The 230,686-nt window shown below is 67.0% G+C and carries 199 protein-coding genes, 1 tRNA gene, 2 pseudogenes and 1 riboswitch (2 of these 203 only partly in view); of the genes and pseudogenes, 94 read left to right on the plus strand and 108 right to left on the minus strand.

Going from position 1 to position 230,686, the window contains the following annotated elements; genetic code table 11:
- The 9 genes in view from ASE70_RS14795 to ASE70_RS14835 are tightly spaced (at most 44 nt apart) and all read right to left on the minus strand, a layout consistent with a single transcriptional unit that may run on beyond the window.
- Positions 1–1,645: the 5' portion of a TonB-dependent receptor gene (locus tag ASE70_RS14795; RefSeq protein WP_056506331.1), read on the minus strand. It extends 386 nt beyond the left edge of the window; the window shows 1,645 of its 2,031 coding nt (coding positions 1–1,645); it begins with the start codon at positions 1,643–1,645; its stop codon lies beyond the left edge, outside the window.
- 21 nt (positions 1,646–1,666) lie between these two features.
- Complete coding sequence (locus ASE70_RS14800; RefSeq protein ID WP_056506334.1) at positions 1,667–2,014, minus strand: HesB/IscA family protein; 348 nt, start codon at positions 2,012–2,014, stop codon at positions 1,667–1,669.
- Positions 2,014–2,478, minus strand: coding sequence for an SUF system Fe-S cluster assembly protein (locus tag ASE70_RS14805; RefSeq protein ID WP_056506337.1), 465 nt, complete (start codon positions 2,476–2,478; stop codon positions 2,014–2,016). The genes ASE70_RS14800 and ASE70_RS14805 overlap by 1 nt, the downstream gene beginning before the upstream one ends.
- Entirely contained in the window at positions 2,475–3,680 is a 1,206-nt protein-coding gene (locus ASE70_RS14810; RefSeq protein ID WP_156356290.1) for a cysteine desulfurase, read from the minus strand. Before ASE70_RS14810 ends, ASE70_RS14805 begins: the two co-directional genes overlap by 4 nt.
- Positions 3,677–4,753: a SufD family Fe-S cluster assembly protein gene (locus ASE70_RS14815; RefSeq protein ID WP_056506340.1), complete on the minus strand. Its 1,077-nt coding sequence runs from the start codon at positions 4,751–4,753 to the stop codon at positions 3,677–3,679. The genes ASE70_RS14810 and ASE70_RS14815 overlap by 4 nt, the downstream gene beginning before the upstream one ends.
- Complete coding sequence (gene sufC, locus ASE70_RS14820) at positions 4,753–5,496, minus strand: Fe-S cluster assembly ATPase SufC (RefSeq protein WP_056506343.1); 744 nt, start codon at positions 5,494–5,496, stop codon at positions 4,753–4,755. The genes ASE70_RS14815 and sufC overlap by 1 nt, the downstream gene beginning before the upstream one ends.
- A 44-nt stretch (positions 5,497–5,540) precedes the next feature.
- A complete protein-coding gene (locus ASE70_RS14825) occupies positions 5,541–5,837 on the minus strand; it encodes a hypothetical protein (protein WP_056506346.1) in 297 nt (98 codons plus the stop codon).
- Entirely contained in the window at positions 5,834–7,297 is a 1,464-nt protein-coding gene (gene sufB / locus ASE70_RS14830; RefSeq protein ID WP_056506351.1) for a Fe-S cluster assembly protein SufB, read from the minus strand. The genes ASE70_RS14825 and sufB overlap by 4 nt, the downstream gene beginning before the upstream one ends.
- Entirely contained in the window at positions 7,297–7,725 is a 429-nt protein-coding gene (locus ASE70_RS14835) for an RrF2 family transcriptional regulator (RefSeq protein WP_056506355.1), read from the minus strand. Before ASE70_RS14835 ends, sufB begins: the two co-directional genes overlap by 1 nt.
- A 410-nt stretch (positions 7,726–8,135) precedes the next feature.
- On the opposite strand from ASE70_RS14835, the gene ASE70_RS14840 reads away from it, so the two are divergent.
- Entirely contained in the window at positions 8,136–9,122 is a 987-nt protein-coding gene (locus tag ASE70_RS14840) for a quinone-dependent dihydroorotate dehydrogenase (protein ID WP_056506357.1), read from the plus strand.
- Positions 9,119–9,799, plus strand: coding sequence for an HPP family protein (locus ASE70_RS14845; protein WP_235519979.1), 681 nt, complete (start codon positions 9,119–9,121; stop codon positions 9,797–9,799). The genes ASE70_RS14840 and ASE70_RS14845 overlap by 4 nt, the downstream gene beginning before the upstream one ends.
- A gap of 215 nt (positions 9,800–10,014) precedes the next feature.
- Here the strand turns inward: ASE70_RS14845 and ASE70_RS14850 are convergent, their stop codons facing one another.
- On the minus strand, positions 10,015–11,748 hold the full coding sequence (locus tag ASE70_RS14850) for a gamma-glutamyltransferase family protein (RefSeq protein ID WP_056506360.1): 1,734 nt from the start codon (positions 11,746–11,748) through the stop codon (positions 10,015–10,017).
- A 101-nt stretch (positions 11,749–11,849) separates the two neighbouring features.
- On the opposite strand from ASE70_RS14850, the gene ASE70_RS14855 reads away from it, so the two are divergent.
- From ASE70_RS14855 to ASE70_RS14870, 4 genes are all read left to right on the plus strand, one after another.
- Positions 11,850–13,640 carry an AMP-dependent synthetase/ligase gene (locus tag ASE70_RS14855; RefSeq protein ID WP_056506363.1) on the plus strand — a complete coding sequence of 597 codons (1,791 nt, stop codon included), beginning with the start codon at positions 11,850–11,852 and terminating at the stop codon, positions 13,638–13,640.
- Entirely contained in the window at positions 13,637–13,957 is a 321-nt protein-coding gene (locus ASE70_RS14860; RefSeq protein WP_056506366.1) for a low molecular weight protein tyrosine phosphatase family protein, read from the plus strand. Before ASE70_RS14855 ends, ASE70_RS14860 begins: the two co-directional genes overlap by 4 nt.
- A 230-nt stretch (positions 13,958–14,187) precedes the next feature.
- Positions 14,188–14,604: a hypothetical protein gene (locus ASE70_RS14865; RefSeq protein ID WP_056506369.1), complete on the plus strand. Its 417-nt coding sequence runs from the start codon at positions 14,188–14,190 to the stop codon at positions 14,602–14,604.
- A 78-nt stretch (positions 14,605–14,682) separates the two neighbouring features.
- The gene (locus ASE70_RS14870; RefSeq protein WP_156356291.1) at positions 14,683–15,864 is read left to right on the plus strand and encodes an MFS transporter; all 1,182 of its coding nucleotides are present in this window, start codon (positions 14,683–14,685) and stop codon (positions 15,862–15,864) included.
- 284 nt (positions 15,865–16,148) lie between these two features.
- Here the strand turns inward: ASE70_RS14870 and ASE70_RS14875 are convergent, their stop codons facing one another.
- On the minus strand, positions 16,149–19,052 hold the full coding sequence (locus ASE70_RS14875) for a M16 family metallopeptidase (RefSeq protein WP_056506373.1): 2,904 nt from the start codon (positions 19,050–19,052) through the stop codon (positions 16,149–16,151).
- Between the two features lie 104 nt (positions 19,053–19,156).
- Complete coding sequence (locus ASE70_RS14880; RefSeq protein ID WP_056506859.1) at positions 19,157–19,876, minus strand: Crp/Fnr family transcriptional regulator; 720 nt, start codon at positions 19,874–19,876, stop codon at positions 19,157–19,159.
- Between the two features lie 135 nt (positions 19,877–20,011).
- Between ASE70_RS14880 and ASE70_RS14885 the strand changes: the two genes are divergently transcribed.
- The 9 genes from ASE70_RS14885 to ASE70_RS14925 all read left to right on the plus strand — a co-directional run bounded on the left by ASE70_RS14885 (position 20,012) and on the right by ASE70_RS14925 (position 25,088).
- Entirely contained in the window at positions 20,012–20,587 is a 576-nt protein-coding gene (locus ASE70_RS14885) for a NifU family protein (protein ID WP_056395667.1), read from the plus strand.
- Positions 20,587–21,177 (plus strand): malonic semialdehyde reductase, encoded by a 591-nt coding sequence (locus ASE70_RS14890; RefSeq protein WP_056395169.1) that lies wholly within the window; start codon positions 20,587–20,589, stop codon positions 21,175–21,177. The genes ASE70_RS14885 and ASE70_RS14890 overlap by 1 nt, the downstream gene beginning before the upstream one ends.
- A gap of 7 nt (positions 21,178–21,184) precedes the next feature.
- On the plus strand, positions 21,185–21,802 hold the full coding sequence (gene tsaB / locus ASE70_RS14895; RefSeq protein ID WP_056506375.1) for a tRNA (adenosine(37)-N6)-threonylcarbamoyltransferase complex dimerization subunit type 1 TsaB: 618 nt from the start codon (positions 21,185–21,187) through the stop codon (positions 21,800–21,802).
- Positions 21,799–22,311 (plus strand): GNAT family N-acetyltransferase, encoded by a 513-nt coding sequence (locus tag ASE70_RS14900; protein WP_056506378.1) that lies wholly within the window; start codon positions 21,799–21,801, stop codon positions 22,309–22,311. Before tsaB ends, ASE70_RS14900 begins: the two co-directional genes overlap by 4 nt.
- A 103-nt stretch (positions 22,312–22,414) precedes the next feature.
- The gene (locus ASE70_RS14905) at positions 22,415–22,828 is read left to right on the plus strand and encodes a MucR family transcriptional regulator (protein WP_056506381.1); all 414 of its coding nucleotides are present in this window, start codon (positions 22,415–22,417) and stop codon (positions 22,826–22,828) included.
- Positions 22,829–22,945: 117 nt separating this feature from the next.
- Entirely contained in the window at positions 22,946–23,368 is a 423-nt protein-coding gene (locus ASE70_RS14910) for a Fur family transcriptional regulator (protein WP_056395161.1), read from the plus strand.
- Between the two features lie 4 nt (positions 23,369–23,372).
- Positions 23,373–24,128: a lysophospholipid acyltransferase family protein gene (locus ASE70_RS14915; protein WP_056506383.1), complete on the plus strand. Its 756-nt coding sequence runs from the start codon at positions 23,373–23,375 to the stop codon at positions 24,126–24,128.
- Between the two features lie 185 nt (positions 24,129–24,313).
- Entirely contained in the window at positions 24,314–24,664 is a 351-nt protein-coding gene (locus ASE70_RS21120) for an IS1/IS1595 family N-terminal zinc-binding domain-containing protein (protein ID WP_443024897.1), read from the plus strand.
- 76 nt (positions 24,665–24,740) lie between these two features.
- On the plus strand, positions 24,741–25,088 hold the full coding sequence (locus ASE70_RS14925; protein ID WP_056506389.1) for an IS1 transposase: 348 nt from the start codon (positions 24,741–24,743) through the stop codon (positions 25,086–25,088).
- A 106-nt stretch (positions 25,089–25,194) separates the two neighbouring features.
- On the opposite strand, the gene ASE70_RS14930 is transcribed toward ASE70_RS14925, so the two are convergent.
- Complete coding sequence (locus tag ASE70_RS14930) at positions 25,195–26,124, minus strand: Gfo/Idh/MocA family protein (RefSeq protein WP_082451054.1); 930 nt, start codon at positions 26,122–26,124, stop codon at positions 25,195–25,197.
- Positions 26,125–26,192: 68 nt separating this feature from the next.
- Positions 26,193–26,948, minus strand: a complete 756-nt coding sequence (locus tag ASE70_RS14935; protein WP_082451055.1) for a competence/damage-inducible protein A — start codon at positions 26,946–26,948, stop codon at positions 26,193–26,195.
- A gap of 64 nt (positions 26,949–27,012) precedes the next feature.
- Here ASE70_RS14935 and map point away from each other — a divergent pair, with 64 nt between their 5' ends.
- From map to ASE70_RS14955, 4 genes are all read left to right on the plus strand, one after another.
- Entirely contained in the window at positions 27,013–27,840 is an 828-nt protein-coding gene (map, locus tag ASE70_RS14940) for a type I methionyl aminopeptidase (protein WP_056506396.1), read from the plus strand.
- Between the two features lie 196 nt (positions 27,841–28,036).
- Positions 28,037–28,375, plus strand: coding sequence for a P-II family nitrogen regulator (locus ASE70_RS14945; protein WP_055759592.1), 339 nt, complete (start codon positions 28,037–28,039; stop codon positions 28,373–28,375).
- Between the two features lie 90 nt (positions 28,376–28,465).
- On the plus strand, positions 28,466–29,878 hold the full coding sequence (gene glnA, locus ASE70_RS14950; protein WP_056004512.1) for a type I glutamate--ammonia ligase: 1,413 nt from the start codon (positions 28,466–28,468) through the stop codon (positions 29,876–29,878).
- A 681-nt stretch (positions 29,879–30,559) separates the two neighbouring features.
- Complete coding sequence (locus ASE70_RS14955; RefSeq protein WP_056506398.1) at positions 30,560–31,513, plus strand: metallophosphoesterase; 954 nt, start codon at positions 30,560–30,562, stop codon at positions 31,511–31,513.
- 242 nt (positions 31,514–31,755) lie between these two features.
- Here ASE70_RS14955 and ASE70_RS14960 read toward each other — a convergent pair whose 3' ends face one another.
- Genes ASE70_RS14960 through ASE70_RS14970 form a run of 3 tightly spaced genes read right to left on the minus strand, consistent with a single transcriptional unit; the run spans position 31,756 to position 38,090 of the window.
- Positions 31,756–35,904 carry a translocation/assembly module TamB domain-containing protein gene (locus tag ASE70_RS14960; protein ID WP_200925655.1) on the minus strand — a complete coding sequence of 1,383 codons (4,149 nt, stop codon included), beginning with the start codon at positions 35,902–35,904 and terminating at the stop codon, positions 31,756–31,758.
- Entirely contained in the window at positions 35,901–37,820 is a 1,920-nt protein-coding gene (locus ASE70_RS14965; protein ID WP_056506403.1) for an autotransporter assembly complex protein TamA, read from the minus strand. The genes ASE70_RS14960 and ASE70_RS14965 overlap by 4 nt, the downstream gene beginning before the upstream one ends.
- A 45-nt stretch (positions 37,821–37,865) precedes the next feature.
- On the minus strand, positions 37,866–38,090 hold the full coding sequence (locus ASE70_RS14970) for a hypothetical protein (RefSeq protein ID WP_056395149.1): 225 nt from the start codon (positions 38,088–38,090) through the stop codon (positions 37,866–37,868).
- Positions 38,091–38,258: 168 nt separating this feature from the next.
- Here ASE70_RS14970 and ASE70_RS20455 point away from each other — a divergent pair, with 168 nt between their 5' ends.
- On the plus strand, positions 38,259–38,429 hold the full coding sequence (locus ASE70_RS20455; RefSeq protein WP_200909446.1) for a hypothetical protein: 171 nt from the start codon (positions 38,259–38,261) through the stop codon (positions 38,427–38,429).
- A gap of 168 nt (positions 38,430–38,597) precedes the next feature.
- Here ASE70_RS20455 and ASE70_RS14975 read toward each other — a convergent pair whose 3' ends face one another.
- Positions 38,598–39,074, minus strand: coding sequence for a S24 family peptidase (locus ASE70_RS14975; protein ID WP_235519980.1), 477 nt, complete (start codon positions 39,072–39,074; stop codon positions 38,598–38,600).
- A 236-nt stretch (positions 39,075–39,310) separates the two neighbouring features.
- On the opposite strand from ASE70_RS14975, the gene ASE70_RS14980 reads away from it, so the two are divergent.
- Entirely contained in the window at positions 39,311–39,496 is a 186-nt protein-coding gene (locus ASE70_RS14980) for a hypothetical protein (protein ID WP_056395143.1), read from the plus strand.
- Entirely contained in the window at positions 39,493–39,792 is a 300-nt protein-coding gene (locus ASE70_RS14985) for a hypothetical protein (RefSeq protein ID WP_056395043.1), read from the plus strand. The genes ASE70_RS14980 and ASE70_RS14985 overlap by 4 nt, the downstream gene beginning before the upstream one ends.
- A gap of 126 nt (positions 39,793–39,918) precedes the next feature.
- Here ASE70_RS14985 and ASE70_RS14990 read toward each other — a convergent pair whose 3' ends face one another.
- Genes ASE70_RS14990 through ASE70_RS15000 form a run of 3 tightly spaced genes read right to left on the minus strand, consistent with a single transcriptional unit; the run spans position 39,919 to position 43,561 of the window.
- Positions 39,919–40,890: a hypothetical protein gene (locus tag ASE70_RS14990; protein WP_056506408.1), complete on the minus strand. Its 972-nt coding sequence runs from the start codon at positions 40,888–40,890 to the stop codon at positions 39,919–39,921.
- Positions 40,887–42,128 carry a TIGR04063 family PEP-CTERM/XrtA system glycosyltransferase gene (locus ASE70_RS14995; RefSeq protein ID WP_056506411.1) on the minus strand — a complete coding sequence of 414 codons (1,242 nt, stop codon included), beginning with the start codon at positions 42,126–42,128 and terminating at the stop codon, positions 40,887–40,889. Before ASE70_RS14995 ends, ASE70_RS14990 begins: the two co-directional genes overlap by 4 nt.
- Before the next feature lie 56 nt (positions 42,129–42,184).
- Positions 42,185–43,561, minus strand: coding sequence for a helix-turn-helix domain-containing protein (locus ASE70_RS15000; protein ID WP_056506415.1), 1,377 nt, complete (start codon positions 43,559–43,561; stop codon positions 42,185–42,187).
- 151 nt (positions 43,562–43,712) lie between these two features.
- Here ASE70_RS15000 and aceA point away from each other — a divergent pair, with 151 nt between their 5' ends.
- From aceA to ASE70_RS15010, 3 genes are all read left to right on the plus strand, one after another.
- On the plus strand, positions 43,713–44,987 hold the full coding sequence (gene aceA, locus ASE70_RS15005; RefSeq protein ID WP_235519981.1) for an isocitrate lyase: 1,275 nt from the start codon (positions 43,713–43,715) through the stop codon (positions 44,985–44,987).
- Between the two features lie 23 nt (positions 44,988–45,010).
- Complete coding sequence (locus ASE70_RS20460) at positions 45,011–45,160, plus strand: hypothetical protein (protein ID WP_200909444.1); 150 nt, start codon at positions 45,011–45,013, stop codon at positions 45,158–45,160.
- Between the two features lie 126 nt (positions 45,161–45,286).
- Positions 45,287–46,069: an SDR family oxidoreductase gene (locus ASE70_RS15010; protein WP_056506420.1), complete on the plus strand. Its 783-nt coding sequence runs from the start codon at positions 45,287–45,289 to the stop codon at positions 46,067–46,069.
- 141 nt (positions 46,070–46,210) lie between these two features.
- On the opposite strand, the gene ASE70_RS15015 is transcribed toward ASE70_RS15010, so the two are convergent.
- The 3 genes from ASE70_RS15015 to ASE70_RS15025 all read right to left on the minus strand — a co-directional run bounded on the left by ASE70_RS15015 (position 46,211) and on the right by ASE70_RS15025 (position 50,085).
- Entirely contained in the window at positions 46,211–46,921 is a 711-nt protein-coding gene (locus tag ASE70_RS15015; RefSeq protein WP_056395032.1) for an SDR family NAD(P)-dependent oxidoreductase, read from the minus strand.
- Between the two features lie 115 nt (positions 46,922–47,036).
- On the minus strand, positions 47,037–47,792 hold the full coding sequence (locus ASE70_RS15020; protein ID WP_056395030.1) for a hypothetical protein: 756 nt from the start codon (positions 47,790–47,792) through the stop codon (positions 47,037–47,039).
- A gap of 37 nt (positions 47,793–47,829) precedes the next feature.
- The gene (locus ASE70_RS15025) at positions 47,830–50,085 is read right to left on the minus strand and encodes an NADP-dependent malic enzyme (protein WP_056506422.1); all 2,256 of its coding nucleotides are present in this window, start codon (positions 50,083–50,085) and stop codon (positions 47,830–47,832) included.
- 167 nt (positions 50,086–50,252) lie between these two features.
- Between ASE70_RS15025 and mutS the strand changes: the two genes are divergently transcribed.
- On the plus strand, positions 50,253–52,823 hold the full coding sequence (gene mutS, locus ASE70_RS15030; protein ID WP_056506425.1) for a DNA mismatch repair protein MutS: 2,571 nt from the start codon (positions 50,253–50,255) through the stop codon (positions 52,821–52,823).
- Positions 52,824–53,454: 631 nt separating this feature from the next.
- Entirely contained in the window at positions 53,455–53,679 is a 225-nt protein-coding gene (locus tag ASE70_RS15040; protein ID WP_056506431.1) for a hypothetical protein, read from the plus strand.
- Here the strand turns inward: ASE70_RS15040 and ASE70_RS19995 are convergent.
- Complete coding sequence (locus ASE70_RS19995) at positions 53,647–54,072, minus strand: hypothetical protein (RefSeq protein ID WP_156356292.1); 426 nt, start codon at positions 54,070–54,072, stop codon at positions 53,647–53,649. The genes ASE70_RS15040 and ASE70_RS19995 overlap by 33 nt on opposite strands.
- An 11,618-nt stretch (positions 54,073–65,690) precedes the next feature.
- Here ASE70_RS19995 and fliQ point away from each other — a divergent pair.
- Genes fliQ through ASE70_RS15075 form a run of 5 tightly spaced genes read left to right on the plus strand, consistent with a single transcriptional unit; the run spans position 65,691 to position 70,931 of the window.
- Positions 65,691–65,960, plus strand: a complete 270-nt coding sequence (fliQ, locus tag ASE70_RS15055) for a flagellar biosynthesis protein FliQ (RefSeq protein ID WP_056395019.1) — start codon at positions 65,691–65,693, stop codon at positions 65,958–65,960.
- Positions 65,960–66,715, plus strand: coding sequence for a flagellar biosynthetic protein FliR (locus tag ASE70_RS15060; protein ID WP_056395017.1), 756 nt, complete (start codon positions 65,960–65,962; stop codon positions 66,713–66,715). Before fliQ ends, ASE70_RS15060 begins: the two co-directional genes overlap by 1 nt.
- On the plus strand, positions 66,715–67,779 hold the full coding sequence (locus ASE70_RS15065; RefSeq protein WP_056506442.1) for an EscU/YscU/HrcU family type III secretion system export apparatus switch protein: 1,065 nt from the start codon (positions 66,715–66,717) through the stop codon (positions 67,777–67,779). The genes ASE70_RS15060 and ASE70_RS15065 overlap by 1 nt, the downstream gene beginning before the upstream one ends.
- Positions 67,780–67,785: 6 nt before the next feature.
- Positions 67,786–69,831 (plus strand): flagellar biosynthesis protein FlhA, encoded by a 2,046-nt coding sequence (locus tag ASE70_RS15070; protein ID WP_056506444.1) that lies wholly within the window; start codon positions 67,786–67,788, stop codon positions 69,829–69,831.
- On the plus strand, positions 69,831–70,931 hold the full coding sequence (locus tag ASE70_RS15075; RefSeq protein WP_162235994.1) for a tetratricopeptide repeat protein: 1,101 nt from the start codon (positions 69,831–69,833) through the stop codon (positions 70,929–70,931). Before ASE70_RS15070 ends, ASE70_RS15075 begins: the two co-directional genes overlap by 1 nt.
- A gap of 50 nt (positions 70,932–70,981) precedes the next feature.
- Here the strand turns inward: ASE70_RS15075 and ASE70_RS15080 are convergent, their stop codons facing one another.
- From ASE70_RS15080 to ASE70_RS15205, 26 genes are all read right to left on the minus strand, one after another.
- Positions 70,982–71,317, minus strand: coding sequence for a hypothetical protein (locus ASE70_RS15080; protein ID WP_056506448.1), 336 nt, complete (start codon positions 71,315–71,317; stop codon positions 70,982–70,984).
- A complete protein-coding gene (locus ASE70_RS15085) occupies positions 71,314–71,859 on the minus strand; it encodes a hypothetical protein (RefSeq protein ID WP_056506451.1) in 546 nt (181 codons plus the stop codon). Before ASE70_RS15085 ends, ASE70_RS15080 begins: the two co-directional genes overlap by 4 nt.
- Before the next feature lies 1 nt (position 71,860).
- The gene (locus ASE70_RS15090; RefSeq protein ID WP_056506454.1) at positions 71,861–72,592 is read right to left on the minus strand and encodes a sigma-70 family RNA polymerase sigma factor; all 732 of its coding nucleotides are present in this window, start codon (positions 72,590–72,592) and stop codon (positions 71,861–71,863) included.
- Positions 72,589–73,242: a flagellar type III secretion system pore protein FliP gene (fliP, locus tag ASE70_RS15095; RefSeq protein WP_056395003.1), complete on the minus strand. Its 654-nt coding sequence runs from the start codon at positions 73,240–73,242 to the stop codon at positions 72,589–72,591. The genes ASE70_RS15090 and fliP overlap by 4 nt, the downstream gene beginning before the upstream one ends.
- A complete protein-coding gene (locus tag ASE70_RS15100; RefSeq protein ID WP_156347249.1) occupies positions 73,239–73,550 on the minus strand; it encodes a hypothetical protein in 312 nt (103 codons plus the stop codon). Before ASE70_RS15100 ends, fliP begins: the two co-directional genes overlap by 4 nt.
- Positions 73,538–73,810 carry a FliM/FliN family flagellar motor switch protein gene (locus tag ASE70_RS15105; RefSeq protein WP_056394999.1) on the minus strand — a complete coding sequence of 91 codons (273 nt, stop codon included), beginning with the start codon at positions 73,808–73,810 and terminating at the stop codon, positions 73,538–73,540. The genes ASE70_RS15100 and ASE70_RS15105 overlap by 13 nt, the downstream gene beginning before the upstream one ends.
- Before the next feature lie 2 nt (positions 73,811–73,812).
- Positions 73,813–74,511 carry a FliM/FliN family flagellar motor switch protein gene (locus tag ASE70_RS15110; protein WP_156356293.1) on the minus strand — a complete coding sequence of 233 codons (699 nt, stop codon included), beginning with the start codon at positions 74,509–74,511 and terminating at the stop codon, positions 73,813–73,815.
- 5 nt (positions 74,512–74,516) lie between these two features.
- On the minus strand, positions 74,517–75,683 hold the full coding sequence (locus ASE70_RS15115) for a flagellar hook protein FlgE (RefSeq protein WP_056004449.1): 1,167 nt from the start codon (positions 75,681–75,683) through the stop codon (positions 74,517–74,519).
- Positions 75,683–76,117 carry a flagellar hook assembly protein FlgD gene (locus tag ASE70_RS15120; protein WP_056506461.1) on the minus strand — a complete coding sequence of 145 codons (435 nt, stop codon included), beginning with the start codon at positions 76,115–76,117 and terminating at the stop codon, positions 75,683–75,685. Before ASE70_RS15120 ends, ASE70_RS15115 begins: the two co-directional genes overlap by 1 nt.
- Entirely contained in the window at positions 76,117–76,809 is a 693-nt protein-coding gene (locus tag ASE70_RS15125) for a hypothetical protein (RefSeq protein ID WP_156356294.1), read from the minus strand. Before ASE70_RS15125 ends, ASE70_RS15120 begins: the two co-directional genes overlap by 1 nt.
- Positions 76,806–77,249, minus strand: coding sequence for a hypothetical protein (locus tag ASE70_RS15130; RefSeq protein WP_056506469.1), 444 nt, complete (start codon positions 77,247–77,249; stop codon positions 76,806–76,808). The genes ASE70_RS15125 and ASE70_RS15130 overlap by 4 nt, the downstream gene beginning before the upstream one ends.
- Positions 77,242–78,537 (minus strand): FliI/YscN family ATPase, encoded by a 1,296-nt coding sequence (locus ASE70_RS15135; protein WP_056506472.1) that lies wholly within the window; start codon positions 78,535–78,537, stop codon positions 77,242–77,244. The genes ASE70_RS15130 and ASE70_RS15135 overlap by 8 nt, the downstream gene beginning before the upstream one ends.
- Entirely contained in the window at positions 78,534–79,151 is a 618-nt protein-coding gene (locus tag ASE70_RS15140) for a hypothetical protein (protein ID WP_056506476.1), read from the minus strand. Before ASE70_RS15140 ends, ASE70_RS15135 begins: the two co-directional genes overlap by 4 nt.
- Position 79,152: 1 nt before the next feature.
- Positions 79,153–79,443: a hypothetical protein gene (locus ASE70_RS15145; RefSeq protein WP_056506480.1), complete on the minus strand. Its 291-nt coding sequence runs from the start codon at positions 79,441–79,443 to the stop codon at positions 79,153–79,155.
- Entirely contained in the window at positions 79,430–80,620 is a 1,191-nt protein-coding gene (fliF, locus tag ASE70_RS15150; RefSeq protein ID WP_056506481.1) for a flagellar basal-body MS-ring/collar protein FliF, read from the minus strand. The genes ASE70_RS15145 and fliF overlap by 14 nt, the downstream gene beginning before the upstream one ends.
- Complete coding sequence (locus tag ASE70_RS15155; protein ID WP_056506484.1) at positions 80,617–80,922, minus strand: flagellar hook-basal body complex protein FliE; 306 nt, start codon at positions 80,920–80,922, stop codon at positions 80,617–80,619. The genes fliF and ASE70_RS15155 overlap by 4 nt, the downstream gene beginning before the upstream one ends.
- On the minus strand, positions 80,919–81,305 hold the full coding sequence (locus ASE70_RS15160) for a flagellar basal body rod protein FlgC (protein ID WP_056506487.1): 387 nt from the start codon (positions 81,303–81,305) through the stop codon (positions 80,919–80,921). Before ASE70_RS15160 ends, ASE70_RS15155 begins: the two co-directional genes overlap by 4 nt.
- Complete coding sequence (locus ASE70_RS15165) at positions 81,305–81,649, minus strand: flagellar basal body rod protein FlgB (RefSeq protein ID WP_056506489.1); 345 nt, start codon at positions 81,647–81,649, stop codon at positions 81,305–81,307. Before ASE70_RS15165 ends, ASE70_RS15160 begins: the two co-directional genes overlap by 1 nt.
- Before the next feature lie 10 nt (positions 81,650–81,659).
- A complete protein-coding gene (gene flgI / locus ASE70_RS15170) occupies positions 81,660–82,784 on the minus strand; it encodes a flagellar basal body P-ring protein FlgI (RefSeq protein ID WP_082451056.1) in 1,125 nt (374 codons plus the stop codon).
- A complete protein-coding gene (locus ASE70_RS15175) occupies positions 82,784–83,728 on the minus strand; it encodes a flagellar basal body L-ring protein FlgH (RefSeq protein WP_056506492.1) in 945 nt (314 codons plus the stop codon). Before ASE70_RS15175 ends, flgI begins: the two co-directional genes overlap by 1 nt.
- A gap of 21 nt (positions 83,729–83,749) precedes the next feature.
- Entirely contained in the window at positions 83,750–84,523 is a 774-nt protein-coding gene (locus tag ASE70_RS15180; protein WP_056506495.1) for a flagellar hook-basal body protein, read from the minus strand.
- The gene (locus ASE70_RS15185) at positions 84,520–85,167 is read right to left on the minus strand and encodes a flagellar hook-basal body protein (RefSeq protein ID WP_056506498.1); all 648 of its coding nucleotides are present in this window, start codon (positions 85,165–85,167) and stop codon (positions 84,520–84,522) included. Before ASE70_RS15185 ends, ASE70_RS15180 begins: the two co-directional genes overlap by 4 nt.
- A gap of 419 nt (positions 85,168–85,586) precedes the next feature.
- The gene (locus ASE70_RS15190) at positions 85,587–85,937 is read right to left on the minus strand and encodes a hypothetical protein (RefSeq protein WP_056506502.1); all 351 of its coding nucleotides are present in this window, start codon (positions 85,935–85,937) and stop codon (positions 85,587–85,589) included.
- 80 nt (positions 85,938–86,017) lie between these two features.
- A complete protein-coding gene (locus ASE70_RS15195; protein ID WP_056506504.1) occupies positions 86,018–87,319 on the minus strand; it encodes an amidohydrolase family protein in 1,302 nt (433 codons plus the stop codon).
- On the minus strand, positions 87,316–88,725 hold the full coding sequence (locus ASE70_RS15200; protein ID WP_056506507.1) for an amidohydrolase: 1,410 nt from the start codon (positions 88,723–88,725) through the stop codon (positions 87,316–87,318). Before ASE70_RS15200 ends, ASE70_RS15195 begins: the two co-directional genes overlap by 4 nt.
- Positions 88,726–88,765: 40 nt before the next feature.
- Entirely contained in the window at positions 88,766–89,590 is an 825-nt protein-coding gene (locus ASE70_RS15205; protein WP_056506510.1) for a hypothetical protein, read from the minus strand.
- A gap of 127 nt (positions 89,591–89,717) precedes the next feature.
- On the opposite strand from ASE70_RS15205, the gene ASE70_RS15210 reads away from it, so the two are divergent.
- The 8 genes from ASE70_RS15210 to ASE70_RS15245 all read left to right on the plus strand — a co-directional run bounded on the left by ASE70_RS15210 (position 89,718) and on the right by ASE70_RS15245 (position 98,204).
- Entirely contained in the window at positions 89,718–90,395 is a 678-nt protein-coding gene (locus tag ASE70_RS15210; RefSeq protein ID WP_056506513.1) for a DUF4129 domain-containing protein, read from the plus strand.
- Positions 90,392–91,603: a hypothetical protein gene (locus ASE70_RS15215; RefSeq protein ID WP_056506516.1), complete on the plus strand. Its 1,212-nt coding sequence runs from the start codon at positions 90,392–90,394 to the stop codon at positions 91,601–91,603. The genes ASE70_RS15210 and ASE70_RS15215 overlap by 4 nt, the downstream gene beginning before the upstream one ends.
- Complete coding sequence (locus ASE70_RS15220) at positions 91,600–92,556, plus strand: AAA family ATPase (RefSeq protein WP_056506519.1); 957 nt, start codon at positions 91,600–91,602, stop codon at positions 92,554–92,556. The genes ASE70_RS15215 and ASE70_RS15220 overlap by 4 nt, the downstream gene beginning before the upstream one ends.
- Positions 92,553–93,782: a DUF58 domain-containing protein gene (locus ASE70_RS15225; RefSeq protein WP_056506522.1), complete on the plus strand. Its 1,230-nt coding sequence runs from the start codon at positions 92,553–92,555 to the stop codon at positions 93,780–93,782. Before ASE70_RS15220 ends, ASE70_RS15225 begins: the two co-directional genes overlap by 4 nt.
- The gene (locus ASE70_RS15230; protein WP_056506525.1) at positions 93,779–94,765 is read left to right on the plus strand and encodes a stage II sporulation protein M; all 987 of its coding nucleotides are present in this window, start codon (positions 93,779–93,781) and stop codon (positions 94,763–94,765) included. Before ASE70_RS15225 ends, ASE70_RS15230 begins: the two co-directional genes overlap by 4 nt.
- A complete protein-coding gene (locus tag ASE70_RS15235; RefSeq protein ID WP_056506872.1) occupies positions 94,758–95,651 on the plus strand; it encodes an RDD family protein in 894 nt (297 codons plus the stop codon). The genes ASE70_RS15230 and ASE70_RS15235 overlap by 8 nt, the downstream gene beginning before the upstream one ends.
- 47 nt (positions 95,652–95,698) lie before the next feature.
- Positions 95,699–97,465 (plus strand): sensor domain-containing diguanylate cyclase, encoded by a 1,767-nt coding sequence (locus ASE70_RS15240; protein WP_056506527.1) that lies wholly within the window; start codon positions 95,699–95,701, stop codon positions 97,463–97,465.
- A 70-nt stretch (positions 97,466–97,535) separates the two neighbouring features.
- On the plus strand, positions 97,536–98,204 hold the full coding sequence (locus ASE70_RS15245) for a hypothetical protein (protein ID WP_056506530.1): 669 nt from the start codon (positions 97,536–97,538) through the stop codon (positions 98,202–98,204).
- Positions 98,205–98,216: 12 nt separating this feature from the next.
- Here ASE70_RS15245 and ASE70_RS15250 read toward each other — a convergent pair whose 3' ends face one another.
- From ASE70_RS15250 to ASE70_RS15280, 7 genes are all read right to left on the minus strand, one after another.
- Positions 98,217–99,080, minus strand: coding sequence for an HpcH/HpaI aldolase/citrate lyase family protein (locus ASE70_RS15250; RefSeq protein ID WP_056506532.1), 864 nt, complete (start codon positions 99,078–99,080; stop codon positions 98,217–98,219).
- Positions 99,077–99,526 carry a MaoC family dehydratase gene (locus ASE70_RS15255; RefSeq protein WP_056506535.1) on the minus strand — a complete coding sequence of 150 codons (450 nt, stop codon included), beginning with the start codon at positions 99,524–99,526 and terminating at the stop codon, positions 99,077–99,079. Before ASE70_RS15255 ends, ASE70_RS15250 begins: the two co-directional genes overlap by 4 nt.
- The gene (locus ASE70_RS15260; protein ID WP_056506538.1) at positions 99,523–101,382 is read right to left on the minus strand and encodes an acetyl/propionyl/methylcrotonyl-CoA carboxylase subunit alpha; all 1,860 of its coding nucleotides are present in this window, start codon (positions 101,380–101,382) and stop codon (positions 99,523–99,525) included. Before ASE70_RS15260 ends, ASE70_RS15255 begins: the two co-directional genes overlap by 4 nt.
- A 112-nt stretch (positions 101,383–101,494) precedes the next feature.
- Entirely contained in the window at positions 101,495–102,400 is a 906-nt protein-coding gene (locus ASE70_RS20780; protein WP_235519982.1) for a DUF3088 domain-containing protein, read from the minus strand.
- 676 nt (positions 102,401–103,076) lie between these two features.
- Positions 103,077–104,672 carry a carboxyl transferase domain-containing protein gene (locus tag ASE70_RS15270; RefSeq protein WP_056506541.1) on the minus strand — a complete coding sequence of 532 codons (1,596 nt, stop codon included), beginning with the start codon at positions 104,670–104,672 and terminating at the stop codon, positions 103,077–103,079.
- Entirely contained in the window at positions 104,669–105,829 is a 1,161-nt protein-coding gene (locus ASE70_RS15275; protein WP_056506543.1) for an acyl-CoA dehydrogenase family protein, read from the minus strand. Before ASE70_RS15275 ends, ASE70_RS15270 begins: the two co-directional genes overlap by 4 nt.
- A gap of 200 nt (positions 105,830–106,029) precedes the next feature.
- On the minus strand, positions 106,030–107,223 hold the full coding sequence (locus tag ASE70_RS15280; protein WP_056506546.1) for an MBL fold metallo-hydrolase: 1,194 nt from the start codon (positions 107,221–107,223) through the stop codon (positions 106,030–106,032).
- A 95-nt stretch (positions 107,224–107,318) separates the two neighbouring features.
- Here ASE70_RS15280 and clpB point away from each other — a divergent pair, with 95 nt between their 5' ends.
- Positions 107,319–109,895, plus strand: coding sequence for an ATP-dependent chaperone ClpB (clpB, locus tag ASE70_RS15285; RefSeq protein ID WP_056394928.1), 2,577 nt, complete (start codon positions 107,319–107,321; stop codon positions 109,893–109,895).
- Between the two features lie 34 nt (positions 109,896–109,929).
- Here clpB and ASE70_RS15290 read toward each other — a convergent pair whose 3' ends face one another.
- From ASE70_RS15290 to ASE70_RS15315, 6 genes are all read right to left on the minus strand, one after another.
- Positions 109,930–110,148 carry a hypothetical protein gene (locus ASE70_RS15290; protein WP_156347248.1) on the minus strand — a complete coding sequence of 73 codons (219 nt, stop codon included), beginning with the start codon at positions 110,146–110,148 and terminating at the stop codon, positions 109,930–109,932.
- A 56-nt stretch (positions 110,149–110,204) separates the two neighbouring features.
- Entirely contained in the window at positions 110,205–113,084 is a 2,880-nt protein-coding gene (locus ASE70_RS15295; RefSeq protein ID WP_235512097.1) for a TonB-dependent receptor plug domain-containing protein, read from the minus strand.
- Between the two features lie 458 nt (positions 113,085–113,542).
- Entirely contained in the window at positions 113,543–116,554 is a 3,012-nt protein-coding gene (locus tag ASE70_RS15300) for a TonB-dependent receptor domain-containing protein (RefSeq protein WP_235519985.1), read from the minus strand.
- Between the two features lie 171 nt (positions 116,555–116,725).
- The gene (locus ASE70_RS15305; RefSeq protein ID WP_056506549.1) at positions 116,726–117,346 is read right to left on the minus strand and encodes a MarC family protein; all 621 of its coding nucleotides are present in this window, start codon (positions 117,344–117,346) and stop codon (positions 116,726–116,728) included.
- Positions 117,343–118,218 carry a bifunctional methylenetetrahydrofolate dehydrogenase/methenyltetrahydrofolate cyclohydrolase FolD gene (folD, locus tag ASE70_RS15310; RefSeq protein ID WP_056506554.1) on the minus strand — a complete coding sequence of 292 codons (876 nt, stop codon included), beginning with the start codon at positions 118,216–118,218 and terminating at the stop codon, positions 117,343–117,345. Before folD ends, ASE70_RS15305 begins: the two co-directional genes overlap by 4 nt.
- A 235-nt stretch (positions 118,219–118,453) precedes the next feature.
- Positions 118,454–118,756: a GIY-YIG nuclease family protein gene (locus tag ASE70_RS15315; protein ID WP_056506556.1), complete on the minus strand. Its 303-nt coding sequence runs from the start codon at positions 118,754–118,756 to the stop codon at positions 118,454–118,456.
- A 164-nt stretch (positions 118,757–118,920) separates the two neighbouring features.
- Between ASE70_RS15315 and otsB the strand changes: the two genes are divergently transcribed.
- Genes otsB through ASE70_RS15330 form a run of 3 tightly spaced genes read left to right on the plus strand, consistent with a single transcriptional unit; the run spans position 118,921 to position 122,836 of the window.
- Positions 118,921–119,664 carry a trehalose-phosphatase gene (gene otsB, locus ASE70_RS15320; RefSeq protein WP_056506561.1) on the plus strand — a complete coding sequence of 248 codons (744 nt, stop codon included), beginning with the start codon at positions 118,921–118,923 and terminating at the stop codon, positions 119,662–119,664.
- The gene (locus ASE70_RS15325; protein ID WP_056506564.1) at positions 119,661–121,457 is read left to right on the plus strand and encodes a glycoside hydrolase family 15 protein; all 1,797 of its coding nucleotides are present in this window, start codon (positions 119,661–119,663) and stop codon (positions 121,455–121,457) included. The genes otsB and ASE70_RS15325 overlap by 4 nt, the downstream gene beginning before the upstream one ends.
- Positions 121,454–122,836, plus strand: coding sequence for an alpha,alpha-trehalose-phosphate synthase (UDP-forming) (locus ASE70_RS15330; RefSeq protein WP_056506567.1), 1,383 nt, complete (start codon positions 121,454–121,456; stop codon positions 122,834–122,836). The genes ASE70_RS15325 and ASE70_RS15330 overlap by 4 nt, the downstream gene beginning before the upstream one ends.
- A 376-nt stretch (positions 122,837–123,212) precedes the next feature.
- Here ASE70_RS15330 and ASE70_RS20000 read toward each other — a convergent pair whose 3' ends face one another.
- On the minus strand, positions 123,213–124,733 hold the full coding sequence (locus ASE70_RS20000) for a fumarate hydratase (RefSeq protein WP_056395654.1): 1,521 nt from the start codon (positions 124,731–124,733) through the stop codon (positions 123,213–123,215).
- 117 nt (positions 124,734–124,850) lie between these two features.
- Between ASE70_RS20000 and ASE70_RS20005 the strand changes: the two genes are divergently transcribed.
- The 7 genes from ASE70_RS20005 to ASE70_RS15370 all read left to right on the plus strand — a co-directional run bounded on the left by ASE70_RS20005 (position 124,851) and on the right by ASE70_RS15370 (position 135,211).
- Positions 124,851–126,899: an EAL domain-containing protein gene (locus tag ASE70_RS20005; protein WP_162235997.1), complete on the plus strand. Its 2,049-nt coding sequence runs from the start codon at positions 124,851–124,853 to the stop codon at positions 126,897–126,899.
- A gap of 59 nt (positions 126,900–126,958) precedes the next feature.
- Positions 126,959–129,097, plus strand: a complete 2,139-nt coding sequence (gene ligA / locus ASE70_RS15345; RefSeq protein WP_056506573.1) for an NAD-dependent DNA ligase LigA — start codon at positions 126,959–126,961, stop codon at positions 129,095–129,097.
- 152 nt (positions 129,098–129,249) lie between these two features.
- On the plus strand, positions 129,250–131,742 hold the full coding sequence (locus ASE70_RS15350; RefSeq protein WP_056506577.1) for a TonB-dependent receptor: 2,493 nt from the start codon (positions 129,250–129,252) through the stop codon (positions 131,740–131,742).
- A gap of 146 nt (positions 131,743–131,888) precedes the next feature.
- Positions 131,889–132,989 (plus strand): sensor histidine kinase, encoded by a 1,101-nt coding sequence (locus ASE70_RS15355; protein WP_056506580.1) that lies wholly within the window; start codon positions 131,889–131,891, stop codon positions 132,987–132,989.
- The gene (locus ASE70_RS15360; protein WP_056506582.1) at positions 132,986–133,798 is read left to right on the plus strand and encodes a LytR/AlgR family response regulator transcription factor; all 813 of its coding nucleotides are present in this window, start codon (positions 132,986–132,988) and stop codon (positions 133,796–133,798) included. Before ASE70_RS15355 ends, ASE70_RS15360 begins: the two co-directional genes overlap by 4 nt.
- Positions 133,798–134,736, plus strand: coding sequence for an oxygen-dependent tRNA uridine(34) hydroxylase TrhO (gene trhO / locus ASE70_RS15365; RefSeq protein ID WP_056506587.1), 939 nt, complete (start codon positions 133,798–133,800; stop codon positions 134,734–134,736). The genes ASE70_RS15360 and trhO overlap by 1 nt, the downstream gene beginning before the upstream one ends.
- On the plus strand, positions 134,729–135,211 hold the full coding sequence (locus ASE70_RS15370) for a hypothetical protein (RefSeq protein WP_156356297.1): 483 nt from the start codon (positions 134,729–134,731) through the stop codon (positions 135,209–135,211). The genes trhO and ASE70_RS15370 overlap by 8 nt, the downstream gene beginning before the upstream one ends.
- A 7-nt stretch (positions 135,212–135,218) precedes the next feature.
- Here ASE70_RS15370 and ASE70_RS15375 read toward each other — a convergent pair whose 3' ends face one another.
- Together ASE70_RS15375 and ASE70_RS15380 are read right to left on the minus strand one after the other, a co-directional pair.
- Positions 135,219–135,539: a DUF3297 family protein gene (locus ASE70_RS15375; RefSeq protein ID WP_056506593.1), complete on the minus strand. Its 321-nt coding sequence runs from the start codon at positions 135,537–135,539 to the stop codon at positions 135,219–135,221.
- A gap of 75 nt (positions 135,540–135,614) precedes the next feature.
- Positions 135,615–136,061, minus strand: a complete 447-nt coding sequence (locus tag ASE70_RS15380) for a hypothetical protein (RefSeq protein WP_056394898.1) — start codon at positions 136,059–136,061, stop codon at positions 135,615–135,617.
- Positions 136,062–136,201: 140 nt separating this feature from the next.
- Between ASE70_RS15380 and ASE70_RS15385 the strand changes: the two genes are divergently transcribed.
- On the plus strand, positions 136,202–136,600 hold the full coding sequence (locus tag ASE70_RS15385) for an EVE domain-containing protein (protein ID WP_056394895.1): 399 nt from the start codon (positions 136,202–136,204) through the stop codon (positions 136,598–136,600).
- A 228-nt stretch (positions 136,601–136,828) separates the two neighbouring features.
- On the opposite strand, the gene ASE70_RS15390 is transcribed toward ASE70_RS15385, so the two are convergent.
- Together ASE70_RS15390 and ASE70_RS15395 are read right to left on the minus strand one after the other, a co-directional pair.
- Positions 136,829–138,106 (minus strand): MFS transporter, encoded by a 1,278-nt coding sequence (locus tag ASE70_RS15390; RefSeq protein WP_056506596.1) that lies wholly within the window; start codon positions 138,104–138,106, stop codon positions 136,829–136,831.
- A 546-nt stretch (positions 138,107–138,652) separates the two neighbouring features.
- Positions 138,653–139,444: a 2-keto-4-pentenoate hydratase gene (locus ASE70_RS15395; RefSeq protein WP_056506601.1), complete on the minus strand. Its 792-nt coding sequence runs from the start codon at positions 139,442–139,444 to the stop codon at positions 138,653–138,655.
- A gap of 118 nt (positions 139,445–139,562) precedes the next feature.
- On the opposite strand from ASE70_RS15395, the gene ASE70_RS15400 reads away from it, so the two are divergent.
- Both ASE70_RS15400 and ASE70_RS15405 read left to right on the plus strand, forming a co-directional pair.
- Positions 139,563–140,600, plus strand: coding sequence for a LacI family DNA-binding transcriptional regulator (locus ASE70_RS15400; protein WP_056506604.1), 1,038 nt, complete (start codon positions 139,563–139,565; stop codon positions 140,598–140,600).
- 140 nt (positions 140,601–140,740) lie between these two features.
- Positions 140,741–142,273, plus strand: a complete 1,533-nt coding sequence (locus ASE70_RS15405; RefSeq protein ID WP_056506609.1) for a carboxylesterase/lipase family protein — start codon at positions 140,741–140,743, stop codon at positions 142,271–142,273.
- On the opposite strand, the gene ASE70_RS21025 is transcribed toward ASE70_RS15405, so the two are convergent.
- Together ASE70_RS21025 and ASE70_RS15415 are read right to left on the minus strand one after the other, a co-directional pair.
- Entirely contained in the window at positions 142,270–143,358 is a 1,089-nt protein-coding gene (locus ASE70_RS21025) for a ThuA domain-containing protein (protein ID WP_056506613.1), read from the minus strand. The genes ASE70_RS15405 and ASE70_RS21025 overlap by 4 nt on opposite strands.
- On the minus strand, positions 143,355–144,734 hold the full coding sequence (locus ASE70_RS15415) for a pectate lyase family protein (protein WP_056506616.1): 1,380 nt from the start codon (positions 144,732–144,734) through the stop codon (positions 143,355–143,357). The genes ASE70_RS21025 and ASE70_RS15415 overlap by 4 nt, the downstream gene beginning before the upstream one ends.
- A 230-nt stretch (positions 144,735–144,964) precedes the next feature.
- Here ASE70_RS15415 and ASE70_RS15420 point away from each other — a divergent pair, with 230 nt between their 5' ends.
- The 9 genes from ASE70_RS15420 to cobA all read left to right on the plus strand — a co-directional run bounded on the left by ASE70_RS15420 (position 144,965) and on the right by cobA (position 159,188).
- Positions 144,965–147,808: a TonB-dependent receptor gene (locus ASE70_RS15420; protein WP_082451060.1), complete on the plus strand. Its 2,844-nt coding sequence runs from the start codon at positions 144,965–144,967 to the stop codon at positions 147,806–147,808.
- Between the two features lie 23 nt (positions 147,809–147,831).
- Positions 147,832–149,391: a family 43 glycosylhydrolase gene (locus tag ASE70_RS15425; protein WP_056506619.1), complete on the plus strand. Its 1,560-nt coding sequence runs from the start codon at positions 147,832–147,834 to the stop codon at positions 149,389–149,391.
- A 61-nt stretch (positions 149,392–149,452) separates the two neighbouring features.
- Positions 149,453–150,031, plus strand: a complete 579-nt coding sequence (locus ASE70_RS15430; RefSeq protein WP_056506622.1) for an ANTAR domain-containing response regulator — start codon at positions 149,453–149,455, stop codon at positions 150,029–150,031.
- Complete coding sequence (locus ASE70_RS15435; RefSeq protein WP_056506627.1) at positions 150,031–151,242, plus strand: CmpA/NrtA family ABC transporter substrate-binding protein; 1,212 nt, start codon at positions 150,031–150,033, stop codon at positions 151,240–151,242. Before ASE70_RS15430 ends, ASE70_RS15435 begins: the two co-directional genes overlap by 1 nt.
- 332 nt (positions 151,243–151,574) lie before the next feature.
- The gene (locus ASE70_RS15440) at positions 151,575–152,813 is read left to right on the plus strand and encodes a nitrate/nitrite transporter (RefSeq protein WP_056506631.1); all 1,239 of its coding nucleotides are present in this window, start codon (positions 151,575–151,577) and stop codon (positions 152,811–152,813) included.
- Between the two features lie 29 nt (positions 152,814–152,842).
- Positions 152,843–155,329: a nitrite reductase large subunit NirB gene (gene nirB, locus ASE70_RS15445; protein WP_056506632.1), complete on the plus strand. Its 2,487-nt coding sequence runs from the start codon at positions 152,843–152,845 to the stop codon at positions 155,327–155,329.
- Positions 155,326–155,664, plus strand: a complete 339-nt coding sequence (nirD, locus tag ASE70_RS15450) for a nitrite reductase small subunit NirD (protein WP_200909443.1) — start codon at positions 155,326–155,328, stop codon at positions 155,662–155,664. The genes nirB and nirD overlap by 4 nt, the downstream gene beginning before the upstream one ends.
- 151 nt (positions 155,665–155,815) lie before the next feature.
- A complete protein-coding gene (locus tag ASE70_RS15455) occupies positions 155,816–158,404 on the plus strand; it encodes a nitrate reductase (protein ID WP_056506636.1) in 2,589 nt (862 codons plus the stop codon).
- Positions 158,394–159,188 (plus strand): uroporphyrinogen-III C-methyltransferase, encoded by a 795-nt coding sequence (cobA, locus tag ASE70_RS15460; RefSeq protein ID WP_056506639.1) that lies wholly within the window; start codon positions 158,394–158,396, stop codon positions 159,186–159,188. Before ASE70_RS15455 ends, cobA begins: the two co-directional genes overlap by 11 nt.
- Positions 159,189–159,228: 40 nt before the next feature.
- Here the strand turns inward: cobA and ASE70_RS15465 are convergent, their stop codons facing one another.
- Positions 159,229–162,204: a TonB-dependent receptor plug domain-containing protein gene (locus ASE70_RS15465; protein ID WP_056506642.1), complete on the minus strand. Its 2,976-nt coding sequence runs from the start codon at positions 162,202–162,204 to the stop codon at positions 159,229–159,231.
- Positions 162,205–162,479: 275 nt separating this feature from the next.
- Here ASE70_RS15465 and ASE70_RS15470 point away from each other — a divergent pair, with 275 nt between their 5' ends.
- Positions 162,480–162,995, plus strand: a complete 516-nt coding sequence (locus ASE70_RS15470; protein WP_056506647.1) for a gluconokinase — start codon at positions 162,480–162,482, stop codon at positions 162,993–162,995.
- A gap of 124 nt (positions 162,996–163,119) precedes the next feature.
- On the opposite strand, the gene ASE70_RS15475 is transcribed toward ASE70_RS15470, so the two are convergent.
- Together ASE70_RS15475 and ASE70_RS15480 are read right to left on the minus strand one after the other, a co-directional pair.
- On the minus strand, positions 163,120–163,797 hold the full coding sequence (locus ASE70_RS15475) for a FadR/GntR family transcriptional regulator (protein ID WP_056506650.1): 678 nt from the start codon (positions 163,795–163,797) through the stop codon (positions 163,120–163,122).
- 32 nt (positions 163,798–163,829) lie between these two features.
- Positions 163,830–165,182, minus strand: a complete 1,353-nt coding sequence (locus ASE70_RS15480) for a GntT/GntP/DsdX family permease (RefSeq protein WP_056506653.1) — start codon at positions 165,180–165,182, stop codon at positions 163,830–163,832.
- Between the two features lie 261 nt (positions 165,183–165,443).
- On the opposite strand from ASE70_RS15480, the gene ASE70_RS15485 reads away from it, so the two are divergent.
- Entirely contained in the window at positions 165,444–165,689 is a 246-nt protein-coding gene (locus ASE70_RS15485; protein WP_056506657.1) for a helix-turn-helix domain-containing protein, read from the plus strand.
- A 51-nt stretch (positions 165,690–165,740) separates the two neighbouring features.
- Positions 165,741–168,740 carry a glycosyl hydrolase family 28-related protein gene (locus ASE70_RS15490; protein WP_056506661.1) on the plus strand — a complete coding sequence of 1,000 codons (3,000 nt, stop codon included), beginning with the start codon at positions 165,741–165,743 and terminating at the stop codon, positions 168,738–168,740.
- Between the two features lie 129 nt (positions 168,741–168,869).
- Here the strand turns inward: ASE70_RS15490 and ASE70_RS15495 are convergent, their stop codons facing one another.
- The 6 genes from ASE70_RS15495 to ASE70_RS15520 all read right to left on the minus strand — a co-directional run bounded on the left by ASE70_RS15495 (position 168,870) and on the right by ASE70_RS15520 (position 174,490).
- Entirely contained in the window at positions 168,870–169,142 is a 273-nt protein-coding gene (locus ASE70_RS15495; protein ID WP_056394857.1) for a hypothetical protein, read from the minus strand.
- A gap of 90 nt (positions 169,143–169,232) precedes the next feature.
- Positions 169,233–169,553, minus strand: coding sequence for a hypothetical protein (locus ASE70_RS15500; RefSeq protein ID WP_056394855.1), 321 nt, complete (start codon positions 169,551–169,553; stop codon positions 169,233–169,235).
- Between the two features lie 150 nt (positions 169,554–169,703).
- Positions 169,704–170,717, minus strand: a complete 1,014-nt coding sequence (gene rtcA / locus ASE70_RS15505) for an RNA 3'-terminal phosphate cyclase (RefSeq protein ID WP_056394853.1) — start codon at positions 170,715–170,717, stop codon at positions 169,704–169,706.
- 18 nt (positions 170,718–170,735) lie between these two features.
- Positions 170,736–170,990 carry a hypothetical protein gene (locus ASE70_RS15510; RefSeq protein WP_156356298.1) on the minus strand — a complete coding sequence of 85 codons (255 nt, stop codon included), beginning with the start codon at positions 170,988–170,990 and terminating at the stop codon, positions 170,736–170,738.
- A gap of 329 nt (positions 170,991–171,319) precedes the next feature.
- Positions 171,320–172,546 carry an RtcB family protein gene (locus ASE70_RS15515; RefSeq protein ID WP_056506669.1) on the minus strand — a complete coding sequence of 409 codons (1,227 nt, stop codon included), beginning with the start codon at positions 172,544–172,546 and terminating at the stop codon, positions 171,320–171,322.
- A 408-nt stretch (positions 172,547–172,954) separates the two neighbouring features.
- The gene (locus ASE70_RS15520) at positions 172,955–174,490 is read right to left on the minus strand and encodes a vWA domain-containing protein (protein ID WP_056506672.1); all 1,536 of its coding nucleotides are present in this window, start codon (positions 174,488–174,490) and stop codon (positions 172,955–172,957) included.
- 337 nt (positions 174,491–174,827) lie between these two features.
- Between ASE70_RS15520 and rtcR the strand changes: the two genes are divergently transcribed.
- Positions 174,828–176,414, plus strand: a complete 1,587-nt coding sequence (gene rtcR / locus ASE70_RS15525; RefSeq protein ID WP_056506675.1) for an RNA repair transcriptional activator RtcR — start codon at positions 174,828–174,830, stop codon at positions 176,412–176,414.
- 168 nt (positions 176,415–176,582) lie between these two features.
- Here rtcR and ASE70_RS15530 read toward each other — a convergent pair whose 3' ends face one another.
- Genes ASE70_RS15530 through ASE70_RS15550 form a run of 5 tightly spaced genes read right to left on the minus strand, consistent with a single transcriptional unit; the run spans position 176,583 to position 179,579 of the window.
- Positions 176,583–176,984, minus strand: a complete 402-nt coding sequence (locus ASE70_RS15530) for a thiol-disulfide oxidoreductase DCC family protein (RefSeq protein ID WP_056394844.1) — start codon at positions 176,982–176,984, stop codon at positions 176,583–176,585.
- Positions 176,977–177,513, minus strand: coding sequence for a DUF4166 domain-containing protein (locus tag ASE70_RS15535; protein WP_056394842.1), 537 nt, complete (start codon positions 177,511–177,513; stop codon positions 176,977–176,979). The genes ASE70_RS15530 and ASE70_RS15535 overlap by 8 nt, the downstream gene beginning before the upstream one ends.
- Entirely contained in the window at positions 177,507–177,980 is a 474-nt protein-coding gene (locus ASE70_RS15540) for a DUF2269 family protein (protein ID WP_056506679.1), read from the minus strand. The genes ASE70_RS15535 and ASE70_RS15540 overlap by 7 nt, the downstream gene beginning before the upstream one ends.
- Positions 177,973–179,241 (minus strand): SDR family oxidoreductase, encoded by a 1,269-nt coding sequence (locus ASE70_RS15545; protein ID WP_056506681.1) that lies wholly within the window; start codon positions 179,239–179,241, stop codon positions 177,973–177,975. Before ASE70_RS15545 ends, ASE70_RS15540 begins: the two co-directional genes overlap by 8 nt.
- Positions 179,242–179,255: 14 nt before the next feature.
- On the minus strand, positions 179,256–179,579 hold the full coding sequence (locus tag ASE70_RS15550) for a hypothetical protein (RefSeq protein WP_056506684.1): 324 nt from the start codon (positions 179,577–179,579) through the stop codon (positions 179,256–179,258).
- Between the two features lie 162 nt (positions 179,580–179,741).
- On the opposite strand from ASE70_RS15550, the gene ASE70_RS15555 reads away from it, so the two are divergent.
- Together ASE70_RS15555 and ASE70_RS15560 are read left to right on the plus strand one after the other, a co-directional pair.
- A complete protein-coding gene (locus ASE70_RS15555) occupies positions 179,742–181,484 on the plus strand; it encodes a sensor histidine kinase (protein ID WP_056506888.1) in 1,743 nt (580 codons plus the stop codon).
- Positions 181,481–182,830, plus strand: a complete 1,350-nt coding sequence (locus ASE70_RS15560; protein WP_056506686.1) for a sigma-54-dependent transcriptional regulator — start codon at positions 181,481–181,483, stop codon at positions 182,828–182,830. The genes ASE70_RS15555 and ASE70_RS15560 overlap by 4 nt, the downstream gene beginning before the upstream one ends.
- Positions 182,831–183,136: 306 nt before the next feature.
- Here the strand turns inward: ASE70_RS15560 and ASE70_RS15565 are convergent.
- A tRNA-Gln gene (locus tag ASE70_RS15565) sits at positions 183,137–183,211 on the minus strand.
- 125 nt (positions 183,212–183,336) lie between these two features.
- On the opposite strand from ASE70_RS15565, the gene ASE70_RS15570 reads away from it, so the two are divergent.
- Positions 183,337–183,816 carry a pyridoxamine 5'-phosphate oxidase family protein gene (locus ASE70_RS15570; RefSeq protein ID WP_056506690.1) on the plus strand — a complete coding sequence of 160 codons (480 nt, stop codon included), beginning with the start codon at positions 183,337–183,339 and terminating at the stop codon, positions 183,814–183,816.
- A gap of 59 nt (positions 183,817–183,875) precedes the next feature.
- Here ASE70_RS15570 and ASE70_RS15575 read toward each other — a convergent pair whose 3' ends face one another.
- Entirely contained in the window at positions 183,876–185,108 is a 1,233-nt protein-coding gene (locus tag ASE70_RS15575) for a polyhydroxyalkanoate depolymerase (protein ID WP_056506693.1), read from the minus strand.
- Between the two features lie 212 nt (positions 185,109–185,320).
- On the opposite strand from ASE70_RS15575, the gene ASE70_RS15580 reads away from it, so the two are divergent.
- Positions 185,321–187,099: an ABC transporter transmembrane domain-containing protein gene (locus ASE70_RS15580; RefSeq protein ID WP_056506696.1), complete on the plus strand. Its 1,779-nt coding sequence runs from the start codon at positions 185,321–185,323 to the stop codon at positions 187,097–187,099.
- A gap of 609 nt (positions 187,100–187,708) precedes the next feature.
- On the opposite strand, the gene ASE70_RS15585 is transcribed toward ASE70_RS15580, so the two are convergent.
- Together ASE70_RS15585 and ASE70_RS15590 are read right to left on the minus strand one after the other, a co-directional pair.
- Positions 187,709–188,977, minus strand: a complete 1,269-nt coding sequence (locus ASE70_RS15585) for a methyl-accepting chemotaxis protein (RefSeq protein ID WP_056506700.1) — start codon at positions 188,975–188,977, stop codon at positions 187,709–187,711.
- Between the two features lie 94 nt (positions 188,978–189,071).
- Entirely contained in the window at positions 189,072–191,318 is a 2,247-nt protein-coding gene (locus tag ASE70_RS15590) for a ribonuclease R family protein (RefSeq protein WP_056506892.1), read from the minus strand.
- Between the two features lie 108 nt (positions 191,319–191,426).
- Here ASE70_RS15590 and ASE70_RS15595 point away from each other — a divergent pair, with 108 nt between their 5' ends.
- On the plus strand, positions 191,427–191,876 hold the full coding sequence (locus ASE70_RS15595; RefSeq protein WP_056506703.1) for a DUF3597 domain-containing protein: 450 nt from the start codon (positions 191,427–191,429) through the stop codon (positions 191,874–191,876).
- A gap of 183 nt (positions 191,877–192,059) precedes the next feature.
- On the opposite strand, the gene ASE70_RS15600 is transcribed toward ASE70_RS15595, so the two are convergent.
- Positions 192,060–193,592: an aminoacyl--tRNA ligase-related protein gene (locus ASE70_RS15600; protein WP_056506707.1), complete on the minus strand. Its 1,533-nt coding sequence runs from the start codon at positions 193,590–193,592 to the stop codon at positions 192,060–192,062.
- 115 nt (positions 193,593–193,707) lie between these two features.
- Here ASE70_RS15600 and ASE70_RS15605 point away from each other — a divergent pair, with 115 nt between their 5' ends.
- A complete protein-coding gene (locus tag ASE70_RS15605) occupies positions 193,708–194,604 on the plus strand; it encodes a DMT family transporter (RefSeq protein ID WP_056394785.1) in 897 nt (298 codons plus the stop codon).
- A 1-nt stretch (position 194,605) separates the two neighbouring features.
- Here the strand turns inward: ASE70_RS15605 and ASE70_RS15610 are convergent, their stop codons facing one another.
- The 7 genes from ASE70_RS15610 to ASE70_RS15640 form a co-directional block, all read right to left on the minus strand.
- A complete protein-coding gene (locus tag ASE70_RS15610; RefSeq protein ID WP_082438720.1) occupies positions 194,606–195,457 on the minus strand; it encodes a formate/nitrite transporter family protein in 852 nt (283 codons plus the stop codon).
- 43 nt (positions 195,458–195,500) lie between these two features.
- Entirely contained in the window at positions 195,501–196,004 is a 504-nt protein-coding gene (locus ASE70_RS15615) for a CcdC protein domain-containing protein (RefSeq protein WP_056506710.1), read from the minus strand.
- A gap of 48 nt (positions 196,005–196,052) precedes the next feature.
- The gene (gene gcvPB / locus ASE70_RS15620) at positions 196,053–197,627 is read right to left on the minus strand and encodes an aminomethyl-transferring glycine dehydrogenase subunit GcvPB (protein ID WP_056506712.1); all 1,575 of its coding nucleotides are present in this window, start codon (positions 197,625–197,627) and stop codon (positions 196,053–196,055) included.
- The gene (gcvPA, locus tag ASE70_RS15625) at positions 197,624–198,982 is read right to left on the minus strand and encodes an aminomethyl-transferring glycine dehydrogenase subunit GcvPA (protein WP_056506719.1); all 1,359 of its coding nucleotides are present in this window, start codon (positions 198,980–198,982) and stop codon (positions 197,624–197,626) included. Before gcvPA ends, gcvPB begins: the two co-directional genes overlap by 4 nt.
- Before the next feature lie 157 nt (positions 198,983–199,139).
- Complete coding sequence (gene gcvH, locus ASE70_RS15630; protein WP_056394777.1) at positions 199,140–199,511, minus strand: glycine cleavage system protein GcvH; 372 nt, start codon at positions 199,509–199,511, stop codon at positions 199,140–199,142.
- A gap of 14 nt (positions 199,512–199,525) precedes the next feature.
- On the minus strand, positions 199,526–200,752 hold the full coding sequence (gene gcvT, locus ASE70_RS15635) for a glycine cleavage system aminomethyltransferase GcvT (RefSeq protein WP_082451063.1): 1,227 nt from the start codon (positions 200,750–200,752) through the stop codon (positions 199,526–199,528).
- 171 nt (positions 200,753–200,923) lie between these two features.
- Positions 200,924–201,012: riboswitch (glycine riboswitch) on the minus strand.
- A gap of 247 nt (positions 201,013–201,259) precedes the next feature.
- Positions 201,260–201,910: a hypothetical protein gene (locus tag ASE70_RS15640; protein WP_056506722.1), complete on the minus strand. Its 651-nt coding sequence runs from the start codon at positions 201,908–201,910 to the stop codon at positions 201,260–201,262.
- Between the two features lie 182 nt (positions 201,911–202,092).
- Between ASE70_RS15640 and ispH the strand changes: the two genes are divergently transcribed.
- From ispH to ASE70_RS15660, 4 genes are read left to right on the plus strand one after another with little or no spacing between them, the layout of a single operon-like run.
- Positions 202,093–203,046, plus strand: a complete 954-nt coding sequence (ispH, locus tag ASE70_RS15645; RefSeq protein ID WP_056506725.1) for a 4-hydroxy-3-methylbut-2-enyl diphosphate reductase — start codon at positions 202,093–202,095, stop codon at positions 203,044–203,046.
- Positions 203,046–203,999 (plus strand): homoserine kinase, encoded by a 954-nt coding sequence (gene thrB / locus ASE70_RS15650; RefSeq protein ID WP_056001699.1) that lies wholly within the window; start codon positions 203,046–203,048, stop codon positions 203,997–203,999. The genes ispH and thrB overlap by 1 nt, the downstream gene beginning before the upstream one ends.
- On the plus strand, positions 203,996–204,448 hold the full coding sequence (gene rnhA / locus ASE70_RS15655; RefSeq protein ID WP_056001702.1) for a ribonuclease HI: 453 nt from the start codon (positions 203,996–203,998) through the stop codon (positions 204,446–204,448). The genes thrB and rnhA overlap by 4 nt, the downstream gene beginning before the upstream one ends.
- On the plus strand, positions 204,445–205,110 hold the full coding sequence (locus tag ASE70_RS15660) for a hypothetical protein (RefSeq protein WP_056506728.1): 666 nt from the start codon (positions 204,445–204,447) through the stop codon (positions 205,108–205,110). The genes rnhA and ASE70_RS15660 overlap by 4 nt, the downstream gene beginning before the upstream one ends.
- A gap of 626 nt (positions 205,111–205,736) precedes the next feature.
- Here the strand turns inward: ASE70_RS15660 and ASE70_RS20225 are convergent.
- From ASE70_RS20225 to ASE70_RS15675, 4 genes are all read right to left on the minus strand, one after another.
- Entirely contained in the window at positions 205,737–205,880 is a 144-nt protein-coding gene (locus ASE70_RS20225; RefSeq protein WP_162233638.1) for a hypothetical protein, read from the minus strand.
- A gap of 71 nt (positions 205,881–205,951) precedes the next feature.
- Complete coding sequence (locus tag ASE70_RS15665) at positions 205,952–207,529, minus strand: aldehyde dehydrogenase (NADP(+)) (protein WP_056506731.1); 1,578 nt, start codon at positions 207,527–207,529, stop codon at positions 205,952–205,954.
- Between the two features lie 77 nt (positions 207,530–207,606).
- Complete coding sequence (locus ASE70_RS15670; RefSeq protein ID WP_056506734.1) at positions 207,607–208,698, minus strand: NAD(P)/FAD-dependent oxidoreductase; 1,092 nt, start codon at positions 208,696–208,698, stop codon at positions 207,607–207,609.
- Positions 208,695–209,654: an alpha/beta fold hydrolase gene (locus ASE70_RS15675; RefSeq protein ID WP_056506737.1), complete on the minus strand. Its 960-nt coding sequence runs from the start codon at positions 209,652–209,654 to the stop codon at positions 208,695–208,697. Before ASE70_RS15675 ends, ASE70_RS15670 begins: the two co-directional genes overlap by 4 nt.
- A 46-nt stretch (positions 209,655–209,700) precedes the next feature.
- On the opposite strand from ASE70_RS15675, the gene ASE70_RS15680 reads away from it, so the two are divergent.
- The 8 genes from ASE70_RS15680 to ASE70_RS15715 all read left to right on the plus strand — a co-directional run bounded on the left by ASE70_RS15680 (position 209,701) and on the right by ASE70_RS15715 (position 217,468).
- Entirely contained in the window at positions 209,701–210,174 is a 474-nt protein-coding gene (locus tag ASE70_RS15680) for an A24 family peptidase (protein WP_056394760.1), read from the plus strand.
- A 44-nt stretch (positions 210,175–210,218) separates the two neighbouring features.
- Positions 210,219–211,256 (plus strand): Flp pilus assembly protein CpaB, encoded by a 1,038-nt coding sequence (gene cpaB, locus ASE70_RS15685; protein ID WP_056506741.1) that lies wholly within the window; start codon positions 210,219–210,221, stop codon positions 211,254–211,256.
- Complete coding sequence (locus tag ASE70_RS15690) at positions 211,256–212,920, plus strand: type II and III secretion system protein family protein (protein WP_056506744.1); 1,665 nt, start codon at positions 211,256–211,258, stop codon at positions 212,918–212,920. The genes cpaB and ASE70_RS15690 overlap by 1 nt, the downstream gene beginning before the upstream one ends.
- 11 nt (positions 212,921–212,931) lie before the next feature.
- Positions 212,932–213,582, plus strand: coding sequence for a CpaD family pilus assembly protein (locus ASE70_RS15695; RefSeq protein ID WP_056394752.1), 651 nt, complete (start codon positions 212,932–212,934; stop codon positions 213,580–213,582).
- On the plus strand, positions 213,579–214,856 hold the full coding sequence (locus ASE70_RS15700) for an AAA family ATPase (protein ID WP_056394751.1): 1,278 nt from the start codon (positions 213,579–213,581) through the stop codon (positions 214,854–214,856). Before ASE70_RS15695 ends, ASE70_RS15700 begins: the two co-directional genes overlap by 4 nt.
- A gap of 16 nt (positions 214,857–214,872) precedes the next feature.
- Positions 214,873–215,850 (plus strand): type II secretion system F family protein, encoded by a 978-nt coding sequence (locus tag ASE70_RS15705; RefSeq protein ID WP_056394748.1) that lies wholly within the window; start codon positions 214,873–214,875, stop codon positions 215,848–215,850.
- A 4-nt stretch (positions 215,851–215,854) separates the two neighbouring features.
- Positions 215,855–216,847, plus strand: a complete 993-nt coding sequence (locus ASE70_RS15710; protein ID WP_200925656.1) for a type II secretion system F family protein — start codon at positions 215,855–215,857, stop codon at positions 216,845–216,847.
- Positions 216,848–216,922: 75 nt separating this feature from the next.
- Positions 216,923–217,468 carry a hypothetical protein gene (locus ASE70_RS15715; RefSeq protein ID WP_056506746.1) on the plus strand — a complete coding sequence of 182 codons (546 nt, stop codon included), beginning with the start codon at positions 216,923–216,925 and terminating at the stop codon, positions 217,466–217,468.
- A gap of 4 nt (positions 217,469–217,472) precedes the next feature.
- On the opposite strand, the gene ASE70_RS15720 is transcribed toward ASE70_RS15715, so the two are convergent.
- Positions 217,473–217,892, minus strand: coding sequence for a winged helix-turn-helix transcriptional regulator (locus ASE70_RS15720; RefSeq protein ID WP_056506898.1), 420 nt, complete (start codon positions 217,890–217,892; stop codon positions 217,473–217,475).
- Positions 217,893–217,945: 53 nt separating this feature from the next.
- On the opposite strand from ASE70_RS15720, the gene ASE70_RS15725 reads away from it, so the two are divergent.
- Complete coding sequence (locus ASE70_RS15725; RefSeq protein ID WP_056506749.1) at positions 217,946–218,554, plus strand: NAD(P)-dependent oxidoreductase; 609 nt, start codon at positions 217,946–217,948, stop codon at positions 218,552–218,554.
- Between the two features lie 40 nt (positions 218,555–218,594).
- Here the strand turns inward: ASE70_RS15725 and ASE70_RS15730 are convergent, their stop codons facing one another.
- From ASE70_RS15730 to ASE70_RS15745, 4 genes are all read right to left on the minus strand, one after another.
- Positions 218,595–218,801, minus strand: coding sequence for a hypothetical protein (locus tag ASE70_RS15730; protein WP_056394742.1), 207 nt, complete (start codon positions 218,799–218,801; stop codon positions 218,595–218,597).
- Entirely contained in the window at positions 218,798–221,458 is a 2,661-nt protein-coding gene (gene ppdK, locus ASE70_RS15735) for a pyruvate, phosphate dikinase (protein ID WP_056506752.1), read from the minus strand. Before ppdK ends, ASE70_RS15730 begins: the two co-directional genes overlap by 4 nt.
- A gap of 101 nt (positions 221,459–221,559) precedes the next feature.
- Positions 221,560–223,791 carry a glycine--tRNA ligase subunit beta gene (gene glyS, locus ASE70_RS15740; protein WP_056506901.1) on the minus strand — a complete coding sequence of 744 codons (2,232 nt, stop codon included), beginning with the start codon at positions 223,789–223,791 and terminating at the stop codon, positions 221,560–221,562.
- Complete coding sequence (locus ASE70_RS15745; protein ID WP_235512090.1) at positions 223,788–224,681, minus strand: glycine--tRNA ligase subunit alpha; 894 nt, start codon at positions 224,679–224,681, stop codon at positions 223,788–223,790. The genes glyS and ASE70_RS15745 overlap by 4 nt, the downstream gene beginning before the upstream one ends.
- A 185-nt stretch (positions 224,682–224,866) precedes the next feature.
- Between ASE70_RS15745 and ASE70_RS15750 the strand changes: the two genes are divergently transcribed.
- The 8 genes from ASE70_RS15750 to ASE70_RS15785 all read left to right on the plus strand — a co-directional run bounded on the left by ASE70_RS15750 (position 224,867) and on the right by ASE70_RS15785 (position 230,024).
- The gene (locus tag ASE70_RS15750) at positions 224,867–225,058 is read left to right on the plus strand and encodes a hypothetical protein (RefSeq protein ID WP_156356299.1); all 192 of its coding nucleotides are present in this window, start codon (positions 224,867–224,869) and stop codon (positions 225,056–225,058) included.
- Positions 225,059–225,099: 41 nt separating this feature from the next.
- Positions 225,100–225,519 carry a hypothetical protein gene (locus ASE70_RS15755; protein ID WP_056506757.1) on the plus strand — a complete coding sequence of 140 codons (420 nt, stop codon included), beginning with the start codon at positions 225,100–225,102 and terminating at the stop codon, positions 225,517–225,519.
- Entirely contained in the window at positions 225,516–225,716 is a 201-nt protein-coding gene (locus ASE70_RS15760; RefSeq protein WP_056394732.1) for a helix-turn-helix transcriptional regulator, read from the plus strand. Before ASE70_RS15755 ends, ASE70_RS15760 begins: the two co-directional genes overlap by 4 nt.
- A complete protein-coding gene (locus ASE70_RS20230; RefSeq protein ID WP_162235998.1) occupies positions 225,709–226,146 on the plus strand; it encodes a hypothetical protein in 438 nt (145 codons plus the stop codon). Before ASE70_RS15760 ends, ASE70_RS20230 begins: the two co-directional genes overlap by 8 nt.
- A complete protein-coding gene (locus tag ASE70_RS15770; RefSeq protein ID WP_056506760.1) occupies positions 226,143–227,000 on the plus strand; it encodes a TraB/GumN family protein in 858 nt (285 codons plus the stop codon). Before ASE70_RS20230 ends, ASE70_RS15770 begins: the two co-directional genes overlap by 4 nt.
- Positions 227,001–227,330: 330 nt before the next feature.
- Positions 227,331–228,002, plus strand: coding sequence for a 50S ribosomal protein L25/general stress protein Ctc (locus ASE70_RS15775; RefSeq protein WP_056506904.1), 672 nt, complete (start codon positions 227,331–227,333; stop codon positions 228,000–228,002).
- A gap of 331 nt (positions 228,003–228,333) precedes the next feature.
- A complete protein-coding gene (gene pth, locus ASE70_RS15780) occupies positions 228,334–228,900 on the plus strand; it encodes an aminoacyl-tRNA hydrolase (RefSeq protein ID WP_056394725.1) in 567 nt (188 codons plus the stop codon).
- 254 nt (positions 228,901–229,154) lie between these two features.
- Positions 229,155–230,024 (plus strand): AraC family transcriptional regulator, encoded by an 870-nt coding sequence (locus tag ASE70_RS15785; RefSeq protein WP_056506763.1) that lies wholly within the window; start codon positions 229,155–229,157, stop codon positions 230,022–230,024.
- A 29-nt stretch (positions 230,025–230,053) separates the two neighbouring features.
- Here ASE70_RS15785 and ASE70_RS20795 read toward each other — a convergent pair.
- Both ASE70_RS20795 and ASE70_RS21125 read right to left on the minus strand, forming a co-directional pair.
- Positions 230,054–230,414 (minus strand): annotated as a pseudogene (locus ASE70_RS20795) (IS30 family transposase); the annotation flags it as partial.
- 94 nt (positions 230,415–230,508) lie between these two features.
- Positions 230,509–230,686, minus strand: a pseudogene (locus tag ASE70_RS21125) (IS30 family transposase); its annotated part runs 196 nt beyond the window's last position; the annotation flags it as partial.

Consider the following 230,686-nt stretch of genomic DNA (forward strand, 5'->3'; position numbering starts at 1 on the left):
CGGTCGATGCATCGAGTTCGGCCCCCCGCACCCGGACATGATCGAGATTGGCGCGACGGCGGAACACACCGGCCGCCGACACGAAGCCGACGCCCGGAAACACGCCGGGTCCGTTGGCGACGGTGACGTTGGCGATGGCGTCGCGCAGGTCGTTGGCAAAAGCGGTCGCGGCAATGCGGGTCCGGGCAGCGGGCCGGAGTTCCAGCCCGACCTCACCACCCCATAATGTTTCCGGCGACAGCGCGGCGTTGGCGGCAGTGGCGTCGGCACCGACCCGGAACGGGCGATAAAGTTCGTTCAGTGTCGGCAGCCGCCAGCCGCGATAGCCCGCCGCCCTTACTGTCACCGCCGGGTCCAGTGTCCACGCCACCCCCGCCCGTCCGGTCGGTTGCCAGCCACTGTGCGTGGCGAAACGTTGATCGGTAAGCGCCGTGCCGGTCAGCAATGACTCCTGTAATCGTCCCGTCGCGATCGTCCAGCGATCGATCCTGCCACCTGCATTCAGCACGACATCACCGGTAGCAAGGCTGGCGTCGGCGAACAGACCGCCGGTCGTGTTGCGTCCACCCGCGACCCGCCGCCGGGTCGGGTTGCCCGCGACATAGGTGTATAATTCCTGCGCTTCGCCGCTGACGACGCGCACGTCGCCCCCCAATCGGAACGACAGGCTGCCGAAATCGGGCGCAATCTCAGCCCGGCCGCCGATACCGGTTGCGGGAACATTATATTGGTCGAGCGTCAGCGCGGTCGTCACGCGGCCGGTCCCGACGCTGGCGAACCGACTGTCAAAGGCGCGAGTCTGGAGATAGCCGAGCAGCGACCAGCCGGTCGGTCCACGCCCGACCAGCCGGACGCTGGCATCGGCCCCTTCGCTGCGATTGTCGGTGAAATCGAGACCGCGGTCGCGACGGTCGGTGAAGCCGGACACGTTCGCCTGCAACTCGGTCGCCGCACCGACCTGCACCACCGCGCGGGCGGCGGCGCTGGCCTGTTCGAACGGGGCCGCACGGTCGGCGGGGCCACGACTGTCGGCCACGATGGGCACGAAGCCGTCGCCACGGGCATAGGCTCCCGACAGGGTCGCGAAGCCGCCGCTCCGCGTCAGTCCGGCAGAACCGCGCGCGTCGATCGATTCCCGGCTGCCATAGCTGAGCGATCCGGCGAACGGCGACAGGTCGTCCGGCGTCGCGCTGTCGAGTTCGATCGTGCCGGCCAGCGCGCCCGGTCCGGCGACGCCACTACCACCGCCGCGCGTCACGCGGACCCGGCCGAGCCGGTCGGTGGCGTAAGCGGGAAAGGCGACCCAGCCGCCGAACGGATCGGCCTGTGGCACACCGTCGAGCAGCAGGAGCGCGCGGCTCGACGCATTGCCGCCAAGGCCGCGCAGGGTGATGCCCTGGCTGGTCGGATTGGCGGTGCGCGAGTCCGATCGGCGAAATTGCTGGAGACCGGCGACGTTGCGCAGCACATCCTCGACCCGCCCGCTGGCCGAGGACAGAATGCGGTCACGGTCGATGGTGACGATGTCATAGACGCGGTCGCCCGGCGCATCGGCAAGGCCACGCCCGGTGACGACGATCTCCGGCGCGTCCTGTGCCGCCGCCGCGCCCGGCCACGCCGCCAATATCCATAGAAACCGCTTCACACCTGTCCCCCGATGGGACGATCAGACCGTGAAGCTTTCCCCGCACCCGCACGCGCCCTTGGCATTCGGATTGGCGAAGACGAAGCCCGCAGTGAAATCGTCCTCGACCCAGTCCATCGTCGAACCGATCAGGTAGAGGATCGATCCGCCGTCGACGAAGAAGGTCCCGCCCGGCGTTTCGATCCGTTCGTCCATCGGGTTGGCGGCAGTCACGTAATCGACCGAATAGGCAAGGCCCGAACAGCCGCGCCGGGGCGTCGACAGCTTCACCCCGATCGCTTGCGCAGGGGCCTTCGCCATCAGGTCCGCAACGCGCCGTTCGGCATTGGCGGTCAGGTTGATCGCGGCGGGGCGGACGCGCGTGGCCATTACAGCATTCCCAGTTCGAGCTTGGCGTCGTCGGACATTTTCTGCGGGTCCCATGGCGGATCCCAGACGAGATTGACGTCGGCGGTGGCGACGCCCGGCACTGCCGAGACGCGCAATTCGACCTCGGCCGGCATCGATTCCGCCACCGGGCAATGCGGCGTGGTCAGCGTCATCGTCACCGCAACATGGCCGTTGTCCACGACATCGACGCCGTAGATCAGGCCCAGATCATAGATGTTGACCGGAATTTCCGGGTCGAAGATTTCCTTGAGCGACGCGATGACCGCTTCGTACACGTCGCCGCCCGGCTCGCCCGCCGGCTGCGGTTCGGGCTTTTGCGCCAGGAAACCGTCGAGATAGTCGCGGCGGCGCGGCGGGGCTTCCTCCGCATCGGTCACGCGGGCGCGGGGCGGCGACGGCACCGCGCTGACCTCCTCGACATCGAAATGGCGTTCGTCGTTCATCCGAAAATCCTGCTTACCCGTTCCAGTCCGCGCACCAGCGCATCGACATCGGCCGGTCCGTTATACACGCCGAAGCTCGCCCGCGCGGTGGCCGGCACGCCCAGCACGTCCATCAGCGGCTGTGCGCAATGATGGCCGGCACGGATCGCGACGCGTTCCTCATCTAAGATGGTGCCGACATCGTGCGGATGCACCCCCTCCACCACGAAACTGACGATGCCGGCAGCGTCGTCGGGTCCGAGCAGCCGTACCGAATTGATCCGGCCGAGTGCGTCGCGGGTGGCGGTGACCAGCGCGGTTTCATGCGCATGGATCGCGTCCAGCCCGATGCCGTCGACATAGTCGATCGCGGCATGCAGCCCGAGCGCACCGACGATATGCGGCGTCCCTGCCTCGAACCGAGCGGGCGGCGGGGCATAGGTGGTGCGCTCGAAGGTCACGCGGTCGATCATCGCGCCGCCGCCCTGCACCGGATGCATCGATTCCAACAGTTCCGCGCGGCCCCACAGCACGCCGATACCGGTCGGGCCGTACAGCTTGTGCCCCGAAAAAACGTAGAAGTCGCAGTCGAGCGCGGCGACATCGACCGCCACGCGCGGCACTGCCTGACACCCGTCGAGCAACAGCTTAGCCCCGACCGAATGGGCGATGTCGGCGGCGCGGCGGCCGTCGAGCATCGATCCCAGCACGTTCGACACATGCGCCAGCGAGACCAGCTTATGCTCGGGCCGGATCATCGCCGCCATCGTGTCGAGATCGATCCGCCCGTCCGGCGTCAGCGGCACGACGTCGATTGCGACGCCAATCCGCTCGGCGACCAACTGCCATGGCACGATATTCGAATGATGTTCGAGCATCGACAACAGGATGCGGTCGCCGGCCTTCAGATGGCGTTCGGCCCAGCCCTGCGCGACCAGATTGATCCCCTCGGTCGCGCCACGCACGAACACGCATTCCTCTGGCGCGGCGGCACCGATGAACGTGGCGACGCGGCGGCGCGCTGCTTCGTACGCAAGCGTCATGTCGGCCGAGCGCTGGTACACCCCGCGATGCACCGTGGCATAGGTCGTGTCATAGGCGCGGGTGATCGCGTCGATCACCGGCTGCGGCTTTTGCGAGGTCGCCGCGGTGTCGAGATACGACCAGCCGGCGGGGATGGCGGGGAAGTCGCTGACGCGGTCGAGGGGGGTGGTTTCGCTCAAAGTGCTGCCTCCAGCCAGGCATCGGCATCGGCCGCGAAGGCTTCGCGCACGACATCCTCGCCGATCCGATCGAGCGAGTCCGCAACGAACGCCTTGGTCAGCAGTGCCTTGGCCCGGGCCTCGCTGACGCCGCGGCTGCGCAGGTAGAACAGCGCCTTCGCATCGAGTTCGCCGACCGTCGCGCCGTGCGCGCACTTCACGTCGTCGGCGAAGATTTCGAGTTCGGGCTTGAGGTTGACCGTGGCGGTCCGCTGCAACAACAAGCCCCGCAGCGACTGTTCGCCATCGGTCTTCTGCGCACCGCGGGCGACCTCGACACGGGCGGCGAGGCTCGCCTGGCTGCGATCGGCGGCGACCGCGCGCCATGTCTGGCGGCTCGATCCGTTGAGCGCGGCGTGGCGGACGGCGACGGCGCATTCCTGCCGCTGCGCTTCGCGGGTCAGCAGCGCGCCGCCGTAATCGACGAACGCGGCGTCACCATCGAGCGTAAGCTGCGCGTCGATGCGACTGCCCATGCCACCGGCGCCGAGGAACTGGGTGACGAGGCTCGCCGCCTCCCCCACCACCGCTTCGTCGCGGATCGACACGAAGCCATCCGACTGGAGCAGGCGGACGCTGCGCATCAGTCGAGCGCCGCGTTCGAGGTCGATCTGGGTCAGACGATTGGTCCAGCCGGTGCCGACATAGGTTTCGACGACCGATGCGACCGCATCCTCATCCAGCGTCAGCCGCGCGGGAAGATGGTTCTCCGCGCCGGTCGCGATGTGGACGATCTGCACCGGCTCCGCGATCTCGGCCGCCGACAGGTCGATCGACCAGCCCGCCGCACCCGATGCCTGCACGCCCAACGGGTGCGCGGTATCGAGAGTCAACGGCGACACCGCGACATGCCCCGGCATACTATGTTCGGGCGCATAAGCGCCGTCGAAGAACACGATCCGCGGGCCGGCAAGATCGAGCCAATAGCCATCGGCACTCGCCGCCACGCCGCGCACCGATGCCGCAGCGGCGGTCAGCGCGGCAAGGTCGGTCCAGCGGAACGCCTCTTGCGAGTTCGTGGGGAGCGTGGCCATTACGCCGCCACCGCTCCATAGCCTTCGCGTTCCAGCTCGTGCGCCAGTTCCTTGCCGCCCGACCGCACGATGCGCCCGTCGGCAAGGACGTGGACGAAGTCGGGCTGCACATAGTCGAGCAGGCGCTGATAATGGGTAATGAGGATCACGCCCTTGTCGGGACGGCGCATGATGCGGTTGATGCCATCGCCGACGATGCGCAGCGCATCGATGTCGAGGCCGCTGTCGGTCTCGTCGAGGATCGCCAGCTTCGGGTCGAGGATGCCCATCTGCACCATCTCGTTGCGTTTCTTCTCGCCGCCCGAAAAGCCGACATTCACCGGCCGCTTCATCATGTCCATGTCCATGCCGAGGCCATCGGCCTGCGCACGGGCGAGCTTCAGGAATTCGGCACCCGACAGCGGCTTTTCGTCACGGGCGCGGCGCTGGCTGTTCAGGCTTTCGCGCAGGAACTGGACGTTTGACACGCCGGGGATCTCAACCGGATACTGGAAGCCGAGAAACAGGCCGGCGGCGGCGCGGGCATCGGGATCCATGTCGAGCAGGTCCGCGCCTGCGAAGGTCACGCTGCCTTCGGTCACGTCGTACCCCGGACGCCCGCCCAGCACATAGCCAAGCGTCGACTTGCCGGCACCGTTCGGACCCATGATCGCATGGATCTCGCCCGCGTTCACGCTCAGCGACAGGCCCTTCAGGATTTCCTTGCCGTCGATTTCGGCGTGGAGGTTTTCGATCTTTAGCATGTTCCGTCCTGTTCGTGCGGGGCTGACCCGCGTATCTCAAAAGCTTAGGGCATCGTTCCCGCGACCGGTTCGGTGCCGAACTCGGCCTCGGCGGCATCCGGGTTGGTCAGCACCGCTTTCATCGACGCATCGATCTTGTCGAGCATGGCCTCATGCGCCTTCGCCACCTTCGCCCGCACCGGGGCGCAGGCCTTTGCCGCATCGTCGAAGATCGCGACGCGCGCGCCGGCTTCGGTCGGCGGCTTGGCCATGCGGGGATCGGTATTGATCCGCTCCGACAGGCAGTCGGCATAGGGCGCGGTCGGTGCGACCGCCTGTAGCGTCAGTGCGAGCAGGATCACCCCACCGACCCTTCGAGCGAAATGCCGAGCAGCTTCTGCGCCTCGACCGCGAATTCCATCGGCAGCTGTTGCAGGACTTCGCGGGCGAAACCGTTGACGATCAGCGCGACCGCTGCCTCGCTGTCGAGGCCACGCTGCCGCGCGTAGAACATCTGATCCTCGGAGATCTTCGACGTCGTCGCCTCGTGCTCGATCTGCGCCGAGGGGTTCTTTACCTCGATATAGGGCACAGTATGCGCGCCGCACTGGTCGCCGAGCAGCAGGCTGTCGCACTGGGTGAAGTTGCGCACGCCCTCCGCCGAAGGGGCAACGCGCACCAGCCCGCGATAGGTGTTGTCGCTGCGCCCCGCCGAAATACCCTTCGACACGATGGTCGAACGCGACCCCTTGCCGAGATGGATCATCTTGGTGCCGGTATCGGCCTGCTGCATATTGTTGGTGACGGCGACCGAATAGAATTCGCCGACGCTGTTCTCTCCGGCCAGCACGCACGACGGATATTTCCAGGTGATCGCCGATCCGGTTTCGACCTGCGTCCAAGATACCTTGCTGTTCTTGCCCTGACACAAGGCCCGCTTGGTCACGAAGTTGTAGATGCCGCCCTTGCCGTTCTCGTCGCCGGGATACCAGTTCTGGACGGTGCTGTACTTGATCTCGGCATCGTCCAATGCGACCAGCTCGACCACCGCCGCGTGCAACTGGTTCTCGTCGCGCATCGGCGCGGTGCAGCCTTCGAGATAGCTGACGTAAGAGCCCTTGTCGGCGACGATCAGCGTGCGTTCGAACTGGCCGGTATTCTCGGCGTTAATGCGGAAATAGGTCGACAGCTCCATCGGGCAGCGGACGCCCTCCGGGATGTAGACGAACGTCCCGTCCGAAAAGACCGCACTGTTCAGCGTCGCGAAGAAATTATCCCGCTGCGGCACGACCTTGCCCATCCATTTGCGGACCAGATCGGGATATTCGCGGATCGCCTCGCTGATCGAACGGAAGATGACGCCAGCGGCTTCGAGTTCCTTGCGGAAGGTGGTGGCGACCGAGACGCTGTCGAACACCGCGTCGACCGCGACCTTGCGGCTGCCCTCGACGCCGGCGAGCACCTTCTGCTCCTCGATCGGGATGCCGAGCTTTTCATAGACGCGCAGGATTTCGGGATCGACCTCGTCCAGCGAACCCAGCTTCGGTTTCACCTTGGGTTCGGCGTAGTAATAGGCGTCCTGATAATCGATCGGATCGATGTTCAGCTTCGACCAGTCGGGCGCTGCCATCGTCAGCCACAACCGATAGGCCTTCAGCCGCCAGTCGAGCATCCATTCGGGCTCGTTCTTCTTGGCGCTGATATAGCGGACCGTATCTTCGCTTAAGCCCTTGGGCGCGAAGTCCTGTTCGATGTCCGAGGAGAACCCCCACTCGTACTTCTTGTTCGCGGCGGCGAGCGCCTCGGCATTCTTCGTGGCCATCACACTACCTCTTGGGGCATTGCCCCGGTGTTCGCGAGTTGGGCGAGCGTCACGCCCGCCAGAGCACCCCGGACCACGGCGTTGACCGTGCCGGCATGGGGTCGGATCATGCAGTTCGTCTCCACCGCACAGTCGTGGCGCGCTGCATCGACGCAGGTGGTCAGCGCGATCGGTCCTTCGATCGCCTCGATGATCTGCGCCAGATCGATCGTGGCCGGCGTCCGCGCGAGGCGGAAGCCGCCACCGGTGCCGCGTCCCGTCTCGATCAGCCCGGCGGCCGACAGGCGGCTGACCAGTTTCTGCACGGTCGGCAGCGGCAGGCCGGTTTCCTCCGCCAGCATCGTCGCCGTCACCCGCGCATCCCCACCCCGCCGCGCGGTGGCGGCGAGCAGGACGACGGCATAGTCGGCAAGGCTGGAAAGGCGCATGTGTTCCTTAATCGGATCATTCCGGTCGGATTGGCATGTGGTCTTGGCGGGGCGATAGGTCAACCGGCTATGTTTCGATTAGTGTGATCGATTGCGGCAGGAAAAAGGGATTCGGTTTCACGCGAAGGCACGAAGGCCCGAAGAGAAAAAGGAAGAATGGTTCGCGCAGAGGCGCAGAGGCGCGGAGCGGTTACGCTGGCGGAAGTGCCTTGCCGCATCAGCGGCTTTGACGCCCGTGGCAGCCACAGGGGGTTGAGGTCTCGCTGACGCGAGACAGAGGTACGAACGCAACCACTCCGCGCCTCTGCGCCTCTGCGCCTCTGCGCGAAACACTTTCTTCTTCGCGCCTTCACGCCTTCGCGTGAAACCGAATCTTCCTTCCGCCGCTCCCGAACGGTAGAGCGCCCGACATGGCATGGTATCACCCGCTCCTCTTCGCCCTTGACGCCGAACGCGCGCATTCGTTGACGATCGCCATGCTGGAGGCGTGGGGCAAAGCCGGGACGCCGATGGCGGCAACCACCGACGACCGCCATGCGGTGACGGTCGCCGGCATCCGCTTTCCCAATCCGGTCGGGCTGGCGGCGGGCGTCGACAAAGATGCGCGGGCGGTCGCCGGTTTTCTCGGCCTCGGCTTCGGCTTTGTCGAGGTCGGAACGCTGACTCCCAAGCCGCAGCCGGGCAATCCCAAGCCCCGCATCTTCCGCTTGCCCGAGGACCGCGGCGTGGTGAACCGCCTCGGCTTCAACAATGGCGGGATCGACGCGGCGCTGGCGCGGGTCGCGGCGCTCGCCCCCCGTCCCGGCATCATCGGTATCAATGTCGGTGCGAACAAGGATTCGACCGACCGCATCGCCGATTACGGCACGGCGGTCGCAAAGGCCGCACCGCTGGCCGATTATGTCACCATCAACATTTCCAGCCCGAACACGCCGGGTCTGCGCGACCTGCAATCACAGCCCGAACTGGGCCAGTTGATCGCCGCCAGCGACGCGGCCCGTCATGTCGGGAGCAAGCGGGTTCCGCTGTTCCTGAAGGTCGCGCCCGACCTGTCGCGCGAGGGCATGGAGGTTGCGGTCCGCGCGGCGATCGACGGCGGGGTCGACGGGCTGATCGTATCGAATACCACCATTTCGCGTCCCGATACGCTGCGATCGGCGAACGCGAAGGAGACCGGCGGATTGTCGGGCGCGCCGCTCGCGTCGCTGGCGCTTGCCAAGCTGATCGAGGCGCGCGAGATCGCGGGCGGCGCGATCCCGCTGATTTCGGCGGGCGGCGTCGGGTCGGCGGACGAAGCGCGGCGGCGTTTGGATGCCGGGGCCAGCCTCGTCCAGTTGTACAGCGCGCTCGTCTATGAAGGCCCCGGCCTCGCCCGGCGGATCGTCGACGGATTGTGAGCCGGCTGTTCCGGCCGCTGCTCGCCAATGCCGGGTTCGGGCGGCGGGTCATCGCCTGTATCGGTGCGGCGATCGGCATCGCGCTGACCATGGTCGTCTGCGCGCAGGTGCCGTGGATCGAGGGCGACCTGCCGATCATCGTCGCGCCGCTCGGGGCGTCGGCGGTGCTGGTATTCGCGGTGCCGGCCAGTCCGCTGGCGCAGCCATGGCCGGTAGTCGGCGGCAACATCCTGTCGACGCTGGTCGGCGTGGCGGCGTTTCAGGCGATACCGAACCTGACCGTCGCCGCCGGGGTCGCGGTCGGCTGCGCGATCCTCGTCATGTCGCTGTGCCGCTGCCTGCATCCGCCGGGCGGGGCGGCGGCGTTGACGGCGGTGATCGGCAGTGCGGGCATCCATGATGCCGGCTATGCCTTTGCCTTCGCGCCGGTCGGGATTAATTCGATCGCGCTGGTGTCGATCGGCATGTTCTATCACCGGATGACGGCGCTTTCCTACCCGCACGAGCCTGCTGCTCCGGTCGCTATCGCGGCGGCGGCCGAGCCGGGCGGGATTCGGCCGGAGGATATCGACGCTGCGCTGGCCGAGACACCGGATGCGTTCGATATCGCGCCGGAGGATCTGACGCTGCTGCTCGAGCGGGCGGAGCATTTCGCGCGGGTTCGCTGGAAGAAGTAGGGGTTCGCGCGGAGGCGCGGAGACGCGGAGGGGGTCGCGTCACAGGCGACCCTCATCCGCGTCAGCGGCCTTATACATCGTGGCAACGCGAGATAAGGTCTGCCGATCGCGACCGGCTTGCCCGCTGCGCAACCCCTCCGCGCCTCCGCGCCTCCGCGCCTCCGCGCGAACCCCTCCTGCTTCTTCTTTGCGCCCTTGCGTGAACCTACCTTCTTTTACTCGACGATCACCTTGCCCTCACGCCGCGGATCGAAGCCGCCATCGATCTTCCCGTCCCGCACGATGACTCCATGCAGCCCCGAATCCTCCCCTTGCCCCGGCTGCAACCGGATGCCCTTCGCCGCCAGCGCGCTGAGGATCTGCGGTGAGAATTTGGTCACCTCCCCCTGAAAACCGTCGCCGCGCGCGACGAGGTTGGGCAGCGACAGCGCGTCCTGCATCGGCAGCTTCCATTCGACCGCGCCGATCAGCGACTTGCCGACATAGGCGAGAATCGCATTGCCGCCCGCCGACCCCAGCGCGCCCGCGAATTTGCCCTGACGGTCGATCATCACCAGCGGCGTCATCGACGAACGCGGCCGCTTGCCCGGCGCGACCGCATTCGCCGCGGCGCGGCCCTGCGCGTCGACGGGGGAGAAGGCGAAGTCGGTCATCTGGTTGTTGAGGAAGAAGCCGTCGACCATCCGCCCGCTGCCGAAGATGCTTTCGACCGTCGTCGTCATCGACACGACATTGCCCGCCGCATCGCCGACGATGAAGTGCGACGTTCCCGCCGGTTCGCGCGTCGTGTCCGCCGCCGCCGTGACCACGCCCGCCGGCACGCCCGCGACCGGGGCCGGTCCGGCAGTCGCCCCGATCAGCTTCGCGCGCGCCGACAGATAGGCCGGGGCCAGCAGCCCGGCGACCGGCACGTTCACGAATTTCGGATCGCCGACATACAGGTCGCGATCGGCATACATCAGCCGGCTCGCCTCGGCGAACAGGAACCAGCTTTGCGGATCGTTCGGCCCGCGCTGATCGATATCGGTGCGGCCGAGAATGCCGAGCAGCTCGATCAGCCCGATCCCGCTGCTGGGCGGCGGCGGGGTGCAGACGATATAGACGCGCCAGTTCGCGCATAGCGGGTCGCGCTTCACCGCGCGGTAGGCGGCGAGGTCGGCGAGCGTCATCGTGCCCGGCAGCGTACCCGTGGTCGTGCGCGCGACGATGCGTTTCGCGGTCTCGCCGGTGTAGAGCGCGTCCGGCCCCTGCTTCGCCAGCCGCTTCAGGAAATCGGCATAGGCGTCGTTGGTGATCCGGTCACCGGTGGTGGCGAGCGCCCCGCCCTTCCCCTTGAAATAACGCCGGACATCCTCCGCCTGCAACTCCGGGAAACGGCCGGTCAGGAACCGGCCGAGGCGCGGCGAGATGACGAAGCCCTTGCGCGCGGTCCGTTCGGCGTCGTCGAACAGGTCGGCCCAAGCGAGCGTCCCGTGATCGGCATGCGCCTGTCCCAGCATCCGCACCGCGCCGGGCACACCGGTCGCGCGGCCGCCGAGCACCGCTTCGGCGAAGGGCAGCGGCTTGCCGTCCGCCCCCAACAGCATCGTCGGCGATGCCCCGGCGGGTGCGGTTTCGCGCCCGTCATAGATCTCGACCTTGCCGGTCGTGACGTTGAAATAGGTCATGAACGCGCCGCCGCCGATACCGGAGCTTTGCGGTTCGACCAGCGACAGCATCGCCTGCACCGCGATCGCTGCATCCACCGCGCTGCCGCCCCGGCGCAGCACCGCCATGCCCGCCTCGCTGGCCAGCGGATTGGCCGTCACGACGAATTTCTGCTGCACGCCCGCCACCGGCGCGGCGGCGGTGGCCGGGGTCGCCACCTGCGCCTTGCCGAACGGCAACAGGTTGCATCCCCCCAGCGACACGGTGGCGAGCAGGGCGGCAGCGATCGTCGATTTCCTCATGGTCGCCGTGTCTACCCAAGACGATCCGCCGCGTCACCCGCGTTCGGACATTGCCGCGGCCGCGGCACCTGCCTACCTTGCCCGCAGGAGAAGGACGACGAATGGCCCGGCAGCTCGAACGATTCCCCAATCTGGTCGCGATGTTCTTCGCGCGGGCGCGCGAGCGTGGCGACGCGCCGTTCCTGTGGACCAAGACCGGCGGCCAGTGGATGTCGACCAGCTGGACCGAGGCTGCGCGCCAGGTCGCGGCATTGGCGACTGCGCTGAAGGCGATCGGGCTGAAGCGCGGCGACCGGGTGATGCTGGTCAGCGAAAACCGCCCCGAATGGTGCATTTCCGACCTCGCCATCATGGCGGCGGGGTGCGTGACGGTGCCGACCTATGTCACCAACACCGTCCGCGACCATGGTCATATCATCGAGAATTCGGGCGCGTGCGCGATCATCGTGTCGACCGACAAGCTGGCGCGCGTCATCTTGCCCGCTGCGCTGCGCGCGACCAATTCGTCGGAAAAGATCATCACGATCGAACCGATTCGCACCGCGCAGCAGGGCAGTCTGGAATTCCACGACTGGCACGACCTGATCGCCCGCCACCCCGCCGATCCGGCAAAGGTCGCGGCAGACGCGGACTTCGGCCGCGACGATCTGGCCTGCATCATCTACACCTCGGGCACCGGAGGCAGCCCACGCGGAGTGATGCAGCATCACGGCGCGATCCTGCATAACGTCAATGGCTGCGCCACCGTCATCGCCGAGGATTTCGGATGGAGCGACGAAATATTCCTGTCGTTCCTGCCGCTCAGCCATGCCTATGAGCATTCCGCGGGACAGTTTTTCCCGATCGGGCTGGGCGGGCAGATCTATTACAGCGAGGGCCTCGACAAGCTGGCCAGCAATATCGAGGAGGTGCGCCCGACGATCATGGTCGTGGTACCGCGCCTGTTCGAAGTATTGCGCACGCGGATCAGCAAGGGCGTGCAGAAACAGGGGCGACTGTCGTCGTGGCTGCTCGACCGCGCGATCGACATCGGCAACCGGCAGAACGGCCTGCGGCTGACCGACTATCCGGCGAGGCTGCTGGTCGATCGGTTGCTCAAGCCCAAGATCGCGCAGCGGTTCGGCGGACGGCTGAAGGCGATGGTGTCGGGCGGCGCGCCGCTCAATCCCGATGTCGGCAATTTCTTCGAGGCGATGGGGCTGTGCCTGCTTCAGGGCTATGGCCAGACCGAAGCCGCACCCGTCATTTCGTGCAACCGCCCGGCGGCGGGGATCGAGATGGACACGGTCGGTCCACCGCTGGCCGAAACCGAGGTTCGCATCGCCGGGGACGGCGAAATCCTGGTGCGTGGCGAGCTGGTCATGCACGGCTATTGGCGCAACGAGGCCGAGACCGCTCGCGTGCTCAAGGATGGCTGGCTGCATACCGGGGACATCGGCGAGATCGACGCCAAAGGCCGCATCCGCATCACCGATCGCAAGAAGGATATCATCGTCAACGACAAGGGCGACAATGTCGCGCCGCAAAAGGTCGAGGGGATGCTGACCCTGCAGGACGAGATCGCGCAGGCGATGATCGCGGGCGACCGACGACCCTATATGGTCGCGGTGATCGTGCCCGATGCCGAATGGACCCAGCAATTCTGTGCGAAGGGCGGTGCGCGCTGCGACTTTGCCCGGTTGCGCGCGGACAGCGAGTATCGCGCGGCGCTGGGTGCGGCGGTGGAGCGGGTGAACAAGGACCTGTCGGTCACCGAACGCATCCGCCGCTTCATCATCGCCGACGAACCCTTTGCGATCGAGAACCAGCAGTTGACGCCGAGCCTTAAGATTCGGCGGCATGTGTTGAAGGACGTGTATGGCGAGCGACTGGATGCGCTGTACCGGGGATGAGGAACTGGCTTTTCGTGTGCAGCCGCAACCGGCTGCGCAGCCCGACCGCCGAATCGATGTTTAGCGAGTTGCCCGGCACCGAGACGGCGTCGGCCGGCACCAGTCCCGATGCCGACAATCCGCTGACCGGCGAACTGATCGAATGGGCCGACACGATCTTCGTGATGGAACGCGTGCATCGAACGCGGGTCCAGCGACGGTTTCGCCGGTATCTGGGCGGCAAACGGGTCATATGCCTTGATATTCCGGACGAATATGCCTGCATGGACCCGGCGCTGATGGCGTTGCTGACCAAACGCATGGCGCGGTTCGTGTGACGCCGGGCAGCCAAAGGTCACAAAGGTCACACTCGTACGCAATTGTTTCGGTATGCGGCTTGGTGCGCCGCCCGCTCCCGGAACGGGCCGGCGATCGCGCACCAGTGCGCGCGATGGATCGACGTTGCGAAAGAGCGTTTGTCGACGATGCCATCGACCTGACGCTGTAGGAAAGCTTTAACCATCTTCTGACATCCCCGACGCTGCCGGCGATGCGAGGGAGCCAGACCATGCTGGACGCGATCACGAACCGTTCCTTGGCGACCGATCCGTTGCGGACGACCGCCCCGCCGGCCGTTGGCGCAGGGTTTGCCGCTGCGTTCCGCTCGGTAGTGGCAGGGCATGGCGAACCGGCCGCTGGTCGGACCAGCGAGCCCGAGCGCAAGACCGCGACCGAAGACGCGGATCGCACACGGCTGGACGAGGCGGTCGCGGCGTTCAAAAAGGAATTGTCGCTGACCCCGGCGCAACGGGTTCGGCGGGACGTCCTGAAATCGATGAACGTGACCGAAGCGGCGATCGAGGCGCTGCCGCCCAAGGAACGGGTCGAGATCGAACAGAAGGTTGCGATGGAAGTCGCTCGCCGGATGAAGATCATGCAGGGTGGTTCGGCGACCCCTGCCACGATGGCGTCGCTGCTCGGCTGAGCCAACGAACGGTTGATCCCCCGACCGTTCCTCCCATATGACCGCTTCGAATGCTGCATCGCAGCAAGGAGCGTGACCGTGACCCCGACCCGTAACCCAGCCCTCGTTCATCTCGCGCTCGCGCTCGGCGGTTTCGCGATCGGGACGACCGAGTTCGCGACGATGAGCCTCGTGCCGTTCTTCGCGCCGGGACTTGGCATCGACGAACCGACGGCAGGGCACGTCATCAGCGCCTATGCGCTGGGGGTGGTGGTCGGCGCGCCGTTGCTGGCGGTGCTGACCGCGCGGATGGCACGGCGGACGGTGCTGATCGCCTTGATGGCGTGTTTCGGGGTCGCCAATGCGGCGAGCGCGCTCGCCCCTACCTATGAAGCGATGTTGGTTGCGCGGTTTTTCAGCGGGTTGCCGCATGGGGCCTATTTCGGGATCGCGGCGCTGGTCGCGGCCTCGCTGGTGCCGGCGGAGAAGCGGACGCAGGCGATCGGGCGGGTCATGCTCGGGCTGACGACCGCGACGATCGTCGGGGTGCCGCTGGCCAATGCGCTGGGACAGGCGATCGGGTGGCGCTGGGGCTTCGGGGTCGTGGCGGTGCTGGCCGCGGCGACGATGGCGATGGTCGCGTGGGTCGCGCCGCGCGATCGACCCGACCGGTCGGCCAGCCCGCTTGCCGAACTGAATGTCCTGCGATCGGGCCAGTTGTGGCTGACGCTCGGCATCGGTGCGATCGGGTTCGGCGGCATGTTCGCGGTCTATACCTATCTCGCCTCGACGCTGATCGAAGTGACCGGCGCGGGACCGGCGATGGTGCCGGTGGTGCTGGCCGTGTTCGGCATCGGCATGACCGTCGGCAATCTGGTCGTGCCGCGGTTCGCCGACCGGGCATTGATGCCGACCGCCGGCGCACTGCTGCTATGGAGTGCGGCGACGCTGGCGCTCTATCCGCTGGCGGCGGGGCAGTTGTGGTCGATGCTGGCGATCGTGTTCCTGATCGGTATCGGCGGCGCGCTCGGCACCGTGCTCCAGACGCGGTTGATGGACATTGCCGAACATGGTCAGAGCCTCGCCGCATCACTCAACCATTCGGCGTTCAATACCGCCAATGCGATCGGGCCATGGGCCGGCGGGCTGGCGATCACGGCGGGCTATGGCTGGACCTCGACCGGGTTGGTCGGCGCGGCGCTGGCGCTGGGCGGGTTTGCGATCTGGGGGTTGGCGGTGATGGCCGGTGCGCCGGTTCGGACGCGGGCGACGGCTGTTTAAGAAGAAGGATTGGTTCACGCAGAGGCGCGGAGGCGGGGAGGGGTTGCGTTCGCTGCTCCGTTACCCGCGACAGCGGCTTCGACGCGCGGCTATCCCGTTGCATGAGGTCTCCCGAACGCGGGACGATCTCAAATAGCGCTACTCCTTCGCGTCTCCGCGTCTCCGCGCGAACCAATTCTTCTTTGCGCTTTTTCGTGAACCAGTTCTTTTCGAAGGGGAGCGTCTATGGACACCCCCCTCCACCATCCTGCGGATGGTCCCCCTCCCCGTGCCGGGGAGGAGCTTTATTTTTTCTCCGGCAGGACCTGCATCGACCAGTCCGTTGACGGCACCAGATATTTCGCTGCCAGCGCCTGCAACTCCTCGGGCGTGGTGCCGCGAATGTCGTTGATGATGCCGGGGATCGCCGCCAGCCGCGCCGGATCAACCGTGCCGCCCTGCGTCTGGTTCATCCAGAACATGTTGCCGCTCGACATACGGGCGATCAGCTGGATCACCGGCAGCTTGGCGCGGTCGAGTTCGTCGGCGGGCACCGGCGTCCTGACCAGATCGGCGGCGAGTTCGCGGGCGAGGTCGAAGAAGAAGCCGGTACGGTCGGGCGGCACCAGGCCGATCGCCATGATCCGCCCGCCGCCGGGCAGGCCGACCGGCCAGTTATTGTCGACGTTCGGCGAATAGCTGACCCCCGCCTGACTGCGCAATCGGTCGAGCAGCCGGTCGCGGAACACCGCAGCCAGCACTTCCAGCTTGCGGCTTTCGGTCAGACCGGCGCTGCCGCCGCCGGTCGGCCAGGCGATCGCCGCCGCCGCCTGATTGGGCTGGCCGCCATGGGTGCGCGTCACCGGTTGCGCGACGTGCGCGGGAAAGCGGACCGGCGGCGGCGGGGTGGCATCCGCCGGGCGCTTCGCCATCGCGCCGATCGTCGCGGCGACCGCGTCGATCGCCGCCTGTTGCGGCACGTCGCCGAACACCTGCACCTCGACCGGGCCGGTGGCGAGCAGCGGCTGCCAGAACGCCTTGAAGCTGGCCGAGGTCAGCGCCTCGATATCCTTGCGGTCGGGGCTGACCCAGCGCGCGTCGCCGGCGTGCAGCAGTCCTTCGAGATCGCGGCCCATGACGCCATCGGGCGAAGCGCCGAGCGCGTCGTAGCTGGCCAGCATCACCGCCCGTGCCCGTGCCACCGGCTTGGGGTCCCATGCCGGCGATTGCAGCTTGGCCGCGATCAGCTTCAACTGATCGGTCAGGTCGGCGGCGGTGGTGGTGCCGGCCAGGATGAACGCGTCGTCGTCGATACCGAACGACAATCCCATCTGCCGCCCGCCGGTCAGCCGGTCGAGTTCTTCCTGCCCCAGCGCGCCCTTCGGCGTCTGGATACCCGAGGCGACCAGCGCGAGATCGGCGGCGAAGGCCGGGGTGCGGCGATCGGTCGGCAGCGCGTTCAGCCCCCGGCCGAACCGGACCCGGACATAGACCTTGCCCGTCTCCGATTCATTGGGGAACAGCAACAACGACGATCCATTGGCGAAATCGACGCGCTCGACCGGGGGATCGGGCAGCGCCATGCTGCGCGTGGTGATCGTGCCGGGCTTGCCGAGGGGGCCAAGCCGGTCGAACCCGATCGCCGCCTGTCCGCCACGCCGCGCGGCGGTACCGGCGACCTTTTCGGTCAGCGCGGCGGTCAGCTTCGCCTGCGTCGTCGGATCAGGGGTGCGGGTGTTGACCAGCGCGCGGGTCGCCGTGCCCTCGAACACCTTCTTCGCCGCTGCCTGCACGCGGGCGGGGGTGAAGAACTTCCTGGTCACCGCGCCTTCGAAGATACGCAGCGACGTTTCCGGCCCGGCGACCGTTTCGCGGATGTCGGTCGCGGCGATCAGATTGTCGGCGAGCAATGCCCCCGCCGTCACCGGCGCGGTGCGGACCTCGTTTTCCATCCCGGCGCGGATTTCGGCGACCTCGCGGTCGATCTCGGCCTGGGTCGGGGCGGTGCGGATCGCGTCGGCGATCGCCTGCCGAACGTCGCGCAGCGCCGCCGCCCAGTCGTCGCCCAGCGGCAGGATCGACACCTGCGTGATGTTCGCCGACCGCGATACGTCGTCGAGATTGGCACCGGCGGAGATGAAACTCCCCCCGCTGCGCGCCCGGCTCTCCAGCCGCCGGTTGAGGATGCGCAGTGCGATCTGGTCGATCATCCGCTCCTGATTGAACAGGATCGTATCGTCGCCAACGGTCCACGGCCGCAGCACCGCCATTTGCAACAGCGTCGGGATGGTCGGTTCGCTGACCGTCGCCGCGACCGGTTCGTTGGCCTTCGGTGATCCGAATTTCGGTTCGGCGGGGGCCGGACCGGTGCCGCCCCATGCGGAAAAATGCTTCTTGACCATCGCTTCGAGGATCGCGGGATCGGCGTCGCCGGCGATGACGACGATCGCCCGGTCGGGCCGGTACCAGCGGTCGTGGAACGCCTTCACGCTGGCGGCGGTGGCGGATTGCAGCGTTTCGACGTTGCCGATCGGCGAACGGTCGGCGATTGGCTGTCCCGCGAAGAACAGTGCGCGGGTCGCGTCGCCCAGCCGCACCTGCGGCCCGGGCTGCTCGCGCTGTTCGGACAGGACGACCGGGCGCTCGGCATCGAGCGCCGCCTGGCTAAGCGTCGGTTCGGTCATCATCCCCGACAGGATCTTCATGCTTTCATCGAGGCCGGTCGGCGTCGCGGACGGCAGGTCGAGCTTGTAGACGGTCTGGGTAAAGCTGGTCGACGCGTTGCTGTCCGACCCGAAGGTGACGCCCAGACGCTGCCACACCCGTTTCGATTCGCCGTCGGGGACGTGGACCGAACCGCGGAACGACAAATGCTCGATCAGATGGGCGAAGCCGCGTTCGCCGTCGGTTTCCATCAGCGATCCCGCACCGATCGCGACCCGGATCGCCACCTGCCCCGGCGGTACGCCGTTCTTGCGCACGGCATATTTCAGGCCGTTGGACAGGACGCCGTACGTCCATGTCCGGTCGGGCGGAATGTCGCTGCCCTTGAACAGCCACGGGGTGTCGGGTCCCTGCGCCACCGGTTCGAGCGGGGGAAGCTGGCGGACCGGTGTCGGCGATGCGGGAGGGGTCTGCGCCGCAAGCGGCGCGGCGATCAGGGCCAGGGTCGTGAACGCGCCCGTGGCCAGACGGAACGAAGATACCATGCGTCGAGGTGTAGCGTCGTTGCAACGCTCCGACCAGTATCGACACACGACGCGAAAGATAAAGCTGTTCGGGTCGCCCGGTTCAGCTTCGGGTCAGCTTGGCGTCAGCGATCCTCGCGCCGGAGATACAAATACGAATCGTCGAACTCGGCCGTCGCCTTCAGGCCGGGCAGATCGTTGATTGTCACGCGTTTGCCGCGCAGGTCGACCAGCCCGCGTTCGCGCAATTCACGCAGCGTGCGGTTCACGTGCACCGGGGTCAGCCCGGTACAGTCGGACAGGTCGGCCTGGGTCAGCGGCAAGGCGAAGCCGGTGTCGTCGGCCTGCGCGATCAACATCAGCCGGACATGGAGTTCGCAGATCAGATGGGCGATGCGCTGGATCGCGTTGCGCCTGCCGAGCGACAATTCCCATTCGCGGTGGATCGCGGCGTCGAGCGCGGTCAGGAACCAGTATACCCGCGCCAGATGCGGCTGGGTTTCGGTGATGTCCTTCAGCTTGGCATGGGGGACCAGCACGACGCGGCACGGCGTCAGCGTCATGACATTATGGTCGAGCTGCTTGAGCGAGAAGCTGTGCAGGTCGAGAAAGTCGCCGGCGACGTGCAGTTCGGTGATCTGCCGCTCGCCACCCGGCAAATCCTTGTACCGGCACATCAATCCTTCGAGCAGCAGCGTGCTGGAGTGCAGGCGTTCGCCGGCATGGATGCAGGTATGATGCGCCGCCAGCGACCGCACCTCGCCGAGCGAGTCATAGATAACCCGCTCTTCTTCCGCCGAGATCGTGTCGCGCGCGCGCAATTTCGCCAAATGCGTCTCGATCACCGGCACTGTCCCCTTTTGTCGTTGCCGGGGTCGTACAGGAGCGTAACAATCGAGGCAACGCGCGGTGGCAACCGTGAACGCAGCGTTTCGCGGTACGCCCTTGATCCCCCGTCCGCCGGTCGCCAAATGGGCGGCATGTTGATCGAAACGGAATCGACGCCCAATCCGGCGACGCTGAAATTCCTGCCCGGGCAGGTCGTGATGGACGCGGGCACCCGCGATTTCGCCAGTCCCGAAGAGGCCGAGGCGTCGCCGCTCGCCACGCAGCTGTTCGCGCTGGGCGATGTCGTCGGCGTGTTCTTCGGCCGCGATTTCGTGTCGGTGACCAAGGCACCGGGCAGCGAATGGGCCGACCTGAAACCCGACGTGCTGGCGTTGATGCTGGATCACTTCGGCGGGCGGATGCCGTTGTTCAACCCGACGGGCAGCGCAGGCTTTTCGGTCGCGTCCGACGAGCCTAGCTTCACCGACGATCCCGCCGATGCTGACATCGTCGAACAGATCAAGGAACTGATCGAGACCCGCGTCCGCCCGGCGGTCGCCAATGACGGCGGCGACATCGTCTATCGCGGGTTCGATCAGGGCAAGGTCTATCTGCAATTGCAGGGGGCCTGTTCGGGCTGCCCGTCCTCCAGCGCGACGCTGAAGAACGGGATCGAGCAGTTGCTCAAATATTATGTCCCCGAAGTCACGGAGGTTCGTGCAGTCTGATGCCAAAGCTAGACGATCAGGCGCTCGACACGCTGTTCCGCAGTGCGCGCACGTTCAATCATTATACCGACCAGCCGGTGGCCGAAGCCGATCTGGCCGCGATCTGGGACCTGATGAAATGGGGTCCGACCAGCGCCAACCAGCTACCGGCACGGATCCTGTGGTGCACGTCGACCGAGTCCAAGGAAAAGCTGGCGGCCTGTGCCACCGGTACCAACCCCGACAAGATTCGCGCCGCACCGGTGACCGCGATCATCGGCATGGACACCGAATTCCACGAGCACCTGCCCGAGCTGTTCCCACATGCCGACGCCAAGGCGTGGTTCGACGGCAAAGCCGACCTGCGACAGGCATCGGCGTTCCGCAATTCATCGTTGCAGGGCGCGTATCTGATCCTCGCGGCGCGCGCGCTGGGCCTCGATACCGGACCGATGTCGGGCTTCGATGCCGGCGCGGTCGACAAGGCGTTTTTCGCCGACACGCCGGCGGTCCATGCCAATTTCATCACCACGCTGGGCTATGGCGACCGCGAGACGCTGTATCCGCGTTCGCCGCGTCCCGATTTCGCCAAGTTCAACCGGGTCGTCTGACCACCACGTGCGAACGCTCGTCATCGAAACCGCCACTGCCGCCTGTTCGGTCGCGTTGATCGACGACGGCGTGGTGATCGCCCGCAATCATGTCGTCGTCGGGCGCGGTCATGCCGAGCGGTTGGTGCCGATGATCGCCGCCCTGCCCGAACAAGGTCGGGCCGATGCGATCCTCGTCGATTGCGGGCCGGGCAGCTTTACCGGCGTCCGGGTCGGGCTGGCTGCGGCACGCGGGCTCGGCATCGGCTGGGGCGTGCCGGTGCACGGATATTCGTCGCTGGCGTCGATCGCCGCCGCCGCACTGTCCGTACAGCCGGGCGAGGCGATCGTCGCGGTGCTCGACGGCGGCCATGGCGAGGTGTTCCAGCAGGGGTTCGACGGGGCGCTCGTCGCCGATGGGCCAGCCGTGTCACGCAACCCCGCCGATGCGGTCGCGGCGTTGCGGGGACGGCGCGTCGTCGGTCAGGGCCTTGCCCGGCTCCGCACGGCCGACCCCGCCCTGCCCGATTGCGACCGCCTGCCCGACGCCGCCGACGCGGTCTTGCTGAGCATCGATCAGCGCAGCCTGCCCCCCGCCCCGCTATATGGTCGCGCGCCCGATGCGGTGCCGAGTGCGCGCGCATGAGCGACGTCCGTAGCGACATCGCGCTGGCGACCGGAACCGCCGCCGATATCAACTCGGTCGACCGGGTGATGCGGGCGGCATTCGATCCGCGTTTCGGGGAGGCATGGACCCCGTCGCAATGCCTCGGCATGTTGTCGCTGCCGGGCGTCTGGCTCACCTTGGCGAGGGAGACGGGGCCGGTGATCGGCTTCGCACTGACCCGCGCGGTCGCCGACGATGCCGAACTGCTGCTGCTGGCGGTACAGCCAGAGGAGCGCGGACGCGGCATCGGGCGGGCGCTGCTGCAACGTGCGATGGCCGATGCGCAGGTGCGGGGTGCCGCGCGTCTGTGCCTCGAAATGCGGGCGGGCAATGACGCGACCCGGCTCTACACCAATGCCGGGTTCGTCAAATGCGGGGAGCGTCGCAACTATTATTCCGGGCGTAGCGGCGAGCGTTTCGATGCCCATACCTATGTCCGGTCGTTTCCCGCGCCCGTTCCGGCAGCGACGCCGATACGGGTCGAATGACGTCGGCGATATTCTAAAAAAGCCGGGAATATTGTTGCACCGCCCCCATTCTGGTCCGATAGCAACGGCGGCCGCCGGTGCGGTCGTGTAACGAGGGAAGAGCATGACCATTCTTGCGGAGCGCGACGACACGCTCATTGCCCTGACGGCGGATATCGTGGCCGCCCATGTCGGGAATAATCATGTCGAGGTCGGTGATATCGCCGTCCTGATCCGCAGCGTACATGACGCGTTGAACGATCTGGGCACGCCGGCCGAACCCGCCGCCCCGCCCGCCGAACCGGCAGTGCCGGTGCGGTCGTCGGTGAAGCCCGACTATATCGTCTGTCTCGAGGATGGGCGGAAGCTCAAGATGCTCAAGCGTCACCTGATGACGCATTACAATCTGACGCCCGAACAGTATCGCGCCAAGTGGAACCTGCCTGCCGACTATCCGATGGTCGCCCCCAATTATGCCGAACAGCGCCGGACGCTGGCCAAGAAGATCGGTCTGGGCACCCAGCGCCGCGTCCGTTGACGGTGCGGGTGCCGGCGTCGGTTCGCGCCGATGGCGGCACCCGCGCCACTTAGCGGCTTTCGCTCGACGGCAGGGCGCGTTAGTGTCGGGCCATATCCTCAAGACGTACAGGACCGCATGCCCCGCAAGATCGACCTCGAAGCACTTTGCCACCAAAAAGGGCTGCGCATCACCGAACAACGCCGCGTGATCGCGCGCGTCCTGTCCGAAGCCGATGACCATCCCGATGTCGAAAAAGTGTATGAGCGCGCATCGGCGATCGATCCGGGTATCTCGATCGCCACGGTCTATCGCACGGTCCGCCTGTTCGAAGAGGCCGGCATTCTCGATCGGCATGATTTCGGCGACGGGCGCGCGCGCTATGAACCCGCCCCAGAGGCGCATCACGATCATCTGATCGACGTCGAAAGCGGCCGGGTGATCGAGTTCGTCGATCCCGAACTGGAATTGTTGCAGAAGCAGATCGCCGAACGGCTCGGCTTCCGCCTCGTCGATCACCGTATGGAACTCTACGGCGTCAGCCTCGAACGCAAGGGCTGATCCCATGCCGCTTGGTGCGCGCCTGCGATTGACGGTGCGTGCGGCGGCGATGCTTGCGACGCTGCTGCGCTATCTGCTCCTGCACGGGTTGTGGCGACTGGTCCGGCTGCGATCCCCTTGGCCGCCGCGGTTTCTGGGCGCATTGGCACGGGCGGTCGGGGTACGGACGACGGTGGTCGGCACCCCAGTCACGCGCGACGTGCTGTACCTTGCCAACCATCAGAGCTGGATCGACATCCTGGCCATCGCCGGAGCCAGCGGCAGCGCGTTCGTCGCCAAGGGCGAATTGCGCGATGCGCCACTGGTCGGATGGCTGTGTACGCTCAACCATACGCTGTTCGTCGATCGCGGCGACCGGCTGGGCGTGGCGCGGCAGATCGATACGCTGCGGCAGGCGCTGCTCGCCGATCATCCGGTGACGGTGTTTCCGGAGGGCACGACCGCACGACCGGGCGAATTGCTGCCGTTCAAGGCGGCGCTGCTCGGCGCGGTCGATCCGCCGCCGCCGGGCTTGCGCGTACAGCCGGTCTATCTCGATTACGGCGACGCACGCGATGTGGCGTGGGTCGGGGACGAAGCGGGGACGGCGAATGCGGCGCGGGTCCTTGCGCGGTCGGGGCGGATCGGCTTGACCATCCATTTCCTGCCGGCCTTCGATCCGGCGGGTCCGGGGCGCAAGGCGGTGGCCGCGCGGGCGCGGGACGCGATCGCGGCGGCGATGGGCGCATCGGTGTCGCTGGTACCGTCACCCGGGACTTAATCGAGACCTCTACGAAAGTACTGAATTCTGGCCCTTTGCCGTACCCCCGCGCAGGCGGGGGTCCAGGGTTCCCAGCGCTAGCCGTTGTTCTGCTTGGCTCTGGACCCCGCCTACGCGGGGACTGTTTACACGAGGCGCGTTTTGGATTCTTCTGTGTTCCTTTGATTTGGGACGGGGAGGAYAGGATGCGTTGTCCAGCGTGCGAGGGGACCGACCTGATCAAGCGGGGCCGCAAGTCGGGCMATCAGCGCTATGTGTGCCGGGCCTGCGGTCGATACTGCACYGACAGCCAGCCCAGGTTCAGTGCCGAGACGAAAGCTTTGGCGATCGAGATGTACATGAATGGCATGGGCATCCGGGCGATCGGCCGGGTGCTGGGWGCATCGCCGGCGGGKGTSCTCAAATGGATCCGCAAGGAGCATGCGACGCTRCARGWSAARCTKGCRCAWGCCGCTCCGGTCGACACCGGGGWRGCCGACGTCATCGAGATGGACGAGATCTAYACCTACGTCCAAAAAAACGGCAGCGAGCGGTGATCTGGACGGCGTACAGCCGCCGGCATCGACGCGTCGTCGCATACCATGTGGGCGATCGCGGCGTCAGCAGCGAGCGGTGATCTGGACGGCGTACAGCCGCCGGCATCGACGCGTCGTCGCATACCATGTGGGCGATCGCGGCGTCAGAAGCGCGACCGCCATCTACRCCCTGGYCAAGGCCGCTGTCGGCCAGATCAGCGCCATCTTCACCGAYGCCAACTCCTGCTACCACCTCGCCTTTGCGCGGATCGGCGCGCCCGAACCCCACCAGCAGACCAAGGCGCAGACGCATCTGATCGAATCGTCCAACGCCTCGTTCGCCCGCTTCAACCGCCGAACCAAACGCGCTTCCAAGACCCAACAAATGCTCGAGATCACCCTCGACATCTTCCTCGCCAGAAAACGCCTACAGAGTCCGACGTGAACACTCCCCGCGCAGGCGGGGGTACGGTGAGTTTTTGGCGAAGCTTGCGATTTTCGCAGAAGTCCCGATCAAGTCCGGGGTGACGATAGACTGTTGGCCTGAACAGCTATTCGCTGAATTCACCGACGGTCGTGCGACGTCCCAGCAGGAACGCGTCGTTGACATGGACGAACGGCGACAGGTCGACATCGCTCACCCTGTCGCGCAGGCATTCGGCGAAGCGACGATACAGCCGCGCATATTCGGCCTCGTCGCCGACATCGACTGCAACGCCATCGACCGCCATCTGCGACGCACCCATCGACAGCTTCAGATGGCCGTTATCCGTTTCGACATCGATGTCCCAGGTTTGCGGCCCGGTCTGATCGAAGTCGAATTCGACGCGCACCGGCACCCCAACGGTGTCGGTGAAGTCGAGATCGGCGGCGATCGGCGCGTCGCGGTTCGACGGGAAGCGCAGTTCGGCGGTATCGAGCAGCAGCGGACGCGGCAGGATGCGGGTGATGACCGACAGCGCGTTGATCCCCGGATCGAACACGCCGATGCCCGGCTCCCAGATCCATGCCTGTCCGGGATGCCAGACGCGGACGTCTTCCTTCCAGTTCACCTCGACGCGGCGGATGTTGCGCTCCGCCAGCCACGCGCGCGCCGGCTCGACGGCGGCGGCTTCGCGCGAATGCCACGTCGCGAACAGCACCTTGCCGGCGGCGTCGGCGGCGCGGACAAAGGCCTGCGCCTCGGACAGCGTCGCGGCCGGCGGCTTTTCGATCATGACGTCGAGGCCGTGGTCGAGCGCCTGCTGGATCAGCGACAAACGACCGCGTGGCGGCGTGCAGATCGAAATCGCCTGCACATCGGGGACGGCGGCCATCATGTCGGCGATCGTCCCGAACCCCGGCACACCGTCGGGCGCGCTATGGCCGGTGACGGCCGCGACCAGTTCGAAATCGGGGCTGGCGGCAATATGCGGGATATGCTGGTCGCGCGCGATCTTGCCGATACCGGCCAACGCGATGCGGGTCGGGGCGTTAGCCAACGTCGCTCTCCTGATTGATTATTAGTCCGACATATCAACCGGACCGGCACGTTGCAACCGGGCTTGCGTCAGATCCCGCCGGTCACCGGTTCCCGCCCCGTCGCCCGCAGGCGGTCGGCCAAGTCGGCGATACAGGCGTCGACGACCGCCGTGTCGGTGGCGCGCACGACGAAATTGGCACCGGTGCGACCTTCGCGGAAAAACGGATAGCTGCCGATCGCTACACCATCGTGCGCGCGTTCGACCTCGCGGAGGATGTCGGCGACCTCGCTCTCACCGACCCAGCAGCCGAGCGTTGCCGAAACGACCGGCAGGCCACCTTCCAGCGTACCGGTCAGGCTGTCGAGCATCGCCGCGGCGATGTGCGGCACGCCCGCCATGATGAAGATGTTGCCGATGCGGATGCCCGGCGCGCCCGACATCCGGTTTTCGATCAGCTCGCCGCCCTCCGGCACCCGCGCCATGCGCAGCCGGGCGTCGGTGAGGCCGCCGCGCGTCTCGTAATAGGATTCGAGGATCGCCCGCGCCTTGGGATGGACGATCACCGGCACGCCCAGCGCCGCCGCGATCGAATCGACGGTGATGTCGTCATGGGTCGGGCCGATACCGCCGGTGGTGAAGACATAGTCGTTGCGCGCGCGCAGGATGTTGACCGCCTCGACGATCGCTTCCTCGCGATCGGCGACGACGCGGACCTCGTCCAGCCGGATGCCTTGTACGTTCAGCCATGCGGCGAGCTGGGCGATATTCTTGTCCTGCGTCCGGCCGGAGAGGATCTCGTCACCGATGACGATCAATGCGGCGGTCCAGATACGGTCGGTCATGGCCGCGGACATAGCGTGACGCCCCGCCCTCGCCTAGCACCACTTCCTCGCTTATATGCAGGTTATGACCGAATATCAGACCGTCACCACCGACATGCCGCTGGCCCGGACCGGCGCGATCAAGCTGCACGATGCCGCCGGGTTCGAAGGGATGCGCCGCGCCGGACGGCTGGCCGCGCATATCCTCGACGAAATCACGCCGCACGTCGTGCCGGGCGTCACCACCGCCGAGCTCGACGCGATCATCTTTCGCCTGATGCGCGAGGGCGGTGCGGTGCCGGCGACGCTCGGCTATCGCGGCTATGCCCATTCGACCTGCATCTCGATCAATCATGTCGTGTGCCACGGCATCCCGTCCGACCGGACGCTGAAGGACGGTGACATCGCCAATATCGACGTGACGCCCCTGCTGGACGGCTGGCATGGCGACAGCAGCCGGACCTATCTGGTCGGCAATGTCCCGATCAAGGCGCGCAAGCTGGTCGATGTGACCTATGAATGCCTGATGATCGGCATCGACCATGCCAAGCCCGGCAACCGGATGGGCGACGTCGCGCACGCGATCCAGCGCCATGCTGAATCGCATCGCTATGGCGTCGTCCGCGATTTCTGTGGGCATGGCCTCGGCCGGTTGTTCCATGACGCGCCGGAAGTGATCCATGCCGGTCGTCCCGGTACCGGCCCCGAATTGCGGCCGGGCATGTTTTTCACGATCGAGCCGATGATCAATATCGGTCGGCCCGACGTGAAGATGCTCGACGATGGCTGGACGGCGGTGACCCGCGACCGGTCGCTGTCGGCGCAGTTCGAGCATTCGATCGGGATCACCGAGGATGGCTGCGAGATCTTCACGCTCAGCCCCAAGGGGTTCACCAAGCCGCCCTATCTTTGAGTTCAGCCCCCTATCGGGGAATGACGCAAACTGCCCGAAAAACCGGCACCCTGCCCCTTAGCCGGGCAATATCGACAGTCCCGGCCAAATCCCCGATGATCGTATCCAAGGCGAATCGCCGTTTGGCACGGTAATTGTTTAACGAGATGATAACGACCCGTCCGGGTCGTCACGTCCGAGGGGATCGGCAGGGCGCATGAAGAAGATCGAGGCCATCATCAAGCCGTTCAAGCTGGATGAGGTGAAAGAGGCGCTGCACGAAGTAGGCGTAAGCGGCATCACCGTGACCGAAGCCAAGGGGTTCGGCCGGCAGAAGGGCCATACCGAACTGTATCGCGGCGCGGAATATGTCGTCGACTTCCTGCCGAAGGTGAAGCTGGAAGTCGTGGTCGAGGACGGCCTTGCCGAGCGGGTGGTCGAGGCGATCGCGGCCGCGGCACAGACCGGCCGGATCGGCGACGGAAAGATTTTCGTCATTCCGGTCGAGACCGCCTTGCGCATCCGCACCGGTGAGCGCAACGACGACGCGATCTGACGCAACGCAGCATTATTTCGAATCATGGGGCGTGCCGGGGCGATTGATTGCGCCGGAACGTGGAGTTTCATCCAGAAAGGGCAGTTTCCGATGGCTACTACCGCCAGCACCATCCTGAAGCGGATCAAGGAAGAAGAGATCGAGTGGGTCGACCTGCGCTTCACCGATCCCAAGGGCAAATGGCAGCACCTGACCATGGTCGCGTCGCTGCTGGGTGAAGACGAGTTCACCGACGGCCTGATGTTCGACGGCAGCTCGATCGAGGGCTGGAAGGCGATCAACGAGTCGGACATGACGCTGCGCCCCGATCTGGATGCGGTCTATACCGACCCGTTCTCGGCGACGCCGATGCTGGTCGTGTTCTGCGACGTGGTCGATCCGGTGACCGGCGAACTCTATGCCCGCGACCCGCGCTCGACCGCGAAGCGCGCCGAGGCCTATCTGAAGACCACCGGCATCGGCGACACCGTCTATGTCGGGCCGGAAGCCGAATTCTTCATGTTCGACGACGTCCGGTTCGAAAACAGCTATTCGACCAGCTATTACAAGATCGACGACATCGAGCTGCCGGGCAATTCGGGCCGCGAATATGAAGCCGGCAACATGGGCCACCGCCCGCGCGCCAAGGGCGGCTACTTCCCGGTCGCGCCGGTCGACAGCGCCGTCGACATCCGTGGCGAGATGGTTTCGACGATGATCGAAATGGGCCTGCCCTGCGACAAGCATCACCACGAAGTCGCCGCTGCGCAGCACGAGCTGGGCCTGACCTTCGGCACGCTGACCACGACCGCCGATCGCATGCAGATCTACAAGTATGTCGTGCATCAGGTCGCGCACGCCTATGGCAAGACCGCGACGTTCATGCCGAAGCCGATCAAGGAAGATAACGGTTCGGGGATGCATACGCACTTCTCGATTTGGAACGGCAAGACCCCGCTGTTCGCCGGCGACGGTTATGCCGGGCTGTCGGACATGTGCCTGTATTTCATCGGCGGCGTCATCAAGCATGCCAAGGCGCTGAACGCGTTCACCAACCCGTCGACCAACAGCTACAAGCGTCTGGTCCCGGGCTATGAGGCGCCGGTGCTGCTCGCCTATTCGGCGCGCAACCGGTCGGCGTCGTGCCGCATCCCGTACGGCACTGGTCCCAAGGCGAAGCGCGTCGAAATCCGCTTCCCCGACGCGATGGCCAACCCGTATCTCGCTTATGCGGCGCTGATGATGGCCGGCCTCGACGGTATCCAGAACAAGCTCCATCCGGGCGAGGCGATGGACAAGAACCTGTACGACCTGCCGCCGGCGGAACTCGCGCAGGTCCCGACCGTCTGCGCGTCGCTGCGCGAGGCCCTCGAGGCGCTGACCGCCGACCATGACTTCCTGCTGAAGGGCGACGTGTTCTCGAAGGATCAGATCGAGGCCTATGTCGAGATCAAGTATGGCGAAGTGGCGCGGTGGGAAATGACCCCGAGCCCGGTCGAGTATGATATGTACTACAGCGCGTAAGGCGCGGCGACGACCGCGCCGGTGCGCCCAATGGGCGCATCCGCGCTGTCGGCCGGCCTCGCTCGTCGAGGACCGACGACGTGGCTTTGCCACGTCGCGTGAGATGGAGAAGGCGTCGGGAGTGATCCCGGCGCCTTTTCCTTTGGGGGTGGATCGGGCGATTGCTGCTGTGGTTGGGCTGCATTGCGCGGGGAAAAGCCAACGTCATCGCCGTCCCCCCCGGACTTGATCGGGACCTTTGCGGTAGTACCGATCCCCCTGCCGTACCGCCGCGAGGGGGGAGAGTCCCAAGCGCACGTCGTTGTTTTGCTTGGCTCTGGACCCCTGCCTGCGCTGCGGTACGGCGTGTTTCGCCGAAGCCTACAACTTTTGCGGAAGTCTCGACTTGATCCGAGGTCCCGCCTTTTCACCCACGGCGGAGAAGAAGCGGGACCCCGGGTCGAGCCCGGGGTGACGGATGAGTGGGGCACTGGCCACTACCGGCATCGTCCCAGCGGATGCCAGCATTCCCGCTTGCGGCCCGTCGCGCCTGCCAAGGTGGACCCGAGCCGGCATCACAGGTTACATCCTGATCGTGCAGGCGGGTGCGACTACCCTCCGTCACGACCCTTTACCGCCACACGATCGTCACATCGCCATGCTCAAGCCACGACACCCGCTTGCCATCAGGAACACCGCGCCATGACCATCCTTCTCGATCGCCGAACGTTGCTGGGCGGGTTCGCCGTTGGCGCGGCGGGGCTGACCGTGCCGCCGGCGGCGGCGCGCGAGGAGCAGCGGGGCGGCTGTACCTTCGCCGTGCTCGGCGACTGGGGCCGCGACACGCCCGAACAGCATCATGTCGCGGCGGCGATGGGGCGGGCGGCGGCGGCGGCGCGGAGCGACTTCGTGCTGGCGATCGGTGACAATTTCTACAGCGACGGGGTGGCGTCGGTCGACGACCCGCTGTGGCAGTCGGTGTTCGAAGGGGTCTATACCCATCCGGCGTTGCAGGTGCCGTGGTATGCGCTGCTCGGTAATCACGACTATCGCGGCAATCCGCAGGCGCAGATCGACTATGCGGCGCGCAGCGCGCGGTGGCGGATGCCGGCGCGCTATTATCAGGTCGCCGATGCCGCGCTGACGCGGGCCGACGCCGACCTGTTCGCGATCGACACGTCGCCCTTCGTCGAACGCTATCGCGCCGATGCCGACAAGCCGATCGGCCGCAATACCCTGTCGCAGGACACGAAGCAGCAACTGGCGTGGCTGGACCATGCGCTTTCGCAGTCGCGGGCGAAGTGGAAGCTGGTCACCGGCCATCATCCGATCCGGTCGGGCGGCAGCGGCCATGGCGACCAGCCGGAGATCATCGCGCAGGTGCTGCCGATCCTGAACCGGCACGGCGTGCAGGCGTATATCGCCGGCCACGACCATGATCTGCAGCATATTCGCCGTGACGGGATCGACATGATCCAGTGCGGCGGCGGCATGGAGGCCCGCCCGGTGCAGGCGGTCGAAGGCACCCGCTTCTGCCGCGCCGCTGCCGGCTTCGGCATGGTGCAGGTGGCGGGCGACCTGCTGTCGTTCGACCTGCGCGATGAGGCGGGCAAGAGCCTCTACAATGCATCGGTACCCGTGCGCGCGGTGGCGTAAATCCGCCAAAGGTCACGAAGGTCACACTTGCGCGGTGTTGTGCGTGTTGCGCGCCTGCCGGTTGTTTCGAACGGCACCGGGAGGGTGTGGCGGTTGGTGTGAACCTGTCAAGGAGCGCGGGGCATCCTGACCCGTTCGCGGCGTGTAGGAAAGCGCCGTTGCGATCCGGGGCGGGCGTTCTCGACGAACGCTTCTCGACTTCGCTCGACGCTGCTCGAACCGAGCGGGTTTTGGGGGCCGCCTCAATAATCGCGCGAAACGCGGACGTTGGTGCTCTGGCGGCCGATCGTCGAGATCGAGGCGAGGAGCGACAGCCAGCGGGTTACCTGGAATTCGATGCGGGTCGCGGAATAGCCCTGCCCGTCGGTGACGATTTCTGCATAGAAACGCCGGGTCAGATATTTTCCGGCGGCGACCGAGGTGCCCTGCCCCGTCTGCGGATCGGCGGGCAGGATGCGCAGGCGGTCGAGGCCGGCGGCGCGGCGGACGGCGTTGATCGGGTTCAGCCCGCCCTCGCCATTCTGGAGCGCGGCGACGGCGGCCGCGAGTTGCAGCGCCTCGGGAGCCGACAGGTTGGTGATCGAGGTGCCGAACAACAGCCGTGACAATAGTTCGTCCTCGGGCAAGGCCGGTACGCTCTGGAAGCTGATCTCGGGCCGTGTCGCGGTGCCGGCGACGCGGATCGTCGCGTTCAGCCCCTGCGTGTCGGCGGCGGCGACGATATCGAGCGCGGGGTCGGCGGGGCTTTCGCCGTTGAAGCGCAACGCACCGCGATCGACGCGGAATTCGCGGCCGGCGAACTCGTAATCGCCGCGGACCAGATCGGCGCGGCCGTTGATGATCGGATTGGTCGGCTCCCCGGTGATGGCGAGGTCGGCCGACCATTCGCTGGTCAGGCCGAGGCCGGTAACGATCAGCCCGCCCGGCGCACGCGCCTTCAGGTCGAGCTTCCACGGCACGACGGTGGTGGCGGCTTCGTCGTCGCCATCGGGACGGTTGATCTCGCGGATCTTGAGGCGTGGCAGCGGCGCGGTGGCGGTGGCGCGGCCGAGGCGGTAGCGGCTGCCGTCCATCCGCACCTGCCCCGAAATCGTGCCGCCCGCGCCGTCGCTGCGCACCGCGATCGGACCGGTGACGGTCGCGCCGATCGAATCGGTGTTGATGAGCCGTGCACGCTCGGCATTGAGCGACAGGTCGATGCCGAAGCCGCGCACCGAGGCGAATTCGAACGCGCCGGTGCCGGTCACTCGCCCCTGTCGTCCGTCGCTGGCGGCGAACCGATCGATGACCAGCCGCGACCCGTCGAATCGGCCCTGCGCCTCGACGCCGGTCAGGACGGTGCCGGTGATCGCGCTTTCGATCCGTGCGCCGCTGGAACGAAGGACGCCGCGGATGCGGGGGTCGGCAAGGCGTCCGGTCACGTCGGCACCGACCGCCACCGGGCCGGACAGGTCGAACAATTCGATACCCGTCAGCCGCCACAGCGTATCGGCGGGGCCGCCATAGCGAAGCTGCGCGATCAGCGGCGCGTTGGCGATGCGCGTGGCGAGGTCCCCCTGCCCGAGCGGCGCGAGCCGTGCCTGCGCGCGACCGATCGTCTTGCCGCCGCTGGCCATCACCGCGCGCATCCCGGCACGATTGGCGTCGAGCACGGCGGCGATGCCGACATCGATCGGGGTCGACGACAGCACCAGTCCCGATCGGCTGAGGCCGCGAATGGTCATGTCGACCCGGCCGCTGGGCGTATCACCGGTCAGCGCATAGGCGATCTTGCCCGACGCGGTCCCGCCGAGCCCGAGGCCGGGATAGCCGATGTCGAGCACCGTCAGCGGCATGCGGGCGACGTCGAGGGTCAGTTCGCTGGCGCCCGCGCCGAACGCCCCGCCAACGGTGGCGGTACCGCCGGCAAAGCTGAACCGCGTCGGGGCCAGTCGCCAGCCCTCCCCTTCGCGCCGCAGCACCGCCGGGGTTTCGAGCTTCAGCGGGCGGCGGTCGAGCGTCCCTTCGGCACTGATCGTGTAGCTGTCGGCGGCGACTTGCGTCACGCTCTGGATCGAGAAGGCACGGCCGCGCGATCCGGCGATCGCGGCGCGGACCTCGCCGACACCGTCGACCAGCTTCGCACTGCCGGACAGCCGCGCGATCGACAATTGACCGCGACGCAACCCTTGCGCGGTCACGGTCGCGTCGAGCGTGGTGCCGGTGTCCGCCAGTACGATCCCCGCCTCCAGCCGACCCCGCCGGACCGTGCCCACCGCGCCCAGCCGGGCGCGGGTCGCGTCGAGGGCGATGTCGATGCGCTGGTCGCTGCCCTGCGGACGGAAGGCGATGGTGCCGGTGACGCCGCCGCCATCGACGGTCAGTGCCCCACGGAAACCGTCCGGCACGATGTCGATGCCGCCATTGGCGCGGGTGCCGCTGACCTCCAGTTCGTCGACGGCAACGCGCGCGGTGCCGCCGCTGGGCAGCAGGATGCGGCCATTGGCGATGAACGGGCCGAGCCGCGAACCACCGGTGGCACGCCAGGCGAAACCGTCGGGCGTCGGATCGAGATGGGCGATGACGTCGGCAAGGCCGAGCGTCGCGTTGGGCGAGGCGAACCGCAGGTCGAGCGTGGGTTTCGAGATGTTGCCGTCGAGGACCAACTGCACCGGGCCATAGGTCGCCTGTCGCCCGCTGCCTTCGAAATGGAAGGTGCCGTCGCGGCGACGATAGCCGTTACCGGTGAGCGTCAGGCCGGGCGATGTCAGCCGAGCCCCGCGCAGATACAGGATGCCGTCGCGTCCGCGCTCCAGCCCGGTTTCGATGCGCGGCAGCCCCTGCGTCAGCGAACGGAAGAAGCCGTTGTCGAGCCGGCGGACCTGCGCCAGCCCCCGCCCGACGATGCGGGTGCCGCCGCCGGGGATGGGAACGGCGGTCAGGCGGGTCTGGACGTCGACCAGCCCGAGGCCGGGGATGAGATAGCGTTGCAGCGCGCCGCTGATCCCGACCTCGTACCGGCCGGTCGCCAGTTCGAGCGTCAGCGTGATCCGGCCGTTGAGCTTGTCCGACCGGACGATCAGGTCGTTGCCGACCAGGGTGCGGGTGCCGACCGCCAGCCTGCCGGTGACCGACAGGTTGCGCAGGATGCCGCCGGCGACATCGCCGACCCCGGTGACCCGCGCCGCCGCCAGCCGGATCGGAACGATGACCGGTGCTGTCGAGAAACGCCCCTGCCCGGCCGCGACGACGCCTTCGAACCCGGTCTGGTCGAAGGCCAGCCGCTGCGCGCGCAGGCGGTAGTCGAAGCGCGCGGTCGAAAAGGCGCCGTCGAGGATCGCGCGCAGTTCGATGTCGCGGCCGGTCATGTTGGGGAACAGCGCGGCGGGGCGCAGCAGGCGGGCGCGCAGCCGGAGGTCGCGGAACGCGCTGGTGCCGAGATCGACGATGCCGTCGGCTTCCAGCGCCAGCGCCGGGCTGCGCAGGGCGAGCATACCGTCGATGCGGCGATCGGCGAAGGTCGCGCTGCCGCTGACCCGGACCTGCGGGCTGGTCAGCCGTTGCAGCTTGCCGTGCAACAATGCCGAGGGGGCGAGCGTACCGCCCAGCGAATAGCGGCCGGCGCGGACACCCAGCGCCAGGTCGAGGATGCGGGCACGGCCGGCATCGGCGACGGCGCGACCGTCCCATGCCGACCAGCGGCCATCGCCCGCCACCTCGATCGCGAGCGGACGGCGGATGCCGCTGGCGGTCGCGAGCAGACCATCGGCGACGCTGCGCGCGCGCAGATCGACGTCGAACCGGTCGCGATCGGGTTCGGCATCGAGGTGCAGGCGGAGCCGGTCGCTATCGGCGATATCGAGCGCGAGGTCGACCAGCGCCCGGCCCGACCGGATATCGGCCTGTCCGGCAAGGCGACCGACCCGCGCGGTGCCGGTCACCGCCTTGGCCAGTTCGAGCCGCTCGACGCTCAACCGGCCGATGCGGATGTCGAACCCCGGCAGGATCGGGCCGCGCCGTCCGGTCGCGGCGGGCTGCGGCAGCTTGGCGAGGATCGCGCGCGGGAGGTGCAGGCTGGTGATCGACAGCCGGTTCGACCAGAATTCCCATGGTCGCCAGTCGAGTTCGGCGCTGGGTGCGCGCAGCACCAGCCCTTTTGGATCGTAGATGCGGACGTCGATCAGCCGCGCACGGTTGTAGATCGACCCGTCGATCCGCCCGATGCGATACCGCATGCCGTTGGCGGGTTTGAGCGTCGCGATCCGGTTCGCGATCAGCCGGTGGCCGGGACCGGTATCGATCGCGACCAGCAACCCGGCGATGGCGATGACGATCGCCGCCACCAGCTGCGCAAGGCGGCGGCCCCAGCCGATCCGGCGTTTGGAGACGGATTCGGGTGCCGCTTCCGTCAAAAGGCCTGCCCCAGCGAGACATAGACCGCGATGCGCGGGTCGCCGCGCTGCGGGTTTACGGGCGTGCCGACGTCGATGCGGATCGGGCCGAAGTTGCTGTAATAGCGCACCCCGATGCCCGCGCCGTAGCGCATGCCGGTGAAGCGCGGCAGCGTCGAGGTATAGATGTTGCCTGCGTCGAGGAACGGCACGACCCCGAAATTGCCGAAGGCGCGGACACGAGCCTCCAGCGAGAATTCGGCGAGGCTGCGGCCGCCGATCGGATCGTTGTTCGGATCGCGCGGGCCGATATCCTGAAAGCCGTAGCCGCGCACCGATGCGCCGCCACCGGCATAGAAACGCCGCGAAGGCGCGACCGCATCGCGCGGCGCGCCGAGGATCGAGCCGATGCGGGTACGCCCGGCGAGGACGACGCGGCCGGTGACCGGGCGATAGACGCTCGCGTCGATCTGGGCTCGGGTATAGCCGAACACCTGTCCCTGTAGCGACAATTCGGGGCTGATGCGGCCGCCCAGCCGAAATCCCTTCGTCGGATTTAGCAGATCGTCCGATCCGTCATAGTTCAGGCTGCTGGGCAGCGCGCCGATGAAATAGGTGCGGCGGCGGGGTTCGCCGGTGGCGACGATCACGTCGCGTTCGTCGGTCGCGACCAGTTCGCCGCCCAGCGACCAGGTCCAGGTTTTCTGGAAGAAGATGTTGGTCTGCCGCTCCAGCCCAGCCGACAGCGAGACGGTGTTCGCTTCGAAGGCGTTGCGGACGAGGTGGGTCGCGGCGACCTGCGCGGTGAGCACCCGGTCGCGGCCATGGAAATTGTTGCGGCGGAAGGTCACCGCCGCGACCTGTTCGAGGGTGCCGAGCACGCCGCGCAGCGTCAGCGCCCCTTCGGGCGGGAACAGGTTGCGGTGGGTCCAGCTCGCCTCGACCCGCGCGCCTTCGCCGGTGCCATAGCCGAGTTCGCCGGCCATGGTGCGCGGCGGCGCGGGCTCCATGGCGAGGTCGAGGTCGACGGTGCCGGGCGTGGTCCCCTCGACCGGGGTCAAGCGGACCTGCGAGACGAGGCTGGTCTGGACGATGGCGCGGCGCAGATCGTCGACCAGCGTCGAGTCATAGGTCTCGCCGGGTTTGAACCGGGCGATATCCTGCGCATGGTCGCCGTCGAAGATGCGGTTGGGCGTCGTGACGATCCGGCCGAAGCGACGCTCGCCACCCGGCGCGACGGCGATGTCGAGCGTCGCGGTGCGGGTGGCATGGTCGACGGTGATCTCAGGCTCGCCGACCTTGGCAAAGGGAAAGCCCTCGCGGCCGATCGTTTCGGTCAGCTTGTCCTGTGCGGCGACGATCGTATCGCCCTGTACCGGGGTTTCGGGCTTGACCGCGAAGGCGTCGCGCAACTCGGGAGCCTTGTCGCCCGCCGCGGCGATACCGGGGGTGCGGACCTGTGCGAAGCGGTAGAGCTGGCCGGGTTCGACCTCGAGATAGACGATCAGCCGGTCGCCTTCGGGACGGACGCTGGTCGCGATGCGCGCATCGAAATAGCCTTCGTTGCGCAGCAGTTCGTCGAGGAGCCGCGCGTCTTCGCGAGCGCGGCGATCGATCTGCGCGGCATTGGCGGGGTCGCCTTCGTTGGCGCGCAGCGTCGACAATTCGTTGAACCGCTGTCGAAACAGATCGGCATTGATGCCGTCGATGCCGGTGATGCGGTAATTATAGCGAAATTCGCCGCCGGCCCGCTGCGGTCCGGCAGTCGCATCGGGATCGGCGGGAGCGGTCGACAGGTCGGGCCACGCGACGCCGATATCGGGCAGGTCGGCCATCGGCGAGGTCGGATCGAGCGACGTTTCCTGCGCGAACGCCGCCGGGCCCGCAAAAGCGAGCCATCCGGCGCTCAACAGCACAGCAAGCCGGCAGCTCGACATGACATGATCCTAGCGGAGCAGCACGCCCCCCGCCAAGGGCCAAGCTTAGTGAATCGTGCCCCAAACGCCGGGCCGCGCGAGCAATGTGACGAGCCGCGCGACCTGTCGCCAGCGACAGAACTGGATCACATTGTCGTTGTCGCGGGCATCGGCGGCACGCGAAACGGCTTCGTCGGCGGCGCGGGTGCCGAAATCGGAGATCAGTTCATGCGCCGTCGCCAGATCGGATGCGTCGGAAATATAGGGCGGCAAGGCGATCGAATCGAGCATGATCCCGTCTGTAACACGGTTCGTGCCGGAACCGTACCGAGCGCGGTGGCGGCGGGGGACGATGGTTACCATGCCACGGCCGGTCCCGGCGCGGGACGATCAACCGTGCCGGAACGGTACGGGCGGGACGCGGTGGCGCGGGTGCCGCGACTGTGGCAGAGATCGGCGATGAACAGACCTTCGCAGAATCCCAAGGCGGGCGGGATGCCGATCGCGCTCGGCACGCTGGGCGGTGCCATCATCGGCGCGGTGTTGGGCGAGGCGACGATCGGGTTGCTGGTCGGGCTGGCGTTAGGGGTCGGAATTGCCGTGTGGATCTGGCGGCGCGAACAGGTCTGAAAGTTGGCGAAGGTTACACTACGTCATGATCGTGTGGCGGGTGGATCGGCCTGTTTGCAATGGGTTAGGTAGGGTTGCCAGCGGATAAGGTGACACGCGGCGCCTTTTCGATTTCGGACACTTCACGGAACGCCGCGACCTTCGCAAATACTGCGCCTGTAGGAAATGTTACAGCGAGCGCGACAGCCAGACGACCCGGCCGATGATATCGGGCGGGGCGGTCAGCACGATCGGCGGGTAGGCAGGGTTGTCGCTGACCAGTTCGACGCCGTCGCGGGTGCGGGCGAGGCGTTTGACGAGCAGGACGCCGTCGTGACGCACGACATGGATCGCCCCCGACACGCCGCGCCGGTCGCCGCGATCGACGAGGATCGCATCGCCGTCCGATAGGGTCGGCAGCATCGAATCGCCCGCCACGGTGATCATCGACGCATTGTCGGGGCGGACCCGCAATTGGCGAAGCAACGCGGCATCGATGCGCAACGCGCCGTCACCGCGGTCATCCTCGACCAGCCCCCCCGGCCCGGCCGACGCGGCCGCATCGATGCGGGGAATCGCGATCAGCGGGTTTTCGGGCGGGCCGCCGAGCAGCGATTCGGCGACGCCGAGATAGCGGGCGAGCGTTGCCCGGTCCCCCTCCGCCAACCGTCGCGGCGAACCACGTTCGATAAATTGCTGTAAATACGCAGGGTTACGGCCCAACGCGCGCGAAAGCTCGGACAGGCTGACGCCCCGCCCCCCCGCCAACCGCGTGATCGCGGACCGGATGTCGTTCGATTCCATCGTCAAAACATAGCCATAGGATTTTTCCTAGACAAGTTGGATTTGAAAGAACAGATCAGGAACGTAATTTGAGTCGAAGGGGCAGACGGGAGGTATGGATGCATACGATTTTGCAGCGGATCAGCCGGCATCTGGAGGCGACCGGCACGCCGGAAACGCTGTTCGGCCGGCGCGCGGCGGGCGATCCGCGACTGGTGGGCGATTTGCGCAACGGGCGGCAGCCGCGCCCGCCGCTGCTCGCCAAGATCGAGGCCTATATCGACGCGCAGGAGCAACGGCATTGAGCCGCGGTCCCGATGCGGCGACGCTGCTCGAACGGCGGTTGCGGATCGCGGCCGAGGCGGCGGGGGCCGTGGTCGCGGTGGGTGAAGCCGACTGGACGCGCTGGGCAAGCGCGACCTTTGTCGGGGCGCGGCATCGCCTGACGGTCAGCGGATCGGGGGGCGCGTTCGATGCGTGGCTGGCGGCGTTGCCCGAGGCGGACCTGCCGCTGCGCGGGCATCTGGTCGCCGATGTCGCGGTGGTGGCGCGGATGGGGGCAGATGTGGTGTTGGAGGTGCTGACGGTCGAGGAGCGGTGACGGTTGGTTCGCTCATCCCGGGAGGGGAGAGCATGCGGCTCGCTCGCCCCTCTCCCAACCTGCGCTAGCCAGCACGCTGGCAAACTTCGGTATCCCTCTCCCCTGTCCGGGGAGAGGGTTGTGGGGTTATTCGCCGCCGGCCATGCGGCGCAGCGCACCCAGCGCCGAGGCGAGACCGGTCGATTGGGCCTTGGCTGCTTCCTGTCGCGCGGTCTCGGCGGTGCGACGGCGTTGCAGGCCTTCGTCGAGGCGATCGAGCAACGCGTCGAGGCTGGGCAGCGGGGCCGGTTCGACCGGACGCTTTTCGGCGGGGGCGATGTCGGGTTGGTGGGTGACGGCTTCGGGTTCGGGAGCGCTTTCCGGTTCGGAGGCGACCTCCGGCTCCGGTTCGCGCTCAGGTTCGATATCGGCTGCCGCCTCGGGTTCGACCGCCACGACCGGTGGCGCGGGCGGCGCGACGTCTTCGGGCAGTTCGACGGTCGGTTCGGCCGGAGTGGCCGGCTCGATCGGGGTCGGCAGCACGGGGGCCTCCTGTTCAGCGGCGGCCGCGACCGGGGGTTCGAAGAAGGCGGCGGGATCGACCGTGGCGTCGTCGGCAGGCGCAGGTGTCGGGCGGAACAGCGGGCGGACCGCCTGTGCCGGGGCGGCGGGGACTTGCGGCACGGCAGCGGGATCGAAGACCGCCATCGGGATGTTCAGGTCCCGCGGCAAATCCATCTCGGTTTCCACCGGGTCGAGCGGATCGAGGAACGGCTTGCCGAGATCGCGCGCGGCGCGCACCGGCGGGCGCGGCGGCGCGTCGGGATGGGCGTCGGCCCGGCGAACGCTGGGTTCGGCATCGGCGCGGCGACGCTTGCGCTTCGCAGGCAGCAGCAGCCACAGCCCGATCCACAGCGGCCCGGCGATCAGCGTCGCGGCGGCAAGCATGAGCGCGACCCGGGCGGTCATGCCCAGCGGCGGGGCGGCGGCGGGCAGCAGCGCGGGCAGGCCGCTCGCCTCCACCGCCGCCTCGATCCGCCAGACCGGCAGCAGCGCGATGATGAGCGCGACCGTCAGCGCGGTGAAGATCGCGACGATCGGGGCGTGGGCGCGCTTCATGCGTCGACCAACGGCCGGGCGGGCGCGGCGGGTGCCGTCGCGGCGCCGCCGATCAGGCGCTGATACAGCGGCTGATAGCGGGCGACGTTCGATGCCCAGTTGCGCTCCGCCTCGACAAAGGCGCGCGCGCGGTCGCGCATCGCATCCCAGCCCGACCGGTGGGCGAGCAGCGCGGCGACCCGCGTCGCCAGCGCGGCGGGATCGTCGGGGGGGAAGAGCATGCCGGTATCGCCGTCGCGGATCAGCTCGCGATGGCCGCCGACGTCCGATGCGACGACCAGCCGGCGCTGGGCCATCGCTTCGAGCGGTTTGAGCGGGGTGACGAGATCGGTCAGGCGCATCGCCTTACGGGGATATACGAGTAGATCGACGAGTCCATAGTAGCGTTCGACTTCGTGATGCGACACGCGACCGATGAAGCGGATCGCATGCGCCGCGCTCGACGCCGCAGCCTGTGCACGCAGGGTCGCCTCCATCGGGCCGCCGCCGACCAAGAGCAGGCGGACATTCGGGCGCGCGGCGACCAACGTGGGCATCGCCGCGATCAGCGTGTCGAGCCCTTCATAGTCGTAGAAGCTGCCGAGATAGCCGAGCACGTCCTTGTCCACGAGGTCGAGTTCGGTGGCGAGTGCGGCGTCGGGCGCGGGCGGATCGCCGAACAGCGTCAGGTCGACGCCGTTGGGCGAGACCATGATCTTGCCCGGATCGATGCCGCGCGCGATCAGGTCGCGGCGCAGGCCGTCGCAGATGACCGCGACGCCATCGGCGCGATGCACCGCCCAGGTTTCGAGCGCGCGAGTCGCGCGGTAACGAGGCGAGCCTTCGCTGCCGGTACCGTTGCCGACCGCGGCGTCTTCCCAGAAAGCGCGGATCTCATAGACCAGCGGCAAAGCGCGTTTGCGGGCGACCTTCAGCGCGGCCAGCGCGTCGAGCACCGGCGAATGGGCGTGGAGGATATCGGGCCTGAAATCAGCGACGACCTGATCGATGCGGGCGGCGAAGGCGCGGATTTCGGCCAGTTCGCCCAAGGGTGCGGGCAGGCTGCGCGGTGGCACGGTGCGGTGGAAATCGATGCCGTCGACCGTTTCGCGCGCCGCTTCGCATGCCCCCTGTCGCGCGCCGGTCACTGCCGCGACGCTCCACCCGCGCGCCATCTGCGCGGTCAGGATCGCGCGGGTGCGAAAGGTGTACCCACTGTGCAGCGGCAGACCATGATCGAGGATATGGAGGACTCGCATGGCCGATCTATGCCCGAACTTGGTTAACGGAGATGTAATCGCACGATATCCTACCGCTAATCCCCGGCAAAGGCGAAGGGGGTCAGGCCGCCGTCGCGATCGTCGAGCCGCATGGCACGGCCGGCGGGCGGGGCCGAGCGTTGCGGGCAGTCGCCGCGGGTGCAGGCGCGGCACCCCGCCCCCACCGCCACGCCGCGCGCGGTCAGGTCGAGACCGCGGGCGGCGGCAAGGCCGGCGGCTTGCTCCGCAGCGATGCCGAGCATGACGACGAAGCGCGCACGGACTTCGCCGGCCAGCGCGCCGGGGGGCGTGACGGTGCGAGCGATGGTCAGCCAGCGACCGCCGGCTTCGGGTTCGACCAGTTGCACGATCGCCTCGCCGCTGCGGGCGAAGGCGTCGAACGCGCCGAGCAGCGGGCATGGCGCGCCCTCGACCAGCGGCGACTGGCTGGCCCCGGCGAAGCGTTTCGAAATCTGGCCGGCGCGGTCGATGCGGAGCAGGCAGAAGGACAGCCCACGTGCGCCGACCCGGTGGAGCGTGGTCAGGCGGTGGGCGACATGTTCGAACCCCGCGCCGAAGCGGCGCCCGAGCAGCGCGATGTCATAGCCGGTCGCCTCGCACGAGCGCAGGAACCGGGCATAGGGCATCATCACGGCGGCGGCGAAATAGCCGTGGAGATGGCGGCGGAGCCACAATTCGGCGGTGCGATCGGTCAGGCCCGCGCCGCGCACGACCGCGTCGACCTCGCCGCGCGCCTCGGCATGGCCCAATGCGCGGGCCAGGGCGAAGCTGCGCGAGGCGGGGTCGAGGCGTTCCGACAGTTGCAGCTGGCGAGCGTGGAGATCGGTGCGGTGCAGGCGGTCGGGCATCGCCTCGACCGGCAGCAGCCGGACCGAGAGGTGGTGGCGGACGCGCAGGCGATCGGCCATCGCCGCCGCCGCATCGCCGCCGCTCTGGCGCAAATCGTCGGCAAGCGCCTCGGCCTGCGCGTCGAGATCGGGGAAGTGGTTGCGCCAGCGTTCGATCGCGGCGCGGGCTTCGACGGCAGGATCTGCGGTGATCGTCTCCCCTGCCCCGCTCCCCAATCGATCGAAAGCGCGGGCAAAGGCTTCGGCACCGCCCGGCGCGCTGGCCAGCCATTCGGCGATGTCGCCGCGGTCGAGCGCGAGGTCGGCGAACATCGGGTCGGCGAGCCGCCGCCGCAGCGCATCGGCCCCGCCCGCCGGCTCGCTCGCCGCCAGCGTGCGCGCGTCGAAGCCGAAGCGTTCGGCCAGCGCCACCAGCAGCGTCGCGGTCAACGGACGCTGGTTACGTTCGATCAGGTTCAGGTAACTGGGCGAGACGCCGAGCAGCTCGGCCATCGCCGCCTGGGTTAGCGCCTGTCCACGGCGGAGGCGGCGGACGGCGTGGCCGGCGAACAGCTTGGATTCCATCGGCGGCCCTTGTCATGAATTGACAACAGCACAACCAGAACACCGGCGGGCGCGACATTGCAACTGTAATGTTCGCACGTCGGGGTTCTCATCAGGACGTCGCTGGCGGCATATCGGTGTCAACGGAACCCATGCTGTAAAGGACATGACAATGGACATCGCCGATCTGGTCCCCGCCCCGCCCGGCCGCTTCGACGGGATCGCCCGGCCCTACACCGCCGCCGACGTGGCGAAATTGCGCGGGTCGGTCGCGGTCGAACATACGCTGGCGCGGCGTGGCGCGAACCGGTTGTGGGAATTGCTGCACAGCGAGGATTATGTCCATGCGCTGGGTGCGCTGTCGGGCAATCAGGCGATGCAGATGGTGCGCGCCGGGTTGAAGGCGATCTACCTGTCGGGCTGGCAGGTCGCGGCCGATGCCAACACCGCCGGGCAGATGTATCCCGACCAGTCGCTCTATCCGTCGAACGCCGGGCCGGAACTGGCCAAGCGGATCAACGCGACGTTGGCCCGCGCCGACCAGATCGAGCATATGGAGGGCGGCGCGACCCGCGACTGGTATGCGCCGATCGTCGCCGATGCCGAGGCCGGCTTTGGCGGGCCGCTCAACTGCTTCGAGATCATGAAGGCCTATATCGCCGCCGGCGTGGCGGGGGTGCATTATGAGGACCAGCTGGCGTCGGAGAAGAAGTGCGGGCATCTGGGCGGGAAAGTGCTGATCCCTTGCGCTGCGCATATCCGCAACCTCGACGCGGCGCGGCTGGCGGCGGATGTGGCGGGGGTGCCGACGATCATCTGTGCGCGGACCGATGCCGAGAGCGCCAAACTGATTACTTCGGACATCGACGAGCGCGATCATCCGTTCCTGACCGGGGAACGGACGCCGGAGGGGTTCTTCCGCCTGAAGGACGGCACCGGGGTCGATCATTGCATCGCGCGCGGCCTCGCCTTTGCCGAACATGCCGACCTGTTGTGGTGGGAGACGAGCAAGCCGAACCTCGACGATGCGCGGCGCTTTGCCGAGGCGATCAAGGCGGAATATCCCAACAAGCTGCTCGCGTATAATTGTTCGCCGTCGTTCAACTGGGAGAAGAACCTCGACAAGGACGATATCGCCCGCTTCCAGCGCGAGATCGGGGCGATGGGGTATAAGTTCCAGTTCGTGACGCTGGCCGGGTTCCACCAGCTGAATTACGGCATGTTCGAGCTGGCGCGCGGTTATCGCGACCGGGGGATGGCGGCCTATAGCGAGCTGCAGCAGGCCGAATTCGCCGCCGAAGCCAATGGCTATACCGCGACCCGCCACCAGCGCGAGGTGGGTACCGGCTATTTCGATCTGGTCTCGACGACCTTGGCCGGCGGCAGCAGCTCGACCACTGCGCTGGGCGAATCCACCGAAACGGCCCAGTTCGACAAGGCCGCCTGATTTACACTTAGAGGAGAGACACGATGCCCGAACCGACCCGCAGCCGCGCCGTTTTCTCGACCGAGGATTTCCGGCTTTTGAAGGAAGCGCTGGCGACGCATATCCAGACGATCGCCGACCAGCCGCAATCGAGCAAGTTCGCCCATCTGTACCACCGGCTCGGCCGGATCTGATCCACGCTCCCTAAGCGCGGACGGGCGCGTCGCTTGCGAGCGGCGCGCCCGATTGCGTGATCGGGTATCGCCTGCCATCCTGACGAACCGGACGATTCGAAGATCCGGTTTGCCGCAGGAGCGTTTATGGACACCACTAGCCTGTTCCGCCTCGACGGACGTGTTGCGCTCGTGACCGGCGGGTCGCGGGGGATCGGGCGGATGATCGCGGCGGGGTTCGTGGCGCAAGGGGCACGCGTGTTCATCTCGGCGCGCAAGGCAAAGGGCTGTATCGAAACGGCCGAGGCGATCGGCGCGACCGCGCTGCCGCAGGACGTATCGACCATTGACGGTTGCCGGGCGCTGGCCGACCGGCTGGCGGCGCAGACCGACCGGCTCGACATCCTGGTCAACAATGCCGGCGCGGCATGGGGCGAGGCGTTCGAGACGTTCCCCGAAGCCGGGTGGGACAAGGTCATGGACCTGAACGTCAAGTCGCCCTTTTTCCTGACACAGGCGCTGCACCCGATGCTGAAGGCGGCGGCATCGCGCGCGAGGCCGGCCAAGGTCATCAACATCACCTCGATCGACGGGCAGCGGGTCAATCCGTGGGAAACCTATAGCTATCAGGCGTCGAAGGCGGCGCTGATCCACCTGACGCGGCGGATGGCGGCGCGGCTGGTGGCGGATGCGATCCACGTCACCTCGATCGCGCCGGGGGCGTTTGCCAGCGAGATGAACAAGGCGGCGCGCGACCATGGCGACGGGGTGGCGAAGCGCATCCCGGCCGGGCGGATCGGGGTGGACGAGGATATGGCGGCGGCGGCGATCTACCTCGCGTCGCGCGGCGGGGATTATGTCGTGGGGGAAACGATCACCGTCGATGGCGGGCTGGTGAACGCGTCGATGGGCGGGGCGATCGACGGATAACCGCCAAAGGTCACGAAAGTCACACTCGCGGGCAACGTGCATTCGGCCTGTCGCAACGCCCATACCGGACGGCGATCGCGGGCGCGGCGGACGATGCGAAAGAACGGACCGACCCTGACAGGCAGCATTGGTGTAGGAAAGTCAGGGGGTGATTTCCGCCCCGTCCCACGCAAAGATGCGACCGCTCTGCGCCGGGGTCAGCGTGTCGAGAACGGTGAGCAGGCGTTCGGCGCTATAGGCGGGGGTGAACAGCTTTTCCGCCGGGACGCCGCGCTGGAACGGTTTGCTCAGGCCGGTATCAACCGTGCCGGGATGCAGCGCGACGCACACCGCCTGCGGCCGGCTGCGTGCCAGCTCGATCGCGGCGGTACGGACGATCTGGTTGAGTGCCGCCTTTGACGCACGATAGCCGTACCAGCCGCCGAGTCGGTTGTCGGAGATGCTGCCGACGCGGGCGGAAATGCAGGCGATGGTCGACGGCTGGTCCTTTGCGAGCAGCGGCGCGAAATGTCTGAGCGCCAGCGCCGGGCCGATGGTGTTGATCGCGAACAGATGCGCGAGGCGATCGGCGTCGAGATCGCGCAGCGACCGTTCGGGGCCGCCGTCTTCGTCGTGCAGGATGCCGGTGGCGACGATGACGCGGGTCAGCGGCGCGTCGATTTCAGTTGCGGCGGCTTCGATCGACGCAGGGTCGGCGATATCGATCGGGCAATATTCGACGTTGCCGGGCAGCGACGACGGCTCGCTACGGGCGGCGGCGATGACGCGGTCGTAGCGGTCGGAAACAGCGAGCGTGGCAACCAACGCCGCGCCGATGCCGCCATTTGCGCCGATGACAAGAGCCTGTGCCACGCTGCCCCGCTGTTTTACGATCGATCGGGCAACAGGAAGGTCAGGCGATGGTTCCGGGCGTCACGCAATTGCGCAGCAATCGTCGCCCGGTCGCGATGGCTATTCGATGTCGGCGTCACTGAATCGTTGGTGCGAGACCGCGGCCACGTGCTTCGACTGAAGCCTTAGCCAGGAAATCCTCGATGCCGGCAACGGTTGGCTGACGGCATAGCTGGAGTGCTTCGACTTCGGTGAGACAGTCGATTCCGTGCCCGAATTGGGCGCGCCAGAGTTGGTCCAGTTCTTCGCCATGGCGCTGCCATAGCAGATTGCGGGTTTGCGGTCGCAATGAAATGTGCCGCGCATCGCGGCTTTCGGTCAGTGTCGTGATGGCAACGATTTGACCGCCGCTCGCTTCGACATGGCCACGCAGATTGGCCAGCGTCCCGCCAAGACCGACATGATCGTCGACCAGCACATAGGCTGCGCCGCGCTGCACATCGCCATCGAACGTCGCCGGGGTCACCAGCCGCTGAAAAGCCGGGGCACGGGTATGACCGACCTTGTTGGTCTGAACAATTTCGCCGGCTACGACCGACAGGTCGAGGCGACGGGCCAGTATCTGTGCCATCGCATCGGGGATCGCGTTGAACCCAAGCGTTTCATCCGCGATGACGGGCAGGAGCAACGGCTTGCAGCCGGCGGTGACGGTTTGCAGGATTGCGACGGCCTCAGGTGCCAACAAATCGCCGGCGAGCGTAAGTGCCGCCTCGGCGTCACCGGATTTGGCAGCGGCATATCCCGGGTGACCGTCGCGTTGCGCAACGGTGGTGTGGACGACGACGTCGGGAAAGTCCGCCGGCCAGGGGAAACGGCTCGCGATGACGCTCATGTCGAACGCCTGCGCAGCCCGTCTCCCCGGCCTTCGATCACCCCACCATGCCACCGGCGGCGAGGACCGCCAGCGTCACCAGTTCGTTCGCGGTGCTGGTCATCGGGGCGATCTGGACCGGCTTTTCCATGCCGATCAGCATCGGGCCGATCACGTCGTCGCCGCCCAGTTCGCGCAGCAGCTTGGCCGAGATATTGGCCGATTGCAGCCCCGGCATCACCAGCACATTGGCCGGACCCGACAGGCGGGCGAAGGGGAAATTCGCCATCTGCTTGGGGTTGAGCGCCACGTCGGGGGCCATTTCGCCTTCATATTCGAAGCCGACCTGCCGCTTGTCGAGCGCCGCCACGCCGTCGCGGACATTGTCGATCCACTGGCCCGAGGGATTGCCGAAGGTCGAATAGCTGAGGAACGCGACGCGCGGTTCGTGGCCCATGCGGCGGGCGACGGCGGCGGTGCGTTCGGCGATGTCGGCCAGTTCCTCGGCACTCGGCCGTTCGTTGATCGTGGTGTCGGCCATGAACACGGTGTGGCTCTGCCCTACCAGCAGGTGGATGCCGAACGGCACCTTGCCATCGACCGGATCGATCACGCGGCGGACGTCGCGGAACGTCTGCGCATAGGTGCGGGTGATGCCGGTGATCATCGCATCGGCGACGCCCAGTTGCAGCAGCACCGCGCCGAAGGTGTTGCGATCCTGGTTGATCATTCGTTCGGCATCGCGCTTCAGGAAGCCGCGACGCTGGAGCCGTTCGTAGAGGAAGTCGACCATCTGCGGCACCATCTCGCTGGTGCGGCTGTTATGGACTTCATAATCCGCGGGGTTCGCGACGCCCAGCGCGCGCAGACGGTCGTGCACATCCTCGCGGCCGACCAGCACCGGGATGCCGTAGCCGCCTTCCTTGAACGCGATCGCGGCGCGCAGCACCACTTCCTCCTCGCCCTCGGCGAACAGCACGCGCTTCGGATGGGCGCGCGCGCCTTCATAGGCCATGGTCAGGACCGAAGTGGTCGGATTGAGCCGTGCGCGCAGCTGCTGGCGATAGGCATCCATGTCGAGGATCGGCCGCGTCGCCACGCCCGAATCCATCGCCGCCTTGGCCACCGCCGACGGCACCAGTTCCATCAGGCGCGGATCGAACGGCGCGGGGATGATATATTCGGGGCCGAAGCTGTGCTGCGTGCCGTATGCCAGCGCCACTTCCTCGGGCACACGCTGCCGCGCCAGTTCGGCGATGGCGTTGGCGGCGGCGATCTTCATCTCGTCGTTGATGCCGGTCGCGCGTACGTCGAGCGCACCGCGGAAGATGAAGGGGAAGCCGATGACGTTGTTGACCTGGTTCGGATAGTCCGAACGGCCGGTGGCGACGATCGCGTCGGGGCGCGCGGCCTTGGCCAGTTCGGGGCGGATCTCCGGCTCCGGATTGGCCATCGCGAAGATGATCGGCGAGGGGGCCATGTCCTTGACCATCTCAGGCTTGAGTGCCCCCGCCGCCGAGAGGCCGAGGAACACGTCGGCACCGTGCAGCGCTTCGGTGAGGGTCCGGCGATCGGTGGCGGCGGCGTGCGCCGACTGCCACTGGTTGATGTCGTCGCGGCCCTGATAGATCACGCCGGTCCGGTCGCACATGATGACGTTGGCGTGCGCGACGCCCATTGCCTTCATCAGCTCGGTACAGGCGATGGCGGCGGCGCCCGCGCCATTCACCACGACCTTCACCTCCGACAGCTTGCGATTGGTCAGCAGGCAGGCGTTGATGAGCCCCGCGGCGCAGATGATCGCGGTGCCGTGCTGGTCGTCATGGAACACCGGGATGTTCATTCGCTCGCGCAGCGTCTGTTCGATGATGAAGCATTCGGGCGACTTGATGTCTTCGAGGTTGATGCCGCCGAAGCTCGGCTCCATCAGTTCGACCGCGTCGATGAAGCGGTCGACATCCTCGGTCTTCAATTCGATATCGATCGAATCGACGTCGGCGAAACGTTTGAACAGGACCGCCTTGCCCTCCATCACCGGCTTCGACGCCAGCGCGCCGAGATTGCCCAGCCCCAAGATGGCGGTACCGTTGGAGATGACCGCGACCAGATTGCCCTTGGCGGTATAGTCGTACGCGCAGGCGGGATCGTCGTAGATCGCCTTCACCGGCACCGCGACGCCGGGCGAATAGGCGAGCGCCAGGTCGCGCTGCGTCGCCATCGGTTTCGACGCGATGATCTCGATCTTGCCCGGACGCCCTTCCGAATGGAACAGCAGCGCCTCGCGCTCGGAAAACTGGTCGGTGGTTTCGGACACTGGCGATCTCCCGTTTGGATCGGCTTTACGCAGGGGAAGCAGGGTCGGGCAAGGGTGAAGGTCGGGGCGGGACCGCTTTGACCCGCTTGCGCCGGGTACTGGCCGGGCGGTATCGCCGCGCGATGGCAACCAAGGCTCGGGCGGACGATTCCCCCGCCCCCACCCCGATGATGCAGCAATATCTGGCGTTGAAGGCGGAGGCCGACGATTGCCTGCTCTTTTACCGGATGGGCGATTTCTTCGAACTGTTTCACGACGATGCGAAGATCGCCGCCGCCTGTCTCGACATCGCGCTGACCGCGCGCGGCGAGCATGAGGGCGCGAAGATCCCGATGTGCGGCGTGCCGATCCATGCCGCCGAGGGCTATCTTGCGCGGCTGATCAAGGCGGGGCACCGCGTCGCCATCGCCGAACAGGTCGAAAGCCCCGAAGAAGCGAAACGGGCAAGGGGTTCCAAGGCGTTGGTGGCGCGCGCGATCGTCCGGGTGGTAACGGCGGGCACGCTGACCGAGGAAGCGCTGCTCGATGCGCGTGCCGCCAACTGGTGCGTCGGCATCGGCGAGGCGGCGGGCGGCGTCGCCATCGCCGCCGCCGACGTGTCGACCGGACGGCTCGAGGTGATCGAGACCGATGCCGCCGGCCTGACCGCCACGCTCGCCCGGTTGCAGCCGGTCGAGGTGGTCGCGGCCGAGACCAGCGCCTTTGCCGAGGCGGCGACGTTGCTACGCATCAGGGCCGATTTCGACAGCGCGGCCGGCGAGGCGCGACTGAAGGCGCTGCACGGTGTCGCCACGCTCGACGGGTTCGGGCAGTTTTCGCGCGCGGCGCTGGCGGCGGCGGGCGGGCTGATCGCCTATCTCGACCATAATGCGCGCGGGCAGATGCCGTTCCTGCGCCCGCCGGTCTGCGCCGCCGACGGCCAGTGCATGGCGATCGATGCGGCGACGCGCGAGAGCCTCGAACTGACCCGCACCGCCGCCGGGGCGCGGGCGGGGAGTCTGCTCGCCGAGGTCGACCGGACGGTGACCGGCGCGGGCGCGCGGATGCTGGCGGGGGATATCGCCGCGCCGCTGATGGACCGGGCGATGATCGAGGGCCGCCATGCAGCGGTCGGCTGGGCGCATGACGATCCGGGCCTTCGCGACGAACTGCGCACGACCCTGCGCGCGCTGCCCGATATCGGGCGGGCGCTGGGGCGGATCGCGGCGGGGCGTGGGTCGCCCCGCGATCTCGGCCAGTTGCGCGACGGGTTGAGCGCGGCGTGGGTCCTCGGCCAACGGCTCGACAAGCTGGCGGACGTACCGCCGCTGATCGCTGAACTGGCCCCGCGGCTGCGAGGGCATGGCGAACTGATCGACCTGTTGACGCGCGGGCTGGTGCCGATGCCGCCGATCGATGCCGGTGCGGGCGGCTATATCGCCAGCGGGTTCGACGCCGCGCTCGATGCGCTGCGTGATACCGGTGCCGGCGGGCGGCGGGCGATCGCCGCGTTGGAGGCGCAGTATCGCGAGCGCACCGGCATCGCGGCGCTCAAGATCCGGCATAACGGCGTGCTCGGCTATCATGTCGAGGTGCCGACGCGTGCCGCCGACAAGCTGATGGCGGCCGACAGCGGCTTCACCCATCGCCAGACGCTGGCCGGGGTGGTGCGCTTCAACGCACCCGACCTGCACGAGGCGGCGTTGAAGGTGACGCAGGCCGGTGCGCACGCGCTCGCCGCCGAAGCCGCGCATCTGGAGGCGTTCACCGAAACCGCGCTGGCGAACCGGGAAGCCATCGCCGCGACCGCCGATGCCCTCGCACGGATCGACGTGACGACCGCGCTGGCCGAACGCGCGGCGGAGGGCGGCTGGGCACGGCCGGTGCTGGTCGATCATGCCTGTCTGAAGATCGACGGCGGCCGGCATCCGGTGGTCGAAAGCGCGGTCGCGAAGAGTGGCGGGCGGTTCGTCGCCAATGACTGCCGGCTGTCGGAACGCTCGCGGCTATGGCTGGTCACGGGGCCGAACATGGGGGGCAAGTCGACCTTCCTGCGGCAGAATGCGCTGATCGTCGTGCTGGCGCAGGCGGGCAGTTTCGTGCCGGCGACGTCGGCGACGCTGGGGCTGGTCGACCGGTTGTTCAGCCGCGTCGGCGCGTCGGACAATCTGGCGCGCGGGCGATCGACCTTCATGGTCGAGATGGTCGAGACGGCGGCGATCCTCGCGCAGGCGACGCCGCGGTCGTTCGTCATCCTCGACGAAGTCGGGCGCGGCACGTCGACCTATGACGGCCTCGCCATCGCATGGGCGGTGGTCGAGGCGATCCATGAGGACAATCGCTGCCGCTGCCTGTTCGCGACGCATTATCATGAGCTTACCCGGCTGGCCGAACGCTGCGACACGCTGTCGCTTCACCATGTCCGCGCGCGCGAATGGAAGGGAGATCTGGTCCTGCTCCATGAACTGGCCGATGGCCCGGCCGACCGCAGCTACGGCATCGCTGTCGCGCGTCTGGCGGGCCTGCCCCCCGCAACGCTGCACCGCGCCAAGGCGGTGCTGGCGAAGCTGGAAGCCGGCAAGGCCAGGACCGGCGGGATCGCCGCCGGACTGGACGACCTGCCCCTGTTCGCCGCGGCCGCGGCGGTGGAGGAAGTGCCGGTCGATGCGTTGCGCGAGGCGCTGGGCGGGATGGACGTGGATGCGATGTCGCCACGGGAGGCGATGGAGGCGTTGTATCGGTTGAAGGGGTTGGTTTGATATTGGAGTAGAATAGCGGTCTATTACTATATCAGGACCGGTAAACCGACGCCGCCAAGAACATCTGCGCCGCGCTCGGCTTGGTTGCGTGTCGGCCGATGGAGTCGAAATAGCTGTCGGATGCGCTGCCGTTATTGCCGACATAGCCCATCTCGCGGCCGCCATGGCGGTACCAGATTTCGTGGGGGTCGCCGGTGGTGCCGTTGGTGTCCGCCTCGTCGCGCTTGATGACCTGTCCAGCGAGATCGTTGACGAAGGTCACCGTGCGCGCACGATCGCCGCCGATCGACACCATATCGAGCTGGCCGACACCGCTATAGGTATAGCTGGTGTAGGCGGTGTTGGCGTTGGTCTTGGTGTNTTCCGACTTGTCGACGACGACGCGGTCAGTCGCGCTTGATGACCTGTCCGGCGAGATCGTTGACGAAGGTCACCGTGCGCGCACGATCGCCGCCGATCGACACCATATCGAGCTGGCCGACACCGCTATAGGTATAGCTGGTGTAGGCGGTGTTGGCGTTGGTCTTGGTGTTGGTGTTGACGGTACCGGTCAGCTGCGCCGCATCGCGCCATTCGTAGCTGTTGGTGGTCGTCGTCGTGCTGCTGCCAGCGCGACAACGGAACGCGCGAGATGCTCGACATGCGCAACCTTGCCGACCGGCATCTCCGGCCGGGGTGGATGCGGACCATTCATTCGAGCCAGGCGGCCACGTGCGATCGGATGCTCGCCAACCTGGAATCGTTCAGGGCCAACACTGTCGACGCCCGCTCCGTCTATGTCGCGATCAGTCGCGTCCGCATCGGCGCGGCCGTCAACTCGGCATCACGCAGCCCGATATTCTTGCATTTCACCTAGCAGTTGATCCCAACGCCCCTTTTCAAAGGCGGTTATCGCCTGCTGAGCTGCATCACCATCGTGGAAGCCCGTCATGGTAATGCCAAGCTTGAGCAAAACGATGAAGCCAAGAGTCTCCTTGGGGTCGCCATCCAAAGCGCACAGGCTCCTGAAGGCAGCAGCCTCGCCGAACACGTCAACGCCGGACAGCGATACATCCGTTTCAGGCAGAAAGTATGCCTCAACCACTCCGCGCGATGAGATCGTAGCTCCACATCCGTCATATCGGACGACCGTTTCGCTCAAACGGTTTTTTTCCGTGGAGCGGGGTGCCCCCAGCGCCGCAACAACTTCATCGTAAGAAGCTCCAAACTTGAAGCTTCCTGCCGATACGTATGGCTCTATCACATTCATGTTACGGAACCTTTTTCAGATAGCCTTGGCCGTATGCGTAGTCGAGCATCTCGCGCGTTGCGGGATTATACTTCGTTGTTGAGCCGGAGCTTTGAACCGAGACGCGGCGAATATCCCAAATTTCTTTTGCCATCGCCCCACGCACATTGCCAGCATCAATCAATTGCTGGACTTCAGCTCGATAAAGTCGACCTGGCAGACCCTGGCTGCCATGGCTCGATGTCAGAAGGTGGTCAGCATAGTCCATCTGAATGGCCGGACCGCTATACGTTGTATAGGGGCTGACGCTGTCTGCTGGAGCGTGGTGCCGCTCGATAACACCCTTCTGAGCAGAAAGCCGACCATACGCGCCACCACTGTATGTCCTTCCGGCAGTCGCCGCTTCACCGACAGCGCTCTCTGCGGCAAGCCAGGTATTAATCGGTCCTGTGGCTGCGCTCTCTGCGGCTTCCGGCAGTCGTCCGAACACGAGGCCCGACACCGGACGACGGATTTCTCCAGGGGCTATCCTTCCAATTGGCCTCATTGAGGCACCCTGAAGCAATCCACCCAGTAGGATATCGGCGCTTGTGCTGGAGTTTATCACGTCAGCATCCGCACCGAGATCATATGCGATTATTCCAGCGTTTACAGGAACCTGATCTGCAACACCTAAAGCATTCCAGAATGCGACATCGCGTCGCTTGGCGTCCATGGAGGCTTTGCTGGGTGGGTTGGTTACGATTTGCATTCCGCTAGAGATTGCGGCCTGCCGCGAACTGAAATCCCGTCCGGCGTACTGGTATCCGGGATTATACAACCACAGGGCTGGTGAGAACGAACTGACGTAAGAACCCAGCCCGCTGTTCAACGAGAACGTGGGTTGGTAACTTTCGGGCTGTCGTAGCCAGCTAATCTGACTGTAATCAAAACCGGGCGGAACGGTACGTTTGCTCAAGTCGCCGGTTACGACGATCTCGTCACCGTTATCGACACCATAGACGACACCCGGTTCGCGAGGTCCGTAAATCGGTACGGCATCTTGGGCGATGCGTGGAATGTATCGGCCAGCCCCAGCTTCGACACCACCCGTCGGCGAACCCGATGGACCGTCGTCGCTGCCCGCACCTGCAGCGCGCATGGCATCGGAACCGTCTTGAAGGTCCGAATATCGGCCCGAAGCAGACGCCTCCATTGATTCGCTGCCGCCGGACCTGCCGATGCTGGCAATCCCTCTCGTTACCAATCGCCCGATGGTCGCGCCGATCACATCAGGCAGCACCGCCATGATATTGTCGCCGAAGCTGGTACCCGTCAGGATGCTGCGGGTTGCCGCTCCCGCGGCGCTGGACGCATAGCCGGCAAGGTTCTGACGCCAGGCCGCCGTACTGCTGCCGGCGATGCCCTGACCGACACCGGCGGTTACGCCCGCCGCTGCGAGCCCGGCCCAGTCGAACCGGCTCTGCTGTTTCGTTGCGATCGCAACGCCCTGCATCACCGCGTTGCCAAGAATGCCGCGCGCGGCTGCTCCGCCGACACCGCTGCCCAGCGGAAGCGCCCCAAGGCTACCGCCGACCGCTGCACTCAGACCCGCCAGGGCAACACCGCCCCAGCTGAACTTGTCCTGCAATCCTATGCCGATGGCGAGCCCCTGGCTCGCTGCCGAGCCTGCCATCGCTCCCGCGACGCCGGCAGCGATCGTACCGGTTACGCCCAGCGTCGTACCACTCGACGCCGCGAACGTCGCCAGGCTCCCGGTACCAAGCGCGCCCAGCGATCCGGCGAACGACGCCCCCGTCGCAAGCGCGCCGATACCGGCGGTGGCCACCGCGGCGACGGCGATCGCAACCGCGGCAAGCAGAATGCGCCCGAACCCGCCGCACTTGTTGCTCTTCGCCTTGGGGTTCGGGTTCAGATCGCCGAGGACGTCCGTTGGATCATAGGGCCGGTACGTATCCGCATTGTATGTCGAGCGGACCACGCCTGCCGGGATCGTCAGGACCTGACCGGCCACCAGCGTGCTGTCGGCACCCAGCCCGTTGGCCGTCGCGAGCTTGTACCAGAGCGATGCATCGCCCCAGATCTGGTCGGCGATGCCGCTGAGCGTATCACCGGCCTGCACGGTATAGCCGCGCCCGGCGCTGCCGGTCTCATAGCTGTTGATGCGGTCGATCGTCTCGGCAAAGTCGCGTCCGTGCGACTGGCCACCAAGAGGGGAGAAGGTCGAGGTTTCGCTCGGCTTGGTTGCGCGGCGGCCGATGGAGTCGAAATAACTGTCGGATGCGCTGCCGTTATTGCCGACATAGCCCATCTCGCGGCCGCCATGGCGGTACCAGATTTCGTGCGGGTCGCCGGTGGTGGCGTTACTGTCCGCCTCGTCGCGCTTGATGACCTGTCCGGCGAGATCGTTGACGAAGGTCACCGTGCGCGCACGATCGCCGCCGATCGACACCATATCGAGCTGGCCGACACCGCTATAGGTATAGCTGGTGTAGGCGNGCGAGATCGTTGACGAAGGTCACCGTGCGCGCACGATCGCCGCCGATCGACACCATATCGAGCTGGCCGACACCGCTATAGGTATAGCTGGTGTAGGCGGTGTTGGCGTTGGTCTTGGTGGTGACGGTACCGGTCAGCTGCGCCGCATCGCGCCATTCGTAGCTGTTGGTGGTCGTGGTCGTCGTGCTGCTGCCGCCGTTGACGGTCGTGGTTGCCGTTACCTTCTTTATCGCGCCCAGCGCATAGTCGGTCCCGGTGCCATAGTCGGTGCTCGTCCTGGTAGTGACCGTGTCCGATCCCTGCTTGGTCACCGTCGTTTCAGCGACGATCTGGCCACGGCCATTGCCGTCATAGGTCAGGACGCGGTCATAAACCGCCGCGGCGCCTGCACCTCGATCGGTCTGACGGGTTGACCGGCCAAGCACGTCATATTCGTAGTTGGCCGAACCGACCATCGTGAAGATGTTGTCGGACGACGCCGTACCATCGTCGTTGTCGTAATAGCCGGTCTGTTCCGATGAAACCGTCGCAAGCTGCCCGTCATTACGCCATGTATAGGTTTCGCGTCGTTCGGCAGCATAGGACACGCGGATAATTGGATCGCCATTTCCTGGCGCATAGGCTTTGTACTGCGGGCTTACATCGTCGTCGTAGCTTCCCTCCGAAGCAACGAACCGCGGGCTAACCCCGCCGTCATCGTAATATGGGTTTCGGACGAAGGCGTAGGCGGTGAAGCTCGTGAGCGCGGTCACCCGGCTGCCGTCGACGCGATAGGTTATCTCCGTCCCGGCCCCCCGCTCGACCCCGTTCGCGCCCAATCGCCCGCCATCGAGCGTAACCCTGTTCATCGAATCGTACCGGAACCGGCGGTCTTCGGTAATGGTCGCCGTCGTATTGCCCGATGGACCAAGCGTCGCGCGCGTCGCGATCGTCTGCAGGATGTTCCCGTTCCGGTCGTAGGTCCAGCCCATCGATGCAGCGGGCAGCGCATCGCTGGTATCCGCCCAGCTGCGCATCCGGTTCTGCATGTCGAAGATCGCTTCCGACCGGCGGTACACCACATTGTCGCGGGTGAAGGTCTCGGTCAGCCGGTTGCCGACCTGATCGTAGCCGAAGGTGGCGACGGAGCGGACGGTGCCCGACCCCATGTCGCTGGTCTGCGTGGCGAGCAGACCGGTGTTGAGCCAGACGAAGGTCTGTTTTTCGAGACCGGCGATCGTCGCCACGCGCCCGGCCTGATCGTAGGTGGTGGTCGCGACGTTGCCGCCCATGTCGGTGCGCGACGTCAGGCGGCCGAACGTGTCCTTGGCCTCGATCGTCTGCTTGCCGTTGGCGAAGGTGGTGGTTTGCCGCCAGCCGCCGGTGACGCCCAGACCGCTGTTGACGGCACTGTCCCACGCATAGGCGTTGGTCGTCACGTCGCCGCCAAAGGCGCGGCTGGTCGTGACCCGTCCGGCGACGTCGTAATCGGTGGTCTCGCGGTCGGTCGTGGCGCGGCCGGTCTGGCCATGCGTCAGGCGGCGGCCGAGCGAGTCATAGGTATAGCTGTGGGCGATGTCGCGGCTGTCGACGTTGCTGGTGCTCAGCAGACGCCCAAGCTTGTCATAGCTCATATAGGTCGCGCGGCCGAGTTCGTCGGTCCGCTTCACCAGATTGCCGGCATCGTCGTATCGCTGAAAGACGCGGCCGCCATCAGCGTGATATTCGGCGGTGACCAGTTCGGCGGCCCCGCCATAACCCGTGCCCCCCGCCAGCCGCCGGGTCGCGATGTTGCCGTTGCCGTCCTTGGTGCCGGCCAACCGCCCCGACAGGTCGTAATAGCGATATTCGAAAATGCCGGTTTCGTTAACATCGGCACCCAGCACGACCGGGCGCGCGATCGAGGTTACCCGCCCCATCCGGTTATAGCCGTAATAGGTCACGGCGCCGCGCGCGTCGGTCTCACTCGCGACTTCGCCGAACGCGGTGTAGCTGCGCGACGTGCGCAGATCGGTACCGCCGGTTACACCGCTGGCCAGTTCGCGTTGCAGGCTGTGGACGCGGGCCACCTGTCCCCGCGCATCATATTGCGCAATCGTCGCTACGATGCCGTTGGCGGGATCGCCAAGCGCACGTCCTTCGAGGGTCGAGATGCGCAGGACATTGCCGAGCGACAGGTTCTGGATATTGGTGCTGCCGTCGCTTTCGAGCGTCAGCGTCTGGCGGCCGGCACCGTCATACAGGAAATACCGCCACGTCCCGTCGCCACCGGTGCTGCGCCATGCGCGGCCGGCATCATCATATTCATGCTGCTCCTGCACCGACCCGCCGATCGAGCGGGAGACGAGTTCGCCGAACACGTTGTAGCTGAACGTGGTTTCCGGCGGCGCGCCGGCCGTGGTCAGGCTGGTGAAACCGGCGCTCGACTGCGTCCAGTTGGTGGCGGAAACCTGTCCACGCAGTCGACCGACATTGTCGTAGCGATAGATCGCGCCTTCGCGCAAAACCGACCCGGCACTGTTGCGGCGCGAATACGCCTCCGCGACCATGTTGCCGACCCGGTCGTAGAAATAGAAGCGCGTCGATCCCATCGCGTCGGTCATCGCGACCTTGCGACCCACCGCGTCATACCGGTTGGTGGTGACGCGATCGGTGCTGCCGACGACGCCCTCGACGGTGCGGACCAGATTGTCGTTGCCGTCGTAGAAATAGGCGACCTGCGGGATCGCTTCGTCGGTGGTGCTGTTGATCAGGTTGGGGCGTTGTTCCCCGATCAACCGGCCGGCACGGTCATAGGCGTACAGGGTAGTATCGCCGGTCGCCTCGCGCTTCGAGGTGACGAGGCCGAGACCGTTATAGCTGTAGGTGATCCGCGCATCGCCGCTGACATCGGTCAGCGCGCCGGTGGTCGGATCGACGCTCCACGCCGCGACGCCCTTGCGGGTTTCGGTCAGGCGGCGGCCGTTACGGTCATAGCTGAACTCGGTCACGCGGTCGTCGGCGTTGACGGTCCCCTGCGGCCGGCTGGCCTCGGTCGTGCCGGTGACCGCCACCGCGTACCGGCGTTCGGCAAGCGCGTTACCCTCGGCATCGAGGGTCCATTCGGTCAGAAACCCTTGCTGATCGACCTGCGCGGTCTTGCGGCCCAGCGCGTCGTAATAGGACAGGATCGATGCGCCGGTCGCATCGGTGCTGCGCACGACATTGCCGGCCGCATCATAGGCGACGCCCTGCGTCACCGTGCCGAAGCCATAGACATAGGTGCCGCTGGTCGCATCCCACGCGCCGGTGCGGATATTGGCCATGCTGCTCGACACCCGCCGTCCGAGCGCATCGTTGATGTAGGTCGTCTCGCGATAGTCGCCGGTCGCGGCCGGGCGGGTGTCGGTGGTCAATTGCGACGTGGTGACCGCGGTCGCATAGGCGCGGGTGCGGATCAGGCCACCATTCTTGTCGTAGGCATAGGTGACATACGCCCCCGCCGCGTCGACCTCACCATTCTTGCGGTCGAGCGCGTCGTAATAGAACCAGCTGTGACGCCCCTGCGCGTCGGTACGGCGGGTGAGATTGCCGTGGCGGTCGTAGAGATATTTCTCGGTCGGCTGTCCGGTGCCGGCGTTCGTGCTGGAGCCGGGCACGCCGTAGTCGACGGCCATGCCGCGTTTTTCGATCAGGCGGTCGAGGGCGTCATAGCTATAGTCGGTGGTCCGCTGTTCGGTCAGGCTCCACGCCTCTATCATCCGTGTACGATTGCCGCGCGCGTCATATTCGTAGTGGGTGACAACGCCGCCCGCCTCCTGGGCACCGGCAACGAGTTGGTCGTTGGGCGCACGCCCCTCGCCCGCTCCATAATTGGCGTAATGTTCCAGCGGGTCGATGCCGGCAGCGGCGACATCGGGATTGCTCGCCAGATAATAGCGCGTGTCGAAGTCGGCGTTCGGGTTGCGACCTGCCCGCCAACCGGAATTTTGCCAATTCGCGCGCAGTGCTATCGGATCATTGGCGATTCCGGCCAGATCGTCATAGGTATTTGCATAATAAACCGGATCGAATTCGGAAATCTTCGCTGTCTTGGCCCGGGCAAAGCCGGTGGCATCCGATGCCGTCTTCGCTATGTTCTCCGAAAATACCTGTCCACGGCGGTCGTAGAAGCGGAAGGTGACGCCGCCCAGCTTGTTCGTGGCCTGCACCACTTCGCCGAAGCTGTTGTAGCGGTTGTTCTCGCTGAACCCCTCCGCATCGATCGTTCGCACGACGCGGCCGAGCTTGTCGTAGACGAACTGGACGACCGCGTCCTTCGCATCGGCCGCGACGATCGGCAGCGTCCCAATCGCGGCGGTGTTGCCTGCGCGTTGTTTGCGGCGGGTGACGGTCGCGATCTGGTCGAACGCGGTGTAGCTGGTCTCGGTGACGTAATTTTCGGCATCGCGGACGGCGACGACGCGGCCGGCGGCATCGTAATAGCGGTAGGTCGCCCCGCCGCGTTCGTCGACGATCCGCACCTGCTGTCCGAACGAGTCATAGTCGTAGGACTGGACCTGCCCCAGCGCGTCGGTACGCGTCAGCATCCGCCCTTCGCGATCATAGGTGAAGCTGGTGGTGCCGGTCCCGTCGGGCGCGACCTGGGTCAGCAGGTTGCCGAACCCGTCATAGGTATAGCGCGTGGTCGACTGGAGACCGTCGGCATCGGCGATCCGGGTGACGACCCGGCCGGCCGCGTCGTAGCCGAGCTGGGTGCGGACCTGATCGACCGTGCCATAGGCCTCGGTCGTCGACTGGACGGTGCCATTGACGTTGTAGGTGTAGCGGGTGACCGTGCCGGCGGCATCGGTCGTTTCGAACACGCGCCCAGCCGTGTCGTAGCTGGTGGTGGTGACGACGCTGGTACCGGTTTGCCACGCGGCGACGTTGGCGATCGTCGTCGCATCGGTGGCGCTGGCCATCGCCGTGTCGAACCGGACGACCGCGACGACCCGCCCGCCGGCGTCGTAATCGTAGCGGCTGACATAGCCCATCGCATCGATGGTGAAGCGCAGTTCGCCGCGTGCAGCATAATAGCTGCGGGTAATGCGGGTATCGCCATGACCGCCAGTTGACGTCGCCCACGCGGCCATCGTCTCGTGCGTCGGCAGGGTAGTGGTGGCGTAGCTTGTGACGAAGCGCGTCGTCTTCACGACATTGCCGCTGCCGTCATAGCCATAGCCGGTGACCGACCCGGCGGCGTCGATCGCGAAGGTCAGGTTGCCGCGGTCGTCATGGACCGCGAAGCTGCTGCGATTGGCGGGGTCGCTCGCCGCGCCGGCAGTGGCCAAGCCCTGCGTGACCGTAGCGACGTTGTAGCTGCCCAGTACCGCGATCGGCCGCGCATAGACGATCGTCTGGCGGACCTTGCCGGTCGCATCGCCCGCGCGAGCGCCGGCATAGACATATTCGGTGACGCGTTGGACGGTGTCGACGGTGAAGCGCAGCAGCCCCTGCCCGTCATAGACGTAGCGGACGGTGCGATCGTTCGCATTGGTGCCGACATCGGACAGCAGCGCGGTCAAACTGGCGGACGCGCGCAGCGTATCGGTCACGCGCTTCGCGAAGCTGGTCGCCGACACGCGGTTCCCGGCGGCGTCATAGGTCGACCGGCTGAGATACCCCTCCCCGTTGAGCGCGCCGATGACATTGCCGTCGCGGTCGTAGAAGGTGCGGCTGACGCTGTCGCGCGCGGCATCGGCGGTGGGACGGGTGACGGTGGTCGGCAGCGTCGTCTTCAGCGCATCGACCGCGACCCGGTTGGCATAGCCGGTTTCCCGCAACAGCCGGCCGGACGCATCATAGTCATAGACGACGCTCGCCCCGGTGGCGTCGATCCGCTGCAACACGCGGCCTTCGCGGTCGTAGACGACCCAGTTCCAGCGATCGGCCGCGCCCGCCGCCGGGCGGATGGTGGCGACATCGATATCGACCGCCGGATCGGCCAGCCGCGCCATCTGTTCGGCGGACAGCGCGGTGCTCCAGCCGATCGTTGCCACCAGCCGGTCGTTCTGGTCATACCGATATTCGGTCAGCTGGCCGAGCGGGTCGACCTCGCCCGTCTTTCGCCCGGTCAGGTCGTAGACGACGTAGCGGTTCTGGCCGAAACTGTCGGTCGCGATCCGCACCCGGCCGGTACGGTCGTAGCGATAGCCGGTGGTGCCGGTACCGCTATAGCTGCCCGCCTCGCTGGCAGACACCAGATCGCCCGCGCGGTTGTATGTCGAGGTCTGCACCGCGCCGCTGGCCAGCGTCACGACCGTCTGCGCGCCGGCATCGTTGAACGCGATCGACGTCTGACCGCCGCGCACGTCGGTCGACCCGATCATGCGCCCCAGCCCGTCATAGACGAACAGCTCGCGCTGCCCGCCGGTGACGCGTTCGAGCAACCGGCCCGACGCATCGCGGACGAACACGGTTTCGGTATAGCCCTGCGTCGTCAGCGGTTCGCCACTGGCGTCCGCCGCACCGTCGCGGACGATCCGCGACACTTCGCCACGCGCGTCATAGTCGTAGCGGACGATCATCCGCGCCGATTTGGCCGACAGTCCGCTTACCCAGCCGTTCAGCCCAGCTTCGGTCATCGCCACCGATGCGGACGGGATATCGGCGGTGAAGCTGTCGGTGCGGATCAGCAACCCGCTGGCGTTGTAGGTGTAGCGCGTGACCCGCCGTTCGGCCGAGACCGTGTACCGCAGGCGATTGGCGCTGTCGTAGACGTTGTTGCTCGCGACCGTTTCGGCGGCACCCGCCGAAACGGCGCTGGCGGAGGTGCGCAGCAACTGGTTCTTCGCGTCATAGGTGCGGGTGACGACGTTGCCGAGCCGGTCGGTGGTGGTCAGCAGATTGCCCGCCGTATCGTACGTCATCCTGGTGATGCCGCCCGACGGATCGGTGACCGTCGCTACGTTGCCGGTGCTGGTGTAGCTGAACTGCGTCACCTGTTGCGCCGCGCCCGCTTCGGTCGCGGGTGCGGTGATCTTCGTCAGCAGGCGCGACGTTTCGGGCTCGTCGACCGGACCGATCAGGTTGACGCCGGCCACGATGACCCCGGCCCCGGCCGGCTCATCGGCCCCCAGCGCGACGAACAACCGGGCAAAGCCGGCATCGTCGCGGGCATAGGTGCGGGTGACCAGGATGGTGGTCGCCTCGGTCGCCGACAGGCCCCGCACCGAATAGAAGCCGCCGGACAGCGGATCGAGCGCGCCCGGCCCCGACAGCACCCGCGCACTGGACAGGTCGTCCGGCCCCCACCCCGACGCGGAACCGCCCAGCCCCAGATGATGGCCTTGATCGAAACCGGTCGCCTTCAACGTGATGACGAAGCTGTAGGTCTCGCCCGCCTTGGCGGTGAAAGTGCGTTGCAGGTTTGCGGCGGTGCTTGCGGTCTTGACGGTGAATTTATACGCCGCCGCGCCGTTGATGGCGGGTTCGGTCGCGCGGTTCAGGTTGCTCGCGGTCCATTTGGTCGCGTTCATCCGGTCGAGCGACGATGCCTCTGTACTGCGGACCAGCGTCTGGCCGCCGGCGATCAGCGAGGTTCCGGCGCGGAAATTGCTGCCTTCGTCGACGTAGAAATAAGCGCCGCCCGATCCGGTCTTGTCATAGGTCCGCGTGATCTCGACGCGCGTACCTTCCGTCGTCGACAGACCGACGACGCGCCAAAAGCCGCCATTGATATGTTCGATCGTCCCTGGACCCGATACGATACGCGCTACCGAAATGCCCGGACCACCCCAGCCAGTCTGGTCCGAATACAAACCCAAATTCTGGGTAGTGATGTCGCCAACTGCCTTCAGGCTGATGCCGAAGGTCATCGTTTCCCCGGCGGTAACGGGGAAACCTTGTGAGATACCAGCCCATTGACCGCCAGTCTGGACCGTATAGCGCGTGGCCGCCCCCCCGTTGATGGTGTCGGCTTGCCGGGTCAGGTTGCCGCTGTCCCACGTCCCGCCAGCAAGCGCGAAGTCGCCGCCTGCGAAATCCAGCCGCGTGAACTGCCCCGCGGGATCGATTATAGTGGTATTGTCCGCGTTATAGCTCAATCGCGTCACGCGCGTTGCCGAACCGTCGACAGTCTGCGTGACCGCGATAACCCGCTGGTACTTGTCATATTCGAAATCGACGCGCGTACCGTCGGTCTGCGCGACCGAAGCGATCAGGCGGGTATCGCCGATATAGGTATAGGCGCTGCCATAGCTCTTGCCGTCGGCGACGCTGTTGTCGGCCGGGGTCAGATCGACCGTTGCGCTACCCAACCGGCCGAGGCTGTCATAGGCGTAGCGGGTGCGGGTCTGCATCCGCTCGACTCCGCCCTGCGTCGTGAAGGTGCGGATATCGGTGATCGCATTGCCGCTGTATCCATATTGGATGCGTTCGCCGTTGGCGGTGCGCAGGTCGGTCAGCTTACCATCGGCATAGGTGAAGGTCAGCGCGTTGCCGCTCGGGTCGCGCTGTTCGGAAATATAGCTGTGGTTGCGGTAGTTATAGCCATAGGTTTCGACGACCTGGCTGTCGCCGTCGGTCCATTTCCACCCCTCGGCGGTGCTATAGGTGATGGTGTCGTGCGCGCCCGCGCCATCGGTGGTGCGATAGGCGGTGCCGTTCCAGACATAGGTGAACACCGAACCGTCGGCAGAGGCGCGCTTCACGGTCGAGCCGTAGGTATTGACCGTTCCGGTCAGCCCGTACAGGCTGCGATCGGTGCTCTGGCGCCAATTATCTCCATTTTCGTCGGAAAGATCGCCCTGACTGTTATAGGTCCGGCTGATCGCCGCATCGGGACCCCGGCCCAGCAGCAATTCGTCCTGCTGCATCAGCATCAGATTGCCGTTGGCGGCGTTCAGCAACAGCTGTTCTCCCGAGCGGCCGAGCGCCGCCTGCCCCAGCGTTCCCGCCCCGCCCAGCACATTGCCCGACCCGCGCTCGAACCCCGTTCCCGCGCCCGTGAAAATGGCCACCATGGTCGCAAATCCCCCAAGAATTCCCGCGGCCGGCGCCTGCGCCATGCCGCTGTCCTGATCCTTGTCGGGGAGGTTTTTCGTTCGTTTAGGACTAAGTTCGACGGGCACGATCGACGGCGTCGCGATAGATGGACGGCGGGGGCGGAGCCGGGGCTTCGCCGACAGGCGGGATGATCGATGGAAGCCGACCGGGCGCTCAATCTGCTCGACGACATGCTGTGGCAGTCGCTGATGGTGGCCGCGCCGATCCTGATCGCGACGCTGGCGATCGGCATCGTCGTCAGCGTGTTTCAGGTCGCGACGCAGATCCAGGAAGCGACGCTCAGCTATGTGCCGAAGCTGCTGGTCGCGGCCGGGCTGCTGATCCTGCTGGGCCCTTGGATGATGACGCGCATGACCGATTTCGCGCGCGGCCTGTACCTTGCCATCCCGGCGCTGGCGAACTGATGCAGCTGCTGGTCCCGCAGGCGGTGGCGACGTTGCTGCTGTCGCTGCGCATCGTGCCGACGCTCGCCTTTGCGCAACCGTTCACGCTGATCCGGATTCCGGCGATCGTGCGGGTCGGCCTTGCCATCGCTCTTTCTGCATGGCTGGTCGCGGGTAATCCGGCGGCAACGTGGCGGGCCGCGCCGCCGGCCGGCGGGCTGATCGCGCTGGCGGCGGGCGAATTGCTGTTCGGCACCGCGCTGGCGCTGGCGTTGCAACTGGCGTTCGCGGCGTTGCTGGTCGCCGGGCGGACGATCGATATCCAGGCGGGGTACGGCCTTGCCGTGTTGGTCGATCCGGCGACCCGCGCGCAATTGCCGTTGGTCGGCACGATCTTCGCCTATGCCGCGGGCGCGATCTTCTTCGCCACCGACGGCCCGGCGCGGTTGCTGGCGATCTGGGCGGCGTCGCTCGAACGGGCACCGATGGGCAGCGCGCTAACGGCAACCGATCCGCAGATCCTGATCGGCTATGTCTCGGGCGTGTTCCTGATCGCGCTGGGGCTGGCGGGGTTGTTGCTGGTCGTGCTGCTGGTGCTCGACCTCGCCATCGCCTTCATGTCGCGGACCCTGCCGCAGATGAACGTGCTGCTGCTCGGCTTTCAGGTGAAGACGCTGGCGACGATGATCGTCCTGCCGATCGCGCTGGCGCTGTCGGGGTCGCTGTTCGTCACCATCCTGTCGAGCGCGTTCGACACCATGGCCCGGATCGGCTGATGGCCGAAAAGGACCAGAATCGCGGCGAGGCACCGACCCCGTTCAAACTGCAAAAGGCGCGCGAGAAGGGCAATGTCGCGCGCAGCATCGAACTCGGCTTCCTCGCCAGCCTGTTGACGCTCGCCGCCTATGCAATGATCGCCGGGCCGGCGCTGATGGCGACGCTGGCGCAGACGATGCGGATTGCCCTTGCCGGCGGATTTGCCGGTGCGAGCGAGCCGGGTGGTGCCGCCGAAATGCTCGGCACGCTCGGTCGCCGGACGATCGCCCCGGTCGCATTGCTGGGCGGCACGATGGCGGGGATCGTCATCCTGCTCGAACTCCTCCAGTTGCGCGGGTTCCTGCTGACCTTCCACCCGCTCAAGCCCGACTGGAGCCGGCTGAACCCGGCCAAGGGGATCAAGCGGCTGTTCTCGCTCAAGCTGCTCAAGGAGACGCTGAAGAGCATGCTGAAATTCGTGTTCTATGCGACCGCGACGTGGATGGTCGCGCGCTGGGCGGTGGCGCATCTGGCGCAGAATGCGACCGATGGCGACCGGCTGGTGGCTACGATGGAAGCCGCCGGACTGCGGCTGGTGTTCGCGTTCCTGATCGTCGCGGTCGGTATCGCGATCCTCGACCAGATCCTCGCGCGGGGTGAGTTCGCCCGCCAGATGCGGATGAGCCGCCGCGAGGTGACGCGCGAGGCCCGCGAACGCGAGGGCGAACCGCGCCAGAAACAGCGCCGCAAGGAACTGCACCGCGAGATGGCGGCGCAGGGCAAGGGCAGTTTGGACGGGGCCGACCTACTGGTGGTGAACCCCGAACATTTCGCGGTGGCGCTGCGCTATGACGACAGCGCGATGATCGCGCCCGAAGTCGCCGCCAAGGGTCGCAACCTGCACGCGCTGCGGCTGCGCGAGGACGCCATCCGCCGGGGCCTGCCGATCATCGCCGACCCGCCGCTCGCCCGCGCGCTGTTCCGCGCCGGTACGGTGGGCAGCGCCATTCCGCCCGACCGCTACGCCGCGGTCGCCGACCTCTACATCGACCTTCGCCGCGCCCGCGCGGCCTCACTGGGCTGACCCGCTATGTCGACCGGCATCCTGCCGCGCCTCTCCGCATTCCCCGCCGCCAATCGTGATCTGGCGCTCGTCGCCGCGACGATCGGCATCCTCGTCATCCTGTTCGCGCCGATCCCGCCGGCGCTGCTCGACCTGGCGATCATCGCCAATTTCGGGCTGGCGCTGACGATCATGCTGCTGACCTTCTACGTCGGCAAGCCGGTCGAGTTCTCGACCTTCCCGTCGCTGCTGCTGGTGGCGACGCTCTACCGCCTGTCGCTCAACGTCGCCGCGACCCGCCTGATCCTGACCGGTGGCGATGCCGGGGCGGTGATCGGGTCGATCGGCGCGTTCGCGGTGCGCGGCAATTTCGTCGTCGGGCTGGTCGTGTTCGCGATCCTCGTCGTCGTGCAATATGTCGTCATCACCAGCGGCGCGCAGCGCGTGTCCGAAGTTGCCGCACGCTTTACACTCGACTCGATGCCCGGCCAGCAGATGAGCATCGACGCCGACCTGAACATGGGCCTGATCGACCGCGACGAAGCGGTGGCGCGGCGCAAGGGACTGGAAAAGGAAGCGTCCTTCTACGGCGCGATGGACGGTGCGTCGAAATTCGTGAAGGGCGACGCGATCGCCGGGATCATCATCCTGCTCATCAACATCATCGCCGGCTGGATCGTCGGCGTGACGCAGATGGGCATGGAATGGAGCGACGCGATCGGCCATTTCACCCTGCTGACCATCGGCGACGGCATCGCGACGCAGCTGCCCGCGCTCATCATCTCGATCGCGACCGGGATCATCGTCACCCGCTCCGCCTCCGACCGCGAATTGTCGACCGAGGTATTCCGCCAGCTGGGATCGGTACCGCGCATTCCGTTGATCGTCACGGCCGTGTTGAGTGCCTTGTTGCTGCTGCCCGGCATGCCGAAATGGCCGATCATCGTCATCGGCACCCTCGCCTTCGTCGCGTGGCGGCGCATCCGCAAGGCGGCGGCCGACGCGGCGGCAGAGCCGGTCGATGAAGAGGTCGCGGCGGAATCGACCGCCTCCCCCGCGCTCGACATCCGGCTGGGCGAGGCGCTGTCGAGCGCATGGGCCGGCGACGGCGCGCTGGTGATGGACCGAATCGCCGGACTGCGCCGGGTGCATGAGGAACAGTTCGGCCTGCCCTTCCCCGCCGTGCGGCTGGAGGATGGCGCGGGGCTTGGCAGCCATGGCTATGAAATCCGCCTGTTCGGCGCACGCTATGGCGCGGGCGATATCCATCCCGATCAGGTACTGGCGGTCGCCGGACAGGGGCAGAAGCCTGCGATCGACGGCATTGCCACCACCGACCCCGCCTTCGGCCTGCCGGCATGGTGGATCGCGCCCGAACAGGCCGATTTGGCGAAGGCCGCCGGCTGCACGATCATCGACCCGCTGACCGTGCTCGCCACCCATTTCGGCGAGATCGTGCGCGGCGAGGTCGGCACGCTGCTAACGCGCGCCACGGTCGTCGGCCTGCTCGACGGGGTCCGACGTCGCCAGCCGGGGCTGGTCGAGGAACTGGTGCCGCAGACGCTATCGCTATCCGACGTCCAGCGGGTGTTGCAGGCGTTGCTGGCCGAGGGGGTGTCGATCGCCAATCTCGACCTGATCGTCGAGCATCTGACCGACCTTGCCCGCACGCAAAAGGACCCGATCGAGCTGACCGAACTGATCCGCCAGCGGCTGAGCTATGCGATCTGCCATCAGTTGCGCGGCCGCCATGGCGATCTCGCGGTCCTGAGCCTCGACCCGCGCCTCGAAAACCAGCTGGCCGCCAGCATCGGCGCGGCGAGCGGCGGCGGGTCGATGGCGGTCGAACCGCGCCTTGCCGAACAACTGATCCGCCGGTTGATGCCATTGACCGAGGCGATGTTCCGGCAGGGCCGCGCGCCGGTGCTGCTGTGCGGGGCGGAACTGCGCCGCCATCTGAAAGCGTTGACGCGGCGGAGCCTGCCGACGCTGTCGGTCCTGTCGGTCGCCGAAATTCCGATGCGGATCACGCTCAAATCCTTCGATATCGTCCGGTTGGACCAGGGGACATGATGACCGAATACGACCAGCTTGCCGGCTTCCTCGCCGCCGATCCCGCCAATGTCGCGCTGCTGACCGACACCGCCCACGCCGCCATCGCTGCCGGCCGTCCGGCCGAGGCGCGCGCGCTGATCGAACGACTGTGCGCGATCGAGGGGCCGTCACCGGTGATCGATCACCTGACCGGGCTGGCGGCGATGGCGGCACGGGATTGGGCCGGAGCCGCCACCGCATTCCGCACGCTGACCGGGGCGGGCGTCGACGCGCCGGGCGTGCGCTATAACCTCGCCCGGTCGCTGGCGATGCAGGGCGAGACCGACGAGGCGCTGGTGCTGCTCGACGATGACCTTGCCGCTGAGCTGCCACAGGCGGCGCAGTTGCTGATCGGCCTGCTCCATGATCGCGGCGAGATGGACCGCGCCGAGACGGTCGCGCGCATCGCGTTCGACCGCTTCCCCGACCATGCCGGCGTCAACGCCGTAATCTCTACGCTGGCGATCGATCTCGAGGACCTAGACCTCGCCCGTGCCGCCGCCGGGCGCGCGGGCGATCACCCGGAGGCGCTGGTGACGCAGGCGACGCTGGCGATGGAGGATAACGATCCGGCGGCGGGAGCGCTGTTCGACCGGGTGCTGGCGATGCAGCCGGACCATCCGCGGGCGCGGGTCGGGCGCGGGCTGCTGGCGCTATCGGGGCAGGATGCCGCCGCCGCCACCGCCGATCTCGATCGCGGGGCGGAAGGGTTCGGATCGCATCTGGGGTCGTGGATCGCCGCCGGCTGGGCGCATCTGCTGGCGGGCGATGCGGCGACCGCGCGGTTGCGGTTCGACCGGGCGCTGGCGATCGACGATGGTTTTGCGGAAGGGCATGGCTCGCTGGCGGTGCTCGACCTGCTCGCCGGCGACCTCGACGCCGCCCGGCGGCGCACGGCGGTCGCCCTACGGCTCGACCGGGAGAGTTTCGCCGGCGGACTGGCGGCGGCGATGCTGGCGGCGGGCGACGGCGATGCCGCCAAGGCCGAGCGGATCGTGACGCTCGCGCTGTCGACCCCGCTCGACGATCGCGGCACCACCATCGCGCAGGCGCTGGCGCGGATGGGTGGGCGGGGGTAGCAGCCGATACCTCCGGCCTTTGCCGGGGCGACGGCGATGGGTCGTCGACCCTACCGCCCCCGCATCGCCGCCGCCGCACGGTCGATCAGCTCATGCCCGCCCGGCATCTCGCCGACGATCCGCAGGACGTCGTCGAGCACCGCGCCGAATGCCGCATCGTTGGCGACCGCTTCGCCCAGTTCCTCGGTCAGCAGGCCGTGGACCACCGCGCGGCGGCGCTCATCCTCGCCCAGCGCGTCGAACCCGGCCATCGCCCGCAACCGGTCGACCGGACGCGGATCGCCCCTGCCCGCCGCCCGGCTCGACCGATCCGACCGTTCGCGCGCCAATCGCGCCAGTTTCGCGCGCAACAGCAACAGGACATGGTCGGTGCCCGCGACCTTCAATGCAGGCTGCCCCGCCCCAATTGCCCCAGCAGGAACGAGGTCGGCGACGCTTCCTCCGCTTCCGCAGCGGGGTGCAGCAACGGCCGGCACTGGTCGATGATAAGCTGCATGTCGTGGTTCAGCGGCGGCGTCTCGGCATTGGCGGCGATCCCGCCGTCCAGCGCGGCAATCGCCTCCGCGAACCGGTCGTGGATCAGATGGGTCAGCCCGGTCACGAAATGCCGCAGATAATGGTCGTCGGGCAGCATCGACAGCTTTTCCCACGTCGCCTGCGCCCGCGCCGGCTCGCCCGAGGTCAGCTCGAAAAACCCCAACTGGAACCGCGCCAGCGCAAAGTCGGGTGCCAGCGCCACCGCGCGCGACAGCGCCGCATGCGCCTCGATCGGGCGGGCACTACCGGCCAGCAGCGACCCGCGAAAGAAGTGCAGCCGCGCGTCGTCTGGATGCGCCGCGATCAATCGGTCAGCGAGCGGCAGCGCGTCGCCGGGGGAAGCCGCCGCCACGGCCAGCAGCTGCCGGATATTATCGTCGTCGCACATCATCCTATCTCCGATAGCCGTGCAGCCGTCGCCGCAACCGGCCGAGCGCGGCGGCGTGCAGTTGCGACACCCGCCCCTTCGACAGGTTCAGCAGGTCCGCGATCTGGGCGAAACTGACGCCCGCTTCATAATGTTGGCGGATAATCACCGCCTCGCGCTCGGGCAACTCGGCGATGCCGCCGGCCAGCAGCGCATGGAGTTCGCGCCATTCGAGGCTCTGATACGCATTGGGCCGCGGATCGATGCCGTCCGCGCCCACGACCAGTGCGCTGCCCTCCAGCATCAATCCGATGGCAAGGCCCGATACCAGTGCCGCTAGCGCCGCAACCGGATCGTCCTCTTCGCCCCGCCGAAGCGAGCGGACGCGATCGGTCTCCGCCCGGCGACGCTGCGAAAAGGTCGCGTCGCTCTCGCTCATCCGCGCCGAACCGTCGGCGATGCTGCCGACGATCCGCCGCCGGGCATAGGCCCCGAACGGAATGCCGCGCAGCGGATCATAGCGATCGATCGCCTGCAACAGCCCCTCATAGGCGAACTGCTCCATGTCGCCCAGATCCGCGCCATGTTTCGGGCGTCGGCCATGCTGCCGCCGGGCGATGGCGCGGGCGAGCAGGCGATAGCGGGTGAAGATCTGCTCGCGACAACGCTTCTCGTTCTCGTAGAGCAGCCGCCGCCACAGCGACGCCTCGACGCGCGGCGGTACGAGCAACAGGTCGAACCCCACCCGGCGCATCATCGGAAACTGCCGAGCACCCCTTGCAGGACCAGCCCCCAGCCATCGATCAGCACGAACATCAATATCTTGATCGGCAGCGATATCGTCGCGGGCGGTACCATCATCATGCCCAGCGCCAGCAGGATGCTGGCGACCACCAGGTCGATCAGCAGGAACGGCAACAGGATCACGAAGCCGATCGTGAACGACACGCGCAGTTCGTTGAGGATGAAGGCGGGGGCCAGCTTCAGCGTCTCGACCTCCTCCGCCCGGCGGGGGAGCGGCGTGCGGCTGATCGCGTAGATCGATTCGAGATCGGCGTCGCGCGTCTGCGCCAGCATGAAGCGGCGCAGCGGCGCGGCACCGGCGGTCATCGCCTGCTCCACCCCGATCCGCCCGGCGAGCAGGGGTTGCAGCGCGTCGGCATTGATCCGGGTCATGGTCGGGGCCATCGTGAACGCGGTCAGGAACATCGACAGTGCCACCAGCACCGGGGTCGGCGGCGTTTCGGGCATGCCGAACGCGTGGCGCACCATCGACAGCACGATGACGGTCCGCACGAAACTGGTCATGCTGATGACCACCGCCGGGATCACCGCCAGCAGCGTCAGGATCAGCGCGGTGCGTACGACATCATTGCCGATCGCGCCGCCGGCCAGCATCGCATTCATGCCACCGGCCCCTGTCGCAGCACCTGCTGCCCGGCGGCGGACGACAGGATCACATATTCCTGCCCGTCGCAGCGCAGCAGGCACAGATCGGCATGCGGGCTGATCCGGCGGCTCTCGATCACCGCGATGCGCCGTTCGGCCCGGATGGGCAGCGTCAGCCGCCCGCCGCCGCGCCTGACCAGCACCACCGCCAGCACCGCCAGCGTGAGGCACAGCAGCAGCGCGACGACGATCCGCGTCAACGACACGTCGAGTGCCGCACCGCCACCCAGCCGGGCGGGTGCGGCGGCAAGGATCATTCCGGCCACGCCGCGATCTCCGTCAACCGCACCCCGAACCTGTCGTCGACCGCGACCAGTTCGCCGCGCGCGACGATCACCTCGCCCAGTCGCAAGTCGACCGGACGGTTCAGCGCCGCCTCCAGCGGGACGACCGCACCGGGTTTCAGCGCGGTCAGCGCGCCGACGGTCATCTTCGCCTGACCCAGCAACGCTTCGAGTTCGACCGCGACGCTATCGATCAGCGTCGTGCTGACGCGCGGGGCAGGCTTGGTTTCGGACATGGACATTCTCACGCAGGGATATCGACGATTTGCAGGGACGGGATCGGTTCGGCGGGCACGACCCGCACCCGCCCGCGCGGCAGGGGCCGCCCGTTCAGCGCGATCGGCACCGGATCGGCGAGCGCCCGGTCGAGCACCACGACATCGCCGACCTCCAGCGCGCGCAGGTCGGCCAACCGCATCGCCGCCCGCCCGACCGCCGCGCCGACCTCGACCGAAATCGCCGCCAGCGCCTGCGCTCCCGACCCCGGTCTCGGCAGCACGACCGGCGGCAGCACGCGCCGGACCAGCACCGCGAACAGCGCGTCGGACAGACCGAACGCCAGTCCGTCGCCGAGCATTGCCACCCAGTCGGACGCGGACGCAGGCACAAACCCATCATCGCCGCCCGCAACAGCGACTAAGCGCGCGCGAAGATCGAGCAGGCACGGTTCGGCAACCCCTTCCAGCACCGCCCGGTCCGCACCATCGCGCCCGTCCGCCGACACCCCGACGATCCGTGCGCCGACACGAAGCGCGGTATCCGCCGCGGTCCCGATCGCCAGCCCGGCCGCATTCCGCCGCCAGCCCGCTCCGCCACCGCGCCGCAACCGGGGCACCTGCCCCGCCGCGCCGACGAACCACTGCGCCCCCCACGCCGCGACTGCCCCCGCGAACAGCGCATCGAGCGCGGCGGGCGGCTGCGTATCTGCCGGCAACCACGCCACCGCGCTCAACCCTGCCCCCGGATGCCGAACAGCTGCTGGATCATGTCGTTCGACACGCTGACGATCTGCGACGATGCCTGAAACCCGCGCTGGATCAGGATCAGGTCGCCGAACTGCTGCGACAGGTCGACGTTCGACGCCTCCAGCCGTTTCGACCGCACTTGGCCCACGCGCGGATCGTCGCTGGCGAGCAGCATCGACTGGCCCGGCTCGCGCTCGACGAACAGCCCGTCGCGCTGTTCCAGCCGCGTCGGATCGCGGAAATCGGCCAGCGCGATCGCACCGCCATCGACCTTCTGCCCGTTCGAATAGGACAGTTGCAGCTTGCCCGCGCCATCGGCGGCAATGCCGGTGATCGTGCCCGCCGCATAACCATCGACCTTCGCCGCGCGCAGCGTCGACACCTCGCCCCCCGAAAACGACGTGACCCCGCTCGAGAAATCGAACTGCACGGTCAGTCCCGATGCGGCATCGGTGAAGTCGAGCCTCGCGGTCGCCGGATCGATGATGCCGGCGTTAAACTTCAGCGTCTGCGTGCCGACCGTCGCGCCCTTGTCGTCGGTGACAGTGACGCTCCACCCGTCGCTGCCCTTGGCGAAACCGGCCTTCCACACATGCGCGGCACCACTCGCGTCGAACACGCGGATGTCGCTGACGGTGTAGCTGCTCGCCGTCGACGACAGATTGTCGGCAAAGGTCACGGCGGTCGTCGCCTTGGGCGCGCTGGTCCGCCGGGCATCGACCGACAGGCTGACTGCGCGCCCGTTCGCGTCCAGCGTGGCCAGCCGGTAATTTGTGCCGTTCAGCACGATGTATCCGGCCGGGTCGACCTCGAAACTGCCAGTCCGCGCGTAGAGCGTCCGGTCGCCGTCGAGCAGCACCATGAAGCCGTTGCCGTCGACCGACAGGTCGAGATCGCGGTCGGTGCTGCGCAACTCGCCCTGTTTGAAATTCAGCGTGCCGTCATCGACCGCCACGCCATAGCCGTCGCTGCCGCCCTGCCCGGTCAGCGACATGCCGCCGCGATCGGGGGTCGCGTACAGGTTGTGGAAACTGACCGTCGACCCCTTGAACCCGGTCGTGTTCAGGTTCGACACGTTGTTGCTGACCTGCTGCAACCCCTTCGAATAGGCGTTGAGGCCGCTCAGGCCGATATAGATCGCGCCGAACATCAATTCTTCTCCCGGATCTGGACGATATTGCCGATGGCGACGCCGGCGATGGTGCGCTTGTCGTCGGTTTCGATGGTGATGCTGGGTGATCCGCCCGACAGCGCGACGGCGGTGACCAAGCCGGTCAGCGTCGCCGACCCGGCGGCGATATCGATCCGCTTGCCGAGCAGCCCGGTCGCCTGATTGGTCGCCTGCATCGCGGTCAGCGCCTGCAACCGCTCGTTCGCGGTCTGCCCCTGCTGGACCTGCGAGAATTGCGCGAGCTGCGAGACGAACTGGAAATTGTCCATCGGCTTCAGCGGATCCTGATAGGTCAGCTGCGTCAGGATGATCTTCAGCAGCGCATCGAAGCCGAGGCCGAAGGCGCTGGTCGCACTCTGGGTGGGACTCTGCTCGCCGCCGGGGGTGACGGACGAAACGGGGGCGGTCTGCATCAGCGGGTTTCCTGTCGGGCGCCGGATAGGGCGGTGATGGTGATGTGCGCGGGCGCATAGCCATGCGCGGCGAGCAGCGCGGCGACCTCGTCGGCGAGCGCCGCGCGGTCGCGTTCGTCGAGCCCGGCGACCTGCGCGACGACCTCGATCCCATGGGCGACCGCCTGCACCGCGACCGCGACGAACGAACCGGTCGGAACCGGACGCTGGCGGATCGGGGGCCGAGGCTGAACAGTCGTGACCACCGCCCACCTGGCCGGCTGTGGACGTGGCGGAGCGACGGATGTCGCTATCGGCATGGGTGCGATCGGTTGCGGCCCGGTCGGTTTGGCGAAGGTCGGCAGGACCGGTAGCACGACCGCCGTCGCAACGTTTTGGAGAGTTACCGGCATCACCGCGACAGGGGTCGCCGGTCCCTCAACCACCAATGGCCTCGGCACGTCGGCAACCGGTTCCACCGAAGCCACTGGCAAGACAGCCGCGACCGACGCCGCCGGCGCGGCGACCGACGTGCCGAAGAATCCGTCCTGATTGAACCGCTCGGCCTGAGCCTCGACCTTGGCCGCCGGCAACGGCTCCACCGCCAGCAGGTCGGCGAAGCGCAGCGTCGGGCCGGCCGCCATCGGCACGCCCGCCACCAACGATTCACTGCCAGCAAAACCGGTCGGCAGGTCGGTCAGCGGCGGGATCATCGCCGCACCCAAGCCAGCGCCGCGCGATCGGCGATCGCCATCAGCGCACGTTCGTCGGCATGGCGGCGCGTGAGGCGTGCGGCGGCATCCGCCTGCGTCGTGACGGCGTCGGCCCTTGCCTGTTCCCGGCGCGCCGTCTCCGCCGCCGCTTCGGTATCACGCCCCGCTGCCCGATGCGCTGCGGTCGCCGCCGCCAGCGCATCGGCTCGCCGGGTCAGCACCTCCGCATAGGCAGCACCCAACGCCGGATCGAAGCGTTCGGCCATCTGCCGCTGCCACGCGTCCGCCGCTTCGACCAAGTCCGTATCGGCCGCCGCCAACGCACGCTCGGCGTCGCGCTCTGTCAGCGAGGTCCGGCGATGTTCGGCCTGCGCCCGATCGATCCGCAGCGCGGCGATCGTCCGCAGCGCCCGCCACGCCCGGCCCATCCGATCAGCCATGCCGCTTCCCCTGCACCAATGTGCTCAGATGGCGGAGCGTCTCGGCAAAAGGCACGGTGACACCCTGCTCCTGCCGCAGAAACGCGTTGATGCCGTCGCGCGCGGCGGTGGCCGCGTCGATCGCGGGGTTCGCTCCTGCCTGATACAGCCCGCTGTCGATCATCACCCGCGCTTCGTCATAGGTGGCGAGGTGCGCGGTCACCCCGCGCGCCGCCTGTGCATGGGCCGGCGTCATTATCCGCACCGCCTGTCGGCTGATGCTGCGGATCGGATCGATCGCCGGAAAATGCCCGCGATCGGCCAGCGTCCGCGACAACAGGATATGCCCGTCGAGCAACGCCTTCATCGTCTCGACGATCGGGTCGTCGATCTCGTCGGTCTCGCTCAACACGGTCAGCACCGCGGTGATAGCGCCGCCGCCACGCACCGCGCCGCACCGCTCGACGATCCGCGGCAGGGCGGCGAAGACGTTGGGCGTATAGGCGCGCACCGTTGGCGGCTCGCCCGCCGCCAGCCCGATTTCGCGCAGCGCCATCGCCAGCCGGGTGATCGAATCCACGACCAGCAGGACATGCTCGCCCCGGTCGCGCCAATGTTCGGCCAGGCACAGCGCGGTCGACACCGCCCGCGCGCGCATCGCCGCGCTCTCGTCCGACGTCGCGGCGACCAGCGTCGCGGCCTCGCCGCGCGACGACAGCGCCTGCCAGAACCCCGACACCTCGCGCCCGCGTTCGCCGACCAGACAGACGATGCGGCGCGTTGCCGCCGTCTGCGCGACGATCTGTTCGATCAGGCTGGTCTTGCCGACCCCGCTCGCCGCGAACACGCCGATGCGCTGTCCCTGCCCCAGCGTCAGCAGCCCGTCGATCGCGCGCACGCCGGTTTCGATCAGCACGGTCGGCGCTACGCGATCGAGCGGCCCCGGCGCGATCCCGCGCAGGGCGACGCGCTGGTCGGGACGGATCGCCGCCCCGCCATCGATCGGTCGCCCCAGCGCATCGATCGCGCGTCCGCCATAGCCGTCGCCGACCCCGACGCCGTCCTGCGTCACCGGCTCGACCCGCGTGCCGATCGCGATGGGTCCGCCGTCCTCGACCGGCACCAGTACCAGCGTATCGGCATCGACCGCCGCGACCTCTGCCAGTTGCCCGCCGATCCGGCACAGTTCGCCGACCGTCGCCATCGGCCCGCTCGCCTCGATCCGGCCGGGCATGACCCGCCGCACCTCGCCATAGGGCAAGGCGAGGTCGAGGTCGGCGATCCGGGTCAGGAAGGAGTGCGCGGTCATGCCCCGGCCATCTCGTCGAGCGCGCGCGCGATCACCGCCCATTGACCGGGCACGTCCAGATCGATCCGACCCAGCCGCACGCCGATCCGGCACGCCCCCGTCGGCAGGTCGGGATCGATCGTCACCTCGCCGTATCCGGCCAGCGCCGCCGCGTCGGTGAAGTCCGCGCCGCTGACCCGCACCATCAGCCCGGTCCGATCGCGCAGCATCGCCAGCCGATGGTCGAGCGCATTGCCGACCATCGCCGCCATCCCCTCGGGCCGGGCGAACACCCGGTCGAGACAGGCACGTGCCAGCGCCGCCGCCAGCCCGTCGAGCGCCTGCAACCGCTCGGACAGGCGCTTTGCTTCCGCCGCCATTCCCTTGGCCAACAGGTCGATCCGCTCGCGCTCGCTGCGTTCGACCGACGCGGTCCCCGCCTTGCGCCCTTCGGCCAGACCGTCCTCGCGTGCCTTGGCGACAGCAGTCCTCGTCGCCTCCGCCGCGCGAACTCCATCCGCGCGCAACGCCGCGATTTCGGTGCGCAACCGTTCGGCTTCGCCCACCGCGACCGGCATCAGCGGCGCGACCAGCGCGCGGACGGCTCTCGCCTCCGTCTGTTTGAGCACCGCCATGTCAGCGCCCTCCCATCGCGCCGCGCAACCGGCCGAGCAGTGACGGCCCCGGTCCCGCCACGACCGGCGCGGCGAAGGCGTCCGCCGCCTTCGCCAGCGCGGCGCGCCCGGCCGGGGTCATCGCCTCGCCCGGATCGGCCAGCCGTGCGGCGATATCGGCCGCGAACGGCATCGTCGTCGGTGCCGCCTCGACCCGTCGCCGCTCCGCCGGGGTCAGCCGCGCGAGCACCGCGCGGCGATCGGCCGGCGACAACGCCCGCAACTGGGCGATCGGATCGTCAGCCGGCGACATGCTCGCCCCCATCCTGCCCGATCCGCCGCCGCAGCAGCGCCGCGAACGCTTCCTGTTCTTCGCCCGACAGTCGCGTCGCCCGCGCCCGGCGCACCGCCACGACCAGCAACGCAACAAGGCCGAGCGCCGCCAGCGCCCATGGCCACCACGCCGGCGCGGCCACCGCCGGCTCGCTGACCATGATCGGCGGCACATAGGTCGGCACTGCCGGCACGACTCGTGGCGCAGACGTACCCGTCTCGAACGACAGTAGATCGCCCTGCGCATCGTCCAGCCCGACCGCCGTACGGATCGCCGCCGCCAGCGCCGCCTGCTCCGCCGCATCCAGCGGCTGCGGCGTCACCAGCGTCATGCGCAGCCGGAAATTGCGCGCACCCTCCGCCTCGCCTGGCGTCCAGTTCGCCGGATCGACGATCGCATCGCCCTGCGCCACCGCTTCGACGCGCAGGTCGTAGCGCGATCCGGGCCGGACGCCCTCGATCGCGGCACGCGCGCGTGCCTTGTAATAATTCTCGACCGCCGTCGTCGCATCGCCCTCGACCGGCTGGATCGCGGCGCTGGCGCTGACGACCCGGCCATCGGCGTCGAGAACGACGACGCGGTCGGCGGGCAGGTCTGGGACCGCAGCAGCGACCAGCCGCTGGATACCCGCGACCCGTGCCGCATCTGGCACCACGCTTCCGCGCATCTGCACCGTCACCGCCGCGCTCGGCTCGATCCGGTCGTCGCGGAACAGCGTCCGTTCGGGCAGCGCGAGGTGGACGCGCGCGCTTTCCACCCCGTCCATCAACGCGATGGTCCGGACCAGCTCCCCTTGCAACGCGCGTTGGTAATTGATTTTCTGGGCGAAATTGGTAAGCCCCATGTCCGACTTGTTGAACAGTTCGAACCCGACCTCACCGACATCGGTACGGACCAGCGCCAGTCGCGTATTGTCGACCTCGCCGCTCGGCACCAGCACCGTCGTCCCGCCATCGCGCAGTTCGTAGGGCGTGCCGCGCTTGTCGAGTTCGGCGACGATCGCCGCCGCCTCGCCCGGCCGGACATGATCGGCCAGCGTCGCATAGCCGTCGCGCAGAAACGTCCAATAGGCTCCGGCCAGCAGCGTGAGCACGAAGACGAACACGCCACCGATCAACAGCCATTGCCGGCGCGGCGAGGGAACGGCGTCGCTCATAGCTGCATGTTCATCAGGTCGCGATAGCCCTCGACCAATCGGCCGCGGACCTGCATCGCCAGTTCGACCGACAGCCGCGCTTCCTCCAGCGCCATCGTCACTTGGTGGACGGGTATGCTGTCATCGACCGCGAAGCGCCGGACCAGCGCATCGGCATGATCGAGCTTCGCGTTCAGCCCGTTCAGCCCCGACAGCAGCAGCGCCCCGAACCCCTGTGCCGGCGGCGGCGCGGCGACCGGGCCCAGTTGCAACGCCAGCGGCGCGGCGGTCACACCGGCCAGCGGTGGTATCGCCCCGCTCATGCCTGCTTCCCCAAGTCGAGCGCACGGGCGTACAACTGATGCGCGATGCTCATCGCGGTCAGGTTCGCTTCATAGGCGCGCGCGGTACGGATCATCAGCGCCATCTCGCCCGCCTGATCGATATCGGGATAGCTCACGAACCCCTCGGCATCGGCCTGCGGATGCCCGGGTTCGTGCACGCGGCGCACCCCGTTCGCGACCGGTTGCAGCCCCGTCACGCTGACGCCCGATCGCACCAGCGACCCGAAGCCCGCCGCCGGCCCGGACAGTAGCCGCTGCGCGCGGTACCCGGTAGTGTTGGCGTTCGCGATGTTCGCGGCGATGACCTGCAACCGCTGCCATTCGACGTCGAGGCCGGTACGGCTGATCCGGGCGGCGTCCATCAGCGTCCTCCCGCGATCGCGGCGCGCATCAAGCCCATCTCGCGGCCCAGCACGTCGATCAGCGCGGCGAAGCGCAGCGACGTTTCCGAAGCGGTCGCGAGTTCGAGGTCGAGCCGCGCCTCGGTTCCGAACGCCGGCGTAACGCCCCACGACGTTGCCGGCCGCACCCCCGCGACCGCATCGGCACCGCGCCCGGCGGCACTGCGCAACGCTCCTTCGAAATCGACCCGCATCGGCCGATATCCCGGCGAATTGGCGTTGGCGATATTCGCCGCGGTCGCCTCGGCCCGGGCGGTCAGCCCGTCGAGCGCCCTGGCGATGATGACCGATGTCAGCGCATCCATTTCAGCTTCCTCATTTCACGATCAGGTCGGCGTGCAGCGCGCCCGCGGCCTTGATGGCCTGCAGGATGCCGATCATCCGCTGGGTATCGACGCGCGCGCGCGACAGGCCCTGCACCAGATCGGCGATGGTCGTGTTGCCGAAGCGGATCGTCGCGTCGCCGCTGCCCTGCCGCACGTCCAATTTGGTATTGGTGACGATCAGGCTGCGCACGCCCGCGCCCGACTCGACGTCGCTCGCGAAGCCGGCATAAAAATCGGGCTGCGACGCGAAATTGTCGGCGACGACCGACACCTTGATGTCGCCCTGCGCGATCACGACCGACGACAGCGTCACGTCGCCGCCCGCCACGACGGTGCCGGTACGTTCATTGATGACCACCCGCCGCGTCGCCGCCGGTTCGACCCCGACATTCTCGATCGCCGCCAGAAACCCGGTCAGCCCCGCGGCACCGCCGCCATAGCGCACCCGCACCTCATCGGCATTGCGCGCCCATGCCACGCCCGCGCCGAAGCGCCGAACGATCCCCGCCGCCACGCGCTCGGCCGTCTCGAAACTCGGGTCCGCCAACAGGAACGACACTTCCCCGCCGGGCTTCAGGATGTTGCTGTCGACCGCCGTCTCGATCGTCGCCCCGCCTTCGAGGATCGCGGAGGTCGGATAGTTGCGCTGCTCGCGGTTCAGATCGCTGTCGAAGCGATGCCCGCCGACCAAGAGCGCCCCCTGTGCCAGCGCATAGGGCTTGCCATCCGGCCCCATCAGCGGCGTCATCACCAGCGTGCCGCCGGCCAGACTGCGCGCATCGCCGATCGATGCGATCGTCGCGTCGATGCGGTCGCCGACATTGGCCGATGGCGGCAACATGCCGGTCACCATCACCACCGCGACGTTGCGGCTGCTGATCTCCGCCTCGGCGACATTGGTGCCGAGGCGATTGAGGACGTTGCGCAGCGCCTGCCGCGTCACCACGCTGCGCCGCGTATCGCCCGATCCCGACAGGCCGACGACCAGCCCGTATCCGACCAGCGCATTCTGCCGCCAGCCATCGAACCGGCCGAGTGCCTTGATCGGCACCGACTGCGCCCCCGCCGGCCCGGCCAGCAGCAACAGCGGCGCAAGAAGACAAACGAACCGCATCAGCCGAGCCCCAGCGCGCCGAACAGGCGGTTGAGCAGCCCCGGCCGGCTGCCGCGCGACACGAAGCCGCGCCCGCCATAATCGATCTCGGCGTCCGCGATGCGCGACGACAGCACGCTGTTGTCCGGCCCAATATCGGCGACGCGGATGCGCCCGCGCACCCCGACCTCGGTCCGTTCACCATTGATCGCCATGCGTTGCCGCCCGGTCACGATCAGGTCGCCATTGGGCAGCACCGCGCTGACCGTCGCGCTCAGCCGCGTGACCAGCCGCTCGCTGCGTCGCGCTTCGCCGCGCCCGGTAAAGCCGCCGCCCAATGCCGCGCGACCACCCTCGCCGACCGGTCCCGCGTCGATCGATGCCGACAGGTCGGTCGCCTTGCGCGTCGCATTCTGGGCCGAGTTGCTGGCATCGGCGCTCTGGTAGACGACGATGGTCAGCGCATCGCCGACCTGTGCCGCGCGCTGATCGGTGGCGAGCGCGCCCCAGCCGCCGGGGCGATAGAGGTCGTCGCCGATCGCGAGCGGCGCGGCAAATACCTGTCCCTGCCCGTCGCGCACGAACACCGAGCGCCTCGACCGCCCGGGTTGCAGCGTCGTCACCGGCCGCTCGATCGCGACCGGCCCCGCCACCGATCGCAGCGTCAGTTCGCTACCGCGCGGCAGGGCCGGCTCGGGCGTCCAGTCGCGCCGCACCGGCGCAGGCGCAGACAAGGTGATGGCGACGTTCCCGGTCCCGCCGACCTGTACTCCGGTCACGCGCCGCACCATCGCCGCGACCGTTGCCACCGGCAGCGTCAACTGCCGCCGCCCGACCGGCAGGCGCAGCACGACCTGCCGGCCCGCCTCTCCGGCGCCCTGCACCAGATCGGCCAGCGTCACCTCGCGCACGCGCACCTTCGCTTCGGCTACGAGCATCAGCCCGGCCGCCACCGTCATCAGCATTGTCTGTTCCCCGTGTCCGCGTCAGCGCCGCAGCGTGTTCGCGATCCCCATCATCTGGTCGGCCGCCTGCAGGATCTGCGCATTCGCCGCATAGGCGCGCTGGACCAGCATCATGCGCACCATCTCCTCGGTCAGTTGCACGTTCGACCGCTCGACCGCGCCCTGAACCACCTGTCCGACACCATCCTCGCCCGGCACCAGTTCCTCCAGCCGCGCGCCGTCGGCGACTCGGTACAGTCCGCCGTCCAACCGGGTAACGCCATCCGCGTCGTTCAGCCGGACCAGCCGTATCTGCCCCAGTTCGACCGGGGCGGCCCCGTCCGCTCCCTGCGCGCGCACGGTACCGTCAGCGGCGATCGACAGGGCGGTCACATCGTCGGGCACGGTGATGTTGGCCTTCAGCGCAAACCCGCCTGCCCCTATCAGCGCGCCATCGTCGCCGACCTTCAGCCGGCCACCGCGCCACAGCACACTCTGCCCCTCTGGCCCCATCAATTCGATGAAGCCCGCACCGTCGATCGCCACGTCCATCGCCGCGCCGGTCCGTTGCAACTCGCCCGGATCGTTCAGCATGAATTGCAAATCCAGCGCCACCCCGGCCAGGGTCGGTGCCGCCGATTGCAGATCGGCGGGCAGCAACGTCGCGTCGGGCCGGCTGGCGACGACATCGGCAAAGCGCACTTCCGACCGCTTGAACGCAGGCGTGTTGATGTTCGAGATATTGTTGGCGATCGCGTCCAGCGCCAATTGCTGGGTGCGCAACCCGATCGCGCCGATCTGATAGGCGTCGCTCATCCTTTGCCTCCGAAGGTGGCGGCGGCGCGGCCCATCAATTCGTCGTATAGCTGGATCAGCCGCGCGCCGCTTTCCGCCTGTCGCATCGCGACCATCGTCTGGGTCATTTCGTCGCCCAGCGTGACGTTCGACGCTTCGAGCATCCCCGACCGCACCTCGGCACCGTCGGTCTCGATCATCGCCTGCCCGGCAAAGAAGCTTTCGCCGACCGCCGTCAGCACCACCGGATCGTCGCAGCGTTCGACGGCGATGCGGGCAAGGTCGATCTTCGCGCCGTCGAGCACCAGATCGCCGCCGCCCGCCTGTTGCAGGACATAGCCTTGCGGCGTGACCAGCAGCCCGTCGACGTCGCGGCGGAACTGCCCCTGCCGCGTATAAAGGGTGCGCTCACCGTCGCGGACCCGGAAATATCCGTCGCCGCTGATCGCGAGATCGAACGGATTGCCGGTTTCGGTCAGCGACGCCTGCGCACCATCGATCCGCGTCGCCAGCGCGACTTCGCTGCGCGCCGCGACGGTATCGGCAAAGCCGATCCGCCGCTTATACCCCGGCGTCGCCACGTTCGCGATATTATGCGCCGCAACGTCTAGCCGGGCCTGCGCCATCCGCATTACCGCCGTCGCCGAATCCACCAACCCCGTCATGCCCGTTCCCACCAGCCCGCGATGCGACGCTGATGCCGCAGCGTTTAGCGTTGGAACAGGACAACCGCGTCCCTTTCGGAGTAGCGTTACCTCCGAACCGGATGCGATGCGGGCGGGCGGTGGTTACGAGCCGGTCCGCTGGTCCTGCGGAGCCGTTGTGCTTGTGGAACCGAAGCCCGTTTCATCACCGTCACCCCGGACTTGCCTGAGACCTCACAAAAGTCCCGACCCCCTCCCCTTGCCGTACCCCCGCGCAGGCGGGGGTCCAGGGTTCCAAGCGCAAGTCCTTGTTCTGTTTGGCTCTGGCCCCCCGCCTGCGCGGGGGTACGATCATTCTTTGGTTAAGCGCGCGACCTTTGCAGACGGCTCGACCTGTTCCGGGGTTCCCGGCAAAGACAACGCCACCACGTCAGCCCAATCTACCGCGCCGCCGTCGGCTGCGGCGTAAAGCTCGTCACGTTCGCCATCCCGTTCGCACCGAAGGTGATGATATGCCGCGATCCTTCCTGACAGGTCGCGACCCAGCTGCCCGGCTTTTCGCCGCGTTCGGACGCGGTCACGCCCTGGCACGGCAGTCCGGCGTCGCGGATCGCGCGGATGAACACGCCTTCGCGCTGGCCGGGTGCCAGCGCATCGACCTTTGCCGCCATTTCCTGCGCTTCCTGCGAATTCGCGATCGCCGCCTGATTGGCGGCCGCCTGCTGCTCGGCGCTCGGTCCGCACGCCGCCAGCATCAGCGATCCACCCAGCATCACGAGCAACGCACGCATAGTCCATCTCCCAAAAGGCACCGCCAACCCGGCCGCTGTCCGTTCCGGACAATCGACGACCGCGCCGACGGTTCCCATGCTCAGCGCTGATACGCCTTGGGCAGCCCCTGTTCCTGCGGCACCAGATAGCGGTCGCGCAGGCGCGTCTGGCGGTTGGTCAGCGGCTGTTCGACACCGTCGATGAACAGCTGCGTCGGGACCGACCCGATTTCCAGCGGATCGCCATCCCAGATCACCACGTCGCCGCGTCGTCCGGCACCCAGCGTCCCGATCTCGCCGTCCATGCCGATCGCGCGGGCCGGCAACGACGTGATCGTCGCGAACGCCGCGCCCCAGTCCAGCCCGGCCGCGCCCGGAATCTTCGACAGCGCGACCAGATTGCCGGCATATTGCCGCACCAGCCGGGCCTGCCGCGATTCATCGTCGCCGATCATGCCGATGCCGACGGTGACGCCCGCCGCCTTCATCCGGCCGATGTTGGACTGGGTCGCCGCCAGCTGCTCGAAGCTGGCCGGCAGGTCGGCCAGCGCACTCGCCAGCACCGGCACGCCCGCCGCCGCGATCTGCTGCGCCACGGTCCAGCCTTCGGCCGCGCCCACCAACACCGGCTTCAGCCCCGCGAACTCGCGCTTCAGCGCCAGCACGCCGAGGATGTCGGACGCGCGTTCGACATGGATCAGCAGCGGCACCTTCCCCGACAGCACGTCCTGCAACGCCAGCGCATCGGCACGGGTCAGCAACGCTTCCTTGCCGCGATCGGCGAAGCTCGCCGGATTGCGGCCATAGGCCTGCGCCTCGAACAAGGCATTGCGGAACATGGCCATCGCCGCCGGCCGGCTGCCGCCCGCCGCACGCGCGCCGGCCTCGCCCCATTCCATGAACTGGAAGGCGCGCGGACGCGTGACCGCGTCCATGTCGTTGCCCAGATCGATCACCGCGCCCTGCCCGGCGAAGATCGACCCGCCATTGTCGGGCGCGACGACTGCGCGAGTGACGCCGTCGGTGCGGTTGATCGCGATCGGCGTCGCGCGCGGGTTCAGGCCGGCGGTCACGTCCAGCCCGGCATTGAACACGCTGCCCGATGCCGCTGCGTCGTTGGTCGGTCCCACGCCATCGACCTCGACGATGCCCAGCCGGGTGAAGCCCGCGACGATACCCGGCGTGACATAGCGCCCGCCCGCATCGATCGTCTTGCCCCCGCCGGTCGCCGCCCCGCGTCCGGCCGACACCACCCGCCCGCCACGAATGACGACCGTGCCACCCTCCACCGGGGCCGATCCGTCGCCCAGCACCAGCCGGGCATTGGTGATCGTCACGTCCTGCGCAGCGGCGGGAACAGCGGTGCAGCCGGCCATCAACGCGGCAAGGATCAGGCGCTTCACTTCACATCCCCTTCGCCGGGCTGGCCAAGTTCGAAATCGGACACCGGCCGCAACCGCGGATCATTGGCGTCGTACAGCAGCGCCCCGTCGACCCACACCATCTGCGGGCGGGTATAGACGCTGAACGGATCACCGTTCCACAGCACGACATCGGCCATCTTGCCGGCCTTGAGCGAGCCCGTAACCTTGTCGATGCCCAGCGCCCGCGCCGGATTGATGCCCAGCCACGTCCACGCATGTTCGGGGGTCACCGCCATGCCGGCACGCCTGGCCGACGCCATGACCTTGGCCACTTCCTGGTTCAGCCGCTGGATGCCGTTCTCGCTGTCCGAATGGATCATCGCGCACGCGCCCTGCCGGTCGAGGATCGGCAGATTCTCGCCGATCGCGTCATAGCTTTCCATCTTGAAGCCGTACCAGTCGGCCCACACCGCCGAACACACGCCGCGCGCCTTCAACAGGTCGGCGATCTTGTAGCTTTCTACGGCATGGTGGAATGCCGTTACCTTGTACCCCATCTCCTGCGCCATATCCATGACGATGGCCATTTCGTCGGCGCGATAGCAATGGTTGTGGACGAGGATCTCGCCGTCGAGCACCCCGCGCAGCGTATCCATCGCAAGGTCGCGCGACGGCGCATCGCCGCCGTCCGCCTCATACTTGTCCCACTTTCGATCATATTCCTTCGCGCGCAGCCACGTCGCGCGATCGACCGCCAGATTGCCCATCCGGGTCGACGGCATCCGCCCCTTCGATCCATAGACGCGCTTGGGATTCTCGCCGCACGCCATCTTCAACCCATAGGGTGCGCCCGGGAACTTCATCGCCTGCATCGTGCGGCCATAGACGTTCTTCAGCGTCACCGACCGCCCGCCCATCAGGTTCGCCGAACCGGGCAGCACCTGCAGCGTCGTCACTCCGCCATTGGTCAGCGCGCGCGAGAAACCGGGGTCCTGCGGCCAGACGCTGTGTTCGGCCCAGACATCGGCGGTGACCGGTCCGGTCATCTCGTTGCCGTCGCTATGCGCCTCGACGCCGGGGCTGGGATAATCGCCCAGATGGCTGTGCACGTCGATGATGCCGGGCGTCACCCATTTGCCCTGCCCGTCGATCACCGTCACGCCTTCGGCCGGGGCGATCGATTGCGCGACCTCGACGATCTTGCCGTCGCGGAACAGCACCGAACCGCGATCGATCCGCCCGCCCTCCCCGTCATAGATGGTGACGTTGGTCACCAGCGTCGCCCGCCCCGGATAGGCATGATAGGTCGACGGATAGGGATCATGGTCATATCCCTTGCCCGCGCCCGGCCCCTTGCCCTTTCCCGCCGGCGCATCGGCCGAAGCAGAGCGGACCTCGCCCTTGTCACCGGTACAGGCGACCAGCCCGGCGGCGAGCGCCACCATCGTCAACGTTCGGATCACGCCTTACTCCCCTTTTGATATGTCAGGCGAACACCGCCTCGAGGTCATGGCTGCCCATGCCCTCCTTGGCGGTCCGCACTTCGTGATAGACGGCGCCGGTGCCGGTCGTCGTCAGTACGCCGATCAACGTGGCGAACACCGCCTGCACGCCGGCCACCAGCCACAGATTCTGCGCGCCCCCGGCCGCCAGCGCGATCCCCTGCATCAGGCCACTGGCCATCATCCACAGGACGACCGCGATCAGGATCAGCAGCAACAGCCGCCACCGCATCCCGCGCAGCAAGTCGGCGCTCCGTCCGAAACAGTCGAAGATGCCGCGCCCCTCGCCGGCCATGACCGGCAGGACGATGAACCACGTCAGCCCGAGGATAATCCCCGGAACCACCAGCAACACGAAGCCGACCGCCAGCGCGATGCCGAACAGGATAAGCAGCGCCAGCGCCGGCAGGGTCCGCCGCAACGCCATGCGCAGCATCGCACCGAATTCGATCGGCCGGCCGGCAAGCGTATCGAGGGCGATCCCCATCATGAACAGCTTGATGAAGGGATAGACGAACAACCAGATCAACCAGAGCGGCGCCATCGAATAGGCCAGCCCCTGAATTGCTGCCGCGTCGCCCATGCGCTGTGCCATCGTCGGCAGGAGGAATTGCATCGGCGCATTCAGCACCGCGCTGGCCGCCAGCAGCGCCAATGGGGCACCACCGATCGCACCGAACGCGTTCGAAATCACCCGACCGATGCCGAAACTATAGGGCGACCGCCGCCCCTCCATCCATGCCCCGCCCAGCGCGATCGCCAGCAAGACAAGCGGCAGCGATAAGATCAGCACCCCGAATGCCAGCATTCGTTACATCCCCCCACAACGCCGCCCCCGGCGTCGACCCAAAGTCTGGGTGGAAAAGCGTTGCATGTAAATCGGCGATTTGCTCCAAGCAGGGCACACGCCGCGGGGGCGTACCGAAAGGACGGACGTGGCGCGGGGGCAGATCGCGGAAAGCGTGAACAATGCCGCGTCGGCACCGCCCGCGATCGATTCCGAGCGTGTCAGCGCCGCGTGGAAGGCGATCCACGCCGATCCGTCGATCCAGTTCAACCTGCCCGAAAAGGCGATCGAGCCGCGCGATCCGCCGCCCGGCTGGCTGGAACCGGTCCTGCGCGCGATCGGTGATTTCATCCAGTGGGTCGGCGGCGGATGGCGGCTGATCCTGTGGATCATCGGCATCGTCATCGCCGTTACGCTGGTCTTCGCGCTGTTCCCCGGCCTTCGCGACTGGGTGCGCGAACGCTTCGGGCGCACGGCCGCAACGGTGGATGAACCGCAATGGGCCCCGACCGAAACCCGCGCCCGCGCCCTGCTGGAGGATGCCGACACACTCGCCGCCGCCGGGCAGTTCGACGAAGCGGTCCACCTGCTCCTCTTCCGCAGCATCGACGATATCACCGCATGGCGCGGCGACGTGGTCCGCCCGGCCGATACCAGCCGCGATATCGCCCGCGCCGATGCGCTGCCCCCGGCGGCGCGCGGCGTGTTCGCCGGTATCGTCGCGGCGGTCGAACGCAGCCTGTTCGGCGGCCGCGCCCTTGGCGAAGGCGACTGGCAACAGGCGCGCGCCGACTATGCCGGCTTCGCGCTGCGGGGTGGCCGTTGAACCAATCGTCGCCCTTCGCGGTCCGTACCGTCATCCTTCTCGTGATCGGCGGCGCGCTGCTGCTGCTCGCGTCGATCCTGATGTCGGGGTTCGGCGACGAACTGTCGCGCGCCGTCGGCGACGCCCCGGCCGCCGATCGCAAGGACGGTGCTGGCTATCATGCGTTCAAGCGGCTGGTCGATGCGGTACAGCCGCCCGGCCGCAACGATGCCGATACGCTGAACAATCCCGCCATCGTCATCCTGACGCCGACCAACACCACCCGTCCCGAAGACGTAAAGGCGATCGTCGACCGCCGTATCTCGCTCGCCAACGCGGCGATGGAAGACAGCGGCGACGACGAACCGTTCGACCGCTATCCCACCCTCATCATCCTGCCGAAATGGCAGACGGAGGCGATCCCGCTGGGGGGTGGAAAGGTCCGCCGCACCGGCACGGTCGACATGGCGCGCGTCCAGAAACTGGTTCCGGCCGACGTCGACTGGCATGTCGAGGACCGCGAGAATGTCGGCGTCAGCGCCGACTATCCCGAAATCCGCTCCTTCGCCGTCCCCGACCGGCCGATATATGCGGTAAAGGGTGCTACCGTCGAACCGCTGATCGTCGCGCGCGACGGCGCGGCGGTGCTGGGACAGGTCGGCAGCAGCGATACCTTCGTGCTGGTCGATCCCGATCTGGTCAACAACCGCGCCATGGCCGACGAACGCAACGCGAAGGCCGCGCTGACGATGCTGCGCGCGATCGATCCCGAACATGACGGCCGCGCCGTATTCGACCGGTCGCTGCATTACACGCGCGGCGACCGCAATCTGGTCAAGCTGCTGTTCCTGCCGCCGTTCCTCGGCGTGACCCTCGCCCTGATCGCCGCCGCGATCCTTGCCGGCATCGCCGCTGCCGGGCGCTTCGGTCCGCCGGTCGCCGATCCGCGTGGGCTGGCGCTCGGCAAGCGCGCGCTGATCGACAATATCGTCGCGCTGACCCGGCTGGCGCGGCGCACCGCGCAGGCCGGCGAACGCTATGCCGATACGATGCTGGAGGTGACGTCGCGGCGGTTGCTGGCCGGGGAAGTCCCCTCGCCCGAACGGCTCGACCGCATCCACCCCGGCTATTCCGACATCGACCGCCGCCTGCGCGATGCCCGCAGCGAACACGAGGCATTGGCCGCGGCGAGGGACCTGCACATATGGAAGAAGGAAACAGGCGCATGACGCTCGACGAGGTACGGTCGCTGGGATCGGCGATCGACCGGGAGATCAGCAAGGCGGTGGTGGGACAGGCGGACGCCGTGCGCCTGCTCACCATCGCGCTGTTCTCCGCCGGTCACGTCCTGCTCGAAGGACCGCCGGGCACCGCCAAGACGCTGCTGGCGCAGAGCTTCGCGCGGACATTGGGCCTCGATTTCGGTCGTATCCAGTTCACGCCCGACCTGATGCCCGGCGACATCATCGGCTCCAACCTGTTCAATTTCCAGACGTCGCAATTCGCGCTGACCCGTGGGCCGGTGTTCTGCGAAGTGCTGCTGGCGGACGAGATCAACCGCACCCCGCCCAAGACGCAGGCCGCGCTGCTGGAGGCGATGCAGGAACGCCGCATCACCATCGACGGTCGCACCGAGCAGTTGTCGGACCGTTTCACCGTCGTCGCGACGCAGAACCCGATCGAGCAACAGGGCGTCTATCCCCTGCCGGAAGCGCAGCTCGACCGGTTCCTGTTCAAAATCGCGATCGGCTGGCCCACGCTCGACGCCGAACGCGCCATCGTCGCGCAATATGGCACCCGCACCGGCACCCCCGCCCCGCAGGATTCGGGCGTCGAACGGGTCGCAGACGCCGGGGTCATCGCCGCCGCGATCGATGCGGTGGGAAAGGTGCGGCTGGTCGACGAGGTCATCGACTATATCGTCCGCCTGATCCGCGCGACCCGCGAACATGGCGACCTGTCGTCGGGTGCCTCGCCGCGCGCCGCATCGGCGCTGGCGGCGGCGGCGCGTGCCGGCGCGGCGCTCGACGGGCGCGATTACGTGCTGCCCGACGATGTGAAGACACTGGCCCCCGCGCTGCTGCGCCACCGCCTGATCCTGTCGCCCAGCGCGGAGATCGACGGCCGCCGCATCGATGACGTCGTCGCCAGCCTGATCGCATCGGTCGAAGCACCGCGATGATAGTCCCCAGCCCCCGTGCGATCCAGCTGACCGCGCTCGCCGCGCCGGTCGGCCTCGCGCTGGGGGTGTTGGCCCCGGCGGCGTGGATCGCCGCGCCGGTCTGGATCATCGGCGTGCTGGCGCTGATCGTCGCCGACGCATGGCTGGCGAAACGGCCGGCGACGACCCTGCCCGACCTGCCCGCGACGCTGAACATCGGCGAGACGTTCCGGCTGGGCAGCGCTGATCTTGCCGCCGCGATCGACGGTCCGGTCGAACGCTCCGCCCCCGGCGAATATCGCGCGGTCCGGCGTGGGCGGGCACGGCTGCACCGGCTGTGGACGCGCCGCATCGGCCCCATGGGGCTGGCATGGCGACAGGTCAGCCGCAAGACCGATCGCACCATCGCCATCCTGCCCGACATCCGCCCGGTCCGCGATCAGGGGATGCGCCAGTATCTCAACAGCATTTCGGTGGGCAACCGGCTGCGCCGCGATCACGGCGACGGACAGGATTTTCAGGTCCTGACCGATTTTCAGGCGGGCATGGAACGCCGCTCGATCGACTGGAAGGCTTCGGCCCGCCACGCATCATTGCTGGCGCGCGAATTTCATACCGAACGCGACAATATGATCGTGTTCGCCATCGACGCCGGCCGCGCGATGACCGATCCGGTCGGCGACATGCCGCGCATCGACCGCGCGGTATCCTCGGCGCTGCTCGCCGCCTTCGTCGCGCTCAAATCGGGCGACCGGGTGCGGCTCTATTCCTTCGCCGCCCGGCCGCAGGTCGACAGCGGCAGCATCGCCGGCGGCACCCGCGGCTTCGCTCGGCTGCACCACGCCGCCGCCGATATCGATTACGGCGTCGAGGAGAGCAATTACACGTTCGGCCTCGTCACCCTCGACCAGAAGCTCGACCGGCGGGCGCTGGTCGTGCTGTTCACCGAATTTACCGACACGACCAGCGCCGAACTGTTGCTCAGCGCCGCGCAGCGGATGTTGAAGCGCCACCGCGTGCTGTTCGTCCTCTTCCGCGACCTCGAACTGGAAGGGCTGCGCGATGCCGTGCCCGACAGCGCCGACGATCTGGTTCGCGCCAATGTCGCCCATATGTTGTTGCGCGACCGGGCGATCGTCGTCGAACGGCTGCGGCGGATGGGCATCGACGTGATCGAGGCGGCGGCGGACGCGATGCCGCTCGCGCTGGTCGAACGCTATGTCAGCCACCGGGAGCGCGGACGATGAGTGTCAACTTCGGCGCCCATCATTTCCGCACCGAACGCGAGGCCGACTGGGCCCGCCTTGAGCAACTGCTCGACAAACTTGAGGCAAAGTCCCCCCGCCGCCTCTCCGACACCGACCTGATCGACCTCCCAAGACTCTACCGCGCGACACTTTCGTCACTTTCGATCGCCCGCGCCACCTCGCTCGACGCATCGCTGGTCGGCTATCTGGAGGCGCTGTCGACCCGCGCCTATTTCGCGCTGTATTCCGCCCGCGAACCCTGGGGCCGGCAGGTAAAGGCTTTCTTCACAACGCATTGGCCACGCGCGGTCCGCGCGATCGCGTGGGAATTGATGTTGTCGACCGCGCTGCTGCTGCTCAGCGCGTTTGCCGCCTATCACCTCGTCCGCACCGATCCGGCCTGGTATTCGGCGATGATCTCGCCCGAACTCGCCGGTGGACGCGACATGAACGCGACGCCTGCGACGTTGCGCGAATCGCTCTACGGCAAGCCGGGCGAGGCTCCGCTGGAAATATTCGCCACCTCGTTGTTCACCCATAATTCGCAGGTGTCGATTCTCGCCTTCGCCCTCGGCTTTCTGTTTGCCATCCCGACGATCATCCTCGCCGTGCAGAATGGCGCGATGGGCGGCGCGATGTTCGCCGCGTTCGTGCCGCACGGTCTCGGCTGGGGGCTGTTCGCGTGGCTGATGATCCACGGGACGACCGAAATCGCCGCGATCGCGCTTGCCAGCGCGGCCGGTATCCATATCGGCCGCGCCGTCGCCTTTCCCGGCGATCGTTCGCGCATGGCCGCGGCGGCGGAGGCCGGGCAGCGCGGCGCGATCGTGATGCTCGGCGTCATCCTGATGCTGCTGATCGCCGGCCTGCTGGAGGGGTTCGCCCGGCAGCTGGTCAACGACGACAGCGCGCGTCTGGCGATCGGCGGCGGGATGCTCGCGCTGTGGGTCGTCTATTTCAGCTTTGGCGGCCGTCGTGGCTAAACGGTCGCGCAAGCCACGCCAGCCGCGCACGCTCGACCGGCAACTGGTCACGCCGGAGGGGGTACCGCTGAACCTGCGGCTGGGGTCGGCCGGTGCGCGCGCGGGGGCGTTCACGATCGACGCGATCCTCATGCTGCTGATCCTGATCGGTACCTCGCTGCTGATCGCCGCGCTGGCGATCGGGGGACCGAAAGGGGCGCAATCGCTCTACGCGATCGTCTGGCTGCTCGGCTTTTTCATGCTGCGCAATTTCTACTTCGTCCTCCACGAAGCCGGCCGGCGCGCGGCGACGCCCGGCAAACGGCTGATGAAGCTGCGCGTCGTGTCGCGGGACGGCGCGCGGCTGACCGGTGCGGCGGTGCTGGCGCGTAACCTGATGCGCGAGATCGAGGTGTTCCTGCCGCTGATGTTCCTCGGCTTCGCCTTTGCTGAAGGGATGGCGTCGCGCTGGACCGCCGTGCTGGCGCTCGGCTGGGCGCTGATCCTGCTGTTCCTGCCGCTGTTCAATCGCGACCGCCTGCGCGCGGGCGACCTGATCGCCGGGACCTGGGTCGTCGAGCGCGAGGTGCGGAAACTGGGCGAAGATCTGCTGATCCAGACCGCCCATGAACAGGATCGCGGCCGCATCGCACCGTTCACCGCCGCCGAACTCGACGCCTATGGCGCGTTCGAATTGCAGCGACTGGAGGATGTTCTGCGCCGCAACGACCGCGCCGACCTGTTCGCCGTAGCGAACGCCATCCGTCGCAAGCTTGGCCGCGCCGACGACGGCGCGGACCTTGCGTTCCTCGAAGCATATTATGCCGATCTGCGCCGCCATCTCGAACGTAAATTGCTGTTCGGGCATCGCAAACGCGACAAATTCGATCATATCGGATCAAACTGACGTAATTCTATACGTCGTATTAACGGTTCGCGTTCACAAGGTGCCCGATGGCAATCGGCACCTCCAGACTTCGGATCGGACTGTTCAGCGGGCTGCTCTATTTCGTCCTCGCCGCCATCGCCATCAGTCCGGTCCATAATGGTGTCGCGACGTTCTGGCCCGCCACGCCGGTTCTGCTGGCGCTTCTGCTCGCCCGATCACGTCGCAAATGGAATGCGATCCTGATCGGTGCGACGATCGGCAGTCTGTTGGCGTCGAGCCTGTTCGGCTTCGGCGTTGTCAGCGCCATCCCGATGGCGGTGGCGAAGATCGGGCAGGTCGTGGTCGCGATCGGGTTGTTCAACCGGCTGAACGTCCGGCGCGGGTCGTTCGGCTCGCTCGACCGCATCTGGCGCTATGTCCTCGCGTTCGGGATCGTCGCCCCGGCGCTGGGCGCGACGATCGCGGCGGCGGTGACCGCCACCCGCTACGATCTGTCCTTTGCCTTGCAGTGGCGGACATGGTTCGTCGGTCACGGACTGAGCATGGTCGCGCTGACCCCGCTCCTGTCGCTGCTGTTTTCGGGTGCCGCGCTGCGCTGGTGGCGCGGCGCGACCCAACGAACACGCCGCGAGGCGATGGTGCTGCTGACCGCGACGGCGGTGATCGCCGTGGGCGTCTTCGGCCAGAACACGCTGCCGCTGCTGTTCCTGCCGATCCTGCCGGTCATGCTCACGACCTTCCGCCTCGGCCTGATCGGCGCAGCCGCCGCGATCATCGTGCTGACGATCATCGGTGGCTATGCCACGCTGCACGGCATGGGCCCGGCGAATTATGTCAGCGACAACGTGCATCTGCGGCTGGAATTCTTGCAATTCTACATTGCCTGCACGGTACTGACCACCTTTCCGGTCGCCGCCGACCTCAGCCGCCGCCAGTCGCTGTACCGGCGGTTGCGCGAGAGCGAGGCGCGCTATCGCGTGCTGGCCGATCATTCGACCGACATCGTGCTCAGCATCGATCGCAGCGGACGGGTCGGTTATCTGTCGCCGTCGATCGAGCCGATCCTGGGCAAGACACCGGACGCGCTGCTGGGATCGCGCGCGCTGGAGATGGTGCATCCGCTCGACCGCGATATCGTGCTGGTCGCACATCGCGACGCGATCCGCGCGCCGCAGGGGACGCAGATCGTCGAATGCCGGATGCGGGTGACCGGCGGCGCGCTCCACTGGTTCGAAGCGCATACCCGCGCGGTCACCGACGACCATGGCGTGGTGTCGGGCACGGTATCGATGGTCCGCGACGTTACGCATCGCAAGGCGCTGGAGGCCGAATTGTCGCGCGCCGCATCGACCGATCCGCTGACGGGCCTTGCCAACCGGCGCGCGTTCGACGCGGCACTGGCCAGCCGGATCGATGCCGCCGCGGCAGGCGACCGGGGCGGCTGCGTCGCCATTTTCGACCTCGATCACTTTAAGTCGGTCAACGACCGGTTCGGGCATGATGCCGGCGACCATGTCCTGCAATCCTTTGCCCGGATCGCGCGCGGCGTGCTGCGCGAGACGGATGTCGTCGCCCGGCTGGGCGGTGAGGAATTCGGCATCCTCTTCCCCGGCGCGGACATCGCCCATGCGCAATTTCTAAGCGAACGACTACGTGCGACGGTGGCGGCGACGCAGCTGCGCCACGGGCAGGCTGCGGTGCGACTGACGGTGAGCGCAGGCATCGCTTCGATCGACGTCGGCAGCAGCGCGGCGGGAGTACTGCGCGCGGCCGACCGCGCACTATACGCCGCAAAGGCAGAGGGCCGCGACCGGTTGCAACTGGCGGCATGACCGCGCGGTGGCGGGGACGACGCCATTGGTGATAGGGTCGCCGACGTTGAGCGAGCAGAGGAGGCGCGGAGTGCGCGAGACATGGTATCGCGACCCGCGATGGGGACTGGCGGCAGCGACGATCGCAGCGATCGCGGTCGGGATCGCCGCCGGATCGACGGCGGAACCCCTGTGGCGGGTCCTGTTGCTGGCGATGGCCGGGTTCGCGTTGATCGGATGGGGGTGGTTCGCGATCCAGGGGATCGGCTGGCTATGGCGTCGTCCCGACCGGCGCGAGATATTGCAGGCACTGACGCTGCAGAACGCCCAGCAGACTTTCAATCAGGCGGCGTGGGGTAGGTTCGATCGCGACGCGACGATGCTGCGCATGTTGCTGGCCGAACGCGCGCTAATCCCGATCGAGGCCGAGCTGGTACGTCACGCGATGGCGATCGAACAGTTCACGGCGGTGGCGCAGGCGCTACCCGGCTTTTCGCGCTCGGCGGCCTATTGGTACGATATCGCGTCGCAGGGCCATGCCGGCCTGCCGCACGCGACGCCGACGCCGAGCGCGACCGCGTTGGAGGAAGCCGCTGCCGATCTGCCCTCGACGCCACTGTCCGAAGAGGACCGGCGCGCCGCGCTGCATTATCTGGCGGTACGCAAGCGGCTGACGACCGATCGGGCGCTGGTCGAGCGCGAACGGCGGGCCGCCCTGCGCAAGCTGGCCGCGCCGCCGCCCTCGCTTCCGGTCGAATAGGACCGCCGCCGTTCAGGACGAACGGTCGGCCATACTGTCCCGCAACGCCAGCACCCGCAGCGCCTGCTTCAGATGCGGCGCGTCGACCATGCGGCCATCGACCTGCAGCGCCCCGGCATCGGGCTGCGCGGCAAAGGCATCGACGATCGCTTGTGCGCGCGCGACCGTCTCGTCATCGGGGGTGAAGGCGGCGTTGATCGTGGCGACCTGTGCCGGGTGGATCGCCATCATGCCGGTGAAGCCATCGCGCGCCGCACGCGCGGCATAGGCGGCGAGGCCCGCCGCGTCGCGGATCGCCGGATAGACGGTATCGATCGCCGCCACCCCGGCGGCGTGCGCCCCGAACAGGGTCAGCGAACGGGCGAGTTCATAGGGCGCGGTATATCGCCCATCGGGCTCGCGCGAGGTCGCCGCACCGATCGCGGCGGGTAGGTCCTCGGCACCCCAGGTCAGTCCGGCGAGGCGGTGCGCGACCGTGCCATAGCTGCCGAGCTGAAAGATCGCCGCCGGGGTTTCGGTTGCGATCGGCAGCAACGGCACGTCGGACAGACCGCGATCGGCGATGACCGCATTGATGTAAAGGATCGTTGCCACTCCTTCCGCCTTGGGCACGACGATGCCGTCGGGGCGGGTGCCGACCATCGCATCGAGATCGCCGAGCGCGAGCGGACCATCGGCCGGATTGATCCGGACGAAGCGCGGAACCGGGGCCGGTTCGCGCAGCCAGTCGGCGACGGCGGCGCGGGCGCTGTCCTTGGCCGACGCGGCGACCGCATCCTCCAGATCGAGGATCAGCGCGTCGGCTCCGCTCGCCGCCGCCTTGGCGAAGCGATCGGGCCGGTCGCCGGGTACGAACAGCAGCGACCGCAGCCTCATGGCCGGCGCTTCAGCAGGGCGCTGCGCAGGCAGCGGCAGACGATCTCGCCCCGCTGGTTATGCAGTTCATGGGTGAAGGTCACGATGCCGGCATCGGGGCGTGATCGACTGTCCTTCAGTGCGGTGACTTCGGTGGTGGCGCGCAGCGTGTCGCCGAGAAATACCGGCTTGGGCATCATCAACTGGTCATAGCCGAGATTGGCGACGAGCGTCCCCAGCGTCGTCTCCCCGACCGACAGCCCGACCATCAGCGCGAAGGTGAAGGTACCGTTGACAAGGATCTGGCCGAACTCCGACGCCTTCGCCGCCTCCGCATCGATGTGCAGCGGTTGCGGGTTGTGGGTCATCGCCGAGAACAGCAGATTGTCGGTTTCGGTCACGGTCCGGCGGACCGGGTGCTCGATCCGGTCGCCGATCTGCCATTCGTCGTAGAAGCGGCCGGTCATGCGTCGGCCTTTGCGATGCGGACGAGTATCACGCCTTCGGCAACCTGTGCGCCTTCGCGCGCGGACAGGTCGGCGACGATGCCGTCGAACGGGCTGAGCAGCGCCTGTTCCATTTTCATCGCCTCCAATACCACCAGCCGCTGTCCGGCGGTGACGCGGTCCCCCGCGGTGACCGTCACCGCGACGATACGGCCGGGCATGGGGGACAGGATCGCGCCGTCGCCGGCACTTGCCGCCCCACCCTGTCCCGCGACCGGCGCGGCGAAGGGAAAGGCCTCGCCATCCGCGAACAGGACGCGTTCGGGGCCGACCTGTGCGACATGACCGGCGGGGTGCGCCTCTGCCAGATGGGTGATGCCGCCGATCGCGACAGCGACGTTCCGGTCAGGCGCGGCGTTGAGGCGGAAGCCGGCAAGCGCGTGCCAAGGATCGGCGGGGTCGGTGGCGATCAGCGCGGCCGCGGCTCCGCCAATCGCCGTTTCGGGCGGGGTACCGGTCGGGACGAGCGCGTCGAGATGCCGTTCGATGAAGCCGGTATCGATCCGGGCGGCGACGAAATCGGCATGGCCGGCACAGCGGGCGAGGAAGGCGGCGTTGGTGCGGACCGGCCACACCTGTACCGACGCGGCGGCCCTTGCCAGCGCGGCGGCGGCGGCGGTGCGGGTCGGGCGGTGGACGATCAGCTTGGCGATCATCGGGTCGTAATGCGGCGTCACCGCATCACCCTGTCGCACGCCGGCATCGACACGGACGTCGTCGGGGAGCTTGAGATGCGTGAGCAGGCCCGTCGAGGGGAGGAAGCCGGTGGCCGGGTTCTCGGCATAGAGGCGCGCCTCCATCGCCCAGCCGTCGATCGACAACTGGTCCTGCCGCAGCGGCAGGGGTTCGCCCGATGCGACGCGCAGCTGCCATTCGACCAGATCGGTGCCGGTGATCGCTTCGGTCACCGGGTGTTCGACCTGAAGCCGGGTGTTCATCTCCATGAACCAGATGCGGTCGGCGGAGAGGCCCTGCGATCCGTCGGCGATGAACTCGATCGTTCCCGCCCCGACATAGTCGACCGCGCGCGCCGCGCGGACCGCGGCGTCGCAGACGGCGGCGCGGGTCGTGGCGTCCATGCCGGGCGCGGGTGCTTCCTCGATCACCTTCTGGTGGCGGCGTTGCAACGAGCAGTCGCGTTCGAACAGGTGGACGGCGTTGCCATGGGTGTCGCCGAAGACCTGCACCTCGATATGGCGGGGCGACAGGATGTATTTCTCGATCAGCACCCGGTCGTCGCCGAACGCCGCCGCTGCCTCGCGGTGGCAGCTGTCAAGCGCCTCTGCGAAGGCGGCGGGGGCGTCGACGCGGCGCATCCCCTTGCCGCCGCCGCCGGCCACCGCCTTGATGAGCACCGGATAGCCGATCGCGTCGGCCTCGGCGGCGAGGCGGTCGGGCGACTGGTCCTCGCCCAGATAGCCGGGGGTGACGGGCACGCCGGCGGCGATCATCCGCGCCTTGGCTGCGTCCTTCAGGCCCATCGCCCGGATCGCGGACGCGGGGGCGCCGATCCAGACCAGGCCGGCAGCGGTAACGGCTTCGGCGAATTCGGCATTTTCGGACAGGAAGCCATAGCCGGGATGGATCGCCGCCGCTCCCGTAGCGCGGGCGGCGGCGAGGATTTTCGATCCGTCGAGATAGCTTTCGCGCGCCGGGGCCGGACCGATGCAGACGGCTTCGTCGGCTTCGGTGACGAAGGGCAGGCCGGCATCGACGTCGCTATGGACGGCGATGGTGCGGATGCCGAGGCGGCGGGCGGTGCGGAGGATACGGCGGGCGATTTCGCCGCGATTGGCGATCAGCAGCGATTCAATCATTCGGCACCTCCGAAGTTGGCGAAGGTGTCACGTATCGACACTTTGCGAGCGCCAGCGGCGATGCGCCCGACGGGCGGGACAGGATAGGTCGGGCCGGCGGTGTAGGAAAGCGTCATGGATGCGCCTCCGGAAAGCCATGGCGGATGTGAAGTGCGTGGAGCAGGCGCTTGAAATCGCTGACGAAGCGGATGTCACCATACCGACCGTCCGACAGGCCCGCATCGGCACCGGCCCCAAGGACGAGCAGCGGCAGGTTCTGATGCGCCTCCCCCACCACCGCGACCACCGCGTCGCGGGGACGCGGATAGGGAATGCGGACCACCTCGATCAGCGACGCCTTGTCCGGGAAGCGCGCGAGGAGGCCGTCGACGGTGATGCAGTCGCGGCAATAGAAGCTGCGGCCGGGATAGGCCGGGTCGTCGAACTGCGGGTCGAGCAAGTACAGGCGGTCGCGCATGGGATGTTCCGAAAACAGGGGGTCGGCGTCGGGATCGACATTGGTCGGCGAAGGATCGGTCGGTTGCAGCACCGGATCGGCGCGGGTGCCGAACATGGCGGCGGCGGCGAAAGCGAGGTCGCGGGCGCTGACATCGGGTGCCGAAACGGGTTGCGGCTGGAACGCGTCGGCGATCGCCGCGCGGGCGGCGACGGGATCGGGGGCGAAGGCGGCGGCCAGCCGCTGGGCGATCACCTCGGCATGGGCGGTAGTCGCCCTCGCCTCTGCCGACAGGGTGCCGCCGTCGCGCATCGGCACCGGCGCGGCGGCGAGTTGCGCCTCGACCTCCGCCGTCACGCGGGCGACGGTGTGGAGGAAATTCGACAGCGCGGTGCCGGGCGGCAGGCTGGCGATGGCGCGGGTGACCATGGCGAGGATCGCGTCATAGGCGACGCTGTCGATCCCGGTATTGGGTCCGGGGATGAAGCCGGGTGCCGGACCTGCGGGGGCTTTAGTGGGGACGAACGCCGGTTCGGTGAGCCTGGTGGGGCGGATCGGGGGGAGGTTGGAGATGGTGGTCATACGGCATCGCCCGCGGCGGATCGGTATCCGATCACGGCTTCGCCTCTCCCCTCTCTGAAAGGGAGGGGGCGGGGGKGGGTCGGCCCAAGAGGAAAGGTAAACGCGCCACAATGGGCCAACCCACCCCCAACCCAGCTTCGGGTAAACAGTGCCCCACACTGTTCAGGCCATGCCGGGGGCATGGCCGACCCGAAGCTCTGCCAGGGAGGGGAGCCATGTCGTTGGCGCTTCGACCGCACGGTGCCCTGCCCGACCTGCGCGCTGCCGTAACCCGCCGAAGGCGCGACCTTTGCGGAAATCGCAAGCTTCGCCAGAAAACCGTCGTACCCCCGCGCAGGCGGGGGTCCAGGGTTCCAAGCGCAAGCCGTTGTTCTGCTTGGCTCTGGACCCCCGCCTGCGCGCGGGTGCGGCAGGGGGCGGGGGTCGGGACTTTCGCAGAAGTCGCGCGAAGGGCGAGGTCCAGCGACGGGTCGGGTGCGGTTATTCGGCGACGTCGCCCGGCTGGGCCCCGGCCTTCGCCGGGGTACGTCCAGTGGATTGGGTGACGTGCTGCCCCCTGCAACCGCGCATTCGCGTGTCGGCCGGGGTCGAGCGTTGTCCGTCGCAGCCGTCAGCATGCTTGGCTCTGGATCCCCGCCTGCGCGGGGATACGGGTACGAGGCGGGCGACATCCGTGTCACATCCGGAAGATGCCGAACTGCGCACGGTCGGCGATCGGCGCGTTCAGCGTCGCCGACAGCGCCAGCCCCAGCACGTCGCGGGTCTGTTCGGGCAGGATCACGCCGTCGTCCCACAAGCGCGCGGTCGCGTAATAGGGGCTGCCCTCCGCTTCATAGCGGTCGCGGATCGGGGTCTTGAACGCCTCGGCTTCCTCCGGCGTCCACGTCTCCGCATCGCGGTGGACCGTCGCCAGCACGCTCGCCGCCTGTTCGCCGCCCATTACCGAGATGCGGCTGTTGGGCCAGGTGAACAGGAAACGGGGCGAATAGGCGCGGCCGCACATGCCGTAATTGCCGGCCCCGAAACTGCCGCCGATCAGCACGGTCAGCTTGGGCACCTGTGCCGTCGCGACGGCGGTGACCAGCTTTGCGCCATGTTTGGCAATGCCTTCGGCCTCATATTTACCACCGACCATGAAGCCAGAGATGTTCTGGAGGAACAGCAGCGGGGTGCGGCGCTGGCAGGCGAGTTCGATGAAATGCGCGCCCTTTTGCGCGCTTTCGGAAAACAGCACGCCATTGTTCGCGAGGATCGCGACCGGCATGCCCCAGATGCGCGCGAAACCGCACACGAGGCTCGTGCCGTAGAGCGGCTTGAATTCGTGCAGTTCGGAGCCGTCGACCAGCCGCCCGATCACCTCGCGCACGTCATAGGGCGCGCGGACGTCGGTCGGCACGATGCCGGCGAGGTCGGCGGGATCGTGGAGCGGCGGGCGCGGGTCGGTCAGCGCCACTTCGGCGCGGCGGGGCGGCGGCAGCGTGGCGACGATGTCGCGGACGATCAGCAGCGCCTGTTCGTCATCCTCCGCGACATGATCGACCACGCCCGATTTGCGGCCATGGGTGTCGGCCCCGCCCAGTTCCTCGGCGCTGATGACCTCGCCGGTCGCGGCTTTCACGAGCGGCGGGCCGGCGAGGAAGATCGTCCCCTGCCCACGCACGATCACGGTTTCGTCGGACATGGCCGGGACGTACGCGCCACCGGCGGTGCAACTGCCGAGCACGCAGGCGATCTGGGCAATGCCGTTTGCCGACATCTGCGCCTGATTGAAGAAGATGCGGCCGAAATGGTCGCGGTCGGGGAAAACCTCCGCCTGATGCGGCAGGTTCGCGCCGCCGCTGTCGACCAGATAGATGCACGGCAGATGGTTTTCGCTCGCAATCTCCTGCGCGCGGAGATGCTTTTTTACCGTCATCGGGAAATACGCGCCGCCCTTTACCGTCGGGTCGTTGGCGACGACCATCACCTGCCGGCCATGGACGCGGCCGATGCCGGCGATGACGCCCGCCGCCGGGGCCTCGTCGCCATACATCCCGCCCGCCGCCAGCGCGCCGATTTCGAGGAACGGCGATCCGGCGTCGAGCAGGCGGTGGATACGGTCGCGTGGCAGCAACTTGCCGCGCGCGACATGACGTTCGCGGCTGCGCTCCGGCCCGCCGAGCGCGGTCTTGGCGATCCGGTTGCGCAGGTCGTCGGCCAGCGCGGCGTTGTGCGCGGCGTTGGCGGCGAACCCGTCCGATCCGCGATCGATCAGCGTCGGCAGCACCGTCATTGTGCGCGCGTCCCCTCGCCCAGCAATTCGCGACCGATCAGCATCCGGCGAACTTCGTTGGTCCCGGCCCCGATGTCGAGCAGCTTCGCATCGCGGAAATACCGCTCGACCGGCCAGTCCTTCGTATAGCCCGCGCCGCCCAGCGCCTGAATCGCGTCATTGGCGACCTTCACCGCATTTTCCGACGCCAGCAGGATCGCGCCCGCCGCATCGTGGCGGGTGGTGCGGCCGGCGTCGCACGCCTTCGCGACCGCATAGACATAGGCGCGGGCGGAATTGAGCGCGACCGACATGTCGGCGATCTTGCCCTGCATTAGCTGGAACGCGCCGATCGGCTTGCCGAACTGCTTGCGCTCGGTGATGTAGGGCAGGACGGTGTCGAGGCACGCCTGCATGATGCCCAGCTGGATGCCCGACAGTACGACGCGCTCGTAATCGAGGCCCGACATCAGCACGCCGACGCCGCCGTTGAGCGGCCCCATGACGTTCCCGGCAGGAACGAAACAGTCGTCGAAGACCAACTCGGCGGTCGGCGACCCGCGCATCCCCATCTTGTCGATTTTCTGTCCGATCGAAAAACCGGCGAAATCCCGTTCGATCAGGAAGGCGGTGATGCCCTTCGATCCGGCTTGCGGATCGGTCTTGGCATAGACGACCAGCGTCGCCGCATAGGGGGCGTTGGTGATCCAGAATTTGGTGCCGTTCAGGCGATAGCCGCCATCGACCTTGTCGGCGCGCAGCTTCATCGACACGACGTCGGACCCCGCCCCGGCTTCGGACATGGCGAGCGATCCGACATGCTCGCCGCTGATGAGCTTTGGCAGATACTTGGCCTTCTGCTCGGCATTGCCCCAGCGCGCGATCTGGTTGACGCACAGATTGGAATGCGCGCCATAGGACAGGCCGACCGAGGCGGAGGCGCGGGCGACTTCCTCGCACGCGACGACATGTTCTAGATAGCCGAGGCCGAGGCCGCCATCGTCTTCGGCAACGGTGATGCCGTGCAGGCCGAGCGCGCCCATTTCGGGCCATAGCTCGATCGGGAAGCGATCGTCGGCGTCGATGGCAGCCGCGATCGGCGCGATGCGATCGGCCGCGAAGCGCTGCGTGGTCTCGCGAATGGCATCGGCCATCTCGCCGAGCGCGAAATCGAGCATGTCTCTCTCCAATGGTCCGGTCTTTGCCGGATCGTATCTGTTGTTACCGATAGGCTGGTTGGAAGGGTCAGCGCAAGCACAGCCTCGTCACCCCGGGCTTGGCCCGGGGTCCCGCTTCTTCTGCTGCTGGCGAGAGAAAGCGGGACCCCGGATCAAGTCCGGGGTGACGAAGAAGGGGAATAGCGCGTCGTCGTTCGCGCTCACCGCAGGCCGCTACCCGGCGGGCCGTCGAGACAGCGCAGGATGGCGTTGCGATCGAACGACGCCGCCGCAGGCGCGCTCATCGGTGCGATATCGACCGGACGGCCGATCAGCACTGCACCGAACCGGCGATCGGTGACGCCGGCACAGGCCTTTGCCGCGCTCAGCAATTTCGGCGGGGTCGTATAGCCTTCATAGGACAGGCGGAACGTGCCCCAATGGATCGCCATGCCATGCGACGCGCCCAGCCGCCGAAACACGTCGAGCGCGTCGACCGGGCCGATATGCGCGCCGCTGGCCATCTGCCCCGGCTGAAACCGGAACGCGCCGATGGGGATCAGCGCGAGGCGGATCGGGCCGAGGGCCCTAGCCTCCTCGACCCATTTGCCGTCGCCCATGCCGGTATCGCCCGCGAAGAACAGATTGCCGCCGGGCAGTTCGACGACGAACGCCGACCACAAGGCACGGTTGCGGTCGACGAACCAGCGGCTCGACCAGTGATGGTTGCGCACGACATGGACCGTCGCGCCGCCGACCCGCTCCGCCTGTCGCCAGTCGAGCGCGGTCGCCTGCATCCCCGCGCTGCGCAGGATCGCATCGTTGCCGTGGGCAGTGACGATCGCCGGGCGGTCGCGGTCGTACAGCCGCTTGAGCGTCGACAGATCGAGATGATCGTAATGATTGTGGCTGATGAGGATCAGATCGATCTTCGGCAGGTCGTCCAGCGCGATGCCCGGTGCCGCGACCCGTTTCGGACCGAAGCCGAACGGGCCGGCGCGTTCGCTCCATACCGGATCGGTGAGGATGTTGAGACCGGGCGTCTGGATCAGCGCCGACGCGTGGCCGACCCAGGTTACGCGCAGCGGGGTTTGTGCCGGATTGCGCGCCGGGCGGGTCGTGGCGGGCAGGAGTTCGGGGGGTCTGGCGGGGGTGACCAGGACCTGCGTCGGCCATGCCGGTCGCCCGTCGCTGCCGGTCGCCTGTCGCCACAGGAACCCGCTGCGGCTGCCGCCCGGTGGCGCGGACGTATCGTCGCCATCGGGGTTGAAGAAGCGCGCACCGTCGAAATGGTCGCCGGCCACCCCGCGATAATAGATGCGGTCGAGGAAGCGCGGCACGATCGTCACGGCGAGGCACAGGATCGCGACGATCCACACCAGCCCCCATCCCACCCTGCGAACGCCCGTTGCCATCCGGCTTCCAACGCCGCGCCAGGCCAAACGATGCACGCCCTCTTGTGTTGCCCTTTTACCACACCATATCGCCGGCAACATCACAGGGGAACACGATGAACCTCGAAAAATTTACCGACCGCGCCAAGGGTTTTCTGCAAGCCGCGCAGACGGTGGCGATCCGCAATTCGCATCAGCGGATGACGCCCGAACATATCCTGAAGGCGCTGCTCGATGACGAACAGGGCATGGCCGCCGGGCTGATTACGGCAGCAGGCGGCGACGCGCGCCGGGCGATCGCCGATATCGATGCGGCACTGGCCAAGATGCCGTCGGTGTCGGGATCGGGTGCGCAGCAGAATCCGGGTCTCGACAATGACAGCGTCCGCCTGCTCGACCAGGCCGAACAGATCGCGACCAAGGCGGGCGACAGCTTCGTCACCGTCGAACGGATGCTGCTGGCGCTGACCCTGTCGCAGGGGCCGGCGGGCAAGGCGCTGACCGCCGCCGGGCTGACGGCGCAGAATCTGAACGCGGCGATCGACCGCCTGCGTGGCGGCCGCACCGCCGACACTGCCGGGGCCGAGGATCGGTACGACGCACTCAAGAAGTTCGCCCGCGACCTGACCGCGGCGGCGCGCGACGGCAAGCTCGATCCGGTGATCGGCCGCGACGAGGAGATCCGCCGCACGATCCAGATCCTCGCGCGCCGGACCAAGAACAATCCGGTGCTGATCGGCGAACCCGGCGTCGGCAAGACCGCGATCGCCGAGGGCCTCGCGCTGCGCATCGCCAATGGCGACGTGCCGGAGGGGCTGAAGGACCGCGCACTGATGTCGCTCGACATGGGGTCGCTGATCGCCGGGGCCAAATATCGCGGCGAGTTCGAAGAGCGGCTGAAGGGCGTGCTCGACGAGGTGAAGGCCGGCGACGGGCAGATTATCCTGTTCATCGACGAGATGCACCAGCTGATCGGTGCGGGCAAATCCGAAGGGGCGATGGATGCGGGCAATCTGCTCAAGCCTGCGCTGGCGCGTGGCGAACTGCATTGCATTGGCGCGACCACGCTCGACGAATATCGCAAGCATGTCGAAAAGGACCCCGCGCTCCAGCGGCGGTTCCAGCCGGTGTTCGTGGGCGAACCGACCGTCGAGGATACGATCAGCATCCTGCGCGGGTTGAAGGAGAAGTACGAACTCCATCACGGCGTGCGGATCACCGACGGCGCACTGGTGTCGGCGGCGACGCTGTCGAACCGCTACATCACCGACCGCTTCCTGCCCGACAAGGCGATCGACCTGATGGACGAGGCCGCCAGCCGGCTGCGCATGGAGGTGGAGAGCAAGCCCGAAGCGATCGAGAGCCTCGACCGCCGCATCCTGCGCATGAAGATCGAGCGCGAGGCGCTGCGCCGCGAAAGCGACGCCGCCAGCATCGACCGGCTCGACACGCTGGAGGAGGAACTCGCCAATCTCGAACAGCAATTGTCCGAGCTGACCACGCGTTGGCAGGGCGAGCGCGACAAGATCGCGTCGGAGGCGAAGCTGAAGGAACAGCTCGATGCCGCCCGCGTCGCGCTCGAACAGGCGCAGCGGTCGGGCGACCTCGCGAAGATGTCCGAGCTGACCTATGGCACGATTCCGACGCTGGAAAAGCAGGTGGTGGCGGCGCAGCAACATGCCGGCGGCGCGATGCTCCGCGAGGAAGTGACCGCCGACGATATCGCCGGCGTCGTCAGCCGCTGGACCGGGGTGCCGGTCGACCGAATGCTGGAGGGCGAGCGCGAGAAGCTGTTGGCGATGGAGGACGCGCTGGGCAAGCGGGTCATCGGCCAGAGCGAGGCGGTGCGTGCCGTCGCCACCGCCGTGCGCCGTTCGCGCGCGGGCCTGCAGGACCCGAACCGGCCGCTCGGCAGCTTCCTGTTCCTCGGGCCGACCGGCGTCGGCAAGACCGAGCTGACCAAGGCGCTCGCCGAATTCCTGTTCGACGATCCCAATGCCATGGTCCGCATCGACATGAGCGAGTTCATGGAAAAGCACGCGGTCGCGCGGCTGATCGGTGCGCCGCCGGGCTATGTCGGCTATGAGGAAGGCGGCAAGCTGACCGAGGCGGTGCGCCGCCGCCCCTATCAGGTAGTGTTGTTCGACGAGGTGGAGAAGGCGCATGGCGACGTCTTCAACATCCTGTTGCAGGTGCTCGACGACGGTCGCCTGACCGACGGACAGGGGCGCACGGTCGATTTTTCGAACACGATCATCATCCTGACGTCGAACCTCGGCTCGCAATTCCTGACCAACCTGCCCGATGGCGAGGGTGTCGAGACGGTCGAGCCGCAGGTGATGGACGTCGTCCGCGCGCATTTCCGGCCGGAATTCCTCAACCGGCTGGACGAGATCATCCTGTTCCACCGCCTTGCGGCCGATCACATGGCCCCGATCGTCGACATCCAGGTCGGCCGCGTCGGCAAGTTGCTGGCCGAGCGCAAGGTGAAGGTCGAACTGACCGAGGCCGCGCGGGCGTGGCTGGGCCGCGTCGGTTATGACCCGGTGTACGGCGCGCGGCCGTTGAAGCGTGCGGTGCAGCGGTATCTTCAGGACCCGCTGGCCGACCTGATCCTGCGCGGTGGCGTGAAGGACGGGTCGACGGTGCATGTCGATGAGGGTGATGGTGCGCTGACGTTGTCGGTCGCGTAGGTGCAAAGACGGCGGGGGATCGCTCCCCCGCCGGTCAATTTTGCGACGACTGTGGCACCGTGCGCAATTCGTTGCCGACTGTGCGCGCGGTTTCCGCCATGCGATTCCAATCGGCACGCGTGTGGCAAACCTTACGCCGACGCGCATGGGTGCCGGTTACCGCCTCCCGCCGGCAAATCAGCTTGTCCGGATCACCGGCCGCCGGTGTCGCGGTGGCGACGGGTGCCGCCTGGAGCAGCAGAAACAGGAGCATCGCATGACCTTCCCGAAAAAATGGGACGCGACCGATCGGCCGCGCCCCCGATGCCATCAGAACCGCAGGTTTACGCCCACATTGAAGCGTCGACCGATCGGGTCGTAGGTGCTCGGATAGGTATTGCCGCTGTTGAAGGCTGTCGAACCGATCGTGTTGCCGACGATCGGCGGGTCCTTGTCGAGCAGGTTGGTCACGGTGAAGGTGAACGTCATGGTGTCACCCACCGCCTGCTGCAGCGTCAGATCGAGATAGTTGAACGCGGGGATCCGGCGATACGCGGCGAACACCGATGCCGGACCGCCGGAGCTGGCCGGTTCGACATTGCTCTCGCTCAGATGCTTCCAGCGCAGCGACGTCACGGTGCCGCCTTCGAAGGAAAGCGTTCCCCGGAGGTTCCAGCTATATTCCGGCTGGATCGACGCACACGACACGCTGTACAGCCCGACACAGTCGCGGTTGACGCTGGTCGGCGTCGCCTGGAACTGGCTGTCGAAGGTGTAGTTGCCGAGGAAGTTCAGGTCGAGCCGGGCAAAGCCCAGTTCCTGCCGCAGCGACGCACCGACATCGATGCCCGAGGTCCGGATTGTGCCGAGGTTCGAAAGACCCAGGAACGGCCCGAAGGTCGTGTCGTTCGGACCGCTCAGACCGCCAGTCAGCGGATTGCGACGGATGAGGTCGCAGGCCGCCGCGTTGGTGCCATTGAAGCAACCGTCGATGATATCGGCCTGCGACGGCGTCGAGATCGCATCGGTAACCTTGATCTTGTAATAGTCGACCGTCAGCGCGAAGCCGTCGAACAGCTTCGGCTGCAACACACCGCCTACCGTGAAGGTGTCGGCATATTCCGGCGTCAGACCCAGATTGCCGCCCTGCGTCGCGTTGATCTGCCCCGCGACCGGTGCCGGAATATTACCCAGCAGCGAGGCCGGGGCACCGACCAGCGCCAGCTGTGCGGCGCACAGTGCGCTGACGCCCTGGTTCGTGACCGCGCCCTGGCAGGGATCGATGGCGCGGTTGGTCAGGAAGGTGACCTGCGGCTGGAACAATTCGCCGAGGTTCGGCGCACGCACCGCCCGGGCGTAGGAACCGCGCAGCTTCAGTTCGCTGACCGGTGCCCAGGTGAGGCCGCCCCGATAGGCCCAGTTGCCGCCCGACAACGAATAGTCCGAATATCGGAAGCCGCCTTCGAGCGTCAGCGAATCGAAGAACGGACGGTCCGAAATCAGCGGAACGTTCAGTTCGCCGAACACTTCGCGGGTGTCGTATTCGCCGGTGATCGGCAATGCGGGCGCACCGGCACCCAGCACCGCACCCGGCTGCGACGAGATGCCGTCACCACCGCTCGAACCGGCATAGCGGCGATATTCGACACCGACGGCGACACCGATATTCTCGGCGGCGAACGGGCTAGAAAAGCCGAGGTCGCCCGCGACGGTTCCTTGAATCGAGGTGAAGGACGTCTGGATGAAGTTGAAGGTGGTGACGTTCAGGAAATTGAACATTGCCGGGGTCAGCGTTCCTTCGGTCCCGAACAGGTTGATCGGCACGCAATTACCGGTCGTCACGGTACACGCGGTCGTGTTGAAGGCGCGCAGCGCCTGTTGCAGGCGCGGCAACGTCCCCTGTCCCTGCGACGTGTTGGTGCGTTCCGATTCGCCGTAGATGCCGGTGATGTTCCAGTCGAGCGTCGAGGTCAGCGCGCCGCGGGCACCGCCCTGCACCTGGAAGGTGTTGGTTTCGAAGCTGGTCGTGCGCGGCCCCGCTTCGGTGAAACGACGGCCGATCGATGCCGTGATTTCGCGATAGCCCGGTGCCGTCGTGCTCGTCGCGGCGCTCGCTGCGGCGCAATCGACTGCATTGATGTTGCTCGAAGCGCACAGCTGGTTGCGCATCGCCTGCGTCAGATACGGATTGCTGAGCGGCAGCTGGACGTTCGAAAAGAAGGTGCCGGACGGCGCGATGATCTGATCGACGATCGTCTTGGTGAAAAAGCCCTGCCCGAAGACTTCGACCGCATCGCTGATCTCGTAATTCGCCTTGCCGAAGATGTTATAGCGTTCGAATGGCGTCTGATAGACGTTCAGCGGGTTGAAGTTATAGTCCGACAGCGGCCCCACTTCGAATGCGGTGCCCTGGGCATTAACACGCCCGGTGAATGGTGCGAGGATGCTCGCCGGCGTGGCGGTTCCCGATCCCTGCGGGCGACCGGTAACCGAGCTGAGGCTGGCGCGGCCATAGGGACGCTCACCCTGCTGGATCGCATCGGCCTTCGTATAGCCGAGGCTGAGCACCACATTGCCGCGATCGTCGGCAAGGTTGGCACCCAGCGTCAGGTCGGCGCGCATGTTGAACCCGTCGCCGCGTTCGGTGATGCCGCTGTTCAGGCCGATATCGACCCCGGAAAAATCGGTGCGGGTGATGAAATTGGTGACGCCCGCCACCGCGTCCGCGCCGTACGCCACCGACGCACCGCCGGTCAGCGTCTCGATCCGCTGCAACAGCGCGATCGGAATGATGTTCAGGTCGGTCACGCCGCCCAGGCTGGCGGGAACGGTGCGCTGTCCGTCGATCAGAATTAGGTTGCGGTTGGGGCCGAGGCCCCGGATGTCGAGCTGCGCCGACCCGTTCGATCCGTTGTTCACGCCCGGCCCGATGTTCGGCACCGCGCCCGGCAAGTCGCGCAGCAGCGCCTCGACCGACGTCGGCTGCCGGAACCCGATTTCCTCCGCACCGATCACCGATACGGGATTGGAGCTTTCGAGGTTCGGACGCGGAATCCGCGAACCGGTAACAGTGATTTCCTGTTCGGAATCATTGGCTTCTGGCTGTTGTGCGGTCGAATCCGCCGCTGGCGCGACCTGTGCCACTGCTGGGGTAGCAATTCCCATGATCAGCGTGGATGCCAACAAGGCGGTACGGACGGTTTGCTTCATGATTTCCCCTGTCTTTCGGACACGCTGCCACAGCAGCGTAACGAACCATGAGTAATCGCCGACAAACTTCGTTCGCAACCATTCAAAGATGCTGCCGTTACAAATGCAAAATTCGTGATATTTTAGTTACAGTGCTTCTAATATCGATACAACGGTAATTATTTACTGAATGTTTCTGATACATTGCTGAACATTGCAGCTGCCAATACTGCTCTGATCGTCACGATAGAGATTGTTCGACATTCGACTATACAAGCCACGTGCAAACCACGCCGGCATTGTAAAGTCATGCCCAGCGCGACGCCGACCCGGTTGCGGCGGGGTTCCTCGACCAGAACATCCCATCGGGGAACCCGAGCAGCAGCCAGGCCGGACGATTCTCACACATTACGATGTCAACGGCATAAAAAAGGCCGCCTCCCCGAAGGGAAGCGGCCCATTTCGCAGGTTGAAAGCGACTAGAAGCCGAACTTCGCACCGGCACGGAAGCTGCGGCCGAAGATGCCGTTGCCGCCCTGCACCGGGTTGTAAAGGTGCGCGCCATAGGTGACGACGTCGATCGGCGGCAGGCGATCGAACACGTTCAGGGCGTTCACGTAGAAGGTGAACTTGTCGTTGACGTTGAAGCTGACGTTCAGGTCGGCCGTGATGTAGCTCTTCACGCGGCAGTCGACATATTCAGGTGCCAGCGAACAGTCGCGATAGCTGCCGCCCTGGTCCTCTGCCGACAGGTCATACCCCGAGACGTAGTTCACGGTGCCGGTGACGTCGACCTTGTCGAACGAGAAGGTGTTCGCCCAGTTGCCGCGCCATTTGAACGTGCCGTTGCCCGCCGTCAGGTTGAAGTTGCCGAGCGTGTCGACATAGGTTTCCTTCGAACCGTCCGGGAACGTCGTGCTGAGTTCCAGCAACAGGCTGGCATTGGCGGCGGTGCGCCACTGGAAACCGCCGAAATCGACGCGGCCGGTCAGCCCGAAATCGATGCCTTCCGACGTGATCGTGTCGGAATTGATCAGCTGCGATTCGACGAAGGCGATACGCGGCCGACCGTTGGGCAGGTTGACGTCGGGAGCGTCGGCAATGACGTTGAACCCGGCCGGGATCGGCTGGCCCGCATAATAAGCGGCGACCGCTGCGGCGTTGGATGGCGAGGTGATCGCGCCCGTCTTCTTGATGTTGAAATAGTCGACGGAGAAGGTGAAGTTCGGGATCGGCGTCAACTGAATGCCGGCGGTGAAGCTGCGCGACTTTTCGGGTTCCAGATTCGGCGAAGCCAACGTCGTCGACCCGATCGAATAGGTCGTCAGATAGTTCGGGCAGGCCTGCGGTGCCGTCGCGTCGGTGGCGCATGCCGCGCCATACTGCGCGCGGAAGTTGGCCGGGACCGCGGTGATCGACTGGGTGACATAGCCCGTCGTCGGCAGCGCGTTGGCTTCGGCGAAGCTCGGGATACGGAAACCGCGCGACCACGTTCCGCGGATCGACAGCTGGCGGAACGGGGTGAACCGCGCACCTGCCTTTGGCGAGAAATTGCCCTGACCGGTCGAATAATGGTCATAGCGTCCCGACAGGTTCACATCGAGCTGATCGAACACCGGTGCCTGAACCTCGGCAAAAGCCGAGCTGACGGTGCGATTGCCTTCGGTACCGAACGCATTGATCGTGAAGTAGCGCTGCGTCGGGCCGTTGGTGTCAGGGTTGGCGCTGGGCGCGTTGACCGCTTCGTAGAAGACCGATCCGCCGACGCCGAGCTGGACGGGGCCACCCGGCAGGTTGAACAGCGACTTCGAGAAAGTGACCTGCGCCTGATACAGATCCGACGACGTGTCGGTGATGTTCACCGGCGTCACGTAATCGCGCACCGCCTGCGAATTCTGGCCGGGATTGACGAAGTTGTACGACCCGTCGGCAATGACGTTCAGCAGGTTCTGGATATAGACATAGCCATCCTGCAGACGACGCAGATCGGTGTGCATCGCCGTCGCGTTGAAGTTATAGTCGATATCGTTGAAGATCGTGCCGTTCAAGCCGAACGCCGCACGATATACGCGGCTGCGCGTCTCGTTATACTGACGCTCCTGATTGCGGCCGATGATCTCAACCGTCTGGTCGACCGATGCGAACGGGTTGTTCGGGTTGCGGACGCCGTTGGTCGCATTGCAGTTCACACGCGCGGCACAGACGAACACCGGCAGCGTCAGGATCGCCGAACCGGCCGCAAACCGGGCAGCGTTCGATGCGGTCGAGAACTGCGGGAACAGGATGCCGGTCGGCGCATTCCCGCGGATCGTGCCGGGTGCGCCATAATAGCTCGACGTGGTCTGCTGGAAGTTGACCGACAGATACGCTTCCGACGTGTCACCCAGCTTCGCGGTGAAGCGCGCCGAACCGCCGAAGCGTTCGATGTCCGGCGTCACGTTGCCGTAATTGTAGGTAAGGTCTTCCTGGCAGACGTTGCTGGTCGGCAGGGTCGGATTGACCTGGGCACCCGTCGAGTTGGTGCGGGCGAGGTCTGCGGCGGTCGGCGTGACCGACGGTCCGCCGAAACAGCCTGCAATCGGGTTCAGGATGCGATAGCGGCCGCTGTTCCCCGGGCGATAGTAGAAGGTGCTGCCATTGGTCGCGAAGCCGTTAAGCTCCCCGGCGTCGTTACGGCCGTTCAGAATCCCGTTCGGGCCGCCGATGCTGCGCTGATCGTCGGTCGCGAAAACTCCGCGAAGGTCCTTGTTCGCGACGCCTTCGCTGCGGAAATAGAAACCGCTGATATAGGCGTTGTAGCCCTGTTCATCGAGATCGCCGGTGCCGGCGGTCAGCGTCAGACGCTGGTTCGCGGCATAGCCACCCTCGGCAATACCGGCTTCGGCGCGACCCGAGATACCTTTAACCGAACGCTTGGTGATGATGTTGACCACACCGGCGATCGCGTCGGCGCCGTAGCTCGACGAAGCACCGTCGCGAAGCACGTCGACGCGCTCGACGATGTCGTCGGGGATCGTGTTCAGGTCGACAAAGTTGCGTGAACCGTCATCGGCAAGCGGATAGTATGCAGCGCGCAGGCCGTCGAACAGCACGAGCGTCGAACTGGTCGACAGGCCGCGCAGCGACACGGCCGATGCACCGCCGGCGAACGCGCCGTTGGCGGTGAACGAGTTGGTCAGTGCCGGGCCGTTGTTCGACGACAGCAACTGGATCGCGTCCTGCACGGTGTTGATGCCGCGCGCGTCGAGGTTTTCGGTGGTCAGCGTGGTGACCGGCGAAATGCCGCTATCGGTGCCGCGCAGGATCGAGCCGGTGACGATGATGTCCTGCGACGTATCCTCGGCCGGATTCGCCGGGGTCGGCACGGTGGTACCGGCCGGCGCGACTTCCTGTGCAGAAGCCGGCACGGCGAACAGACCGGCACTGGCAGCGGCGAGCGCGGACAAAGCGGTTCCGCGGCGCAACGACGTGCGCATCGACAAAGCAATCATGGAAGCAGCAATCCCCTTAAACCCTGACGGGCGTTCCAATCAGTCGCGCCGCGCAACGGGCGGCTCGAACATGGCCAAGTATCCGTCGATACAAGAGGATTTGCAAATACAGGTATACGCAATCTGGAAATTACATATCAGCTGTAACTATTCCGCAACACTTTCTGGTTTTTACAGAAAGCTGGCCCGCAAGCCGTCGATCACGAACTGCGCCGCGAGTGCCGCCAGCAGCACGCCGAGCAGCCGGGTAATCACCGCCTCGATCCGCGCGCCGAGCAGTTTCATCAGCGGTCCCGCCGCCAGCAACGCGATCAGCGTCAGCAGCAGGATCGACCCCAGCGCGCCCAGTACCACCGCCCGCGCGGTCCAGTCGCCGACCTGACTCATCAGCAGCATCACCGACGCGATCGATCCCGGCCCTGCGATCATCGGCATCGCCATGGGGAAGGTCGAGACATCCTCGACCTCATCGGTCTCGATGATCTTCTGCGCGCGGTCCTCGCGGCGCTGGGTGCGTTTTTCGAACACCATTTCCAGCGCGATCAGGAACAGCATGATGCCGCCCGCGATGCGGAAACTGTCGAGGCTGATGCCCAGTGCCTTGAGCAGCGCCTGTCCAAACAGCGCGAAGACGACGAGGATCGCGGTGGCGATGCCGACCGCGCGGATCGCCATCGCGCGACGCTGCACGTCGGACGCACCGGTGGTCAGCCCGGCATAGATCGGCGCGCAGCCCGGCGGATCGATCACCACGAAAAAGGTAATCAGCGACGAGACGAACAGCTCGATCATAGCGCGCCGTCGTCGAACGGCAGGCCCTCACGCCGGTGCGCGGCGACCAGCGTATTGCGCAGCAGGCAGGCGATGGTCATCGGTCCGACCCCGCCCGGCACCGGCGTGATCGCGCCGGCGACCGACAGCGCGCCGGCGAAGTCTACATCGCCGACCAGCCCGTCTTCGGTGCGGTTGATGCCGACGTCGATTACCGTCGCACCGGGCTTCAGCCATGCCCCCTCGACGAAATTGGCGCGTCCGACCGCGGCGACGACGATATCGGCGCGCGCGACATGCCCCGGCAGATCATGGGTCCGCGAATGGGCGATGGTGACCGTGCAGCTTTCGGCGGTCAGCAACGCTGCCATCGGCTTGCCGACGATGTTCGACCGGCCGACGACGACCGCTTCCTTGCCCGACAGGTCACCCAGCTCATCGCGCAGCAAAAGCAGGCAGCCATAGGGCGTGCACGGCACCATCCCCGGCAAGCCGGTCGCCAACCGCCCGACATTGGCCGGGTGAAAGCCATCGACGTCCTTGTCGGGATCGATCGTCAGCAGGACTGCATCGCTGTCGAGGTGCCTTGGCAGCGGCAATTGCACCAGAATGCCGTCGACCGCCGGATCGGCATTCAGTTGCTCGACCAGCGCGATCAGTTCGTCCTGCGACACGTCCGCCGACAGGCGATGTTCGAAGCTGGCCATGCCCGCTTCGCGCGTCGCCTTCCCCTTCGACCGGACATAGACGGCGGAGGCGGCATCCTCGCCGACCAGCACCACGGCGAGGCCGACGGGTCGCCCGGCGCTCTGCGCGAACGTAGCGGCATGGGTGGCGACGCGCGCGCGCAACTGGGCGGCGAAGGCTTTTCCGTCGATGATCCGGGCTGTCATGGCGGTGTGTGTAGTGGGTGGCGGTGGGGTTCGCCAGTCCTTGGTTGGCGGTAGCTTGCGCCGCGTGGCTTTTTGGTTTTTCTCATGGAGAAAGAAAAAGCAGGACCCCGGGTCAAGCCCGGGGTGACGGAAATGTGTCTTGGTCCTGCGCCATGGCCATCAGCCGCTGACGGTCGCTCGAACCTCCGGTTACCACTCCTTGTGTCGCCCCGGGCTTGACCCGGGGCCCCGCTTCTTAACCGACAAGGGTTGCGGAAAGATCGCGCCATTCGGGATTGCCGCGTTCGATCAGGTCGAACTTCCATTCGCGGCGCCAGCGCTTCATGCGTTTTTCATGGGCGATGCAGGCGAGCATGTCGTCACCCCGTTCGGCCCAGACCAGACGGTTGAGACTGTACTTCGCACAGTGCGCCGAGCCGCCGCCGGTGCCGTGCTGGTGGATGCGGGTGGCGAGGTCGGCGGTCACGCCGACATAGGTTGCCCCACGATAGCGGTCGGCCATGATGTAGACCCAGCCGCCTCGCCCCTCGCTGCCCATCGACGAATAAGAGAAGAAGCGGGACCCCGGGTCAAGCCCGGGGTGACGTGTTGGGTGGGGTGGCCCCTTCCCCGATTGGGAAGACGCTCTTCTCCGGGCCTCCCCCACCCAAAATACACTGCACCTGCGAAACGATTCACCATCACGCCGCGTTCATCGGCACGATGTCGTACCAAGACCTTCCCGCTCCGCCCGCCGGCCTGCTCGACGATGCCGGTCTGTTCCTCGATTTCGACGGCACGCTGGTCGAACTGGCTGATCGCCCCGATGGGGTGGTGGTCGGCGACGATCTGCACGCGCTGCTGCAACGACTGGCCCGGCGACTGGACGGGCGGGTCGCGATCGTCAGTGGGCGGTCGGTCGAGCAGATTGACGGCTTTCTGGGACGGACCATCGCCGACTATGCGGTCGTCGGCAGCCACGGCGCCGAAATCCGGCCCGCCGGGGGCACCACCCTGCTGCCCGACCGCCCGGCCGGCCTGACCGCGGCCGAGCGTGCGTTTTCGGATCGGTTCGGCGACGACCCGCGCGTCGTGATCGAGATCAAGACACTGGGCGTCGCGATCCATTATCGCGGCGCTCCCGACGTCGAACAGGAGGCGCATGCGCTCGTCGATGCCTTCGCACAGCGCGACGGGCTGACGACGCAGGCCGGCAAGATGATGATCGAATTGCGCATGGACGGCCATGACAAGGGCACGGCGATCGCGACGCTGTGCGAGAGCGCGCCGTTTGCCGGGCATCCGCCGATCTTCGTCGGCGACGATTTGACCGACGAGCCGGGCATGGTCGTTGCGGCGCACCATGGCGGAGCGGGCATCCTGATCGGAGCCATGCGCGATACCGCTGCGACCTATCGCCTCGACGATGTCGCTTCCTTCCTCGACTGGCTGGAGAATAACGCATGACCGCGACGATGGACCTGTGGCCGATCGGGAATTGTCAGGTATCGGCGCTGGTCGACCGCAACGGACGGTTCGTCTGGGGGTGCCTGCCGCGCGTCGATGGCGATCCGGCGTTTTCGTCGCTCCTCGACGACCGGCGGCGCGGATCGGACGGCGCCTATGGCTTTTGGGAGGTCGACCTCGACGGCTGCGTCGAGACCGAGCAGAGCTATATCCGCAATACGCCGGTACTGGTCACCCGCCATACCGATGCGGCGGGCAATGCGGTCGAGGTCGTCGACTTCTGTCCGCGCTTCAAACGGCACGACCGGATGTATCGCCCCGTCGCCTTTTGCCGGATCGTGCGGCCGCTGTCGGGCTCGCCGCGCATCCGTATGCGCCTGCGCCCGTCGATCGACTGGGGCAGCGCCCCCGCCCCGCGCACCCGCGGGTCGAACCATATCCGCTATCTGCTCGATGGCGAGGCGATCCGCCTGACGACCAGCGCACCGGTCGGCTGGATCGAGGACGAACGGCTGTTCCGCGTCGAACGCACGCTGCATTTCTTCCTCGGGCCGGACGAGAGCTTCTCGGACGAAATCCCGGCATCGATCGAACGGATGCTGAAGAACACGATCGACGAATGGCGTCACTGGGTCCGCGGTCTCGCCACGCCGGTCGAATGGCAGCAGGCGGTGATCCGCAGCGCGATCACGCTGAAACTGTGCCAGCATGAGGAAACCGGCGCGATCGTCGCCGCGCTGACCACGTCGATCCCCGAACATGCCGATAGCGGGCGCAACTGGGACTATCGCTACTGCTGGATTCGCGACGCCTATTACACGGTGCAGGCGCTCAACCGGCTGGGCGCGCTCGACGTGCTGGAGGGGTATCTCGAATATCTGCGCAACATCGTCGACAATGCCGCCGACGGGCAGATCCAGCCACTCTATGGCGTCGGTGGCGAAGCGACGCTGGTCGAGCGCGAGGCCGAGGGGCTCGACGGCTATCGCGGCATGGGGCCGGTGCGCGTCGGCAACCAGGCCTATGAACAGGTCCAGCACGACGCGTACGGCCAGATCATCCTGTCGAATGCGCAGGGATTTTTCGACCAGCGGCTGTTCCGCGTCGGCAAGCAAGCCGATTTCGAGGCGCTGGAGCCGATCGGCGAGCGGGCATGGGAAGCCTATGACAAGCCCGATGCCGGCCTGTGGGAGTTGCGCACCAAGAGCCATGTCCACACCTATAGCGCCGCGATGTGCTGGGCGGCGTGCGACCGGCTGGCCAATGTCGCCGGCACGCTGGGATTGAGCGACCGCGAGATCTTCTGGCGCGACCGGGCGACCGCGATGCGGACCAAGATCGAGCGCGAGGCTTGGCGGCCGGAGACGAACCGCATGTCGGCAACCTTCGGCGGCGACGATCTCGACGCCAGCATCATCCAGCTGCTCGACCTGCGCTTCCTCGAACCCAGCGACCCGCGCTTCATCGGCACGCTGGAGGCGGTGGAGAAGGGGCTGCGGCGCGGCAGCCACATGCTGCGCTATGCGATCGAGGATGATTTCGGCCTGCCGCACACCGCGTTCAACGTCTGCACCTTCTGGCTGATCGAGGCGCTGCACGCGACCGGCCGCGACGAGGATGCGCGCGAATTGCTGGAGGAAATGCTGTCGCGCTGCACGCCCGCCGGGTTGCTGTCCGAGGATATCGACCCCGAAACCGGGGAACTGTGGGGCAATTATCCCCAAACCTACTCGCTGGTCGGCATGATCAATTCCGCCGTCCTGCTGAGCAAGTCATGGAATGTCGTACGATGAGCCGATTGATCGTCATCTCGAACCGGGTGCAGGCTCCCCAGCCCGGCACCGGCGGCGGGGCGCAGGGCGGACTGGCCGTCGCGCTCAACGCCGCATTGGCGGAAGAGGACGGCATCTGGTTCGGCTGGTCGGGCGAGACCAGCGACAATCGCGAGCTGCGGTTCCAGACCTATGGCGGCGTCACCAGTGCGGTGATGGATCTGTCCGAGCAGGACGTCGAGGAATATTATGACGGTTACGCCAACCGGACGCTGTGGCCGCTGTTCCACTACCGCCTCGACCTGACCGAGTTCGAACGCGATTTTCAGGGCGGTTATGAACGCGTCAACCGGGTGTTCGGCGAGCGCATCGGCCCGCATATCGAGCCCGACGACCTGATCTGGGTCCATGACTATCACATGATCCCGCTCGGCTGGGTGCTGCGGCAGCAGGGGATCACCAACCGCATCGGTTTCTTCCTGCACATTCCGTGGCCGCCGCGCCGGCTGCTGACCGCGCTGCCCGATCATCGCCGCATGGTCGAGGCGCTGTTCGCCTATGACGTGGTCGGGTTCCAGAACGAGGAATGGCTCGACAGCTTCTTCAACTATGTCCGCGAGGAGATGGACGGGACGATCGACGGCAACCGGGTCACCGTCGGCGGACGCACCATCTGCGCGATCAGCTGCCCGATCGGGATCGAGGCGAAGGACTTCATCGCCGGTGCCTCCGGCCCGGTGGCGCGCGCGGCGCAGCTCAACCAGCTCGAAAGCGCGGTCGGACGCAGCCTGATCGTCGGCGTCGACCGGCTCGATTATTCGAAGGGGCTGCCCGAACGCTTCGCCGGTTACGAACGGTTCCTCCAGAACCATCCCGATCGCCGCGCGCTGGTCTATCTGCTCCAGATCGCGCCGCCGTCGCGGACCGCGGTGCAGACGTATCGCGACATCCGCAACACCCTCGAACAGCAATCGGGCCGGATCAACGGTGCCTATGCCGATACCGACTGGGTGCCGATCCGTTATGTGAACAAGGGCTATCCGCGCGAGGTGCTGGCCGGCATCTATCGGGCCGCCCGTATCGGGCTGGTGACCCCCTTGCGCGACGGCATGAACCTGGTCGCGAAGGAATATGTCGCGGCGCAGGACCCGCGCGATCCGGGTGTGCTGGTCCTGTCACGCTTTGCCGGGGCGGCACAGCAGCTGTCGGTCGGCGCACTGATGGTCAACCCGTACAGCGCCGAGGACATGGCCGACGCGATCGACAAGGCACTGCGCATGCCCCGCGCCGAACGGATCGAGCGGTGGCAGGCGATGATCGACAATGTCGTCGACGAGGATGTGATCTGGTGGCGCAAGCGGTTCATCGATGCGCTGACGGCGGAGACGAATGAGGGGTAGCGGCCCGCCGACAAGGACGTCACCCCAGCGAAGGCTGGGGTCTCGTGCGGCTCCTGCCTTGTGCTCCAACCGGGAGACCCCAGCCTTCGCTGGGGTGACGATGGTTGCGGCAAACACCAACCCCGTCATCCCGGCGAAGGCCGGGATCCAAGGTTCCGCAAGCGCCAACGTCGTCGGTCGTGCGGCGCGGTGGATCCCGGCCTTCGCCAGGATGACGGTGTTAGCGAGGGAACGCATCGCCCGGTTTCATCGTCGTTCCCGCGCTGGCGGGAACCCATAGCCGCAACACGCGCAGATCGAACCGCAACGTCAGCGCATATGGATCCCCGGCCGTCGCGGGAATGACGGAGGGGGCGTTACGCACACCCGCCAGCGATTACGCCCCCTCGAGCAACCGCTCCTTCGCGATCTTTTCGCGCCACACCAGCGGGGCGAGGTGGTGGACGTTCTGCCCTTCGCTATCCACCGCGACCGTGACCGGGAAGTCCTGCACCTCGAACTCGTAGATCGCTTCCATGCCAAGGTCCGCGAACCCGACGACCTTCGACCCCTTGATAGCGCGCGCGACCAGATAGGCCGCGCCGCCGACCGCCATCAGATACGCCGACTTGCGCTCGGCGATCGCCTTGGTCGCATCGGCACCGCGTTCGGCCTTGCCGACCATCGCCAGCAGCCCCTGATCGAGCATCATGCGGGTGAACTTGTCCATGCGGGTGGCGGTGGTGGGACCGGCCGGGCCGACCACTTCCTCGCCGACCGGATCGACCGGCCCGACATAATAGATCACGCGCCCACGGAAATCGACGGGCAACTCCTCGCCCTTCGCCAGCATGTCGGCGATCCGCTTGTGTGCGGCATCGCGACCGGTCAGCATCTTGCCGTTCAACAGCAACCGGTCGCCATGCTTCCATGTCGCAACGACGTCGGGGGTCAGCGTATCGAGGTCGACGCGGATCGCCGCCTTGTCCGGGGTCCAGTTGACGTCGGGCCAGTCGGCAAGGTTCGGCTGTTCGAGATAGGCCGGGCCGCTGCCGTCCAGCGTGAAATGCGCGTGGCGGGTCGCGGCACAGTTGGGGATCATCGCGACGGGCTTCGACGCGGCGTGCGTCGGCCAGTCGAGGATCTTCACGTCGAGCACCGTCGACAGCCCACCCAGTCCCTGTGCGCCGATGCCGAGCGCATTGACCTTGTCCATCAACTCGATCCGCAGCGCCTCGATATCGGTCTGGGCCCCACGTTCCTTCAACTGGCCCATATCGATCGGGGCCATCAGCGATTCCTTGGCCAGCAGCATCGCCTTTTCGGCGGTGCCGCCGATGCCGATGCCGATCATGCCCGGCGGACACCAGCCCGCGCCCATTTGCGGGATCATCTCCAATACCCAGTCGACGATCGAATCGCTGGGGTTCATCATCTTGAACTTGGACTTGTTTTCCGAGCCGCCACCCTTGGCCGCGACATCAACATGCACCTTGGTCCCCGGCACCATTTCGACGTGCAGCACCGACGGGGTATTGTCCTTGGTATTGCGCCGGGTGAACGCCGGATCGGCGAGGATCGACGCGCGCAGCTTGTTCTCGGGGTGGAGATAGGCGCGGCGGACGCCTTCGTCGACGACCTCCTGCAACGACCGGTCGCTGTCGAGGCGACAATCCTGCCCCCACTTCACGAACACGGTGACGATGCCGGTATCCTGACAGATCGGGCGATGCCCCTCGGCACACATCCGGCTGTTGGTCAGGATCTGCGCGATCGCGTCCTTGGCGGCCGGCGAGGTTTCGGCGGCATAGGCCTCCCCCAGCGCGCGGATGTAATCCATCGGATGGTAATAGCTGATGAACTGCAGCGCATCGGCGACGCTGTCGATCAGATCGGCTTCGGTGATGGTGACGGTCATCTGCAGGTCCATATCGTTCGTTTTCCATTCTGCCCTACAGGCAGGAAGCGACCGCGTGCAAAGAATTCGTTCACGTTGCGCCGCTATCATCGCCCCGACACAGCAAGGGACGGGCAGTTGGCGATCGGCGGAATGAAGGCGACGTTGCGATCGTGGGTACAGCGGCCCGACGATTCGACCGGCCTGTCCGCCGAGCGTGCCGTCCGGCTGTTGCGCGAGGCGGAGGATCACGGCCCGAACTGGTTCTGGCAGACCGATCGCAACGGCCGCGTCGCCTATCTGAGCGACAAGATCGCAAACGTATTCGCCGCGGCCGATATCGACCCGGTCGGTGCCGTGCTGGCCGACCTGTTGCGGATCGCCGGGGGCGAATCCGGACGCGACGATCCGGAACGCACGCTCGCCTTCCACCTGTCGGCGCGTACCGCCTTCACCGACTATGCCGTCACCCCGGCCATTCCCGGCGATCGCGACTGGAGCTGGAGCGTATCGGGCAGCCCGTTCACCGATCCGTTCGGCCGGTTCGAAGGGTTCGTCGGCACCGGCACCGACATGGCGGCGGTGCGCGAATCGGATGCGGAGATCACGCGCCTCGCACTGTTCGACAGCCTGACCGGCCTCGCCAATCGCCAGCGGATGCACATCTCGCTCGAACAGACGCTGGCGCAGCCGGGCTATGACGGCACCGCGCTGTTCCTGCTCGATCTCGACCGGTTCAAGGCGGTGAACGATACGCTCGGCCATCCGGTCGGCGATGCTCTCCTGAAGCAGGTCGCCGAACGGCTGCTCCGCGTCGTCGACGATGCCGGGCTGGTCGGGCGGCTGGGCGGCGACGAATTTCAGGTCGTCCTGCCGCGGATGGGCAACCGGACGCAGATGGCGACGCTGGCGCAGGCGATCATCGCGTCGCTGTCGCAACCCTATTTCCTGAGCGGCCATACGGTATCGATCGGCTGTTCGATCGGCATCGCCGTGTCGCCCGACGACGGGGCGACCCCCGACGCGCTGGTCAGCCACGCCGACCTCGCGCTCTATGCCGCCAAGGATGCCGGACGCGGCGTCCACCGCTTCTTCCACGATGCGCTATTGGACGGTGCCCGATCGCGCCAGCAGATGGCCGACGACCTGCGCGTCGCGCTGTCGCGCGACCAGTTGCGCATCGTCTATCAACCGGTCGTCGCGCTGGCGGACGGGCGGATCACCGGGTTCGAGGCGCTGGTACGCTGGGACCATCCGACGCGCGGCACCGTGCCGCCGCAGGATTTCCTCGGCGTGGCGGAGGAATGCAAGCTGACCGGGCAGATCGGCGAATGGGTCCTGCGCACCGCCTGTCACGATGCGGCGTCATGGCCGGAAGCCACGCGGCTGTCGGTCCCGTTGTCGGGCGCGCAACTGGCCGATCCGGCGCTGACCGCGATCCTGACCAATGCCGTCGCCCGCGCCGGCCTGCCCGCCGAGCGGCTGGAACTGAGCATCGCGGAGGCCAGCGTGCTGCGCGACCTGCCCGCCGCCATCGCGACCTTCGCGGCGTTGCAGGGGATCGGCATCTGCCTTGCCCTCGACGATTTCGGGGCGGGACAGGCGTCGATGACCTGCCTGCGCCGCGTGCCCTTCGACCGGATCAAGATCGACCGGTCGTTCGTGCGCGGCGTCAGCGATCCCGAAGGGCGCAACGCCGCCGTGGTCCGCTCGATCGTGACGCTTGCCGAACAGCTCGGCATCGCGACGACGGCGCGGGGCATCGAATATCATGACGAGCTGGCGGTACTCCGCGACCTTGGCTGCACCGACGTACAGGGGCCGGTCTATGGCGCGCCGCTCGACGGGGCCACCGCCGCCGCGCGGTTGTCGGCCGATGGCGGCGCGTTGAGCCCGCAGGGGCCGAAGGCCGAACGCGCGGCACGGACACGGATGCTGCGATCGACCACGATCGAACTGGGTGGTCGCAGCCGTCCGGCCCGCATTCGCGACCTGTCGACCACCGGCGCGCTGATCGACCTCGTCGATTTCGGCGAAGCCGCGATCGGATCGGTCGTCCGGATCGATACCGGCGGCGGCCACTGGGCGGCCGCGACGATCCGCTGGGCGGAGGACGGCCGCGCCGGCCTTCATTTCGACCGCCCGATCGTGGTCGAACGCCGCGTGACCATCCGCCGCAAGGAATGACGCGCCGACGCCGCCCTTCCCCTTGATCGCCGGCCCGCCGACCGGGTAGCGATCCGGACATGACCACGCCCCCCCTGCCCGCCACGCCAGCCGAAGCCGCCGCCGAACTGGCCGAACTGGCCGAACGGATCGCCGAGGCGGATGCCGCCTATCACGGGGCGGACGCGCCGGTGCTGACCGATGCCGAGTATGACACGCTGGTCCGGCGCAATCGCGCGATCGAGGCGGCGTTTCCGACGCTGGTCCGCACCGACTCCCCCTCGCTGCGGGTCGGCACCGCGCCGTCGGGGCATCTGGCAAAGGTCGCTCATGCCCGGCCGATGCTGAGCCTCAACAACGCCTTCGCCGATGCGGACGTCGCCGAATTCGTCGCCAGCATCCGCCGCTTCCTGCGCCTGTCCGACGATGAAGCCGTATCGCTGACCGCCGAGCCGAAGATCGACGGCCTGTCCGCATCCCTGCGCTACGAAGGTCGCCGGCTGGTCCGCGCGCTGACCCGCGGCGACGGCGCTGTCGGGGAGGACGTGACCGCCAATGTCGCGACCATCGCCGACATTCCCCAGACGCTGCCCGCCACCGCGCCCGACGTGTTCGAGGTGCGTGGCGAGGTCTATATGGCGAAGGACGACTTCGCGGCGCTCAACGCCCGCCTGCTGGCCGATGCGATCGATCCGGCCAAGGCGCGCCAGTTCGCCAACCCGCGCAACGCCGCCGCCGGATCGCTTCGGCAAAAGGACGCCGCCGTCACCGCCGCGCGCCCGCTCAAATTCCTCGCGCATGGCTGGGGCGAGGTCACCGCCCTCCCCGCCGACACCCAAGCCGGCGTCGTCGCGGCGCTCAAGGACTGGGGGTTCCCGATCGCCGACGCGTTCCAGCGCTGCGAAGGGGCGACCAAGGCGCTCGCCGTCTATCGCGCGATCGAGGCGGCACGCGCCGACCTGCCGTTCGATATCGACGGCGTCGTCTACAAGCTCGACCGCCTCGACTGGCAGGAGCGGCTGGGCTTTGTCGGCCGCGCCCCGCGCTGGGCGATCGCGCACAAATTCGCCGCCGAACGCGCGCAGACCACGCTGAAGGCGATCGATATCCAGGTCGGCCGCACCGGCGCGCTCACCCCCGTCGCGCGGCTGGAGCCGGTGACGGTCGGCGGCGTCGTCGTCACCAACGCCACGCTGCACAATGCCGATGAGATCGAGCGACTGGGCGTGCGTCCCGGCGACCGCGTCGTCGTGCAGCGCGCCGGCGACGTCATCCCGCAGATCGTCGACAACCTGACCCGCGACGACGTCCGCGATCCTTGGGCGTTCCCGACCATATGCCCCGAATGCGGCTCGCTCGCCGAGCGCGGCGAGGGCGAAGTCGTGGTGCGCTGCACCGGCGGCCTCGTCTGCCCGGCGCAGCGGGTCGAGCGGCTGATCCATTTCGTCTCGCGCCACGCGTTCGACATCGCCGGGCTGGGGCTGGTGCGGGTCGAGGAGTTTTTCTGCGACGGGCTGATCGCGTCGCCCGCCGACATCTTTCGCCTCCACACCCACCGCGAAGCATTGGTCCAGCGCGAGCGTATGTCCGACCTTGTCGTGACCAAGCTGCTCGCCGCGATCGACGCGCGTCGCACGATCGGGCTCGACCGGTTCCTGTTCGCGCTCGGCATCCGCCATGTCGGCGAGGTGACCGCGCGCGACCTCGCCCGCCGCTGGACCTCGGCGAACGGGATCGCCGCGATGATCCGCCGCGCGCTTCATGTCCGCCGCATCACCCAGCCGGCGATCGGCGAGAACGACCGGAAATTCACGCTGCGCCGCGGCCGCGCGCTGGTCGCCGCGGTCGAGACGGCGGGGATCGGCCCCGAAGTCGCCGACGCGTTGCTCGCCTTCTTCGCCGAGAAACATAACCGCGACGTCGTCGCCGACCTGCTGCGCGAAGTCCGCCCCGACAACATCGCCCATACGACGACGCAGAGCGAACTGACCGGCAAGACCGTCGTCTTCACCGGCAAGCTCGAAACGCTGAGCCGCGACGAGGCCAAGGCGCAGGCCGACGCGCTGGGTGCCCGCGTCGCCGGGTCGGTGTCGAAGAGGACCGATCTGGTCGTCGTCGGCGCCGATGCCGGATCGAAACGCGCCAAGGCCGAGGAACTGGGCGTCCGGGTGATCGACGAAGCGGCATGGGCGGCGATCGTATCCGGTGTGACGACGTGACGTTTTTGCAACGCATCAAAACAGACTGACACCCCCGCTTCCGGTTGTCGCAAAATAGAAATATGGGACGTTCATTGGCACCGGGACGGTGAAAGACACCGCCTGAACCAGCGTACGAGCCGCGCCACCCATTTGCGATTCCAGGGGGACCTATGAACACCAAGCTTTATGCCGGCGTGGCCTTTGCCGCGCTCCTGCTCCCGGCCTCGGCCTTCGCGCAGTCAACCGGTTCGCAGGATTTCGAAGATGCCGAAATCGTTGTGACCGGCTCGGCCGACCGCGATGTCGGCGGCGTCCGCATTCCCGATTCGCCCAAGGCAAAGGTCGAGATCAGCCAGGAACTGATCCAGCGTCAGCAGCCCGGCCAGAGCGTGAACCAGATCCTGAACCTCGTTCCCGGCGTCAGCTTCACCAATAACGATCCGTTCGGTTCGTCGGGCGGCTCGTTCAGCATCCGCGGGTTCGATTCGAGCCGTATCGCGCAGACCTTCGACGGTCTGCCGCTGAACGATTCGGGCAACTATGCGCTGTATTCGAACCAGCAGGTCGACCCCGAACTGCTCGAAAGCGTCAACGTGAACCTCGGTTCGACCGACGTCGACAGCCCGACCGCCGCGGCCGTCGGCGGCACGGTCAACATCAACACGCTGACCCCGACCGAGGAACGTGGCGCTTCGCTCGTCGCCAGCTACGGCAACATCGTCGCCGACGGTGCGGGCGACCGTCCGTTCCACCGCGTGTTCGGACTGATCCAGACCGGCGACATCACCGGCATGGGCACCAAGGCATGGTTCGCGGCGTCGACCGCGCGCAACGCCGCCAGCTTCGCCAACTATGGTCAGGTGGACAAGCAGCAGTACAACGCGAAGATCCGTCAGGAAATTGGCGGCAACGGCGACTTCGTGGCGATCTCGGGCCACTATAACGAGAACCGCAACAATTTCGGCGGTTCCTCGCTGCGCGCGGACTCGTTCACCGGCACGGCCGGCAGCGCGCAGGCGAACAAGGCCAGCCGCTTCTACAATCTGGCCGGCGGTTATCCGTGCACCCGGGTGACGCCGGTGAACGGCACGGCCCAGCTTGAGCCGACGTCGAACTATTGCGGCACCGATTTCGAACGACGCTACAACCCGTCGAACACCGGCAACGTCCGGTTGAATTCGCTGTTTCACCTGTCCGACGCACTGACCCTGTCGGTCGATGGCGGCTATCAGTATGTGAAGGCGAACGGCGGCGGCGTCACCGCTGCGCGCGAACAGTTTTTCACCTCGGGTACCGGTACCAACCTGACCGGCGTGTTCGGCGGCACCTATTATTACGGTCGCGACCTGAACGGTGATACGGACACGCTCGACCGCGTGCTAATCCTCAACCCCAGCCAGACGCGTACCGACCGCTATAACGCGATCGTCAACCTCGCGTACGAGTTCGACGCCAACAACCGCGTCCGCGTGAACTATGCGCTGGATACCGCCAGCCATCGCCAGACCGGCGAAGGCGGCGGCCTGTTCAGCAATGGCGAACCGTTTGACGTGTTCGCATCGAACGACCCGCTGTCGGACGCGAATGGCGCCGTGCCGAACAAGCGCGACCGCCGCTCGACTGCTACCCTGCATCTGGTCGGTGCCGAATATCGCGGACGGTTCTTCGACGAGACCCTGACCGTCCTGATCGGCGGCAGCGGACGCTTCTTCACGCGCGACCTCAACCAGTATTGCTTCACTACCGCCAGCAACGGCAACGTCGATTGCCCGTCGGGCGGCAACGTCGCGGCGTATATTGCCGCCAACCCCTATCGGGTCGCGGCCAATGGCCGTCCCAGCGGCGCGGCGGCACCGGTGTCGCGTACGCTGAACTACAGCCAGTTCACGCCGAACGTCGGCATGACCTACAACTTCACGCCGGCATTCAGCTTCGCTGTGAACTATTCGAAGAACGTGTCGGTCCCCGGCACCGATGCGCTGTACAACTCGCTGTACGCCCCGACCGGCACGGCCGCCGCCAACCCGGCAGCGGAAACCTCGGACAGCTTCGACGCCGGCTTCCGCTACACGTCGAGCAAGGTTCAGGCCGCGATCACGCCGTGGTATTCGCAGTACAAGAACCGTCTGGTGTCGGCGTACAACATCGAATGCGATTGCAACATCGACACCAACCTTGGTGACGTGAAGAAGTACGGCGTGGACGCCAGCGTCTCCTACCGTCCGGTTCGCGAAATCCTGCTCTATGCGTTCGGATCGTACATCGGCTCGGAAATCGTCAACGACGTCCGTTCGGGCGCGACGACGTTCTTCCCGACCGCCGGCAAGCGTGAACGCGGTGCGCCGGAATGGCTGGCCGGTGGTCGCGTACAGGCGTCGCTCGGCGATTTCGATCTCGGCGCGCAGGCCAAGTACACCAGCGAACGTTTTCTGAACGATATCAACACGGTGGAATTCAACGGCTACACCGTCGTCGATCTCGACGTCCGCTACTCGTTGGCCAGCGTCGGCCTGCCGAAGACCGCGTTGCAGCTGAACGTCACGAACCTGTTCGACGAATTCTATGTCGGCTCGTTCCCGGGCAGCCTGACCGGTGCCGGCACGGCGTTCGTCAACTTCGGTCCGCCGCGCGCGGTCATCGGTTCGCTGATCGTCGGCTTCTAAAGCCAACCGGACCAACCGACGCGAACCGCCGTCCCGGCAACGGGGCGGCGGTTTTCGTTTGGGGCGGCTTTGCGCTACAGCCCGGTTTCCATCCCGGCCCCGCCGCGATATGACGGCGACAAGGGGCCATAGTTGCGACGGAGCGCATGACGCTTAAGCCCGCCATTTTCTCGCGCCCCTTCTTCGAACAGAAGAACCGCGCCTTCTGGCTGCTGCAGGCCGCCGGCTGGACCGGCTATCTGATCCTGCGCTCGGTCTCGACGCTGTCGAACGCCGCGTCGCTCAAAAGCGTGCTGGCGAATATCGTCGAGGTCATCGTCGGCTATTGCCTGACGCTGTTGATGAGCGTGCTGTACGGCTATTACCGCTCGCTGCCGCGCGTGCCGGCGATCTTCCTGACGCTGTGCACCCTGTCGGCGGCGACCTTCGCCTATTCGCTGATCGACGCGTTCGTCTTCACCTTCATCCGCAACGTGTCGCCCGATGTCAGCTTCTCGCTGGTGCTGGGTACGTTGTTCATCAACTTCACCGTGCTGGCCGGCTGGTCGGCCGCCTATTTCGGCATCAATTTCTATCTGGTCGTCGAACAGCAGGTCGACGAGATGCGGATGCTGGAGATGCAGGCATCGTCGGCACAGCTGGCCATGCTGCGCTATCAGCTGAACCCGCACTTCCTGTTCAACACGCTCAATTCGATCTCGACGCTGGTGCTGCTCAAACAGACCGAGAAGGCGAATGTGATGCTCAGCCGCCTCGCCTCGTTCCTGCGCTACACGCTGGCGAACGAGCCGACCGCGCACGTCACGCTGGAGCAGGAGGTTGAAACGCTGAAACTGTATCTCGATATCGAAAAGATGCGGTTCGAACATCGCCTGCGCACCGAATTCGATATCGACGCCCGCGTCATGCACGCGCGGCTGCCCTCGCTGCTGCTCCAGCCGTTGGTCGAAAACGCGATCAAATATGCGGTGACGCCGCAGGAGGATGGGGCCGATATCGCGATCACCGCTCGACTGGCCGGGGATCGGGTGCAGATCGCCGTTTCCGATACCGGCCCCGGCTTGATCGACGGACCGAAGCGGCCGACGCTTTCCACCGGTGTCGGCATACAGAATATCCGGGACCGGCTGGCACAGGCATACGGCCCCGATCATCGGTTCGATACCCGTTCGGGCAGCGGGGGCGGATTCGTGGTCGAGATCGAACTGCCGTTCCAGACGCAAGACGTTACCAAAGAGGCTGCATGACCATCCGTACCATCCTTGTCGACGACGAATCGTTGGCGATTCAGGGCCTCGAATTACGCCTGCAGGCGCATGAGGATGTCGAGATCATCGACAAATGCCAGAACGGCCGCGAGGCGATCCGTTCGATCAAGACCCACAAGCCCGACCTCGTCTTCCTCGACATCCAGATGCCGGGGTTCGACGGCTTTTCGGTGGTGCAGGGGTTGATGGAGGTCGAACCGCCGCTGGTGGTCTTCGTCACCGCCTATAGCGATCATGCGATCCGCGCGTTCGAGGCGCAGGCGGTCGATTACCTGATGAAGCCGGTCGAGGAATCGCGCCTCGCCGACACGCTCGACCGCGTGCGCCAGCGCCTGTCGGAAAAGCGCGGCCAGGCCGAGGTCGAGAAGCTCAAGGAAGTGCTCGCCGAAGTCGCCCCCGACACCGCGGCGGAAATGGAAGCGGCCGATGGCGGCGGCGACGATGCGCACGGGGCCAATCGCTTCGAAAAGCTCATCAACATCAAGGATCGCGGCCAGATCTTCCGCGTCGATGTCGACACGATCGAGATGATCGAGGCGGCGGGCGATTACATGGTCATCAACACCGGCGACAATTCGCTGGTGCTGCGCGAGACGATGAAGGACCTCGAAAAGCGGCTCGACCCGCGCCGGTTCCAGCGCGTCCACCGCTCGACCATCGTCAACCTCGACCTCGTCAAGCAGGTGAAGCCGCACACCAATGGCGAATGTTTCCTGATCCTCGAATCGGGCGCGCAGGTGAAGGTCAGCCGGTCGTACCGCGACGTGGTGGCGCGCTTCGTCCACTGATGGCCGGGATTACCGTCGCGGCGCTGTACCGCTTTGTTTCGATTGCCAATCCGAAAGGGACCCGCGATGCGATGGAGCAGGTGCTGGACCGCGCCGGCATTCGCGGCACACTGCTGATCGCGTCCGAGGGGATCAACGGTACCATCGCCGGCAGTGCGGAGGGGATCGACACCGCGCTGGCGGCGATCCGTGCGCTGCCCGGCTGCGACGACCTGAGCCCCAAGTTCAGCACGGCGGACGCCATGCCGTTCCACCGGCTGAAGGTCCGCGTGAAGCGCGAAATCGTGACGATGGGCGTGCCCGGCACCGATCCGACGCAGATCGTCGGCACCTATGTCGCGCCTGCCGATTGGAACGCGCTGATCGCCGATCCGTCGACCGTCGTGATCGACACCCGCAATGCCTATGAGGTGAAGGTCGGCACCTTCGCCGGCGCGGTCGATCCGCAGACCGACAGCTTCCGCGACTTCCCCGACTGGTTCCGCGCCAATCGGACCAAGCTGCTGGCCGGCAAGACGCAGGTCGCGATGTTCTGCACCGGCGGCATCCGCTGCGAGAAATCGACCGCCTTCCTGAAAAGCGAAGGCGTGGGCGCAGTCTACCACCTCGACGGCGGCATCCTGAAATATCTGGAAGACGTCCCCGCCGACCAAAGCGCGTGGCAGGGCGAATGCTTCGTGTTCGACGAACGCGTCGCCGTCGGCCACGGCCTGACGCAGGGCACCCACGACCTCTGCCGCGGCTGCCGTATGCCGGTCAGCCCGGAGGACCGCACCTCACCGCTGTTCGAGGAAGGCGTGCAATGCCCCGCCTGCGCCGGCACCCGCGACGCAGCGACGCTCGCGGCCAAGGCGGAACGCCACCGACAGGTGACGCTGGCGGCCAAACGCGGCGAACAGCATGTCGGCAAGCGGATGGACCGGGACGTTGATGCCTGATCTCAACTGGGACAGGCTACGTCGAGAACTGGCGTCGGAAGGATCGCTGCGAGATATCCTGTTCCCATCGTCCGTGAACGTCGTTCAGGCGCAACGGCTTTGGGAAAGGCTACAAAAACCCGACCTCCAGCCGAAATTCCGTGTCGGCGGAGAGACGACGGATTTGCCGGAATATGTCGGGAATGTCTTCGCCCTTGCCGATGCCGGCAATCTAACGATGTTGGACTTCACGTTCGAAAAACTGCGCGTGAATTGCTTCTTCTGGATCGACAACGACATCGAACTGACCGTCGATCCGATCGAAGTCATCGGCGACGAAGGCATACAAAGCACCATCGACCTTTTACGATTGATCGGCGATACGGTTGGTCTGGCAGTACAGTTAACCGAAGAGAACGGACCCGACGAAATCATCCTTCGGTATGATCCGGAGGAGGGGCGGCTGTACCAACCGCCCTCCTCGTTCTGGCCGTGACGGGCGCTTACGCCGCCCCGTCGGCCTTGTCGTCTTCCACCTTGACGTCCTCCGCCCCGGCGTCCTCTGCCGGAACCGCTTCCCCCTCGGCCGGCGTCTGGAAATACGCCTCGACCGGTCCGGTCAGCTTGATGGTCAGCGGCTGGCCCTTGCGGTCGACCTTCTTGCCCAGCCCGACGCGGATCCAGCCTTCGGAGATCGAATATTCCTCGACATCGGTGCGCTCGGCGCCCTTGAAGCGGATGCCGATGCCGCGCTCGAGCACGGGCTGGTTGAAATGCGGGCTGCGCGGATTGATCGAGAGGCGATCGGGGGGCGTATCAGTCATGGGCGCGGCCCATGCCGCAAAACGCCCCGCGCGCCAAGTGCAAAGGGCGGAAGGACCTGCCCCCCGCCCCCGCCATCAGTTACAGACCCGGACACGAACCATCTGGTCGTAATAGGGGTCGTAGCGCCGTTCGACCCAGCACCGCTGATAGTCGTTGTAGCGTTGGGCATAATAACCGTCGTTCGGATAGAATCCGCGCTGCTGATAGAACCGATCGTCGTAATTATAGGCATAGCCGCGATCGCGATAATAACGGTCGCGATAGCGCCGGTCGTTCGCGCCCGATGCCAGCGCCGCGCCGATCGCCAGGCCGGCGATTCCCGCAACGACGGCCGTACCGCCATTGCCGCGATTGCGGTTCCAGCCCCGGTTCCAACCGCGATCATGGCCGCGATCATAGCCGCGATCCCATCCCCGGTCGTATCCGCGACGCCACTGCGCCTCGGCCGGAGCAGCAGCGGCGGTCAGCGCGGTCGCCGCCAGCGACAGCCCCAGGCCCGCCTTGGTCAGCAAGGTCTTCATGCCAATCTCCTCAAGTGCGTGGGGGCCGTGCCGCCCCTGTCCACGTCGACACACCTGCGCCGAGGATCGATACATGGCAGGCAGCGACTGAACGCACGCGGAATGCTATATTCACCCGCGGTTTATCATGGGGGTTCGACATGGCGTACTGGCTGCTGAAATCCGAACCCGACAGCTATGGCTGGGACGATCTGGTCAAGGACGGCGGCACCGAATGGGACGGCGTGCGCAACCATGCCGCCGCCAGGCACCTGCGCGCAATGGCGGTCGACGACCGCGCGCTCTTCTACCATTCGGGCAAGGACAAGGCGGCGGTCGGCATCGCCCGCATCGCGCGTGCGGCGCAACCCGATGGCGACGAAGGCTGGGTGTCGGTGCGGGTCGAACCCGACCAGCCCCTGCCCCGCCCGGTGACGCTGGCAAAGATGAAAGCCACCGAGGACCTGAAAGACATGGCGATGCTGCGCCAGTCGCGCCTGTCGGTGTCGCCGGTAACGGATGCGGAATGGGACGTAGTGATGGGATTGGCAGGGGAATAGGCCCGCTCACCCCCTGCCCGTCCGTTCGGTTCGAGCAGTTTCGAGCGAAGTCGAGAAACGTCCGTCGAGAACGGGTTGCCCCAAACGCCGAGTTCTCGACGGTCGCTTCTCGACAGGCTCGAGGCTGCTCGAACCGAACGGGATGGTTGGGGAGAAACCATCCCTGACCGTTCGTGCTGAGTAGCGGCTACTCGGGACGAACGGATGGGGCTGATCCGCAGCGGATCGTTACGCCCCCTCCACCCGCGCCAACCGTGGCGACAACACATGCACCAACGCCAGCGCCACGAAATACGCCGACCCGGCGACGAAGAACAACGGCGCATAACTCCCGATCCCGTCGAGCACATAGCCGGCATATTTCGCCATCAACATGCCGCCGACCGCGCCGACCGTCCCGCCGATCCCGACCACCGATCCGACCGCCGCCCGCGGAAACAGGTCCGACGGCAGCGTGTAGAGGTTGGCCGAAAACGCCTGATGCGCCGCCGTCGCAATGCCGATGACCAGCACCGCCACCCACAGATTGTCGATCGACTGTGCGAACAGCACCGGCAGCACCGCGAACGCGCACACCAGCATCGTCACCTTGCGCGCATAGTTGACGGTCCGCCCGCGCGCGATCAGCCGCGACGACAGCCACCCGCCGGCCACGCTGCCCAGGTCGGACAACAGATAGATCGCGACCAGCGGCGGCCCGAAACTCAGCAGGTCGAGGTCGTAGCGATCGCCCAGATAGCCCGGCAGCCAGAACAGGAAGAACCACCAGATCGGATCGATACAGAATTTGCCGAGCGCATAGGCCCAGGTCTCGCGCTTCGCGATCAGCCGCCGCCACGGCAGCGGCTGCACCGGATCGGCCGGGTCCTGTTCGATCCACGCCAGCTCGCCCGACGACACCGTCCGATGCTCGCGCGGCGATCGATAGAAGGCCAGCCACGCGACCAGCCAGACGAGGCTGACGACGCCCGTCACGACGAACGCCATGCGCCAGCCATAGGCGACGGTCAGCGCCGGCACCGCCAGCGGGGTGATGATCGCGCCGACATTCGCGCCGGCGTTGAACACCCCGATCGCAAAGGCGCGCTCCTTGGCCGGAAACCATTCGGTCACCGCCTTGATCCCCGCCGGGAAATTCCCCGCCTCGCCGATGCCCAGCCCGAACCGCGCCATCGCGAACTGCGTCACGCTATACGCCCCGCCATGGGCGATATGCGCGATCTGCCAGACGACGAAGGCGACGGCATAGCCCATGCGCGCGCCGATCACGTCGACGATCCGCCCGAACCCGATATAGCCGATGGCATAGGCCATCTGGAAAAAGAAGATGACGTTGGCGAAGTCGGTCTCGGTCCAGCCGAGATCCTCGGACAGCGTCGGCTTCAGCACGCCGATCATCTGCCGGTCGACATAGTTGATGACCGTCGCCATGAACAACAGCGCGACGATCCCCCAGCGATACCGCCCCGCGCGGCTCACCGCGCGCTCGATGCCGTCACCTTCCATGCCTCGCCTCCACATTCTCGGTGGCCGATTTTCGGCCTTGCTGTTCCGCCCTCTGGAGAGGGTCTCGTTCCATTCGTTCAACCGCCGGCGACCGGCGTTTGCGTTTCCACTTCGTTGCCGTACCCCCGCGAAGGCGGGGGTCCAGGGCAACGCGCGTGCCGATCATCGCCGACCGCTACGCCCCCATTCGTTCCCCGGCAAAGGCCGGGATTGGGTTGAGAACGTCGGCAACTCTCTGACCTTCTGCGCCTTTCCCTCTCCCCACGGGAGAGGGAGGGAGCGGCGCAGCCGAGGAAGGGTGAGGGCGACCAAAGCCAGAACCGATCGACATTCAGTATCTCCCCTCCCTGATAAGGGAGGGGTCGGGGGTGGGTTGGCCCGTTGCCGGATGTGACCTTCCCTCGCTGGCCGACCCACCCCCAGCCCCTCCCTTGTCAGGGAGGGGAGAAGTTCGCCGACCCGACAGCTGAAACTCGATCCGGACCAGCCGAGTTCACCCCCAGATCCCGATCGTTCTCGACCAGAACGCCCCAAAACCACCAACCCTCACCCCACCACCCGAACCCCGGCCGCCACGATACCACACGCCACCCGCATCTCCCCGAAATCCGCCTCGAACCGCTGCCCCGGCGCAATCCCGTGCACGCCGGTCACCGCGCCCGACGACACCCACTGTCCCGGCTCCAGCGTCAACCCGCGCACCGCCAGACAATCGATCAGGAACGCCACCGCTCCGATCGGCCCGTCGAGCATCGTCCGCGCCGTCGCCCGGCCGACGACCGCGCCGTCGATCCGCGATTCCACCGGCCAGTCGAGGAACGACAGGTCGCGCCAGCCCGGGACTTCCCGACCGATCGACAGCCCGAAATTATTGCCATAATCGCTGATCGTCACCAACGGCCCATCGGCATTGATCCCCGGATAGGGCGAGCTGGCGATCTCGATCCCGACATGCACCGCGTCGACCAGTTCCAGCGCCTGTTCGGGCGTCAGCCGGCGTAGCCCCGCCGAGCTTCGCCCGATCCGCACGCAGAATTCCGCCTCCGCCGCGGCAAAGCCATCGGCGATCACCGGCAATGCCTCGGTCTCGGTGCCCACCACCTGTTCGGCGAAAATCGGTCCGGCCAGCCGGTTGCTCCCCAGCGTCGCGTCGAGCGGCGGGTTGATCCGTCCGACCTTCCACCCGACGATCTGCCGGCCATCGATCGCGATCGCGCGGTCCTGAATGGCATAGGCATCGGTCAGGGTCGTCGGCCGCTCGCCCGGATAGGTCGGCAGGCCCCGTGCCTGCTGCCGCGCGCCGACGAAAGCGTGCGCGATCCGATCGCGATTATCCATGCGACTTGCCTCTCCTGTTGTTGCCAAAACCGTAATGGAAACCGGTGTCAGTCACAAGCGCGAAGAATCGTCCGGGCGGGACATTGGCGGATGCCCCGGCCCCCGCTATCGCTGCGCCATGAAGAAAAGCGGCCAACCGACGATCAACGACGTCGCCCGACTAGCCGGTGTCTCGAAAAAGACGGTCAGCCGCGTCATCAACCAGTCGCCGCTGCTGAACAACGATACGCGCGAAAAGGTACAGGCCGTCATCGCCGAACTGGGGTACATCCCCAATCCGCAGGCGCGGGCCCTTGCGCTGCGCCGCAACTTCCTGATCGCGCTGATCCACGACAATCCCAATGCGCAAATGGTGCTGCGCGTGCAGCAGGGGTTGCTGGAGGTGCTGCGCGACACCGAATTCGAACTGCTGGTCCACCCGGTCGATCGCGGCGCGCCCGACATGCGCGACGAAATCCGCCGCTTCCTCGAACGGCAGCGCCCGTACGGAGTGATGCTGCTGCCGCCCATTTCCGAAAACGATGCGCTGGCCGAACTCTGTACGCAGATCGGCTGTCGCTATGTCCGCATGGGCTCGGCCGCGTTCGACGATCCCGCGCATATGGTGTCGTCGAACGATCGCGAGGCGGTGCGCGGTGCGATCGAACATCTGCTTGCCGCCGGCCATCGCCGCATCTGCATGATCGCCGGCCCGCACGGCTTCCGCTCGGCGTTCGAACGGCAGCAGGGCTATGAAGAGGCGATGGAGGCCGCCGGTCTCGGCGTGCAGCGGACCTGGATCGCGCAGGGCAATTACCAGTTCGAATCGGGGATGCGCGCCGCCGAACGGTTGCTCGACCTGTCGCCGCGCCCGACCGCGATCTTTTCCTCCAACGACGAAATGGCGGCGGGCGCGCTGCATATCGCCCGCCAGCGCGGACTGGACGTGCCCGAGGATCTGTCGATCGTCGGCTTCGACGACACCTCGATCGCCTCGCACCTGTGGCCGCCGCTGACCACCGTCCGCTGGCCGATCGCGACCATGGCCCGCGCCGCCGCCCTGAAACTGATCGGCGAGGACGACGAGGACGGCACCGACCCCGCCGAACCCGCCGAACCGACGATGTTCGTCTCGACGCTAATCCGCCGCGCCTCGGTCGGCAAGCCGCAGGCATGACTTGCGGCAACGGATGACACCGATTACCCTGCGCCTGAACGCGATCCCCGCTCGTGCTGCATAGGGGCTGAGCGACGTCGAAGACCCGTATCGAAGCACCGCCACAACGGACCCGGGCTTCGGACGCAAGGGAGAGGAACATGCCCCCATCGATCGCCCGGCGCGACGTGATCGCCGGTGCCGCCGCCCTCGCGCTCGTTCGCCCGGCCCGCGCTGCCGCAGCCGATCCGGTCGTCACCGCCCCCGCCGGCCGCTGGCGCGGCACGGCCGAAGCTGGCGTCCACGTCTTTCGCGGCATCCGCTACGGCACCGACGCCAGCCGCCAGCGATTCCAGCCGGTTACCGCCCCCGCTCCCCTGCGCCACATACAGGCGGCAACGGCATTCGGCCCCTCGTGTCCGCAACGTGCCAACATCGGCGACCAGCAGGAGGACTGCCTGTTCCTCAACGTCTGGACGCCCGACGCCCGCGCCGGTGCGAACCGGCCGGTCATGGTCTATCTCCACGGCGGTGCCTATTCGAACGGTACCGTCGTCGAACCGCAGGTCTACGGCCATCATCTGGCGGCATCGGGCGACGTCGTGGTGGTGACGGTCAACCACCGGCTGAATGCGCTCGGCTATCTCTATCTCGCCCGGCTCGACCCGCGCTTTCCCGACAGCGGCAATGTCGGACAACGCGATCAATTGCTCGCACTCCAATGGATACGTGGCAACATCGCCAACTTCGGCGGCGACCCGAACCGCGTCATGCTGTTCGGCCAGTCGGGCGGCGGCGCGAAGATCGCGACCCTCTTGGCGATGCCCGATGCCCGCGGCCTGTTCCACGCCGCCGCGACCATGAGCGGGCAACAGGTCACCGCCTCCGGCCCCCTCAACGCCACCCGCCGCGCCGAAGCGTTCCTGACCCGCCTGAAAGCTACACCCGCACAAGTCGCAACCCTTCCCGTGGCCCGCCTGATCGACGCGCTGGATGCCGAAGACCCGATCCTTGGCGGCGGCGTGTATATGGGGCCGGTGCTCGACATGCGGTCGCTGCACCGCCATCCCTTCTGGCCCGACGCGCACCCGCAAGGTCGCGCGATTCCGTTGATTCTGGGCAATACCCGCGAGGAAACCCGCGCCTTCATCGCGCCGCCGCCCGACCTGAACTGGGCCAATCTGGCGGCGCGCATCGCCCCGCAGCTGCGCGTCGACGCCCCACCCGAATGGGTCGTCGCGCGGTATCGCGCGCGATTCCCGGCGATGACGCCGGACGACGTCCTGTACCGCGCGACCACCGCCGGGCGCAGCTGGCCGGGACAGGTGATCGAAGCGGAGGCCCTCGCCGCCGCCGGCGCCCCCGCCTGGGTGTATCAGCTCGATTACAGCTCGCCCGTCCGGCCCGGCGGTCGCGCGGCGCACACCGACGACATTCCGCTGGCCTTCGGCACGCTCGACGCGCCCGGATCGATGAGCGGCACCGGCCCCGCCGCCCGCGCGCTGTCCCGGCGGATGCAGGCCGCCTTCGTATCGCTGGCCCGGCGCGGCAATCCGGGCGAAGACTGGCCGCACTACACCCTGCCCCGCCGCCAGACGATGCTGTTCGATACCGTCAGCCGCGTCGTCGACGATCCCCGCGGCTGGGAACGCGAACTCTTCGCCCGCTTCCCCTATATCCAGCCGGGGACCTAACGCACCGGCCGGGCCAGCGGATAGGCGACGACCAGCGCCAGCGGCTTGGCCCCACGTTGCGTGATGCCCACCAGGGCCCCGCTGTACAGATACACCGTCGTCCCCGCCGCGACCCGCCGGGTGACGCCGTCGCTGGTTACATCCCCTTCGCCGGTCACGACCTGATACACCTCGTCATGGTCGATCCGGTGCGGCCCGATCGCAGCGCCCTTGTCGAGCGTCCGGCGGCGAAACTCCATCGTCCGCCCCGGCACCCGGTCGGTGATCCGCCACGCCGTGCCGGTGCCGATCGCGCCATGCGGCGGTGCCTCACGCACGCGCGTCGATGCCTCGTCGATCACGACCATCGCCGGTGCCCTGCCCCGCCCGGTCGCCCAGTCCAGCGCGCCGCCGACATGCGCCAGCAGCCGTGGATCGGCCCAGTTTTCCTTGCGGTGGCCCAGCCCGGTATAGAAGACACGCCCCTGTCCGACACGATGTGCCCATGCCAGCGGCTTGGGGTTCACGTCGCTCGCGCCGATCGACTGCGGATCGAAGGTCAGCAGCGAATCGAGATCGGTCGACAGGTCGCGAAAGCCGTACCATTCGTCGGGAATCCGGAACCGGTCGGGCAGCGTGTCGATCGCCGGATGGCGCTGGGCCGCCCGCGTCACCTCCGCCTCCGGCACGCCCGGTGGATGCTGGGCGAAGCGGCCGCCGATCATCTTTGCATACCACGGCCAGTTATAGTGCGAATCCGCCGCGGCATGGATCGCGACCACCCCGCCGCCGCCCTCGACATAGCGTTGCAGCGCATCGCGACGCGGCCCGATGAACCATTCGCTCTCGGCGCGCTTGGGATCGGTGGTGGTCGACACCAGCACGATCGCGGCATAGTCGATTGGCTTGTCGAACACCGCCGGATCGTCACTCGCCACCGGTTCCAGTCCGCGCTCGCGCGCCAGCCGGTCGAGTGCGGCGACGGCAGTCGGGATCGAATCGTGCACGAACCCGGTCGCGCGGTGGAACAGCAACACGCGCGGCGCGGCGACGGCGGGCATGGCGCACAGCAGCGCCACCACCGCGACGACGACCCGCCGGATCATTGCCGCATCGCCCGATCGCGCGCCGATAGCGATTCCTGGATCGGCCCCTTCTGTCCCGGATAGCGTCCCGATTTCGGCTCCATCGTGATAAGATCCCATGCCGCTTCGACAAAAGGTGCCGTGGTCGGCACCGGATGCGGATATTCACTTACTTCGCGTTCGTCGTCGATCACCTTTCCGCGCCCTTCGGCCACGAAAAACAGCACGCGGATATCGTCGGCATCGCGGTCCCATGGCCGCGCGCCGGCATTGGCGAGCACATGCGTTTCGACATCCTGCGCGGGCAGTACGGGCAGCCCCGCCGGCCACACCGGCGGTGCCTTCGCCTCGATCAGCTTCGCGCGGGTCACGCCATAGCGCCCGAACATCGGCAGCGGATTGCCGTGCCGGTCGACCGCGACATTGTCGCGCCCATGATAGCGCAGGTCGCCATCGCCACCGAGCATCAGGAACGGCAACCCTTCGTCGGTCGACGGCCCCCCGCGCATGACGTTGCCGACCGCTGACAACTTGCCCTCCTGATAGGCATGACCCGCCCATTCGAGCGCCATCAGGTTGTAATGCACCGCGCGCTTGGCGGGATCGTAGATCAGGTTGTTGACCACCGCCGCCTGTACCCCGCCCTTCAGCAGCGGGCTGCGCTCGACATTATGGGCATAGACGTTGCGCCAGATCAGGATGCCCGTCGCGTTGTCGTGGATCAGCGACCCCTTGCTATGCTCGCCCTTGGGATGGCTGGCATCGGCCAGCCCCTCGGCGAGCAGATTATAGCTGAAGGTGATGTCGTGGCTGGTGCCGCGACGCCAGTCGTCGGGGGTCGCCCCATCGAAGCGCGGGCCCGAGGCGGACAGGTTTTCGTCGAGCGCCCACGTCATCGTGCAGTGATCGACGATGACATTGTGCGCCGACACGGTGTTCATCGCATCGACCTCCCACCCCGATCGCTTGGGTTGTCCGTCCAGCCCCGGCCGCACGCGCAGGTGGCGGACGATCACGTCATGCGCGCGAATGTCGATGCCCCCCCGGATCAGCGTGATCCCGGGCGACGGCGCGGTTTGCCCGGCGATGGTCAGATATGGTTCGGTGATGGTCAGCGTCGTGCGGCCGAGATCGATCACCCCGCCGACCTCGAACACGACGATCCGCGGCCCTTTCGCGTCCAGCGCCGCCTTCAGCGATCCCGGCCCATCCGCCGCCAGCGTCGTCACCCGGACGATGCGTCCGCCGCGTCCGCCGGGCGTTGCCGCCGCCCAACCCTGCGCGCCCGGAAAGGCCGTCATGGCGGCGGATGCCTGGGCGGTCTGCGCCGATGCCGGCAGCGTGGCCGTCGCGATCGACAGCAGGCCGGCAAGGGCCAAGCAGGTCAGTCGGTTCATAATTTTCCTCTCCGCGCGCTTCTTGACAGCTTCGTCGTGTCGGCACAATGTCGCGTTGACACCGGTTTCTCAAGCCGAAAACGGCAAAACCGGATTTCCGGGACCCGACAGGCGTCCCGGAAAGGGTTCGACGGTCCGGCGGAACGATTTTTCCGCTTTGCCGACCAGAGGATGGCAGCGGGCGTGAAACGATTGCGCCCGGTGTCATCGCGATAGGGAGAGGGTTCGCAATGCAATTTCGTCACCGCCGCCAGATCGTCCGCGCACTGCTGGCCGCCACCTCGCTGGTCTCGCTGACCGGCACCGGTCATGCGCAGGATGCCGCCCCGACCGGAACCGATCCGGCACCGGCCGCCGCCGAGGACGCGGAAACCGAGATCGTCGTCACCGGTTTTCGCGCATCGCTGAACGCCGCGCTGAACGTAAAGCGCCAGTCAATCGGCGCGGTCGACGCGATCGTCGCCGAAGACATCGGCAAATTCCCCGATCAGAACCTCGCCGAATCGCTGCAGCGCATTCCCGGCATTGCGATCCAGCGCGATGGTGGCGAGGGCCGCGCGATCACCGTCCGCGGTCTCGGTGCGCAATTCACCCGCGTCCGGGTCAACGGGCTGGAGACGGTCACGACGTCGAGCGACGGTGCCTCGGCCAACCGCGACCGGTCGTTCGATTTCAACGTGTTCGCTTCCGAACTGTTCAGCTCGATCGTCGTCCACAAGACGGCGTCGGCCGATCTGGACGAAGGGTCGCTGGGCGCGGTCGTCGACCTGAACACCGGCAACCCGCTGGCGGGCAAGACCGGGCTGACCGTCGCCGCTTCGGCGGTCGCCAATTACAACGATTTGTCGAAGACGGTCGGCCCGCGCTTTGCCGGGCTGGTCGGCTGGAAATCACCCGACGGGACGCTCGGCGCATCGATCTCCGCCGCATATCAGGACACGCGGACCAAGGAGATCGGCAATAATACCGTTCGCTGGGCACAGGCGCGGTTCGATTCGGTCGACGGCACGCCGTGCTGGACCGCCCCCAATCGCGGCGGGACGTATATCGCCGGGGCCGCCTGCGACCGTGCCGCGCTCGCCTTCCACCCGCGTATTCCGCGCTATGGCGAGGTCGAGCATAGCCGCGAACGCCTCGGCCTGACCGGCAGTGTGCAATGGTCGCCGACCGACGCGACCAAGGTGTCGATCGACGGCCTGTATTCGCGCTTCCGCGCCGACCGTCGCGAGAAATGGGGCGAGGTGCTGCTGCGGTCGAACGAGCGGCAGACCGACATCCTCAATCCGACCTATGACGATGCCGGCAACATGGTGTCGGCGACACTGAACGACGCATGGGTTCGCACCGAGCATTATTTCCGCCAGTCGCAGACCGAATTCTACCAGATCGGTGGCACCTGGGATCAGGACCTGAGCGACAAGTTCCGTTTCACCCTGCTCGGCGGCTATTCGAAGTCCGACGCCAGCGTGCCGGTCGAAACGACGTTGGTGTTCGACGATCGCGATGCGCAGGGCTATCGCTACGATTATTCGAACCGGGATTCTCCTCTGCTCGCCTTCGGCACCAGCGTGACTGATCCGGCCAATTTCCAGCTCGCCGAAATCCGCGACCGGCCATCGGATGTGGTAAACCAGTTCAAGACCGCGCAGCTGCGCACCGAATGGGACGTGGCGGAGGGGTTTCAGGTCCGTGCTGGCGGCATGTGGCGGCGCTACGACTATGACATCACCGCCTTCACCCGCGACACGGCGGTGTGCGGCAATGGCGGGCGCGATCTGGTGCTGGGCACGATCACCTGCTCTGCCAGCACCGCCTTCGGCCCGACCGCGGTCTATGGGTTCCAGGCAACCGATGCCCTGTCGGACCTGTTCACGCTGAAGGGATCGAACGCGCCGTCGGGCACGTCGCTGCAATGGCTGATCCCCAATTTCGACGCGGTGACCGACTTTACCGGCCTGTATAACCGCCCGCTCGCGCTCGACGTCGGCAATAATCGCGGCGTGGTCGAGGAGACGAAGGGCGGCTATCTGCAGTTCGATGCCAAGGGCACGGTATTCGGCCTCGAATATGCCGCCAATGCCGGCATCCGCTATGTCCGGACCGACCAGTCGTCCTATGGCATCAACAGCGGCGTCAACGTAACGGTGAAGCGCGATTACGAGGACTGGCTGCCCTCGATGAACGTCGCACTGTATCCGACCAGTGACATCATCGTCCGCGGCGCGATCGCCAAGGTCATCACCCGCCCGTCGCTCGGCAACCTGACGCCGGGCGGATCGGCCGACGGGTTCAATTTCCGGGTTACGACGGGCAACCCGTTCCTCGATCCGTTCCGCGCGACCAATTACGATCTGGCCGCCGAATGGTATTTCGCACCGCAATCGGCCTTTTCGGTCGCGGTGTTCCGCAAGGATGTGGCGAGCTTCCCGGTTGCGGTCGCGCGCAGCGGCACCTTCACCGAAACCGGACTGTCGCCATCGGTGCTGGTGTCGTCGTCGCCTGCCGCGCTGAACCCCGCGCTCCAGTCGCAGGATATCTGGACGATCTCGACCACCGGCAACGGCACGGGCGCGTCGCTCGACGGGATCGAGATCGCGTTGCAGGCCCCGTTCCGGTTCCTGCCGGGCGTGCTGCGCAATTTCGGCGGGATCGTCAACGCGACCTTCGTCCGGTCCGACGCCGATTATACGCAGCAGGGTCCGGCGACCGTGCCCGGCGGCGCGCTGCCGACGATCACCCGGACCGAGACGCTGTACAATGTGTCGAAGCGTCAGTTCAACGCGACGCTTTATTACGAAGACGCGAAGTTTAGCGCGCGCACCTCGGTCGCGTATCGCGGTCCCTATGTCGATGGCGGATCGGGAACGGGCAATATCTTCGAAGGCTATGACTCGATCGCGAACGTCGACGCGTCGATCCGGTACAAGCTGACCGACTTCCTCGAACTGTCGATCGAGGGCACGAACCTGACCGACGCCTATCGCCGCCGGATCGTCGATGTCGATGCGCGCCGCAATTACGAGAACAATCATTTTGGGCGCACGCTGCTGGTCGGCGCGCGGGTGAAGATGTGAGCGGTTTCTCGCGCCGGGGGGTGATGGCGGGGGCGGCGCTGGGCGGCGCAATCGCCGCGCTGCCCACCGCGGGTGCGGCGGCCCCCGCCCCCGCCCCGCCCTATCGGCGCGGGTATGACAACCAGCGTATCGCCGATCTGGGCGACGGGCGCTTCCTCAACCCGTTGATGGCGGGCGATCATCCCGATCCGACGATCCTGAAGGATGGTCGCGATTATTACATGACCTTCTCGACCTTCGATTCCTATCCCGGTCTGGTCATCTGGCATTCGCGCGATCTGGTGAACTGGACCCCGCGCACCGCCGCGCTGACGACGAATATCGGTGCGGTGTGGGCGCCCGAACTGACCCGGCACAAGGGTCGCTATTACCTGTACGTGCCCACCAAGAACCCGACGACCAGCTGGGTGATCTGGGCCGATCATATCGACGGGCCGTGGTCGGAACCGATCGACCTGAAGCTCCCCGATCATATCGATCCGGGCCATGCGGTCGGCGAGGACGGGTCGCGCTGGCTGTTTCTGTCGGGTGGCGACCGCATCCGCCTGTCCGACGATGGCCTGCGCACCGTCGGCAAGGTCGAGCATGTCTATGATCCATGGCGCTATCCCGACACATGGGATGTCGAGGGGTTCAGCCCCGAAGGGCCGAAGGTCATGCGCCATGGCAACTATTTCTACCTCGTCACTGCGGTGGGCGGCACGGCCGGGCCGCCGACCGGGCATATGGTCATCGCGGCGCGATCGAAATCGATCCATGGCCCGTGGGAGCATCATCCGGGCAACCCGATCGTCCGCACCACTTCGCTCGCCGAAAAATGGTGGTCGCGCGGCCATGCGACGCTGGTCGAGGGGCCGGACGGCAGCTGGTGGTCGGTCTATCACGGCTATGAGAACGGCTATTGGACGCTGGGGCGACAGGCATTGCTCGACCCGGTCGAATGGACGCCCGATGGCTGGTTCCGCATGACCGGCGGCGACCTGTCGCAGCCGATCGCCAAGCCCAAGGGTGGACAAGCCGTGCGCCATGGACAGGCGCTGTCGGACGATTTCGCGACGCTGGCGCTCGGCACCAAATGGAATTTCTTCCGCCCCACGCCCGATGATCGCGGGCGGGTGCGGGTGCAGGACGGCGCGCTGCTGCTGGATGCGAAGGGTAAGGCACCGTCGGACGGCGCGCCGCTGCTGCTGATCGCGGGCGATACCGGCTATCGCTTCGAATGCGATATCGAGATCGCGCCCGGCGGCACGGCCGGCCTGATCCTGTTCTACGACGACAAGCTGTATTGTGGGTTGGGGTTCGACGAACAGCGTTTCGTCACCCACCAATATGGCATCGAGCGCGGGCGGCCGGCCAATCCGCACGGCCGCCGGATGCGGATGCGCGTCACCAACGACCGGCACATCGTCGCCTATCACACCAGCGGCGACGATGGCCGGACGTGGCAACGCTTCGACCGCGGCATGGAGGTGTCGGGCTATCACCACAATGTCCGCGGCGGGTTCCTGATGCTGCGCCCCGGTCTTTATTCGGCGGGACAGGGCACCGCCCGCTTCCGCGACTTCCGCTTCACCGCGCTATAGCTTGACGCACCCGGCAGGCGCGGGGCACAGGCCGCGCGTCAGCTTCGGGGGTAGCGGGATCATGCGGATCGCGATCATCGACACCAGCACCACACGCGCCGCGATCATTTCGGACGGCCTGCGCGAGGCGGGGCTGGACGATATCGTCATCATCGACGGCACCCGCCGGCTGGTCGCCGATGTCGAGGCGGCGGCGGCCGAGGTCATCCTCATCAACCTCGAAAACCCAAGTCGTGACGAGTTGGAGGAATTCTTCGCGGTGTCGCGCGCGATATCGCGTCCGATCGCGATGTTCGTCGACCAGAGCGATGCTGAATCGACTGCCGCCGCCGTCGATGCCGGCGTATCGGCCTATATCGTCGACGGCCTCGCCAAACAGCGGATCAAGCCGGTCCTCGACCTCGCCATCCGCCGGTTTCAGGCGTTCGCGCGGCTACAGGCCGAACTGGTCGAGGCGAAGAGCGCGCTGGCCGACCGGACGACGATCGACAAGGCGAAGGCGATCCTGATGAAACGGCGCGGGATCGACGAACCCGCCGCCTACGCGCTGCTGCGCGCACAGGCGATGCGGTCGAACCGGCGGATCGCCGAGATTGCAGACGCGATCCTGACCAGCGACGCATTGATGGGAGGGCTGTGATGGCGCACGACAAGATCCGCATCGGTTTCCTGCCGCTGGTCGATGCCGCGCTGCCCATCCTCGCCCGCGAACAGGGATTTGCCGAAGCCGAGGGCTTGGAGATCGAACTGGTCCGCGACACGACGTGGGCGACGGTGCGCGACCGGCTGCTCTATGGCCATACCGATGCCGCGCACATGGTCGCGCCGCTCGCCATCGCCACCGCACTGGGACGCGGGCGGCCGGCGGTGCCGCTGGCGGTGCCGTTCGTGCTGGGGCTGAACGGCAATGCGATCACGCTGGCGCTGCCGCTGGCGCAACAGGTGCTGGATGGTGACGGTCTGGGCGATCCGGTGACGCTCGGCGCGCGACTGAAGGTCGTGGCGGCGGCGCGCATGGCGGCGGGGCGGCGGCTGCGCTTCGGCGTGGTGCATCGCTATTCGAGCCATAACTACATGCTGCGCTACTGGCTGGCGGCGGTCGGTATCCGGCCCGACATGGATGTCGAGATCGTTACCATCGGCCCCACCTTTGCCGCCGATGCGCTGGCGGTGGGCGAGGTCGACGGCATCTGCGTCGGCGAACCGTGGAACAGCGTCGCGGTCGATCGCGGCGTGGGGCGGATCGCGCTGGTCACCGCCCAGATCTGGCGGCGCGGCGTGGAAAAGGTGCTGGCGCTGCGCGAGGAAACGGTCGGCGAGCACGGCGAGGTGGTGCAGCGGCTGATCCGCGCGCTCCACGCTGCCGCCGCGCACTTCATCGATCCGGCGACGCGCGACGCCAGCGCGGCGATCCTCGCCCGTCCCGACTATCTCGACGCGCCGGTCGATCCGATCGCGCGCGCCATCGGCGACCGGGTGCGGGTGGTGGCGGGTGCCGAGCCGCTTCACGTCCCCGACTTCATGTTCCAGTATCGCGAGGCGGCCAATTTCCCGTGGCGAAGTCAGGCGGCGTGGCTGTATTCGCAGATGGTGCGGTGGGACGGCACGCCGGTCGCGGCGGACGAAGCCCGGATCGCGCAAAACACGTTCCGCCCCGATCTGTACCGGGCGGCACTGGCCGGGTCGGGTGCCCCCCTGCCCGGTGCCAGTTCGAAGCTGGAAGGCGCGATCGGCGGGACCGTCGCGGCCGGTTCGACCCAGGGTCGGCTGATGCTCGGCAGCGATCCGTTCTTCGATGGGCGGTCGTTCGATCCCGACGATATCGCGGGGTATTTGCGAGCGCTGCCATGACGATATCGGGCGTCGGCGCGCGGAAGTTGGCGAAGGTTACACGTATCGGGTTTTGCCGGCACGCGTAAAGTGCGACGACCCGAGTACATACTCCGTTCGTCGCAAATTATGCTGCACTGCGAAATGCCTTGCATGATCGTAGCGAATCGGTCATCTTCGCAGGGTCCGGCAATGGCGTCGGGCACGATATAAGCGCGAACCGGTTCCAACGGCGGGACCGATAGCGTCGGGCGATCGATGATCGCCACACGGCAACGAAGCCGCTCCGATGCGCCCGAACAGGGCCGCGTCGGGGCGGCTTTTTCTTTGTCCATCGCATTCGGGGAACTGCCATGGCTACCGCCTATTGGAAAGACGATACCGCCGCCAAACCGGACAGCTTCTGGTCCAGCGGACATACGCCGACGCTGATCGCGGCATTCCTGTATTTCGACCTCGCCTTCATGGTGTGGGTGCTGCTCGGCCCGCTCGCGCCCGACATCGCCAAGACGCTGTTGCTGACCCCGGCGCAAAAGGGTCTGATGGTCGCGGTGCCGACACTGGCCGGGGCGCTGCTGCGCGTCGTCAACGGCCTGCTGGTCGACCGCATCGGGCCGAAGCGCGCCGGCGCGATCAGCCAGATCATCGTCATCGCCGGACTGTTCAGCGCATGGACGCTGGGGGTGAACAGCTTTGCCGGCACGCTCGCGCTGGGCGTCATCCTGGGGTTCGCAGGAGCCAGCTTCGCGATCGCCCTGCCGCTCGCCAGCCGTTGGTATCCGCCCGAGCATCAGGGCAAGGCGATGGGTCTGGCCGGCATGGGCAATTCGGGCACGGTGCTGGCCGCCTTGTTCGCGCCGACGCTGGCCAAGCTGTTCGGGTGGAATGCGGTGCTGGGCCTCGCCTGCTTGCCCCTGACGCTGGTGTTCGTCGCCTATATGGTGATGGCGAAGGACGCGCCGAACGCGCCGCCCGCCCGCAAGCTGACCGAGTATTTCCTGCCGTTGAAGCAGGGCGATGCGTGGTGGCTGATGGGCTTCTACGCCGTCACCTTCGGCGGGTTCGTCGGCCTCGCCGCCTCGCTGCCGATCTACTTCACCGACCGGTTCGGGCTGACCACCATCACCGCCGGCTATTGCACCGCCGCCTGCGTCTTTGCCGGATCGCTGGTGCGGCCGATGGGCGGGGCGCTGGCCGACAAGGTAGGGGGCGTGAAGGCGCTGTCGGTGGTGTTCGTCGTCGCCGCAGCCGCGCTGGCCGGCGTCGGTCAGGCCGATAGCGTCGAAGCGGCGCTGACCCTGTTCGTCCTCGCCATGCTGGCACTCGGCACCGGCAACGGCGCGGTGTTCCAGCTGGTGCCGCAGCGTTTCGCCGCCGAAATCGGCGTGATGACCGGGCTGGTCGGCATGGCCGGCGGGATCGGCGGTTTCTACCTCGCCTCCTCGCTCGGCCTCGCCAAGCAACTGACCGGTAGCTTCCAGAGCGGGTTCCTGATCTTCGCCACGCTCGCCCTGATCGCCTTCGCCACGCTGACCATGGTCAAGGGCCGCTGGCGTCGCGAATGGACCGCCGCCGACGGCGTCCGGATCTGAACCCCATCCACTTGCCACGGACCCCATCGATGAAACACGAACCTCTCACCCCCGGCGTCGACACCCGCGAACACCTTGTCGTGATCGGCAACGGCATGGCCGGATGCCGCGCGGTCGAGGAACTGCTGGCCCGCGACCCTGCCCGGTACCGCGTCACCATCTTCGGTGCCGAACCGCATGTGAACTATAACCGCATCATGCTGTCGCCGGTGCTTGCCGGAGAAAAGACGTTCGAACAGATCGTCATCAACGACGCCGACTGGTACGCACAGAACGCGATCGAACTGGTCGCGGGCGATCCTGTAGTCGCCATTGATCGCGCGGCCAGGACGGTGACCGCGCGATCGGGCCGGGTCACCGGTTACGACCGGCTGCTGATCGCGACCGGGTCCGATCCGTTCATCATCCCGGTGCCCGGCAAGGACCTGCCCGGCGTCATCGGTTTCCGCGACATGAAGGATGTCGACCACATGCTCGCCGCCGCCGAAAAGGGTGGCAGCGCGGTGGTGATCGGCGGCGGCCTGCTTGGGCTGGAGGCGGCGCACGGCCTGTCGCTGCGCGGCATGAAGGTCACCGTACTGCACATCATGCCGACGCTGATGGAACGGCAGTTGGACGAAGCGGCGGGCTGGCTGCTCAAGTCCGCACTGGAAGCACGCGGCCAGACGATCCTGACCGGGGCCGACACCGCCGAGATCGTCGGCAGCGACGCGGTCGAGGGCGTCCGGCTGAAGGACGGGACGCTGATCCCCGCCTCGCTCGTCGTGATGGCGGTCGGCATCCGCCCGTCGGTGGCACTGGCGCGCGCGGCCGGCCTTGCGGTCGGGCGTGGCATCCAGGTCGACGACCATATGGTCACCAGCGATCCCGCGATCCTCGCTGTCGGCGAATGTGTCGAGCATGACGGCAACGTGTATGGCCTCGTCGCGCCGCTATGGGACATGTGCCGCGCGCTGGCCGATGGCCTGACCGACGCGCATAGCGGCTATCGCGGATCGGTGACCTCGACCAAGCTGAAGGTCGCCGGGCTCGACGTCTTTTCGGCCGGCGATTTTTCGGGCGGCGCGGGCGCGGAGGACATCGTCCTGCGCGACGCCAGCCGTGGCGTGTACAAGCGGGTGGTGGTCAAGGACGACCGCATCGTCGGTGCGGTGCTGTACGGCGACACCGCCGACGGCAACTGGTATTTCGACCTGCTCAAGCGCGGCGAGGATATCGGCGCGATCCGCGATCTGCTGATCTTCGGACAGGCCTTCGCTTCGGGAGGGGCGCAGGCGGACCCTAAGTCGGCCGTTGCGGCGCTCTCCGACAATGCGGAGATTTGCGGCTGCAACGGCGTGACCAAGGGACAGGTGGTCGGCTGCATCGCCAAGGGCGCGCACAGCCTCGACGCGGTGCGCGCGACGTGCAAGGCGTCGGCATCGTGCGGATCGTGCACCGGGCTGGTCGAAACCATCCTCGCGCTGACGCTGGGCGACGAGGTGCAGGCCGGCCCCAAGACGATGTGCAAATGCACCAGCTTCGGCCATGACGATGTCCGGCGCGAGATCGTCCGCCAGGACATGCGCTCGATCCCCGAAGTCATGCAGAAGCTGCACTGGTCGACGCCCGATGGCTGTTCGTCGTGCCGGCCGGCGCTCAATTACTATCTGCTGTGCGCCCTGCCCGGTGTCTACAAGGACGATCAGCAAAGCCGCTTCGTCAACGAACGCCTCCACGCCAACATCCAGAAGGACGGCACCTATTCGGTGGTGCCGCGCATGTGGGGCGGCCTGACTTCCCCTCGCGAACTGCGCGCGATCGCCGATGTCGTCGAGAAATATGATGCACCGATGGTCAAGGTGACGGGCGGCCAGCGGCTCGATATCTTCGGGATCAAGCGCGAGGACCTGCCCGCCGTCTGGGCCGATCTGAACGCCGCCGGGATGGTCAGCGGCCACGCCTATGGCAAGTCGTTGCGGACGGTGAAGACCTGTGTCGGGTCCGAATGGTGCCGCTTCGGCACGCAGGATTCGACCGGTCTGGGGGTCAAGGTCGAACGGATGACATGGGGGTCGTGGATGCCCCACAAGTTCAAGATCGCGGTGTCGGGCTGCCCGCGCAATTGTGCGGAGGCGACGATCAAGGACTTCGGCGTCGTCTGCGTCGACAGCGGTTACGAATTGTCGGTCGGCGGCAATGGCGGGATCAAGGTCCGCGCGACCGATTTCCTGTGCAAGGTCGCGACCGAGGAAGAGGCGATGCATTACTGCGCCGCCTTCATCCAGCTGTATCGCGAGGAAGCCCGCTATCTGGAGCGGACCGCGCCGTGGATCGAACGGGTCGGCGTCGAGTATGTCCGCGCGCGCATGGCCGACGATGCGGCGGGGCGCGACGCGCTGGCCGCGCGGTTCCTGTTCTCGCAGCAGTTCATGCAGGACGACCCCTGGGCGGCGCGCGTTGCCGGGGCCGAGCGCGAACATCATGCGCCGATGGCGACCTTCACCCCCACCCGCGCGACGGAGGAAATGGCATGATCGGCGAATGGCTCGATATCGGCTGGGTCGATGAAATCCCGGTGCGCGGCAGCCGCACCGTACAGGTCACCGGCGGCGACGATATCGCCGTGTTCCGCACCGGCGAGGGCAAGGTCTTCGCACTCGCCGACCGCTGCCCGCACAAGGGCGGGCGGTTGAGCCAGGGTATCGTCCATGGCGGTGCGGTCGCTTGCCCGTTGCACAACTGGCGCATCGCGCTGGCGACCGGCGAGGCGATGGGCGAGGACAAGGGCTGTACGCCGACGGTGCCGGTGAAGATCAGCGGCGGGCGGGTGCTGATCTGCCGCGCCAGCGCGCTGAAGGTGGCGGCGTGAACCGGAAAATCCTCCCCATATATGGGGAGGGGGACCGCGCCCGTAGGGCGTGGTGGAGGGGGAGCGCCGCGTACGCAGCGGTTGCGTCTGCGGCAACGCCCCTCCACCAGCCTGCGGCTGGTCCCCCTCCCCGCAAAGCGGGGAGGATTTGATGACAGTCAAAACCACCTGCGCTTATTGCGGGGTCGGCTGCGGTATCGTCGCCACGCCCGTTGGGCCGCGCACCGCGACGATCGCCGGTGACCCCGACCATCCCGCCAATGCCGGCCGCCTGTGTTCCAAAGGCACCCATCTCGGCGAGACGATCGGGCTGGAGGGTCGCCTGCTCGCGCCCATGATCGGCCGCAAGCAGGCAAGCTGGGACAAGGCGCTCGATCTCGTCGCCAGACGCTTCCGCGACACCATCGCGCACCACGGCCCCGACAGCGTCGCCTTCTACGTCTCCGGCCAGTTGCTGACCGAGGACTATTATGTCGCGAACAAGCTGATGAAGGGCTTCATCGGATCGGCGAACATCGACACCAATTCGCGGCTGTGCATGTCGAGCGCGGTCGCCGGACATTTGCGCGCATTCGGCGAGGATGTCGTTCCCGCCAATTACAGCGACCTCGACGCCGCCGACCTGATCGTGCTGGTCGGGTCGAACACCGCATGGTGCCACCCGATCGTCTATCAGCGCATCCGCGCCCGCTGCGACGCCGGGGCGAAGCTGGTCGTGATCGATCCGCGCCGGACCGAAACCGCCGACGAAGCCGACCTGCACCTCCCCGTAAAGCCCGGCACCGACGTCGCCCTGATGAACGGGTTGCTGGCATGGTGCCGCGATACGGGTGTGCTCGATCAGACATATCTCGACGCGCATGTCGCGGTGCCCGATGGTTTTTGGGACAAGCTGGCCGACGGCTATGACCTGTGGTCGGTCGCGAAAACCTGCGACCTGCCCGCCGCCGATCTGCGCCGCTTCTACGAATGGTTCGCCGCCACCCCGCGCACCGTCACGATGTTCAGCCAGGGCATCAACCAGTCGCTGACCGGCACCGATCAGGTCAATGCAATCGTCAACGTCCACCTCGCCACCGGCCGCATCGGCAAGCCCGGTGCCGCGCCCTTTTCGATCACCGGCCAGCCCAACGCGATGGGCGGGCGCGAGGTCGGCGGCCTCGCCACCACGCTCGCCGCGCATATGGATTTCGCGCCCGACCATGTCGCGCGGGTCGGCCGCTTCTGGGCCGCGCCCAACATGGCGACCGCGCCGGGGCTGAAGGCGGTCGACCTGTTCCGCGCCGTGGGCGAGGGCCGGGTCAAGGCAGTGTGGATCATGGCGACCAACCCCGCCGTGTCCATGCCCGATGCCGATCGCGTCCGCGCCGCATTGGCCGATTGTCCGTTCGTGGTCGTGTCCGACGTGATCGCCGATACCGATACGTCGGCCTATGCCCATGTCCGCCTGCCCGCCGCCGCATGGGGCGAAAAGGACGGAACCGTCACCAATTCGGAACGCGTCGTCAGCCGCCAGCGCGCCTTCATGGCCCTACCCGGCGAGGCCCGGCCCGACTGGTGGATCATATCGCAGGTCGCGCAGCGCATGGGCTGGCGCAGCGCCTTTGCCTATGACCGGCCCGCCGATATCTGGCGCGAGCATTGCCGGCTGTCGACCTATCAGAATGACGGCGCGCGCCGCTTCGCGCTGCCCGGCCATGCCGCGCGCGGCAATGCCGAGTATGACGCGATGCAGCCGTTCCGCTGGGACGAGACGCCGTTCGCCGATGGCCGTTTCTCGACGCCCGATGGCCGTGCGCGGATGGTGTCGGTCGTGCAGAAACCGGTCGCGGGCACGCTCGACGCATGGCCGATGACGCTGAACACCGGGCGCTACCGCGATCAGTGGCACACCATGACCCGCACGGGCCTGAGCCCCAAACTGGCGCGCCACCGCGAGGAGCCGCTGGTCGAAGTCCATCCCGATGACGCGCAGCGTCTCGGCATCGCCGATGGCGGCCTTGCCCGCGTCGCGACGCCGCAGGGCGACAGCCTGTACCGCGCACAGGTCACGCCGACCCAGCGGCCGGGCGAATTGTTCGTGCCGATCCACTGGACCGATCGCACCTCGACCGGGGGCCGCTCGGGCCGCCTGCCCCGCCCGCTGGCCGATCCGGTTTCGGGTCAGCCGGGGTTCAAGGCGACCCCGGCGCGCATCACGGCGGTGGCGTGCGACTGGCGCGGCTTTCTGATCGTGCGTGACGAAACTCCGCGACCCGACTGCCTGTGGGCGACGCGCATCGCGGTCCCCTGCGGCACCGTCTGGGATCTGGCTGGCGACGGCGATGCCGCCCGGCTCGACGTGCTGCTCCCGCGTGGCGAACGGATCGAGGCGATCGACGCCGCGCGCGGCACCCGCCGCACCGCGATCCTGCAGGACGGACGGCTGGCCGCCGCGCTATTCGTCACCCGCGACGGATCGCTGCCGCCGCGCGACTGGCTGGTCGCGCAACTGGCCGAGGCGAGTGCGGCCCCGACCCTGCTCGCCGGCCGTGCGCCGGGGGTGCAGGTCGATCGTGGCCCGATCGTCTGCGCCTGCTTCGACATCGGCCTCAACACCATTCTGACCACCATCGCCGACCAGCGGCTGACCGACGTCGCCGCGATCGGCAAGGCGATTGGTGCCGGCACCAATTGCGGCTCGTGCCGCCCTGCGCTCGCCAAGCTGCTGCAACCGAAAGGATCGACCCATGCCGCATGATTTCCCGCACGGCATGGTCTGGCTGGTCGGGGCAGGTCCCGGCGACCCCGACCTGCTGACGCGCAAGGCCGAACGGCTGATCGCCGCCGCCGATATCGTGTTCTACGACGCGCTGGTCGGGCCGGGCGTGCTCGACCTGATCCCGGCGCAGGTCGCGCGCGTGCCCGTCGGCAAGCGGTCGGGCCGCCATTCGAAGGATCAGCGATCGATCAACGACCTGCTCGCCGACGCCGCGCTGGCCGGCCGGCGCGTCGTCCGGCTGAAAGGGGGCGATGCGTCGATCTTCGGCCGGTCGACCGAAGAGATCGAGCATCTGGCGGCGCACGGCGTCGCCACCCGCATCTGCCCCGGCATCACCGCCGCCAGCGCGGCGGCGGCATCGGGCGGGGTGTCGCTGACGCTGCGCGGTCTTGCGCGCAAGCTGACCTTCGTCACCGCCCATGCCCGTGCCGGAGAGGCGCTCGACCTCGACTGGCAGACGCTGGCCGCCGCCGATGCTACGCTCGCTATCTATATGGGCCGTGCCGCCGCGCAGGAGGTCGCCCGCGAACTGATCGCCGCCGGCCGCGCCGCCGACACGCCGGTCATGGTCGCGGTCAACGTGTCGCTGCCGACCGAACGCATCATCCGCGGCCGGCTGTCGGCGCTCGCCTTTCTGGTCGACGCGATCAGCGACAGCGACCCTGCGCTGCTGCTGATCGGCGAGGCGGTCGCCGCGCCGATGCCGGTCGCCGCGCAGCCCGGTACGGCCACCAGACTGTCCTGCGTTACGTCGTCGGACTGAACCTGCCTACAGAACGCACGATTGCGGACGCCGACCCGGATCAGAAGGTGAAGCGAAGGCCCGCCCGGTAGGTACGGCCCAGCGTGTCGTAGAGCGCCGGGTTCACGTCGAGCCCGGTGTTGGTCTGCGGCGACGGGGTCGGATCATTGTCCATGACGTTGTCGACCTTGCCATACAGGACCGCATAATCGGTGATCTTGAACGACGCGCCGAGGTCGAGGTAGAATTCGCCCTTCATCCGGTTGAAATTCACGGTGTTGTAGTTGCCGGTCGAAACCGGGCAGTCGGTCTGGCAGACGACATAATTGTTGTTGAACACGCCGTCGGAAAACCAGCGTTCCTGTACGGTGAGCGTCAGCCGGCCGCTGTCATAGGTCTGCGTCGCCAGCCATTTCCAGTCAGGAATGGCACCGCTGTTGGCACCGGCATCGTCGCGCTTGGCAACGCCCGCGATCCCGGCATCGACAATGAATTCGCGGACATGGGTACCCAGCGCGCGGATCGTGAAGTTGCCCGGCAGGCCGAGCGGCTGGCGCCATTGATAGCTGGCCTCCAGATTGAAACCGCTGGTTTTCCACGACGCGAGGTTGAACGGCTGCACATTGACGAAGTTGCTGCCCTGCGGCCCGTCCAGCTGGAAACCGCCGCAGAACGTCTGATCCCCTTCGAAGCAGAAGCGGACGATCTGGTCGGGCGACAGGCTGGAGACGACGCCGTTCAGCTTGATCTGGTAATAGTCGACCGACAGGCTCAGCCCCGGCAACCACGACGGCCGCGCATAGACGATGCCGAGTTCGGTATCGCGCGCGGTTTCAGGCCGCAGGTTCGGATTGCCGACGGTGTTCTGGAACACCTGTACCGCGACGTTGCGGAACGGATCGTTGAAGCTCGGCAGCGTGGTGACCGTCGGCGCGGCGAACAGTTCGGACAGGTTCGGGGCACGCACGTCGCGCGACGTGACCGCGCGCAGCGTCAGCCCGTCGAACGGCGTGGCCCAGGTGCCGCCGACCTTCCATGCCCAGATCGTCCCCGACGTGCTGTAATCGGTGAGGCGTGCGGCGGCGTTCAGATTGGCGCGACCGGCGACGTCGCTGTCCACCAGCGGCAGATTGACCTCGACGAACCCTTCGAGGACGTCGTATTTGCCCGTCCCGTTCTTGTAGTTGCCGGCCGCCCAATTGCTGCCCTGCGCCGAATTCAGCAGCGGATCGGCGGGGTACAGCGCGCTGTTGGGACTGACGTCGGCCACGCCCGCGCCGTATGCGTCGCCGCGGACCCGGTAATATTCGCGGCGATATTCGCCACCGAACGCGACCGACAGCGGCCCCGCCCACAGATCGACCGGCTGGCCCGAAAAGTTGAGGCTGGCGACATCCTGCTTCAGCGTGGTGCGCTGAAGCGGGCCGGCCTGCGGCATGAGATAGTCGAGCGCGGCCTGGCTCGGGCGGAAATCGCCGAAGATATTGATCGGCTGACACCCGAGCGCCCGGGCGCGCGCATCGGCGCACACGATTGCCCCGTTCAGCACCACCGCATTGGTCGCGGCGACATAGCGCGGTTGCAGCACGATGCGGTCGACATCGATCGCCACCTTCGTCGTGCCGTGCTGATAATAGGCGTCATAGGTCCAGTCGGTCCCGACGACCGCAACCTTGCCCTTCGCCCCGACGACGAAGCGATACTGGTCGCGATCGGTCTGGACGAGCTGGTTGGGCAGTTGCCCGTTGCTCGACCCGAAGTTGAACGAGGTGATGCCGGCGGTGACGCAACGATCGCGGATCAGCTGTGGCAGGAACGGATTGGCGCACTGCACGGTCAGGTTGGGGCGGTTATAGCCCGGGCTCGGCTGGTTGCTGGTCTTCACCTGCGCGATGTTGACCGTGCCGTAGATCTCGTTGCTGGCATCGAGATCGAAGCCGATCCGGCCATAGCCGTTCATGCGCTCCAGCTTCGACTTCAGCGACGCGCTCGACCCCGGCGCACCGGACAGGTCCCCGCCGACGCAGAAGGAATTGCCCGGATAGCAGTTCGAGACGCGGCCATTGCCGAGCGGTGTGCCCCCCGACCCATAGTTGAAATTGACCGGCGTACCGTTCGCGTCGAAGGCGATCCCCTGCAACGGTCCGTTGTTGATGAGGCCATATTTCGCGTACTGATAGGGCTGCGCGAAGTCGGAATAGGTGAATTGCGGTCCGGGTCCGCTGGTGATCCCGGAGTTCAGCAGCGTCGACGCACGGTGCCAGTCGCGCCGGCCGGCAAGGTCGGTGCCGTAATTGCCGGGGCCGACCCCGCCCTCATGATCATATTCGCCGCTGACGATCAGGTGCAGCCGGTCGCCCATGAACGACGTGCCATAGGCGGCCTGCACCAGCGCGGTCTCGTCGTCGCCATAGGTGGTGATGCTGCCAAGGACGTTGGCCTTGAACCCCTTGAACCGGGTATCGGTGATGAAGTTGACCACGCCGCCGACGGCGTCCGATCCATAGGATGCCGACGCGCCGCCGTTGACGATGTCGACACGCTTGACCAGCAGCTGCGGAAACATGCTGATATCGGGCACGCCGGTCACATTGGCACCGACGACGCGCTGGCCGTCGAGCAGCGTCAGCGTGCGGATCGGTTGCAGTCCGCGCAGCGAGAAGGAGCTGAGCCCCTGCGTCCCGCTGGACGTGCTGAAGGTTCCGGTCGACGCGCCGGTCGACCCCTGCAACGACGGCAGCTGCTGGATCGTGTTGAAGATGTTCGGCTGGGCGTTGTTGGCGATCTGCTCCTCGCCGATGACGGTCGTGGGCGTCGGCGCGTTAAACCCGTTGGCGACGATGCGGCTGCCGGTGACGACGATGTCGGCCGCATCCTGTTCCGGTGTCTGCTCGCGTTCGAGGGCCACGTCCTGTGGCGCAGCGGCCGGCACGGCTGGCGTGGTCTGCGCGGAGGCGGGCGCGGCACCCAGCGCACAGGCCAGCGCGAACAGGCTCGTGCCCAGACGGCAGCGATCAGGCGAAAAGCGATCCATCATCCAACCCCCAAAGCTTCTTGATCGGTCCGTCACCCGTCCGGGTGCGAACCGTTGCAGCGGTCATAGCGGATGATGTTCGCGGTAACATCTACGACCATGGTCGCGGTTTATGGGTGTGACCACGACCAAGGTCGCGATGGTCAGCACGCTCCGATCCGGGCAGAAACCGCGCAGGAACCGCCCCGGCCGCACCGGCCGGATCGGGAGCAAGGACGAACCCCCTGCCCGCACCATCGCCCCCCGCCGTCGCCTTTTCCCACCGTGCGATCGTCGTGATGGGGGTGAGCGGTTGCGGCAAGACGACCCTGATGCACCACCTCGCGACGCGGCTGGGCTGCGCCGCGTTCGAGGGCGATGCGTTTCACGGGGCCGCCAATGTCGCGAAGATGCGTGCCGGTCATCCGCTCGACGATGCGGATCGCTGGCCGTGGCTGGATCGGATCGGCGCGGCGATCGGGGCGGCGGTGCGGGACGATGGCATCGCCGTCGCCGCCTGCTCGGCGCTGAAGCGAGACTATCGCCAGCACCTCGGCCGCGTGAGCGGTGTGCCGCTGCTGTTCGTGCTGCTCGACGGCGAACGGGCGACCATCGCCGAACGGCTGGCCGCGCGCGCGGGACATTACATGCCCGCCAGCCTGCTCGACAGCCAGTTCGCCACGCTCGAACGCCCCGCGCCGGACGAGCGCGCGCTGGTGCTGCCCTGTCGCTGGCCGGTCGAACGGTTGGCGGAGGCCGTGCTCCGGTACGTCGGTGGTGACGCCGCCAGCCACCCCCTTTCACCCCGGACCTGATCGAGACCTGTACGAACGTCGCGCGCCAAACCAAACCGAGCCGTACCCCGGCGGAGGAGTTTCACAGAGGTCCCGACGTGATGCGGGGTGCCGAGGAAATTCGCCTGCGGACCGCGATCGATCGCTACGGCATCAGCCGCTTGCGCCCCTGCGACAGATGCCAGCGCATCGCCAGCGCCGCGCCGTCGCCGTCCTGCGTGCGGATGGCGTCGACGATCGCGTCATGTTCCTCCATCATCGCCTCGATCACCTGCGGCGGGCGGGCGCGCGAAATGTCGACCCCGGCGCGCAGAATCCGCATCACCCCTTCCTGCAGCTTGTCGAAAATCTCGACAAAGGCGTCGTTGCCGGTCGCTTCGGAAATCGCACGATGCAGCAGCCAGTCCTCGTCATGCGCCGGGGCGCTCGACAGCAATGCGCCGCGCAGGGCCGCCAGACGCTTCTCGATCATGTCGAGGTCATGGTGCGAGCGGCGCTGCGCCGCCAGCCGCGCCGCCTCCGCCTCGACCACGAAACGCACCTCATAGGTGCCGAGCGTTGCCGCCAGCCCGTCGAGCGGCACATGCGCGCCGAGCCGTTCGGACGGGCGGCGCTTCACATAGGAACCGGCACCGCGACGCGCCTCGGTAATGCCATCGGCGGCAAGACGGACCAGCGCCTCGCGCACGATGGTGCGCGACATGCCGAACATCTCTGCCAGCCGCGCTTCGGACGGCAGCCGGTCGCCCGCAGCCAAATGCTCTTCGTTGATGATCCGCACGATCGCCGTATAGGCGCGATCCGCCAGTCTCTCGCCCGTCACGACTGCCCGTCCTCTCCGTCACGCTGATCGAATCAGATGATGTAGCTCAGTCCCGCGACCATGATGAGGCCGGCGACCGAAATCACGGTTTCCAGCAGCGACCACGTCCGGAACGTATCGGCGGTGCTGGTGCCCATATAGCCCTTTACCAGCCAGAAGCCCGGATCGTTCACATGGCTGAAGAACACCGATCCCGCGCCGATCGCCAGCACGACCAGTTCGGGCGAGGCCCCCGATGCGGCGACGACGCCGGGCATGACGCCGACGGCGGTGATGGTGGCGACGGTCGCCGAGCCGGCGGCCAGGCGGATACCGACTGCGACCAGCCAGCCGAGCAGCAGGGGCGAGATCGCATACATCATGACTACCCGCGCGAGCAGGTCGGACAGTCCGGCGCTGACCAGCACCTGCTTCAACGCGCCGCCCGCACCGATCGCCAGCAGGATCGCGCCCGCCGCGCCCATCGTTTCGTGCCAGATCGATTCCTGGATCGCCGCCTCGCTCAACCGCCGCCCGAACAGGAGCGGCAACGCCATCAGGTTGGCGATCAGCAGCGCAAGCACCGGATTGGCGGCGGCGGCAAGGATCGCCGAGTCGGCAAGGGCCGGCACCAGCTTGGCCAGTTCGCCCGACGCGATCAGCACGATCGGCAGCAGAACGATGAACAACGCCCGCCCCCGCGACGGCGTGGCCAGATCAATCACCGGATCGCTCAGCACCGGCTCGGTCAGGCGAATGCCGGGGGTTACGAACCGCGCCAGCACCGGTCCGGCGAGGATCGCGATCGGGATGGCGATCACCACGCCATACAGCATGGTGAGACCGAGATCGGCCCCCAGCGCCTCGACCGCGAGCAACGGTCCGGGGTGCGGCGGGACGAGCGCATGGACCACGCCCAGCCCGGCGAGCGCGGGCATGATGAGCCGCAGCTTCGCCGCGTCGCGCTCTTCCGGGCTTGCCCCGCTCGCCATCGCCTTGGCCGCCGCGACCACGATCGGCAGCAGCAGGACCAGCCCGGTTTCGAAGAACAGGGGCAGGCCGATCACGATGGCGATGCCCAGCGTCGCCCATGGCGCGGCGCGCGGCCCGGTCAGCCGCAGCGCGCTGTTGGCCAGCGCCGACGCCGCGCCCGACAGATGCAGCATCGCGCCGAGCGACAGGCCGAGGGCCACGACCAGCCCGGTGCCGCCGATGATGTCGCCGACGCCCTTCTGCACCGCCTTTGCAATGTCGATCAGCGGCAGTCCGGCGAGCAGCCCGACGGCAAAGGCACCGCACAGCAACCCCATGAACGGGTGCAGCCGTCCGCGCACGATCATCAGGATCGCAAGCGCGATACCGGCGATCGCGGCCACGACCAGCCGCAGGTCGCTGCCACCGGTCATCGGGCAACCCCATGCATGTTTCGCTGCGGCATCGACACCCTCCCCAAAGCGCACCCGCTGCGGTCATGCCGTGCGAGTTGTCCAACAGATCATACCGATTTTTCGGAAAAAATCGCTTGAATATGATCGTCATAGTCGAACATACTGAAACCTGTCCAACCGATTCCGGGGAAACCGGAACGAAACACACCCGCCCTGCGACCGCCCGACGCGGCATAACGGGGCGATGTCACTTGGGAGAGTGCGATGACAGGGGCAACCATGGAAGCCCGCACGGCGAGGCCGCGAAGCTGCGACGTCGGCACGGCGGTGCGACTGACGCCGACACAGGTGAAGGTGCTGTGCGGCGTCCGTTCGGGACAGTTCAACAAGCAGATCGCCCACGACCTCGGCATCGCCGAAGCGACAGTGAAGGCGCACATGACGGCGTTGATGCGCAAGCTGAACGTGCAGAATCGCACGCAGGTCGCGATCGCGGCGCAGTCGCTGGTGCCGCACCCCGCCTGACCTTCGTCCGGGGCACCCGCCCCGGCACCCCATATCGACGGAGCCTCCCCCATGAAGGTGTACGGCCTGCTGTTCGCCGCGACCCTGCTCGCGCCCGTTCCTGCCCTCGCGCAGTCGACCTCGGTATTCCTGACCGCCCCCGACGATCCGCGCGCGGTGACGGTCCGGGGCGTCGGCGACGGACGCGCGGACGACACCGCCGCGATCCAGCAGGCGATCGATGCGGTCGCCGCCGACCGGCAGCGCGGCGGGGGCGGCGTGGTCTTCCTGCCCTCCGGCCGGTATCGCATCTCGCGCACCGTGTTCCTGCGGTCGGGCGTGCGGATGTTCGGCATCGGGCCGACGCGTCCCGTCTTCGTCCTTGCCGACAATACGCCGGGCTATGCGACCGGCATCGGGGCCATGCTGAGCTTCACCGGCGAGGATCAGTATCGCGCCGGCAAGCCGCCGGTGCCGCCGCCCACCAGCGTTCCGGCCAATGACGCAGTGTTCGATGCGACCTCGACCACCTTCTACTCTGCGTTGGCGAATGTCGATTTCGAGATCGGCAACGGCAATGCCGGTGCCGTCGCGGCACGCTCCCGCGTCGCGCAGCATGGGTTTTTGCGCCATATCGATTTCCGCCTCGGCTCGGGCTTTGCCGGCGTCTATCAGGCGGGCAACGAAGCCGACAATCTGCGCTTTTTCGGCGGCCGCTACGGCATCGTCACCGAAAAGACGTCGCCGGCATGGCAGTTCACCCTGATCGATTCGGAGTTTTCGGGCCAGCGCGACGCGGCGATCCGCGAGCATGAGGTCGACCTGACGCTGGTGAACGTCGCGATCCGCGATACGCCGGTCGGGATCGAGATCGATCGCGGCTATTCGGACTCGCTATGGGGCAAGAACGTCCGGTTCGAGAATGTCAGCCGCGCCGGTGTCGTCATCTCCAGCGAACAAAGCGTCTTCACCCAAATCGGGTTCGACAATGCGGTCGGCGTGAACACCCCGGTCTTCGCGCAGTTCCGCGAGAGCGGCCGGACGATCCGCGGGCAGGGCGCGCAGTGGCGCGTCGCCGATTTTTCGCACGGGCTGAAACTCGCGAAGGTCGGCGAGATGGGCAAGACCGCGACCGACATCACCATGACGCCGCTCGCCACCGCCCCGGCACGCCCCGCGCCGGCATTGCCGCTGCTGCCGCCCGTCCGCGAATGGGCGAACGCCCGAACGCTCGGTGCCAAGGGCGACGACCAGACCGACGACACCGCCGCGCTGCAACGCGCGGTCGATGCCCACCGCGTCGTCTATCTGCCGACCGGCCGCTACCGCATCACCGATACGCTGAAGCTGCGCCTCGACAGCGTCCTGATCGGGCTCCATCCGAACCAGACGCAGCTCTATCTGCCCGACAACGCGCCCCGTTTCGCGGGTGTCGGCGGCGCGAAAGCGATGGTCGAGAGTGCGCGCGGCGGCAGCGCGATCGTCTATGGGCTCGGTCTCTATGCCGGGGGCGTGAACCCGCGTGCGTCCAACCTGATCTGGCGCGCAGGCGAACGGTCGATGGTCAACGACGTCCGCATCCACGGCCCGGTGCTCTACAATCAGGGCAAGGCCAGCGGCGGCGGCATCGACCCGCAAGCGCGCTGGGACGGGCAGCAGGCCAGCATCTGGGTCACCGATGGCGGCGGCGGCACGTTCAACGCGATCTGGACCCCGAACGGCCTCGCCTCCACCGGCTTCTATGTCAGCGACACAAAAACCCCCGGCCACGTCTACGAATTGTCGGCCGAACATCATTTCAAGAACGAGATCGTGCTGCGCAACGTCGAGAACTGGGAGTTTCTGGCCCCCCAGACCGAACAGGAGGTCCGCGACGGCGTCTATGCGGTATCGACCGAATTCCACGACAGCCGCAACATCCTGTTCGCCAACTATCACGGCTATCGCGTCACCCGCACCGCCAAGCCGATGGACACCGCCGTCCGGCTGTTCAATTCGGGCGACATCCGCTTCCGCAACGTCCATGTGAATGCCGAAAGCGCCTATGCCCATTGCGACACCGAAGGCTGCGGCACGTTCGTCCGGGCGAGCAAATATCCGTTCGAGAACGCGATCAAGGACCTGACGACCGGGCAGGAAGTGCGCGAGCGCGAATTCGCGAAACTGGACGTGCCCGCCGTCGCCACGCGCCCGGCTGCGGCCGTCGGGGTTCCGGCAACGACCGGTGTGCGCAAGCTGGCGGACGGGTTCTACTCGATCGCAGGAGGCGCGATCGATGCGCAGGGCAAACTCTATTTCATCGACCGCTTTCACCAACGCATTCATGGCTGGTCACCGTCCGAGGGATTGACCACGGTCAGCCAGGCGAGCCTCGACCCGGTGAACCTGACCATCGACCGGTCGGGGCAGCTGCTGGTGCTGTCGGGGGCCGGGCGCGACGGCACCGTCTACAGCATCGATCCCAGGGCACCCGACGCCATCCGCACGATCGCGGCCACCGCGCCGCGCGCGGGCAGCGCGATGGCGTTGCCGGTCAATGTCTGGGCGAACGGCGAATTCGCCGACCGCATCGATCGCAAGACCTACGCCTTCCCGCCGCTGTCGTTCTTCTTCACCGACAAGATGGGCGAGGCGAAGCGTCAGGCCTATGTATCGCCCGACGGGTCGGTCGCGATTCCCGCATTCCGCGTGTGGAATCAGGGGCCGGACGATCATCAGGGCTGGCGCTGGTCCGATACGCTCGACAGCTACGGGCTGGTAACCGCGCGCGTGGGCGAGCGTGTGTACCTGACCAACGCGTCCGAGAATCTGACCTATAGCGGCGCGGTGACGCGTGGCGGGGCGCTGACCGATCTTCGCGTGGTCGCACCACGCGGCGGCGAAAGCGTGGCACGCGGTGCCGGTGGCGAACTCTACGTCGCGAACGGACAGATCTGGGTCTATGACAAGGACGGTCGCGAGCTACGCCGCATCGACGTGCCGGAGCGTCCGCTCCAGTTGCTGATCGGCGGACCGGACCGGCGCACGCTCTACATCCTCGCGCACCACGCCCTGTATTCGGTCGGCATCTGAAACGCGGATCGACCGGTTGGCATCATCGGGTCGGCCGACCGGCCCCAACCGCATTTCGTCGAGGCACGCCCGGCGCACGGCACAACATCACGTCCCTGCCCTTCCCGCTTGGGAACGTAGCGGATCGATCTACAGGCCGGCCTGATCGATCCGCTGGGCGATCTCGCTCGGCAGCGCGACCTCCGACTTCGGCAGCAGTCGGTGGAGCGCCGTTTCCACGCGTTTGCGCGCGACCTGATACGCCTTGTGGCGGACCACCCGCATCGCGTTCGTCCGCCCCGACGGGCTTTCGCCCAGCCGCGCTTCCCATTTGGCTTCCTCCGCCTCGAGGATCGACAGCGCCATGCGCAATCCATCGCGTCGGCCGCGGGCATATTCGTCGGAAACGGGTGCTATGGTCATGCGGTACCAAGGGTGGCTCGCGCCATCGCCGCTGACAAGGCAAATTCCGGCTGCTTGACTGTCGATCCTCGCCGACAGCCACCGCGCGCCTCAATTGCCCTCGGCATCGACCATGACCACCACCGGCTTCCCGCGCGACATCGGGTCCCAACCGGCCGACAAGGCCGAGCGCACGCACCGCCCGATCATGGCGTCGTCCAGCTGGAGCCGACCGCGCGGCAACCCCTTCAGCAGCCGCTTGGGCGCGGGGAATTCGACCAGCACCTCGCGCTTGGCATCCTGCTGGAGGAGCGAGATCGTCATGCCCTTCCACCCCTCGTCATCCGACTGATGGGGTTCGCTGTGCAGGTGCCAGTCATATGCGACGCCATCGACGATCACGGTTCCGGCGTTCATTCGGGATTTGGACATGACCGCGCCTCTAGCACAGCAACGTCGCGGAGGCACCGACGCGGATACTGTCATAGAGCGTCGATCGACACTGTCCCGACGCCGCCTTCGCGACCATGCGCGTACAGCCCGGCGGGTTCGACGGCTGTCCTGGGGTAGGCCCGCAAACCGTCAGACGATGGTTACCGCATGGGCACCGCCCGCCTGCTGTTCGAACCGGATGCGCCGCCCGAGGAAACGCTCGATCACCGTTGCCGCCGTGCGGGCATGCTCGCTCGGCTTGACGGTGGTGAACGCACCGCCGCCCGCCAGCGCCAGCGGCAACAGCAGTTGATCGGCAAGATACGGCCCGGCAAACGCGTCGCATGCCAGATAGCCGCGCATCCGCCCGATGGCGGTCTTGGCGACCCGCTCTGCCGTCACGCCCAATCGCGCAAAGCCGCTGACGATCTCGGTGACATACTCGAACCGCGCCTCCAGCAGCAGGATGTTGCCCGGCCCCTGATCGACCGGCAGTTCCCGCATGAAGCATTCGCGTTCCGACCAGTCGAACGCCTTGCGGACCATGGCGATCTCGCGTTCGGCGATCGAAATCGGCAACCCGGCGAACAAGGCGCAGGCCGACACGCCCAGCCCTTCGCCCCGCGCCATGCACTCGATCGGCTGGAGCGGGCCGGGGGTGATATCCACCTCGATCCGCCCGCCACCGCGCGGGTAGAAGCCGTGCCGGATCAGCCGCGCCTCGACCTGTCCACCCATCCGCCGGACGATGGGCAGGAAGCAGCGGTCGATGAACTCGAACGGCGGAGCCAGCATATTGTGCGTGCCACCCTCCAGCACCAGCCGCGACGGACCGTCGGCGATCAGCAACGGCATCAGTACCGTCTGCAACACCAGCCCCGTCGATCCCGCCGTTCCGACCGAAAAGCGATGGTCGCCGGCCGTTACCCGGCCGGGACGGAAGGTCAGCTCGGACGACCCCACGACCAACCCCTCGCAGGTCGCGCTGCCGATCGCGCATGCCGCCTCGATCGCGGTGACATGCTGACGCATCAGCCCCGGCTTCGACCGTTTGGCACGGACGTTGTTGATACGGACCGGCGCGCCGGTGACGAGCGACAGTGCGCACGCATTGCGTACGACCTGTCCCCCGCCCTCGCCCTCTGCTCCATCGATCGTGATCATAGCCCAGTTACCATCGATTCAATTATTTACCGGAGTGGCGGCCCACCAAAACCAAATCGCAGTGGTGTCACGAGCTTTCAGCGCGAAATCGCCGCAGCCAATTCCGACTTCGACGAACGCGGCCCGCAAATCCCGCAGCCGGGCGTCGCCCAGCCGCAGGATCAGCAAGTCGCTTTCAGGCACCACCTCCATTTTTTGTTCATCGGAAACGTAGGCGATGCGCAGCCGGTGCGGTGCGCTGTGCGCTGCCCTGCCAAAACCGGGAACGGCCACCAACGCATCGGTCGGGTGCGAAAGGCGCAAAGTGCGGTGCGCTTCCCGCCCTTCTCGGGCCAAGCGATCGATCAGGTCTACGATCGACGCGCTACCGAGCGGATCGGCGGAGACGTGCCAGCCCGCATGTCTGGCGCGGCCCGGTAGCTATGCCCACAGGTATATGGTGCCACGCTGCTTCCAGTCCTTCACCATAATACCTACACCCATCACAACGCATCAGGCGAAATCGACCTTCAAGGACCGGCTCGACCATTCCCCTCCCTTCCAGGGATGGTAGCAACTTCACGGACCTTGCCGCCGAAGGTCGATTGGGCCTCGACTGGTCTTCACCCCTTGACGCACACCACCTGCTTCAACGTGTGGACGATCTCTACCAGATCGGCCTGCGCCGCCATCACCGCCTCGATCGGCTTGTAGGCGCGGGGTGTCTCGTCGATCACGCCTTCGTCCTTGCGGCATTCGACGCCCGCCGTGTCGGCGATATGTTCGTCGAGCGTCACCAGCTTCTTGGCCGCCGTCCGGCTCATCACCCGACCCGCGCCGTGCGAGCAACTGTCGAACGAGTCCGGGTTGCCCAGCCCGCGGACGATGAACGACTTCGCGCCCATCGATCCGGGGATGATCCCCATCACGCCCTTCGCCGCGCGCACCGCGCCCTTGCGGGTCACCAGCACATTCTCGCCAAAGTGGTTTTCGCGCGTGACATAATTGTGGTGGCAGTTGACCGCCTCCAGCTCCGCCTCGAACGGCTTGGGCGTAACCTTGCGCAGGGCGGCGATGACGTTGGTCATCATCATCCGCCGGTTGAGCGCCGCATAATCCTGCGCCCAGCCGACCGCCTCGACATAATCGTCGAAATGGTCGGTCCCTTCCGGGAAATACGCCAGATCCTCGTCGGGCAGGTTCAGATGCCATTTGCGCATGTCCTGCTTCGCCAGTTCGATGAAGAAGGTGCCGATCGCATTGCCGACGCCGCGCGATCCCGAGTGCAGCATCACCCACACCCGCGCCGCTTCGTCGAGGCATAGCTCGATGAAGTGATTGCCGGTGCCCAGCGTCCCCAGATGCACGAGGTTGTTCGTGTTCGTGAGCCGCGGATGCTTTTCGCACAGCCGGTCGAAACGCTGGACGAGCGTGGACCACGCCGCGACGATCGCCGGTGGGGGCGAGCCCCAGCTGCCATAGTCGCGCTTGCTTCGGCCGACGCTGCGCCCGTGCGGCACCGCCTGCTCGATCGCCGAGCGCACCCCCTCCAGATGGTCGGGCAGGTCGCTTGCCATCAGCGAGGTGCGCGCCGCCATCATGCCGCAGCCGATATCGACGCCGACCGCCGCCGGAATGACCGCGCCCTTGGTCGGGATCACTGACCCCACCGTCGCGCCGATGCCGATATGGACGTCGGGCATGGCGGCGACATGCTTGAAGATGAACGGCATCTGCGCCGCGCGGGCCAGCTGCGCCTGCGCACCGTCCTCGACGGGCACGCCGCGCGTCCAGCTCTTGATCGGCACGCCGCCGGGAACGTCGGTATATTCGTACGTCGTTACGGTCATCGCGACCTCCTTTGAATTTCAGCGCCGGCGACGAGGATCGGCGAGACTTCCGGGTTGCCCCGGGGCGGAGTCGAACCACCTGTGCCGATGTAGTCCCGCCAGCATTCGCCAGCTTGATATGTCACGGCGACGAGGATTGACCGGACGTCTCCTGCTCTACCGCTGAGCTACCCGACCGAAGCCGGAGCGGGATTCGAACCCGCGACACGGGGATTAGCAGTCCATGTAGTCCGGTCGGCATTCGCCGTGTTGCAATGGGCCGTGGCGACGAGAAATGGCGAGACGTTGAGCGACCTTGAGCTACACTCCCATGGCGGGATTTGAACCCGCATCTCCCGGTTGCCCGGGCGCTCTACTCTCCGGTCTGTCGTGGGATGTAGTCCCGCCGGCATTCGCCACGGCCTTCCTTCAAACCTCCGTTTCGTTGACCAGTTCGACCCAGTCGCGCACTTCCCCACCGGCAAAGCGCGCGATCGTGTCAAACACCGCGTCGGAGAATCCCCCGACATTCAGGATCTCCGGCCGCCCCGCCGCCTGGGTGGTCCCATGCGGCTGGATATCGACGCAGACGAGCCGCGCATTCGGGTTGCGGCGCTTCAGCCGATCCCATTCGCGCATCGTCGCCGTCGCGCCGTATCGCGTCGCATCGACCCACGATTCATTGTCGGAAACGATGACGACCAGATCGACCTTCGCGCCTTCCCGGTTGAGCCGGGCGAGTGGTGCCGACACCATGGTGCCGCCCCCACCCACCGCCGCCAGTCTGGCCGCATTGACGGCGAGACGGGCATGCGGATCGAGCGCGAGATCGACGACGTCGACCTCGAAGGGCAGCACGCGCGCCTGACGGTTGGTCCGCAGCATCGCCGAGGCGACCAGGGCCGCCACGTCGACGCACCGCACCGCCGTCGTCGCGCCCTTGCGGTAGCCGGTGACCGGCGACTGCATCGAACCCGAGACGTCGGGGCAAATCACGACATGGCCCGCGACGACCGGCACCTTGACCAGCGATGCTTCGAGCGCCGTCTCCAACGCTGCCTGTGCCGCGAGCGGCACCCCGTCCCCCACCGATCGCAGCGCAACCAGCAATTGATAGGGCAACACCCCCGGCGCCGGCTGCGCCAGTCGGGTCGCCACCGCCTCGGTCACCCCCGCCACCCCGAACGCGCCGTTGCGCGCCAGCGTGTTGAGGTTGATCCGCAGCGCCTGCCACCCCATCCGCGTCGCCAGCTCGCCCCATTGCTCCGCAGTCAGCGGAAAGGCGGTGAGCCATTCGAACGGCACCGGCGGCAGCGGCAGCGACGTATCGCGCTTCCACGCCTCGAAGGCGGAGATCTCGACTGGCAAAGCCGTGAGGTCGTATGGCTTGCCGATCAGCCAGCCATAAAAGGCACGCCGCGACGCGTCGGCAGGCTTCGGGTGGACCATGCGGACGATGTCGGCGAGGCTGGGGTCGTTGCCCGTTGCCGCCGCCATCAGGTCGCGCATCGATGCCCCTTCCAGCCACTGCGTCACCAGCCGCTTCGGACGCGAGCCGAGCGACGTCCGCCCGACCTGTCCGGAACGCAGGATCTGCACATAGCTGCGCAGCATGCGCCCGGTGTCGATGACCCGGCCGAACACCGGCACCGCGAGGTCCCGGTCCGCGACCGTCAGATAGGCGGCGAGCAGCGCCGGCATATCCTTCATCGCCCCCGACCGCCGCGCATAGACCGCGGCCCTGGCGACGAACGCCGGATCGCAGGCCCGCGTTGCCGTCAGCGCCTCGACGAGATGCGTGTCGGCACCTGCGTAGACGCTGTCGGCCAGCGTACCGGTCGCGGCAAGCTGCGCGAGCTTCGCCTCGGGGCCATAGGCATAGGCCGCCGCGCCTTCGCGGTTCACCGTATCGGTGCGCGGCAACAGCCTTGCCACCGCGCTCGCGAACAATCCCTTGTTGGCCATCGTCCAACTCCTTCCAAAACCGGTCAGGACAGCAGAACCTGCGACCTCCCGCTCAAGGCGAGCGCTCCGTGCAGACCGAGCCAATCCCTGTTCGCTTCGGGGCGGTCGGCCCATTCCGACCGCCCCTGCCGCGTATCGGACCGACCATCACAGGCGATCCGATGCAAGATACATTGCGAAAGGCGTGCCAGTTTTGGATCACCACGTTGCGAAGCTATAATTCTACAGCTTTACATATACTTATAGGATTAACTCGAATCTGGTGGCGCGATCGATCTTTGAGGCTTCAAGTCATTTTACGATCGACAGAGATCGCATCTTATCCTACAGGATAGGGATGCGCCCTACCGTCGTCATCGGCTTTCTCGGTTCTACGCTGGACGCCAGCAAATTCGGCCCGTCTCGCTGGTCGAAATGGCGACCGACCGTAGGACTGACGATGCACGCGGATCTCCGCGTCGATCGGCTGGTCCTGATCCACGGGACGCAGCATCAGCGGCTGGCAGACTATATCGTCGAGGACGTCGCCTCGGTGTCGCCCGAGACGCGGGTCGAACCGCAGCTCCTCGACTTTGCCGATCCTTGGGACTTCGAGGAAGTCTACGGCAAGCTGCTCGACTTCGCCCGCGCCTACTCCTTCGACCCGGAGGCGGAGGAGTATCTGATCCACATCACCACCGGCACGCACGTTGCACAAATCTGCCTGTTCCTGCTGACCGAGGCGCATTTCCTGCCCGGCCGTCTGCTTCAGACTCAGCCGGAGCGCGGGGTCGGTGGGGCCGCAGGACGGTGGAACGTCATCGACCTCGACCTGTCGCGGTACGACAGTATCGCGACCCGCTTCGCCGCCGACAGTGCCGAGAGCACCAGCTTCCTGAAATCAGGCATCGACACCCGCAACGCCGCTTTCAACGCGATGATAGACGAGATCGAGCAGGTGGCGGTCCGGAGCCGTGCGCCGCTGTTGCTGATGGGGCCGACCGGTGCGGGCAAGAGCCAGCTTGCCCGGCGCATCTACGAACTGAAACGCGTCAAACGACAGGTGAAGGGGCCGCTGGTCGAGGTGAATTGCGCAACGCTGAAGGGCGATAGCGCGATGTCCGCCCTGTTCGGCCACCGCAAGGGCGCCTTCACCGGCGCGGCCGCCGACCGTGCGGGCCTGCTGCGCACCGCCGATACCGGCGTCCTGTTCCTCGACGAGATCGGCGAACTCGGCCTCGACGAGCAGGCGATGATCCTGCGCGCGATCGAGGACAAGCGCTTCCTTCCCGTCGGCGCGGACAAGGAGGTGGAGAGCGATTTCCAGCTGATCGCCGGCACCAACCGCGACCTCGCCACCTGCGTTGCCGAAGGAAGCTTCCGCGACGATTTGTACGCGCGCCTCAATCTGTGGACCTTCACGCTGCCCGGCCTTGCCCAACGGCGCGAGGACATCGCCCCCAATCTCGACTATGAACTCGACCGTCACGCCGAGCGGGAGGGCGACCGCATCGCGTTCAACAAGGAGGCGCGCGAGCGGTATCTCACCTTCGCCACCGGCCCCGATGCGCCGTGGTCGGGTAATTTCCGCGATCTCGCCGCCAGCGTCACCCGCATGGCCACGTTCAGCCCGGAAGGCCGCATCAACCTCGATTGCGTCGCCGCCGAGATCGCCCGGCTGAAACGGCTGTGGCGCGGCGGGACGGAAGCGGGCGACGACCTTGCCACGCTGCTCGCCCCCGCGCAGATCGAGACGCTCGACCCGTTCGATCGGGTCCAGCTGGCGCATGTCGTCGCCACCTGTCGCGCCAGCCGCTCGCTGTCCGATGCCGGCCGCACGCTCTTCGCCGCCTCGCGCCGCCAGCGCAGCTCGATCAACGACGCCGACCGGCTGCGCAAATATCTCGCGCGCTTCGACCTCAGCTGGACGCAGATCGCCGGGTAAGCTTCCTCGTCGTCCGTCGCTGCGTACTGGACGTCGCGTCCGTCTGCGGCGTGAACAGAACCGCGCTGCTCGCCTTTGCCGCGGCGCGACGGCATGCTTGGTCGGGCTCGCAGCTTGGCCGTATGGCCACTGCGGTCTCGTCTTTGGGAAGCGGCGTGGATCATGCGGTCAAGGCAGAACCCGGCTGGCATGTTCCGGCGCTGGCAGCCAGCATGTCGACCGCCGGCCGAACAGCCGATACCGGTTGCGGGCGATCCATCGATAGATCCGGTCGCGAACCGCGCGCGGTATCAGGCTTGCCGCTCCCGCAATCCGCCACGGCCAGCCAAGCCCGGTATAGATCGCGATGACCGCATCGCTGTCGCGCAGAACGTGATCGCCATCGACGACGAGGATGGTGTCGGGGTCGGTCGGATCGATGCCGTGCGCTTGGAACAGCGCCGTTCCGGCCTCACCCTGCATCGCGGCCAGCCGGAATCGGTGCAGGCGATCGTGGCGGAGAATGAAGCGGGCGTTGGCGGAGCACAGGACGCACTGCGCGTCGAACAGGATGATCGGGCCGTCAGTCATCGCTCCGCTCCATGCGGCCGGTGTAGCGGATGATCCGGCCGAAGGGCCAGAGGTCGACGGGCACGTCGAAAACATATCGGCCGTCGTCTTCGGTTTCGCGAGCGTGGCAGTGCGGGCGAAGACCGGACGGCAGCGGGAGACCCAGAAACCGAAAGCCGATCAGGTCCAGCCGGAGCGCGCCGTCCTGCACCGACACCCGGAAGATGTTGGTCGCCATGCCCATCCGTTCGACCATCAACCCGTCGCGATCGACAAGCGTGCTGCGATAGCGGCGTCCGGCGAAATCGCGGTGCCAGTGTTCGGCGGTGCCCCGCCGCTCGAACCGGACCGTCACCGGGATGCCGGTCCCGGCAGCGGGCAAGCGCATCATGCGACAGAGCAGGCGCGCCAGCGGGTTCATATTTGCCTCGACCTGCGCCATGCCGCGCCAGCACTGGTCGATCGGGCTGTCGTGCGCCTCCCGCAGAACCGGTGGCAGATCATCGATCGCGGACCCGAGCAGACGGCGGAACAGAGGCTGGGTCACCATGCGATCTCCGGTTTGGTCACCATCAGCCAAAAGATGACGAGCACCCCGATAAACGCGGGCCAGCCAAGGAGGAACCACGTCCGCGACAGCTGGAAATAGCGCGCCGGCAACGGCAGGTCCGCCGGGGTGGCGTCGGCGATGCGGCGCATCCGGATCTGGATGCCGACCACCGGCAGCCAGCACGCGCCGACCATCAGGTACAGTGCGATCGACGCTGCCAGCCAGCCGGTCGTCAGCGGAAAGCCCGCGATCTGCGCCAGCCATACGCCGGTTACCGGCTGGACGATGACGGCGGGGGTCGTGAACAGCCAGTCGGCGAGAACGACATTGCGGTTGACCACCCGCCGCGCCCCCGCGTCCCCCGAGCGGTTCGCCATCCAGCCGTGGAACGCGGTGCCCAGCCCGGTGCCGAACAACAGCGTCGAGCTGAGGATATGGACGGTCTTCAGCAGCAGATAGTCAGCCATGACGGATCTCCAGCGCATGGACGGCAAGCGACAGGGCAAGGACAGCGATGTTCTTGGCGAGCGCGCCGAAGGGATCGGCCCAGAGTTCGGGCGCGATATGGGTCAGGATCAGCGTATAGGTTGCCATCAACCCGATCCCCGCGAGCGCGGCACCACGGATGCGCAACAGGATCGCCGCTCCGATCGCGATGTCGGCCAGCGCGCCGGCCCATAAGGCCGTCGTCGCCGCACCGCCCGACAGGCCGACCCGCGCCAGCCACGCCAGGTTCGTCGCGGACGGGGTGACCAACAACGGCACCGCCCCACCAGCGAACCAGACCAATGCAAGCGCGACGGCAAGGATTGGTACCACGGGTGCAAGCCGCGCCGTCCGCAAATCGCTGCCGGTCGCCGGACGACGGGCCAGGGCCTGCGCGATCGGCGCTGGCCGGTGTCCGGTGAGGGCAACAAGCGGTTCGACGCAGGCCGTGTTGCCCGCCGCCAACATCGCCATTCCCTCCCTCGTCACCGGTCCGATGCCAAGTCGAGCGACCGCGGCGATCCACCACCGCGGCAGCGCCACCCGGATCGTGTCCGGAAGGCCGAGCCAGCCGCGCAGGATCGTCACCACGCCTTCCGTAGTCATCGCCTCGGGGCCGACCGCATCGATCCGCACCGCCAGTGGCAGCGGCGCGCGCAGCAGGCGAACCAGTATCTCGACCAGATCGTCGACATGGATCGGCTGGACCAGACCATCGGCGGAACCCAAATCCGGTGTGACCGGCAAGGCGGCGAGCGTGGTGAACAATGCGCTGCTCTGCCCGCCATGGCCGATCACCAGCGACGGGCGGACGATCGCCCAACCGATCGCGGTTCCCATCGCCGCCAGATGATCGTCGGCAGCGGCCTTGCTTCGGTGATAGGCGCTCGCGGCATCGGCCACCGCACCCAGCGAGGAAATCTGGAGCACGCGACCAACGCCGGCGGCGCGGCAGGCGTCGAACAACGCGATCGGTCCACCGGCATGGACATCCGCATAGCCCCGGTCGTCGCCGAACAGCCCGGCGCAGTTGACCACCGCGTCGACGCCCGCCAACCGCTCGCGCCAGTCGTCCGCGCAGTCGGTGGCGAGGTCACAGCGGATCGCCGCCGCCCCCGGCAAGCGTTGCCGCAGGCGATCGGGCGACCGGCCGGCGGCGGTGACGCGGACGCCCTCCGCCACCAGCCGGGCGGCGAGGTGCCGCCCGATAAAGCCGCCCGCACCGACGATCAGGACATGCATCACCTCTGCTCCCGTCAAGCGGCAGCGCGGGGGGTGCGGCTCCACACCGCAAAGCCCATCCCGATTAACGCCATCAGCACGCCGACCAGCGCGCTGGTCATCGTCCCCTGGACCAGTTCGGTCGGATCGGTGGCGATGCCGCGCCACGACACGAACAGCATCGGCGTCGCGACCATCATCACCGTAGACCACACCGTCCAGAAGCGCGAGCGCTCCTCGGTGCCGCATAGTTCGGCGAGCAGGATCGACAGCGGTCGCCAGAGCGTCACGACGGCCAGCAGCGCGATCAGGCCGGTCAGCGCATAGGTTACGAGCAGGGCTGCGATGGGCAACAACATGGTTGGTCTCCTTCGATGCCGGACGATGATCGCCCGGCCTGCAAGGCGCTTTGCGAATGGCATGCCAATTGCCACGGATGGCGGAAATGCGTGGCTTTCCGTCCATAAGGGAGCGCGCAATTGTCAACGCCGTGAACGGAACAAGCTGCTATGCTGTCAACGATGGATATAGCTGTCGGTCTCTTCGCCTATGTCGGTGCGCTGTCACTGACCGCGATCGCCAGCGCGGTGCTGGCGCTGTTCGTCGCGCTCCGCGCGCGGGCGGTGCCGGGGTCGAGCCTGCTCGCCGCGTTTCTGCTCGGCGTCGGCTTTTGGAGCGTGGCGCAGATGCTGCCCGCGCTGCTGGGGCCGGCGGCGACACCGGTGACGGCGACGCTGATCGCGCTGTCGCCGCTGCCCGCGGCGGGGTTTCTGCATCTGGCCTTCGCTTTCGCACTGTGCGGCATGGTGCGGCAGGTGGCGATTGCGGGCTATGCGACCGCGGCGTTCGCGGCGCTGGTCGGGCTGGTCTTCGGCGTCGGGGTGGTGGTGCCGTGGCACGGCTTTCCGGGGATGTTCGTGCCGTCGGTCGTCGGCTGGTGCGTGCTGGGACTGGCGGGACTGTTGTCGGTCGCCGGGCATGTGCGGCTGGCGCAGACGTGGCGCGAACAGGACGGCGCGCATCGGCGGCAGGCGGGGGCGGTGTTCGTGTCCAGCCTGATCGGGCTGGTCGCGCTGACCGGCTTCGCCTTTCCGGCGATCGGGATCGATGCCTATCCTTGGCCGGTCCTGCTGCTGCCCTTCTATTCGGTCGCGCTGGTCTATGGGATCGTCCGGCACCGGTTCATGGCCGCGGATATATGGGCACGGCGGGGGCTGGTGTGGCTGATGCTGGTCGCCGGCGCAGGCGCGGCGAGCGCGTTGATCGCGTCGCTGCCGCTAACGCTGGCGGGGCGTCCGGCGGGGTTATTCGCGACGTGGGCGGCGTTGGCCGCGACGCTGGCGCTAGGGTTAGCCATCCTCACCCCGCTCAAGCGGCTGGCCGACCGCGTCGTCTTCCCCGGCGGCCGGATCAGTGAGGCGGACGTGGCCGACTGGCGCGACCGGCTGGCGGAAGCGCCGGACGAAGCTGCACTGGGCGACGTTGCGCGCGGGTTGCTGCGCCAGCGGCTTAACTTGCCCGTCGACGGTCCGACCTTGGCCGTCGCAGGCGAGACGGTTGCATTGCAAGGTTGGGATGACGCCCCGACCGCCACCCGTCACGTCGCCGAACGCTTCGCAGGTCTGGTGGCGGAAAGCGCCCGTCGCCTGACCACCGCCCGTCGCATGGTCGACGCCGAACGCGAGGCGCGATTGGCCGAGTTGGGCGCGCTGGCGGCGACGGTCGCGCACGATTTGCGCAACCCGCTCGGCATCGTTCAGATGGCCGCGACCGGTGCCCCGCCTGAGGTCCGCAGCGAGATCGGCGAGCAGGTGGCGCGGATGAACCATCTCGTCACCGACATCCTCGACTATGCCCGCGCATGGACGATCGTTCCGCAACCGCTGCGCGTGGTCGACCTTATCGCGTCGTTGGGCGTAGAGGCGGAGGTGCCCGATGGGCTGATGGTGACGGCGGATCGTCACGCGCTGCTGCGCGCGCTGACCAACCTCGTCGACAATGCCCGCGCGCTCGGCACCCGCGTCGCGATCGTCGTGGAGGCCGGGCCGCCGGTCACGATCGACATCTGCGACGACGGCCCCGGCATCGCGCCCGAGATCCGCGACAGCCTGTTCCGCCCCTTCGTCTCGCGCCGTCCGGGCGGCACCGGCCTTGGCCTCGCCATCGTCCGCCGGATCATGGAGGCGCATGGCGGCACCGTTACGCTGACCGAGCGGCCCAGCTGGTCGACCTGTTTCCGCCTTACCTTCGGAGCGTCCCGATGATCCTGCTCGCCGATGACGAACCCGCGTTCCAGCGGCTGACCGGCGCGTGGCTGCGCGGGCTTGGCCATGACGTCGAGGTCGTCGGCGATGGCGACGCTGCGGTCGCAGCGTTCAGGGCCAGACCTGCCGATCTGGTCCTGCTCGACCTCGCCATGCCGCCGCACCATGATCCGGCGGCCGGACTGGCGCTGATCCCGTCGTTCGCGCCTGCGGCCGTGGTGGTGATGACCGGCCATGCCGACCATGCGCTGGCGCTGAAGGCGGTCGAGGCAGGCGCGTGGGATTTCCTCGCCAAGCCGGTCGACCCCGATCTGCTCCGCATCGTCGTCGCCCGCGCGCTGGAACGGGCGCGGCTCGCACGCGAGGTCGCCACGCTGCGCGTACAGGCCGGGGCAGAGGAGGATATGGGGCTGGTCGGCACCTCGCCCGCGATGGCGGGCTTGCGCGACCTGATCCGTCGCGTCGCGCCGACCCGGCTCCCCGCGCTGATCCTGGGGCCGAGTGGCACCGGCAAGGAACTGGTCGCGCGCGCGATCCACGCCGCCTCGCCCCGCGCCGCCCGGCCGCTGGTGCCGATCCATTGCGGCGCGGTCCCGGCCGAGTTGCTGGAGAGCGAGTTTTTCGGGCACCTGAAGGGCAGCTTCACCGGTGCCGCCGCCGACCGCCCCGGCCTGATCGAAACCGCGCATGGCGGCACGCTGTTCCTCGACGAGATCGGCGAGATGCCGGCCGCCATGCAGGTCAAGCTGCTGCGTTTCCTCAACGACGGCAGCTACCAGCCGGTCGGTGCCCGCGCCCCGCGCGAGGCGGACGTGCGGGTCGTCGCCGCGACGCATCGAGACCTGACCGCTGCGGTGGTCGACGGCAGTTTCCGCGAAGACCTGTTCTACCGTTTGAAAGGCGTCGTGTTACGCACGCCGTCGCTGGCCGAGCGAGCGACGGATGTCCCGCTGCTGGCACGACTGTTCCTGCGTCGGACGAGCGAAGGTCGGGCCGGCTTCTCGCCCGATGCGGTCGATTGGCTGGCGGCGCGGGCATGGCCCGGCAACGTCCGCGAATTGCGCGCGGCCGTCGAATGCGCCGCCGCCCTGGCGATCCCGAGCGCGGCGGGCATCGTCGTCACCGCCGCCGACCTCGCCTTCGCGGCCGGCGACGCGCCGTCGATCGTGGAGAGCGTCGCGGCCATCGCCCCGCAAAGCCTCGAAGAAGAAGTCGCTGCGCTGGAGCGACGCCGTATCGTCGAGGCGCTCCAGCGTACCGGACACAACCACACCCATACCGCCCGCGAACTGGGCCTGTCGCGCGTCGGGCTGCTCAAGAAAATGGATCGGATGGGGTTACGCTGATCGCTGCCGAATGACCCCAACCGTACCGTCTCGCTCCGCCCAGCCATTGCCACGGGGTATCGACGCGCGACCGGCTGGTCCTTCGTTAGAAGGTCGACCATCTGGTCAGGATTTGTTCTCGCTGACGCCAAACGCAGTTTTCGACGCCACCAATAGACCACGCTGCGGGGGGTGGCATTCTAGATGGCTAGTATCGGGGACTATCTGCACCGACTGGGGTCGACTTACGCAGCTCCGATGGCCGACCTCCCGTCAAGCCACGGAAAACCGTCGTTCTACGTGCCCTTAGCTGGGGCAATCAGCGATTGGCTGGGGCGGCAGGATTCGAACCTACGAATGCCGGTACCAAAAACCGGTGCCTTACCGCTTGGCGACGCCCCAGCGACCGCGGCTGGCGCGGTGGAGGGAGGCACTAGGGGGATTGTCGATGTTGTGCAACCGGGATTGTGCGGGAAACCTGTGCGCTCTGGGTCGTTGAGGCGGGGCATAGTCAAGAAGGAAAGCCGATGTCCGACAAGAGCCCCACCGAAATCCGCGAAGCCATGTGGAAGGCGATGGCGGCCAGCCCTTATGTCATGCTCGGGCTGACCGGAAAGCACCAGCATTCCGAACCGATGTACGCCGTGCTCGACGAGGACGCCGACAGCGAATTCTGGTTCTATACCAAGCGCGACAACCGGGCGGCGGAAGGTGGTCCGGCGATGGTGCAGTTCATCGCCAAAGGACATGACCTGTTCGCCTGCATCAGCGGCACGCTGACCGAAGAGACCGACACCGCGTTGATCGACAAATATTGGTCGAAGCAGGTCGAAGCCTGGTACGAGCAGGGCCGGCAGGACCCGTCGCTGCTGATGCTGCGCTTCGATCTCGACAGCGCCGAAATCTGGGAAACCGATCAGTCGCTGCTCGGCAAGCTGAAGATGTTCACCGGCCAGACGATCAAGGGCCGCGACGAGGCGGGCAGCCACGCCAAGGTCGACGTTTGAACGAAAAAGGGCGGGGGTTTCGCACCCCCGCCCTTTCTTTCAAATCGCTGCGTTCGGGATCACCCGCCGTGGCGGGCGATCCATTCCTCCAGCACCGGCGCGATGCGGTTGCGCCATTTGGAGCCATTGAAGATGCCGTAATGGCCGACTTCGGGGGCCATATGATATTGCTTCATACCCTCCGGCAGCGCGGTCGCCAGGGTCAGCGCGGCGCGGGTCTGGCCCAAGCCCGAAATATCATCGCGCTCCCCTTCGATCGCGAGGATCGCGGTGTCGGCGATGGCGCCCGGATCGACCGGCCGCCCGCGATGCAGCATCGTGCCTTCGGGCAGGGCATGGGTCTGGAATACCACGTCGATTGTCTGCAGATAGAATTCGGCGGTCATGTCGCAGACCGCGCGATATTCCTCGTAGAAGCGCTGCGTAGTCCCCGCCCCTTCGCCATCGCCCTGCACCAGATGCTTGAACATCTCGTAATGCGAAATCATGTGGCTGCCGAGGTTCATGCTCATGAACCCGGCAAGTTGCAGGAAGCCCGGATAGACGCGGCGGCCCGCACCGGCATAGGTCATCGGCACGGTCGCGATAACATTCTGTTCGAACCACGCGTGCGGACGTTCGGTCGCCAGCGTGTTGACCGCGGTCGGGGCCTCGCGCGTGTCGATCGGCCCGCCCATCATGGTCAGCGTGCGCGGACGGTTGGGATGCTGGTCCGCCCCCATCAGCGCGGTCGCGGCATAGACCGGAACCGAGGGCTGACAAACCGCCAGCACATGCGCGCGCGCATCGCCGGTCTCACCCATTTTTTCGAGGAAGGCGCTGACGTAATCGATATAATCGTCGAGATCGAACCGCCCCGCCGACAGCGGCACCAGCTTCGCATCGCGCCAGTCGGTGATATAGACATCGGCGCTCGGCAGCATCCGTTCGACGGTACCGCGCAGCAGCGTGGCGTAGTGGCCGCTCATCGGCGCGACGATCAGCAGCTTGGGACCGCCCTCGACACCTTCGCGTACGAACCGCTTCAACTGGCCGAACGGGCGACGCAGCACGATTTCCTCGCGCACCGCCACCGTCTGCCCGTCGACGACGGTGCTGGTCAGGTTGAAGGCCGGTTTGCCGCGCGGGGCAGAGGCGTGGGCGAAGACGGCGAGTGCCGAGCCCAATACCGGTCCGCCACCGAAATAGGCGAAGGGATTGCTGGGATTCTGTAGCAGGCCGGCCCCGAAATTCGCCATCGCGCTGGCACCGGCCAGCAACGATCGTTGCCATTCATAAGCGTTATACAACATGGGCATCCCCGAAACTGGTCTGACGGGGACTACCCGTACCAGTAAAAATATAGCGATTCGTTGCCACCGGCAACGCTCCGAACGTCGTACACTGAATTCCGCACCGAAACGGTAAGGGTGATCCGGCACCGTATCGGTCGATACGTGTAAGCAACGAAGTGGCGCAGAGGTTCCCTTTGCGGTCGGTTCGCACAACCGCTAAGCCGCGCGCCATGGCAGATCCGGCCCCCGCCCCCGACCGTTCGAAGATGCTGCCGGCGCTCCGGCTCGTCTGGCGATTCACCTTCCGCTACAAGCCGCAACTGGCCGGTGCCCTGGTGTCGCTGGTCACCGCCGCGCTGGCCACGTTGTGGATCCCGCGCACGTTCAAGCAGGTGGTCGACAATGGATTCGCGGCGGGCGCGGACCTCAGCCGGATCGGCACCTATTTCGAAGGGCTGCTGGGCGTGGTCGTCGTGCTGGCGATCGCTACCGCCGGGCGCTTCTATTTCGTATCGTGGCTGGGCGAGCGGACCGTCGCCGACCTGCGCATGGCGGTGCATCGCAACCTGCTGACGCTGTCGCCCGGCTGGTTCGAGGAGAACCGGCCGTCCGAGATCGCGTCGCGGCTGACCGCCGATACCGCGATCGTCGAGGGGATCGTCAGCACGACGGTATCGATCGCGCTGCGCAACCTGTTGGTCGGGATCGGCGGGGTGCTGTACCTGTTCGCGCTCGCGCCCAAGCTGGCGATCTACCTGATCGTCGGCATTCCCGTCATCGTGCTGCCGATCATGTGGCTGGGCGGGCGCGTGCGCAAATTGTCGCGGTCGAGCCAGGACCGGATCGCCGATATCGGATCGATCGCGTCGGAAACGCTGGGCGCGATGAAGATCGTGCAGGCGTTCGGGCAGCAACATCGCGAGGGCGACCGGTTCGACGCCGCCGTCGATCGCGGGTTCGAAACCGCCAAGAAGCGGTTCGCGACGCGCGCGGTCATGACCGCCTTCGTCATCGGCATGTTGTTCGCCGCGATCACGCTCATCATGTGGGACGCGGTCAGCGACGTGGCGGCGGGGCGGACGACCGGCGGCGCGATCACCGCGTTCGTCATCACCGCCGCGCTGGTTACCGGATCGTTCGGCGCGCTGACCGAAGTCTATGGCGACCTGTTGCGCGCGTCGGGTGCGGCCGGGCGGCTGGCCGAATTGCTGGCCGAACGGCCGGTGATCGCCGCGCCCCCGCAGCCGGTCGCGCTGCCTGAACCGGCGCGGGGCGCATTGTCGTTCCGCGACGTCACCTTCCACTATCCGACGCGGCCCGATGTCGCGGCACTGGCCGACTTCACGCTCGACGTGACGCCGGGCGAAACCGTGGCGGTGGTCGGCCCGTCGGGGGCGGGCAAGTCGACACTGTTCCAGCTGATCCAGCGCTTCTACGACCCGGCATCGGGCGTGGTAGCAGTAGACGGGGTCGATGTGCGCGACGCCGATCCCGAAGCCGTCCGGGAACGGATCGCGATGGTACCGCAGGAAACGGTAATCTTCGCCGCCTCCGCCCGCGACAATCTGCGCTATGGTCGCTGGGACGCGAGCGACGACCAGCTCTGGGCCGCTGCCGATGCCGCCAACGCGACGAGTTTTCTGCGCGCGCTGCCCGACGGGCTCGACACGTTTCTGGGCGAAGGCGGTGCGCGGCTGTCGGGCGGGCAGCGGCAACGGGTGGCGATCGCCCGCGCGTTGCTGCGCGATGCGCCGCTGCTGCTGCTCGACGAGGCGACCTCGGCGCTGGATGCCGAGAGCGAGCGGCTGGTGCAGGATGCGCTCGACCGGCTAATGGCGGATCGCACGACGCTGGTGATCGCGCACCGGCTGGCGACCGTCCGGGCGGCATCGCGGATCATCGTCATGGACCATGGCCGGATCGTCGAAACCGGCCGGCATGGCGAATTGATCGCGCAGGGCGGGCTCTATGCGCGACTGGCGAATTTGCAGTTTCACGAGGCGGGTTGAGGGTTTGGCGCTCAACCGGCACCCCTGTGCCTAGACGGGATCGACATTCAGTTCGCTGAGCGCAGGAATAGCGTTCGATCCCCGTTCGTCCCTCCCGCGCAGGCGGGAGTCCCCATACGCCAGCGTCGCGAATCCAGCCAAACCGTCGGCGTCTATGGATTCCCGCCTGCGCGGGAATGACGAAATTCCGTGGTTATCGCTGAAGGTCGATCGGTCATAGGATGATGGAACCGCAGTCCGTTTCGGTATCGTCACGCCGGGCTTGACCGAGTGCTGTGCGAAAGTCGCAGTCACTGCCGCAAACTCGACGTACCCCCGCGCAGGCGGGGGTCCAGAGCCAGGCAGAACAACGACTTGCGCTTGGGACCCTGGACCCCCGCCTGCGCGGGGGTACGGCAGGGGGAGGGGTTAGAGACCTTCGCAGAGGTCTCGGCTTGACCCGGGGTCCTGCTTCTTGCGCGCCGTGATCGAAGAATAGCCGGATGCCGGATCAAGCCCGGTATGACGATGCCGATGGTACGAGCTTCGATTTTAGGTAAATAGTTCGAGCAGCTTCGAGCGTAGTCGAGAAGCGCCTCGAACCGAGCGGAAAGGGCTTGCCCCACCCCGTCACGCGACCGCCGCGACCAGTTCCCCTGCCCGTCCTTGCAATTGTTCGCTCAGCGCCGCCAACCCGCCGACCAGCCGGGTGAGCGTGCCCGCCTGATCGCCGATCCCGTCGGCCGCCGCCGCGATGCCGCTCGCCCGTGCGTCGATATCGGCACCGGCCCCGCGCGCTTCCTCGACCCGGATCGCGATCGCCTGCGTCGTGTCGCGCTCGGCGGCGATGGCGGTGGCGATGGTCGTCGTGATCGCGCCGATCGCGGCGATGGCGGACTGGACCGCGCGCTGTCCGCCGGTGACGTCGTCGAGCAGCGCGCGGGCGGCATCGACCCGGCCGGCAATCTCGCTTGCCGCCGTCTCGGTCTGGCGCGCGAGCGACTTCACCTCGCCCGCAACGACCGCGAAACCCTGCCCCGCCGCCCCGGCGCGGGCCGCCTCGATACCGGCGTTCAGGGCCAGCATGTTCGTTTGCCTCGTCAGGCCGCGGATCAGGTCCAACATCGCTTCGATCGTTGTCGCGACGTCGGACAGCGACTGGACATGCCCCCGGTTGCGCTCGACCAGATCGCCCGCATCACGACGCAGCCGGTCGGCATGATCGGTATCGCGGGTGATCCGTTCGAACGAGGCGGCGAGCGCCCGTCCACGTTGTTCGATGTCGACCATGCCCTGCGCGGTCTGATGCGCCGCCGCCGCAACCGACATCGCCCCGCCGCGTGTCGTCGCCGCCCGATGATCGAGGTCGGCCGCCACCTGCCCGATGGCGGTGCAGGCCACCCCGATATCGGACGACAACTGCCGAATCCCGGTTTCGAAGGCATGCGCCGCCCGCCGCACCCGTTCCGCACGGGTCCGCGCCTCGACCGACATGTCGCCATGCCAGCGCGCCGCCATCCGCAGCAGCCGCGTCGCGTCGAGCAGCCCGGCGAACACGCCGTCGCGCACCAGCACGACGCCGTCGTCGCTGTGCAGGCCGACCAGTTCGGGCACCGGCGTATCGGCATCGGCGATCGTCGCGCGGCGCACCAGCCGCGCCGTACTCGCGCGGAAGCTCGGATTGTCGAGCAGGGCATGGCCGAACGGATTGAACAGCAGCGCGCGGACATCGACCTCGCGCAGCACCCCCACCGGCCGGCGCTGCGGATCGAGCACCGCCAGCAGCCGCAGGTCGTGATGCGCACGAAACCGCTCGACGATCGCGCTCAGCGTCGCATCCTGCCCGATGGTCAGATGCTCGGCGGCAAGGCCGGGGTCGAGGCGGGAGAGCGCGGTCATCACCCGGCCGACCTAGGGGGCGGATGGTAAACCAGCGACTAACCGGGCGTGACACCGCGATGACACACCCGGTTTTTTTGCTAGCGGTCGGTCGTCAGTGCTTGCGCCCCTGATGCCGGATATTGGCGGGCCGACCGCGACGCTTCAGTACGCGCTGTGGCGGCCCCTTGCGCCGGTCACCGCCGCCACCGCCCGCCGATCCCTTGCCATCGGGCAGTTCGAACCGCAGCGCACCCGACACCGGATTGGCTTCGGCCAGCCGAAGCGTCAGGCGCTGGCCGGCGCTGAACGTCTCGCCGCTATGGTCGCCGATCAGCGACTGCGACGTTTCGTCGAACCGGAAATATTCGGTGCCGAGGTCGCGTGCCGGGACCAGCCCGTCGCCCCCCACCCCCTCGATCGTCGCGAAGAAGCCGAACGAGGCGACGCCGGTGATCCGCGCCTCCATCACCGTGCCGACATGTTCGGCCAGATAGGCGGCGACATAGCGGTCGACGGTCTCGCGCTCCGCCTCCATCGCGCGGCGTTCGAGGCCGCTGATCGCCTCGCCCACCCGTTCCATATTGGCCGCATCCTCGGCGGGCAGCGCGCCTTCGCCAAGCTTGTAGCTGCCGACCAGCGAGCGATGGACGATCAGATCGGCATAGCGGCGGATCGGCGACGTGAAATGGGCATAGCTGCCGAGGCTGAGGCCGAAATGACCATGGTTTTGCGGGCCGTAGAACGCCTGCGTCTGGGTGCGAAGAACCTGCTCCATGACCTGCGGCTTGAAATCGGCGTCGCCGATCCGCGCCAGCACATGGTTGAACGTCGCCGGGCGGATCACCTGTCCCAGCGCGAACGGCACGTCGAAGGTTTCGAGATAGTCCTTCAGCGCCACCAGCTTTTCGCGCGTCGGCGGTTCGTGGACGCGGTACATGACCGGTGCCTTCTTCGCCTCCAGCGCCTTGGCGGCAGCGACGTTGGCGGCGATCATGAAATCCTCGATCAGCCGCATCGAATCGAGCCGTTCGCGCGGCGCGACCGACAGGATGCGCCCCTTTTCATCCAGCACGATCCGCCGTTCGGGCAGGTCGAGGTCGAGCGGCTCGCGCTGCGCCCGTGCCTTGGCAAGCGCCGCCCAGCAGCCCCAGAGCGGTTTCAGCGCGCCGTCGATCAGGTCGCGCGCGACCGGCGCATCGGCGACGCCGTCGATCGCAGCCTGCGCGTGTTCATAGGCGATGTTGGCGGCGACCCGGATGACCGCGCGGGTGAAGCGCCAGTCCCTGAGCTTGCCGTCCTTCGCGATCGTCAGGTGGCAGACCAGCGCCGCACGGTCCTGCCCGGCTTTCAGCGAACAAACATCCGCCGACAGGATTTCGGGCAGCATCGGCACGACCCGGTCGGGGAAATAGACGCTGTTCCCCCGCGACCGCGCCGATTTGTCGAGGTCGGAGCCGGGGCGAACATAGAAGGACACGTCGGCGATGGCGATGATCGCGCGCCAGCCGCCGTCATTGTCGCCGCTGTCGTCGGGGCTGGCCCAGACGGCATCGTCATGGTCGCGCGCATCGATCGGGTCGATCGCGACGATCGGCAGGTGGCGCAGGTCTTCGCGGTCTTCGCCGAGCGGATACCCGGCGACCTTGCGCGCCTCGGCCAGCACGTCGTCCGAAAACACATCGGGGATGCCGTGCTTGTGAATCGCGATCAGCGAGAAGCTGCGCGCCTCGAACGGATCGCCAAGCCGTTCCACCACGCGCGCGGTGATGCGCGGCGGGCGGCCGCCGAGTGCCGCCAGCACCAGATCGCCCGGCGCGGCCCCGCCGGCATCGGTCACCGGCACCTCGCGGCGCTCCTTCTTGTCGACACCCTGCAACCACAGCTTGTCGCCCTCGGCACGCAGCACGCCCAGCACGGCATCGGCGGCGCGATCGAGCTTCTTCATCGGGTAGGCCGCCCAGCCGTTGCCGGCCTCTTCGGTGCGCGCGAGGATGCGGTCGCCGATGCCGAGCGCGCTGCGCCGGCCGCGTTCGCGCACCCGCACACGCGGCGGCGGCGTCTCCGCCTCCCATCGTTCGGGCACCGCCCAGACATTGCCGCCATCGTCGACATCGGCGACGCGCAGCACGGTAACCTTCGGCAATCCACCCATCTTGTGGAACGCGCGGCCCGGCGCGCTGTCGATCAGGCCCTCATCGGCCATGTCCTTCAACATCGCCTTCAGCGATATCTTCTGCTGCGCCGACAGGCCGAAGGCGCGCGCGATCTCGCGTTTGCCCGCGGGGGTATCGGACGTCTGGATAAAATCGAGGATCTGCTCGCGGGTGGGCAGGCCGGGCGGCGTTTTGGTGCGTACCATCGCCCACGACATAGGACGTGCCGCGCGTCAGACCAATGGCTAACACCCAAGGGAGCCGATGCGCGCGCCGTCCGTTAGCCGCCCGACAGTTCCGAACGGGAGAGTGACATGGGTATCTTCGAACGCATCAAGACGCAGATCTTCGGCAAGGACGGCGGTCCGTTCGGCGACAATTATCTGGGAAAGAAGAAAGAAGCGCCCGCGCCGCAGCCGGCCCCCGCACCAGCCCCGACCCAGCAGCATGCGCCGGCCCCCGCCGCGCCCGCCCCTGCTCCGGCCGCTCCGGCGGCCCCGCAGCCGGTCGACCCGATGACCGCGATCGAACGGATCGCCCAGCAGAAGGGCAACCCGGCGCTGAACTGGCGAACGTCGATCGTCGATCTGATGAAGCTGCTCGATCTCGACTCCAGCCTCGACAACCGCAAGGAACTGGCGACCGAACTCGGCTATACCGGTGCCAAGGACGGCAGCGCCGAGATGAACATCTGGCTGCACAAGGCGGTGTTGCAGGAACTGGGCAAGGCCGGTGGACAGGTACCGGGAAATTTGAAGGACTGAGGCCGGACGCCCCGACTGTACCCAAGTAAAGATCGGGGCATAGTGCCGATAGGTGCCAAGTATAGCCTGACCTGAAAGTATCCCCGCGAAGGCGGGGATCCAGAGCCACGGGCGTCAGCATTTGTGACCCTGGATCCCCGCCTTGGCGGGGATACGCTTCTTCCGTTATTCAGCCCGTAACGCTTAGTACGCCCGCCCGATCAGCACCCGCTCCACCGCCGGCGCACCGGTAAACACGCACGGCCCGTCGTCGCACCCGGTCTGCCCGAGCGGCGCGTTGCGGATGGTCAGTTTCAGCCCCTTCAGCCGCTGCACCACCGTTTCCAGCGCATCGCCGGTCGGCTTCGACCAGCGAACGTCGACCCAGCCGGGGTTCCGGATGCTTTCGGCGAAATGCGCCTCGACACCGGCCCAATCGTCGATGGGGACGATCTGCGCGCGGAGCCGTTCGGTCGACTGCCCCAGCAACGTCGCCTGAATATCGCCCAGCGTCTCGCCGATCGACGCCAAAAAATCGGCCTGCACCACGACCTGCGAGTCGAGCTTGCCATCGGCGCGGTACAACCGGTCACGACGCACGACCGAGACATTGCCGCCGGCCATGTCGCGCCCACCGACTTCGACGATCACCGGCGCGCCCTTCTTGACCCAGCCCCAGCGCTTGGTCGCTGCCTTGGCCGGCTTCAGGTCGAGCAGCGCACGGACCGGTTCGCCGAGCGCAGTCTGCTTCGCCAGCGCCGCCTGCAACTCGCGGCAATAGGCGATCAGCGGTTCGTCCTCGGGCGCGTCGCGCAGCATCGGCACGATCACCACCTGCCACGGCGCGATCGCCGGCGGCACGCGCAGCCCGTCATCGTCGCCGTGCACCATGATGACCCCACCGATCATCCGCGTCGACACGCCCCAACTGGTCGTGTTGGCATGTTCGAACTGTCCTTCGGCATTCTGGAAGCGGATATTCTGCGCATGGGCGAAATTGGTGCCGAGGAAATGCGAGGTACCCGCCTGCAACGCCTTGCCGTCCTGCATCATCGCTTCGATGCTGTAGGTCGCGACCGCGCCGGGGAATCGTTCATTCTCCGGCTTCTCGCCCGCAATCACATGCAGGCCGAGACAGGTTTCGGCGAACTCGCGATAGACTTCGAGCATCTTGAGCGTCTCTTCTCGCGCCTCCTGCGCGGTGGCATGGGCGGTATGCCCTTCCTGCCACAGGAATTCGGCGGTGCGCAGGAACATGCGGGTCCGCATTTCCCAGCGGACGACATTCGCCCATTGGTTGATCAGCACCGGCAGGTCGCGCCACGACTGCACCCAGCGGGAAAAGGCGGTGCCGATCACCGTTTCGCTGGTCGGGCGCACGACCAACGGCTCCTCCAGCTTCGCCTCGGGATCGGGGGTCAGCCCGCCCTTGCCGTCGGCGATCAACCGGTGGTGGGTGACGACCGCCATTTCCTTGGCGAAGCCGTCGACATGCTCGGCCTCCTTCTCGAAATAGGACAGCGGGATGAACAGCGGGAAATAGCAATTTTCATGCCCCGTCGCCTTGATCCGGTCGTCGAGCAGCCGCTGGATACGCTCCCAGATGCCATAGCCCCATGGCCGGATGACCATGCATCCGCGCACCCCGGATTCCTCGGCCAGATCGGCCTCGGTGATGACGGCTTGATACCAGGCGGCGAAATCCTGTTCGCGGGTGACGTTGAGAGCGTGCTTCATGGGACCGGGCGATAGCGGCAAAGAGGCCCGTTCGCCAAGCGGCGATACGCGCCTCCACCGCGACGCGACGCTCATGGGGTGGCGTCGCTGCGCGACAGCCTGTAGGTGCCCCCCCATGCCCGGCGACCGCATCCTGAAGGGGCTGGCGCTTCGCCTGCTCGCGATCTTCTTTCTGTCCACCATGTCCGCACTGGTGAAGCTGGCGGAGACGCGCGGCGCGTCGCTGCCCGAAACGATGTTCTATCGCCAGCTGTGCGCGCTGCCGATCGTGCTCGGGTTCGTCGCTGCCGGACCGGGCCTGAAATCGCTGCGCACCACCCGGATCAGGGGCCATTTGACGCGGTCGATGATCGGGCTGGTGGGCATGGTCTTCACCTTCGGCGCGGTCCTGCTGCTACCGTTGGCGGAGGCGACGACGTTCCAGTTCACCGTGCCGATCTTTGCGACGCTGCTCGGCGCGCTGGTGCTGCGCGAACCGACCGGCTGGCAGCGGTGGAGCGCGGTGCTGGTCGGGTTCGTCGGCGTGCTGGTCGTGGCGCAACCGGGCAGTGCCCATGTGCCGCTGTTCGGGGCGTTCGTCGGGTTGATGGCGGCGCTGTTCGTCGCGCTGGTCGCGATTGCGCTGCGCCAGTTGCGCGACGAGCCGGCGGGAACGACGGTGTTCTGGTTCTCGACGCTGACCCTGCCGTTCATCGCCATCGCCTACGCGTTCAACATCCGCTCGCATGACTGGCTGACATGGGCGAACCTGATCGCGATCGGCATGGTCGGCGGCATGGGGCAGATCGCGCTGACCGCCGCGTCGCGCGCGGCTCCGGTCGCGACGGTGGTGCCGATGGATTATTCGGGCCTGATCTGGGCGACCGTCTACGGATTTCTGTTATTCGGCGTGCTACCGACGTCGATGACATGGGTCGGCGCGCCGATCATCATCGCCAGCGGGCTGTTCATCGTATGGCGCGAACACCGACTCGGCCGGCAAAAGGTCCGTTCGATGGTCGAGGAGGACTGATTCAGTCCTCGATCTCATCGCGAACCTGCGCATGGGCGAGCAGCGCGAACAGGATGCTGCCGCCGACGATATTGCCGAACAGGACGGGGACGAAGAATGTCAGCGCCTGCATCGCGCCCATGTCGCCATGCAGGACCAGCACCCACATTTCCGCCGAACCCGCGACGATATGGGCGAACCCGCCAAGGTCGATCAGTCCGGTCAGCAGCACGATCAGCGTTATCTTCTGCCCTTCCGCGCTCGGCAGCGTCCACACCACGCTCGCCAGCAGGATGCCAGACGGAATGCCGGCCAGAAACCCGGCAAGGCCGCGATGGTGGAAGATCGCGCCGCTGACCCGGACCAGTTCGCCCGCCTGCTCGACGCCCAGCCCGCCCAGCATCGCAAAGCCGGCAAAGGCGAAGGTCCCGACCAGGTTCGCCGCCAGCACGATCGCCCATAACCGCAGGGTTCGCAGCAGGTTGCGCCCCGTCGGCTCGGTCGCCAGCGGCAACACCGCCGACAGCGTACTCTCGGTAAACAACTGCATCCGCCCGAGAATGACGACGACGAACCCCAGCGAATAGCCGAGCGCCTGCAACAACGGCGTCCATGGTCCGTCCGGCACCGCGGTATCCATCACCGCCTTCCCCAGCAGTGACAGGCCGATGGCGATGCCCGCGGTGATCCCCGACCACATCAGCGACGCGGCCGGACGTTCCAGTTCCTCGATCCCCTGCCGCCGCACGACTTCGTGGACGATCAACGCAGATGCGGCACGCCGGTCGTCGACGACCTCTTCCTGTTTGGGGTTCAGGGCGACTTTCTGTTCTTCATCGGCAATTTCGGGCGGGGATGATTGCGGGTCGGCCATAGGCAAAAGGCAACCGTCGGTGGACCGGCCGGTTCCGCCGGCGTCAGACGCGGGGTCGTGCCGCCGCCAGCAGCGCGCGGGCGCGAACGAACATCTCCGCGCGGTGCGCGACGATCAGGCCCCAGCCCAGCGCCATGAACGCGTCGGTCAGCGTGGTCGCGCTCATGTGCAGCGCGCTCGCCCCGCCCTCGGCCATGACCTCCTTGAGCACCGTGCGCGCCGCCAGCAGGCCGAACAGGAACAGGAATGCGGCGGGCGATTGCCGGTGGCTGAGCCGGTGGGTTTCCGGGTCGATTTCGATATGCATCAACCGGCCGCGCTGCCAGCCGAGCGTTAGTCCGGCGACCGCGGAGATCGCGCAGACCGCCCAGCCCCAGCCGGTCGGCGGCATCGATCCGAACAGCGCGACCGCGACGACGGTGACGATGACCGGGACCACCCACAATGTCTCGAACCGCAGCCGGCGCAGACCCCGCCCCCGCCACCAGCGCAGCGACAGGATCAACGCCGCGACCGCGATCGGGATCAGTTTCGGCCACCAGTCCATTTCGGTATCTCCCCCGTCCCGCACGGCCACCGGGCGGGACGGCACAGACTATTCCGCCGCCTCCGCGACCGGCGCAATGCTTTCCTTCCACGCCAGCACCGGCTTGCGCGCCGCCAGCGTTTCGTCGAGGCGACGGCGCGGCGCGAAGTGCGGCGCGGACTTGAGCGCGGTATCGCCCGCCTTGGCGCGTTCACCGACCGACTTCAGCGCGCCGATGAACTGGTCGAGTGCCGCCTTGCTCTCGGTCTCGGTCGGTTCGACCAGCATCGCGCCGTGGACGACCAGCGGGAAATACACCGTCATCGGGTGATAGCCCTCGTCGATCAGGCCCTTCGCCACGTCGAGCGTCGAGAAGCCCTCGGCAAGGTTCGCGTCGCTGAACAGCGCCTCGTGCATGCACGGCCCGCTCTTGCCGAACGGCGCGTCGAGCGTGTCGTCGAGGCTGCGCAGGACGTAGTTGGCGTTGAGCACCGCGTCTTCCGACACCTGCTTCAACCCATCCGCGCCGTGGCTCAGGATGTACGACAGCGCACGGGTGAACATGCCCATCTGGCCATGGAAGGCGACCATCCGGCCGAAGCTGTCGGCGTGATGCTCGCCGGCGGTCTCTTCCTCGACCAGGACGAAGCGGTCGTCCTGCTTCTCGACGAAGGGCAGCGGCGCGAACGGGGTCAGCGCCTTCGAGAATACCACCGGACCCGACCCCGGACCGCCGCCGCCATGCGGCGTCGAAAAGGTCTTGTGCAGGTTGATGTGCATCGCGTCGACACCGAGATCGCCCGGACGCACCCGGCCGACGATCGCGTTGAAGTTCGCACCGTCGCAATATACGTACCCGCCCGCCGCATGGACCGCGTCGGAAATTTCCTTCAGGTCACGCTCGAACAGCCCGCAGGTGTTCGGGTTGGTAATCATCACCCCGGCGACGTCCGGCCCCAGCCGGTCCTTCAGCGCCTGCGTATCGACGCGGCCATCGGCGGTCGCCGGAATGTCCTTGACCGTGAAACCGGCAAAGGCGGCGGTGGCGGGGTTGGTGCCATGCGCGCTTTCGGGGACGAGGATGATTTTGCGATGCCCCTCGCCGCGCTTCTCCAGCGCCGCCTTGATCGCGAGGATGCCGCACAGCTCGCCATGCGCGCCGGCCTTCGGGCTCATCGCGACCGAATCCATGTTGGTCAGCGTCACCAGCCAGTGCGCCAGCTGATGGATCACCTCCAGCGCGCCCTGCACCGTGTCGATCGGCCCCAGCGGGTGGAGATCGGCGAAGCCGGGCAGCCGCGCCATGCGTTCGTTCAGGCGCGGATTATGCTTCATCGTGCACGACCCGAGCGGAAACAGGCCGAGGTCGATCGCATAATTCTGCCGCGACAGCCGGGTATAATGGCGCACCGTTTCCGGCTCCGATAGGCCGGGCAGGCCGATCGCGCTCTTGCGGGCATGGCCGCCCAGCCGCGACGCGACCTTCGGCGCTTCGTCGAAATCGACGCCGGTCGTCTCGTCCGACCCGATCTCGAAGATCAGCGCCTCTTCGAGCATCAGTGCACGGTTGCCGGTGAAGGTCGCCTGGCCCTCGCCCGTGGCCTCGCCCATGGCCGGACGCCAGCCGCTCTGGTTCACGCTCATGCCACTACCTCGCTCAATGCGCTCGCGAGCGCTTCGATATCTTCCACCGTCACCGTTTCGGTCACCGCCACGACCAGCCCGTTCGCCAGTGCATCCTCACCCGGATAGAGCCGGCCGAGCGACACGCCTGCCAGCACGCCGCGATCGGCGAGTTCGCGCACCACCGGCCGCGCTTCGGTCGGCAGCTTCAGCGTGAATTCGTTGAAGAACGTGTCGTTGACCAGCTCGACGCCCGGTATCTGCATCAACCGCTCCGCCGCCGCACACGCCCTGGCATGGTTGACCTCGGCCAGTTGCCGCAGCCCTTTTTCGCCGAGCAGCGTCAGGTGGATCGAGAAGGCGAGCGCGCATAGCCCCGAGTTGGTGCAGATGTTCGACGTCGCCTTTTCGCGGCGGATATGCTGTTCGCGGGTCGACAGCGTCAGCACGAAGCCGCGCTTGCCCTCGGCATCGACCGTCTCGCCGCACAGCCGGCCCGGCATCTGCCGCACCAGCTTTTCCGAACACGCGAACAAGCCGACATAGGGGCCACCGAATTGCAGGCCGACGCCCAGCGACTGGCCCTCGCCGACGACGATGTCGGCACCCAGATTGCCCGGTGCCTCGATCGCGCCCAGCGCGACCGGCTCGGTCACGACCGCGATCAACAGCGCCTTCACCGCATGGGCGGCATCGGCGATGCGTTGCAGGTCGGGGATGCGGCCGAGGATGTCAGGATACTGTACCACGACGCACGACGTATCGGCGTCGATCTTCTCGATCAGCCGATCGTCATCGGTCTGCGCGACCAACCATGGCGAAGTCGTGTCGAGCACGTCGCCGGTGAATTTCGCCATGGTCTTCGCGACCGAAACGTAATGCGGATGCACCCCGCCCGAAAACACTGCCTTCGCCCTGCGCGTCACACGCCTGGCCATCGTCACCGCTTCCCAGCAGGCGGTCGACCCGTCGTACATCGACGCATTGGCGACATCGCAGCCGAGCAGCCGCGCGACCTGGCTCTGGAATTCGAAGAGCATCTGCAACGTGCCCTGCGCGATTTCCGGCTGATAGGGCGTATAGGCGGTCAGATACTCGCCACGCTGGATCAGATGATCCACGCTGGCCGGCACATGGTGGCGATAGGCACCGCAGCCGAGGAAGAACGGCACCGATCCCGCCGCGACATTCTTCGCCGCCAATGCCGACAGATGCCGTTCGACCGCGAGTTCGCTGGCATGGTTGGGCAGGCCGGGCACTGGCGCGCCCAACCGTGCGGATTCGGGGACGTCGACGAACAGGTCGTCGATGCTGTCGGCACCGATGACGGCCAGCATCTCGGCGCGATCGGTCGGGGTCAGGGGAAGATAGCGCATGATGGTCCTTGTTGGTCCGCCGGGGCGGCCTCATTCGTCATTCCGGCGAAAGCCGGAATCCACGGATACGGGCGTCATCGACTCGGAACGCGCCGGCCCGTGACCATGGATCCCGGCCTGCGCCGGGATGACGCAGACCGGGGACAGATCGGTTGGCCTACAGCCGCGCGACGTAGGCCGCGTATTTGTCCTCGTCCATCAACTCACCCAGCTCGCTGTCGTCGCGCAGGGTCAGCTTGAAGAACCAGCCCTCGCCTTCGGGGTCTTCGTTGACCAGCGCGGGATTGTCGGCGAGCGCCGTGTTGCCTTCCAGCACGGTGCCCGATGCCGGGGTGTAGACGTCCGACGCGGCCTTGACCGATTCGACGACGGCGGCGTCGTCACCCTTGGTCAGTTGCTTTCCCTCTTCGGGAACATCGACGAACACAATGTCGCCCAGCTGGCCGGCGGCATATTCGGTGATACCGACGGTCGCGACTTCACCGTCGACCTCGATCCATTCATGTTCCTGCGTGAAATAACGGCTCATCCGGCAAGCTCCCTTTAGCGGACGTAACGATGGGGGACGAACGGCATCGGCACGACCCGTGCCGCATGCACCTTGCCGCGCTGGCGCAGCATCACGGTTCCGGCCTCGGCCAGCGCCGGCGGGCAATAGGCCATGGCGATCGGCGCGGAAATGCTCGGCGCGAACCCGCCGGAGGTGACGTGGCCGACGGCATTGCCATCGCCGTCGATCACCTCGGCACCTTCGCGCACCGGCTGGCGACCCTCGATGATCAGGCCGATCCGCTTGATCTCCGGACCCGCCGCGCGTTCCGCGAGGATGCGTTCGGCACCGGGAAAGCCGCCTTCCTCGCGCCGACGCTTCGACAGCGCGAAGCCGAGATCGGCGGCGACCGGCGTGGTGTCGGGGCTGAGGTCATGGCCATAGAGCGGCAGACCGGCTTCGAGGCGCAGCGAGTCGCGCGCGCCCAGACCAATCGGCTTGACCTCGGGTTCCGCGCAGATCGCGTCGGCAAAGGCGGTGGCGGCATCCTCGGGCAGCGAAATCTCGAACCCGTCCTCGCCGGTATAGCCCGACCGGCTGACCCAAAGGGCATGGCCGTTCCAGTCGAACCCGCCCGCGGTCATGAACGTCAGCGCGGCGACGCCCGGCAGAATGCGTTCGAGCGCATCGACCGCCTTCGGCCCCTGCAACGCCAGCAGCGCGCGGTCGTCGAGATGGTTGAGCGTGATCGCATCGGCGAGATGCTCGCGCAGATGGCCGATATCGTCATATTTGGTCGCGCCGTTGACGACCATATAGAAGGCGTCCTCGTCGGCGTCCGCGACGTCATCGTCGTCCGCCTTGAACGGGAACGGCACTTCCAGCCCGGCGGCATCGATCCGCGTGACCATGAGGTCGTCGAGGATGCCGCCCTGCTCGTCGAGCAGCAGCGAATAGCGCATCCTGGCGGGCTTCAGGATCTTCAGGTCGCCCGGCAGCAACGCTTCCAGCGCCGCGGTCGCGTCCGGTCCGTGGATCAGCAACTGGCCCATATGGCTGACGTCGAACAGGCCGGCGCTCTCGCGGGTCCACAGATGCTCGGCCATGATGCCTTCATACTGGACGGGCATCGTATAGCCCGCGAACGGGACCATCCGCCCAGCCCTGGCGCGGTGCCACGCGTCGAGCGGCAGGGTCTGCGGCGGCAGTTCCTCGACGGGATCGCTGCCATCGGCGCGCAGTTCGTGGGCGGGTTCGCTGTTCGGGGCGGTATCGCTCATATGCGCCAGGTCCTTCGTGAATCGGTTCAACGACGCCGGACGGCACAGGGGTGCCGCATCGGTCGTCGCCCCCTCTGTCACGGAACCTGAGAGCTTTCGCGTGGGGCTTGGCCCATGCTTACCCCTTCGGTGGTCCGACCGGTTCGGCCGCGACGCTTTCCAGAGTATCTTGCCACAAGCGCGGTCCCTGTTGCCTGAGAGATTCCGGGGCGGTTGCTCCTTCGGCGGCGGATCACTCCGCACTCTCCCGCGCATGGCGTCGGCTGTAAGCCTGTCGATGGCGCAAGCTCTGGCTTGAGGGCCGGGATTAGTCAATCGGGAAAGCGGGGACGGTGCGCTACCGGCACTCGTCATCCCGGCGCAGGCCGACCTCACCCTCTCGTCATTCCCGCGAAGGCGGGAATCCATTGCCGCAACGGTAGCGTCCCTTGCCGCAACGTCAGCGTGTATGGGTTCCCGCCTGCGCGGGAACGACGAAGACGAAGCGGCTGCCCGTGCGAGCCGGCTTCACCGTGTGACGTTATACTTCAGCTGTTCGTCGGTCAGCTGGAAGCCGACCAGCGCCTCGAAGGTCGCGGCCAGCACCGCCTGCCGGACCGCCGGATCGGACAGCGGGTCGGTCGCCGCGTCCTGATCCCCGGGCTTGCGACGGCGGTTGATCTGGTTGCGCGTTTCCTGCGGCAGCGTCGCGGCGGCGCGGTCGACGATCGCGGTCCCCTGCCCCTGTGCCTGCGCGCGCGCCGCGCCATCGGCGAAGTTCAGCGTCACCTGCCCCAGCCGCTTCGACACGACCTGCGTGCCGCCGCGTACCACCGACACGAAATAGGGGAGCGTCACCGTCCGGGCACCCTGCGTCGTGTTGCGGCGGGCCTGTACGTCGAACGTCAGCGTGCTGTTGATCGTGTCGCCGCCCTCGGCGCAATTGGCGCGCAGGTTCGTCAGCGTCGCGACGACGTCGATCGCCTTCGCCTCGCGGCTGGCGGGCGGGTCGAACAGCGTGATGTCGCCGGTCCCCGCCGGCACGCCCGCCACCGGACAGGCCGACCGCACCGCCGAAATGCCGACGCCCTGCGTCACGTCGAGTTCGCCGGTACGCTTGCATCCGCTCAGACCCGCAAGGGCGATGGCGGCAACGACGGCGGTTTTGCGGAGGGTCACGGGAACACGATACCTTATGCACGGGTGCGGCGATGCCGCGCCTCCTGATAGCCACGCTTCATAGGAACCGCCTTTCGCGCGTGCAAGCAATCGAGTCGCTTTCGATTTGGGCGGCACCTGCCCGCTACCCCCACCCCCACACGACTTGGCGTGCCCCCAAACAAGCTGTAAGCGCTGGCACCATGACCGACACCCAACGCCCCGTCATCGAATTGCTGATCGCGGCCCCCCGCGGCTTCTGCGCCGGCGTCGACCGCGCCATCCAGATCGTCGAGCTCGCGATCCAGAAACACGGCGCGCCGGTCTATGTCCGGCACGAAATCGTCCATAACAAGTTCGTGGTCGACTCGCTCCGGGCCAAGGGCGCGGTGTTCGTCGAGGAACTGGATCAGGTGCCCGACGGCGTGCCGGTTGTGTTCTCGGCGCATGGCGTGCCCAAATCGGTCCCGGCGGCGGCCAGCCAGCGCGGCCTCGAATATCTCGACGCGACCTGCCCGCTGGTGTCGAAGGTCCACCGCCAGGCCGAACGGCTGGTCGCCAGCGGCCGCCACATCCTGTTCGTCGGCCATGCCGGCCATCCCGAAGTCATCGGCACCTTCGGCCAGGTGCCCGCGGGGCAGATGACGCTGATCGAGACGGTCGAGGACGTCGCCGCGCTCCAGCCCGCCGACCCCGACAACCTCGCCTTCCTGACGCAGACGACGCTGTCGGTCGACGACACCCGCGCCATCGTCGAGGCGACGATCGGCCGCTTCCCGAGCATCGTCGCGCCCAAGGCCGACGACATCTGCTACGCCACGTCGAACCGGCAGAATGCGGTGAAGGCGATCGCGCAAAGCTGCGACATGATGCTCGTCATCGGCGCGCCCAATTCGTCGAACTCGGTGCGGCTGGTCGAGGTCGCCGAGCGCGAGGGCACCCGTGCCCGCCTGATCCAGCGCGCCGCCGAACTCGACTTCGCATGGCTGGAGGGGGTCGGCACGCTCGGCATCACCGCCGGTGCGTCGGCGCCCGAAGTGCTGGTCCGCGAACTGGTCGACCGCATCGCTACCCGCTACGACGTCACCGAGTCCGAGGTCGAGATGACCCGTGAAACGATCGCGTTCAAACTGCCGCGCGGCCTCGAAGCCGCCTGATGGCCGTCTATACGCAGGTGTCGGCAGAGGCGCTCGCGCGCTTCCTGTCGGGCTATGACCATGGCGACCTGATTTCGGCCAAGGGCATCGCCGAAGGGGTCGAGAACAGCAACTATCTGGTCGATACCACCACCGGCCGTTTCATCCTGACGCTGTATGAAAAGCGGGTCGATCTGGCCGACCTGCCCTTCTTCTTCGCGATGACCGATGCGTTGGCGGATGCCGGCAATCCGGTGCCGCGCGCGCTGCCCGATCGCGCGGGACAGGTGATCCAGACGCTGGAGGGTCGCCCCGCCTGTCTGATCGAATTCCTGTCGGGCGTGTCGGTCAGCCATCCGACTCCCGAACAGGCACATGCCGCCGGTGCGGCGCTCGGCGCGCTCCATCGCGGCCTGACCGGCTTCGCGCCGACGCGCGCCAATTCGATGGGTGTCGGCGCATGGCCGACGCTGTTCGCCGACTGTGCGCCCCAGCTCGATTCGATCCGGCCCGGCCTGCGCGCGCGGGTCGGCAGCGCGCTCGATACGGTCGTTGCGGCATGGCCCGCCGACCTGCCGACCGGCGCGATCCATGCCGATCTGTTCCCCGACAACGTGCTGATGCTCGGCGACCGCGTCACCGGGCTGATCGACTTCTATTTCGCCTGCACCGACATCGTCGCCTATGACGTCGCGATCACCCATTCGGCATGGAGCTTCGATGCGAAGGGTGCGCCGCTCGACCCCGCGATCGGACGGGCGCTGCTGGCCGGCTATCGGACACAGGCTTCACTCACCGAGGCCGAGGTCGCCGCGCTGCCGCTGCTGGCGAAGGGGGCCTGCATCCGCTTCCTGCTGACCCGCGCGTGGGACTGGATCAATACGCCGGCCGACGCGCTGGTGACGCGCAAGGACCCGCTCGCCTATCTGCGCCGGCTCGACTGGTACGACGCGAACCCGGCCGCCTTCGCATGACCGATGCGCCCGAACTTCCCCGCGTCGAAATCGCGACCGATGGCGCGTGCAAGGGCAATCCCGGCCGTGGCGGCTGGGGCGCGGTGCTGCGCGCCGCTGATGGCCGCGAGCGTGAATTGTCGGGCGGCGAGCGCGAGACGACCAACAACCGCATGGAATTGATGGCCGCGATCGAGGGGCTGAACGCACTCAAACGTCCCTGCCGCGTGATCCTGTCGACCGACAGCCGCTATGTAATGGACGGCCTGACCAAATGGATCAAAGGCTGGCAGAAAAACGGGTGGAAGACCGCCGCCCGGCAACCGGTCAAGAACGCCGAACTGTGGCAGCAACTGCTCGCCGCCGCCAAACCGCACCGCATCGAATGGGTGTGGGTGAAGGGCCATGCCGGCCACCCCGATAACGAGCGCGCCGACCGGCTCGCCAGCGATGCAGCCCTGAACCAATGATCCCACGCGTCCTGATCGACACCGCGCACGTGCCCGGCGACAATGTCGAATTGCGCCTCGTCCAGCGCGGCGACGACTTCATGATCGTCCTCGACCGCAACGAATTGATGAGCAGCCGCATGTCGGCGTCGGAAGAGGCGTTGGCCGATCTCGGCTGCGCCCACCTTACGGCACGCAAGGGCGCGCGGGTGCTGATCGGCGGCCTCGGCATGGGCTTCACCCTGCGCCGCGCGCTGAAGATTCTGCCCGCCGATGCCGAGGTGGTCGTCGCCGAGCTGGTACCCAAGATCGTCGACTGGGCGCGCGGACCGCTGGCGCACATCTTCGACGGCTGCCTCGACGATCCGCGCGTGCGGATCGCGGTGGGCGACGTAGCGTGGGCGATCGAGGACGGCGGCTGGGACGCAATCCTGCTTGACGTCGACAACGGTCCCGATGGCTTGACCCATGCCGGCAACGACAAGCTGTATTCGGCCCGCGGGCTACAGGTCACCAAGCGCACGCTGCACGCCGGCGGCGTACTGGCGATCTGGTCGGCCTATGCCGATCCGGCGTTTACGAAACGACTGCGCGATAGCGGCTATGCGGTGGAGGAGCAGGTGGTGCGGGCGCGGGGGACGAAGGGTGCGCGGCATGTGATCTGGCTGGCCGGGCGGCGATAGGGGGTTTTCTTTCGCCGTTTGCTAAGCGGGATCGACATTCAGTTCGCTGGACGCAGGGATAGCGTTCGATCGCCTATCGTCACTCCCGCGTAGGCGGGAGTCCATATACGCCAGCGTCGCGAATCCAGCCAAACCGTTGGCGGATATAGATTCCCGCCTGCGCGGGAATGACGAAATTCCGCGCTTATCGTTGAATTTCGATAGGTCCCAGGAACCTCCATTCCTACTTGATCGGAGTCCCCTTTCCGCTTTGTTGAAGTCATCCCCCCGTTTGGTTGAAGCCCCTCTCCCATTTCAACGCCCCTTCCCGTTTGGTTCGAGCTTGTCGAGAACGGGGCTCCGCGAGGGCATCAGTGAAGGGAGATCAACCGCCCTTTCCTCTGGTCAGTTCGCGCCTGTCGAGAACCCGCCTGCCCCAAGCAACCCGTTCTCGACGGGCGCTTCTCGACAAGCTCGAAGCTGCTCGAACCGAACGGAATGTGCGCGGGCGAGGCGTGAACTGAAAACCGTTCGTGCTGAGTAGGGACTGAGCGAAGTCGAAGGTTCGTATTGAAGCACCTTTGGCGCGGGTCCTTCGATACGCCATCTCGACAAGCTCAATAGCTACGCAGCAAAAACGGACAGCCCTATTCATCCGTCCGCATCTTCACCTTGTTCGGCAGGTCCTTCCCCTTGGTCCGCCGCGACGGCAACTGCACCGGGTTCTTCTTCTTCCAGTCCCCCCAACGCTTCGGGCCTTCGGGGGTATCGATGATCGTATCGTCGTCCATCACGCTATCCAAAACGAAAAGGGGCGGCGGATCAACGACCCGCCGCCCCGTTCTTTCCAGTCAGGAAACGATCAGCCGACCGTCCACGCTCCGTCGATCCGCGTCAGCGCACCCTGCTGGTTGCCTTCGCGGAGGGCGTCGGGCAGCAGTGCTTCCGGGAAGTCCTGATACGACACCGGCCGCAGGAAGCGGTGGATCGCCAGCGTGCCGACCGAGGTCGTGCGCCCGTCCGAAGTCGCCGGGAACGGCCCGCCATGGACCATCGCATGGCCCACTTCGACGCCGGTCGGCCAGCCATTGCACAGGATGCGGCCGACGGTGCGTTCCAGCACCGGGATCAGCTTGCGCGCGTCCTCGTAATCGCCCTCGTCGATCTGCAAGGTCGCGGTCAGCTGCCCTTCCAGCTTCGACAACACCTCGACCAGTTCGTCGGCATCGGTGCACTTCACGACCATCGACGACATGCCGAACACTTCGTGCGCATGCGCCGGATCGGCGATGAAGTCCTTGCCCGACACGGCAAAGATCGCGGCGCGGCCACGGGTCGGGCCTTCCGGTGCCTGCCCTTCGCCGACCAGCGTCACCGCCGGGCTCGACGCCAGCTTGGCGCGGCCTTCCTCGAACGCCTTGTGGATGCCGTCGCTCAGCATCACCTGCGCCGGGGTGCCGAGCAGCGCGTCGCCCGCCGTGTCGAGGAACGCGTCGAGCTCCGGCCCGTCGATGCCGAGCACCAGACCCGGATTGGTGCAGAACTGGCCCGCGCCCATGCTCAGCGACCCGACATAGCCCTTGGCCAGTGCCCCGCCGCGATTCTTGAGCGCTTCGGGCATCAGCACGACCGGGTTGATCGACGACATCTCGGCATAGACCGGGATCGGCTGCGGCCGTTCCTGCGCGACCTTCATCAGCGCGGTACCGCCGCTGCGCGAACCGGTGAAGCCGACCGCCTGCACGCGCGGATCGGCGACCAGCGCGGTGCCGATGACCTGACCCGACCCCGATACCATCGAGAACACGCCATCAGGCATGCCGGTCTTTTCCGCCGCACGGACGATCGCCAGTGCGACCAGTTCAGCGGTGCCGGGATGCGCCTGATGCGCCTTCACGATCACCGGGCAACCGGCGGCCAGCGCCGACGCGGTGTCGCCACCGGCGGTCGAGAAGGCAAGCGGGAAGTTCGACGCGCCGAACACGACGACCGGACCCACCGGAATGGTACGCAGCCGCAGGTCGGGCTTGGGCACCGGCGCGCGTGCGGCATCGGCGTGATCGATGCGCAGCTGCTGCCATGCGCCGTCGCGCACTTCCTTGGCGAACAAGCGCAGCTGACCGCAGGTACGGCCGCGCTCGCCGGTCAGGCGCGCGGTCGGCAGGCCGGTTTCGCGGCTGCCGCGTTCGATCAGCTCGTCGCCCAGCGCCTCGATCTCGTCGGCGATCGCGTCGAGGAAGCTCGCGCGCTGTTCGATCGGCAGCGCGGCATAGATCGGGAACGCCTGCGCCGCACGGGCGCATGCTTCTTCCGCGTCTTCCTTGGTGCCCTTCGAAAAACCTTCGCCGAACAGCGCGCCGGTCGCGGGGTCATAGGCCTGGAACAGATCGTCGCGGGCAACCCGCTTGGATCCCAGGAACAGTTCGCCGGTGATCGTCATGTGCATCCTCGTGTGATGGTGGCGTTGCCGTCCAGATAGGAACCGATAGCGCTAACGTAAATGGTCGACTCGGGTAATTACTCCGACAATCTATGCGGCGAATAGCGCGCCGGGTCGACCCCCTCCGGCACATCGCCCTGCCCGAGCAGCGCCGCGCACATCCGCGCGGCGGCGGGCGCGGTCTGGATACCGAAGCCGCCCTGCCCCGCGCACCAGAACAATCCCGGCACCCGCGTGTCGAACCCATAGACCGGCAACCGGTCGGGCGCAAAGCTGCGCAGGCCCGCCCAACGCCGCTCGACCGCTTCGACCCGCCAGTCGACCGCCGCCTCGAACCGGTCGATCGCCAGCGCGACGTCGATCTCCTCGGGCGCGACGTCGTGCGGCCGGTCGGGCGTCTCGTCATGCGGCGACAGCCATAGCCGCCCGCCCGGTTCGGGCTTGAAATAGAATCCGCCCGCCGTGTCGATCACCAGCGGCAGGTCGGGCGACGCGGGCGGATCGATCCGCACCTGCACCACCGTCCGGCGATAGGGCCGGATGCCGAGCGGTGCCGCCCCCAGCAAGGCGGCGACCCCGTCCGCCCATGCGCCGGCGGCGTTGACGACGATGTCGGCGACGATCGTCCCCGCCGCCGTCTGCAATTCCCAGCCGTCACCGACCCGCCGCGCCCCGGTCAGCCGCGCATCGCACCGGACGTCCACGCCGCCGCGCCGCGCCCTGGCCAGATAGGCGGCATGCAGCGCGCCGACATCGATATCGGCGCAACCCGGCGACCACAACGCATGCCACTCGCCGCGCAACCCCGCGACGACGCGGTGCGGATCGCGTCGCTCGATCGGCACGCCGCTGCTTGCAAAGTCCTGCGCCAGCGCGTCGAGCACCGCCGGATCGCGCGCCAGCAGCAATTCGCCGCGCGTCCGCAGGAAGCCGTGATCGGCGAACCCGGCGGGCGGCGCGTGCAGCAGCGGCCCCGATGCGGTCGTCAGCGGCTGGACCAGCGGCCCGCCATAGGTTTCCGACCAGAACGCCGCCGACCGTCCCGTCGCGTGATAGCCCGGCTGCGATTCGGCCTCGCACAGCACCACATCGTCCTGCGGGGCCAACTCGGCGGCAAGGCTGGCCCCCGCCATCCCCGCGCCGATGATTGCGACCCGCCGCCGCGTCATGCGTGCGCCCGGTGTGGCGCGGGGGCGCGGGCGTCGAGGAAGGTGTCGATCGCCGTAATCGCTTTGCCACGCACCGGGTCGGCCTCGCGCAGGATTTCATGCGCCGACTCCGCTCCGAACCGCAGCAGCTCGACATCGGGCAACCGCCCCGCGACCTCGATCGCGGCGCGCGGATCGACCAGCGCGTCGGTATCGGCGACCAGCATCTGCACCGGCACCCGCGTCTCCGCCAGTCGCGGATCGGCACGCAGCTCGCGCGTCGAGCGAAAGGCATCGATCACCCAGCGCCAGCTCGGCGGCCCGGTATGATGCAAGGGGTTGGCGCTGTGCCACCACAATTCGTCGGCATAGCGCGCCGGGTCATGGGTCAGCATCGACTCGCGCGGGCGCACCGTATGCGGGCGCTCGTTGCCCTTCCATGCGGGCCGGAGCGGGCTGCCCATCGCGCCCAGCACCCGCGCCATCCGCTCGCCGAATCGCGGCCCGATCGGCGCGCGCAGGCCCAGCATCGGCGCGACCAGCACGCACGCGGCCGGATCGATCCGCCGTTCGGCCACCGCGCGCAGCGCCAGATGCCCGCCCATCGAATGGCCGATGATCGCGCGTGGCCCCGCCGCCTGCCACTGGCTCCAGAAAGCGGTCAGGTCGTCGAGATAGGTTTCGAACCGGTCGATATCGCCGCAATCGCCCGCCGGGGTGCAGCGCCCCGATCCGCCCTGCCCGCGCCAATCGAACGCGGTGATGCTCCACCCGCGGACATGCCAATGGGCAAAGGCTTCGAGATATTTCTCGAACACGTCGCCGCGCCCGGTCTGGAACAACAGGCTCCCGCGCGGACGGACATTGGCGGCGGCGGCCCAATCGAACCGGCGATGCGCCCAGCCATCGGGGGCATGCCATGGCGTGATGGCGGCTGCGGCGGGAATCGCGCGACGGTACAGGGCGTGGGCGGCCATGGGTTCGGTTACGGTTTAGAAACCCCTCACGTCTAGTGTTAACGACATGTGGGGAAATCTCGTTCCGTGGCTGGCGCTCGCGCTCGTCCTGCTGCTCATGGCCGCGGGGATCGAGGATGCCCGCACCCGTGAAATCGCCAACTGGAAGAATGCGGCGATCGCGCTGCTGGCACCGCTGTGGTGGCTGGCCAACGACCTGTCGGGCATCGACATGGCGTGGCAGGCGGGCGTGGCGACCGGCGTCTTCGCGCTGTTCGTCGCCGCCTATGCCGCCGGACAGATGGGCGGCGGCGACGTGAAGCTGATCGGGGCGCTGGCGCTGTGGTTGCCGCCGGGGGCGGTGCTGTCGATGCTGCTGGTCATGTCGCTGCTCGGCGGGGCGTTGACCATCCTGTTCCTTGCCGATCGGTGGCGTCGCCGGGGGAAGGACGTGCCCGAAATCCCCTATGGCATCGCCATCGCGGTGGCCGGGATGCTGGCAATCGCGAACCCGATCTTAACCCATTCCGGTCATATTTGACCACGAATCGAACCGGCCAGACGAACTGAAAGGCCAATGAGGTCATGGACTCACGCAAATTGTTCCTGCTGGCCGGTGCGCTGGTCATCGCCGCGATGACGGCGTTGATGGCGCGCAGCCTGATGGTCGGGGCATCGGCCCCGGTCGCCGCGGCCAGTACGCCTGCCGAAGCGCCGATCGACGGTCCCCGCGTGCTGGTCGCGACCAGGGCGCTGGCGATCGGTACGATCATCGACGCCGCCGCCCTCCGGTTTCAGCCATGGCCCAAGGAACTGGTCGAAAACGCCTATTTCCTCGAATCCTCGCCCGATGCGCGCAATCTGGTCGGCACCGTCGTCCGCTTCGCGATCCCCGCCGGACAGCCGATCACGCAAGGGTCGCTGGTCAAGCCGGGCGACCGTGGCTTCCTCGCGGCCGCGCTGGGTCCGGGGATGCGCGCGGTGACGGTGCCGGTCTCGGCCCAGAGCGCGGTCGCGGGCTTCGTGTTTCCCGGCGACCGGGTCGATCTGGTGCTGACCCAGACCGTGGCCGGCGGTGGCGACGGGCCACCGCTCAAGGCGTCCGAGACGTTCCTGCGCAACCTTCGCGTGCTGGCGACCGACCAGCGCACCGACAAGAACAGCGACGATCAGGGCCGCACCGTCGTGTCGACCTATTCGACCGTCACCGTCGAGGCGACGCCGCGCATCGCCGAAAAGATCGCCGTCGCGCAGACCGTCGGCACGCTGTCGCTGTCGCTGCGCTCGATCGCCGACAACAAATCCGAACTCGAGGAAGCCATCGCCAGCGGCGACGTGCAGCTGCCGGCAAATGGCGATGCGAAGGCGGAAAAGGCGGCGCTCGACCGCATCGCCAGCCGCCCGCTCGATGGCCCGTCGACCTTTTCGACCGGTGCCGACGTGTCGCGGTTCCAGCGCAGCTCGGTCCCCGGCAAGGGCACCGACACGGCCGATGGCGCGGGCGGCACGATGACCGTCGCGGCAGGTCCCGCGCCCGGGGCCCCTGCCGCGCCGCACGGTCCGGTGGTTCGGATCACCCGCGGCAACGATGTGACCGACGTATCGGTCGGGGGAAACAAGTGATGCGCGCACTCCATCTGCTCCATCGGTCGCTGGCGGCGACGCTGTCGATCGTGCTGGTCGCCGGGCCGGTGCTGCCCGTGGCCGCCGCCGCGCCGGCACCCACGGCACCCGCCGTCCGCGCCGCCCGCATCGGCACGCCCGCCGCCGGCGTCCAGCGGCCGACCAACGACGTCCAGTTGTCGATCGGTCAGGGCGAACTCATCACCCTGCCCTCCAATGTCGTCGACGTGTGGGTGTCCAATCCCGGCGCGGCCGACGTCTATGTCGGCAATCCGCGCCAGATCCATCTGTTCGGCAAGGCCGATGGCGAAGCGACGGTGTTCGCCACCAACGCGAGCGGCGCAGTGATCTATTCGGCCAATGTCCGGGTGGGGCAGAACCTGACTTCGCTCGACCGGATGCTGAAGGCGGCGATGCCGGAAGCCGATATCCGCGTGACGACCGTCGGCCAGCTCGCGGTACTGAACGGCACCATCGCCTCGCCCGCCGACAGTGCGCAGGCCGAACGGCTGGTCGTGTCGCTGCTCAACCCCGGCGTTGCGACGTCCGATCCGAATGCGGTGCTGAAGATCGCGGTCATCAACCGGCTGAAGCTGGCGACGCCGCTACAGGTCAATCTGCAGGTCCGCATTGCCGAGGTCAGCCGCAACTTCGTCAAGAATATCGGCGTCAACCTGACGTCGCGCGACCGTTCGGGTGGCTTCCTGTTCGGGATCGCACAGGGGCGGCAGGGTACGATCACCACCGTGCCCGGCATCCCCGGATCCTCGCAGGTCATCGACGCCAACCGCGCCCGGATCGGCGACACCGTGTTCACCGCTCCGGCCAAAAGCTTGACCGGAACGACGCTCAACCTTGCCGGCCGGCTGCTCGGTCTCGAACTGCTCGGCGCGCTCGATCTGGGCGAACGCATCGGTCAGGTGACGACGCTCGCCAATCCCAACCTGACCGCCCTGTCGGGAGAGACGGGATCGTTCCTTGCCGGCGGTGAGATCCCGATCCCGGTCAGCCAGGGCCTCGGCGCGGTGTCGGTGCAGTACAAGCAATATGGCGTCAGCCTCGCCTACACCCCGACCGTGCTGGCCGACGGGCGCATCTCGCTGCGCGTCCGGCCCGAAGTGTCGCAACTGTCGGCGGCGGGCGCGGTCCAGATCGACGGGACCACCATCCCCGCGCTCACCACCCGCCGGGCCGAAACCACGGTCGAACTGGGATCGGGGCAGAGCATGATGATCGGCGGCCTGCTGTCGAACAGCCACGACAATTCGATCGACAAGGCCCCCGGCCTCGGCGACCTGCCGATCCTCGGCTCGCTGTTCCGCTCGAACGGTTTCACCCGCAACGAAACCGAACTGGTCATCGTTATCACCCCCTATCTGGTGAAGCCGGTCGACAGCCAGTCGCGCATCGCGCTGCCGACCGACGCCTATTCCAGTCCCGGCGATGTCGAACGCGTGCTGATGGGCCAGTTGCAGGGGCAGCGCCGTCCCGATCCGCGCCCGGTGCCGACCATGGCACCGCAGGGTCCGGCCCGGCCGTCGATCGGCCTGACCGCGCAGGTGCCGGTCGACCCCGCCACCGACACCGCCGACCCCGTCCCGCCCGCCCCGCGCAAGGGCGACCGCAAGGCCGGGCCGATCACCCCCGGTTTCAGCATTCAGTGAGGCACGCTTCGATGACCCTCCTCCGCATCCTCGCGCTCGGTTCCGCGCTGGCCGTCGGCGGCTGTTCCGGCACCGTCAATCGCGGCGTCGAATCGGTCCACCAGCCGGTCGTCTCGCGCGCCGCGTATGCGTTCGACGTCGCTGCCGGTCCCGGCGGCCTGGCTCCGGGCGAACGCGCCCGCCTCGCCGGCTGGCTGGAAACGATGCGCCTGCGCTATGGCGACGAGATCGGCATCGACGGTGCCGGTGACGAACCCGGCGTGCAGGCCGATGTCGCGGCAGAGGCGGCGCGCGTCGGGCTGTTGCTCGCCGACGCCGTCCCGCCGACGCCGGGCGCGATCGCACCGGGCACCGTCCGCGTCGTCGTGTCGCGCATGACCGCGTCGGTGCCGGGCTGTCCCGACACGTCGCGCACCTATCAGCCCAATTTCGAGGCGCAAACCTCGTCCGATTTCGGTTGCGCGACCAATTCCAACCTTGCCGCGATGGTCGCACGTCCCGGCGATCTGGTCCTCGGTCGATCGGCTCCGGGCACCACCGACACCATGGTGAACAGCAAGGCGGTCGGCGCGCTGCGGCGCGCGGCACCCAGCGGCAATGGCGGACAGGTCACCAACAGCGCCGGCAGCGCCAGTGGATCGAGCGGGAGCAGCAAGCAGTGAACGCGCCCTTCTCACTCGGCAAATCCGCTACCCGCGAACCCTTCATCGCCTTTGTCTGCGACGAATTTTCCGGCGACACGCTGCGCAGCGTCGCCACCGAACATGGCTGGCCGACCGAAAAGGTGCTGAAGGGCGGCCTGCGCAATGCGGTGCAGACGCTGGCGGTCTCAGCCAGCCCGCACGTGCTGCTGGTCGATCTGTCCGAATCGGGCGATCCGCTCAACGACATCAACGGTCTCGCCGAAGTCTGCGAACCCGGCACGATCGTGATCGCCACCGGGCAGGTCAACGACGTCCGCCTGTACCGCGATCTCGTGGCCAGCGGCATTCACGACTATCTGCTGAAGCCGCTCAACCCCGACATGGTCCGCGATTCGATCGTACAGGCCCATGCCCTGCTGAACGCGCCGAAGACCGCCGAGGCGTCGACCGAGCGTCCGCACAGCGCCACCGCGATCATCGGTACGCGCGGCGGCGCGGGCGCATCGACCGTCGCGACCTCGCTCGCATGGCTGATGGGCGAGCAGGAAAAGCGTACGACCGCGCTGCTCGACCTCGACGTGCATTTCGGCACCGGTGCGCTGGCACTCGATCTCGAACCCGGTCGCGGCCTGACCGACGCGATCGAAAATCCCAGCCGTATCGACGGACTGTTCATCGAACGCGCGATGGTGCGGGCGGGCGAACGGCTGTCGGTGCTGTCGGCCGAAGCGCCGATCAACGCCCCGATCGACACCGACGGCAGCGCCTTCTACCAGTTGCAGGAGGAGATGCGGAACGCGTTCGAATGCACGATCGTCGACCTGCCGCGCGGCATGCTGGTCAACCACCCGCATCTGATCGAAGAGGTGCAGACCGCGGTCATCGTCACCGAAATGACGCTGGCGGCGGCGCGCGATACCATTCGACTGCTGTCGTGGTTCCGCTCCAACGCACCGCACGTCAAGGTGCTGCTGCTCGCCAACCGCGTCCAGCCGCTGGCCGCACAGGAAATCAGCCGCAAGGATTTCGAAGGGTCGATCGAACGCAAGCTCGACTTCACGATGGCGTTCGACGGCAAGCTGGCGGCACAGGCGGCCAAGCTCGGCAAGCCGCTGGCCGAAGCGGCCAGGGGCAACCGCGCCATCGCGCCGCTGGTCGATCTCGCGCGGCATCTGTGTCGCCTGACCGAGGTCGAGGACGACGCGGCGGCCGAACCGGCCAAGGGGGGCACGTCGCTGGTCGGCAAACTCGCGAAGCTGCGCGCGCGCCTACCGGTCAAGGCGAAGAAGTAGGAGCGCGGGCACGGTCATGGCGATCCTCCCGATCCTGCTGCTGGGTGCCGGCGCGCTGCTGACGCTGACGCTGCTCGCCGTCGCCTTTTCGGGGCCATCGGGCGAACGTGCCCGCAGTCGCCGGCTGCTGGCGGTCCGCGAACGCCATGCGTCGTCCGCCAGCGCGACCGCGATGGAGGCGCAGATGCGCCGCATCGGCAACCGGGGCGCGACGCGCGGCGACCGCGCCGCCGCCCGCCTCCTCCCCAATGTCGAACAACTGCAACTCAGACTGCAACGCACCGGCCACAACTGGACCCTCGCCCAATATGGGCAGGCGACGCTGGGCGTGATCGCCGTCCTGTTCGCGTATCTGTTGTTCAAGGGGATGCCGGCGCTGTTGGCGCTGTTCATGGCGATCTCGGTCGGGCTCGGCCTGCCGCACATGGTCGTCAGCTATTTCATCAAACGGCGCATCGTCCGCTTCACCGCAAAGTTTCCCGACGCGATCGAATTGCTGGTCCGCGGCCTGCGCTCGGGCCTGCCGATCACCGAGACCATGACCGTCGTCGGCCAGGAAGTCGACGGTCCGGTGGGCGAGGAATTCCGGTTGGTGAGCGACCGGATGAAGATCGGCCGTTCGCTCGACGCTGCGTTGCAGGAAAGTGGCGACCGGCTCGGCACGCCCGAATTCCAGTTCTTCATCATCACCATCGCCATCCAGCGCGAAACCGGCGGCAACCTTGCCGAAACGCTCGCCAATCTGGCTGACGTGCTGCGCAAGCGGTCGCAGATGAAGCTGAAGATCAAGGCGATGTCGTCCGAATCCAAGGCGTCGGCCTATATCATCGGATCGTTGCCCTTCATCGTCTTCGCGCTGATCTGGACCATCAACGGCAAATATATGCAGAGCTTTTTCGTCGATCAGCGGCTGATGATCATCGGTGCCGGCGGCGTGCTGTGGATGGCGATCGGGGCGTTCATCATGTCCAAGATGATCAATTTCGAGATTTGATGCGATGCTGACCGCCTCCGCCCCGACCATCTTGGGTTTCGACATGGGCAATGTCGCGACGATGCTGTCGGGCATCGCCGCCTTGTCGATGCTGGTCGCCATCTATGTCGCGACGTCGGTCCGCGATCCGATGGCGCGCCGGGTGAAGGCGCTGAACGACCGTCGCGAACAGCTGAAGGCCGGCATCACCGCCTCCACCAGCAAGCGCCGCGCCAAGCTGGTGCAGAAGAACGAGGCGGCCGACCGCATCCGCGAACTGCTCGGTTCGATGAAGATGCTGCAGGATTCGCAGCTGAAGGCCGCGCAGCTGAAACTGATGCAGGCCGGCATCCGGTCGAAGGATTGGGCGGTCGCGGTCATTTTCGGCCGGCTGATGCTGCCGATCCTGTTCGGTCTGCCGACGATCTATATCGTCTATGGCACCGACAGTTTTGCCGACTGGTCGCCGTTCAAGGCCTATGGCCTCGTCGCGGGTACGCTGATCCTCGCGTACAAGGGCCCCGACATCTATCTCAAGAACCGGATCAGCAAACGGACCGACGCGATCCGCAAGGGGCTGCCCGATGCGCTCGACCTGCTGGTGATCTGTGCCGAGGCAGGGCTGACCGTCGATGCCGCCTTTACCCGCGTCGCGCGCGAACTCGGCCGGGCCTATCCCGAACTGGGCGAGGAATTCTCGCTCACCGCGATCGAACTGGGTTTTCTGACCGAGCGGCGGCAGGCGTTCGAAAACCTTGCGCTGCGCATCAACCTCGACGCGGTGAAGGGCGTGGTGACGACCATGATCCAGACCGAGAGATACGGCACCCCGCTGGCCAGCGCGCTGCGCGTCCTGTCGGCGGAATTCCGCAACGAACGCATGATGCGCGCCGAAGAAAAGGCAGCCCGTCTTCCCGCAATTATGACCGTGCCGCTGATCCTGTTCATCCTTCCCACCCTCTTCGTCGTCATCCTCGGCCCGGCGGCCTGCAGCATCAGCGACGCGTTCAGCAAGTAGCGCGCGGCCGGTCGGGCGCGGAACGCCGCCCCCGCCCGACCGTTGTCGCCCCGTACTCACCGAAGGGGCCCGCACATGCTGTTCCAGACGCCGACCCAATTCGCGGTTCTCGCGCTCGTTCTTCTCGCCGGCTGGTTTTTCGGCCTCGCCTCGTCCTCGGGCGGCAAGAAGTGGAAACAGCGGTTCCGCGACGAGGAAGCCGCCCACAAGGCGTATCGTACCGAAGTCGCCACCGACCTGAAGACCCGCGAAGCCCGGCTGCACGAGGTCGAGGTCGAGCGCGACCGGCTCCAGAAGGAACGCACCACCGCGACGACCGCCACCACCACCGCCGCCGCGACCGCCGGTGCCGCAAGCACTAGCCATGGCGGCGGCTTCTTCGGCTGGGGCCGCGACAATCTCTCGCGCATCCGCGGCATCGATCCCGATCTGGAGTCGGTGCTGAACGCACGCGGCATCAAGACCTACCGCTCGATCGAGGGGTTGAGCGAAGCCGACGAACGCGCGCTGGAGGATGATCTGCGCCTGCGCTCCGGCACGATCGATCATGAACGCTGGCGCGAACAGGCGGCGATGCTCCGCGAAGGCCGCGACGACGACCATGGCAGCCGCTGGGGTTGATCGGTTAGGCGGTGCAAGGGTCCCGCGCGTCGAAGGCGCGCTGGGCGGCCAGCACCGCACCGATCCGCTGTTCCGACCACATCATCAGCGTGCGTAACGCATCGATCAGTTCGCCGCCCATCGGCGTGATCGTATAAGTCACGCTGACGGGCTTGGTCGCGACGACACTTCGCGTCACCAGTCCGTCCCGTTCGAGCATCCGCAGCGTCTGGCTCAGCATCTTTTGCGACACCCCGGCGATCCGTCGCTTCAGTTCGTTGAACCGGCCGGGTCGTTCGCTCAGCAGCAACAGCACCAATACGCTCCATTTGTCCCCGATCCGGTCGAGCAACAGCCGGGTCGGGCAATCGGCGTCGAACACGTCGCCCTTGCGCCACGCGGTTTCCGGCAGGGTACCGGGTATCGAAAAAGTACCTTCTTGCATCATGGGTATCCGTATAGCACGTGGTACCCATTGGATACCAATGGAGATGCACGATGGATGTTGTGGTACTGGGCGCAAGCGGCAATGCCGGTTCGGAGATTACGCGCGAGCTCGCCAACCGCGGGCACCACGTCCGCGCCATCGCGCGCAAGCCCGATGCCATCCCCGACCTGCCCGGCGTTACCCGGATCGCCGGCGATGCTCATGACGCCAGTGAATTGGCCGAACGGATCGCCGGGGCCGACGCGGTCATCAGCGCGCTGCATTTCGACGTCACCGCCGACACGCTGCTCGCGGCGTTGCGCAAGGCGGGGGTCGGACGGCTGCTGGTCACCGGGGGTGCCGCCAGCCTGGAGATCGCGCCGGGCGTACGGCTGATCGATTCGCCCGACTTTCCCGCCGAATGGCGCGACTTCGCGATGGGCGGCATCGCCTTTCTCGACGCGCTGCGCCCGGTACAGGACGTGGACTGGACGTTCTTCTCGCCCGCCGCGCTGATCGAACCGGGCGAGCGCACCGGGAAGTACCGGCTCGGCACCGATACGCTGGTCACCGACGATGCCGGGGTCAGCCGGATCAGCTTCGCCGACTTCGCGATCGCGATGGTCGACGAGCTGGAGGCCCATCGCCACCCCCGCGCCCGCTTCACCGCCGCCTATTGAAACCGCCGCGCGCCCCGGTTGCGACCGGGGCGGGGCATCATCAGAACGTCACCCATTCGGGCCCGCCGGGGAACACCACGTCCTCGACCTTGTCGCCGATCTTGGTGACCGCCAGCAGGATGGCCAGCACGACGATCAGGTCGAACACGATCACCGCGCCCCAGACGAACGCCGGGTGGAACGGGCCGATGCGATCGAACCCGTCCTTGGTTACCCGCGCCGCATCGTTCGTCCGTGCGCCGCTCACTTCTTCAACGCCGCCTGCGCCGCCGCCAGCCGGGCGATCGGCACGCGATACGGGCTGGCCGATACGTAATCGAGCCCGACCGTCTCGCAGAACGCGATCGACGCCGGATCGCCGCCATGTTCGCCACAGATGCCGAGCTTGATGTCGGGCCGGGTCTTGCGCCCGCGCTCGGCGGCCAATTCGATCAGTTCACCGACACCCTCGACGTCGATCGAGACGAACGGATCGCGCGCGTAAATGCCCTTTTCGACATAGGCCCCCAGGAACCGGCTGGCATCGTCGCGGCTGACGCCCAGCGTCGTCTGGGTCAAATCGTTGGTCCCGAACGAGAAGAACTCGCCAGCCTCGGCGATCTCGCCGGCCTTCAGCGCGGCGCGCGGCAGTTCGATCATCGTGCCGACCAGATATTCGATCGTCCGCCCCTTGTCGGCGAACACCGCCTGCGCCGCCTTGTCGACGACGATCTTCATCAGCTCCAGCTCGCGCTTGGTGCCGACGAGCGGGATCATGACCTCGGGGATCGGAGCCTCGCCCGACTTCTCGGCGACGATCACCGCCGCTTCGAAGATCGCACGCGCCTGCATCTCGTAGATTTCAGGGTATGTAACGCCCAGCCGGCAGCCGCGATGACCCAGCATCGGGTTGAATTCGTGCAGCTCGGCGGCACGGCGCTTCAGCTGCTCGACCTCGATCCCCGCCGCCTGCGCGACTTCGGCGAACTCGGCCTCGGCATGCGGCAGGAATTCATGGAGCGGCGGGTCGAGCAAGCGGATGGTACAGGGCAGCCCGACCATGACCTCGAAAATCTCGACGAAATCGCTGCGCTGTTCGGGCAGCAACCGCTCCAGCGCCACGCGCCGCCCGGCTTCGTCCTCGGCAAGGATCATCTGCCGCACGGCGGTGATCCGCGACTGTTCGAAGAACATATGCTCGGTGCGGCACAGCCCGATGCCCTCGGCGCCGAAATCACGCGCGGTGCGGCAATCGAGCGGGGTTTCGGCGTTGGTCCGGACCTTCAGGCGGCGGACGCCATCGGCCCATTCCATCAACGTGCCGAAATCACCGGCCAGTTCGGGCTGCACCGTCGCGACGGCTCCGGCCATCACTTCGCCAGTCGCGCCGTCGATGGTGACGATATCGCCCTCGCGAATCTCCCGGCCGGCGACCTTCATCACCCCCGCCTTGGCATCGATCGAGATGCTGCCCGCGCCCGACACGCACGGCCGGCCCATGCCGCGCGCCACGACCGCCGCGTGGCTGGTCATGCCGCCGCGCGCGGTCAGGATGCCCCGCGCCGCGTGCATCCCGTGAATGTCTTCCGGCGAGGTTTCGGTGCGGATCAGGATCACCGCGTCGCCGGCGTTCGAGCGCCGCTCCGCCGTATCGCTGTCGAACACTGCAAAGCCGCTCGCCGCCCCCGGCGATGCCGGCAGCCCCTTGGTCAGCACGTCGCGCGTGGCATCGGGGTCGAGCGTCGGGTGGAGCAGTTGGTCGAGCGCCTGTGGATCGACGCGCGCGATCGCTTCCTCGCGCGAAATCAGCCCTTCCTCGGCCATGTCGACCGCGATCTTCAGCGCCGCCTTGGCGGTGCGCTTGCCCGACCGGGTCTGGAGCATCCACAGCTTGCCCTGCTGCACCGTGAATTCGATGTCCTGCATGTCGCGGTAATGCCGCTCCAGCTGGTCGAACACCGCCGCCAGTTCGGCGTAAGCCTCGGGCATCGCCTCTTCCATCGACAGCGGCTTGGCGTTCGCCGTCTCGCGCGCGGCCCTGGTCAGATATTGCGGCGTGCGGATGCCAGCGACGACGTCCTCGCCCTGCGCGTTGATCAGGAATTCGCCATAATAGGCATTCTGCCCGGTCGAGGGGTCGCGGGTGAAGGCGACGCCGGTCGCCGACGTGTCGCCCATATTGCCGAACACCATCGCCTGCACGTTGACCGCCGTGCCCCAGTCACCCGGAATGTCGTTCAACCGGCGATACACCTTGGCCCGGTCCGCCTGCCACGATCCGAACACCGCGCCGATCGCGCCCCATAGCTGGTCGTGCACGTCCTGCGGGAACGGCTTGCCCCACAGCTCGACGACGATGTCCTTGTACTGCGCGACCAGCGCGCGCCAGTCATCGGCGGTCAGATCGGTGTCGAGATAATAGCCGCGATCTTCCTTCGCGATTTCCAGCGCCTCCTCGAACCGGCCATGGTCGAGTTCGAGCACGACGTCCGAATACATCTGGATGAAACGGCGATAGCTGTCCCATGCAAAGCGCGCGTCGTCCGACACACTCGCCAGCCCCTCGACCGTCTGGTCGTTCAGGCCGAGGTTCAGCACCGTGTCCATCATCCCTGGCATCGAAATGCGCGCGCCCGAGCGGACCGACACCAGCAACGGATCGGCGGCATCGCCGAACGTCTTGCCGGTAATCCCCTCGATATGGGCGATGCCGGTCTTCACCTCGTCCTGCACGCTTTCGGGAAAGGTCTGACCTTCCTCATAATAGCGCGTGCACATCGTCGTCGCGATGGTGAAGCCCGGCGGCACCGGCAGCCCGATCGACGCCATTTCGGCAAGGTTCGCGCCCTTGCCGCCCAGCAACACCTTGTCGCCCGATCCCCCGTCCGAAACCCCGCCGCCGAAGCGATAGACATAATGCGTCATTGCTCGTTCCCCATGCTTTCCGCGCGGGTAGTCCCGCGGCGGGGTATCTGATTCGATCGGGCCATGCCCGGTGCCCCCGTTAAACGGGTTAAACCGGCAGGTCAGCCCTCAATTTTCGAGAAATCGGCAACCCGGTGTACCGCATCGCGCACCCGGGCCAGCAACGACAGGCGCGCGGTGCGCTTGTGCGGGTCGGCATCGTTGACCGTCACGTCGGTAAAGAACGCATCGATCGGCGCGCGCAGCGAGGCGAGTGCCGCCATCGCGCCGGCGAAATCCTCGGCCTCGACCGCCTTCTCCGCCTGCGGTTCGGCCGCATCGAGCGCGGCGATCAACGCCGCCTCGGCCGGCTCGCGGTCATAGTCGCGCGCTTCCCGTTCCGTCCGCGCCAGTTCGGTGACGACCGGCGCGAAGTCCGGATCCTCGACCATCGCCAGCGGGTCTTCCTCGCCGGTTTCGGGGATATGCTTGCTCGCGCCCGGCGCTTCCTTCTTCAGGATATTCGCCGCACGCTTGTATCCGGCGAGCAGGTTCGTCCCGTCCCCGGTGGTGACGAAGGATTGCAGTGCATGAACGCGCGCGAGCAGGCGGACGAGATCGTCCTCGCCGCCGAGCGCGAAGACCGCGTCGATCAGGTCATGACGGACGCCCGCTTCGCGCTGCTGGACCTTCAGGCGGTCGGCAAAGAAGTCGAGGACATCCTCATACGCCGTCGCGCCCGCTGCCGAGGTCGCCTTCGACAACGACACGCGCAAGCCATTGTCGAGCAGCAACGCCAGCACGCCCAATGCCGAGCGCCGCAGCGCGAACGGGTCCTTCGATCCGCTCGGCTTCAACCCGACGGCAAAGAATTGGACGATGCTGTCCAGCTTGTCCGCCAGCGCCACCGCAACCGTTACCGGCGCGGTCGGAACATCATCCCCCTGCCCGACCGGCTTGTAATGATCGCGCACCGCCTCGGCGACTTCGGCCGGTTCGCCCTGGGCAGCGGCGTAATAGCCGCCCATCAGCCCCTGCAATTCGGGGAACTCGCCGACCATCCCGGTGACCAGATCGGCCTTGGCGAGCCTTGCGGCGCGCTCGGCCATGTCGGCCAACCGCTCCCTCTCCCCTTCAGGGGAGAGGGCTGGGGAGAGGGGACTGTCCGCGAACGCAGCATCAGAGGAAGAAGAAGCCCCCTCTCCCAACCCTCTCCCCTGAAGGGGAGAGGGCTTTACGACGCCACTCTCGACCAACCACCGCGCGAGCTTCGCGACCCGCTCGACCTTGTCCGCAACCGTGCCGAGCTTCTCATGAAACACGATCTTCTCGAGCTTTGGCAACTGGTCCTCCAGCCGCGTCTTCAGATCGGTCTCGTAAAAGAATTTCGCATCCGACAGCCGCGCCGCCAGCACCTTGGCATTGCCCGCGACGATCCGCTCGCCGCCGTCCGCCGCATCGATATTGGCGGTACAGACGAACGCATTCGCCAGCTTGCCCTCGCCATCGCGGCACACGAAATATTTCTGGTTCACCCGCGCGGTCAGCTGGATCACCTCCGGCGGCACGGCCAGGAACGCTTCGTCGAAACGCCCGATCAACGGCACCGGCCATTCGGTAAGGCCGGCATTCTCCGCCAGCAGCCCTTCGTCCTCGACCAGCTTCAGTCCGGCACCCTGCGCCGCCATCTTGGCCCCGACCGCGATGATCGCGGCGCGTTCGTCCTGATCGACGATCACATGGCACGCGCGCAGCTTCTCGACATAGTCCGCCGCCGAGCCGATCGTGATCGCGCCGGGGTGATGGAAACGATGCCCCAGCGTCACCGCGCCGCTGGTCACGCCCGCGACCTCGCACGGCACGACCTCGCTGCCGAACAGCGCGACGATGCCCTGCAACGGCCGTACCCAGCGTGGGGACTCCGGGCTAAGCGACACCGCGCCCCAGCGCATCGATTTGGGCCACGGGAAGGCGCGCACGATCGCCGGGATCGCGGCGGCCAGCACCTGCGCCGTCTCCCGCCCCGGTACTTCGGTCACGGCGAAGAACACGCCGTCGCGCTCGGTCAGCGCCTCGCGCGTCAGCCCGGTCTTGCGCAGAAACCCTTCCAGCGCCTGTGGCGGGGCCGACGCGCGCGGCCCCTTCACCTCTTCGCGCACCGGCTCGGTCCGCTCGGGCAGGTCGTGCGCGATCAGCACCAGCCGGCGCGGCGTCGCATAGGTCGTGATCCGCCCCGCCGCGATGCCGGCCTTCGCCAGTTCACCGACGAACAGCCTGGACAAATCCTCGCGGGCCTTGGCCTGCATCCGTGCCGGAATCTCTTCCGACCGCAGTTCGAGCAGGAAATCGGTCATGCCACCCACCCCGGAAACTTCGCCTGCCATGTCGGCGTCTGCGTCTCGATAAATTTCGCGCACGATGCCTTCGCCAGATCGCGCACCCGCCCGATATAGGCCTGCCGCTCCGCGACCGAGATCACCCCGCGCGCATTCAGCAGGTTGAACAAATGGCTCGCCTCGATCGCCTGTTCATAGGCCGCGATCGGCACGTCGTTGGCCAGCGCATTCTCGCACTCGGCCGCCGCCTTTTTGAACAGGTCGAACAGCCCGTCGGTATCGGCGACCTCGAAATTCCATTTCGACATCTGCTTCTCGTTTTCGAGAAACACGTCGCCATAGGTCACGCCCGCGTCGTTGAACGCGAGGTCGTACACGCTGTCCTTGTCCTGGATATACATGGCCAGCCGCTCCAGCCCATAGGTCAGCTCGCCCGCGACCGGCTTGCAATCGAACCCGCCCATCTGCTGGAAATAGGTGAACTGGGTGACTTCCATCCCGTCGCACCACACTTCCCAGCCAAGGCCCCACGCGCCCAGCGTCGGCGATTCCCAGTCATCCTCGACGAAGCGGATGTCATGCTGGGTAAAGTCGATCCCGATCGCGGCCAGCGACCCCAGATACAGTTCCTGCAAATCAGGCGGCGAGGGCTTCAGGATCACCTGATACTGGTAATAATGCTGCAACCGGTTCGGGTTCTCGCCATAGCGCCCGTCGGTCGGCCGGCGCGAAGGCTGGACGAACGCCGCATTCCACGGCTCCGGCCCCAGCGCGCGCAGCGTGGTCGCCGGGTGGAACGTCCCCGCCCCCATCCGCATGTCATAGGGTTGCAGGATGACGCAGCCCCGATCGCTCCAATAGTCATGGAGCGTCAGGATCATTTTCTGGAAGCTGAGCGGGGCGGACATGGTTTCGCCTATTGATGCAAGAGCCTGTGCGCCTAGCCGGATCGTCGCGCGCCGGTCAAGCAGACGCCATGTAAGGTAGAGACGATATTATGTAAGGTTGTATTGACACAAAGTCCGAATCGCTCGATATATAGTCAGGTAAACACGACATATTGTCGTTCGATGCTGACAAGGGGATACGCAACATGGCCGCTCCGAAACCCGAACCGCGCCGCCACAGCCTGTTCGCCATCGGCCTGTTCGTACTGGTCGTGTTTCAGGGGGTGAAGGTCGATCTGCCCGATGTGGTCACCCTGCCGATTGCCGTCGACACGACACAGGGCATCGCCTTCGCCGCCCACCTGGGCGATGCCGCCATCTCGTTGACATGGCGCTGAAGCGACCTGCTTCCCGTTCCTCTTCCACAAGGCAATTCTCCATGTCCGATCCACAATCGGGCGAACGTCGCGCCGCCGTCCGTCAGCGCGTGCGCGGTCTATGGATCGCGGGTATCGCGACCTTCCTCATGGCTTCTCCGTTCCTGCTCAGTGTCGCTGCGCGCTATTACTACAAGAACGGTGGAGCGATGCCCGCCGGCCGTTTCCCACTGTGGATACCCGTTACCTACTGGACTATCGTGGTGGTCGCGGGCCTGATCGGCGTCGCACATCTCTATCGCACCAGCGACGAATTCGAGCGCCGTCGCCTGATCGACGGGTTTGCGGTCAGCGGTCTGTTGCTCGGTCTATGCGTTCCACCGATCTTCTTTCTCGGCTACCAGTTCGGCGTGATGTACGTGTGGATCATCGCCTTTCTGGCCGGGCTGGTCGCCTTTGCCCGGCCGCGTGTCGCGCGGTGAAGAATCGGCTCAAGATCCTGCGGGCCGAACGGGACTGGAGTCAGGCCGAACTGGCCGGGCGGCTCGACGTGTCGCGGCAAGCGGTGAACGCGATCGAGACCGGCAAGCACGATCCGTCGCTCCCGCTCGCCTTTCGCATGAGCCGGTTATTCGCGCTGCCGATCGAACAGATTTTCGAGGATGACGTCGATGATTGAGAATTGGGGGGCCGCACGCGAACGGCAACGTCGGCGGCGGCGTTGGAAATGGGTTGCGCTGGTGATCGTCGCAGCGATCGCAGCACCGATCGTCGCCGCCTTCGTACTTGGTATCGTCGACGGCTATACCGGCCGCGGGGTTGTCGGGCCGGGGCCAGACCGACGCCCGCATATCGGCTATATCGGTATGGCGCTGGCCGTCATGGTCGCTATCGCCGTCCAGTATCGCCTGTGGCGCGCCGCCGACGAAGTGGAACGCGGGCAGATCAACATCGCTCTGGCGCTGGCCGGCGTGGTCGCCTTGTCCACCCTGCCGATCCTGTCCCTCGCGGCCGCACCGCTGGCGCTCGACAATCCGGCCATGCTCGGCTGGAGCCTTGCCACCGCAACGCTGATCGGAACGCGCATCGTCCAGCGACTGCGCGGATGATCGCGCGGGTCGTCGCAGCGCTGCTCGGCTGGCTGACGCTCGCCAGCCCGATCGCGGCGCCGACGGCGCTCGCCCCGGCGCTGTGGGTCGCGCACGATGGCGATACGACGATCTGGCTGTTCGGCACGGTGCATCTGGTGCGCGCCGGCACGCCGTGGCTGACCGGTCCGGTAGCGCGGGCCGTTGCCGACAGCGACGTGCTGACCCTCGAAATCGCGCCGACCACCCCCGACTCGATGGCGCGGGCGCTGGTGAAGGTCGCGCCGGTCCGCCCCGCGCCGCTGCCGCCCGAACTCGACCGGCGGCTACGCAAGCGCGCGCACGACCTCGGCTTTCCGGCGCAGGCGTTCGACGCGACCGACCCGTGGTTCGCCGCCACCACGCTTGCCGCCCAGCCGCTCGCCCGCGCCGGCTACAGCCCTGCCCCTGCCCCCGAAACGCTGCTGGCACGGCTCGCCGATCGCAGCGGCACGACGATCGAACCGCTCGAAACGCTGGACGGCCAGCTCGGCATCTTCGCCGCCCTGCCCCGGCCGGCACAGCGCACGATGCTCGCGCGCGTGCTCGACGATCCCGATCCGGTGCCGGCGATGGACCGCATCGTCGCGACCTGGGGCAAGGGTGATGTCGCCACGCTCGGCCGCCTGCTGGCGAGCGACATGGACGAAGCGGGTCCAGCGGTCCGCGCTGCACTGCTCGACCGGCGCAATGCGGCATGGGCGCGGACGATCGCCGGGTGGATGCGGCAGGGCGGTAAGCGATTCGTCGCCGTCGGCGCGGGGCATCTGATCGGGCCGGGCAGCGTGCAGGCACGGTTGCGGGCGATGGGCGTGGAGGTAAGGCGGATGCAGTAGCCCTGCCCCCTGCCCCCGCTTATCCCGTTCGGTTCGAGCAGCTTCGAGCGAAGTCGAGAAGCGTCCGTCGAGAACGATCCGCTTTGGGCAACCCCTTCTCGACTACGGTTCTCGACAAGCCCGAACCTCCGCTCGAAACAAACGGGGGTGGGAGAAGAGGTGAAGGCGGGAAGCAGATGGACGGCGTGAAGCAAGCGAACGGGGGATAGCCCCCCCCAACCTTGCCTTTCCCCGCGAACTCCCCTATGCGCCCGCGCTTGTTCGTGCCGGGGTCATCCCTGGAGGCCCGGCCGCGCAAGACCTATAAACCAAGCATTCAAGGAAGACATGATGAGCGACACGCTGCACCTGTCGGCCGAGACGCGCGATCGGGCAGGCAAGGGAGCCTCCCGTGCCCTGCGTCGCGATGGCCGCGTCCCCGCCGTGATCTATGGCAACAAGCAGGACCCGCAGGGGATTCACCTGAACGCCCGTGAACTGATGAAGCAGCTCATGACCGGCCACTTCATGAACTCGGTCATCATGGTCGATGTCGGTGGTACGAAGGTGCGCACGCTGGCCAAGGACGTCGCGTTCGACGTCGTCAGCGACCAGCCGATCCATGTCGATTTCCTGCGCATTTCGAAGAATGCGAGCGTGACCGTCTCCGTGCCGGTGACCTTCGTCAACGAAGACGACGCACCCGGCATCAAGCGGGACGGCGGCGTTCTGAACGTCGTGGCGCACGAGATCGAACTGACCGTCGAAGCGTCGAACATCCCGACCGAGATCGTCGTCGACCTGACCGGCCGCGAAGTCGGCGATTCGATCCATCTGTCGGACGTGACGCTGCCGAACGGCGCCGAAGCGACTGCCGGTGACGACACCGTCACCGTCGCGACCATCACCCAGCCGACCACGCTGACCGCCGAGGACGAGGCGCTCGACGCCGAAGTCGCCGAAGCGCAGTCGGCCGAAGCCGCTGCCGAAGAAGCCGAAGGCGAGGACAAGGCCGAGGGCTGATCCGCCCCGCCTTTCCGGCGCTACGAAGGAGCGGGATGGCCGAGGTCGTCCCGCTCCTTTGCGTTTCGAAGCACCACGTCATCCCGGCGCAGGCCGGGATCCATTGTGTCGGATGCTGGCGATGGAGCGGTAACGGGGCCATGTCCATGGATCCCGGCCTCCGCCGGGATGACGGACGTCGTGGAGGACGATCCTCGCCCCCCCCCAACCGTCACCCCGGACCCGATCCGGGGTCCCGCTTCTTCTTCCGCCGGAACCAAGCGCTCCCACCCGTGACCAACGCCCCCACACCCGCTACAGCCACCCGCCAGCCACCCCGAAGGACCCCTCGATGCAGCTCTGGACCGGCCTCGGCAATCCCGGCCCGCAATATGCGATGCACCGCCACAATATCGGCTTCATGGCGGTGGACGCCATCGCCGAGGTCCATGGCTTCGCCGCCCCGAAACGGGCGTTCCAGGGCTGGGTACAGGAAGGGCGGATCGGCACGCAGAAAATCCTGCTGCTCAAGCCCGGCACCTATATGAACGAAAGCGGCCGTTCGGTCGGCGAAGCGATGCGCTTCTACAAGCTGACGCCCGCCGACGTCACCGTCTTCCACGACGAACTCGACCTCGCCCCGTTCAAGCTGAAGGTGAAGACCGGCGGCGGCCATGCCGGCCATAACGGGTTGCGCTCGACCGACGCGCATATCGGCCCCGACTTCCGCCGCATCCGCCTCGGCATCGGACATCCGGGGCACAAGGACCGGGTAAGCCCCTATGTGCTCGGCAATTTTGCCAAGGCCGAACTCGACGACCTGACCGACCTGCTCGGCGCGATCGCCGCCGAGACCCCGTGGCTCGCGGCAGGCGACGACGTCCGCTTTATGAACGAAATCGCGCGGCGCATGGGGTGAAGCGGGCGCTATTCCCACCCGCCTGACCGACAACCAACCTTTCCCAGCGGCCATTAGCGTCACCCCAGCGCAGGCTGGGGTCTCTCGATTGAAGAGCAAATCGATTACCGCAGGGAGACCCCAGCCTGCGCTGGGGTGACGTTCTTGATAGCCTGCTTACGAAGTAACGCCACGCGCCCACCAAACCGCAACATCGGTCGCGCACGCCCCCCAAGTCCCGGCTATCCCGTCCCTACCAACGACAAGGAACGGACATGACGCCGGCGCAACGTACCTATCACGACCGCATGCGCCGCGCGCTCGATCATATCGACCGGCATCTGGACGACGATCTCGACCTCGCGGGCGTCAGCGCGGTCGCCGCCTTCTCCAAATATCATTTCCACCGGCAATTCACCGCATGCTTCGGCCTGTCGGTGCATCGCTATGTCCAGCTCGCCCGGCTGAAACGCGCGTCGTACCAGCTCGCCTATCGCGATACCGGCCGGATCACCGAGATCGCGCTGGATGCCGGCTATGACGCACCCGACGCCTTTGCCCGCGCCTTTCGCACGCGCTTCGGCCAGTCGCCGTCCGATTTCCGTTCTGCGCCCGATTGGGCGCCGTGGCGCGCGGCACTCCTGCCGCTCGACGATGTGAGGAACCGAACGATGCAGCATTTCGACCCCGTCACCATCCGCGACTTCCCCGACACGCCGGTCGCGGTCATGCCGCACGAAGGCGACATGGCGGCGATCGGCGATACCATCCGCCGCTTCATCGCATGGCGTCGCGCCAACCGCCTGTCGCCCGCCGACAGCCCGACCTTCAACATCTTCCACAGCGACCCCACAGACCCGGCGGCGGGGCCGATCCGCATCGACCTGTGCGTCGGCACCGATCGCCGGTTCCCGGCGAGCGACGGCGTGACCCCCGGACGGATCCCCGCCGGCCGCTGCGCCGTGCTGCGCGTGACCGGCCGCAGCGACGATCTGGAGGCCGCCGCGCTGCACCTCTACCGCGAATGGCTGCCCGACAGCGGCGAGGAACTGCGCGACGTTCCATTGTTCTGTCAGCGGGTCAGCTTCTTCCCCGACGTCCCCGAGGGCGAGGCGATCACCGACCTGTTCCTGCCGCTGCGCTGAGGGGGGTTGGGCGCGCGCTCCCAACCCTGTCACCCCGGGCTTGACCCGGGTGTGGATTCACATTCGAAGTGCAACGGGATGAAGGCTTCGGCGGGGGTTTGGAAGCCGAGGCATTTTCGGGGCGTATGGTTGTGTTTGGCGAGGATGGCGTTGAGCGCGCGCGGCGACAAGGCGTGAGGTTCGGTTTTTCTGGGCAGGTCGCGTCTGAGCCGTCCGATGGCGTTTTCGACGCCGCCCTTCTGCCAGGGCGASCGTGGATCGCAGAACCAGGCGTYGATTTTGAGTTGCTGCTCGATGCGGCGGTAGCGGGYGAACTCGGTGCCGTTGTCGAAGGTGACGGATCGTCGCAGTCGTTCGGGTAGCGACCGCAGCATCCGCACCAGYGCCGTCGCGACGGGATCGGCCTTGAGGCTGTCCTGCCGCACGGCGATGGTGAGCAGCGAGGTACGTTCGTGCGCGACGATCAGTGCGTGGCCGGGCTTGNGCCGTCGCGACGGGATCGGCCTTGAGGCTGTCCTGCCGCACGGCGATGGTGAGCAGCGAGGTACGTTCGTGCGCGACGATCAGTGCGTGGCCGGGCTTGGAGAAGAGCATGGCGTCGGCCTCCCAGTGACCGGGTTCGCAGCGGGTTGCGACGTCGGGCGGCCGGTCGTGGATCGTAM

Source organism: Sphingomonas sp. Leaf22 (assembly GCF_001421715.1).
Taxonomy (GTDB): Bacteria; Pseudomonadota; Alphaproteobacteria; order Sphingomonadales; family Sphingomonadaceae; genus Sphingomonas.

Excerpts from the sequence above, each read along its gene's own strand:
- ASE70_RS15690 (WP_056506744.1), top strand. The coding sequence starts at position 211,256 with ATGCGCGCACTCCATCTGCTCCATCGGTCGCTGGCGGCGACGCTGTCG.
- rtcR (WP_056506675.1), top strand. The coding sequence starts at position 174,828 with ATGCGCCCTACCGTCGTCATCGGCTTTCTCGGTTCTACGCTGGACGCC.
- ASE70_RS20225 (WP_162233638.1), bottom strand. The coding sequence starts at position 205,880 with ATGGACGACGATACGATCATCGATACCCCCGAAGGCCCGAAGCGTTGG.
- trhO (WP_056506587.1), top strand. The coding sequence starts at position 133,798 with ATGGCCGGGATTACCGTCGCGGCGCTGTACCGCTTTGTTTCGATTGCC.
- ASE70_RS15010 (WP_056506420.1), top strand. The coding sequence starts at position 45,287 with ATGGACACCACTAGCCTGTTCCGCCTCGACGGACGTGTTGCGCTCGTG.
- nirB (WP_056506632.1), top strand. The coding sequence starts at position 152,843 with ATGAAACACGAACCTCTCACCCCCGGCGTCGACACCCGCGAACACCTT.
- pth (WP_056394725.1), top strand. The coding sequence starts at position 228,334 with ATGCAGCTCTGGACCGGCCTCGGCAATCCCGGCCCGCAATATGCGATG.
- ASE70_RS15605 (WP_056394785.1), top strand. The coding sequence starts at position 193,708 with ATGCCCGGCGACCGCATCCTGAAGGGGCTGGCGCTTCGCCTGCTCGCG.
- ASE70_RS15660 (WP_056506728.1), top strand. The coding sequence starts at position 204,445 with ATGATCCCACGCGTCCTGATCGACACCGCGCACGTGCCCGGCGACAAT.
- gcvPA (WP_056506719.1), bottom strand. The coding sequence starts at position 198,982 with ATGCGCTATCTTCCCCTGACCCCGACCGATCGCGCCGAGATGCTGGCC.
- map (WP_056506396.1), top strand. The coding sequence starts at position 27,013 with ATGACCGAATATCAGACCGTCACCACCGACATGCCGCTGGCCCGGACC.
- ASE70_RS15515 (WP_056506669.1), bottom strand. The coding sequence starts at position 172,546 with ATGACCGTAACGACGTACGAATATACCGACGTTCCCGGCGGCGTGCCG.
- ASE70_RS15020 (WP_056395030.1), bottom strand. The coding sequence starts at position 47,792 with ATGAGCGTCATCGCGAGCCGTTTCCCCTGGCCGGCGGACTTTCCCGAC.
- ASE70_RS15270 (WP_056506541.1), bottom strand. The coding sequence starts at position 104,672 with ATGACGGTGCTGCCGACGCTGATCGATCGCGGATCGGACGGGTTCGCC.
- ASE70_RS15715 (WP_056506746.1), top strand. The coding sequence starts at position 216,923 with ATGCTGTTCCAGACGCCGACCCAATTCGCGGTTCTCGCGCTCGTTCTT.
- ASE70_RS15600 (WP_056506707.1), bottom strand. The coding sequence starts at position 193,592 with ATGAAGCACGCTCTCAACGTCACCCGCGAACAGGATTTCGCCGCCTGG.
- gcvT (WP_082451063.1), bottom strand. The coding sequence starts at position 200,752 with ATGAGCGATACCGCCCCGAACAGCGAACCCGCCCACGAACTGCGCGCC.
- ASE70_RS15250 (WP_056506532.1), bottom strand. The coding sequence starts at position 99,080 with ATGAGGCTGCGGTCGCTGCTGTTCGTACCCGGCGACCGGCCCGATCGC.
- ASE70_RS20000 (WP_056395654.1), bottom strand. The coding sequence starts at position 124,733 with ATGACCGTCACCATCACCGAAGCCGATCTGATCGACAGCGTCGCCGAT.
- mutS (WP_056506425.1), top strand. The coding sequence starts at position 50,253 with ATGATGCAGCAATATCTGGCGTTGAAGGCGGAGGCCGACGATTGCCTG.
- ASE70_RS15490 (WP_056506661.1), top strand. The coding sequence starts at position 165,741 with ATGAAGGTGTACGGCCTGCTGTTCGCCGCGACCCTGCTCGCGCCCGTT.
- ASE70_RS15085 (WP_056506451.1), bottom strand. The coding sequence starts at position 71,859 with ATGATGTGCGACGACGATAATATCCGGCAGCTGCTGGCCGTGGCGGCG.
- glyS (WP_056506901.1), bottom strand. The coding sequence starts at position 223,791 with ATGACCGATTTCCTGCTCGAACTGCGGTCGGAAGAGATTCCGGCACGG.
- ASE70_RS15360 (WP_056506582.1), top strand. The coding sequence starts at position 132,986 with ATGACCATCCGTACCATCCTTGTCGACGACGAATCGTTGGCGATTCAG.
- ASE70_RS14965 (WP_056506403.1), bottom strand. The coding sequence starts at position 37,820 with ATGTCGAGCTGCCGGCTTGCTGTGCTGTTGAGCGCCGGATGGCTCGCT.
- fliP (WP_056395003.1), bottom strand. The coding sequence starts at position 73,242 with ATGAATGCGATGCTGGCCGGCGGCGCGATCGGCAATGATGTCGTACGC.
- ASE70_RS15425 (WP_056506619.1), top strand. The coding sequence starts at position 147,832 with ATGGCGGGGGCGGCGCTGGGCGGCGCAATCGCCGCGCTGCCCACCGCG.
- ASE70_RS15375 (WP_056506593.1), bottom strand. The coding sequence starts at position 135,539 with ATGACTGATACGCCCCCCGATCGCCTCTCGATCAATCCGCGCAGCCCG.
- ASE70_RS15040 (WP_056506431.1), top strand. The coding sequence starts at position 53,455 with ATGCTCGACATGCGCAACCTTGCCGACCGGCATCTCCGGCCGGGGTGG.
- sufB (WP_056506351.1), bottom strand. The coding sequence starts at position 7,297 with ATGGCCACGAAGAATGCCGAGGCGCTCGCCGCCGCGAACAAGAAGTAC.
- ASE70_RS15220 (WP_056506519.1), top strand. The coding sequence starts at position 91,600 with ATGACGCTCGACGAGGTACGGTCGCTGGGATCGGCGATCGACCGGGAG.
- ASE70_RS14910 (WP_056395161.1), top strand. The coding sequence starts at position 22,946 with ATGCCCCGCAAGATCGACCTCGAAGCACTTTGCCACCAAAAAGGGCTG.
- ASE70_RS14800 (WP_056506334.1), bottom strand. The coding sequence starts at position 2,014 with ATGGCCACGCGCGTCCGCCCCGCCGCGATCAACCTGACCGCCAATGCC.
- ASE70_RS21025 (WP_056506613.1), bottom strand. The coding sequence starts at position 143,358 with ATGATCCGGCGGGTCGTCGTCGCGGTGGTGGCGCTGCTGTGCGCCATG.
- cpaB (WP_056506741.1), top strand. The coding sequence starts at position 210,219 with ATGGACTCACGCAAATTGTTCCTGCTGGCCGGTGCGCTGGTCATCGCC.
- ASE70_RS15465 (WP_056506642.1), bottom strand. The coding sequence starts at position 162,204 with ATGATGGATCGCTTTTCGCCTGATCGCTGCCGTCTGGGCACGAGCCTG.
- ASE70_RS15130 (WP_056506469.1), bottom strand. The coding sequence starts at position 77,249 with ATGGCTGATCGGATGGGCCGGGCGTGGCGGGCGCTGCGGACGATCGCC.
- ASE70_RS15610 (WP_082438720.1), bottom strand. The coding sequence starts at position 195,457 with ATGGCCGACCCGCAATCATCCCCGCCCGAAATTGCCGATGAAGAACAG.
- ASE70_RS15520 (WP_056506672.1), bottom strand. The coding sequence starts at position 174,490 with ATGGCCAACAAGGGATTGTTCGCGAGCGCGGTGGCAAGGCTGTTGCCG.
- ASE70_RS15065 (WP_056506442.1), top strand. The coding sequence starts at position 66,715 with ATGGCCGAAAAGGACCAGAATCGCGGCGAGGCACCGACCCCGTTCAAA.
- ASE70_RS15575 (WP_056506693.1), bottom strand. The coding sequence starts at position 185,108 with ATGTTGTATAACGCTTATGAATGGCAACGATCGTTGCTGGCCGGTGCC.
- ASE70_RS15385 (WP_056394895.1), top strand. The coding sequence starts at position 136,202 with ATGGCGTACTGGCTGCTGAAATCCGAACCCGACAGCTATGGCTGGGAC.
- ASE70_RS15140 (WP_056506476.1), bottom strand. The coding sequence starts at position 79,151 with ATGGCGGTGCTCAAACAGACGGAGGCGAGAGCCGTCCGCGCGCTGGTC.
- ASE70_RS15785 (WP_056506763.1), top strand. The coding sequence starts at position 229,155 with ATGACGCCGGCGCAACGTACCTATCACGACCGCATGCGCCGCGCGCTC.
- ASE70_RS15225 (WP_056506522.1), top strand. The coding sequence starts at position 92,553 with ATGATAGTCCCCAGCCCCCGTGCGATCCAGCTGACCGCGCTCGCCGCG.
- ASE70_RS15420 (WP_082451060.1), top strand. The coding sequence starts at position 144,965 with ATGCAATTTCGTCACCGCCGCCAGATCGTCCGCGCACTGCTGGCCGCC.
- ASE70_RS14945 (WP_055759592.1), top strand. The coding sequence starts at position 28,037 with ATGAAGAAGATCGAGGCCATCATCAAGCCGTTCAAGCTGGATGAGGTG.
- ASE70_RS14905 (WP_056506381.1), top strand. The coding sequence starts at position 22,415 with ATGACCATTCTTGCGGAGCGCGACGACACGCTCATTGCCCTGACGGCG.
- ASE70_RS15390 (WP_056506596.1), bottom strand. The coding sequence starts at position 138,106 with ATGGAAGGTGACGGCATCGAGCGCGCGGTGAGCCGCGCGGGGCGGTAT.
- ASE70_RS14865 (WP_056506369.1), top strand. The coding sequence starts at position 14,188 with ATGCTGGACGCGATCACGAACCGTTCCTTGGCGACCGATCCGTTGCGG.
- ASE70_RS15200 (WP_056506507.1), bottom strand. The coding sequence starts at position 88,725 with ATGGTGGCGCTCGCCGCCGGGCTGGTCGCCTGTACCGGTGACAAGGGC.
- ASE70_RS15545 (WP_056506681.1), bottom strand. The coding sequence starts at position 179,241 with ATGCATGTCCTGATCGTCGGTGCGGGCGGCTTTATCGGGCGGCACCTC.
- ASE70_RS14995 (WP_056506411.1), bottom strand. The coding sequence starts at position 42,128 with ATGCGAGTCCTCCATATCCTCGATCATGGTCTGCCGCTGCACAGTGGG.
- ASE70_RS15115 (WP_056004449.1), bottom strand. The coding sequence starts at position 75,683 with ATGTTCGGCGCGATCTATATCGGCCTGAGCGGCCTCAACGCCTATTCG.
- ASE70_RS15175 (WP_056506492.1), bottom strand. The coding sequence starts at position 83,728 with ATGCTGATGACGGTGGCGGCCGGGCTGATGCTCGTAGCCGAAGCGAAG.
- ASE70_RS15125 (WP_156356294.1), bottom strand. The coding sequence starts at position 76,809 with ATGATCCCGCCGCTGACCGACCTGCCGACCGGTTTTGCTGGCAGTGAA.
- ASE70_RS15155 (WP_056506484.1), bottom strand. The coding sequence starts at position 80,922 with ATGAGCGGGGCGATACCACCGCTGGCCGGTGTGACCGCCGCGCCGCTG.
- ASE70_RS20780 (WP_235519982.1), bottom strand. The coding sequence starts at position 102,400 with ATGACCACCATCTCCAACCTCCCCCCGATCCGCCCCACCAGGCTCACC.
- fliF (WP_056506481.1), bottom strand. The coding sequence starts at position 80,620 with ATGAGCGACGCCGTTCCCTCGCCGCGCCGGCAATGGCTGTTGATCGGT.
- ASE70_RS14890 (WP_056395169.1), top strand. The coding sequence starts at position 20,587 with ATGCCAAAGCTAGACGATCAGGCGCTCGACACGCTGTTCCGCAGTGCG.
- ASE70_RS15480 (WP_056506653.1), bottom strand. The coding sequence starts at position 165,182 with ATGACCGGTGGCAGCGACCTGCGGCTGGTCGTGGCCGCGATCGCCGGT.
- ASE70_RS15530 (WP_056394844.1), bottom strand. The coding sequence starts at position 176,984 with ATGACTGACGGCCCGATCATCCTGTTCGACGCGCAGTGCGTCCTGTGC.
- ASE70_RS15725 (WP_056506749.1), top strand. The coding sequence starts at position 217,946 with ATGGATGTTGTGGTACTGGGCGCAAGCGGCAATGCCGGTTCGGAGATT.
- ASE70_RS15280 (WP_056506546.1), bottom strand. The coding sequence starts at position 107,223 with ATGGCAACGGGCGTTCGCAGGGTGGGATGGGGGCTGGTGTGGATCGTC.
- glnA (WP_056004512.1), top strand. The coding sequence starts at position 28,466 with ATGGCTACTACCGCCAGCACCATCCTGAAGCGGATCAAGGAAGAAGAG.
- fliQ (WP_056395019.1), top strand. The coding sequence starts at position 65,691 with ATGGAAGCCGACCGGGCGCTCAATCTGCTCGACGACATGCTGTGGCAG.
- ASE70_RS15255 (WP_056506535.1), bottom strand. The coding sequence starts at position 99,526 with ATGACCGGCCGCTTCTACGACGAATGGCAGATCGGCGACCGGATCGAG.
- aceA (WP_235519981.1), top strand. The coding sequence starts at position 43,713 with ATGGACATCGCCGATCTGGTCCCCGCCCCGCCCGGCCGCTTCGACGGG.
- ASE70_RS15120 (WP_056506461.1), bottom strand. The coding sequence starts at position 76,117 with ATGCAGACCGCCCCCGTTTCGTCCGTCACCCCCGGCGGCGAGCAGAGT.
- ASE70_RS15325 (WP_056506564.1), top strand. The coding sequence starts at position 119,661 with ATGACCGCGACGATGGACCTGTGGCCGATCGGGAATTGTCAGGTATCG.
- ASE70_RS14885 (WP_056395667.1), top strand. The coding sequence starts at position 20,012 with ATGTTGATCGAAACGGAATCGACGCCCAATCCGGCGACGCTGAAATTC.
- ppdK (WP_056506752.1), bottom strand. The coding sequence starts at position 221,458 with ATGACGCATTATGTCTATCGCTTCGGCGGCGGGGTTTCGGACGGGGGA.
- rnhA (WP_056001702.1), top strand. The coding sequence starts at position 203,996 with ATGACCGATGCGCCCGAACTTCCCCGCGTCGAAATCGCGACCGATGGC.
- ASE70_RS15090 (WP_056506454.1), bottom strand. The coding sequence starts at position 72,592 with ATGATGCGCCGGGTGGGGTTCGACCTGTTGCTCGTACCGCCGCGCGTC.
- ASE70_RS15485 (WP_056506657.1), top strand. The coding sequence starts at position 165,444 with ATGGAAGCCCGCACGGCGAGGCCGCGAAGCTGCGACGTCGGCACGGCG.
- ASE70_RS20455 (WP_200909446.1), top strand. The coding sequence starts at position 38,259 with ATGAACAGACCTTCGCAGAATCCCAAGGCGGGCGGGATGCCGATCGCG.
- ASE70_RS15580 (WP_056506696.1), top strand. The coding sequence starts at position 185,321 with ATGGCAGATCCGGCCCCCGCCCCCGACCGTTCGAAGATGCTGCCGGCG.
- flgI (WP_082451056.1), bottom strand. The coding sequence starts at position 82,784 with ATGCGGTTCGTTTGTCTTCTTGCGCCGCTGTTGCTGCTGGCCGGGCCG.
- ASE70_RS15185 (WP_056506498.1), bottom strand. The coding sequence starts at position 85,167 with ATGACGGGGTTGGTGGATTCGGCGACGGCGGTAATGCGGATGGCGCAG.
- ASE70_RS19995 (WP_156356292.1), bottom strand. The coding sequence starts at position 54,072 with ATGAATGTGATAGAGCCATACGTATCGGCAGGAAGCTTCAAGTTTGGA.
- ASE70_RS15535 (WP_056394842.1), bottom strand. The coding sequence starts at position 177,513 with ATGGTGACCCAGCCTCTGTTCCGCCGTCTGCTCGGGTCCGCGATCGAT.
- ASE70_RS15355 (WP_056506580.1), top strand. The coding sequence starts at position 131,889 with ATGACGCTTAAGCCCGCCATTTTCTCGCGCCCCTTCTTCGAACAGAAG.
- ASE70_RS14815 (WP_056506340.1), bottom strand. The coding sequence starts at position 4,753 with ATGGCCACGCTCCCCACGAACTCGCAAGAGGCGTTCCGCTGGACCGAC.
- ASE70_RS15720 (WP_056506898.1), bottom strand. The coding sequence starts at position 217,892 with ATGCAAGAAGGTACTTTTTCGATACCCGGTACCCTGCCGGAAACCGCG.
- ASE70_RS14805 (WP_056506337.1), bottom strand. The coding sequence starts at position 2,478 with ATGAACGACGAACGCCATTTCGATGTCGAGGAGGTCAGCGCGGTGCCG.
- sufC (WP_056506343.1), bottom strand. The coding sequence starts at position 5,496 with ATGCTAAAGATCGAAAACCTCCACGCCGAAATCGACGGCAAGGAAATC.
- ASE70_RS15435 (WP_056506627.1), top strand. The coding sequence starts at position 150,031 with ATGGCGCACGACAAGATCCGCATCGGTTTCCTGCCGCTGGTCGATGCC.
- ASE70_RS15160 (WP_056506487.1), bottom strand. The coding sequence starts at position 81,305 with ATGGACGCCGCCCGGATCAGCCGTACCGGCCTCGACGTCGAATGGCAG.
- ASE70_RS14835 (WP_056506355.1), bottom strand. The coding sequence starts at position 7,725 with ATGCGCCTTTCCAGCCTTGCCGACTATGCCGTCGTCCTGCTCGCCGCC.
- ASE70_RS15750 (WP_156356299.1), top strand. The coding sequence starts at position 224,867 with ATGGCCGCTCCGAAACCCGAACCGCGCCGCCACAGCCTGTTCGCCATC.
- ASE70_RS14900 (WP_056506378.1), top strand. The coding sequence starts at position 21,799 with ATGAGCGACGTCCGTAGCGACATCGCGCTGGCGACCGGAACCGCCGCC.
- ASE70_RS15240 (WP_056506527.1), top strand. The coding sequence starts at position 95,699 with ATGGCAATCGGCACCTCCAGACTTCGGATCGGACTGTTCAGCGGGCTG.
- otsB (WP_056506561.1), top strand. The coding sequence starts at position 118,921 with ATGTCGTACCAAGACCTTCCCGCTCCGCCCGCCGGCCTGCTCGACGAT.
- ASE70_RS15290 (WP_156347248.1), bottom strand. The coding sequence starts at position 110,148 with ATGCTCCTGTTTCTGCTGCTCCAGGCGGCACCCGTCGCCACCGCGACA.
- ASE70_RS15075 (WP_162235994.1), top strand. The coding sequence starts at position 69,831 with ATGACCGAATACGACCAGCTTGCCGGCTTCCTCGCCGCCGATCCCGCC.
- ASE70_RS15415 (WP_056506616.1), bottom strand. The coding sequence starts at position 144,734 with ATGAACCGACTGACCTGCTTGGCCCTTGCCGGCCTGCTGTCGATCGCG.
- ASE70_RS15440 (WP_056506631.1), top strand. The coding sequence starts at position 151,575 with ATGGCTACCGCCTATTGGAAAGACGATACCGCCGCCAAACCGGACAGC.
- ASE70_RS15380 (WP_056394898.1), bottom strand. The coding sequence starts at position 136,061 with ATGAAGACCTTGCTGACCAAGGCGGGCCTGGGGCTGTCGCTGGCGGCG.
- ASE70_RS15135 (WP_056506472.1), bottom strand. The coding sequence starts at position 78,537 with ATGACCGCGCACTCCTTCCTGACCCGGATCGCCGACCTCGACCTCGCC.
- ASE70_RS15350 (WP_056506577.1), top strand. The coding sequence starts at position 129,250 with ATGAACACCAAGCTTTATGCCGGCGTGGCCTTTGCCGCGCTCCTGCTC.
- ASE70_RS15560 (WP_056506686.1), top strand. The coding sequence starts at position 181,481 with ATGATCCTGCTCGCCGATGACGAACCCGCGTTCCAGCGGCTGACCGGC.
- ASE70_RS20230 (WP_162235998.1), top strand. The coding sequence starts at position 225,709 with ATGATTGAGAATTGGGGGGCCGCACGCGAACGGCAACGTCGGCGGCGG.
- gcvH (WP_056394777.1), bottom strand. The coding sequence starts at position 199,511 with ATGAGCCGTTATTTCACGCAGGAACATGAATGGATCGAGGTCGACGGT.
- ASE70_RS15000 (WP_056506415.1), bottom strand. The coding sequence starts at position 43,561 with ATGGAATCCAAGCTGTTCGCCGGCCACGCCGTCCGCCGCCTCCGCCGT.
- ASE70_RS14935 (WP_082451055.1), bottom strand. The coding sequence starts at position 26,948 with ATGACCGACCGTATCTGGACCGCCGCATTGATCGTCATCGGTGACGAG.
- ASE70_RS14875 (WP_056506373.1), bottom strand. The coding sequence starts at position 19,052 with ATGGTATCTTCGTTCCGTCTGGCCACGGGCGCGTTCACGACCCTGGCC.
- ASE70_RS15585 (WP_056506700.1), bottom strand. The coding sequence starts at position 188,977 with ATGACCGCGCTCTCCCGCCTCGACCCCGGCCTTGCCGCCGAGCATCTG.
- ASE70_RS15295 (WP_235512097.1), bottom strand. The coding sequence starts at position 113,084 with ATGAAGCAAACCGTCCGTACCGCCTTGTTGGCATCCACGCTGATCATG.
- ASE70_RS15665 (WP_056506731.1), bottom strand. The coding sequence starts at position 207,529 with ATGACGATCACCGGCGAACTGTTCCTGGGATCCAAGCGGGTTGCCCGC.
- ASE70_RS15680 (WP_056394760.1), top strand. The coding sequence starts at position 209,701 with ATGTGGGGAAATCTCGTTCCGTGGCTGGCGCTCGCGCTCGTCCTGCTG.
- nirD (WP_200909443.1), top strand. The coding sequence starts at position 155,326 with ATGATCGGCGAATGGCTCGATATCGGCTGGGTCGATGAAATCCCGGTG.
- ASE70_RS15470 (WP_056506647.1), top strand. The coding sequence starts at position 162,480 with ATGGGGGTGAGCGGTTGCGGCAAGACGACCCTGATGCACCACCTCGCG.
- ispH (WP_056506725.1), top strand. The coding sequence starts at position 202,093 with ATGACCGACACCCAACGCCCCGTCATCGAATTGCTGATCGCGGCCCCC.
- ASE70_RS15595 (WP_056506703.1), top strand. The coding sequence starts at position 191,427 with ATGGGTATCTTCGAACGCATCAAGACGCAGATCTTCGGCAAGGACGGC.
- thrB (WP_056001699.1), top strand. The coding sequence starts at position 203,046 with ATGGCCGTCTATACGCAGGTGTCGGCAGAGGCGCTCGCGCGCTTCCTG.
- ASE70_RS15305 (WP_056506549.1), bottom strand. The coding sequence starts at position 117,346 with ATGATCGAGCTGTTCGTCTCGTCGCTGATTACCTTTTTCGTGGTGATC.
- ASE70_RS15145 (WP_056506480.1), bottom strand. The coding sequence starts at position 79,443 with ATGTCGCCGGCTGACGATCCGATCGCCCAGTTGCGGGCGTTGTCGCCG.
- ASE70_RS15395 (WP_056506601.1), bottom strand. The coding sequence starts at position 139,444 with ATGGATAATCGCGATCGGATCGCGCACGCTTTCGTCGGCGCGCGGCAG.
- ASE70_RS15165 (WP_056506489.1), bottom strand. The coding sequence starts at position 81,649 with ATGGATGCGCTGACATCGGTCATCATCGCCAGGGCGCTCGACGGGCTG.
- ASE70_RS15670 (WP_056506734.1), bottom strand. The coding sequence starts at position 208,698 with ATGACGCGGCGGCGGGTCGCAATCATCGGCGCGGGGATGGCGGGGGCC.
- ASE70_RS15570 (WP_056506690.1), top strand. The coding sequence starts at position 183,337 with ATGTCCGACAAGAGCCCCACCGAAATCCGCGAAGCCATGTGGAAGGCG.
- folD (WP_056506554.1), bottom strand. The coding sequence starts at position 118,218 with ATGACAGCCCGGATCATCGACGGAAAAGCCTTCGCCGCCCAGTTGCGC.
- ASE70_RS15315 (WP_056506556.1), bottom strand. The coding sequence starts at position 118,756 with ATGGGCAGCGAGGGGCGAGGCGGCTGGGTCTACATCATGGCCGACCGC.
- ASE70_RS15180 (WP_056506495.1), bottom strand. The coding sequence starts at position 84,523 with ATGAGCGACGCCTATCAGATCGGCGCGATCGGGTTGCGCACCCAGCAA.
- cobA (WP_056506639.1), top strand. The coding sequence starts at position 158,394 with ATGCCGCATGATTTCCCGCACGGCATGGTCTGGCTGGTCGGGGCAGGT.
- ASE70_RS15770 (WP_056506760.1), top strand. The coding sequence starts at position 226,143 with ATGATCGCGCGGGTCGTCGCAGCGCTGCTCGGCTGGCTGACGCTCGCC.
- ASE70_RS15550 (WP_056506684.1), bottom strand. The coding sequence starts at position 179,579 with ATGTTGTTGCCCATCGCAGCCCTGCTCGTAACCTATGCGCTGACCGGC.
- ASE70_RS14970 (WP_056395149.1), bottom strand. The coding sequence starts at position 38,090 with ATGCTCGATTCGATCGCCTTGCCGCCCTATATTTCCGACGCATCCGAT.
- ASE70_RS15205 (WP_056506510.1), bottom strand. The coding sequence starts at position 89,590 with ATGCTGGCATTCGGGGTGCTGATCTTATCGCTGCCGCTTGTCTTGCTG.
- ASE70_RS15405 (WP_056506609.1), top strand. The coding sequence starts at position 140,741 with ATGCCCCCATCGATCGCCCGGCGCGACGTGATCGCCGGTGCCGCCGCC.
- ASE70_RS15370 (WP_156356297.1), top strand. The coding sequence starts at position 134,729 with ATGCCTGATCTCAACTGGGACAGGCTACGTCGAGAACTGGCGTCGGAA.
- ASE70_RS15710 (WP_200925656.1), top strand. The coding sequence starts at position 215,855 with ATGCTGACCGCCTCCGCCCCGACCATCTTGGGTTTCGACATGGGCAAT.
- ASE70_RS14980 (WP_056395143.1), top strand. The coding sequence starts at position 39,311 with ATGCATACGATTTTGCAGCGGATCAGCCGGCATCTGGAGGCGACCGGC.
- ASE70_RS15060 (WP_056395017.1), top strand. The coding sequence starts at position 65,960 with ATGCAGCTGCTGGTCCCGCAGGCGGTGGCGACGTTGCTGCTGTCGCTG.
- ASE70_RS15615 (WP_056506710.1), bottom strand. The coding sequence starts at position 196,004 with ATGGACTGGTGGCCGAAACTGATCCCGATCGCGGTCGCGGCGTTGATC.
- ASE70_RS15775 (WP_056506904.1), top strand. The coding sequence starts at position 227,331 with ATGAGCGACACGCTGCACCTGTCGGCCGAGACGCGCGATCGGGCAGGC.
- ASE70_RS14855 (WP_056506363.1), top strand. The coding sequence starts at position 11,850 with ATGGCCCGGCAGCTCGAACGATTCCCCAATCTGGTCGCGATGTTCTTC.
- ASE70_RS15300 (WP_235519985.1), bottom strand. The coding sequence starts at position 116,554 with ATGATTGCTTTGTCGATGCGCACGTCGTTGCGCCGCGGAACCGCTTTG.
- ASE70_RS14915 (WP_056506383.1), top strand. The coding sequence starts at position 23,373 with ATGCCGCTTGGTGCGCGCCTGCGATTGACGGTGCGTGCGGCGGCGATG.
- ASE70_RS15400 (WP_056506604.1), top strand. The coding sequence starts at position 139,563 with ATGAAGAAAAGCGGCCAACCGACGATCAACGACGTCGCCCGACTAGCC.
- ASE70_RS15500 (WP_056394855.1), bottom strand. The coding sequence starts at position 169,553 with ATGTCCAAATCCCGAATGAACGCCGGAACCGTGATCGTCGATGGCGTC.
- ASE70_RS15190 (WP_056506502.1), bottom strand. The coding sequence starts at position 85,937 with ATGCGTGCGTTGCTCGTGATGCTGGGTGGATCGCTGATGCTGGCGGCG.
- ASE70_RS15495 (WP_056394857.1), bottom strand. The coding sequence starts at position 169,142 with ATGACCATAGCACCCGTTTCCGACGAATATGCCCGCGGCCGACGCGAT.
- ASE70_RS15695 (WP_056394752.1), top strand. The coding sequence starts at position 212,932 with ATGACCCTCCTCCGCATCCTCGCGCTCGGTTCCGCGCTGGCCGTCGGC.
- ASE70_RS20460 (WP_200909444.1), top strand. The coding sequence starts at position 45,011 with ATGCCCGAACCGACCCGCAGCCGCGCCGTTTTCTCGACCGAGGATTTC.
- ASE70_RS15745 (WP_235512090.1), bottom strand. The coding sequence starts at position 224,681 with ATGTCCGCCCCGCTCAGCTTCCAGAAAATGATCCTGACGCTCCATGAC.
- ASE70_RS15755 (WP_056506757.1), top strand. The coding sequence starts at position 225,100 with ATGTCCGATCCACAATCGGGCGAACGTCGCGCCGCCGTCCGTCAGCGC.
- ASE70_RS15455 (WP_056506636.1), top strand. The coding sequence starts at position 155,816 with ATGACAGTCAAAACCACCTGCGCTTATTGCGGGGTCGGCTGCGGTATC.
- rtcA (WP_056394853.1), bottom strand. The coding sequence starts at position 170,717 with ATGATCACGATCGATGGAGCAGAGGGCGAGGGCGGGGGACAGGTCGTA.
- clpB (WP_056394928.1), top strand. The coding sequence starts at position 107,319 with ATGAACCTCGAAAAATTTACCGACCGCGCCAAGGGTTTTCTGCAAGCC.
- ASE70_RS15555 (WP_056506888.1), top strand. The coding sequence starts at position 179,742 with ATGGATATAGCTGTCGGTCTCTTCGCCTATGTCGGTGCGCTGTCACTG.
- ASE70_RS15275 (WP_056506543.1), bottom strand. The coding sequence starts at position 105,829 with ATGCTCGATTTCGCGCTCGGCGAGATGGCCGATGCCATTCGCGAGACC.
- ASE70_RS15105 (WP_056394999.1), bottom strand. The coding sequence starts at position 73,810 with ATGTCCATGTCCGAAACCAAGCCTGCCCCGCGCGTCAGCACGACGCTG.
- ASE70_RS14990 (WP_056506408.1), bottom strand. The coding sequence starts at position 40,890 with ATGAAGCGCGCCCACGCCCCGATCGTCGCGATCTTCACCGCGCTGACG.
- ASE70_RS15230 (WP_056506525.1), top strand. The coding sequence starts at position 93,779 with ATGAGTGTCAACTTCGGCGCCCATCATTTCCGCACCGAACGCGAGGCC.
- ASE70_RS15430 (WP_056506622.1), top strand. The coding sequence starts at position 149,453 with ATGCGGATCGCGATCATCGACACCAGCACCACACGCGCCGCGATCATT.
- ASE70_RS15540 (WP_056506679.1), bottom strand. The coding sequence starts at position 177,980 with ATGGCTGACTATCTGCTGCTGAAGACCGTCCATATCCTCAGCTCGACG.
- ASE70_RS14860 (WP_056506366.1), top strand. The coding sequence starts at position 13,637 with ATGAGGAACTGGCTTTTCGTGTGCAGCCGCAACCGGCTGCGCAGCCCG.
- ASE70_RS14850 (WP_056506360.1), bottom strand. The coding sequence starts at position 11,748 with ATGAGGAAATCGACGATCGCTGCCGCCCTGCTCGCCACCGTGTCGCTG.
- ASE70_RS14955 (WP_056506398.1), top strand. The coding sequence starts at position 30,560 with ATGACCATCCTTCTCGATCGCCGAACGTTGCTGGGCGGGTTCGCCGTT.
- ASE70_RS15070 (WP_056506444.1), top strand. The coding sequence starts at position 67,786 with ATGTCGACCGGCATCCTGCCGCGCCTCTCCGCATTCCCCGCCGCCAAT.
- ligA (WP_056506573.1), top strand. The coding sequence starts at position 126,959 with ATGACCACGCCCCCCCTGCCCGCCACGCCAGCCGAAGCCGCCGCCGAA.
- ASE70_RS15675 (WP_056506737.1), bottom strand. The coding sequence starts at position 209,654 with ATGGCCGCCCACGCCCTGTACCGTCGCGCGATTCCCGCCGCAGCCGCC.
- ASE70_RS15705 (WP_056394748.1), top strand. The coding sequence starts at position 214,873 with ATGGCGATCCTCCCGATCCTGCTGCTGGGTGCCGGCGCGCTGCTGACG.
- ASE70_RS15260 (WP_056506538.1), bottom strand. The coding sequence starts at position 101,382 with ATGATTGAATCGCTGCTGATCGCCAATCGCGGCGAAATCGCCCGCCGT.
- ASE70_RS14840 (WP_056506357.1), top strand. The coding sequence starts at position 8,136 with ATGGCATGGTATCACCCGCTCCTCTTCGCCCTTGACGCCGAACGCGCG.
- ASE70_RS15590 (WP_056506892.1), bottom strand. The coding sequence starts at position 191,318 with ATGGTACGCACCAAAACGCCGCCCGGCCTGCCCACCCGCGAGCAGATC.
- ASE70_RS15330 (WP_056506567.1), top strand. The coding sequence starts at position 121,454 with ATGAGCCGATTGATCGTCATCTCGAACCGGGTGCAGGCTCCCCAGCCC.
- gcvPB (WP_056506712.1), bottom strand. The coding sequence starts at position 197,627 with ATGAGCGTGAACCAGAGCGGCTGGCGTCCGGCCATGGGCGAGGCCACG.